Annotated in this window: 205 protein-coding genes and 1 tRNA gene (2 of these 206 cut by a window edge); 116 read left to right on the top strand and 90 right to left on the bottom strand. The window is 50.3% G+C overall.

Going from position 1 to position 230,686, the window contains the following annotated elements:
• From AC04MQ_RS11325 to mazG, 10 genes are all read right to left on the bottom strand, one after another.
• Nucleotides 1–268: the 5' end (the start) of an outer membrane beta-barrel domain-containing protein gene (locus tag AC04MQ_RS11325; protein WP_475392108.1), read on the bottom strand. 497 nt of this gene lie to the left of the window's left edge; the window shows 268 of its 765 coding nt (coding positions 1–268); it begins with the start codon at nt 266–268; the stop codon falls past the left edge of the window.
• A 15-nt stretch (nt 269–283) separates the two neighbouring features.
• Complete coding sequence (locus AC04MQ_RS11320; protein WP_015090622.1) at nt 284–1,750, bottom strand: AgmX/PglI C-terminal domain-containing protein; 1,467 nt, start codon at nt 1,748–1,750, stop codon at nt 284–286.
• Between the two features lie 15 nt (nt 1,751–1,765).
• Complete coding sequence (locus tag AC04MQ_RS11315) at nt 1,766–2,014, bottom strand: hypothetical protein (RefSeq protein ID WP_041577360.1); 249 nt, start codon at nt 2,012–2,014, stop codon at nt 1,766–1,768.
• A 15-nt stretch (nt 2,015–2,029) separates the two neighbouring features.
• Entirely contained in the window at nt 2,030–5,743 is a 3,714-nt protein-coding gene (locus AC04MQ_RS11310; protein ID WP_475392107.1) for a tetratricopeptide repeat protein, read from the bottom strand.
• A gap of 4 nt (nt 5,744–5,747) precedes the next feature.
• The gene (locus AC04MQ_RS11305) at nt 5,748–6,251 is read right to left on the bottom strand and encodes an ExbD/TolR family protein (RefSeq protein WP_015090625.1); all 504 of its coding nucleotides are present in this window, start codon (nt 6,249–6,251) and stop codon (nt 5,748–5,750) included.
• A gap of 3 nt (nt 6,252–6,254) precedes the next feature.
• Nucleotides 6,255–6,800 (bottom strand): ExbD/TolR family protein, encoded by a 546-nt coding sequence (locus AC04MQ_RS11300; RefSeq protein WP_015090626.1) that lies wholly within the window; start codon nt 6,798–6,800, stop codon nt 6,255–6,257.
• A 56-nt stretch (nt 6,801–6,856) separates the two neighbouring features.
• The gene (locus AC04MQ_RS11295; protein ID WP_041577362.1) at nt 6,857–7,567 is read right to left on the bottom strand and encodes a MotA/TolQ/ExbB proton channel family protein; all 711 of its coding nucleotides are present in this window, start codon (nt 7,565–7,567) and stop codon (nt 6,857–6,859) included.
• Nucleotides 7,539–8,159, bottom strand: coding sequence for a PilZ domain-containing protein (locus tag AC04MQ_RS11290; RefSeq protein ID WP_041577364.1), 621 nt, complete (start codon nt 8,157–8,159; stop codon nt 7,539–7,541). The genes AC04MQ_RS11295 and AC04MQ_RS11290 overlap by 29 nt, the downstream gene beginning before the upstream one ends.
• An 11-nt stretch (nt 8,160–8,170) precedes the next feature.
• Nucleotides 8,171–9,232, bottom strand: a complete 1,062-nt coding sequence (locus AC04MQ_RS11285; RefSeq protein ID WP_041577366.1) for a VWA domain-containing protein — start codon at nt 9,230–9,232, stop codon at nt 8,171–8,173.
• 358 nt (nt 9,233–9,590) lie between these two features.
• Nucleotides 9,591–10,409: a nucleoside triphosphate pyrophosphohydrolase gene (mazG, locus tag AC04MQ_RS11280; RefSeq protein WP_041577369.1), complete on the bottom strand. Its 819-nt coding sequence runs from the start codon at nt 10,407–10,409 to the stop codon at nt 9,591–9,593.
• Between the two features lie 101 nt (nt 10,410–10,510).
• Here mazG and AC04MQ_RS11275 point away from each other — a divergent pair, with 101 nt between their 5' ends.
• The 13 genes from AC04MQ_RS11275 (at nt 10,511) to AC04MQ_RS11215 (ending at nt 25,870) form a co-directional block, all read left to right on the top strand.
• Complete coding sequence (locus AC04MQ_RS11275) at nt 10,511–12,925, top strand: HD family phosphohydrolase (protein ID WP_015090631.1); 2,415 nt, start codon at nt 10,511–10,513, stop codon at nt 12,923–12,925.
• Nucleotides 12,926–12,927: 2 nt separating this feature from the next.
• Nucleotides 12,928–13,380 (top strand): rRNA maturation RNase YbeY, encoded by a 453-nt coding sequence (gene ybeY / locus AC04MQ_RS11270; protein WP_015090632.1) that lies wholly within the window; start codon nt 12,928–12,930, stop codon nt 13,378–13,380.
• Nucleotides 13,381–13,674: 294 nt separating this feature from the next.
• Nucleotides 13,675–14,806 (top strand): peptide chain release factor 2 gene (prfB, locus tag AC04MQ_RS11265; RefSeq protein WP_235046299.1). Its coding sequence is split into 2 segments (ribosomal slippage): nt 13,675–13,755 and nt 13,757–14,806, totalling 1,131 coding nucleotides; the frame shifts between segments, so codons are not numbered across the junction.
• A complete protein-coding gene (locus AC04MQ_RS11260) occupies nt 14,803–16,032 on the top strand; it encodes an FtsX-like permease family protein (protein ID WP_475392106.1) in 1,230 nt (409 codons plus the stop codon). Before prfB ends, AC04MQ_RS11260 begins: the two co-directional genes overlap by 4 nt.
• Nucleotides 16,025–16,708: an ABC transporter ATP-binding protein gene (locus AC04MQ_RS11255; RefSeq protein WP_015090635.1), complete on the top strand. Its 684-nt coding sequence runs from the start codon at nt 16,025–16,027 to the stop codon at nt 16,706–16,708. Before AC04MQ_RS11260 ends, AC04MQ_RS11255 begins: the two co-directional genes overlap by 8 nt.
• A gap of 189 nt (nt 16,709–16,897) precedes the next feature.
• Nucleotides 16,898–19,252 carry an outer membrane protein assembly factor BamA gene (bamA, locus tag AC04MQ_RS11250; protein ID WP_475392105.1) on the top strand — a complete coding sequence of 785 codons (2,355 nt, stop codon included), beginning with the start codon at nt 16,898–16,900 and terminating at the stop codon, nt 19,250–19,252.
• Nucleotides 19,253–19,375: 123 nt separating this feature from the next.
• On the top strand, nt 19,376–19,876 hold the full coding sequence (locus tag AC04MQ_RS11245) for an OmpH/Skp family outer membrane protein (protein ID WP_015090637.1): 501 nt from the start codon (nt 19,376–19,378) through the stop codon (nt 19,874–19,876).
• Nucleotides 19,877–19,934: 58 nt separating this feature from the next.
• The gene (gene lpxA / locus AC04MQ_RS11240; protein WP_475392104.1) at nt 19,935–20,759 is read left to right on the top strand and encodes an acyl-ACP--UDP-N-acetylglucosamine O-acyltransferase; all 825 of its coding nucleotides are present in this window, start codon (nt 19,935–19,937) and stop codon (nt 20,757–20,759) included.
• Nucleotides 20,752–21,678 carry a Gfo/Idh/MocA family protein gene (locus AC04MQ_RS11235; RefSeq protein WP_475392103.1) on the top strand — a complete coding sequence of 309 codons (927 nt, stop codon included), beginning with the start codon at nt 20,752–20,754 and terminating at the stop codon, nt 21,676–21,678. Before lpxA ends, AC04MQ_RS11235 begins: the two co-directional genes overlap by 8 nt.
• Nucleotides 21,678–22,826 (top strand): lipid-A-disaccharide synthase, encoded by a 1,149-nt coding sequence (gene lpxB / locus AC04MQ_RS11230; protein WP_015090640.1) that lies wholly within the window; start codon nt 21,678–21,680, stop codon nt 22,824–22,826. The genes AC04MQ_RS11235 and lpxB overlap by 1 nt, the downstream gene beginning before the upstream one ends.
• A complete protein-coding gene (gene lpxK, locus AC04MQ_RS11225; protein ID WP_015090641.1) occupies nt 22,826–23,845 on the top strand; it encodes a tetraacyldisaccharide 4'-kinase in 1,020 nt (339 codons plus the stop codon). Before lpxB ends, lpxK begins: the two co-directional genes overlap by 1 nt.
• Nucleotides 23,817–24,701, top strand: a complete 885-nt coding sequence (locus AC04MQ_RS11220; protein ID WP_475392102.1) for a lysophospholipid acyltransferase family protein — start codon at nt 23,817–23,819, stop codon at nt 24,699–24,701. The genes lpxK and AC04MQ_RS11220 overlap by 29 nt, the downstream gene beginning before the upstream one ends.
• Before the next feature lie 83 nt (nt 24,702–24,784).
• Nucleotides 24,785–25,870, top strand: coding sequence for a DUF3108 domain-containing protein (locus tag AC04MQ_RS11215; RefSeq protein WP_475392101.1), 1,086 nt, complete (start codon nt 24,785–24,787; stop codon nt 25,868–25,870).
• Nucleotides 25,871–25,892: 22 nt separating this feature from the next.
• Here AC04MQ_RS11215 and AC04MQ_RS11210 read toward each other — a convergent pair whose 3' ends face one another.
• On the bottom strand, nt 25,893–27,014 hold the full coding sequence (locus AC04MQ_RS11210; RefSeq protein ID WP_475392100.1) for a cyclic nucleotide-binding domain-containing protein: 1,122 nt from the start codon (nt 27,012–27,014) through the stop codon (nt 25,893–25,895).
• Between the two features lie 105 nt (nt 27,015–27,119).
• Between AC04MQ_RS11210 and AC04MQ_RS11205 the strand changes: the two genes are divergently transcribed.
• Both AC04MQ_RS11205 and AC04MQ_RS11200 read left to right on the top strand, forming a co-directional pair.
• Nucleotides 27,120–28,271: a glycosyltransferase family 9 protein gene (locus AC04MQ_RS11205; protein WP_475392099.1), complete on the top strand. Its 1,152-nt coding sequence runs from the start codon at nt 27,120–27,122 to the stop codon at nt 28,269–28,271.
• Entirely contained in the window at nt 28,204–29,295 is a 1,092-nt protein-coding gene (locus AC04MQ_RS11200) for a glycosyltransferase family 9 protein (RefSeq protein WP_475392098.1), read from the top strand. Before AC04MQ_RS11205 ends, AC04MQ_RS11200 begins: the two co-directional genes overlap by 68 nt.
• On the opposite strand, the gene AC04MQ_RS11195 is transcribed toward AC04MQ_RS11200, so the two are convergent.
• Both AC04MQ_RS11195 and AC04MQ_RS11190 read right to left on the bottom strand, forming a co-directional pair.
• A complete protein-coding gene (locus AC04MQ_RS11195) occupies nt 29,282–30,694 on the bottom strand; it encodes a sigma-54-dependent transcriptional regulator (RefSeq protein ID WP_015090647.1) in 1,413 nt (470 codons plus the stop codon). The genes AC04MQ_RS11200 and AC04MQ_RS11195 overlap by 14 nt on opposite strands.
• Nucleotides 30,691–32,454 (bottom strand): sensor histidine kinase, encoded by a 1,764-nt coding sequence (locus AC04MQ_RS11190; RefSeq protein ID WP_015090648.1) that lies wholly within the window; start codon nt 32,452–32,454, stop codon nt 30,691–30,693. The genes AC04MQ_RS11195 and AC04MQ_RS11190 overlap by 4 nt, the downstream gene beginning before the upstream one ends.
• Nucleotides 32,455–32,631: 177 nt before the next feature.
• Here AC04MQ_RS11190 and AC04MQ_RS11185 point away from each other — a divergent pair, with 177 nt between their 5' ends.
• From AC04MQ_RS11185 to AC04MQ_RS11150, 8 genes are all read left to right on the top strand, one after another.
• Nucleotides 32,632–33,576: a bifunctional riboflavin kinase/FAD synthetase gene (locus tag AC04MQ_RS11185; protein WP_080602359.1), complete on the top strand. Its 945-nt coding sequence runs from the start codon at nt 32,632–32,634 to the stop codon at nt 33,574–33,576.
• On the top strand, nt 33,557–34,390 hold the full coding sequence (locus AC04MQ_RS11180; RefSeq protein ID WP_015090651.1) for a hypothetical protein: 834 nt from the start codon (nt 33,557–33,559) through the stop codon (nt 34,388–34,390). Before AC04MQ_RS11185 ends, AC04MQ_RS11180 begins: the two co-directional genes overlap by 20 nt.
• A gap of 47 nt (nt 34,391–34,437) precedes the next feature.
• Nucleotides 34,438–36,138: a type IV-A pilus assembly ATPase PilB gene (pilB, locus tag AC04MQ_RS11175; protein ID WP_015090652.1), complete on the top strand. Its 1,701-nt coding sequence runs from the start codon at nt 34,438–34,440 to the stop codon at nt 36,136–36,138.
• Nucleotides 36,138–37,181 (top strand): pilT, twitching motility protein PilT, encoded by a 1,044-nt coding sequence (locus AC04MQ_RS11170; protein ID WP_015090653.1) that lies wholly within the window; start codon nt 36,138–36,140, stop codon nt 37,179–37,181. Before pilB ends, AC04MQ_RS11170 begins: the two co-directional genes overlap by 1 nt.
• 1 nt (nt 37,182) lies before the next feature.
• Entirely contained in the window at nt 37,183–38,400 is a 1,218-nt protein-coding gene (locus tag AC04MQ_RS11165; protein ID WP_015090654.1) for a type II secretion system F family protein, read from the top strand.
• Entirely contained in the window at nt 38,401–39,978 is a 1,578-nt protein-coding gene (locus AC04MQ_RS11160) for a two-component system sensor histidine kinase NtrB (protein WP_475392097.1), read from the top strand. It abuts the gene before it with no gap.
• A gap of 38 nt (nt 39,979–40,016) precedes the next feature.
• Nucleotides 40,017–41,423, top strand: a complete 1,407-nt coding sequence (locus AC04MQ_RS11155) for a sigma-54-dependent transcriptional regulator (protein WP_041577376.1) — start codon at nt 40,017–40,019, stop codon at nt 41,421–41,423.
• Between the two features lie 202 nt (nt 41,424–41,625).
• Nucleotides 41,626–42,054, top strand: a complete 429-nt coding sequence (locus AC04MQ_RS11150; protein WP_015090657.1) for a ferritin-like domain-containing protein — start codon at nt 41,626–41,628, stop codon at nt 42,052–42,054.
• Nucleotides 42,055–42,112: 58 nt separating this feature from the next.
• Here AC04MQ_RS11150 and AC04MQ_RS11145 read toward each other — a convergent pair whose 3' ends face one another.
• Both AC04MQ_RS11145 and AC04MQ_RS11140 read right to left on the bottom strand, forming a co-directional pair.
• A complete protein-coding gene (locus tag AC04MQ_RS11145; RefSeq protein WP_015090658.1) occupies nt 42,113–42,508 on the bottom strand; it encodes a hypothetical protein in 396 nt (131 codons plus the stop codon).
• A 99-nt stretch (nt 42,509–42,607) separates the two neighbouring features.
• The gene (locus AC04MQ_RS11140) at nt 42,608–44,803 is read right to left on the bottom strand and encodes a phospholipase D-like domain-containing protein (RefSeq protein ID WP_235046302.1); all 2,196 of its coding nucleotides are present in this window, start codon (nt 44,801–44,803) and stop codon (nt 42,608–42,610) included.
• Nucleotides 44,804–44,937: 134 nt separating this feature from the next.
• Here AC04MQ_RS11140 and AC04MQ_RS11135 point away from each other — a divergent pair, with 134 nt between their 5' ends.
• Both AC04MQ_RS11135 and AC04MQ_RS11130 read left to right on the top strand, forming a co-directional pair.
• Nucleotides 44,938–45,408 carry a DUF2127 domain-containing protein gene (locus AC04MQ_RS11135; protein ID WP_041578295.1) on the top strand — a complete coding sequence of 157 codons (471 nt, stop codon included), beginning with the start codon at nt 44,938–44,940 and terminating at the stop codon, nt 45,406–45,408.
• A 92-nt stretch (nt 45,409–45,500) separates the two neighbouring features.
• Nucleotides 45,501–45,845 (top strand): hypothetical protein, encoded by a 345-nt coding sequence (locus tag AC04MQ_RS11130; protein WP_015090661.1) that lies wholly within the window; start codon nt 45,501–45,503, stop codon nt 45,843–45,845.
• On the opposite strand, the gene AC04MQ_RS11125 is transcribed toward AC04MQ_RS11130, so the two are convergent.
• From AC04MQ_RS11125 to AC04MQ_RS11115, 3 genes are all read right to left on the bottom strand, one after another.
• Complete coding sequence (locus tag AC04MQ_RS11125; RefSeq protein ID WP_148278762.1) at nt 45,772–46,458, bottom strand: hypothetical protein; 687 nt, start codon at nt 46,456–46,458, stop codon at nt 45,772–45,774. The genes AC04MQ_RS11130 and AC04MQ_RS11125 overlap by 74 nt on opposite strands.
• Nucleotides 46,459–46,644: 186 nt before the next feature.
• Nucleotides 46,645–48,705, bottom strand: a complete 2,061-nt coding sequence (locus AC04MQ_RS11120) for a M1 family metallopeptidase (protein ID WP_475392096.1) — start codon at nt 48,703–48,705, stop codon at nt 46,645–46,647.
• Between the two features lie 50 nt (nt 48,706–48,755).
• The gene (locus tag AC04MQ_RS11115) at nt 48,756–49,478 is read right to left on the bottom strand and encodes a pseudouridine synthase (RefSeq protein ID WP_015090665.1); all 723 of its coding nucleotides are present in this window, start codon (nt 49,476–49,478) and stop codon (nt 48,756–48,758) included.
• A 123-nt stretch (nt 49,479–49,601) separates the two neighbouring features.
• Between AC04MQ_RS11115 and AC04MQ_RS11110 the strand changes: the two genes are divergently transcribed.
• The 3 genes from AC04MQ_RS11110 to AC04MQ_RS11100 all read left to right on the top strand — a co-directional run bounded on the left by AC04MQ_RS11110 (nt 49,602) and on the right by AC04MQ_RS11100 (nt 51,962).
• Entirely contained in the window at nt 49,602–50,168 is a 567-nt protein-coding gene (locus tag AC04MQ_RS11110) for a DsbA family oxidoreductase (protein ID WP_015090666.1), read from the top strand.
• Nucleotides 50,169–50,253: 85 nt separating this feature from the next.
• On the top strand, nt 50,254–51,009 hold the full coding sequence (locus tag AC04MQ_RS11105; RefSeq protein WP_015090667.1) for a type 1 glutamine amidotransferase domain-containing protein: 756 nt from the start codon (nt 50,254–50,256) through the stop codon (nt 51,007–51,009).
• Nucleotides 51,006–51,962: a sigma-54 interaction domain-containing protein gene (locus AC04MQ_RS11100; RefSeq protein WP_475392095.1), complete on the top strand. Its 957-nt coding sequence runs from the start codon at nt 51,006–51,008 to the stop codon at nt 51,960–51,962. Before AC04MQ_RS11105 ends, AC04MQ_RS11100 begins: the two co-directional genes overlap by 4 nt.
• On the opposite strand, the gene AC04MQ_RS11095 is transcribed toward AC04MQ_RS11100, so the two are convergent.
• Together AC04MQ_RS11095 and AC04MQ_RS11090 are read right to left on the bottom strand one after the other, a co-directional pair.
• On the bottom strand, nt 51,956–52,522 hold the full coding sequence (locus tag AC04MQ_RS11095) for a hypothetical protein (RefSeq protein ID WP_148278763.1): 567 nt from the start codon (nt 52,520–52,522) through the stop codon (nt 51,956–51,958). The genes AC04MQ_RS11100 and AC04MQ_RS11095 overlap by 7 nt on opposite strands.
• A gap of 49 nt (nt 52,523–52,571) precedes the next feature.
• Entirely contained in the window at nt 52,572–52,802 is a 231-nt protein-coding gene (locus AC04MQ_RS11090) for a glycine zipper domain-containing protein (protein WP_015090670.1), read from the bottom strand.
• Nucleotides 52,803–52,982: 180 nt separating this feature from the next.
• On the opposite strand from AC04MQ_RS11090, the gene AC04MQ_RS11085 reads away from it, so the two are divergent.
• Complete coding sequence (locus AC04MQ_RS11085; protein WP_475392094.1) at nt 52,983–53,972, top strand: Ppx/GppA phosphatase family protein; 990 nt, start codon at nt 52,983–52,985, stop codon at nt 53,970–53,972.
• On the opposite strand, the gene AC04MQ_RS11080 is transcribed toward AC04MQ_RS11085, so the two are convergent.
• Nucleotides 53,956–55,086: a baeRF3 domain-containing protein gene (locus tag AC04MQ_RS11080; protein WP_015090672.1), complete on the bottom strand. Its 1,131-nt coding sequence runs from the start codon at nt 55,084–55,086 to the stop codon at nt 53,956–53,958. The genes AC04MQ_RS11085 and AC04MQ_RS11080 overlap by 17 nt on opposite strands.
• Nucleotides 55,087–55,250: 164 nt before the next feature.
• Here AC04MQ_RS11080 and AC04MQ_RS11075 point away from each other — a divergent pair, with 164 nt between their 5' ends.
• Complete coding sequence (locus AC04MQ_RS11075; protein ID WP_015090673.1) at nt 55,251–55,709, top strand: host attachment protein; 459 nt, start codon at nt 55,251–55,253, stop codon at nt 55,707–55,709.
• Nucleotides 55,699–55,824, top strand: a complete 126-nt coding sequence (locus AC04MQ_RS11070) for a hypothetical protein (RefSeq protein ID WP_015090674.1) — start codon at nt 55,699–55,701, stop codon at nt 55,822–55,824. The genes AC04MQ_RS11075 and AC04MQ_RS11070 overlap by 11 nt, the downstream gene beginning before the upstream one ends.
• Here AC04MQ_RS11070 and AC04MQ_RS11065 read toward each other — a convergent pair.
• The 9 genes from AC04MQ_RS11065 to AC04MQ_RS11025 form a co-directional block, all read right to left on the bottom strand.
• Complete coding sequence (locus tag AC04MQ_RS11065) at nt 55,821–57,584, bottom strand: ABC transporter ATP-binding protein (RefSeq protein WP_015090675.1); 1,764 nt, start codon at nt 57,582–57,584, stop codon at nt 55,821–55,823. The two genes, AC04MQ_RS11070 and AC04MQ_RS11065, sit on opposite strands and share 4 nt — an antisense overlap.
• 91 nt (nt 57,585–57,675) lie before the next feature.
• A complete protein-coding gene (udk, locus tag AC04MQ_RS11060; protein WP_475392093.1) occupies nt 57,676–58,299 on the bottom strand; it encodes a uridine kinase in 624 nt (207 codons plus the stop codon).
• A gap of 5 nt (nt 58,300–58,304) precedes the next feature.
• The gene (gene upp, locus AC04MQ_RS11055; protein WP_015090677.1) at nt 58,305–58,937 is read right to left on the bottom strand and encodes a uracil phosphoribosyltransferase; all 633 of its coding nucleotides are present in this window, start codon (nt 58,935–58,937) and stop codon (nt 58,305–58,307) included.
• Between the two features lie 24 nt (nt 58,938–58,961).
• Nucleotides 58,962–60,179 (bottom strand): URC4/urg3 family protein, encoded by a 1,218-nt coding sequence (locus AC04MQ_RS11050; RefSeq protein ID WP_475392092.1) that lies wholly within the window; start codon nt 60,177–60,179, stop codon nt 58,962–58,964.
• The gene (locus tag AC04MQ_RS11045; RefSeq protein WP_015090679.1) at nt 60,172–61,419 is read right to left on the bottom strand and encodes a GTP cyclohydrolase II; all 1,248 of its coding nucleotides are present in this window, start codon (nt 61,417–61,419) and stop codon (nt 60,172–60,174) included. The genes AC04MQ_RS11050 and AC04MQ_RS11045 overlap by 8 nt, the downstream gene beginning before the upstream one ends.
• Before the next feature lie 15 nt (nt 61,420–61,434).
• Complete coding sequence (locus AC04MQ_RS11040) at nt 61,435–62,910, bottom strand: CoA-acylating methylmalonate-semialdehyde dehydrogenase (RefSeq protein ID WP_475392091.1); 1,476 nt, start codon at nt 62,908–62,910, stop codon at nt 61,435–61,437.
• 118 nt (nt 62,911–63,028) lie between these two features.
• Nucleotides 63,029–64,795, bottom strand: coding sequence for a hybrid sensor histidine kinase/response regulator (locus AC04MQ_RS11035; protein WP_475392090.1), 1,767 nt, complete (start codon nt 64,793–64,795; stop codon nt 63,029–63,031).
• 115 nt (nt 64,796–64,910) lie between these two features.
• Nucleotides 64,911–65,438: a C40 family peptidase gene (locus AC04MQ_RS11030; RefSeq protein ID WP_041577381.1), complete on the bottom strand. Its 528-nt coding sequence runs from the start codon at nt 65,436–65,438 to the stop codon at nt 64,911–64,913.
• Nucleotides 65,431–66,009, bottom strand: coding sequence for a biotin transporter BioY (locus AC04MQ_RS11025; protein ID WP_051026286.1), 579 nt, complete (start codon nt 66,007–66,009; stop codon nt 65,431–65,433). Before AC04MQ_RS11025 ends, AC04MQ_RS11030 begins: the two co-directional genes overlap by 8 nt.
• 103 nt (nt 66,010–66,112) lie before the next feature.
• Here AC04MQ_RS11025 and AC04MQ_RS11020 point away from each other — a divergent pair, with 103 nt between their 5' ends.
• Entirely contained in the window at nt 66,113–66,547 is a 435-nt protein-coding gene (locus AC04MQ_RS11020; RefSeq protein ID WP_475392089.1) for a MarR family winged helix-turn-helix transcriptional regulator, read from the top strand.
• Nucleotides 66,548–66,560: 13 nt separating this feature from the next.
• Here the strand turns inward: AC04MQ_RS11020 and AC04MQ_RS11015 are convergent, their stop codons facing one another.
• Nucleotides 66,561–67,829: a hypothetical protein gene (locus tag AC04MQ_RS11015; protein ID WP_235046303.1), complete on the bottom strand. Its 1,269-nt coding sequence runs from the start codon at nt 67,827–67,829 to the stop codon at nt 66,561–66,563.
• Between the two features lie 146 nt (nt 67,830–67,975).
• Here AC04MQ_RS11015 and AC04MQ_RS11010 point away from each other — a divergent pair, with 146 nt between their 5' ends.
• The 4 genes from AC04MQ_RS11010 (at nt 67,976) to AC04MQ_RS10995 (ending at nt 72,996) form a co-directional block, all read left to right on the top strand.
• Nucleotides 67,976–68,782, top strand: a complete 807-nt coding sequence (locus AC04MQ_RS11010; RefSeq protein WP_015090685.1) for a TIGR02147 family protein — start codon at nt 67,976–67,978, stop codon at nt 68,780–68,782.
• Between the two features lie 112 nt (nt 68,783–68,894).
• Entirely contained in the window at nt 68,895–70,172 is a 1,278-nt protein-coding gene (locus tag AC04MQ_RS11005; protein ID WP_015090686.1) for a hypothetical protein, read from the top strand.
• Between the two features lie 14 nt (nt 70,173–70,186).
• Nucleotides 70,187–71,404, top strand: coding sequence for a hypothetical protein (locus AC04MQ_RS11000; RefSeq protein ID WP_015090687.1), 1,218 nt, complete (start codon nt 70,187–70,189; stop codon nt 71,402–71,404).
• A 17-nt stretch (nt 71,405–71,421) separates the two neighbouring features.
• The gene (locus AC04MQ_RS10995) at nt 71,422–72,996 is read left to right on the top strand and encodes a hypothetical protein (RefSeq protein ID WP_015090688.1); all 1,575 of its coding nucleotides are present in this window, start codon (nt 71,422–71,424) and stop codon (nt 72,994–72,996) included.
• A 174-nt stretch (nt 72,997–73,170) separates the two neighbouring features.
• Here AC04MQ_RS10995 and AC04MQ_RS10990 read toward each other — a convergent pair.
• Nucleotides 73,171–73,252, bottom strand: a tRNA-Leu gene (locus AC04MQ_RS10990).
• Between the two features lie 153 nt (nt 73,253–73,405).
• A complete protein-coding gene (locus AC04MQ_RS10985) occupies nt 73,406–74,305 on the bottom strand; it encodes a S1 family peptidase (RefSeq protein WP_015090689.1) in 900 nt (299 codons plus the stop codon).
• 308 nt (nt 74,306–74,613) lie between these two features.
• Between AC04MQ_RS10985 and AC04MQ_RS10980 the strand changes: the two genes are divergently transcribed.
• The 12 genes from AC04MQ_RS10980 (at nt 74,614) to dut (ending at nt 87,864) form a co-directional block, all read left to right on the top strand.
• Entirely contained in the window at nt 74,614–75,810 is a 1,197-nt protein-coding gene (locus AC04MQ_RS10980; RefSeq protein ID WP_015090690.1) for a hypothetical protein, read from the top strand.
• A 132-nt stretch (nt 75,811–75,942) separates the two neighbouring features.
• On the top strand, nt 75,943–76,575 hold the full coding sequence (locus tag AC04MQ_RS10975; RefSeq protein WP_475392088.1) for a hypothetical protein: 633 nt from the start codon (nt 75,943–75,945) through the stop codon (nt 76,573–76,575).
• Nucleotides 76,576–76,577: 2 nt separating this feature from the next.
• Complete coding sequence (locus AC04MQ_RS10970; RefSeq protein WP_041577385.1) at nt 76,578–77,015, top strand: GNAT family N-acetyltransferase; 438 nt, start codon at nt 76,578–76,580, stop codon at nt 77,013–77,015.
• Nucleotides 77,016–77,254: 239 nt separating this feature from the next.
• Nucleotides 77,255–77,758, top strand: a complete 504-nt coding sequence (locus AC04MQ_RS10965; RefSeq protein ID WP_475392087.1) for a ribosome maturation factor RimP — start codon at nt 77,255–77,257, stop codon at nt 77,756–77,758.
• A 15-nt stretch (nt 77,759–77,773) separates the two neighbouring features.
• Nucleotides 77,774–79,162, top strand: coding sequence for a transcription termination factor NusA (gene nusA / locus AC04MQ_RS10960; RefSeq protein ID WP_015090694.1), 1,389 nt, complete (start codon nt 77,774–77,776; stop codon nt 79,160–79,162).
• Nucleotides 79,163–79,262: 100 nt separating this feature from the next.
• The gene (gene infB, locus AC04MQ_RS10955; protein WP_475392086.1) at nt 79,263–82,190 is read left to right on the top strand and encodes a translation initiation factor IF-2; all 2,928 of its coding nucleotides are present in this window, start codon (nt 79,263–79,265) and stop codon (nt 82,188–82,190) included.
• Nucleotides 82,190–82,594, top strand: coding sequence for a 30S ribosome-binding factor RbfA (rbfA, locus tag AC04MQ_RS10950; RefSeq protein WP_015090696.1), 405 nt, complete (start codon nt 82,190–82,192; stop codon nt 82,592–82,594). The genes infB and rbfA overlap by 1 nt, the downstream gene beginning before the upstream one ends.
• Nucleotides 82,527–83,510, top strand: coding sequence for a tRNA pseudouridine(55) synthase TruB (gene truB, locus AC04MQ_RS10945; RefSeq protein WP_475392085.1), 984 nt, complete (start codon nt 82,527–82,529; stop codon nt 83,508–83,510). The genes rbfA and truB overlap by 68 nt, the downstream gene beginning before the upstream one ends.
• Before the next feature lie 150 nt (nt 83,511–83,660).
• The gene (gene rpsO / locus AC04MQ_RS10940; protein WP_015090698.1) at nt 83,661–83,930 is read left to right on the top strand and encodes a 30S ribosomal protein S15; all 270 of its coding nucleotides are present in this window, start codon (nt 83,661–83,663) and stop codon (nt 83,928–83,930) included.
• Between the two features lie 100 nt (nt 83,931–84,030).
• On the top strand, nt 84,031–86,124 hold the full coding sequence (gene pnp / locus AC04MQ_RS10935) for a polyribonucleotide nucleotidyltransferase (protein WP_475392084.1): 2,094 nt from the start codon (nt 84,031–84,033) through the stop codon (nt 86,122–86,124).
• A gap of 3 nt (nt 86,125–86,127) precedes the next feature.
• Nucleotides 86,128–87,396, top strand: coding sequence for a M16 family metallopeptidase (locus AC04MQ_RS10930; protein ID WP_475392083.1), 1,269 nt, complete (start codon nt 86,128–86,130; stop codon nt 87,394–87,396).
• A gap of 18 nt (nt 87,397–87,414) precedes the next feature.
• Nucleotides 87,415–87,864 carry a dUTP diphosphatase gene (gene dut / locus AC04MQ_RS10925; RefSeq protein ID WP_475392082.1) on the top strand — a complete coding sequence of 150 codons (450 nt, stop codon included), beginning with the start codon at nt 87,415–87,417 and terminating at the stop codon, nt 87,862–87,864.
• A 408-nt stretch (nt 87,865–88,272) separates the two neighbouring features.
• Here dut and AC04MQ_RS10920 read toward each other — a convergent pair whose 3' ends face one another.
• The 5 genes from AC04MQ_RS10920 to AC04MQ_RS10900 are packed head-to-tail and all read right to left on the bottom strand — an operon-like array spanning nt 88,273 to nt 94,362.
• Nucleotides 88,273–88,851, bottom strand: a complete 579-nt coding sequence (locus AC04MQ_RS10920; protein WP_015090701.1) for a Yip1 family protein — start codon at nt 88,849–88,851, stop codon at nt 88,273–88,275.
• A gap of 42 nt (nt 88,852–88,893) precedes the next feature.
• Nucleotides 88,894–89,556 (bottom strand): hypothetical protein, encoded by a 663-nt coding sequence (locus tag AC04MQ_RS10915; RefSeq protein ID WP_148278764.1) that lies wholly within the window; start codon nt 89,554–89,556, stop codon nt 88,894–88,896.
• 40 nt (nt 89,557–89,596) lie between these two features.
• Nucleotides 89,597–91,933 (bottom strand): translocation/assembly module TamB domain-containing protein, encoded by a 2,337-nt coding sequence (locus AC04MQ_RS10910; protein WP_475392081.1) that lies wholly within the window; start codon nt 91,931–91,933, stop codon nt 89,597–89,599.
• Nucleotides 91,933–93,654 carry a BamA/TamA family outer membrane protein gene (locus AC04MQ_RS10905; protein WP_015090704.1) on the bottom strand — a complete coding sequence of 574 codons (1,722 nt, stop codon included), beginning with the start codon at nt 93,652–93,654 and terminating at the stop codon, nt 91,933–91,935. Before AC04MQ_RS10905 ends, AC04MQ_RS10910 begins: the two co-directional genes overlap by 1 nt.
• Nucleotides 93,655–93,702: 48 nt before the next feature.
• Entirely contained in the window at nt 93,703–94,362 is a 660-nt protein-coding gene (locus AC04MQ_RS10900) for a hypothetical protein (protein ID WP_015090705.1), read from the bottom strand.
• Between the two features lie 78 nt (nt 94,363–94,440).
• On the opposite strand from AC04MQ_RS10900, the gene AC04MQ_RS10895 reads away from it, so the two are divergent.
• The 11 genes from AC04MQ_RS10895 (at nt 94,441) to AC04MQ_RS10845 (ending at nt 106,640) form a co-directional block, all read left to right on the top strand.
• Nucleotides 94,441–94,881, top strand: a complete 441-nt coding sequence (locus tag AC04MQ_RS10895; protein WP_015090706.1) for a hypothetical protein — start codon at nt 94,441–94,443, stop codon at nt 94,879–94,881.
• A gap of 43 nt (nt 94,882–94,924) precedes the next feature.
• Entirely contained in the window at nt 94,925–95,620 is a 696-nt protein-coding gene (locus tag AC04MQ_RS10890) for a polyprenol monophosphomannose synthase (protein WP_015090707.1), read from the top strand.
• A 19-nt stretch (nt 95,621–95,639) separates the two neighbouring features.
• A complete protein-coding gene (locus AC04MQ_RS10885) occupies nt 95,640–96,443 on the top strand; it encodes an SH3 domain-containing protein (RefSeq protein ID WP_015090708.1) in 804 nt (267 codons plus the stop codon).
• Between the two features lie 107 nt (nt 96,444–96,550).
• Nucleotides 96,551–97,129: a hypothetical protein gene (locus AC04MQ_RS10880; RefSeq protein WP_015090709.1), complete on the top strand. Its 579-nt coding sequence runs from the start codon at nt 96,551–96,553 to the stop codon at nt 97,127–97,129.
• A 24-nt stretch (nt 97,130–97,153) separates the two neighbouring features.
• Nucleotides 97,154–99,034, top strand: a complete 1,881-nt coding sequence (mutL, locus tag AC04MQ_RS10875) for a DNA mismatch repair endonuclease MutL (RefSeq protein WP_080602360.1) — start codon at nt 97,154–97,156, stop codon at nt 99,032–99,034.
• Nucleotides 99,035–99,048: 14 nt separating this feature from the next.
• Nucleotides 99,049–99,960 carry a tRNA (adenosine(37)-N6)-dimethylallyltransferase MiaA gene (miaA, locus tag AC04MQ_RS10870; protein ID WP_475392080.1) on the top strand — a complete coding sequence of 304 codons (912 nt, stop codon included), beginning with the start codon at nt 99,049–99,051 and terminating at the stop codon, nt 99,958–99,960.
• A gap of 36 nt (nt 99,961–99,996) precedes the next feature.
• Nucleotides 99,997–100,875, top strand: a complete 879-nt coding sequence (locus AC04MQ_RS10865; RefSeq protein WP_475392079.1) for a YicC/YloC family endoribonuclease — start codon at nt 99,997–99,999, stop codon at nt 100,873–100,875.
• Nucleotides 100,876–100,889: 14 nt separating this feature from the next.
• The gene (gmk, locus tag AC04MQ_RS10860) at nt 100,890–101,435 is read left to right on the top strand and encodes a guanylate kinase (RefSeq protein ID WP_235046308.1); all 546 of its coding nucleotides are present in this window, start codon (nt 100,890–100,892) and stop codon (nt 101,433–101,435) included.
• Nucleotides 101,436–101,470: 35 nt separating this feature from the next.
• A complete protein-coding gene (gene rpoZ, locus AC04MQ_RS10855; RefSeq protein WP_041577399.1) occupies nt 101,471–101,710 on the top strand; it encodes a DNA-directed RNA polymerase subunit omega in 240 nt (79 codons plus the stop codon).
• Nucleotides 101,711–101,842: 132 nt separating this feature from the next.
• Entirely contained in the window at nt 101,843–104,059 is a 2,217-nt protein-coding gene (locus AC04MQ_RS10850; protein WP_015090715.1) for a RelA/SpoT family protein, read from the top strand.
• Nucleotides 104,046–106,640 carry an ATP-binding protein gene (locus AC04MQ_RS10845; RefSeq protein WP_475392078.1) on the top strand — a complete coding sequence of 865 codons (2,595 nt, stop codon included), beginning with the start codon at nt 104,046–104,048 and terminating at the stop codon, nt 106,638–106,640. Before AC04MQ_RS10850 ends, AC04MQ_RS10845 begins: the two co-directional genes overlap by 14 nt.
• Here the strand turns inward: AC04MQ_RS10845 and AC04MQ_RS10840 are convergent, their stop codons facing one another.
• The 14 genes from AC04MQ_RS10840 to pilM all read right to left on the bottom strand — a co-directional run bounded on the left by AC04MQ_RS10840 (nt 106,641) and on the right by pilM (nt 123,330).
• Nucleotides 106,641–108,788 (bottom strand): TonB-dependent receptor, encoded by a 2,148-nt coding sequence (locus tag AC04MQ_RS10840; RefSeq protein ID WP_475392077.1) that lies wholly within the window; start codon nt 108,786–108,788, stop codon nt 106,641–106,643.
• A 9-nt stretch (nt 108,789–108,797) separates the two neighbouring features.
• Nucleotides 108,798–110,075, bottom strand: a complete 1,278-nt coding sequence (locus AC04MQ_RS10835; protein WP_015090718.1) for a lysine N(6)-hydroxylase/L-ornithine N(5)-oxygenase family protein — start codon at nt 110,073–110,075, stop codon at nt 108,798–108,800.
• Entirely contained in the window at nt 110,072–111,820 is a 1,749-nt protein-coding gene (locus AC04MQ_RS10830; protein WP_015090719.1) for an IucA/IucC family protein, read from the bottom strand. Before AC04MQ_RS10830 ends, AC04MQ_RS10835 begins: the two co-directional genes overlap by 4 nt.
• Nucleotides 111,817–112,794, bottom strand: coding sequence for a GNAT family N-acetyltransferase (locus AC04MQ_RS10825; RefSeq protein WP_015090720.1), 978 nt, complete (start codon nt 112,792–112,794; stop codon nt 111,817–111,819). The genes AC04MQ_RS10830 and AC04MQ_RS10825 overlap by 4 nt, the downstream gene beginning before the upstream one ends.
• Nucleotides 112,791–114,542 (bottom strand): IucA/IucC family protein, encoded by a 1,752-nt coding sequence (locus AC04MQ_RS10820; RefSeq protein ID WP_475392076.1) that lies wholly within the window; start codon nt 114,540–114,542, stop codon nt 112,791–112,793. Before AC04MQ_RS10820 ends, AC04MQ_RS10825 begins: the two co-directional genes overlap by 4 nt.
• Nucleotides 114,535–115,722, bottom strand: a complete 1,188-nt coding sequence (locus AC04MQ_RS10815; protein ID WP_015090722.1) for an MFS transporter — start codon at nt 115,720–115,722, stop codon at nt 114,535–114,537. Before AC04MQ_RS10815 ends, AC04MQ_RS10820 begins: the two co-directional genes overlap by 8 nt.
• Entirely contained in the window at nt 115,719–117,023 is a 1,305-nt protein-coding gene (locus AC04MQ_RS10810; RefSeq protein WP_475392075.1) for a PepSY-associated TM helix domain-containing protein, read from the bottom strand. The genes AC04MQ_RS10815 and AC04MQ_RS10810 overlap by 4 nt, the downstream gene beginning before the upstream one ends.
• Before the next feature lie 199 nt (nt 117,024–117,222).
• A complete protein-coding gene (locus AC04MQ_RS10805) occupies nt 117,223–117,723 on the bottom strand; it encodes a hypothetical protein (protein WP_015090724.1) in 501 nt (166 codons plus the stop codon).
• Nucleotides 117,724–117,891: 168 nt separating this feature from the next.
• Nucleotides 117,892–118,803 (bottom strand): outer membrane beta-barrel protein, encoded by a 912-nt coding sequence (locus AC04MQ_RS10800; RefSeq protein WP_015090725.1) that lies wholly within the window; start codon nt 118,801–118,803, stop codon nt 117,892–117,894.
• Nucleotides 118,804–118,816: 13 nt separating this feature from the next.
• A complete protein-coding gene (locus tag AC04MQ_RS10795) occupies nt 118,817–119,206 on the bottom strand; it encodes a hypothetical protein (protein WP_015090726.1) in 390 nt (129 codons plus the stop codon).
• 202 nt (nt 119,207–119,408) lie between these two features.
• Entirely contained in the window at nt 119,409–119,840 is a 432-nt protein-coding gene (locus tag AC04MQ_RS10790; protein WP_011164062.1) for a single-stranded DNA-binding protein, read from the bottom strand.
• Between the two features lie 165 nt (nt 119,841–120,005).
• On the bottom strand, nt 120,006–120,971 hold the full coding sequence (gene gspN / locus AC04MQ_RS10785; RefSeq protein WP_015090727.1) for a type II secretion system protein GspN: 966 nt from the start codon (nt 120,969–120,971) through the stop codon (nt 120,006–120,008).
• Nucleotides 120,971–121,666, bottom strand: coding sequence for a hypothetical protein (locus AC04MQ_RS10780; protein ID WP_015090728.1), 696 nt, complete (start codon nt 121,664–121,666; stop codon nt 120,971–120,973). Before AC04MQ_RS10780 ends, gspN begins: the two co-directional genes overlap by 1 nt.
• Nucleotides 121,663–123,330, bottom strand: coding sequence for a pilus assembly protein PilM (gene pilM / locus AC04MQ_RS10775; protein ID WP_475392074.1), 1,668 nt, complete (start codon nt 123,328–123,330; stop codon nt 121,663–121,665). Before pilM ends, AC04MQ_RS10780 begins: the two co-directional genes overlap by 4 nt.
• A gap of 454 nt (nt 123,331–123,784) precedes the next feature.
• Here pilM and AC04MQ_RS10770 point away from each other — a divergent pair, with 454 nt between their 5' ends.
• On the top strand, nt 123,785–125,020 hold the full coding sequence (locus tag AC04MQ_RS10770) for a hypothetical protein (protein ID WP_475392073.1): 1,236 nt from the start codon (nt 123,785–123,787) through the stop codon (nt 125,018–125,020).
• A 61-nt stretch (nt 125,021–125,081) separates the two neighbouring features.
• Here AC04MQ_RS10770 and AC04MQ_RS10765 read toward each other — a convergent pair whose 3' ends face one another.
• Genes AC04MQ_RS10765 through gspG form a run of 5 tightly spaced genes read right to left on the bottom strand, consistent with a single transcriptional unit; the run spans nt 125,082 to nt 128,700 of the window.
• Nucleotides 125,082–126,374: a type II secretion system minor pseudopilin gene (locus AC04MQ_RS10765; protein WP_235046310.1), complete on the bottom strand. Its 1,293-nt coding sequence runs from the start codon at nt 126,372–126,374 to the stop codon at nt 125,082–125,084.
• On the bottom strand, nt 126,322–127,203 hold the full coding sequence (locus AC04MQ_RS10760; protein WP_015090732.1) for a type II secretion system protein GspJ: 882 nt from the start codon (nt 127,201–127,203) through the stop codon (nt 126,322–126,324). The genes AC04MQ_RS10765 and AC04MQ_RS10760 overlap by 53 nt, the downstream gene beginning before the upstream one ends.
• Nucleotides 127,203–127,703, bottom strand: coding sequence for a type II secretion system protein (locus AC04MQ_RS10755; protein WP_011164069.1), 501 nt, complete (start codon nt 127,701–127,703; stop codon nt 127,203–127,205). Before AC04MQ_RS10755 ends, AC04MQ_RS10760 begins: the two co-directional genes overlap by 1 nt.
• Entirely contained in the window at nt 127,700–128,284 is a 585-nt protein-coding gene (locus AC04MQ_RS10750; protein WP_015090733.1) for a pilus assembly FimT family protein, read from the bottom strand. Before AC04MQ_RS10750 ends, AC04MQ_RS10755 begins: the two co-directional genes overlap by 4 nt.
• Before the next feature lie 5 nt (nt 128,285–128,289).
• The gene (gene gspG, locus AC04MQ_RS10745; protein ID WP_011164071.1) at nt 128,290–128,700 is read right to left on the bottom strand and encodes a type II secretion system major pseudopilin GspG; all 411 of its coding nucleotides are present in this window, start codon (nt 128,698–128,700) and stop codon (nt 128,290–128,292) included.
• 426 nt (nt 128,701–129,126) lie between these two features.
• On the opposite strand from gspG, the gene AC04MQ_RS10740 reads away from it, so the two are divergent.
• Both AC04MQ_RS10740 and AC04MQ_RS10735 read left to right on the top strand, forming a co-directional pair.
• The gene (locus tag AC04MQ_RS10740) at nt 129,127–130,188 is read left to right on the top strand and encodes a hypothetical protein (protein ID WP_080602361.1); all 1,062 of its coding nucleotides are present in this window, start codon (nt 129,127–129,129) and stop codon (nt 130,186–130,188) included.
• Nucleotides 130,188–130,613, top strand: a complete 426-nt coding sequence (locus AC04MQ_RS10735; protein ID WP_015090736.1) for a hypothetical protein — start codon at nt 130,188–130,190, stop codon at nt 130,611–130,613. Before AC04MQ_RS10740 ends, AC04MQ_RS10735 begins: the two co-directional genes overlap by 1 nt.
• Nucleotides 130,614–130,646: 33 nt before the next feature.
• Here AC04MQ_RS10735 and AC04MQ_RS10730 read toward each other — a convergent pair whose 3' ends face one another.
• The 5 genes from AC04MQ_RS10730 to gspC form a co-directional block, all read right to left on the bottom strand.
• A complete protein-coding gene (locus tag AC04MQ_RS10730) occupies nt 130,647–131,018 on the bottom strand; it encodes a hypothetical protein (protein WP_475392072.1) in 372 nt (123 codons plus the stop codon).
• A gap of 49 nt (nt 131,019–131,067) precedes the next feature.
• Nucleotides 131,068–132,285, bottom strand: coding sequence for a type II secretion system inner membrane protein GspF (gspF, locus tag AC04MQ_RS10725; protein WP_015090737.1), 1,218 nt, complete (start codon nt 132,283–132,285; stop codon nt 131,068–131,070).
• A 124-nt stretch (nt 132,286–132,409) separates the two neighbouring features.
• Nucleotides 132,410–134,035, bottom strand: coding sequence for a type II secretion system ATPase GspE (gene gspE / locus AC04MQ_RS10720; RefSeq protein ID WP_235046311.1), 1,626 nt, complete (start codon nt 134,033–134,035; stop codon nt 132,410–132,412).
• Nucleotides 134,036–134,109: 74 nt separating this feature from the next.
• Nucleotides 134,110–136,407, bottom strand: coding sequence for a type II secretion system secretin GspD (gene gspD, locus AC04MQ_RS10715; RefSeq protein WP_475392071.1), 2,298 nt, complete (start codon nt 136,405–136,407; stop codon nt 134,110–134,112).
• 43 nt (nt 136,408–136,450) lie between these two features.
• Entirely contained in the window at nt 136,451–137,365 is a 915-nt protein-coding gene (gspC, locus tag AC04MQ_RS10710; protein ID WP_015090740.1) for a type II secretion system protein GspC, read from the bottom strand.
• Between the two features lie 253 nt (nt 137,366–137,618).
• On the opposite strand from gspC, the gene AC04MQ_RS10705 reads away from it, so the two are divergent.
• Nucleotides 137,619–138,107 carry a hypothetical protein gene (locus AC04MQ_RS10705; protein ID WP_148278768.1) on the top strand — a complete coding sequence of 163 codons (489 nt, stop codon included), beginning with the start codon at nt 137,619–137,621 and terminating at the stop codon, nt 138,105–138,107.
• Between the two features lie 73 nt (nt 138,108–138,180).
• Nucleotides 138,181–139,659 carry a methyl-accepting chemotaxis protein gene (locus AC04MQ_RS10700; protein ID WP_475392070.1) on the top strand — a complete coding sequence of 493 codons (1,479 nt, stop codon included), beginning with the start codon at nt 138,181–138,183 and terminating at the stop codon, nt 139,657–139,659.
• 3 nt (nt 139,660–139,662) lie between these two features.
• On the opposite strand, the gene AC04MQ_RS10695 is transcribed toward AC04MQ_RS10700, so the two are convergent.
• The 3 genes from AC04MQ_RS10695 to AC04MQ_RS10685 all read right to left on the bottom strand — a co-directional run bounded on the left by AC04MQ_RS10695 (nt 139,663) and on the right by AC04MQ_RS10685 (nt 142,959).
• Nucleotides 139,663–141,117, bottom strand: a complete 1,455-nt coding sequence (locus AC04MQ_RS10695) for a hypothetical protein (protein ID WP_148278769.1) — start codon at nt 141,115–141,117, stop codon at nt 139,663–139,665.
• Nucleotides 141,118–141,242: 125 nt separating this feature from the next.
• Nucleotides 141,243–142,373, bottom strand: a complete 1,131-nt coding sequence (locus AC04MQ_RS10690) for a hypothetical protein (protein ID WP_015090744.1) — start codon at nt 142,371–142,373, stop codon at nt 141,243–141,245.
• 10 nt (nt 142,374–142,383) lie between these two features.
• A complete protein-coding gene (locus tag AC04MQ_RS10685) occupies nt 142,384–142,959 on the bottom strand; it encodes a cob(I)yrinic acid a,c-diamide adenosyltransferase (protein ID WP_015090745.1) in 576 nt (191 codons plus the stop codon).
• Between the two features lie 68 nt (nt 142,960–143,027).
• On the opposite strand from AC04MQ_RS10685, the gene AC04MQ_RS10680 reads away from it, so the two are divergent.
• The 10 genes from AC04MQ_RS10680 (at nt 143,028) to AC04MQ_RS10635 (ending at nt 155,578) form a co-directional block, all read left to right on the top strand.
• The gene (locus AC04MQ_RS10680) at nt 143,028–143,843 is read left to right on the top strand and encodes an N-formylglutamate amidohydrolase (protein ID WP_051026287.1); all 816 of its coding nucleotides are present in this window, start codon (nt 143,028–143,030) and stop codon (nt 143,841–143,843) included.
• A gap of 92 nt (nt 143,844–143,935) precedes the next feature.
• Nucleotides 143,936–145,351, top strand: a complete 1,416-nt coding sequence (locus AC04MQ_RS10675) for a cytochrome c biogenesis ResB family protein (protein ID WP_475392069.1) — start codon at nt 143,936–143,938, stop codon at nt 145,349–145,351.
• On the top strand, nt 145,348–146,988 hold the full coding sequence (locus AC04MQ_RS10670; protein WP_475392068.1) for a cytochrome c biogenesis protein: 1,641 nt from the start codon (nt 145,348–145,350) through the stop codon (nt 146,986–146,988). Before AC04MQ_RS10675 ends, AC04MQ_RS10670 begins: the two co-directional genes overlap by 4 nt.
• 231 nt (nt 146,989–147,219) lie before the next feature.
• Nucleotides 147,220–147,702 carry a cytochrome c3 family protein gene (locus tag AC04MQ_RS10665; protein ID WP_235046312.1) on the top strand — a complete coding sequence of 161 codons (483 nt, stop codon included), beginning with the start codon at nt 147,220–147,222 and terminating at the stop codon, nt 147,700–147,702.
• 12 nt (nt 147,703–147,714) lie between these two features.
• The gene (locus tag AC04MQ_RS10660) at nt 147,715–150,852 is read left to right on the top strand and encodes a TAT-variant-translocated molybdopterin oxidoreductase (RefSeq protein WP_475392067.1); all 3,138 of its coding nucleotides are present in this window, start codon (nt 147,715–147,717) and stop codon (nt 150,850–150,852) included.
• Entirely contained in the window at nt 150,849–152,210 is a 1,362-nt protein-coding gene (gene nrfD, locus AC04MQ_RS10655) for an NrfD/PsrC family molybdoenzyme membrane anchor subunit (RefSeq protein ID WP_011164088.1), read from the top strand. Before AC04MQ_RS10660 ends, nrfD begins: the two co-directional genes overlap by 4 nt.
• On the top strand, nt 152,210–152,734 hold the full coding sequence (locus AC04MQ_RS10650) for a DUF3341 domain-containing protein (protein ID WP_015090751.1): 525 nt from the start codon (nt 152,210–152,212) through the stop codon (nt 152,732–152,734). Before nrfD ends, AC04MQ_RS10650 begins: the two co-directional genes overlap by 1 nt.
• A gap of 4 nt (nt 152,735–152,738) precedes the next feature.
• Nucleotides 152,739–153,320, top strand: a complete 582-nt coding sequence (locus tag AC04MQ_RS10645) for a c-type cytochrome (protein ID WP_015090752.1) — start codon at nt 152,739–152,741, stop codon at nt 153,318–153,320.
• A 7-nt stretch (nt 153,321–153,327) separates the two neighbouring features.
• A complete protein-coding gene (locus tag AC04MQ_RS10640; RefSeq protein WP_015090753.1) occupies nt 153,328–154,530 on the top strand; it encodes a hypothetical protein in 1,203 nt (400 codons plus the stop codon).
• Nucleotides 154,531–155,014: 484 nt separating this feature from the next.
• Complete coding sequence (locus AC04MQ_RS10635) at nt 155,015–155,578, top strand: hypothetical protein (RefSeq protein WP_475392066.1); 564 nt, start codon at nt 155,015–155,017, stop codon at nt 155,576–155,578.
• 81 nt (nt 155,579–155,659) lie between these two features.
• On the opposite strand, the gene AC04MQ_RS10630 is transcribed toward AC04MQ_RS10635, so the two are convergent.
• Nucleotides 155,660–156,025 (bottom strand): hypothetical protein, encoded by a 366-nt coding sequence (locus AC04MQ_RS10630; protein WP_475392065.1) that lies wholly within the window; start codon nt 156,023–156,025, stop codon nt 155,660–155,662.
• 180 nt (nt 156,026–156,205) lie between these two features.
• Between AC04MQ_RS10630 and AC04MQ_RS10625 the strand changes: the two genes are divergently transcribed.
• The 4 genes from AC04MQ_RS10625 (at nt 156,206) to dtd (ending at nt 160,227) form a co-directional block, all read left to right on the top strand.
• Nucleotides 156,206–156,898, top strand: coding sequence for a PilZ domain-containing protein (locus AC04MQ_RS10625; protein WP_475392064.1), 693 nt, complete (start codon nt 156,206–156,208; stop codon nt 156,896–156,898).
• A gap of 124 nt (nt 156,899–157,022) precedes the next feature.
• Complete coding sequence (gene thrS / locus AC04MQ_RS10620; RefSeq protein WP_475392063.1) at nt 157,023–158,993, top strand: threonine--tRNA ligase; 1,971 nt, start codon at nt 157,023–157,025, stop codon at nt 158,991–158,993.
• A 122-nt stretch (nt 158,994–159,115) separates the two neighbouring features.
• The gene (gene infC / locus AC04MQ_RS10615) at nt 159,116–159,712 is read left to right on the top strand and encodes a translation initiation factor IF-3 (protein ID WP_015090758.1); all 597 of its coding nucleotides are present in this window, start codon (nt 159,116–159,118) and stop codon (nt 159,710–159,712) included.
• Nucleotides 159,713–159,789: 77 nt separating this feature from the next.
• Nucleotides 159,790–160,227: a D-aminoacyl-tRNA deacylase gene (gene dtd / locus AC04MQ_RS10610; RefSeq protein WP_475392062.1), complete on the top strand. Its 438-nt coding sequence runs from the start codon at nt 159,790–159,792 to the stop codon at nt 160,225–160,227.
• 8 nt (nt 160,228–160,235) lie between these two features.
• Here dtd and AC04MQ_RS10605 read toward each other — a convergent pair whose 3' ends face one another.
• On the bottom strand, nt 160,236–161,258 hold the full coding sequence (locus AC04MQ_RS10605) for an alpha/beta hydrolase (RefSeq protein ID WP_475392061.1): 1,023 nt from the start codon (nt 161,256–161,258) through the stop codon (nt 160,236–160,238).
• A gap of 31 nt (nt 161,259–161,289) precedes the next feature.
• A complete protein-coding gene (locus AC04MQ_RS10600) occupies nt 161,290–169,719 on the bottom strand; it encodes an RCC1 domain-containing protein (RefSeq protein ID WP_475392060.1) in 8,430 nt (2,809 codons plus the stop codon).
• Nucleotides 169,720–170,106: 387 nt separating this feature from the next.
• Here AC04MQ_RS10600 and rpmI point away from each other — a divergent pair, with 387 nt between their 5' ends.
• The 8 genes from rpmI to AC04MQ_RS10560 all read left to right on the top strand — a co-directional run bounded on the left by rpmI (nt 170,107) and on the right by AC04MQ_RS10560 (nt 176,687).
• Complete coding sequence (gene rpmI / locus AC04MQ_RS10595; protein WP_011164102.1) at nt 170,107–170,298, top strand: 50S ribosomal protein L35; 192 nt, start codon at nt 170,107–170,109, stop codon at nt 170,296–170,298.
• A 67-nt stretch (nt 170,299–170,365) separates the two neighbouring features.
• Nucleotides 170,366–170,713 carry a 50S ribosomal protein L20 gene (rplT, locus tag AC04MQ_RS10590; RefSeq protein WP_011164103.1) on the top strand — a complete coding sequence of 116 codons (348 nt, stop codon included), beginning with the start codon at nt 170,366–170,368 and terminating at the stop codon, nt 170,711–170,713.
• Between the two features lie 49 nt (nt 170,714–170,762).
• Nucleotides 170,763–171,806, top strand: a complete 1,044-nt coding sequence (gene fni / locus AC04MQ_RS10585; RefSeq protein ID WP_015090762.1) for a type 2 isopentenyl-diphosphate Delta-isomerase — start codon at nt 170,763–170,765, stop codon at nt 171,804–171,806.
• Nucleotides 171,803–173,119 carry a hydroxymethylglutaryl-CoA reductase, degradative gene (locus tag AC04MQ_RS10580; RefSeq protein ID WP_015090763.1) on the top strand — a complete coding sequence of 439 codons (1,317 nt, stop codon included), beginning with the start codon at nt 171,803–171,805 and terminating at the stop codon, nt 173,117–173,119. The genes fni and AC04MQ_RS10580 overlap by 4 nt, the downstream gene beginning before the upstream one ends.
• 9 nt (nt 173,120–173,128) lie before the next feature.
• Nucleotides 173,129–174,028, top strand: coding sequence for a hypothetical protein (locus AC04MQ_RS10575; protein ID WP_475392059.1), 900 nt, complete (start codon nt 173,129–173,131; stop codon nt 174,026–174,028).
• Complete coding sequence (gene mvaD, locus AC04MQ_RS10570) at nt 174,025–175,005, top strand: diphosphomevalonate decarboxylase (RefSeq protein ID WP_015090765.1); 981 nt, start codon at nt 174,025–174,027, stop codon at nt 175,003–175,005. Before AC04MQ_RS10575 ends, mvaD begins: the two co-directional genes overlap by 4 nt.
• Nucleotides 174,995–175,882 carry a mevalonate kinase family protein gene (locus tag AC04MQ_RS10565; RefSeq protein ID WP_015090766.1) on the top strand — a complete coding sequence of 296 codons (888 nt, stop codon included), beginning with the start codon at nt 174,995–174,997 and terminating at the stop codon, nt 175,880–175,882. The genes mvaD and AC04MQ_RS10565 overlap by 11 nt, the downstream gene beginning before the upstream one ends.
• Before the next feature lie 76 nt (nt 175,883–175,958).
• The gene (locus tag AC04MQ_RS10560; protein ID WP_015090767.1) at nt 175,959–176,687 is read left to right on the top strand and encodes a DNA alkylation repair protein; all 729 of its coding nucleotides are present in this window, start codon (nt 175,959–175,961) and stop codon (nt 176,685–176,687) included.
• Nucleotides 176,688–176,724: 37 nt separating this feature from the next.
• On the opposite strand, the gene AC04MQ_RS10555 is transcribed toward AC04MQ_RS10560, so the two are convergent.
• Genes AC04MQ_RS10555 through AC04MQ_RS10540 form a run of 4 tightly spaced genes read right to left on the bottom strand, consistent with a single transcriptional unit; the run spans nt 176,725 to nt 179,892 of the window.
• Entirely contained in the window at nt 176,725–177,480 is a 756-nt protein-coding gene (locus tag AC04MQ_RS10555; protein WP_015090768.1) for a TrmH family RNA methyltransferase, read from the bottom strand.
• Between the two features lie 8 nt (nt 177,481–177,488).
• Nucleotides 177,489–177,902, bottom strand: a complete 414-nt coding sequence (locus tag AC04MQ_RS10550; protein ID WP_041577416.1) for a hypothetical protein — start codon at nt 177,900–177,902, stop codon at nt 177,489–177,491.
• Nucleotides 177,899–179,026, bottom strand: coding sequence for a winged helix-turn-helix domain-containing protein (locus AC04MQ_RS10545; RefSeq protein ID WP_015090770.1), 1,128 nt, complete (start codon nt 179,024–179,026; stop codon nt 177,899–177,901). The genes AC04MQ_RS10550 and AC04MQ_RS10545 overlap by 4 nt, the downstream gene beginning before the upstream one ends.
• Entirely contained in the window at nt 179,026–179,892 is an 867-nt protein-coding gene (locus tag AC04MQ_RS10540; protein ID WP_015090771.1) for a 16S rRNA (guanine(527)-N(7))-methyltransferase RsmG, read from the bottom strand. Before AC04MQ_RS10540 ends, AC04MQ_RS10545 begins: the two co-directional genes overlap by 1 nt.
• A gap of 111 nt (nt 179,893–180,003) precedes the next feature.
• On the opposite strand from AC04MQ_RS10540, the gene pheS reads away from it, so the two are divergent.
• The 4 genes from pheS (at nt 180,004) to AC04MQ_RS10520 (ending at nt 184,419) form a co-directional block, all read left to right on the top strand.
• Nucleotides 180,004–181,029, top strand: a complete 1,026-nt coding sequence (pheS, locus tag AC04MQ_RS10535; RefSeq protein WP_011164114.1) for a phenylalanine--tRNA ligase subunit alpha — start codon at nt 180,004–180,006, stop codon at nt 181,027–181,029.
• The gene (gene pheT, locus AC04MQ_RS10530; protein WP_475392058.1) at nt 181,026–183,467 is read left to right on the top strand and encodes a phenylalanine--tRNA ligase subunit beta; all 2,442 of its coding nucleotides are present in this window, start codon (nt 181,026–181,028) and stop codon (nt 183,465–183,467) included. The genes pheS and pheT overlap by 4 nt, the downstream gene beginning before the upstream one ends.
• 105 nt (nt 183,468–183,572) lie before the next feature.
• Nucleotides 183,573–183,905 (top strand): integration host factor subunit alpha, encoded by a 333-nt coding sequence (locus AC04MQ_RS10525; protein ID WP_038451770.1) that lies wholly within the window; start codon nt 183,573–183,575, stop codon nt 183,903–183,905.
• Nucleotides 183,877–184,419 carry a MerR family transcriptional regulator gene (locus AC04MQ_RS10520; RefSeq protein ID WP_235046314.1) on the top strand — a complete coding sequence of 181 codons (543 nt, stop codon included), beginning with the start codon at nt 183,877–183,879 and terminating at the stop codon, nt 184,417–184,419. Before AC04MQ_RS10525 ends, AC04MQ_RS10520 begins: the two co-directional genes overlap by 29 nt.
• Before the next feature lie 98 nt (nt 184,420–184,517).
• Here the strand turns inward: AC04MQ_RS10520 and AC04MQ_RS10515 are convergent, their stop codons facing one another.
• Both AC04MQ_RS10515 and AC04MQ_RS10510 read right to left on the bottom strand, forming a co-directional pair.
• A complete protein-coding gene (locus AC04MQ_RS10515) occupies nt 184,518–185,117 on the bottom strand; it encodes a hypothetical protein (protein ID WP_015090775.1) in 600 nt (199 codons plus the stop codon).
• A gap of 138 nt (nt 185,118–185,255) precedes the next feature.
• Nucleotides 185,256–187,544: a tail fiber domain-containing protein gene (locus AC04MQ_RS10510; protein WP_475392057.1), complete on the bottom strand. Its 2,289-nt coding sequence runs from the start codon at nt 187,542–187,544 to the stop codon at nt 185,256–185,258.
• A gap of 347 nt (nt 187,545–187,891) precedes the next feature.
• On the opposite strand from AC04MQ_RS10510, the gene AC04MQ_RS10505 reads away from it, so the two are divergent.
• Nucleotides 187,892–188,572, top strand: coding sequence for a hypothetical protein (locus AC04MQ_RS10505; protein ID WP_015090777.1), 681 nt, complete (start codon nt 187,892–187,894; stop codon nt 188,570–188,572).
• Here the strand turns inward: AC04MQ_RS10505 and AC04MQ_RS10500 are convergent, their stop codons facing one another.
• The 3 genes from AC04MQ_RS10500 to AC04MQ_RS10490 form a co-directional block, all read right to left on the bottom strand.
• Nucleotides 188,573–188,695, bottom strand: a complete 123-nt coding sequence (locus AC04MQ_RS10500) for a hypothetical protein (protein ID WP_268742071.1) — start codon at nt 188,693–188,695, stop codon at nt 188,573–188,575. It lies immediately after the preceding gene.
• A complete protein-coding gene (locus AC04MQ_RS10495) occupies nt 188,692–189,456 on the bottom strand; it encodes a hypothetical protein (RefSeq protein ID WP_015090779.1) in 765 nt (254 codons plus the stop codon). The genes AC04MQ_RS10500 and AC04MQ_RS10495 overlap by 4 nt, the downstream gene beginning before the upstream one ends.
• 108 nt (nt 189,457–189,564) lie before the next feature.
• On the bottom strand, nt 189,565–190,029 hold the full coding sequence (locus AC04MQ_RS10490) for a hypothetical protein (RefSeq protein WP_015090780.1): 465 nt from the start codon (nt 190,027–190,029) through the stop codon (nt 189,565–189,567).
• 286 nt (nt 190,030–190,315) lie between these two features.
• Here AC04MQ_RS10490 and AC04MQ_RS10485 point away from each other — a divergent pair, with 286 nt between their 5' ends.
• Both AC04MQ_RS10485 and AC04MQ_RS10480 read left to right on the top strand, forming a co-directional pair.
• Nucleotides 190,316–190,501 carry a hypothetical protein gene (locus AC04MQ_RS10485; protein WP_015090781.1) on the top strand — a complete coding sequence of 62 codons (186 nt, stop codon included), beginning with the start codon at nt 190,316–190,318 and terminating at the stop codon, nt 190,499–190,501.
• Between the two features lie 9 nt (nt 190,502–190,510).
• Nucleotides 190,511–190,900: a four-helix bundle copper-binding protein gene (locus AC04MQ_RS10480; RefSeq protein WP_080602364.1), complete on the top strand. Its 390-nt coding sequence runs from the start codon at nt 190,511–190,513 to the stop codon at nt 190,898–190,900.
• Between the two features lie 25 nt (nt 190,901–190,925).
• Here the strand turns inward: AC04MQ_RS10480 and ydiK are convergent, their stop codons facing one another.
• From ydiK to AC04MQ_RS10465, 3 genes are all read right to left on the bottom strand, one after another.
• Nucleotides 190,926–192,041 (bottom strand): AI-2E family transporter YdiK, encoded by a 1,116-nt coding sequence (ydiK, locus tag AC04MQ_RS10475; protein WP_041577418.1) that lies wholly within the window; start codon nt 192,039–192,041, stop codon nt 190,926–190,928.
• Nucleotides 192,042–192,116: 75 nt separating this feature from the next.
• The gene (locus AC04MQ_RS10470) at nt 192,117–193,298 is read right to left on the bottom strand and encodes a C1 family peptidase (protein WP_041577420.1); all 1,182 of its coding nucleotides are present in this window, start codon (nt 193,296–193,298) and stop codon (nt 192,117–192,119) included.
• Nucleotides 193,299–193,380: 82 nt separating this feature from the next.
• The gene (locus AC04MQ_RS10465; RefSeq protein WP_015090786.1) at nt 193,381–193,899 is read right to left on the bottom strand and encodes a hypothetical protein; all 519 of its coding nucleotides are present in this window, start codon (nt 193,897–193,899) and stop codon (nt 193,381–193,383) included.
• Nucleotides 193,900–193,975: 76 nt separating this feature from the next.
• Between AC04MQ_RS10465 and AC04MQ_RS10460 the strand changes: the two genes are divergently transcribed.
• Entirely contained in the window at nt 193,976–196,375 is a 2,400-nt protein-coding gene (locus AC04MQ_RS10460) for a fatty acid cis/trans isomerase (RefSeq protein ID WP_475392056.1), read from the top strand.
• Here AC04MQ_RS10460 and AC04MQ_RS10455 read toward each other — a convergent pair.
• Entirely contained in the window at nt 196,360–196,953 is a 594-nt protein-coding gene (locus tag AC04MQ_RS10455) for a histidine phosphatase family protein (protein ID WP_148278771.1), read from the bottom strand. The two genes, AC04MQ_RS10460 and AC04MQ_RS10455, sit on opposite strands and share 16 nt — an antisense overlap.
• A gap of 54 nt (nt 196,954–197,007) precedes the next feature.
• Between AC04MQ_RS10455 and AC04MQ_RS10450 the strand changes: the two genes are divergently transcribed.
• Both AC04MQ_RS10450 and AC04MQ_RS10445 read left to right on the top strand, forming a co-directional pair.
• Nucleotides 197,008–197,724 (top strand): EI24 domain-containing protein, encoded by a 717-nt coding sequence (locus tag AC04MQ_RS10450; protein WP_235046316.1) that lies wholly within the window; start codon nt 197,008–197,010, stop codon nt 197,722–197,724.
• A 54-nt stretch (nt 197,725–197,778) separates the two neighbouring features.
• Nucleotides 197,779–198,228 (top strand): Fur family transcriptional regulator, encoded by a 450-nt coding sequence (locus AC04MQ_RS10445; RefSeq protein WP_041577422.1) that lies wholly within the window; start codon nt 197,779–197,781, stop codon nt 198,226–198,228.
• Here the strand turns inward: AC04MQ_RS10445 and AC04MQ_RS10440 are convergent.
• Nucleotides 198,222–199,760 carry a sensor histidine kinase gene (locus tag AC04MQ_RS10440; RefSeq protein WP_475392055.1) on the bottom strand — a complete coding sequence of 513 codons (1,539 nt, stop codon included), beginning with the start codon at nt 199,758–199,760 and terminating at the stop codon, nt 198,222–198,224. The genes AC04MQ_RS10445 and AC04MQ_RS10440 overlap by 7 nt on opposite strands.
• A 124-nt stretch (nt 199,761–199,884) precedes the next feature.
• Between AC04MQ_RS10440 and AC04MQ_RS10435 the strand changes: the two genes are divergently transcribed.
• The 4 genes from AC04MQ_RS10435 to pstB all read left to right on the top strand — a co-directional run bounded on the left by AC04MQ_RS10435 (nt 199,885) and on the right by pstB (nt 203,523).
• Nucleotides 199,885–200,886: a PstS family phosphate ABC transporter substrate-binding protein gene (locus AC04MQ_RS10435; RefSeq protein WP_015090793.1), complete on the top strand. Its 1,002-nt coding sequence runs from the start codon at nt 199,885–199,887 to the stop codon at nt 200,884–200,886.
• 72 nt (nt 200,887–200,958) lie between these two features.
• Nucleotides 200,959–201,834, top strand: coding sequence for a phosphate ABC transporter permease subunit PstC (gene pstC, locus AC04MQ_RS10430; RefSeq protein WP_015090794.1), 876 nt, complete (start codon nt 200,959–200,961; stop codon nt 201,832–201,834).
• A complete protein-coding gene (gene pstA / locus AC04MQ_RS10425) occupies nt 201,835–202,752 on the top strand; it encodes a phosphate ABC transporter permease PstA (RefSeq protein WP_015090795.1) in 918 nt (305 codons plus the stop codon). It abuts the gene before it with no gap.
• A gap of 3 nt (nt 202,753–202,755) precedes the next feature.
• A complete protein-coding gene (gene pstB, locus AC04MQ_RS10420) occupies nt 202,756–203,523 on the top strand; it encodes a phosphate ABC transporter ATP-binding protein PstB (protein ID WP_011164136.1) in 768 nt (255 codons plus the stop codon).
• 37 nt (nt 203,524–203,560) lie between these two features.
• Here the strand turns inward: pstB and AC04MQ_RS10415 are convergent, their stop codons facing one another.
• Nucleotides 203,561–204,511, bottom strand: coding sequence for a hypothetical protein (locus AC04MQ_RS10415; protein ID WP_148278773.1), 951 nt, complete (start codon nt 204,509–204,511; stop codon nt 203,561–203,563).
• Nucleotides 204,512–204,662: 151 nt separating this feature from the next.
• Here AC04MQ_RS10415 and AC04MQ_RS10410 point away from each other — a divergent pair, with 151 nt between their 5' ends.
• From AC04MQ_RS10410 to AC04MQ_RS10395, 4 genes are read left to right on the top strand one after another with little or no spacing between them, the layout of a single operon-like run.
• Nucleotides 204,663–205,403: a hypothetical protein gene (locus AC04MQ_RS10410; RefSeq protein ID WP_041577426.1), complete on the top strand. Its 741-nt coding sequence runs from the start codon at nt 204,663–204,665 to the stop codon at nt 205,401–205,403.
• Nucleotides 205,404–205,459: 56 nt separating this feature from the next.
• On the top strand, nt 205,460–205,774 hold the full coding sequence (locus AC04MQ_RS10405) for a hypothetical protein (protein WP_011164139.1): 315 nt from the start codon (nt 205,460–205,462) through the stop codon (nt 205,772–205,774).
• A gap of 3 nt (nt 205,775–205,777) precedes the next feature.
• Nucleotides 205,778–206,803: an NAD-dependent epimerase/dehydratase family protein gene (locus tag AC04MQ_RS10400; RefSeq protein ID WP_475392054.1), complete on the top strand. Its 1,026-nt coding sequence runs from the start codon at nt 205,778–205,780 to the stop codon at nt 206,801–206,803.
• 2 nt (nt 206,804–206,805) lie between these two features.
• Nucleotides 206,806–210,801 carry a DEAD/DEAH box helicase gene (locus AC04MQ_RS10395; RefSeq protein ID WP_475392053.1) on the top strand — a complete coding sequence of 1,332 codons (3,996 nt, stop codon included), beginning with the start codon at nt 206,806–206,808 and terminating at the stop codon, nt 210,799–210,801.
• 53 nt (nt 210,802–210,854) lie between these two features.
• On the opposite strand, the gene AC04MQ_RS10390 is transcribed toward AC04MQ_RS10395, so the two are convergent.
• On the bottom strand, nt 210,855–211,160 hold the full coding sequence (locus tag AC04MQ_RS10390; RefSeq protein ID WP_041577429.1) for a helix-turn-helix domain-containing protein: 306 nt from the start codon (nt 211,158–211,160) through the stop codon (nt 210,855–210,857).
• On the bottom strand, nt 211,150–211,431 hold the full coding sequence (locus AC04MQ_RS10385) for a type II toxin-antitoxin system mRNA interferase toxin, RelE/StbE family (protein WP_041577431.1): 282 nt from the start codon (nt 211,429–211,431) through the stop codon (nt 211,150–211,152). The genes AC04MQ_RS10390 and AC04MQ_RS10385 overlap by 11 nt, the downstream gene beginning before the upstream one ends.
• A gap of 234 nt (nt 211,432–211,665) precedes the next feature.
• On the opposite strand from AC04MQ_RS10385, the gene AC04MQ_RS10380 reads away from it, so the two are divergent.
• Nucleotides 211,666–213,078 carry an MBOAT family O-acyltransferase gene (locus AC04MQ_RS10380; protein WP_015090801.1) on the top strand — a complete coding sequence of 471 codons (1,413 nt, stop codon included), beginning with the start codon at nt 211,666–211,668 and terminating at the stop codon, nt 213,076–213,078.
• A 9-nt stretch (nt 213,079–213,087) separates the two neighbouring features.
• Entirely contained in the window at nt 213,088–214,122 is a 1,035-nt protein-coding gene (locus AC04MQ_RS10375) for a hypothetical protein (RefSeq protein WP_475392052.1), read from the top strand.
• A gap of 15 nt (nt 214,123–214,137) precedes the next feature.
• On the opposite strand, the gene AC04MQ_RS10370 is transcribed toward AC04MQ_RS10375, so the two are convergent.
• The 3 genes from AC04MQ_RS10370 to AC04MQ_RS10360 form a co-directional block, all read right to left on the bottom strand.
• Nucleotides 214,138–214,350 carry a CopG family antitoxin gene (locus tag AC04MQ_RS10370; RefSeq protein ID WP_015090803.1) on the bottom strand — a complete coding sequence of 71 codons (213 nt, stop codon included), beginning with the start codon at nt 214,348–214,350 and terminating at the stop codon, nt 214,138–214,140.
• Nucleotides 214,337–214,810, bottom strand: coding sequence for a nucleotidyl transferase AbiEii/AbiGii toxin family protein (locus AC04MQ_RS10365; protein ID WP_015090804.1), 474 nt, complete (start codon nt 214,808–214,810; stop codon nt 214,337–214,339). Before AC04MQ_RS10365 ends, AC04MQ_RS10370 begins: the two co-directional genes overlap by 14 nt.
• A 107-nt stretch (nt 214,811–214,917) precedes the next feature.
• Nucleotides 214,918–216,747: an LTA synthase family protein gene (locus tag AC04MQ_RS10360; RefSeq protein ID WP_475392051.1), complete on the bottom strand. Its 1,830-nt coding sequence runs from the start codon at nt 216,745–216,747 to the stop codon at nt 214,918–214,920.
• A 151-nt stretch (nt 216,748–216,898) separates the two neighbouring features.
• Between AC04MQ_RS10360 and AC04MQ_RS10355 the strand changes: the two genes are divergently transcribed.
• Nucleotides 216,899–217,726 (top strand): glycosyltransferase family 17 protein, encoded by an 828-nt coding sequence (locus tag AC04MQ_RS10355; RefSeq protein ID WP_475392360.1) that lies wholly within the window; start codon nt 216,899–216,901, stop codon nt 217,724–217,726.
• A gap of 15 nt (nt 217,727–217,741) precedes the next feature.
• Nucleotides 217,742–219,412 (top strand): LTA synthase family protein, encoded by a 1,671-nt coding sequence (locus AC04MQ_RS10350; RefSeq protein WP_475392050.1) that lies wholly within the window; start codon nt 217,742–217,744, stop codon nt 219,410–219,412.
• 8 nt (nt 219,413–219,420) lie between these two features.
• On the opposite strand, the gene AC04MQ_RS10345 is transcribed toward AC04MQ_RS10350, so the two are convergent.
• Nucleotides 219,421–220,665, bottom strand: a complete 1,245-nt coding sequence (locus AC04MQ_RS10345; protein ID WP_475392049.1) for an O-antigen ligase family protein — start codon at nt 220,663–220,665, stop codon at nt 219,421–219,423.
• A gap of 322 nt (nt 220,666–220,987) precedes the next feature.
• Between AC04MQ_RS10345 and AC04MQ_RS10340 the strand changes: the two genes are divergently transcribed.
• The 6 genes from AC04MQ_RS10340 to AC04MQ_RS10315 all read left to right on the top strand — a co-directional run bounded on the left by AC04MQ_RS10340 (nt 220,988) and on the right by AC04MQ_RS10315 (nt 227,479).
• Nucleotides 220,988–221,770 (top strand): TauD/TfdA family dioxygenase, encoded by a 783-nt coding sequence (locus AC04MQ_RS10340; RefSeq protein WP_475392048.1) that lies wholly within the window; start codon nt 220,988–220,990, stop codon nt 221,768–221,770.
• Between the two features lie 17 nt (nt 221,771–221,787).
• Nucleotides 221,788–222,522 carry an aldo-keto reductase family protein gene (locus AC04MQ_RS10335; protein WP_475392047.1) on the top strand — a complete coding sequence of 245 codons (735 nt, stop codon included), beginning with the start codon at nt 221,788–221,790 and terminating at the stop codon, nt 222,520–222,522.
• Nucleotides 222,522–223,118: a sugar transferase gene (locus AC04MQ_RS10330; protein ID WP_475392046.1), complete on the top strand. Its 597-nt coding sequence runs from the start codon at nt 222,522–222,524 to the stop codon at nt 223,116–223,118. Before AC04MQ_RS10335 ends, AC04MQ_RS10330 begins: the two co-directional genes overlap by 1 nt.
• Before the next feature lie 134 nt (nt 223,119–223,252).
• A complete protein-coding gene (locus AC04MQ_RS10325) occupies nt 223,253–224,554 on the top strand; it encodes a nucleotide sugar dehydrogenase (protein ID WP_475392045.1) in 1,302 nt (433 codons plus the stop codon).
• 18 nt (nt 224,555–224,572) lie between these two features.
• Nucleotides 224,573–225,529, top strand: coding sequence for a glycosyltransferase (locus AC04MQ_RS10320; RefSeq protein ID WP_475392044.1), 957 nt, complete (start codon nt 224,573–224,575; stop codon nt 225,527–225,529).
• Between the two features lie 69 nt (nt 225,530–225,598).
• A complete protein-coding gene (locus tag AC04MQ_RS10315; protein WP_475392043.1) occupies nt 225,599–227,479 on the top strand; it encodes a hypothetical protein in 1,881 nt (626 codons plus the stop codon).
• Between the two features lie 4 nt (nt 227,480–227,483).
• Here the strand turns inward: AC04MQ_RS10315 and AC04MQ_RS10310 are convergent, their stop codons facing one another.
• On the bottom strand, nt 227,484–228,689 hold the full coding sequence (locus AC04MQ_RS10310) for an MATE family efflux transporter (RefSeq protein ID WP_475392042.1): 1,206 nt from the start codon (nt 228,687–228,689) through the stop codon (nt 227,484–227,486).
• A gap of 147 nt (nt 228,690–228,836) precedes the next feature.
• On the opposite strand from AC04MQ_RS10310, the gene AC04MQ_RS10305 reads away from it, so the two are divergent.
• Together AC04MQ_RS10305 and AC04MQ_RS10300 are read left to right on the top strand one after the other, a co-directional pair.
• On the top strand, nt 228,837–230,441 hold the full coding sequence (locus AC04MQ_RS10305) for a hypothetical protein (RefSeq protein ID WP_475392041.1): 1,605 nt from the start codon (nt 228,837–228,839) through the stop codon (nt 230,439–230,441).
• On the top strand, nt 230,434–230,686 hold the start of the coding sequence (locus AC04MQ_RS10300; RefSeq protein WP_475392040.1) for an acyltransferase family protein. 1,688 nt of this gene lie beyond the right edge of the window; the window shows 253 of its 1,941 coding nt (coding positions 1–253); its start codon is at nt 230,434–230,436; the stop codon falls past the right edge of the window. Before AC04MQ_RS10305 ends, AC04MQ_RS10300 begins: the two co-directional genes overlap by 8 nt.

Below are 230,686 nucleotides of genomic sequence, written 5' to 3'. Positions count from 1 at the left end.
CCAGGCTTCCGCCCGCGATAGTTCCTGTGCTGTAAGGATCATTGAATGGAATACCCGCCGCACCGGTCAGATAGAAACGCTCCGCTTTCACGTAACGTCTGTTCTGAACGACACTGAAGTCGTCGTCTTTGGCTGCCCAGTATTTCTGCTCCAGCTTTTTGATGTCCAGCTTGTCGCTGCCGCGTTGATCAGCTTTGCTGTCTGCCGCTTGCTGTGCAAATGCCTGAGATGCCGTCAGGATGAACATTACAATTGTCTTCTTCAACATGATATAACCCCCGCCTTAGTTTGTACTTTTGAATAAGAATGGATAAGTCACTAGCACGCGCGTTCCCCCCTGTGGAGCAGGAAACTTCCACGCGGCAACCCTATTCAATATACATCCCTCAACGGTTGCGTTCTTAAGTGTTGTGTCGCCAATAAGCTGCTGTTCAACCTGACCGGATGGACCGATCGTGAATTTCACAGCGACCTTACCGAACAGATCCGGTTTGGCACTCAGTTGTCTTTCATAGCAATACAGAATCTGACCCAGTTTGGATTTGATGTACTGAGCGATGATTTCGCGGTCCAGACCGCCGGTGATTTCACCTTCCTCTTCGATCAGACCCACGCCACCGGAACCAGTGCCGCCAGCTGCCAGCCCCCCCATGCCGGAAGCGCTGCCGCCACCGCCACGGCCGACGGTACCAACACCGCCACCGGAACCTGCACCCTCGTTGCCCCAGTCACGACCGGAGCGTTCCATGCTGCCAACCGCAGCCAAGGCACGACCGGAAGCGCCGGAACCCGCTTTAACACCCGTAGCGATCACCACGTTGCCACTGCGAGCCGCCTGTGCGGAAACCTTCCCCAGAAGCTGGGAAATGCGTCCACCGGAAAGGGACTTCATCATTTTTGAAACTTTGCTGCCACCAGTAGGCATCTCTGCCGTTTTCTGATTGGCTGCCGGAGCTTGTTCTTTCACAACCACCTGTTGGGCAGGGGCGGACTCCGCTTTTTTGCGTTTGGGCTTGATTTCAGTCTTTACGATGATTTTCTGCGCCGCTTTTGGCGGAGCCGCAACCACCTCAAGCTCCTGGGATTTCGGGGCGAACAAGCCCACAGTCACCAGGAACAAAGCCGCACCCAGAACGATGAACACACCTTTTTTGGAGTCTTCATCCATCAGCTGGTCTGTGGAAAGGCGGGCCATGCGGGCCGCGTCTTCCAAAGAAACGGTTCTTTGTTTCACTTCAAGGTCGCCAACCATTTGTTTGTGCCATTCCTGGGAAGGAACACAAGACACCACTGTTGGAGTCAGTGCCATGGAAGGTTTGAATTTTTTATTCATTGGCAGGATCTTGGTTTCAAGAACCTGATCGTTCTGCTTCACGATGTAAAGCTGGAACTGCTTGCCGGCTTCACGTTGTTCTTTACCGGCTTTTTCCAGACGCAGATACAAATCCGCCTCTTTCACCACCGGAGTGAACTGCAGCGTGCAATCGCCGATTGTCAGGGATTTTTCCTCGTCCAGGCGCAAAGCCGGAGAACCCTTGGCAGAGGCACTGGTGTTCATGTCCATATCGACATACCACCATGCACCGTCACGGTATTCAAAAAGACCCTGGATGCCCTTGGAATCCGGTGCGATGGAGATAACATCGGCCAGACGGGAGGACCCGAAGGTGTGTGTTGTGTTGTTGGATCTTAACTTCCAAGTTTTCGCCGTCCCGTTTTTCAGGGATTGACGTACAATCAACGTGAGCATGTGTTACCTCATGAATTAATTATTCAAGTAGAGAGCTGATTCACGGATGCGGCCATCCATATCTTTTTGCACATCGTAAAGAGGCATAAACTTGATGCCTCTTTTCTGCACAAGATAGGCGCCGTCAGGGTTCCGAATCGTTCCCTTAAGGTTCATGTCACCGAAATTGACTTCCTGGACTTTACGGACTGTTCTTTGTTTGGCAAAGCCAGTCGATGCTCCCAAGAGAATGAAAGCAACCATCGCTGTGATGATAGATTTCACTTGTACCCTCCATAACTACAAGTCTCCCGAGATTACGTGCTGACCGACTTTGTTTTGATTTTTCAAATACTGTATTTTCTTACCCAACCAGTCGCGCATTTCCAATTGCTGACTGGCTTTAAATGCTCTTTCATAAGAATCCAGCGCAAGCGTTGGACTCTGTTTGTAGGTCTCAAACAAGTGAGCCTGCTGCAGAAGGAAATCAGTGTTGTCTTTCTTGCTGCCAAGCAGGTCTTTCACCACACTCAGTGCTTTGTCGACTTCACCCTTCTGGGCGTAAGCTTCACTCATCAGAGTGCCCACGTTCAAAGTATACAATTGATCTTTAGAGATTGCAGACAAATTTTCAATTGCCTTCGTAAAATCTCCCTCTGAGAATGCCTTCACTCCAGCGAAAGTTTTCATTTCCGTCGAAGACATTTGCATGTCTAAAACTTTATCGAAAAACGGCATCGCGGAATTCATGCCGTCTTCTTTGTAAAGCAGACGGGCTTTCTGGTAAACGTAAGGTGCGGCTTCCGGCTGGTTTTTCAACGCAGCTTCAATCATCCACAGCGCTTTGTCGTTATAACCGCGGGCATCAGCACCGACGCTGGCATAGAACAGCCCCAGGGCGCGCGTGTCTTTTTGTTTCGCAAGCTCCAGACCCAGTTTTTCCACCATCTCGTACTGTCTAGAATAGTAACAATTTCCTGCAACTTCGAGCGCGTTTACGTTCGCCAGCTGGCCGGTCAGAATTGCGCTTCTGTTGCAGGTTTTCGGAGTGCGGGTCTCAAAACGGGACACCTTGCCGATGGTCATATCAGAAGAAGCCGGCAGGTAAGCCGTCATCTTTTCCGGAGCAGGGTAGTGAGCCACTGGCGGAACTGTCTGATCCACACGGAAGGATGCGAAACTGCGCTCGTTCGTTGCGGCCTGACCTTTTGCTGCTGCCAGAACTTTCAGTTTGGCTTCGTTTTCATTCTTCTTGTCCTGGATCGGAGCTGTCAGCTTGGCGATCTCGCCACGCAGAGCTTCCTGATCCGCAGGAGTCAAAGACGCTGGCAGAGGCATGTTTGTCAGACTTGAAATGAAGTTGTCATAACAACGGTCAATACCGCGCATGGCTTCCAGCTGCTGGAACGGGTCTTTGGACATTTTCAGCGTGGTGTAGTAAGCCGTGTGGGCCTTGTCCAGTTTTTCAGTCTTCATGGAAAGCACCATCGCGAATTTTTCCTCGCGGGCTTTCACGCTCTGGGAAACCAGTTCCTTTTCAAGAATGCGAGCCTGAATCAGGCGGGCTTCTGCACGGATTTCCGGAGCCACGTCACGACCGTTGGCTTTCATCGCCAGATCAAATGCCGCAGTTGTTTTGCCGGAATCAAGCAAAGCTTTTGCACGATCGATCATGATCTGAGTCGTGTACGGCTCAAGCCCCTTTGCCAGGATCTGGTTCTGGATTTTTTCCAGTTCGCCAGAGCGTGGTTCGGCTTTGTAGGAATCCATCAGCTTGCCATAGATACGCTGCAGGGTTTTGTTGTCAGCCCCGTTCAGGATACCCATGTAAGCGGCGCGGGCTTCCTTGTTTTTCTTTTCCAGAAGATAGATGTCCGCCGCCAGCTCCAGGTGAGTGTTGCGGTTTTTCTTGTCCATGTCCGCGATCTTCAGAAGAGTCTCTGCGGATTTGGAGATCTGACCGACATCAGCGTAAGCCTTGGCAGCTTCTTTCAAAGCGTCCAGGTTTCTTTTGTCGTCGGGATTCTTCTGTACGAACTTCATGGAAGCTTCAGCAGCATCATAGATGCGGCCTTCGCTGTATTGCAGGCTCAACGCCTGCCACAAAGCATCCTGCGCCAGTTTCGAGCCTTCGTGTTCTTTGGCGAAGGACATCAGCTTTTCGGAAGCCTGGTTCTTGTCGCCTGTTTTTGCGAATTCCTGAATCTCTGTGAAGTGCGCTTCTTCCATCAGTTTGTTCATGTTCTTCTTGCGGCCCTCATCAGAGCTGGAAGCCATGACTTTTTTGGAGAAGTCCTTGATGCCCGCATAGTCTTTGCGCAGGTTCATCATGTCCAGGATCAGGTCCTCTGATTTTTTCTTGGTTTCTGCGTTTTCAGCCCCTTTCAGGGATGTCAACGGCATCAGCCACTTTTCAGCCTCTGGATAGTTGGCTTCTTCGTAAGCGATGTGACCGATTTTGAATTTGATCAAAGTCGCAAATTTGCCAGTCGGGTGCTTTGCCAGATAGTTGGACGCAAGCTCTTTGCGTTCAGCTTCTTTAAGCGGATCTTTTTTCTTTTCGATGCTCTTTTCTTTGGCATACAAAGCGGCATAGTTCGCATCATGTTTCATGACCGGTTCAGCGGATTTGTCGCCGACCATTTTGTACTGAACGCTGGCTTCGTCATACTTTTGCAGCTGGAACAGCAGTTCCGCGTAAGCAAAGCGCGTTTTCAGGTCCGGCTTGGTTGGGTCCTCGTTTTCCAGGATCAGTTTGAACAACTGCTGGGTCAGGTCCGAGAATTCCATGTTTTGTTTGTTCTTAAGCCAGATCTCCCACCATTTTTTAGCCATATCCAGGCTGGTGTGACGGAAACCTTCCACGCAGGAAGTTTCCAGCACGTCGGCTTTCTGCATGCCTCTCCAGGCCGAATCCCTTTTGCAAAGGTCAGAAGCGTATTGCAGATGGTTGATGACCTTGTCACGTTTTTTCAAAGTTTCGTTGGCCTCCACCAAGAACAGGTGAGAGCGCACCACGTCCGGACCCATCGAGCGCTTGTCGATGTATTCTTCCAGGAAGATGTTCATCTCTTTCTGGCGGCTGTGGGATTCGTAAAGTTTTGCCAGGTCGATCATGGACTGACCCAGTTCTTCTTCGGTGGCGATGTCTTCAAAGAAAGAATAAAGCTTGTTGGCAGGATAAGAGTCACCAATGAACACCGTCAGGTCACGCATGGCCTCACGGCGCAGGTTGTGGCGATTGGTTGGAACTTCGCCGTCCTGCAGGGCTGGGTTGGTTTTTACAACCTGAACCAGTTTTTTGATGCCGTTTTCAGAATCGCGCATGTTGTAGTAAGCCCACGCGGCTTTGTACATGCCGTAGGAATAAACACGGCTGTTCGGGAATTTTTCAACGCGCAGGAAGTGTTCCAGCGCCTGGGCGAATTTACCCTGATCATAAAGCAGTTCACCGATCGCCAGCGTACCGTCAGCAATCAGCGGGGATTTTGGGAATTGAGAAAGCAGTTTGTTATAAAGAAGTTCCGACACCTTGTACTGCGCAATCTGCTGATTGGCGAAGGCGTTATTGAACAGCACCGCATCCATTTGTTTGAAACGCGGGAAGTCCATTTCAAGTTTGGTGTAAATTTTGATCGCGCGTTTGATGGCCTCAGAACCGCGTTCGTTCGGCACCGGGAACGGCGAAAGCTTCATCAGGGGAGTGTCCTGATGAAGGTCAAAGAAGCGGCCGGACTTGGAGCGTCTCATGTACAGCTCCGCCAGGCGGTACCACAGATCAGCTTCGTTCTTGGCACCTTTGTTTTTTTTGATGATAACCTGCAGGGACTCAATAGCTCTGTTTTCAGAGCGAGTGATCATGATCTCGCTGCTGAAGGCCTTTTTCTCGTTATCGCTTTCACTGCCTTGGGTCATGCTGACTTCTGGAAGAAGCCCTTTGGTGTTTTTGTCGGCAGCAAAACAGTAATGTGAGAACAGATGAAATGCTAGAAGCAGAACTATTGTGCGAATCATAAACTTATTCTCCAACCATGGTGACAAGCTTCAGCTGAGGGAACCCCGCCATCGAAGCGGTGTACATCACTTTTCTCAGCGTCGCGTACGGCAGATCCTTGTCTGCCTGCAGAAGGATACGGCCCTCTTTCACGTGGGCTTTGTCCTTCTCGGTTTCGGACTTGGCAATTTTATCCAGCTCCTGGAACAGAGGCTTGATGAAATTGGAGTCCTTGTCTTCCAGATCCTGAGGCAGGAAGTCGGCATTCTTGACGTCTGCAATCTTGGTCTGGTCAATTTTCAAAGCGTCCCCACTGAGTGACAGTTTGATGGACTCTGTGGCGTTGGTCATAGACGCGGACGTTGGCAGACGCAGGTTGTTTTCCGGGATGATCTGCACATCAGAAGTTGAATAGCTCTGCAGCAGGAACACCAGCATGATGGTGAACATATCTGTCATGGAAGTGATATTCAGGCCGAACGTGGAGTTTTTCTTGGTCTTTGGCTCGTATCTGCGACGACGTGACATGTGTTAGCCCTCCATGGTGTTCGCAAAGATGATCTCTGGGAACATGTAGTTCGTTTCCACGTTTTTACCCTGTTTGGTATCGAAAACGGGGAACTTGGTGTTGGAGTCACGGGCCTGGCGGGCCTCGTCCATGATTTTCACGATGGTGTCGTAAGGAACCTTGCCGTCAGGGCTTAATTCCATTTTGAATACTTCAGGGTGTGCTTTTTTAACTTCCACCAGTTTCATGTGCAGGGTGCGCAGGTCATAGGCGCCGTCTTTCAAAGGAACGGTTTCCACTTTCTGCTGGCCTTTTTCAGTGATGATGATGCGAATGCCGTCTTTGGCATCGACTTCCATCGCCACATTGGTCGGAGTTTTTTGTTCATCCTGGCGCTGGATGGCTTCACTTACCACCTGCGGCAGTTCGGATTCGATCACCATCACCTGAATGAAGGCAGAGGAAACCAGCAGTACCGGTACCAGCTTTACCATCACGGCAAGCAGGGGAGCCAAATCCAGCTCGAACTCACTGTTATGATCAATTTTGATCTTGCGTGCGCGTCTCATAAAATCGTCCCATCCTTAGTTATGTAAGGTCCACCGCTCCGGGAAAAAGGCCTCCGTTAGGAGACCTTCTGGCCTGGGGACGGAGGCGTCACACTTGGTGCAGCAACGTGATCAGGGAACACGTTCTGGCGGGTCAGGTTCGGGATATGAGCGCTGGTCAGAAGCTCAGTCAGCTTGGAGCACTTCTCTGACATTTCCTCGATCAATTGGTTTTGACGGGCAGTCAGGAAAGAGAAGAACACCATCGCCGGAATCGCCACTGCCAGACCCAAAGCCGTTGTATACATGGACACGGAGATACCGTGTGCCAGCAAGGCTTGTTTCTGTGCCGGATCGGCTGTCGCAACCGCCTGGAACGACAGGATCAGACCGTGGATCGTACCCAACAGACCCAGCAATGTTGCCACGTTGGCAAGCATTGACAGATAGTGCAGACGTTTGGTGTACAAAGGCACGTTTTCGCTCAATGCGATATCGTGAGCCTGGAAGATCGTGTCATCATCACGGTCCGCTTTTTCAAGGATCGTTTTGAAGGCAGAGGCCAATGGCTTTTTCTCAAGTTGCGCACAAAGAAGCAGGGCTTCATCGAGCTTTTTCGCCAGAACCAGGTTCTGAACTTTGCCCATGAACTCTTCGACATTCATTCCGTATTCTTTGTAAAGAGCTTTTGCGCGTTCTGCGACAAGTACCAGAGAACCGATACCCACCACAAGGATGCACCAACCGACGAAGCCGGAATCATTCATGAACTTTAAGAATGCCATCATTTGTTTCCTCCTTGGAAACGCCACCGCGTGTCCATTTTGTTAATTGAGCCATACCGAGTTCTTGCACCGAGAGGAAACGAACAGCGTAATGCAAACCGGATTTTACGTTGAGTCTTTGCTTGGAGTAATTCTTGCGAATAATCTCACAAAGCACGTTGAATGTCTGAGGGTTCACCTCAGAAGGTCTAAAATTGAGCATGATTTTCTGACCGGGCAGAAGCAGGGGATCGTTCAAAAGAACCAGCGCCCCGTTTTCACTCACACTCAAAGTGTGGCCGTCAAAAAAGTTGTGATCATTGTGCGCATAGACTGGTGTTTCCAGATCCACGCGTGGACATTTTCTGTCTTTGAATGAGCCTGCGATATGATCCTTGGTTTCAATCAGTCTGCACAGGCGGTCTTTGGAAAATTCCTGAAGATCGCCCAGTAAAGTCCAATTTTCCAGGTGCGAAGCCCATACGAAGTTGTAATCGTAGAGCTCGCCATTTTGGATCATCGTGATCAGTGATCTGTACTCGTAGGGACCATATTTCATTTCCCCACGCAGAATATACCACTGCTGCTGATTAGTTGCTGTCTGTACCCCACCCATACAACATCCTTTTACAGTTTAATCGACTTAGGATAGAAGTCGATCGCGATATTAGCATCCGCTGCCGGCACCGAACTTCCGTGGAAGGTGATGGTCAGGTTGGATGCATCGTAAGTCCATCCGTTGACTGCGTCGTTAGGCACGGAAACTCCGTTTACCGTGATCACGATCGTGTCCTCTTGTGGTTCACGATTCAGTTTAAAGACACTGGAAAGCTGGATGATGGAATCAGAGATGAGCTCCAGAGTTGAACCAAAGTTAGAGCACAAAGACCCCTTCACACCCGCAGTCAAAGTTGCCAGTTCCGGCAGGCGGGTGGAGATCTTGCGCGCAAAACCGTCTGTAGACAGAGTGGTTTTGCAGTTGTCGTCAGGAACCGTGATGGTGCTGACGGAATAGTTACGACTGCCAACATATCCATCCAGGAAGTCCACATAGCTTTGAACTGTGTGAAGGTTGGCGTTGCCGTAGCTTTCGTTGAACGCTGCAGTGGAAGAAGAGAAGTCCTCTTCGTCACTGACGATGATCACTGCCAGGAAAGCCTCGCTGCGGCGGAATCCGGCATTTTGCGGCTCAAGCAAAGCTTCCTTGAAGCTTGAGAACGCGCGTTCATCACCGTTACCCAGCGTTCCCTGCTTGGCATTGGTAGAGAATACATCACCCAGGTTTGGAGTGTTCTTATCCATAATGAACACGCCAGAGTGAGTTTCAATTTTTGGACTGTTTTGTAGAACCGCACCATCCTTGATACGGGCTTTATCACTGCCGGAATTGAATTGTTTTTCCCAAGCTTCAGTTGTCGTTACGGCCATGTGGAAATCATAGTTGTACTGTTGGAAGCGCGAGATGAAGGACTGGAAGTTCGCCGCCAGATTGTCCTGAGATGTCTTCATGGAGCCAGAGTTATCGATCACCCAAAGGATGTCGATCTGCTTTGGAATGAAGACTGCCTGTTGCTTGTAGTCTTCTGCATCATTCAAGAGGGAGTAAGAACCAGTCCCCTTGCTGCAACCAGCTACCAATGCCACTGCTGAAGCCATCATTAGTGCTTTGCTAGCGACTGTTTTTTTCATACGGTTATGCCCTCCTGAGCCCCACCATGCTTCTTGATGGATTCAGTTTCGTTTAAAACAACCCAAAACTGAAATTTCAGGTAACTGCATGAATTCGTTTTTTAATTTTTAATTGGTCCAGTTTTGAGACACGCTAAGTGTGTGAAATAACAGGGTGTTGTGAAATCAATCAATTTTCAAAATATTTTCTTGTGTCAAACCTATAGCCAGTTTGTCAGGCTTTCCGTCGTGTTTTCCCAGCTAAGTGCGCGTCGAAATTAGAAGATACTCGGAACTGTCGAACTTCTCGCCACAACCAAGATCCTCTTTTATTACGAGGCTAAAAAGAAAGAGGACCTTCGATGGAAGATCTGGCGGGTTATTTCTTCTTCAAAAGTAATTTGGCTTTTTGCCAGTACTCTTCTTTTTGTTCCAGGTTCATTGCAGAAAAATCTTTTTGGTCTTTCGCAACAAGTTCCACCATGGTGTTGAAGCGATTTTCAAAACGTTGATTCGCTTTGCGCAAAACCTGCTCGGGTTCCATCTGCACGTGACGTCCCAGTTGCGCGAGTGAAAACAGGGCGTCACCCAGTTCGTGTTCGATCTCGGCATCAACGCCTTCATCCAAAGCTTCACGCAGTTCCTGATATTCTTCTTCCACTTTGGCAAGGACGCCGTCCATGTCTTCCCAGTCGAATTTCAATTTTTCAGTGCGTTTGCCGATTTTGTAGGCTTTCTGCAAAGCCGGCAGTGGGGGCACATTCAAGGCGTATGGCGACGGTGCGGCAGAAGAAGCCTTCTCTTGTTTTTTGATTTCCTCCCAGTTGCGAATGACCTCGGCAGTGTCGGCAACCTGGGTGTCGGCGAAGACATGCGGGTGACGGCGCACCAGTTTTTCACTGATTCCAGCAATCACATCTTCCAGAGTAAAAGCTCCACGTTCGGCGGCAAGCTGAGCGTGCAGAACCACTTGGAAGAGGACATCACCCAGCTCTTCCTTCATTTTCAGATCTTTCGTGGCATCAGAAGCGGGCAGTTCCAGGGCTTCCACCAGCTCGTGGGTCTCTTCGATTGCGTATTGAGTCAAAGATTCGTGAGTCTGCTCTTTATCCCAAGGGCAACCCCCAGGGCCGCGCAAGGAAGCAACGATCTCGACTAAGGACTCAATATGACGTAGGTTGGATGGAACGTGCGGCATGGGGACTCCTCGACTTTCTGATGGAATCTCTTTATTGCTAACACAAATGCATAGTGATTTCGACAATTTTCGCAATATGGGTTACGGTAGAAAAACTAGATATGCAACGAGGAAAAAATCCAAAAAAGGGCGAAAGCCCAGCCAAGCGGGTCAACTATGAGGATCACAGTCTGAAGTTTTTGGACTGGGTGGATTCCATCGGTTTGGAGAAAACATTCCTGGGTCGTATTGTGCAGCTCATGGAAGAAAAGTTCTTCATTCGTCGTGCTGCTTTGATCTTCCTGTATTGCGTTCTGCTTTCTTACACAATCTTCTATCAGTTCGATATTCCGTACAACTTCACTGTGGGTGATGTGGCCAAGTATGATGTCACTTCCCCCATGGGCTTTGAAATGACTGACGAGGTCACCACCGAGGAAAAACGCCTGAAGGCGGAATACACGGTGCCGATCGTTTACGACTATGACACCAGCGTCTTTGAGCGCGTGTCGGTGAACCTGATTCATTCCTTCCGCAGCATGCGTGCTTATTACCGCGAAACCAAATGGCCAACGGCGCCGGCACAGTACCGGGTGGCAGTGAAGGATTTCTTCCAGTACAAAAAGCAGTTTGAAAAAGAGCTGGGAGTGGGCGTTTCGGACTTTATGTTCGAATGGCTGATTGATCTCAGATTCAATCCGCGCATTGAAGCCATCGTCATTCGCAACCTTGAAAACTGGTATGACCGCAAAGTGGCTGAAGCACCTGACCGCTTTATTCCAGCCAGCCAGGCCGCAGTTCTGGGCCGGGTGGTGCACAAGAACAATCTGGGTAAGGAATTCCCGATCCCGCGGGAAGAAATCCTGGATCTTCAGTCCCCGGAAAACTTCGAGCTGGAACTGAAAAAAGACCTGAATCGTTTCTCTGAATCTGATCAGGCCAATATCCTTTATTTCGCCCGCTCTTTGGTTGTGCCCAACATGACCCTGAACAAGCAGGAAACGGCCAGTCGCCGCCAGTCCGCACGTGATGCGGTGATTCCGGTAACGATCACCATCAAAAAGAATCAGAACATCATCGCCCAAGGGTCGGTGGTTCAGCCGTTCCAGATGGCGGTGATCAAGCAGATTGAAAATATCCGTGCGGATAAACGCAAAGACATCATGTCGCTTTCCATGGCGCTGATGCTGTCGGTGGCGATTCTGGTGTTCTTCTCTTACCTGAAGCGTTTTACCATCAATAAAGTCAAAATCGAATTCAAAGACGTTTCCGTCATGATGCTGATCGCTTTTGGCATCATCTTCTTCACCAAGATCTACATGTTCATCACGGACGCGGCCTTTGCCTCAAAGCTGGGCCACTTCCTGCCTCCGGCGATTTTCCTGTATGCGGCTCCGGTGGCGGCGGGGCCAATGCTGGTGGGGCTCTTGATCACTTACGGTGAAATCGTATGGCTGTTCACGGCCTTCCTTTCGGTCTGCCTGGGTATCATGGTGGATTATAACTTTGCCTTTATGTTCGTGTCTCTGGTGGGCGGTATCGCGGCGGCGCGCGGGGTTTACAACTGCAAAACCCGTAACGACGTTTACTATGCGGGTGTGCGCACGGGGCTGGTGAATGCGGCGATGATTGCGTTTATCCTGACCATGACCAAGTTCGACCAAGAGGGCGGAGTGAAAGAGATTCTGCTTTCAATCCCGGCGGGCTTCCTGGGTGGTATTTTCTCGGCCCTGGTGGCGATGATGTTTGTTCCGCTGCTTGAATCCATCTTCAGCTACACCACGGATGTGAAATTGCTTGAACTGAGCAACCTGAATCATCCGCTGTTGAAAGAAATGATCGTGAAAGCCCCGGGAACATATCACCATTCCATGATGGTGGGTTCGATGGTGGAAGCAGCCGCGGAAGAAATCGGTGCCAATCCGTTGTTGGGTAAAGTCATGTGCTATTACCACGACATCGGTAAAATGGAGCACGCCAATTACTTTATCGAAAATCAGAAGCCGGGCCACAACCCGCATGATCATATTTCTCCGTTCATGAGCAAAACCCTTTTGATCGCCCACGTAAAAGACGGCGTCGAGATGGGGATGGCTTATAAACTGGGCAAGCCGATCATTGACGGGGTTTTGCAGCACCATGGAACGACGCTGATTTCTTACTTCTATAACAAAGCTCTGGATCTGAAAAAAGAAGACGGTCCGGAAATTGGTGAAGAGGACTTCCGTTATCCAGGTCCAAAACCGCAGTTCCGCGAAGCGGCTTTGTGTATGCTTGCCGACAGTATCGAGGCGGCGGCTCGTTCTTTGGATGAACCGACTCCGGCGCGTTTGCAGAACATCGTTAAAAACATCACGCAAAGAAAGTTTTCTGACGGGCAGTTGGATGAATGTAATCTGACCCTGAAAGACATCTCCAAGGTGGAAGCGGCTTTCATCCGCATCCTTCTGGGCATCTATCACCAGCGTATTGATTATCCTCGCAGTGCCGGGGGTGGTTTGGGTGACGTGGGTCACAGTACGACATCGCAGGGCTGATCATGGAAGTTTTAATCGTCAATGAATCCAAACACGCAGCTCCTCGCAAGTTCATCCAAACCTGGATGGAGCTTGTGGTGGCTGAATTGAAGCGCAAAAAAGTGCTGAAGGCCGATCAGGCCCGTCGCGAACTGACGCTGGTGTTTTTGGATAAAAAGCCCGCCCAGAAAATCAATATGGAGTTTCGCAGTAAGAACTACGCCACGGATGTGTTGAGCTTTGACTCGATGGATCCGGGCTCATTAGGGGAGCTTGTTTTGTGCCCCGAGGTTTTAAAGCGTCAATCCAAAGACCATGGGCTCACTTATCAGCAGGAACTGGGTTACATGCTGCTGCATGGGGTGCTGCACCTGTTGGGTTATGATCATGAAACCAGTGAAGAGGATGCTCTTGAAATGTTCGGCATTCAGGATGCGGCTTTCGAAGTCCTTTTGAAAAAAGTTTCTGCCAAATAAGGCCTCTTTTCCCTCTAAAAACGACAAGAGATTTGAAATCACCTCGGAAGGACCAAAAAGGACCTTCTGCGTCCGTGGTTTTGTCTAAAGTTTGAACGATTCCATTGTGCGGACCCTGGTTTTGGGGTTTTCCCGCCTTCATTTCGCAAATAGTCAGAAGAGACCCGGTTGGCATCGCCTTTGTATTAGGCAGATGTGTGTTTCTCCCATACTTCCGCCTCCGAGAGATTTTCCCCTCCCTTCTCTCGGAGGCGTTTTTCTTGACAGACAGGGCCCTGTGATTACACTGGGCCTATGTCTATCGTTACTGAAGCCTCTGAAATTAAAAGTAAAATCGTGTCTCTCGAAGCCTTCTCTAAGGAGCTTCGGGGGTATCTTTGACTTAGATCGCAAGAAAAAACGCCTGGAAGAGATCTCCATTCAGGCTGAAAACCCCGCGCTCTGGGAAAAACCTGCTGAAATGCAAAAGCTGAATAAAGAAAAAGCCCTGCTTGAAAAAGCCGTGGGTGAATTCGACGCGTTTGCAGGTCGTTTGAGTGACGCCAAAGTTCTGCTGGAAATGGCAGAAGAAGCCCAGGATGAAGGCAGCTTCGTCGAAGTTAAAGGCGAAATTGCGGCACTGGAAAAGCTGGGTGAAGAACTTGAACTAAAACGAGTTCTGAACGGCGAGTTGGACAGCAACAGTTCGTATCTGTCCATCAACTCGGGGGCGGGTGGAACCGAGTCCTGTGACTGGGCTTCCATGTTGCTGCGTATGTACACGCGTTATGCTGACAAGCACGGCTTCAAAGTTCAAATCATCGAGATGACCGAGGGCGAGGGTGCCGGGATTAAATCCTGCACACTATTGATTGAAGGCCCTTATGCCTATGGATATCTGAAGGCGGAATCCGGAGTGCATCGTCTGGTGCGTATTTCTCCGTTTGATTCCAATGCCCGCCGCCACACATCGTTTGCGTCAGTATTTGCATGGGCGGAAGTGGATGATGACATCAACATCGAAGTTCGTCCTGACGATTTGAAAGTCGACACCTTCCGCGCGAGTGGCGCCGGTGGTCAGCACGTCAATAGAACGGATTCGGCGGTTCGTATGACGCACATTCCATCCGGGGTTATCGTAACCTGTCAGGTGGAAAGATCTCAGATTCAGAACCGTGAAAAAGCCCTGAAGATGTTGAAGGCGCGCCTTTATGAAATGGAAATCGAAAAGCGCAACGCGGAAAAAGACGCGATGAATTCCCAGAAAAAAGCCAATGAATGGGGTTCGCAGATTCGCTCTTACGTGATGCACCCTTATCAGATGGTCAAAGACCACCGCACTGACTTTGAGACCAATCAGGTCGATGATGTGATGGACGGGGATCTGGATGGATTTATCATGTCCTACTTGAAATCCACTTTGACGGCAGAAAGTCAGCCTTCGTGAAGTCGTCATTGCCCTGGCTTTCCTGGCGACTGCTTTTCTCGCGCAAAACCATGTTTGGCGGTTCGGCTCCTTTGGCCTTGCTGGGACTGGTTTTGGGGGTGGCAGCGCTGGTGGCCTCGATGGCGGTGATGAGTGGTTTTGAAAACACTCTGAAAACGGCCATGGCCGAAGTTTCCGGCCATGCCCAAGTGGTGAAACGCTCGCGCTTCCCGGATGACTGGAAAGAGCTGGAAGAACGTATTCGTAAAGCCGAACCGACGCTGGTGAACACCAGTCGCTTTGTCTTTATTGAAGCGGTTTTGGCCAACAAAGGTCAGATCTCGGGTGTGCTGATTCAAGGTGTGGACACGCAACGGGTCAATGAGGTTTTGAATTTCAAACGCCGTATTGTCAGCGGGACCGATGACCTGAATGTTGCCAGCGATGTGCCCTTGGCGCTGGTGGGTAAAAATCTTGCCAAAAAAATGAATCTGTCTGTCGGGGATACCTTCCGTGTGGTTGTGCCGGTGGCGGACTCTGTGGATCCGTCAAAGTTCCAGCGCCGGGTGGGTGCTTTCAAAGTGCAAGGCATTTTGGACTTGGGAAAGCATGACTGGAATGAACGTTTTATTCTGTCTGATCTGAAAGCGACCCAGGATCTGGCGGATATCGGGGATCGTTATTCGGGTTTGTTGCTGAAATTTCAGGATGTCGATCATGCCCGCGATGCGGCCTTTAATTTGAGTGCGGTTTTGGGATCCCCTTATTGGGTGCGCGACTGGCGCGATGCCAATGAAAACCTTTTTGAAGCCATCAATGTCGAGCGCCCGGGTATTTTCTTTGTGGTTTTGGTGATCACTATTGTGGCGGCCTTCAATGTGTCGGCGACCTTGTTTGTGAATGTCGTTCGTCGTTTCAAGGACATTGCCATTCTTAAAACCGTGGGTCTGTCGCAAAAAGACATTATGAAGATCTTTGTCTGTCAGGGATTGTTCATGGGTCTGGTCGGCTTGGTGCTGGGCTTTGTTTTGGGGATTGGGATCGCCTATCTGTTTGAATTCATGCAGGGGCGTTTAAGTCTGATTTCCGGCGAAGTTTATCGTCTGGAAAATATTGAGTTGCAGATTCGATTTATTGATGGCGTGGCCATCTGTATTGCAACACTCGTGATCTGTTTGATTGCCACGATCGCACCGGCCCGTCGCGGTGCGAAGCTGGAGCCAGTGGAGGGACTAAGAAGTGAATAGCGAAAACATTCTTTTGCGTGCCGTGGATATTCACAAATCCTATTCCCAAGGGGTGGGGGAGCTTGAGATTCTTCGTGGAGTCAGTCTGGACATCCGTGAAGGCGAAGCTTTTGCGATTCTGGGTGCCTCTGGAGCCGGCAAATCCACCTTGTTGCAAATCATGGGGACGCTGGATCGTCCCAGCAAGGGCGAGCTTTTCTGTGAAGGCCGGGACCTGCTGGCGATGAGTGATGATGAATTGTCCCGCTTCCGCAATTCTGAAATGGGCTTTGTATTCCAGTTCCACCATCTGTTAAGTGAATTCAATGCTCTGGAAAACGTCATGATCCCTTGCCGGGTGGGCGGGGAATCTTTGAAGGTGGCCAAAGAAAAAGCTCTGCACCTTTTGGACTTCATGGGTCTGGCGGACCGTCGTGACCATCACCCGAACCAGCTTTCCGGCGGCGAGTTGCAGCGCGTAGCCATTGCTCGTGCCTTGGTGCGCCATCCAAAGATTCTGTTCGCAGATGAACCGACGGGGAATTTGGATTCCCACACCAGTGGAAAGATCCAAGAGCTGTTCTTCCGTCTGAAGGAAGAAATGAAGTTGGCGCTTGTCATCGTGACCCACGATCTGACCTTCGCGACTCGATTCCCGAAAGTCTATCGAATGAAAGACGGTAATTGGACCACTTAAAGGGCTGATTTACTTGTGCTTTGCGGCTAAAAAAGTGGTGTTGTCTGGTGGGTGGCTTTGACAGGACCTTGGTCTTAAGTTACGATTCCTTGTCTAAATTGTAAGTACTTAAAAATCTTATAGATTTTTAAAAAATAACGGGGAATGGGAACTTTGAGTAAGCTTCTTTGTGCACTGTTAATCACATTCATGTCCGCGACGGTGGTAGCTCAGCCTGCCAAAAAGAAAAACTCCCGGGCCAAGGCGCCTGTGGTGGCTGCGGAATCTTTGGAATCTTCTTCCGGTTTGATCGTTAAAAACATCGAAGTTGCCGGAAATCGCAAAATTGAAAAAGACGCCATCCTGGCAAAGATCGTCACCAAAGTTGGAGAGCAGTACAGCACCCAGCATATCCGTGAAGATGTTCAGGCGTTGTTCAACTTGGGATTCTTCAACGACATTCAGGTGGATCGTAAGACCACAGGCAAAGATGTCACGCTGACGTACACTGTTTTGGAAAAACCTTCTGTGGTTGAAATCACTTACGAAGGCAACAGTGAAGTAAAGTCTGAAGATATTGCCGATGCCACCGGTATCAAGCCATATCAGCTTTTGAATATGGCCAAAGTTAAAGAAGCGGTCGAGAAAATTCAGAAGCTTTATGAAGACAAAGGCTTCTTCCTGGCCAAGATCGATTCTGAAGTTCAAGAGGTCACCAAAGACGAAACTGTCCGTCTGGTCTTTAAGATCCGTGAAAATGATAAAGTAAAAGTTAAAAAGATCACCTTCCTTGGTAACAACCATATGGGTGACAGCTCTCTGAAAAGCAAAATGCTGACTCAAGAGGGTGGCTTCTTCTCTGGCATCAGTGGTTCCGGCCAGTACAAGCAAGAGATGTTTGAACGTGACGTTCAGATCCTTCGCTTCCTTTACTGGAATCAGGGTTATGTTCAGGCCAAGGTCGATCGTCCTCAAGTGACGGTGACGCCGGATAAAAAGAACATCTATATCACCATCCGAATTGAAGAGGGTGAGCAGTACAACGTCGGCGACGTGGATTTCGCCGGCGATCTTTTGTTCCCGAAGTCTGAGCTGCGTGAAGTGATCAAGATCGATGACAATGGTGTCTTTGCTTACGATGTGTTGCAAAAAGACATCAGTGAGCTCACGGCGAAGTACGGGGATCTTGGTTATGCCTACGCCAACGTTATTCCGCGCACTCGTTTCAACGACAAAGAACGTCGTGTGGATCTGGTGTTTGAATTCGACAAGGGCAACAAGGTTTACTTCGGTAAAATCAATATGGTTGGAAACTCCAAGACCCGTGACAAGGTCATCCGTCGTGAATTGAAAGTTCATGAAGGGGAGCTGTACAACGAAACTCGCCGTCGTCAGTCCCTGGAAAACATCCAGCGTCTGGGCTTCTTTGAGGAAGTGAACTTCAAGACCTCCATTGATCCGGAACGCACGGAAGTGATGAATGTCGATATTTCTGTGAAAGAGCGTAACACCGGTCAGATCCAGTTGGGTGCGGGTTACGGTACTTCTCAAGGTTTCACTTTGCAGGGTTCTATCAGTCAGGCGAACTTCCTGGGTAAAGGTCAGAATCTGGGCGCGTCCCTGAATTTGAGCAACACGGGCAGTTACTACAGCTTGTCCTTCACAGAGCCGTACTTCCGAGACACGCTGTGGTCTTTGGGGGCGGATCTTTATCAAAGTGCGAACACTGGACGTGTGGACTATGACGAAAATCACACAGGTGGTGCGATTCGTTTGGGGCACCCGTTGGCTGAGTACACGCGCGGCTTCCTGAAATACAAATATGACGACACCAAACTGTCTAAAAAATACGACAGTGATGGCAAGCTGATCACGGATCCGGATCTGTTCCCATTGGAATCTGCTTCTGGTGTGACCAGCTCCATGACTGGAACTGTTGAATATGACACGCGTAATGACCGTCAGATGCCGACCAAAGGTATCTATTCCAGCGCGTCTTATGAATATGCCGGTCTGGGTGGAGATCTGAAGTATACTCGCGGAAATGCCAACTTCAGATACTACAAGAACCTGTTCTGGGATGTGGTGTGGCGAAATAACATCCAATATTCCCGTATCGACGGCTTGGATGGTCAGGAAGTTCCGTTCTCTGAACTGTACCTTCTGGGTGGACCGTACTCTTTGCGTGGTTATAGATCTTACCGCGTGGGTAAAATGAAGTTCTCTGAAATGATTTATGACGATCTGATCGCTGAAGGTAAGTCCGAAGCGGAAGCTCGCGAGAAGGCTTGGCGTTTCTACGGGGGCGTTCAGCAGGCCATGTACCAGACGGAATTACAGTTCCCTTTGGTTAAAGAAGCTGGCATCATGGGTGCTGGATTCTTCGATATCGGTGCCGCGGATGATGTCCTTTCAGACAACAACTTCTTCGCGGACGTCGGCTTCGGTATTCGCTGGTACTCACCAATTGGTGTCCTGCGCTTCGAATGGGGCTTCCCACTGAACCGCAACCCAGCATACCAAGACGCCACCGTCTTCGAATTCTCCATCGGGCCTAGCTTCTAAGCCGGCCCCGGCCGGGGAGAGCGCAGCGGGCTTTGCTCGGCTGTGCCGGGAGAGCGCAGCGGGCTTTGCCCGCGTAGCTGAACCAGTACTAAATTTTTTAAAACCTTTTAAGGAGGATTTGGAATGAAAAGAATGTTGATCGTGTTGAGCATGCTACTGACGGCATCTTTGGCACAAGCGGAAGCAAAAGTTGGATTTGTTGATATGCAAAAAGCTATTCAATCCACTTCTGCTGGTAAGAAGGCAAAAACTGAACTTGAAACAGAGTTCAACAAAAAGAAAAAAGAACTAGAGAAAAAAGAAGCAGACTTGAAAAAAATGGGTGAAGACCTGGAAAAGAAAAAGTCTGTTCTTTCTGAAGAAGCGCTTGGTAAAAAACAAGCTGAATTCCAGGAAGAAATGCTGAAGTATCGTGATGTGGTGGGCAAAAGCCAGATCGAGATTCAGAAAAAAGAACGTGAGCTGACTGCTCCGATTCTTGAGAAAATGAAGAAAGTGATCGCGAAACTTGCGAAAGACAAAGGTTACACTCTGGTGCTGGAGAACTCTCAAATGGTTCTTTACGCAACAGCGGATGCGGACCTGACAACTGAAGTAATCGCGGCCTTCGAAAAAGAAAAGTAGTTGATAAGAAAACGAAAGGGCCTGCAAAGGCCCTTTTCTAGTTTAGGAATAGAAGTTCATGGCAAATTATAAAATTCATCCAAGCAGTGTTATCTCTCCAGACGTGCATATCGCCGACGACGTTGAAATCGGCCCTTACTGTTTGATTCAAGGCAAAGGCTTTATTGGCAAAGGCACATTCGTCGAAGGTCATGTGACACTGGGTTCCCGTCACGGCATCATCGAAATCGGCGAAAACAATCATTTCTGTCCCGGTGCTGTAATCGGAGGGGCTCCTCAGGACCTTTCCTACAAAGGTGAACCAACCAAATTGATTATCGGTAACAACAACACATTCCGTGAATTCTCCACCGCCAACCTTGCGACCAGCAAAGGTGACGGTAAAACAGAAATCGGCAACAACGGTTACTTCATGGCTTACACGCACATCGGGCATGACTGCAAAGTCGGCAATAATGTGACCATTGCCAACAACTCCCACTTGGGTGGGCATTGTGAAGTCGAAGACGGTGTGACTATCGGGGGCGTTTGCGCCTTCAATCAGTTCACTAAAGTGGGTCGCGGTGCTTTCGTGGCCGGTTCTTCCATCGTGAACAAGGACATCCTGCCGTTCTGCCGTGCTCAAGGCACTTACGCGACAATCCGCGCGACCAACAAAATCGGTCTGGCGCGCAAAGGCTTCCCGCGTGAGGAAATCGCAAACGTGCACAAAGCCATCCGTATCATCATCATGGGTTCTCACACTGTGGAAGAAGGCATCGAACGCATTCTGAACGAATGCACGATGAGCCCGAATATCGAGTACTTCGTGAACTTCATTCGCTCTTCCAAACGCGGTATCGCCGTGGACAGAAGCCCTAAAGGATGGCAGGACGATGAGTAAGAAACTTCGTGGCGCGGTTGTCGGGGTTGGATACCTTGGCAACTTCCACGCCCAGAAATACAAAAACAATCCGAACGTGGAGCTGGTCGGGGTGTGTGATCACTTCCCGGCACAAGCCGATAAAATTGCAGCTCAGCTGGGGGTGAAAAGCTTCCACAAGCCGCAGGATCTTATCGGTGAAGTGGATCTGGTGACGATTGCTGCCAGCACGATGAGCCACTTTGAACTGGCAAAAATGTTTCTGGAAAATGGCATTCACGTCAACGTGGAAAAGCCGATCGCAGCGACCGTGCCGCAAGCTGAAGAGCTGCTGGCGCTGGCTGCTAAAAAGAACCTGAAAGTGGCCGTGGGGCATATCGAAAGATTCAACCCCGCGATCAATGATCTGCAAAAGCATCTTAAAAATCCTAAATTTATCGAATTGAACCGCATGGCGCCTTATAACAAGCGCGGTTCCGATGTCAGCGTTTTGCACGATCTGATGATCCACGATATGGATCTTTTGTTCTGGCTGACAGGTTCTGAGATTGAATCCATGGTGGCTTCCGGGACCAAGCTGATCTCCAAACATCTGGATACAGCGTCGGCCTCTTTCAAAATGAAAAACGGTGTGCACGTGGTGATCAATGTCAGCCGCGTTTCACCGGTGGCACAACGATCCATTCGTGTGCTGCAGGATGATTGTACGCTGTTTGCTCAGACGGGCACTTTGGAAATTGAAAAAGTGGTTCCCGGCGCAGGCGGTGACGAGTTTATTTCCGCCAGCAAATGGTCTGTTGAAAAGGCCGATGCCCTGCAGAGGGAAACCGACGCTTTCATCGACTGTGTATTAAATGACAAACAACCTGTCGTCACAGGTCTTGACGGGTTGAAGGCCCTGAAAGCCATCGAAGACGTGCAGAGAATGATTGAGGGCTGATGGATCAGGTTCTGATTGTGGCGGCGGAAGCCTCCAGTGTGACCTATGCCCAAAGAATTCTGGAAGCCTGGAAAGCCCAGGGCCGCAAGGTTCATGCTTTCGGAGTGGGCAGCCAGGATATGGAAGACATCGGCTTTGAGCGCCTTGGCAAATCTGAAGAGATGGCCGTTGTGGGCGCAGCCGAAATCATCAGTGCTTATTCCCATCTGAAAAGTGTTTTTGACAACCTGGTGGCGGAAGCTGAAAAACGCCGTCCAAAGGTGGCCATTGTGATGGACTATCCGGAGTTCAACCTGATGCTGGCGAAAAAGCTGCACGCATTGGGTATTCCGGTTGTTTACTATATTTCTCCGCAGGTGTGGGCATGGCGCAAAGGCCGTGTGAAGACCATCAAGAAATACTGCAAAAAAGTATTCGTTCTATTCCCGTTTGAAGTGCCTTTCTATGAAGAGCACGGCGTACCGGTGGAATTCGTAGGGCATCCTCTTTTGGATGAATTGGACGAGCGTCTGATTGATGATCTGGCTTACCGCAAAACTCATCGCAACCAGTGCGGCATCCGTGACAACGAAATCGTGCTGGGTCTGATGCCGGGCAGTCGTCGTCTGGAAGTTAAACAGCATTTGGACATTCAGCTGGATGCGGCTCGTATTCTTTCCAAGAAGTTCCCAAATCTGAAAGTTTTGATTCTGACCGCGCCGACGTTCACCAAAGAATATATGCAGGACCGTCTGGAAAACTTCCGACTGCCTTATATGTTGTTGAAGGATGAGCCATTCAGAATGATTCATCTGGTGGACATGATGCTGGTGGCCTCAGGAACGGCGACCCTGCAGGTGGGCCTGCTGAAAAAACCAATGGTCATCATGTACAAAATGAAGTGGTTGACCGGTGTATTTGCGAAGCTCTTTGTTCGCGGGACCAAATATTTTGGTCTGGTGAATCTGATTCTGAACAAAGAAGCGGTGCCGGAATTGTTCCAAAGCGAAGTTACTGCCGAAAATTTGGCGGCAGAGCTGGAACGCTACGTTCTTGATAAAAAGTACCATGACTCGGTTGTTTCTGACCTGGGTCAGGTTCGTCAGTATCTTGGCGACAAAGGGGCCACCCAGCGTGTGGTGAAAGCCCTGGAAGAGTACTTCGTATAATGAGAGCTTATCTTCGTCCATTGTCATTCTTGTATGATCAGGTCGTGGGGGTGAAAAACAGCCTCTTCGACCGCGGTGTTATCGGCATCTATCAGGCGCCGGTGCCGGTGATCAGTATCGGAAATCTGACAGTGGGCGGGACGGGCAAGACACCAATCACGGATTATTGCCTGAAGGCCCTGGTGGCTGATGGCAAAAAAGTGGCGGTGATCAGTCGCTCTTACCGCGCGGATGCCGATTCGCCTTGTCTGGTGGATGTGGATCATCCGTTTGCCGCGCGCTATTTTGGTGACGAGCCGGTGTTACTGGCTCAGGCCAATCCCCAGGTGAAAGTGTACGTGGGCCCGAGCAAATGGCGCACAGCCCGCTATTCCACTGAAGTTCATAAATACGATGTTCTGATTGTGGATGATGGATTCCAGCACCGCCGCCTGCATCGTGATTTGAATATCGTTATTCTGGATGCGACCGAAAGCCTGTCGAACTATGAAGTTCTGCCGGAAGGTCGCGCCCGTGAATCGTGGGCGGGGATACAGCGTGCTGATGTTTTGATTCTGTCCAAATGCAATCTGGCGACAGAGGATTCTTTGAAAGCTCTGGAAGCCAAGCTTCCCAAAGACAAGGAAGTCCTTTATTTCGGTTACGAAATTCAGCAATGCCAGAATGTCAAAACCGGACAAGTTCTAAGTCGCAGCGAAATTCAGGGTAAAAAACTGTTCCTGGTTTCTGCTATTGCCAGACCCGATGTCTTTGAAAAAATGATGGGCGAAATCGGTGAGGTCTCAAAGCAAAGCCTGCACTATCGCGATCATCATCAATACACGGCTCAGGATGTGAAGAACATCACTGAGGCCTTCGAGCTTTCAGGGGCGGATATGCTGGTGACCACCGGCAAAGATGCCGTAAAGCTTCGTCATTTGTTCAACGACTCCTCCATCCTGTGGAGCACTGCTTTGGAAGTGGTTGAAGCAGGAAAGAAGGGACGCCTTCATGAGATTATTACTCAAGTTCTTCGTTAATCTGATGGTCTTTTTCAGTTCCCTGGTGCCGCGCCGTTGGTTGCGCAAATCCGGATCCTGGGTGGGATTTTTGTGGTTTGATGTCTTTGGTTTTCGCAAAAAAATCGTGCTGGATAATCTGAAGCTGGCCTTCCCGGAATGGACCGACAAACAAAGAAAAGCTGTCGGGCGCGAATCTGTTTACCAGTTGGGATACAACTTTGCTGAATTCTTTTTCATTCCGTCGGTAACGCCTGAGTGGATCGCCAAAAACGTGGTGTTTCACGGCTGGGAACACGTTGAAAACGCCCGTGCTGCCGGTAAGGGCATGTTCTTTCTGACATTGCATCTGGGGAACGGGGATTTGGCCTGCAACACGATTGTGCTGAACGGGCAGAGCGTGAATCTGATCACGAAAAGATTCAAAACGAAATGGTTTGATGATCTGTGGTTTTCCATTCGTGGTGCGAAGGGTGTTCAGTACATCGATGCGCACGCGCCCAGTAACGCTTTTGAAATTTTAAAGGCCTTGAAAAAGAACTCGGCCGTGGTGTTTGTTCTGGATCAGTTCATGGGTCGCCCCTTCGGGATTGAGACGTCTTTCTTTGGGAAAAAGACAGGCACAGCCTATGGTCTAGCTCTGTTTGTGCAGAAAACCAAAGCACCTGTGCTTCCGATCTATACCTACGAGGGGAAAGATAAAAAACTTCATGTCGTTGTCGAGTCAGCGATGGACACGGCTTCATGTGTGACTGATGATAAAGACCAGACGACTCTGAACCTGACGCAAAGTTATTGTGACAAGTTGGAAGAGATCGTCAGAAAGCACCCCGAACAATGGATGTGGGTGCATCGACGTTGGAAGGACTTCCGGTGAATAAACTGCTTCTTGCTGCTTTCGTTTCATTGTTTTTGGTTTCTTGTTCAACTTCATTTTTGAAGTACGAGAAGGCCGATCAGATGAAAAAAAACGAGGAGTTCGAAGGAGCCGTGACGATTGTAAAGCCGCAAGCAGAGACCGCATCGGAAGGTGCGGCTGAAACGAGTGCGGCAGAGCAGACAGCGACGAAACCTGAAGCTGTCGGAAAATCTGACAAATCAGCCACCAAGACGGGTGCCAAATCCACAGGCAAAACTTCCGCAAAACCGACTGAGAAAACCTCCACAAAAACCGCTGATAAAGCTGCGGTAAAATCCTCTGCTAAAACAGCAGCCGCTCCGGCGGCCAAAGCTCCGGCAAAGACCACGAAGTCTGCGGCCAAAACAGAAGCCGCTGCGGCAGAACCCGCAACCCGTCAGCCAGATATCGAAGATTCCGAAGGATTTAACGGACGTCGTCCGGTGAATGACCCGTTCCGCGTGGGTGAGGAAGTGGTGCATGACGTGCATTACTTCAAAGTCTCTGCCGGGGAGCTTCGCATGAAGGTGGAGCCTTTTGCCATGGTCAACAACCGCAAGTCCTATACTTTCGCGGTTGAAATCCGTACCAGCTCCCTGTTCAGCTCTTTCTATAGTGTTGAAGACCGTGTCGAGACCTTCGTGGATTATGAAGATCTTGTTCCTCGCGTGTTCCAGTTGCACGTGAAAGAATCAGGTCAGTTGCGTGAAGCCAAGATGCTCTTTGACGTCGAGAAAAATACGGCGACCTTCTGGGAAAAGAAGGTGACCAAGGATCACGGCGAAGAAGAAAAAAAGCAGAACTGGGAAATCCTGCCTTACACGCAAAACGTGTACAGCGCGATTTACTATATGCGAAACTTCAAATGGGAAACGGGCAAAGAGTATTCCTTCCGCGTCGGGAACGACAATGAGAACCTGGTGTTTTCTGGTAAAGCCCTTCGCCGTGAAGTCCTGAACACCAAGCTGGGTCCGATGAAAGCCATTGTGGTTCAGCCCAAAATCACTCTTAAAGGCAAATTGAATCCAATCGGCGACAACTTCATTTGGTTGTCTGACGATGATCGCAAGTTCATCCTGCGTATTGAATCCAAAATTAAAATCGGCACTCTGGTTTCCGAAGTCGTTGAAATCAAACCGGGTCGCTGAAAATAGCGGCCCTTAAGCTGAACTATCTTTTGCGGTCGGCTTCGAGTCTTTGGGCGGCGAGAGTTTCGATTTCTTTGGCCAAGAATAAATTTTGAGACAGAACTTGATAGAAGTTGTTTTGCTGGATTTCCAGCAGAATGGTTTCTTGTTGGGTGGTCGCCGTCGCCGTTCTTTGACCGCCGCTCATTAGCAGCGAGATTTCGCCGAAGCAGGCCCCTTGGGCCATGACGTTGATGTTGCGGCCTTGTTGACTGATTACAACGCTTCCTTGGACTACGATGTAGCAGGTGTTGGCGGGTTGGCCTTCAGCGAACAGTCTTTGATGGGCTGGGGCTTTCACCAGGCGGCCCGAAAAGATCAAACTGTCCAGACAATCACCGGGTAAATTCTTAAACACGTTGGAAGACTGCAGGGCTTGTAAGATCCAGAAGCGCTGTTGCAGGCTTTGGGCCTTGTCGCTTTTGATCAGTTGATCGAACTCGGGCAAATGACGAACCCTCAGGATTTCACTGGGGGCCAGGGTGATGACGTCAGCGGTGCGCGGTTGATTCAGCAAAAACCCACTTTCGCCAAACAGTGCGCCGGAATTGAGGGTTGCCACCATTTGGCGTTGCTGATTTCCCAAAACACGGTAAATGCCGGCCTGACCTTTTAACAGAATGAAAAGATCACGGTCGTTCTTGCCGGATTGAATGACTTTGATGTTGGCAGGCACCTGAAAGCGTTCAGAACTTTGCATCAGATGCTTCGCCAGTGCCGGATCCAAAGAACGGAAGAAGGGCAGCTGCGATGGGTTTAGCGAGGCGGCTTGCTGGCCTTGTCCGCTCAAGTGTCCTTGTTCTTGCATGGTTTGTTGCGCACGATTGAAGTAAGCCTGAATATTGGGATTCTGCAAAAGGCCTTGTTGAATCAAAAACTCCAGCAAGGCTGAAAGTTCACGGAAGCTGACCAGCCATCCCTGTCCCAGAAAGAACTGCACCAGTCCTTCGATCGAACCGCCGTTTTTAAGCACGTCCATATACGAGTATTGCAGGGGATTCAGACGATAGCTTTTGCGGGAGGAAAGAACCATGAAGCTGCCGCCGTCAGCGGAAGGCTGCATTTGCAGGGCAGGAAGTTGCAGGGGTTCTTTCTCGATTCTCATTCGAGGGCTTATCGGAATATTTCGGCTTGCTTTCAACAATACAAAGGTCCTGAAATCCCGCTCTGGATCTGCGCCATCCGTGGGCAACTGACATAGAATAAAAGGATGGCTATGATCAACTGCAGACAGTTTTCCGGTTACAAACCCTGCTCCAAAAATTCGGCGTGTGACGCTGCCTGCGCGCAAAAAGACGTGCCGACGAGTTCTGTGTTGATTGTTCATCTGGGTGCATTGGGCGCCGTGGTTCGCAGCACCAGTTTGCTGAAAGCCATCAAACGAAAATACCCGGGATCCATGATCACCTGGGTGACGGATGCGCCCGCACATCATCTTTTAAAAAATCATCCTGCCATTGACCGTGTTCTGACCACCAGCGAGGCGGACCTGTTGCAGCTGTCCACTTTGGAATTTGAAGTGGGCTTTGTCATTGATAAGTCCCTGAAGGCCTGTGGGGTGGTGAAGCGCACTCAAGTCGATCAGATCTATGGTTTCACTGTTCAGGGATCCAACGGAGCGATTGTGCCGGCGACGGACGCTGCTCAGGAACTGTGGGAACTGGGCTTGGACAATCATAAGAAATTCTTCGTCAACCAAAAGCCTGAAACACAGTTGATGATTGAAGCATTGGAGCTGGGTGAATATCAGCGCGACGACTATTGGCTGCCGCTGACTGAAAGCGAAGACCGGGAAGCTCGTCGTCGCAAAGACGCGTGGCTGGCTGAAAACGGCAAGTCGCTGGTGATCGGTCTTAACACCGGTTGCAGTCCGGTGATTCCCTATAAAAAACTGACGGTGGATTATCATCGTCTGCTGATCGAACGCATTCAGGCAAAATTTCCGTATGCGGAAATCGTGCTGCTGGGTGGGCCTGAAGACACCATTCGCAATGGTCTGATTCAGCAGGGTTATTCCGTGATTTCTTCGGAAACTGAATCCGGGCTTCGTGATGGTTTGATCAGCGTTGCGGCCTGTGACGTGATTGTGACCGGGGACAGTCTGGGAATGCACATGGCGATTTCGCAGAAAAAACAAGTGGTGGCCTGGTTTGGTCCGACCTGTGCTCATGAGATCGACATCTATGACAGGGGATTTAAGCTTTTGACAAAAAGCCCCTGCAGCCCGTGCTGGAAGAGGACTTGTGAAAAAGCCATTATGTGCTACGATCAGGTCTCGTTAGAGGAAGTTATCGATGCCCTTGAATCTTGTTGTGCAAACCGCCTTTCTGGGCGATCTACTGCTCTCAATCCCGCTCCTTAAAAAATGCCGGGCGTTGTGGCCTGACCACAAGTTGGGATTGGTTTGCCGTAAAGGGCTGGGCGACTTCTTCGTCAAAGCCGGTATCGTTGATCACGTCTATGAAATCGAAAAGGGCAGGAAAGACACCTATGCCCGTATTATCGAATCCCTGCGATCTGAAACTGTTGATCATTTGATTTCTCCGCATGAATCCATGCGCACGGTTTTGTTTTGCGCGCAGATTAAGGCCGCTCATAAAATCTCTTATAAAAACGCCTGGAACTTTCTGGCATTCCAAACCCGTGTAAAACGCGACGTGCGTCTGCCGGATGCGATGAGACAGCTCAGCCTTTTGGCGCCGTTTGATCCTGAATTGAAAAAGAACATCGAAGACTATGTCAGCCGCGCGAAACCTTATTTGCCGGCCGATCACGGTCATTTGCCAGCGCCGCCGGAATGGGCGTCCATGAGTCAGCGTGAAAAAGTGCTGGCGCATTCTGAGTTGTTTCATCAGTTAAAATCCAAATTCAACCTTCAGGGGTTTGAAGACGGTAATGCCGTTTTAATCTTCCCAGGCAGCGTGTGGGCAACCAAACGCTGGACGGAAGAGGGCTTTATCGGCGTTGGCAAGGCGCTCAAAGAACAAGGCTATGAAGTCTATGTGATGGGTGGCCCCGGCGAAGAAACCCTGTCAGAACGAGTGGCAGCGGGTATTCCGGGTTCGGTGTCCTTGGCTGGTAAAACCAAGATCATCGAGTCGGCCCAGTTGATTGCACGCGCAGCTTTGCTGGTCGGAAACGACAGTGCTTCCACGCATTTGGCAGCGGTGTGTGAAACACCGTTGATTGCGGTGTTTGGTCCAACGATTTTGGAATTTGGCTATCGCCCGTGGTCAGCACAGTCTTTTGTCGTCCAGAAAGAGGACCTGCGCTGTCGACCTTGCGGCAAGCATGGCCACAAGGTCTGTCCGATTAAAACCCATGTGTGTATGAAGGACATTCCCGCCGAGGAAGTCCTTCGTACGGCCGGGTTTATTCTTCGTTAGTGTATTCTTTCACATTGATACCGTACTTGCGGATCTTGCGCAGCAGGGTGTTCTTCGGAATATTCGCCTGGGCCACGGTCTGATTGATACGACCGTTGTTGGCTTTCAAAGCACTGACGATAAATTCCTTTTCCATCTCTTCTTTGAAGGCGTCAAAGTCCAGCGGGCCGGAATAACCAACACTCGCAGTTTTGTCAGCTCCGTCTTTCGGCGCAAGCTTAATGGAATCCGGCAGTGAGTCCACCGTGATCTGGTGGCTGTTTTCCACGATGAAAGAGCGCTCGATGATGTTTTCAAGCTCCCGGATGTTTCCCGGCCAGCGATATGATTTCAGCATGTCCAAAGCTTCCGGAGTGATCGCGGTGATCTGACGGCCGTGTTGTTTCGAGAATTTTTTAATAAAGTTGCCAGCCAGCGCCTCGATGTCGTCAGAACGCTCACGCAAAGGCGGCAGGAAGATTGGCATCACGTTCAGGCGATAGAACAAGTCCTCGCGGAATTCGCCTTCTTCCATCATCTTTTCCAGGTTGCGGTTGGTGGCGGCAATAATACGGGTTGTGGTTTTGACTTCACGGTTGCTGCCCACCGGGGTGAACTTGCGCTCTTGCAGAACACGCAATAGTTTTACCTGCATGTCGGGGCGAAGCTCGCCGATTTCATCCAGGAACAAAGTTCCGTTGTTGGCCAGCTGGAATTTGCCGATTTTACGTTCCACAGCACCAGTGAAGGCCCCTTTTTCGTGGCCGAACAATTCACTTTCCATCAGGCTTTCAGGGATCGCCCCGCAGTTGATGGCAACAAAGGCTCCGGATTTTCTAGGGGAGTTGAAGTGAATCGCGCGGGCGACCAGTTCTTTGCCGGTTCCGTTTTCACCACGCACCAGAACCGTCGTGTCGACTTTGCACAGACGGTAGATCAGGTTGAAGACCTCTTTCATTTTGGAAGAGCCACCCACGATCTCGGATTCAATATCGTCGTCGAACACGGGATTGGACATCGCCAAAGATGAAATCAGATCGCGCGCCTCAAGGCTTTTACGCACGATTTCGGCCAGTTGCTGTGGTTGAACTGGTTTTTCAACATAGTCGTAAGCGCCTTCTTTGATCGCCACAACGGCGTCATGAAGGTTTGAGTGTGCCGTCATCAAAACGACGAAGGTGCGAGGATCGTGTTCCTTGATTGCGGTCAACGCTTCAAGGCCGTTCATTTCCGGCATCTTCACGTCCATCAGAACCAGATCCCACTGCTGAAGTTTCACCTTGTCCAGGGCCTCTTTGCCTGTAGCGGCCTCTTCGATGGTGAATTCAATTTCGGGCATGGTGGATTTCAGGATCGAAATCACCGAACGGCGCAGTTCGGCCTCGTCATCAACAATCAGTGTGTGGAGCTTATTGATCATACTAACACCTCGTCTTCTTCAGCATCCAGCGGCAGGGTGAAGGCAACAGTGGTCCCAAGGCCCACTTTACTTTCCATCGTCACTTTGCCGCCATGGAGTTCAATAAAATATTTAACCAGATAAAGCCCAAGGCCGGTTCCCTTGGTGCGCAGATCCTGATCGGAACCGCGCGTGAATTTGCCCCAGACCTTTTCCATGTCCTCGGGCTTGATCCCTTCTCCGGTGTCCTTGACCAGGACATGCACGAACTCTTCGGATTCGTGCGAGATCACTTCGATCTGACCGCCTGCGGGCGTGTACTTGATCGCATTTTCAATCAGATTGATCACAACCTCTTTCAAAAGGGTGGTGTCAAACTCGACAGAGAACATTGGTTCCAGAGCCGTGTGAATCTGGATGCCTCGTTCCCGGGCCAGTGGGCGCAGGTGCTGCAGGGCCTCTTCGATGATCTCGTTGATGTCGGCGACCTCTTTGTTGATTTTGAAGTCACGGGACTCGACACGCAGAACCTTCAGGATGGACTGGATATAACGATTCAGTTCATCACTGAACAGGCGCAGGGATTTTAGATCCTGTCCCAATTCAGTTTCCTGCGCATGCTGGGTCATCAGGCGGTCGACGATGGCCTGAATCTTCGCAATCGGGGTTTTCAGGTCATGGGAAATCAGACTGACGAAGTTGTTTTTCAATTGCTCCAGCTGCGCCAGATATTCCTGCTCTTGTTGCAGGTGGAAGTTCTGGCGTTCAATCTTGGTGGCCTGATAACCGATGAAGATGATCCAGCTTGTTCCCAGCAACACGAAAGGCGAAAACGCCGGGGACCAGAAATAGAATGTGTCAAAGACCCAGGCTGACAACGCCGCCAGCAACGTCCCGATCCAAAGAATAAAGAACAGCGCCACGGACTGCGGATAGGTGGTGATTACAAAGACCGCCATCAGCATCAGTACAAAGAACCCGGCGGCATACCAGACAAAGCTTAAACGTTTGATCCACTTGTCACCCAAAACGGTGTCGGTGATATGAGCCAGAATTTCCGTGCGCGACAAAGTCCCCATCGGGGTCATATAAACGGGCGCGGAAGAAGTCTCTGCACCGATCAGGATGATCTTGTCGGTGAAGGCATTGGCGGGAAGCTCGTCATAAATGATTTCGCTTAAAGAGTATTGTTTAAACACGCGGGCCGAGCCGCGATAGTTGATCGCCAGTCCCGCCAGTTGGGTCGGGAACTTCTTACCCGTGATTTTTTCCACCAGGTGAGGCATCTCGGCACGTTGCGGGAACACGCGACGGACCACTCCGTCTTCGTCTCGGCGCAATTCATTGCTGCCCAGATTGTTGTGGTCGCGGTTGGTAAAGACCGGGGTCAGGATGCGTTCCAGGGAATTGGTGGTCGAGGCCCACACGATCCGTGGATCCAGGAAGATGCGCTGATCTTCCGGAGTCATGCGAACGGTGCCGACGTTGTCGCCAAAGTACAGGGTCACACCGACAGATTGTGGATTCTGGCGCAGGATACGCAACAGCAGTTCAGACCACAGGGGTTTGTTCCAGAAGAAGCTGTCGGTGATGTCGGTGACTTCGCTCATGTTGTCGAGGAAGTTTGTCCGGGCATCATAGATCATCGCAAAATCGGATTGTTTGATGGTGATCAGAACGATCTGCGGGGAGGTCTTTTGGTCTCCGCGGAGTTGGAAGCGCTGGTCGTAAGACGTGATTTCATCGTTGGATAAAGCCAGGCAACCGATAAGCCAGCACAAAAGGCAACGCAGCCAAAAACCCCGGCGACGGGAGAAGAAACGAAGCAGGACTTCGAGTCGGTATAAGAGATGAGGAATGAGGCCCTTTTGCACGCGTCGCAACATAGCAAATTTATTGAAAAATTCAACGATTAAAAGCTCTTACCGGGAGGCGTAGAAACAGGTATATTGAAAAATATGCAGGTTTATCAAGGTGCCAAACATCTGAGCGCTCCCTTGGCGGCTTCTGTCGTCACTATAGGGAATTTTGACGGGGTCCATCTGGGCCACCAGCAGCTCATAGAGAATGTCGTGCGTGAGGCTCAGTATTTCGGGGTCCCGTCGGTTGTGTATACTTTCCATCCTCACCCCGTGAAGGTTCTTCACCCTGAAAGGGCCACCTATCGCCTTTTTGACCTGAAAGACCAGCAGGAACAGTTTGAAAAACGCGGGATTGAAAACGTCATTATCGAGGAGTTCACCCGGGATTTTGCCAAGGTCACCCCGCAGGAGTTTTTGGACAATTATGTGCTGAAGCAGCTTAATCCCAAAACCCTGGTGGTGGGGCATGATTTCAACTTTGGTGCTGACCGCGCCGGAAATATTCCATTTCTGGAAAAGTACTGCGCCGAAAAAGGCATTCGTCTGATCATTATTCCTCCATTCCAGTTCGAAGGCTCGGTGGTGTCGTCCACGCGCATTCGTGAAAACCTGAAAAACGGCGAAGTGCAGAAGGCCAACGATCTTTTGGCGCGCACTTACTATTTGCGTGGTCACGTGGAAAAAGGCTTTCAGCGTGGGCGCACGATTGGTGTACCGACGGCCAATGTTCATCCGGATGTCGAGTTTATTCCGCGTCAGGGCGTGTACTGCACGCTGACTAAAATCGGGGCGCATCTGCATCCTTCAATCACCAATATCGGTGTGAATCCGACCTTCCAGGAAAGTGGCAGGGGCCCGGTGAAAATTGAAACTCATCTGTTTGATTTTGATGCCCAGCTTTATGGCATCGAGGTTGAAGTGTATCTGCTGAAATTCCTGCGCGACGAAAAGAAGTTCTCGGGGATTGAAGAGCTGAAAAATCAGATTCAAAACGACATGGCTGAAGCCAGAAAGTATTTTGATGAGCATCCTCATTCGTGAGATCCGTGCTGATGGCACGCCCGGACAGTTCATGCGTTTTATGCAGGCCCTTGCTGGTGAAAAAGGCTGGGACTGGCAATTTGAAACAGTGACTGAATTTTCCCGCGAGGTTTTTCAGGGTGCGGCCGCTGTTAAAGTGGCGTCCGCCTTGTCTGCTGAAATTCTGCCGCAAATGAAAGTGCTGCCCACGCAAGTGCGTGCGGTGCAGGTTCTGGATACTTTCTTTCCGGAAGATGGCTCCTGGTATCCTCGCGTGTTGCTGCACGAGGCTTTGCGCATGGTTTTGGTGGCGGAAGCCCGGGATCTGGATATTCGCGCACCGGCCTTTGTGATCGGTCACAGTGAGGAAGCTCGTGTCGTGGCCTCGGTTCTGGCATTGATGGGGATTTCGGATATTTATCTGGTCGGGGAATCAGCCGGGCTGGAAGAGCACCAGCAGGCCTTGATGCGGTCCCATCTGGGGATCCATTTTCATATTCTGCCCATTGATGAACTGACGATGCAGGCGGTGAGTGCCGGTATCGTGGTGAACACGGTGGATTTGTCAGGGCAGCAGGCGCTGCTGACGGATCTGTCTTATTTCAATTATATGAAGGGCACTGGTTACGCCCTGGACCTCAACTTGTTGTCGCTGCAAAATCTTTTGCTGGAAGAAGCCGAAAAGGCTGAACTGCGCGTGCTGCATCCGGTGCTGGTTGCGGAAGCACTGACTCGTCTGTGGTTGGAACGTCTGCGTCCGGAGCATAATTTAAGTCACGAGGATATTCGCGAAAGCTGGACCCGCTTTTTGAAACAAAACTCATCCTCGGTCTAGTTACAAAAAATGGCACCCTGGAGTAAAGTTAGTCCAGGGGAGTCCTAATGTCTTCACTCAAAATCGGGGAAATTCTAGTTAAGCAAGGTTTGCTCAAGCCTGATCAATTGGCATTGGCCATGGAAGAGCAGAAAAAAACCGGGCAGCGGCTGACGAATTCCATCATTCAACTCGGGTACTTAAAAGACAATCAGATCCTTCGCGCTGTTGAAAAACACTTCGCGGTTCCGGGGGTCGAGGTCAACACGTTTGAAATCGATGCAACCGTCATTGCAATGATTCCCAAAGATGTGTGCGAGAAAAACACATTGATCCCTCTGCAGAAAGCCGGGAACACCCTGGTTGTAGCGTTTGCGGATCCCTCTAATATTATAGTCAAAGAAGATTTGCGTTTCATCACTCGTTGCCGCATCCAGGCGGTAGTGGGGACGGAAAGTGCCATCATGTCCGGTATTGAAAAATACTATGGCGGCAGTATCAGCACCAAGTCTTTGAACACCATGGGCGTGGGTGATGAGGATGACTTTATCCTCAGTGCCGGTCCAGCGACGGAAGTCATCGATCAGGATGGCGGGTCGGAAGACGCGCCGATCATCAAGTTCGTGAACTCGATCCTGGCCGATGCGATTCGTAAGAAAGTGTCTGATATCCACTTTGAACCTTACGAGAAAAAATACCGTGTGCGTTTCCGTATCGACGGTAACCTGGTGGAGGCGACCGCGCCTCCGGCAGGGACGGCGGCAGCGATTGCATCTCGTATTAAAATTATGTCCAAGCTGGATATCGCTGAAAAACGCCGTCCGCAGGATGGTCGTTTGAAAGTGCGAACCAAAGCCAAAGAGATGGATTTCCGTGTCAGCGTTCTGCCGACTCTTTGGGGTGAAAAAGTTGTTTTGCGTCTTTTGGATAAATCGAATTTGCAGCTGGACATGACCAAGCTGGGTTTTGAAGAGGACGATTTGAAAATCTTTAAATCCACCATCAATCTGCCGCAAGGGATGGTTCTGATCACGGGCCCGACGGGTTCGGGTAAAACGACAACGATTTATTCCGCCTTGGCGGAACTGAATCAGCCGGATGTGAATATCTCCACCGCGGAAGATCCAGTGGAGTTCAACCTGGAAGGTATCAATCAGGTTCAGATGAATCCGGATATCGACCTGAATTTTTCCAGCGCTTTGAAATCCTTCCTGCGTCAGGATCCGGATGTCGTGATGGTGGGGGAGATTCGTGACCTTGAAACTGCCGAGATCGCCTTTAAAGCGGCCTCCACGGGTCACTTGGTCGTAAGCACCCTGCACACCAACGATGCACCGGGAACGGTCATTCGTCTGACCGAAATGGGTGTGGCTCCGTATATTATCACTTCGACGGTAAATCTGATCGTGGCTCAGCGTCTGGTCGGTAAAGTCTGCGAATCCTGCAAAGCGCCGGTGGAAGTGCCAGCACAGACCCTGATGAACCTGGGCGTGCCTCAGGCTGAAATCGGAGACTACAAACTGATGCGTGGAAAAGGTTGCGCCAATTGCAACAACACCGGCATCAAAGGCCGTCTGGCGATTTACGAATTGCTGGCAATGACCGAGAAAATGAAAGAGGCCATCTTGAAAGGTGCCTCGACCGGTCAGCTTCGCTTCCTGGCCCGTGAACAGGGGATGAGAACCCTGCGCCGAAGTGCGCTGTTAAAGTTAAAACGTGGCGTAACAACTATTGAAGAAGTGCTCAACGCATCAGTGAAGGACACCTAATGAGTCTGACCGAGCTCCTTTTGCAGGCCAAAGCCAAAAAAGCGGAAGAATTTTTGTTTGTTGTCGGCAGTGAGCCGCGTGCTCGTCTGGCCTCGGGCTGGACAAGTCTGCGCACGTCACCTGCGTTGATGACGGAGTGGAATCTTTTGCAGCAAAGCCTGCTCAGCACCCAGCAAAAAGCGGTGCTTGAAACCACGGGTGTGGTTCAGGGGGAAGCGGCGCTGGATACATTGCGCATTGGTTTTTCCTTCTTCCAGCAGGACAGCACCATGAAAGCTGTTTTGGACATGGATCTTGACGGTGGAAAGCAGGAGGTGGCACTGCCGCCTTCTTTGCTGGAAGCGTGTCTGCGCATGAAGGGCTTGGTGCTGTTGTCCGGTCCGGGTGAAGCCGGGCAGGTGTGGGCACTGCACAGAATTCTGCAGAAAATCTCTGATGAAAAATCGTTCCTGGGTGTGGTGTTCTCGCGCAAGGCGTTCCCGCAGGTGCGTGAATCCAAATCCTGTTATTTGTATCACACGGGTGAATTTGCGCGCCCGGAAGAAAAAGAAAGTCTGATGGCGGGTGTGGACATGGTGGTCTATGACGGCTTCCATGACGAAGATTCTTTGCTTGAAGCCCTTTCTTTGGCCGAGCAGGGTGTGTTTGTGATTTATTCCATGAAAGCGCCCTCTGTGACGAATGCCCTTCGTCGTGCGCTGTCCACATTGGGTGATCGCTTTGGTGAACACGGGGCGCCTCGTCTGGCGGAAGTGCTGACGATGGCTTCCGGTCAGTATCCGGTGGCGGGCCTGAGCGGCGAAAAGGTTTTCGCCCATGAGGTGCTTTTGATGAAACCTCAGGTGCGTGGTCTGATTGAAGATCAGGATCTGAAGTCTTTGGAAAATCTTTTGACTCAGGCTCCGGAAAATTCCGGCATCCTGACTTTGAATCAGTCTTTGTTGCAGCATCTGATCCGTCGTCGTGTGGATTTGAAAACCGCGTTTGAAGTGTCCCGCGACCCGGACAACCTTGATCAGCTTCTTAAGAAGGTAGGTATCTAAGATGGCAAAATTCCAGTATCAGGCCAAGAATGCCTCTGGCCAAATGGTTCAGGGCGAGATCGAAGCGGCTTCCCAGCAGGAGGCCATCATCCGTCTGCGTGCCCAGCAGCTTTTGCCGGTTCGAGTGGTGGCCTTTGGTGCTTCACGTGCTTCTGCGGGGAAAACTCCGAGTTTGTTTGCTCCGACCGTAAAGGGTAAAGACCTGCAGATTTTCACCCGTCAGTTTGCAACTTTGATCAACGCCGGTATCCCGGTGGTGGATTCTTTGAAAATCCTTTCAGAAGGTTTGCGCCCGGGTCTTTTGAAGGAAGCTTCTGCCCAGGTAAAAACCTCGATCGAGGGCGGTCGTCGTCTGGCCGATTCCATGGCGCAGGTTCCAAACGTATTTGATAAATTGTATGTGAATATGATCCAGGCGGGCGAAGAAGCCGGTATCCTTGACGGGATCCTGCAGCGTCTTGCGAGCTATATGGAAAAATCCGAGAAAATCAAAGCCCAGGTAAAAGGGGCCCTGGTTTATCCGATGGTCATCATCTGCGTGGCGATGATTGTCATCGCCGGTATTCTGGTTTTCATTATTCCGAAGTTCATGGAGTTCTTCGCCGGATCCGGTAAAGAGCCACCAATGCTGACGTTGATGGTGGTGAACCTCAGTAACTCGATGATCAACAACTGGTATCTTTACCTGGGTGCGATGGTGATCGGGCCGATGGCCCTGATGCAGTGGCTGAAAACAGATGGCGGTAAAGACGCCTTTGACCGTTTCATCATGAAAGCACCGGTGTTCGGTGAAGTGGTGCAAAAATCCGCGATCGCGCGTTTGACACGTACATTGTCGACGCTGCTTTCTTCGGGTGTGGGCCTGATTGAAGCGATTGAGATTTCTGCAAAGACCGCGGGTAACGTGGTGATTGAGCAGTCTTTGCTTCGTTGCAAAGAGTCAGTGACTGCGGGTCGTACTTTTGCTTCTCCGTTGGCGAAGGAAAAAGCTTTCCCTGAGATGGTGGTTCAGATGATCTCTATCGGGGAACAATCCGGTACGATGGATATCATGTTGGGTAAAATTGCAGACTTCTATGAAGATGAAGTTGAAACAGCAGTTAAAGCGATGACCTCTTTGCTGGAGCCACTATTGATGGTTGTTCTGGGTGGTATCATCGCGGTTCTGGTTGTGGCGATGTATCTTCCGATCTTCAACATGGCGGATGTGGTTCAATAGATGCGTTTAAGTTTTGCTTTGCAGAACAGTAAAAATCAGGGGCTGACGGTGGAATTTACCCGCGTCAGCCTTTTTGCGTTGATTTTGCTGATCAGTGCGGTTTCCAGTGTGTTTCAGGAAGGTTTCATCAACTGGCAGATTCTGGGTCCGTTTTACGCGATCCTGAGTGTGGCCTTTGGCGCCCATGTGTTGTGGTTCTCGATGTGGGACCGGCTGCTGCAGAAACCGTGGCTTTTGTTCGCGGGCTTCGTTGTTGATTCCCTGCTGATTTCTTTTTTGATTTATTATTCCGGGATCAATCAGTCCCTGTTCTTGTTCCTGCACCTGGTGAATATCCTGCTGGCGGGAATTGCCTGTCGTGGTGTGGGGGCGGTGACGCTGGCCCTGTTCACGAGCATCTTCTTTACGGTGGCAGCGCTGTTCTCGCCGGAAATGAAGGCGTTGAACTTCTTCTTCCTGCTGGCTTTGAATAACATCGCGTTTTTCTCGGTCGCGGGGCTGTCTGGATACCTGAGTGAGCAGTTGCAATCCGTCGGGAAAGAGCTTTCCGAAACGGGTGCAAGTCTTCGTTCTGCTCAGGAATTGAATGAAGTGCTGGTCGAAAATATTCCGACGGGGATGGTGTCCTTTACTGAATCCGGAGAGGTGGTGAAAGCCAACTCTTCTGCGGCCGAAATTCTGGGTTATTCTGATCTGTCCACTTTGAACTGGTATGAGCTGTTCCCGGAAACGCGCCGATCTGAAGGGCTGTTCAAGGGCGATGTGAAGTACACGCCCAGGAACGATGCCAATGCGAAGATTCTGGGTATGACTTTGTCAAAGATCTATAGTCCCGAATTGAAAGCGCATTTGTCCATCGGGCTTTTTGATGATCTGACAAAGATTCGCCAGCTTGAATATGCTGCCAGACAGAATGAAAAGCTCGCAGCCGTGGGTGGTTTGGCGGCGGGGATTGCCCATGAAATCCGCAATCCATTGGCGGGTATCAGTGGCAGTATCGAGCTTTTAAGTCAGACGGTGAACAATGACGATGACCGCAAGCTGATGAAAATCGTTTTGCGTGAAATCGACCGTTTGAACAACCTGATCACTGAATTCCTGGATTACGCACGCCCGGAAGTTCCACCGACAGATGCCGTGGACCTTTCCGCGTTGCTGACAGAAGTTCTGGATTCGATGAAACTCAATGCCCAGGTCCGTGCCGACACTGAACAGGTGCGTGAGTTTGAACCAGGTCTGCAAATCCTGGGTCGCCGGGACAAGTTGAAGCAGGCTTTCCTGAACATCATCATCAATTCCTATCAGGCTATGAATGATTCTCAGAAACCGCAGATTGCGGTGAAAGCTCTGGTCACTGACAAAGAGGTGCGCGTGCGCATTCGCGATGCCGGCTGTGGCATGAGTGAGGCAACTCGCAAGAAGATGTTTGAACCTTTCCATACGACCAAACCCAAGGGCACAGGCCTTGGTCTAGCTGTGACTCATAAGATTTTAGAGGGTCACGGGGCGCAGGTGTTCGTGGAAAGTGAAGTGGGCGTAGGTACTGAGTTTATTTTGACTTTCCCCAGAGCACACTGAGAGAATAGTTTTTAACACAAGGACGTGGGAGCACATAAATGAAGTCGAGAATTCTTGTTGTCGATGACGAAGAATCAATACGCGAGTTTTTAGAGATCATGCTGAAAAAAGAAGGGTATGAAATCACTTTGGCTGAAGACGGCCAAAAGGCGAAAGACCTTCTTGCGAAGAAAACATTTGATATGATCATCTCAGACTTGCAGATGCCCCATGTGACGGGGATCGAGCTTCTGAAGCACGTCAAAGAATCCTATCCAGACACTGTCTTCATGCTGATCACAGCATTCGGTACAACCGAAACTGCGGTGGAAGCGATGAAGATGGGTGCGTATGACTATCTGACAAAACCATTCAAAATTGATGAAGTTCGTCTGAACATCCAGAACGCACTTCGTTCCCGCAATTTGGAAGTGGAAAACAGATCCTTGAAAAAGGAACTGGTAAAAGAATACTCCTTCCAGAACATGGTGGGGAATTCCCAGGCTATGCATGCGATCTACGATATGGTGAAGCGTGTCTCCCAGACGCCAACCAACGTTCTGATCACAGGGGAATCCGGTACAGGTAAAGAGGTTGTTGCCAAAGCCATTCACTATAACGGTCCGTTGAAAGACCGTCCGTTCGTAACGGTGAACTGCGGTGCCATCCCTGAAAATCTGATGGAATCAGAAATGTTCGGTCACAAAAAAGGCTCTTTCACCGGTGCGGTGGCTGATAAAGCGGGTCTTTTTGAAGTGGCTGACGGCGGTACCTTGTTCTTGGATGAGGTCGGTGAATTGCCACTGACGATTCAGGTAAAACTTCTTCGTGCGATTCAAGAGCGTGTGATCCGCCGCGTGGGTGCGACGGAAGACATGAAGGTGGATGTGCGTATCATCGCCGCTACCAACCGCAACCTGGAAGACATGGTTCAAAAGGGCGGCTTCCGTCAGGATTTGTTCTATCGTCTGAATGTTATCAATATCAAAACGCCGGGCCTTCGTGAGCGTCGTGATGATATCCCGCTGTTAGCGAATCATTTCCTGAAAAAGTACAATGAGCGTCTGAACAAAAACATCGGCGCGATCAGTGCTGATGCAATGGAAATCCTGAAAAAGTACGACTATCCAGGGAACGTGCGTGAGCTTGAAAATATGATCGAGCGCACTGTGGCTTTGGAAGGCGGCGCAACGATTCTTCCAGAATCTTTGCCACCAATGGTGAACACTTCTTCCGGTCGCAAGATGGCTTCCTCCAATGAAATCGAAATCGGTGACGATGGCGTTGATTTGGACAAGGTGATGGGTCAGATCGAAAAAGAGCTTTTGATCAAAGCCATCCATTCTGCCGGCGGTGTGAAGAAAAGAGCTGCAAAGCTGCTTCATATCTCTTTCAGATCAATGCGATATCGCATTGAAAAATATAATCTAGGCGTAGTCGGCGACGACGAGTTGGACGACGAATAAAAGGTGCCTGGTTGTTTTTTCTGGCTATACAGTGTCAAACGAGAGGGAAGCGAAAGCTTCCCTCTTTTCATTCGAGAAACCGTCGTCAAAGGTCCTGTCTAACTGAAATCGAAAACGATTATCAAGTTTGATTATTCTCAATACGTTTTCATTTGTTGCTTTGGCTGCCCGATTCTGCAATCATTCGGGGGGTGGAGGTCTTATGACTAAAGAAAACAAAAAAGTAGTAGATCTTTTGAATGAAATTATCGAGATGGAGATCTCTGGCGTTGTTCGTTACTTGCACTATGCATTGATGGTGAAAGGTCCGAACCGCATTCCAATCGTTAAATGGTTCCATGAGCAGGCTAACGAAGGTTACCAGCACGCGTCCCTGATGGGCGAAAAAGTGACAGCTTTGGGCGGTCACCCAACTTTGCGTGTGTCGGCGGTTCCGGAAACTAAAACTCACAAGGTTTTGGACATTTTGAAAGAAAGCCTAGAGTTCGAACAAGCTGCTTTGGCGAAGTACAAAGGCGTACTGAAACACTGTGGTGATGACGTTGCGTTGGAAGAACTGATCCGCTCAATGGTGCGTATGGAAACAGAGCACATTGAAGAAGTGGTTAAAATGCTGGACACCACTCACTAGAGTGATCTGACATTCAGAATTGAAAAAGCCCGCGGTGATGCGGGCTTTTTTTTTAGACCTAGCGGCAGTTCAGATTGTGAACCAGGTCGCTGGCATAAGAATAGACCATGTCGTATTCGCCGTCGAACTCTGGGCGCTGGAACATCAACGAAGCCACCAGATCCGTGACCTTCTGAGTGTCACGCAGTTCAGGCAGGCTGATGTCTGCAACCCGGAACGTGTTCGTCATTTGCCCTGTCAGTTTGTACTTTTTGTTGCCCGGAGCTTTGCTGACCAGGTCATCGTATTTGTGAGGCTTTTTGTCCCCCAGCGTGACTTCGGCATCATCACCATCCTGAACGATCTTCAGGGTGTGAGTGCTGGATGCAGAATCACACTGAGTGATTGTGACAAACGAAGCATTCGCGCTCAGTGCGGAAAAAACGATGGCAAAGGAAAGGGTCAGCTTCCACATGGTAAGGCCTCCTGATTTATTTGAGACCTTAGGTTGTAGCAGAGGGGATTCGCACCCCTCCAGCTTCTTTTTCTTTATGACAGTAACTTAATCCTGACCTTAGAATTCTGTGTCGAACACACCAAGAATCATGGCTTTAAAGTAGTTCCTTTTCAGGCGGTCGTCGATCAGTCGGGAATCTTTTTTATACTGATTGTAGATATCCGTCATTTCGCGGTTATAGGCTGCGCCGTAAATCATTGCCCCGTTTTCCATGTCGTGGATGAAGCTGCGCTTGTTCAAATTGACCGACCCCAGGAATGAATACACGTCATCAATCAAAACAATTTTTGAATGCAGAATCACCTTCGGTTCAGTGTACTCATAGATGGCAAGCTGGTGGAACAGGCGGTTCACTGCCGGTTTGCTCGATTCGCTCAGGATCCAGTCGACAGTGTCGCCCTTCAAGTCCAGACGGGTGATCACGGTGACCTGAACCCCACGGGCCGCGGCTCGTTCCAGTGCTTCTACGATAGGGGTCGGCGGGCGGAAGTACGGCGTGGAGATCATGATTTTCTTTTTCGCACTGTCGAGCATTTCCACATAGAACTGAATCAGACGTTCGTCGTCCTTGTAAGGAACCGACATAAAGTGACGCACCAGCGGTTCGCGGTTGTTGAAGTAGGATGGGCTGGTTTGCGCTGCCATCGGCACGTTGACGTTGATGCTGCGGAATTGCATCGTTTTATAATCACGATCCCACAAGGTCAGGAAGTGCGCCGCCACTTTTTCGGTAAAATCCCTGTCGTGAACTTTGAATTCAAAATCACGCCAGTGCACGAAGCTTTCATCGCCCTTCACATAGTTGACCATTTCCGGGCGGGGATAGTCGTAAGCTTTTTTAAAGATGAAGCCATCGTGAATGTTACGTCCCCCGATGAAGGCCACGTTGTTTTTGGGCTCTTTCTTTGACAGCGTCAAAAACAGCTTCACGTGCATTGAACGGTGCAGGCGATCGAAACGGTCGCTGAGGCTGCCGCCGGATGGAACTTTGTATTTCAGTTCCTGCAGCTGGATGTTCGGATTCTGAGCTTCCAGCTTGCGCAGCAGAACTTCGTCTTTATCCAAAGTGATCACTCCGGCCACCAGGATTTTTACTTTGGTGCCGCGTTTGGCGTGGAAATCCAGCAGACGCGCCATGAAGGTTCCATAGTAGTCCGCACGGAATACCAGGTACGACACATAGATACTATCAAGGTACGGAGCCTTGGAAAAATCCAACGGAGCATAAGGATCGTGCAGATCCATGAAGTGAGACGGAAGCGGCTGACCCAGCAGAGCTTCAGCTTTGGATTTCAGCGAGTCCACAGCTTCGGGCAAATTCACCACCGCCGGAACCGCCTGAGGGCAGGTCATCGAGGCGTATTTGTCAGTCATGAAGAATTTTTCGATGCCAGTCAGATTGTCCGTGCGAGGCATCAGGCAGCCTTCAACCAGATTGTGCAGATCGAGATATGGATTTGCTGGTTCAACAAAGCGAACGCCGAACTGGGCTGGGACACCTGTCGGGCCGGCTTTCAGTTCGCATGTTGTGACAGAACTTGCCGGGAGCAGGCGCAGGTTGTCGCCATTGTACTTGCTGTCGTACATCCGGAAGGTGGCTTTTTGGTTGGCCACAAATTTTTTGTCCGAGAAGGTCTTTTTGATGCGGAAGGGACCATCACAAGTCACGGTCGCCTCGAAGTGTTCGTTCTTGCGCTGTTCATTGGGATCATCAGTGCTGATCAGATAGTTCTTGATCTGCACCTCATAGTCTTTTGCATGCATGCGGTCGAATTTGAAAATGCGCTGAATCTGGCCGTTACGAAGAGCAAATTCCGCAGCGGAATTCATCTCAAGGCGCTGCTCTTGGGTGCGCCAGGATTCATTGTTGCTTGTTAGAACTGAAACCGGAGTGTCCGCGCGAAGTGCATTGATGCGTTGCTGAGTCAGGGCAGAGCTTTGATTCACGATTTGCAGCTGACGTTCCTGACGGGCGCTCATTTCTTTGTAGGCGCGTTCTTCCCGGGTTTCCTGAGGGAAGGAATCTTTTTTGTGTGGATGTGGAGTGGTCTGCCGTCTTTTCAGAATCAGCAGCTGTTCCTTGTTCAGTTCGGCCTGCAGGTTGTCGCTGTAAAGCTTTTGCACGTACGGGGCCACATCCGGTGGGACCTCGACAGAGCTGGGATTTCTTTGTGCCGGAGTCTGGCAGGAAATCAAAGTGAAAGAAAGAAGCAAAACACCAAGCAGCGTTCCAAAGTTTTCAGTCTTTTTCATTCTGAATTTATCGGAAAAACCTGACAAAGACATAACATTTCCCGGGATTACCAGAGCTTTATCTGTGTCTTCGCAGTCGCTGTATCAAAGTGAGACAAAACCGGGGCATAATGGTCCTGTTTTTCGGAGGATCCGTGTTTCAGAATCAGGGACTGAAGGCCATAGCATTGTTCGAGGGAACGAAGGGAGTTTTCGTTTTGCTGGTGGGCTTTGAACTTTTTCATTTGTTGGGAACCGACGTGCAAAATCTCAGTCAGCAAATTGTTCATCATCTGGGATTGGATCATGGTGCGCTGGCCGGCGTGTTTCGACGGATGCTTGAACAGGTCAGTGACTCCAGCGTTCGGATGATGGCGGTGGTGGCTTTGCTATATGCGACGTTAAGGCTGTTGGAGGCCGTGGGGTTGTGGCTTGCCAAGCCCTGGGCGGAATGGCTGGCTATCGTTTCGGGCAGCCTTTATATTCCCGTTGAAATGTACAAGCTGATTCAGCATCCCACATGGATTCGGATTCTTATCACGTTAGGGAATGTGGCCTTGGTCTATTACCTGATTCGGATACGCGGGGGTCGTCGCTCTAATTTGTCACCCTCTCAGCCTTTTTAACAGGGGTGGGGGCTTTAAATGAACTATAAACCGCTTTACCCGGGCAAGGGGCTTGCAATAAGGGGTGGGTGGTATAAACCTTTGGAGGCTTTATGAAAAAGTGGATCTTGTTTTCTTTGATGTCGGTTATGGCTTCTTCGGCGATGGCTGATGGAACGATCACCTGCAAAGGTTTTGATGCTGACAAGAACAAGACGGAAGATGTGTTGGTGATTGAAGCCGACATGGCGATTCTTCTGTCGGCTTCCAATAATGAAGGTTTCCTTTCTCCGCGCTGGAAAAACGGAGAGGTGAAGGATTACGCCAATGACCTTTACGTGGTGACGGTGGATCGCAAGGCCAGCACCATCACGACGGATGATCTTAGGGCCGGCACCCAGAAGGTCCACACGGACGCCAAGTGCCGTTATAACGGGGAGCCTGACGAAGGCTACTAGAAACCTCTAAAGCATAGTATCCCATCTCCAAATCCGAATGATCCTCTATCGCAGTGATGGTGGCATTCGGATTTGTCGTTACTACGGTATCTGTCGTCACGCCATTAATGACTGCATAGATGTAGTATGTCTCGTCTATGGCCAGTTCTTGTTCTTCAAAACTGTTATTCAAAACAACTGACTGAAGTGGGCTTCCATCTTTGCTGATAGTGAATGTCACCGGATTCAGACCGGTTTTCTGGAAGCTCAGGGTGTTTGGTTTTGAACTGGGCATTTCAACAACATTGAATTCATATACTCCTTGAGCCTGCACCTGTACCACCTGGGCAAGGAACCCCGTCGGACCAGAGACCGACATTGGCGCTGATGTGTATGTGTTGCCGTCAATAACGGCGGAGGCCACGACTTCATAGGTGCTGCTGGTAGGAATTCTCATCGCCGCTCCGGGAGCGATGCCGGGCACGCGTGCAATGATCTGGTCGCCTTTCCGAACCATATACTGGGCGATATCTGAAGTGTTATTAAGTAATTTGAGATCCGCATGGCTGAACAAAGGAATGAACAGGACAGTGGCGATCATGTTCAGATTCAGATGCTTGAGAAATGCTTTCATAAAGTTCCCCGTTATTCGGTGTGTGTTATGACTTATGAATAAAGCATCGACCGTGCCGGGGTGAAACGACCTTCAAATCAACTATAATACGACGTGGAGGCGGGGCTGCCGGGTTCCCGGCAGGTGAGTCTGCCGGAGCCTTGGCAGCTGCCGAAAGCGCGGCAGCTGAAAGATGGCCGAAAATGATTAAAGGGCGCGTTGCAGGGGACTTGCCAGAACCGGCCAAGTGGATTTCTGAATTACCGGGCGGCCTTTAAATACCAACACACCGAAAGTTCCATAGTGGGTCAGGCGTGACGCCCACTCGGCAGGGTTGTTGTCAGCGCTCCACCGCACCCACACCACGGTTTGTTGTGGATGGTTTTTAAGGCGCGCCACCAGAACTGTACTGACTTCGCTCAGATTGTACTTCTGACCTTCAATGGAAATGGTATCAGCCGTGATCTGCAGGTTCTGTTCAGCCAGCTGGGTTTTCATGAATTTCACAAAGTTCTGCTGATCACCCACAAAGACCATGGATCCTTTAGCCGGGACATCCAAGGGCTCACCGCTATAGTGAAGGACATCATTGCCTTCTGTTTTCTGGGACCACACCTCAACAAACTGCTTTGCCGAGGCGTCGGCCGGGTCAAAGTAATAGTGAATCTCAGCAGACCCCAAGACGCTGGACAAAGTCGCCGGGCGCTCTTCCGTGTAGAGACGACGGAAAAGACGGAAGTCCGGATCAACTGAAACCTTCACCGGGCGGGACGGAGACGTCAAAGAATAGAACTGGGTTTTGTCGGAAAGACGGGCCAGCTGGCGAATCTCTGCGCCGGATTCCAGCGTCCAGATCACCGGGATGTTCAGATCATAAAGATCCGCCTGCTTTTGGCTGAGCACATAGGTGGTGCTGGTGGATCCGTCGTGCCATTTCATGATGCGCACATCACCCAGTTCAATTTCTGGCGCGCCTTTGCGGTCCAGCCACTGGCTGAAGAATGTTTGCAGATTCTGGCTGGTGACGGATTCGAAACTGTTTTGAATGTCGGTGAAAGATGCTTTCTTAAACAGATTGCGAGTATAGAAGTCCTGCAGGGACTTATGAAAAGCCTCTTTGCCAAAACGGAATTCCAGCATATGGAACAGCATCATGGACTTGCCATACCCCACGGCCTGAGAGCTGGAATTGTGACGTCCGCGGAACTGACGAAGCGGGAAATCTTTTTCCGGGTTGCTCGCAACAAAGTCCATATAGTTCAACAAGGTGTTCATGCGGTAGGTGCGCTCGCTGCCGGCTTTTTCCTGCTGCCAGTAATCCGCCATGTAAGTCGTAAGACCTTCACACCAGTTGCCTTTTTCATAGTCCACATAAACGCTGTTGCCCCACCAGTTGTGCAGAACTTCGTGCGGCAGTGAAGAATTCAGGATAAATGGCAGACGCAAAACCGTGGGCCCCAAGAGCGTGAAGCTTGGCATGCCATAGCCGGTTTCCCAGAAGTTCTCAACCACGCTGAAAGATGAATACGGGTAAGGCGCAATAATCTGCGAATAGTGCTTGATGTATTCCGGAACCAGACTCAAAAAACTCTGCGCGAGCGCCGGATCTTCTTTGCGCAGCAGAACCTGCACCTTTTTTCCGGACGGAGTATCAACCTGATAGTTTTTGAAGGGACCTGCCACCAGATAGATTTCTTCCTGGGGATAAATTTCGACAAAGCGGGACGTGCGAATCGAACCTTCCACCACGGTGCTGGCGATCTGACCCTGCACCAAAGACATCCAGTCGCCGGGGGTCTGTACAGTGACGTCAAAACTTTTCTGCGTGTCCAGGAAGAACGGATACCAGTAAGTGCTGCCAAACAGGGTGGCACCTTCCGGAGCAATCAGACCGTTGCTGCTGTCGTTCAGAACCGGATCAAAGATCACACCGAAGTACTGCAAAGTGACTTTGCTGTCGATGTTTCCCAATGTCAGGCCGTATTCAGCATAGGGTTCTTTTTGGGTTGCCGGGTGAAGTAATACGACAGAATCGTCACTGCTGGTCACAGAGACTTGCAGACCCTTGTGCAGCAGAAAGCTGACTTTACGGGGAGATTCCTTGGGAAAAGTCAGAGTGTCCTGTGCCTTGATCATCTTCAGGCCCGGATAAAGCTCGACATTCAGTTTGTGATGCAAAGTCTGGCCGTGGGACTGCATGGAAACGAGCAAAATGAACAGCAGACCGACTACGATCAACAACTTGTTAAGCGCTTGCGCTTTGGACATGATTTACCTCTGAAAACGGGGTCTGTATTTACGCCCGTCCCAGGGTAACGTCAAAGGGATTTCAGTTTGCTTTCGGGCGGGAGCCCAGGATCAAACAGAAGTTGAATTTTCTTCCATTTCTCGCAGTGCGGGGCCTCGATAGAGACTTTTTCGCCACTCCAGGGGTGAGTGAACTCCATGCGCAGGGCTTTTAGGCACAAACCCTCGATATCCAAGTGGTTTCTGAAGAAACGGTTGTGGTGGGAATCCCCGTGAACGGCGTCCCCCAGCAAGGGATGGGAGATACGGTTGAAATGTCGGCGGATCTGGTGGTAGCGGCCGGTATGGGGGATGACCTCCACCCACGAATAGCGGGCGGTGGGGAACTTTTTACCGACAGCCACCGGGAATTCCACGGTCGCCAGGCGTTTGAAGCTGGTCCGAGCGTCCACCAGGTCGCCGGTGGAATCCAGTTCCAACGGCAGCTCCACTTCACCTTCTTCTTTCACGTAACCGCGCACCACAGCCTGATAGGTTTTATGGGTCGCGCGTTCGGTGAACAGGCGGCACAGTTTGCTGGCGGATTCCGAAGAAAGTGCAAACAGCAGCACGCCACTGGTGCCGGCATCCAGGCGATGCACCGGATACACGTGCTGTTTCATCATGCGGCGGGCATGGTAAAGACAGATTTTATCGCGGGAAACACGGTGCTGGACATTCTCGTGGGGATGCACGTGAAAGCCTGAGGGCTTGTTCACGGCAATAAAGTATTCATCTTTGTACAGTAGCTCCACGAGGATCCTTAGTGTTGATGTGTTCTTAGCGGCCATGTTTACCACTGTATTGCGCTCAAATCGACAAAAAACAGGCTGGCGATTTCGGGATGAACTCGTCTAGACTGAGGCAGGAGGCCCGGAATGAAACACAAGGCGATTCTGTACAGCGATTTTAATTGTCCGTTTTGTTATGCCCTTGAAGAGCGCCTGGTGGGACTGCGTTTGGCGCCATCTGTCGAGTGGCGGGGGGTGCAACACGCGCCACAGATGCCGGTGCCCATGCAACTGGCGAATCTGGGGTTTGCGCAAAGTATTGAGCGCGAAGTGGTGATGGTGAAGGACCTCATGCCCGAAATCGACATCGCTTTTCCCATTGGAAAACCCAACACTTTGAAAGCCATTCAGTATTCGATCGCAGCGTCCCGTCATGAACCGCTGCTGGGTTTGGTGTTCAGGCATACTCTGGCCCGGGAATTCTGGGTGAATGGGGAAGACATCTCCGATGAGGCTTTTATTAAAACTGTGGCTCATCAGTTTCAGTTTGATTCTTTGAGGGTCGACAGTGCCGCTGAATCCGAGGCGGATCGCTGGCAAAGAGAGTGGCAGCATCTGGGCACCGGCTCGGTTCCCACACTGGTCCGGGATGATGGCGAGATTCTGATGGGTTTGCAACCCGTGGAAGTGTTAAAGGCCTTTTTCGGCGAATGACTGTTGATTTGCACTTGTGCCGGCATAGCTTTGAGTTCGCAAGCCCCCTTTGAGAAGATAGGTTTATTGCGAAGGAGGAACGGCCATGAAAAGCCACAAAGTGCTTTTTGTTCTGACCAGTACCGAGCAGCTTGGCGATACCGGCCATCACACGGGCGCTTATCTTTCTGAAATCACCCATCCTTACGATGAATTTGTGCGTGCAGGATATGACGTCGACATGATCAGTCCACTGGGGGGAAAAGTGCCCCTGGACGGAGTGAAAATGGACGATCCCCTGAATGCCACGTGGATGAATGATGAAGAGTTTTTATCCAAGGTGGAAGGCACAGTTAAACCCTGGCAGGTTTCAGGTCGCGATTATTGCGCGATCTTTTTTGCCGGCGGGCACGGGACGATGTTTGATTTTCCCGAAAATCTGCAATTGCAAAAACTGACTTCTGAAATCTATGAAAACAATGGCGTGGTCGGAGCTGTTTGCCATGGCCCGGCGGCCCTGGTGAATGTGCGTCTTTCAGATGGCCAGTATCTGGTGAAAGGCCACGAGGTTTCCAGTTTCACCAATGAAGAAGAAGAATTCGTCGGTATGGAAAAGTCCGTGCCGTTTTTACTGCAGACACGTTTGCAGGAACGGGGCGCGCATCATACGTCTTCGCCGAAGTTTGCCGGGCACGTGGTGAAAAGCGGCCGTCTGGTGACCGGGCAAAACCCCGCGTCGGCGGCCGGCGTCGGCAAAGCGATGGTGGAGGTTTTGGAATTCATCGAAGAGGGGCGCATCGTGCCAGAGCAAAACTGGTGTGAATGGCATGAACCACAGCAGCACCAGCGAGGTGCTTTGTGACGGCCGATTCACGCATCATTGCCAAAAGCCCCCGGTTTCTGGAAGTGCTGGATCTGGCCCGTCTGGTGGCTGCCAGTTCCGCCAATGTGCTGATCACGGGGGAAAGTGGCACGGGCAAAGAAGTCATCGCCCGGCTTATCCACGATCAAAGTGCCAGGCAGCGCAAAACCTTTGTGCCCATCAACTGCTCGGCCATTCCAGAACCTTTGTTAGAGTCTGAACTTTTTGGTTATGCCCGTGGCGCTTTCACCGGCGCGATGAATGCCCGTCAGGGCCTTTTTGAAGAGGCCGATGGCGGGACGTTATTTTTGGACGAGATCGGCGATCTGGATCTGCACCTGCAGGCCAAGCTTTTGCGAGTGCTGCAGGAAAAGAAGGTCAAACGGGTCGGGGAAAATCATTACCGGCCTTTGAATCTGCGAATTGTGGCCGCGACTCATAACGATCTTGAAGGCGACGTGCAGGACAAGCGCTTTCGCGAGGATCTTTACTTTCGTCTGAAAGTGGTGTCGATCAAGATTCCGCCACTGCGGGAGCGCAGCGAGGACATTTTACCCCTGGCGCATTATTTCCTGGATAAATTCACACGACGTTATCAGATGCCCGAAAAAAAATGGGGTCGCGATGTGGAAGAGTTTCTGCTGACTCGTCCTTGGATGGGAAATGTGCGAGAACTGGAAAACACCATCGAGCGCGCCGTGGTGTTAAGCCCTGCCGGTTTGATTCCATTGAAAGTGCTGCAGGATGATTTGCAGGTCCGTGAATGCAGTCTGGATCAGATTTTTGAAAAGCTTTATCAGGCTCAAGGCCGCTTTCTTTCTTTAGAAGAACTCAGCAAAGCCTATATTGAGTTTGTTCTTAAAACGAATCGGGGAGCCCGTGAAAAAAGCTCCCGCGATTTGGGAATAGACCGTAAGACGCTGTACCGTAAAACCCACGCGCCTCTTCAGTGAAGATTTGCTGACGGGCGCTCGGCTTCGGCTCGGGCACGGTGCAGTTCGCCTTCGGTGCTGGCTTCGGGTGTTGGTGATGGGCTGCTGGTGCCGCGCTGGGCGCGACGCAGTTCACGCTCCCGGACAAAATCCATGACCAGGGCCGACAAGGCCGATTCCAAAGATCCTGCGTGCAGTTCCTGCTGGCGCTTGAATTCAGCTTCCGCAGCGTCACGGCGTCGATCTGCGGCACGCACTCCCGGCCAGGCAAAGAAGTAAACATAGCTTAAACCGCCGACAGCAATGGCCGTCAGACACAGGCTTGTGATTAAGGTGGAGTTCCAGAAGATTGCGCCTGTGCGGTCGTATTGACCGGTGGCTTCGGTGATAAACATGAAAACACCGCCACAGACAAAGGCGATGGCACCCAGGCCGGTCATGGACAGAAAAACTGCCGTGCGGCTGCGGATGGTGATGGCATCGTAAATTTCCAGTGCGCTGTCTTTCAGGCTGCGACGGGGCTTATGGCTGCCTTTGCCAAAGTTCATGATGAAAGGAAGTATAAATCCTAACCACTTCATAGCATTCTCCTGGGTGAACAAAAAGGCCCCTTGCGGGGCCTTTCCGATTTTAGTGTTTGCGGTTGATCAGGGCTCCGGCCACAAAGCCTACTGCGGCGGCTCCGAGGATGGCATAGAAAGGATGGGCCTTCACAAGGTCCTCAGAAGCCTCCACACCTTCTTTCACTCTGGATTCAACGGCATGATAGCGATCGCTCCATGCGCTTTTTTCAAGCTCCTGAGCCACGTTTTCTTTGATGTCGCCCATTTTCTTTCTGAATTCGCCTGTAGTAGCTTCCATGGCATTTCTCCTTTGTCTCATGGTTAATAGTACGAGCAATGCAACTCAAAGTAAGACGGTAGCAGCATTGGTGCCATACTCAGCTTCAAAGAGCTGGCAGTACACCGACTTTCAGAGGCAAATAGTCCCCGCTGGACTGGAAACTTGCCCCGCACCCGGTCTTTGCGTTAGCATGACGGCATGATTAAAACCTTCGTACTTGTTTCTGTTTTTTCTGCAATCGCGTATGCGAATCCCTGTCATGAAAACCGCGCTGCCCTGGATCTGGGCTCTGGCACCACCAAAGCCTATGTGGCGACAGTCGACACCTGTGAAAAGAAAATCGTGAAGGTGCTTTTCGAGGACCGTTTGCCACTGGCATTCAATGAAGCTCTTGAAAAATCCCCGACCAAAGAAATACCCGCAGCCACCATTCAGGAATACACACCACGGATTGAACTGCTGCTGCAGAAAGTGAAAACCTACAACGTCAAACGCATCAATGCGGTGGCGACCTCGGTATTCCGAGTGGCGAAAAATGGACAGGCCGTCGCCAGGGGTATTTCCAAAAAACTTGAAATCCCGGTGGAAGTCATCAGTCAGGAACAGGAGGCTGAACTGGGTTACTGGTCAGCTTTGGCGCAGCGGAGAATCACCGACACCAGCAATCTGATCGTGTGGGATATCGGCGGGGGCTCGATGCAGATGTATTCCCGGGAAAAAGGCAAAGTGCACATCTTTGAAGGAAATCTGGCGTCGGTGACTTTCAAGAATCAGATTCTGCAAGTGCTGCAGTTTAAAGATCCCAAAAAAGAATCTTCGCCGAATCCATTCGCCCGGCAGCGCGAGGCCGCCTTGCAGCTGGCAAAAAATCATGCCTATCTGAATGTGCCTGCTTATTTCAAAGCCAAAGCACCCACTGCTCGCTGGGTCGGTGTGGGTGGTGTGATTTCCATGTCCGTGCAAAAACAGGTGCAGGCGGGGGGATTTGAATTCACCCAAAGTGCTTTGGAAGAAGCTTTGAAAAAAAGATCCCAGCTGAAAGATTCTGAAATTGAAAGCGAATACCGCATTTCTGATATTTCAAATCTGGCACTGGTGCTGGGTTATATGAAAGCACTGAAGATCGAAAAGGTCGAAACAGCCCAGGCCTCATTGGGCCAGGGCCTGATCTTTAAGAGTTTAAAATAGCCGCCGCAGGCGACGGGCTGGGCATGTCCTCTTTGGACAGCACCACGACTTCGCCCCCGTGGCGGATCACTTCACAGGCGATGTCATCCAGAATGTCGTCATCCTTGGCATTGATTTGTTTTTCGTGGAAGGTGATCTGACCGCTTTTGCGGTGCAGTTCACCCCAGATCTCGCTGTTGTTCTGTAAAAACAGCGTGCGCACATTCCCGTTGATGGCGGCGCGGCTGATCTTCACCAGATCGTCGATGACTTTTTTCTGATGATTCATTTTTTCCAGTTCATACGCGGACAGATTGCGCTGTTGCGCCAGTTCCTTTTTGACGTGAACCTGGGCCTGGTGAATCAGGGATTCCATGCGTGGCGCGGTTTTGGACGGATCCAACTTAAAGAACACGGCAGTGGGGTGCAGGGTGACCTCTTTGTAGGTGTGAAACAGATTTTCGCTGGCAAACACAAACAAGGGCACCTGTTTGTAACCCGGCTCCTTGCTGATTTTGGCTTCGATCCAACGCAAGAACAGCTTTACGCCTGATTTTTTCTTGCACTGATTGTCGTCAAGGCCCCGGCCGCGCATATGGCTTTTCAGGTGGGGGATCTGCGAGGTTTCGGTTTCATCCAGATGTTTCCAGTGAATGCTGTTGCTGTGCTGCCCCTGATGGAAAAGAAAATTATGAATTTCAGTGCCGCTGCCGCCATCACAATGAGTCAGTACGGCCTCCAGCGGAGTCAGAGTCAGAATGTGATAGCTGCTTTCACCCTGCAGGTCTTCAAGCAAAGGTTTCAGGTGGAAACTTTCAGCCACCACCACTTTGGACGGGACGGTGTGAGCGGCCATATAGAAACCCCGCCAATGTTTGTTCACAAAGATAGCCATACCAAAATCGGAGCGTTGCAGATGCTCGGCGGGATTGAAAGTATACAGGGAATCCAGCAGGGCTTTTTTCTCGCCATTTTTGGCGTCCAAAGAAAGCAGATGAGCCGCTCGTCGCACCAGGGTTTCGTATTCTAAAAGCAGAGTCTTATCAGGCATGCCGGGGATGTAAATCGAAATACACGGACCCTCATTCACAGAGGTCAGCATCAATAAATCATCGTGGGTGAGTTTTTCAAGCATGGGAACTCCTGGGACGAAGAAGGGAATCTCTCTATAATCTGCGCTTTTGAGAGTGAACTCAAAGTGTCTTGTGACAGTCCAGTGTGATGGGTCAGCTTGTGACACACAGGTGCCAGCCTTATAGTGAAAGAAGAATCCTCAACTTCCAAGAAAAGAGGACAGTCATGAAAACATGGATTGTAGTCGTCAATCGAGTTGAAGCAAAAGTTTTTGAAAGCGACGGTAAAGGACACAAAGGGGATGTGAAGTTCGTCCAAAAGCTTGAAAATCCCCGCGGACGTCTGAAATCTCAGGACATCAATGCGGATAAGCCGGGATTTTCTCCGGGTGTGGCAGGGCATGGGGGCACCAAAGAAAAAGCCCAGTCACCGACGGACCGTGTGTCTCAGATGTTTGCAAAAAGGGTTTCTGATTATCTGGAAGAGGCCCGTCACGCGAACTCTTTTGATGAAGTTGTGCTGATTGCAGCGCCGCAGTTTCTGGGACGCATGCGAAGCATGTTCAGTGGACCTTTAAAAGAAGTGGTATCCATGGAAATCCCGAAAGATCTGGGCCCGGCCGTCACCGGACCGGATTTGCGGGACAGATTATGGCCAGCTCCGGAGGTGCGTCATGAACTCTGACTTTAAAAAACCGATACAGAATCAGCGCGGTAAGCTGGGTTGGATCTTCCTTTGGTTGGTCGGTATCCCAGTTCCCATTCTGCTGATTCTGTTCCTGATTCGAGGTTGCACTTAAAGTGGGGCATTCCAAAGCTGGAAGTACATCTTGCGGCTTTGCAGAAGCTCTTGATGTGTGCCGCTTTCCACTACGCCACCCTGGGCGACAACATAGATGTTGTCCGCCTGAGTGACGGTGGACAGGCGGTGCGCAATCACGATGGTCGTGCGACCTTTGGTGGCTTCGGCCAAAGAGGCCTGAATCACCGCTTCGGTTTCATTGTCCACTGCGGAAGTGGCTTCATCCAAAATCAAAACCGGCGGGTTTTTCAAAATCACCCGGGCAATTGAAATGCGCTGGCGCTGGCCGCCGGACAGTTTCTGCCCGCGTTCACCAATCACCGTGTCCAGTCCTTCCGGAAGTTTTTCGATAAATTCCATTGCATGGGCTTTGCGTGCGGCATCCAGAACAGCTTCACGAGTGGCACCCGGGCTGCCATAGGCGATATTGTCATAAATGCTTCCGTGGAACAGGAACACGTCCTGACTGACCAGACCGATCTGGGAACGCAGATCTTTTGGATCACAGTCGGCAGTGTTCTGACCACCGAACAGAATTTTTCCTGCCGACGGTTTATAGAACCCCAAAAGCAGTTTTGTGACAGTGGATTTACCAGAACCCGTAGGGCCGACAATCGCCACGGTTTTTCCTGCTGGCACCTGGATATTGACGTTATTCAATACCGGCACGCCATTGCTGTATGCAAAATCAAGATCAGAGAATTCAATGCCTTGGGCATGATCAAACTCCCGAACAGCTTTGGTGGATTCCAGATTCACTGGCGTTTTGATCAGATCCAAAACGCGGTCGGCAGAAGCCATGGCACGTTCAAACAAATCCACCGTGTCAGCCAGGCCCGTCAATGGCCACAACAGACGCTGGGTCAGGAAGACCAGCACGCCATAGAATCCGACGTTCAAATCTCCGCGCAGGGCCATTTGTCCGCCCATAACGAAGGTGGCGATAAAGCCCATCAACACGGCCATACGAATCAAAGGATTGAAGGCCGAAGAGACTTTGATCGCCTCTTTGTTGGACTGAAGATAAGTCATACTGTCATTGGCAACTTTTTTGGATTCCAGCAACTCGGACGTGAAACTGCGAATGGTCGCCATGCCCGAAATATTGTTCGCCAGACGAGATCCGATCTGACCGGCTTTTTCACGCACATCCAAATACAAGGGCGCCGCGCGTTTTTGGAAATAGAAGGCACCCCACAAGATCACCGGAATCGGCAGGAAGGCAAAAATAGCGATACTTGGAGCCAGGACAAAGAACACAGCGCCAATCAGTACTACGGACGTGAAGACTTGAATCAGACTGTTCATGCCGCCGTTAAGGAAGCGTTCCAATTGATTGATGTCATCATTCAGGATGGAAACCAGGCCGCCGGTGCTGCGATCTTCAAAGAAGGACATGTCCAGTCTTTGCAGGTGATCATAGGCTTCGGTGCGGAATTCATGTTGCAACGACTGGGCAAGTCCGCGCCATTTTAAAAGCAGCAGATATTCAAACAGGGATTCACACATCCAGATCAGCAAAGTCAGAACAGACAGCAAAATCAGCTGATGTCCCGGGTCTTCCACGCCCCATTTTGCCAGAAAGGATTTTTCCTGATTGGCGACGACGTCAATCGCGATACCGATCAGAATTTCCGGCGCGATGTCGAAGGTTTTATTTAGAAACGAGAATAGACTTCCTAAATAGAAGTCACGACGGTGTTTCTTGGTGTAAGCAAAAAGGCGGGCGAAGGACGTAAATGATGAAGAGTGTGCCATGGCGAATTGTCTACACCTGTCCGCACCCTTGGTCCATCTCAAAATGCCGTCATCGTCATAAGTGAAAGCTCAATGAATGACGGGCCCGCGATTACCGTGCGGGCAGGGTGTTTTGCAAACGGTGCGAAATCTGTGAAAGTACCGCGTGATAGTCCCCTGAGTCCGTCACAATGGTTTGGGCATGCCTTTTAGAGGGTTCTACGAACTCGTCATGCATGGGTCTGACCTGAAGTTCGAACTGCCTTTTGACGCCTTCCGGGGTGCGCCCGCGTTCATGCACATCGCGGTGCAGACGGCGTTGAAAGCGCAGGTCTTCGGGGGTGTCAAAAAAGACGGCCTCGTCCAGCTCGGCTCGGACTTCGAGCGAGTGCAGGATCAAGATCCCATCGACGATGATGACCTTTTTGGGGCTTTCCAGTAGGGTTTCGCGTTTACGCGAGTGGGTGACAAAATCATAAATCGGCACGTGCAGGGGCTGGCCCATTTTAAGGGTCTGAAGGCCCCGCGCCAGCAAGGCAAAGTCCAGAGCGTGCGGGTGATCGAAGTTCACCGAGCCCCCATCACCATCAAAATGAGCGGACTGGTCGATGTAGTAATTGTCCTGATAAAGAATGCTGCAGTTTTCAGAACCCAGCATCTTTTGCAGTTCTTTGGCGAAGTATGTTTTGCCAGAGCCGCTGCCGCCAGCGATTCCGATAATGTGGGGACGACTCATAACACCTACTTGGTTTGGAACAGACGGTCCCCGGCATCACCCAGGCCCGGCACCAGATAACCCATTTCATTCATCTCGGTTTCAATGTTGACCGTATAGACTTCAACATCCGGATGATAGTGATGAACTTTGTCCAAGCCCGTTTGGCTGGTCAGAATGCTGATAACTTTGATTTGACCGACGCCATAGTTCTTAAGACGGTCAATTGCGGCAATCATGGTGTCGGCGGTGGCGATCAAAGGATCACACAACAGCACGTCCTTGCCTTTGATGTCCTGAGGCATCTTGAAATAGTATTCCACCGTGTTGTGGATGAATTTGTCGCGATAGATACCGATAAATCCGGTGCTTGCAAATGGTAGCATGGAAAGGGCGCCATCCAGCATGCCATTTCCAGCACGCATGATGGAAACCACCACCGGCGCGCGCACAATGCGCTGAGCTTCGGTTTTGGCGATTGGGGTTTCAATGGCGATCTTTTCCAGGTGCTGCCAGTCGCGCATGGCCTCGTAAACCAGAACTTTCGAGATTTCTTTGACGATCTCGCGGAAGTCCTGGGAATAGGTGTTTTTATCGCGCAGGTAACCCAGCTTGTGACGAAGCAGGGGATGGTCGATGACTTTGACTTTTGAACTCACAAAATACTCCTTAAAAAATAAACCTTAGAAAACAGTGCCGTCGCTTTCAATTTTCAGCGGAGGCGAACTGTCCGCACGCAAAGCTTTCGCGGCCTTGCGACCGGCCCACCAGGTGCCACCTTCCAGAACTTTTGCCAGCGGGAATTCAGACGGGGACTTGTTCAGTTTGGTCTGAACCTGCTGACCGATACGATCCAGCAAAGACACCGTCAGGCCACGCCACTCAATGATCAGCTCTGAATCCGGACGATGGCTTTGTTCTGCCATGCCGGGATCTTTCAGTGAAATCAGACCGCGATCCAGCAGCAGACCGCCATTGCGATATTCAGCAAGTCCGGTCAGTTTTTCGACCTCGGTGATTTCAAAGCCGGCCTCCAATAGCGGTTCAATCAAAGAATAGGTCATCCACTGGGACAGTTTGTGGAAGGCGGCAAGGCCTCCGGGAACTTTGGAATAGTTCCAGATATCCCCCAGATTCACGCCCGCCACCTTCACACGGCCGGGCCAGATTTCACCCAGTCCATCCAGCACCGCACGCAGCAGCTGAGGTCCGGTCAATTTCTTTCCATAGCGCAAATGCAGATAGTCCACCAGACTGCCGGGACGGCCACCGGGGAACAGGTCTTTTTTGTCAGTGATGGTTTTACCCAAGTTTCGCAACAGGGACAGTCGACCCTCAACACCCACCAAAGGATTCTGGGGACTGACCTGGAACACTTCTGAAATCTTTTGCGCTGTCAGGTTCTGCAGACCCTTGGCCGTGGCTTGCAGGGGTTTGTCTGCGTTGTCAGAAAGGGCGCCTTCCATGAAAAGATAGAAGCTCGCAACCCCCAGTCCTTCCGAGCGGGCAAAGTCTTTTTGCGTGCTCTGTTCATGGAAAGACCAGACGTTTCCGGCGCCGGCATCCAGCAACACCGAAGTGATCACCAGATCCAGCTTGATGCGGGCTTTTTCAAGGGCGTCAAAGTTTTGAATCTGCTCTTGCAGGATTTTCACGCGATCAATGCCACCAGCACGGAAGTGCCCCCAGCGTGAATGGAAAGGGATTTCCAGGGCGGGGTAATTTTGGCGGATCACTTCAATCACATAGTCCACAACGGGTTCAAACTGATCATCGTGATAGTGGAAATGCGTCTGACCTGATTTGGTCAGTTCTAAAATCTTTTCTGCACTTTGACGGATGGCCAAAGGGGACAGCAGAAAATCCAGATCCTGGGCCGAATATGTGTGAGAGTTATTCATCGATGGGTCTCCCCAGAACTGTTTCAAGTTCCTTGGTCGTTTTGGTTTCGCCCGGATTGAAATAACCCGCGGCTTTCTTGGCTTCGATTTCTACTTGCGCATCGGCCGGAATCAGTTCAGCCGGGATGGAAATGCGGTTGACGACTTCAATGCCGCTTTTCACGATGGCGTTGTATTTCATGTTGCTCATGGAATGCAGGTTGTGGATTTTGGTGATGCCAAAGAAATGCAAAATATCCGGCATCAGTTCCTGGAATCTGGCGTCTTCAACCCCGGCCACACATTCGGTGCGGTGGAAGTAAGTGGACGCTGAATCACCACCAACCTGACGTTTCCGGGCATTGTAAACCAGGAACTTGGTGACTTCGCCCAGGGCGCGGCCTTCTTTACGATAGTAAGCGATCAACCCCACGCCGCCGCGCTGGGCGGTTCTGGCGGCATCTTCAATGCCGTAAATCAGGTAAGGTCGGCAGGTGCAGATATCTGAACCAAACACATCCGAGCCATTGCATTCATCATGCACCCGGCAGGTCAGTTCGATTTTTTCATTCGACAGATCCTGCGGGTTTCCGAAGATATAAACAGTCGTGCTGCCAATAGGTGGCAGCATGACCTTAAGATCCGGACGGGTCACCAGTTCCGGGAACATGCCTCCGGTTTCCTGGAACAGGATCTTGCGCAAGTCGCCTTCGTCAACATTCAGGCGCTTGGCGATTCCTGGCAGGTACCAGACAGGCTCCAGAGCGACCTTGGTGACCTTGATGTCTTTGTTTTCCAAAACGATTTTGCCATCCACTTTCAAGCGTCCGGCATCAATGGCCTGATGGATTTCGGGAATCTGCAAATGGGCTTGAGTCACCGCAATAGTCGGGCGGATGTCATACCCAGCTTCGTAAAGATCTTTGAAGTGAATTGGAATATCCAGTCCCCAGGGATCAATGGACACGATTTTGTCCGGGTCGGACCAGGACGGGAAAGGCCCCATGCGCACCGGACTGTCGGTGTTGTGCAGATCAGGTTTGTGCGTGGTTGAATAAGACCCTTGCGCAATGGAAAGCGCACGGTAAACAGCATAGGAACCGCTGTGAGTCCCGATGGCATTTCGTTGTTTCACGTCGGTCAATGAACCAATGACGGGACCGCGGTGCATGGGGTTTTTGACTCCCCAGTGAATTGGCAGGCTGTCCTTGAACACCTGGCTGGAATGAGAGGTCAGAATAACGTGGGCTGCTCTTTTCATCTTATAAATCCTTTTTTAAGACATCCAGTTGTTGTCGTCTTGTTTTTCCCATTTCATGGTTACTTTTTTGGTGTTGGACCAGAAATCCAGGGACTGCGTGCCCGTGATATCGCCATGGCCGAACTTGGAGGCATTGACGCCGCCGAAAGAGAACGGTTCACGCGGTACGGGAACCCCGACATTCACACCCACCATGCCTGTGGAGGCCTGGCGAATGACTTTTTCAGCCAGGCTGCCGCTGGAGGTGAACACCGAGCAGGCATTGCCATAAGGATTGCTGTTTTCAATTTGCATCGCATGAGTGATGTCGCGGCAGCGGATGATGCTAAGAACCGGACCGAAATATTCCAAGGTCGCGGCTTCGCTGTTGGGAGCGACATTGTCCATGATCGTCGGACCCATCCAGTGCCCCTGATCCAAACCCGCCGGAGCCGGAGTGTTTCGGCCATCCAGCAGGATCTTCGCGCCTTCTTTTTCGGCGCGGGTGATGGCGTCTTTTAGGAATTGCACCTGGGATTTGGTGATGATCGCCCCCATGTCTTTTCCCAGAACCAGGGATTGTGCGCGCTGAATGATTTTTTGAATGTGATGATCCACGTCACCCACGGCCAGAACCACAGCGGCGGCCATGCAGCGCTGACCCGCGCATCCGGTGAACGAGTCACTGATGCCAGGTCCGGTCAGATCAGGATTTGCATCCGGCAAAAGCACGATGTGGTTTTTAGCGCCACCCAGGGCCAGCACTCGTTTTCTCAGGGCTGTGCCACGCTGATAAACATGCTGTGCCACTTTTGTGGACCCGACAAAGCCCACCGCCTTGACTTGCGGGTGATCAATGATTGCATCCACTGTGTCTTTGCCGCCGTGAAGCACCTGGAACAAACCATCCGGCAATCCGGCTTCCTGAAGGGCGGCAGCGATTTTCATAGACGTCAGGGGGGTTTTTTCAGAAGGCTTCCAGATATAGGCATTCCCCAAAGTCAGAGCAATAGGGATGGTCCACATCGGAACCATTGCCGGGAAATTGAACGGAGTGATATTGGCGATGACGCCCAACGGTTCACGACGGAATTCGCAACTGACTCCGCGAGAGACTTCCATCTTTCCACCCAGATCCATGTTTTGCAGGGACAGGGCAAATTCGAGAACCTCGATGCCTTTCATAAGACCGGCTTTGCCTTCAGCGAAGGTTTTTCCGGATTCAGAACTTTTCAGGTGAGCGATTTCATCCAGATCTCGCATCAGAATCTGGCGGAAATTGAACATGATTTTAGTGCGTTCTTTCAACGGTACGTCCGCCCAGGATTTTTGCGCTTCGTGAGCTTCCCTGACGGCCTGATCAATGTCTTTTGCGGTGGAGGCATGAAGGCCGCCGATGATGTGTCCATTATAAGGACTGACGACATCCATCGCAGGGCCGGAACCTTTTAGAAACTTTCCGCTGACAAAGTTTTGGCAGGGGATCGGAGTTGTCGGAATTTTTACGCTCATGAATTTCTACCTCTTTGCAAAAATGAAGCAGAAACTCTAAGTCAAAAGAGATGAATTGAATAATTACAATGAAGTATTAATCCCCATGGATGTGAAAAAGTGCGGACGAAAATGAACATTACAATGTGCGATCGATTAGGGGGTTGTTCTTGTCACCAGCGGTGAGCAGATCCGAAATAGTGTTGATCAGTTCAGAAGTTTGCACCGGCTTTGCGATGTGCACATGGAATCCGGCAGCCAGGGCGCGTTCATGTTCTTCGGGTCGTGCATGGGCGGTCAGTGCCACGGCCCACAGGTTTTCGGTGTTGGGTAAAGTGCGAATCATTTTAAGCAAACTGTAGCCGTCAATATCCGGCATGCTGATGTCGCTGAGTAGAATCTGGGGATTGAACACCTGATAGAGATCAAACGCCTTTTGGGCCGAGTCGGCGGTGACGACATTGGCGCCTGATTTTTTCAAAACCACGCTTAATAAATTTCGGGTGTCGGCGTCGTCATCAACAATCATGATGCGGACTTCATCCAGAGTTTTTGGATGTTCAGGGTTGGTCTCGACAAAGTTTTCGTAACCAAAGTGACTGGTTGTGAAACCCTCGTGCAGTTGTGCTGCAAGCACGGGTAAAGACACTGTGAATTTGGCCCCTTGATTAGGACCGGCACTTGTCGCAGCCACCGTGCCGCCATGGCCTTCGACGATATGACGAACGATCGCCAGCCCCAGCCCCAGGCCGCCATAGCGGCGCGTGGTGGTGGCGTCTTCCTGGCGGAAGCGTTCAAACACATAGGGAAGAAAATCCGGATCAATCCCTTTGCCGTTGTCAATCACATCAATCTGTACGCGTGATTCCACATTGGAAAGTTTGACCGTGATGTTGCCCCCTTTCGGGGTGAATTTGATGGCGTTGGAAAGCAGATTCCATAAAACTTGCTGCAATCTTTCAGGATCTCCACCGACGGCTTTGACGCGTTCAGTTCCCTCGACGCGGACTTTGATATTTTTGGATTTGGCGGCGATCTGCACACTTTCATAGGCAGCCTCCACCACAGACTCGACATCAATGGGTTTCACATGCAGCTGCAGTTTGCCGGAAATGATGCGAGAAACATCCAGCAGATCGCTGATGATCTGCACTTGAATCTGGGCGTTGCGGTGAATGGCGTTGATAGAGGCTTGCGCTTCTTCAGTGGAAGTGGCGGGATCTTTCAGAATATCACTGTGTCCCAGAATCACATTTAAAGGGGTGCGCAGTTCATGTGAAACCGTGGCCAGGAATTCGTCTTTGAGCCGATTGGCCGTTTGGGCCTGTTCGTACAGGCGCTGGCGGATGTTGGCGTCCTCTTTCAGTTGTTTGTTTGCCAGGGCCAGCTCTTGAGTGCGTTCTTGCACTCTTTGTTCCATTTCCTGATATAAGTTGCGGACCTTGGATTCAGTAGCTTTACGTTCCGAGATATCATGCAGGAAAGAACCAAACAGGTGTTTTCCTTTATGCTCGAACGGGAAGATGGTCATCTCAACCGGGATTTCGTGGCCTTCACGGTGAAGGGCGGTGATTTCCATGCGTTTGTTCAGAACGGGGCCTTCGCCGGTGTTCAGATAGTGCGCCAGTCCTTTTTTGTGAGCTTCACGGTATTTGTGGGGGATGACGATTTCGGAAAGTTCTTTTCCCAAAACTTCAGAGCGTTTCCATCCAAAGGTTTTTTCTGCCTGAAGATTCCAGTCGGTGATCAAACCCTCGCTGTTCATCCCGATAAAGGCATTGTAAGTCGAATCCAGTATCGTGCGTGTGCGCTGTTCGCTGATTTCAAATCGATCCAGCAAAGTCTTTTCGGACTCTGAAAGAAAGTACCGTGCGCCTTTATTCCGAAACCATTCAAAAAGCGTCATGCGCTTTCAGAATAACTTGATTCGGTTAATCCCACGTTAGTTTGATCAAAAATTGACCAAATATGAATGACTTCACTGTGGCTTTACATGGTTTTGCCATCAGTCTGTGTTATTTCTAAGGAACAAACAGCTTTTCACAGCGGTTGGACCAGGGACGATAGCCACGCCATTTTAGTTCACGATAAATGTCGTCAGGGGATATGCCCAGTTCTGTCGGGGCAGTTGAATTCCGATTTTTCCAGATGCTGCCAGAAAATCGCATGGGTGTCGGCGGCAGATTCAGAATCTGTGCTAACAACTTTGAACAATATGTTTTATCTTTGGCTGCCCAGGAATAGGATGTGTCGTATTTTTGATGGAGATATTGTTTGATGTCTTTTTCGGTCAAGTCGGGTGCTGCTTCTTGGGTGACTATCAAGGCAGGATCGCCAATGTCACTGAGTAAGTTCACCAGTTGTACACCCCAATAGGGATGTGCATGCAGCCACTTGTCTCCGACGGAAATGGCGACATGTAGATAGCGTCCGCCTTTTTCCATCGTGACCAGATTTCCCTGAGCATCGCGGGCTTCGAAGAAAGCGATCTTCGGGGCACTCAAGGCGGTGGCGCCCCAGAACAGGCCGGTTGTCAGCACCTTAATCACTTGTACCTCGGCGGGACAAGGCAGAGGCCGTTGCCGCCGCCAGGGTGTTCTTCAAAAGGTCTCCGGGTAGAAAAGGCAATACGCCAAGTGCCAGGAGCTGGTTGAAGGGAACGAAGAATGACAGACCGAGTGCTCCGACAGTAAAAACCAGGAGCGATCCCAGATACGCCGAGGCTAGCGCGCCTTTAAATGTCTTTGTGTAGCCCCGGTCCGCCATGCCACCCACGAACCACGTGGCCAGAAGCATTCCCAGTAGATACCCAACGGTAGGGCCCATGGTTAAGAAAGCCTTACCTTGGGCAAATACGGGAAGTCCCGCGGCACCTTCAACTAGGTAAAGAGCCATGCTGGCCGTCGCAAGCTTTCGTCCCCACAGCAGTGACAGCAGTGCAACTCCAAAAGTCTGACCAGTGATCGGCACCGGGGTGAATGGGAGATGGATATTTATTTGTGCTATGAGCGCCAGCAGGACAGATCCTGCCACGGTCGAGGTGATTGCTGCGGTTGTTGGGTTTGTAAAGAGCTTTGATGATATCTGCGGCAACAGGGCCATGCTGTGAAGTTTGGTCATGAAACAAAGATGCCACTTTCTCCTGGTGAAAAGAACAGCAAATAAGGTTTCAAGGCTATTGTTTCATATTGAATAGTTTAATATGAAACAATATATTCGATCCATGAAGATAGAAAAGTTCCTGAATCAGAACCCGAGCTTTCAGATTGTTGTTGCTGGCAATGCCATTTTTCAGAAGGTCAGCGAGGGCCTTGCCGGCCATGAGCTTGGAATGATGGACGCCCTGATTCTGGTGGCGATTTTCTTTGAAAACGACAAGGCTGCGCGCCCAACCCAGCTGAAGGAAGCCTTTGGCATTCCCAAAGCAAATGTCAGCCATAGCATTCGTGCGCTTGAAAAAAAGAAATTGCTGAAAAGGTCCATCCACGATTCAGATGCCAGAGGATATGTGCTGGATTTAACCCCGAAGGGGGCACGGACTGCGGTGGAAGTGATTTCTTACTTTGATAAACTGCAAGGGCGGATCGAAAGAAAGTGCGATGCGAAATCACTGGATTCATTCCATAGAACCCTGGCAGCGCTTGCATCAGTACATTAGGGAATTATGGAGATTATTCATCCTTGCCAAAGTTAAAACCTGACCCAGGTTCCAAAGAGAATATGTTCGAGAATATCCAGATTCTCCCCGCTGCAAAACCATTGTTCACTTCAAACTTTACTGAGGCTGGCTGTCCTGTCTTAGAATAGGAGATCAGAATTTCCTGGGGAACCAAGGCCGACATGCCATATTCATCTTCGGGTTGTGGGGCCCAATAGGAATACCGGACTGAAGATTCGTTGGTAACGATGTTCCTGGTTTTAAATCCCAGGCCGCTTTCCGAGACAGGAAGCTGAAAAATGAACGAAGCCTCACCGTTTCGGATCACAACTGACTTTTTGTCGGCGCTTAAATGAAGTGAGCATTTCTGTTCCTTCTCGGATTTGTTTTCCAGATCTTTGTTGACGCAGGTTTCTTTGATATTCTTGTCTTCGATCCAGAAGATAAGATCTTTCAAATCTTTGGCGCCATTGTCTTCCGCCATGTCCATTCGCAGCGCGGAACCCATGATTCTTTCGTCAAAGCCAAGACCGATCAGATGTACGAAAATCTCGTCCGAGGTTTTCTTTGACGATGCATCCATTAGAAGGTGAGTCGCTTCTCGGATGACGGGATAGTCGGTGGCAGTCAGGACCGAGTACAAAGATTTGGGTTTGACGGTGAACGACTCGCGACACAGATCACGGTCAAAGTAGTGATCTTTTATGCGTGAGCAGAAGACTGTTTTAAAAGCCACGAATTCTTCCGGATTTTTATCCGCAATTTTACGCACTTTGGATAACACGTACAAGTCCATGATGGTCTCATGGAAAATCAGATAGGCTTGGGTTTCAGGGGACAGGGTGTTGAAGGCGGAAGAGTCGATCCAGACTTCACCTTGAGTTTGAAAGGCATACTGTTCATAGTCCTTGGCTCGGAATTCCATCCCCATTTTTTCGGCGTCGATGCGATTTAATTTCTGGGGCACAAAAATCCAGGTTTTCTTTTGCAGTACATTCAGCAGAGCCGGATTGAGTGATGTGGTTCTTTCCAGAACCTTGCTGATTTCTGTTTTCCAGATGTCCAGGGTTTCAAGTTTGGTGATGTACTGTTCGTACATTTTGGAGTTAAATCCGGTGCCGCCTCCGCCATCGCCGGTGTTTCCGCCGCCGCCACTGGTTTCAGTAGGGCCGGTGCTGGTGTGATCACTGGGTTGACAGGCGACGATAAACGTCATGAAGCCGCACAGAAGCCAGGACATAAGGCGCAAATAGAATTTGTTTCGTGATGCTTGCACGGTCATATTCGACTCCTGCCGGATTGAGGAGCAATCACCGTGCCTCACCAAAGGTCCCGAAATCTCAAGATGAGACAGGAGCAAGGTCTTGATTTTTGGCTGAAAAGCCGAAAAACAGGTCGGGCTCTGTTTACCGTTAGTAAACTGGCAGCATGCTGGATATTTATAACTACGACGACTACAGGCTTTTCTTTAAAGATGTTCTGCAATCACAGGAGCGCACGGACAAGAAGTACCGCGGAAGACTTGTTGAAGCCATGCGAATCAGCACCTCGCTGTTTTCGCAGATCCTGAAAGGTGAAAAGAATCTTTCTTCCGAACAGGGGTTGGAAGCTGCGGCGTTCTTTGGTTTTGGCGACAAAGAAACGGATGTTTTTATGCTGATGATCGAGCTGGGACGGGCAGGCTCGGTCAAGCTTCAGTCGCGTATCAAAGGCAAGATCCAGGTGCTGCAGGCAGAAGCCAAATCCATCAGTGCCCGGGTTCCCAAAGATGTGGTTCTGAGTGATGTGGACAAGGCCACGTACTATTCTTCGTGGTTATATACCGGAGTCCGTAATCTGCTGCCGACCCCGGTGGGAAAAGAATTGAAAACCATCGCTGAAAAGCTGGGCGTGCCTTTGGAAAAGGTGGACACGGCCATTCAGTTTTTGATCGAAGTGGGCCTGTGTGAAAGAAAGAACGGGCAGCTTTTTTATAAGCAGGGTTTTACGCACCTGGATTCCACCCATCCGATGATTCTAAGGCACCACCAGAACTGGCGACAGCGAGCCATTTCCAAGATGGATTTTTACAAAGACCCCCATGTTCACTATACAAGCCCCATGTCCTTGTCCGCCGAGGGGGCCCAGAAGATCCGGGACTATCTGCGTGCAAACATCAAGGAAATCATCAACTTATCGCGCGAGGGAAGTCCTGAAGTCGGCTATTGCCTTAATATAGACTGGTACGAATACTGACTTTACCAAAAGTAAACTGAAACCCATCCGTTTTAACCAACCGGACTTCGCGGATTTTTTCTGAATTCTGTAAAAAGCTTCTCATGCGAAATGAATCGTATGAGGAGTTTTTATGAAGTTTTCCAAATTGATCTTCGGGTTGTTGGTTCTGACTCAGGTGCAAGCCTACTCAGCGCCCTTGTGTCTGAATGACCGGTACCAATCGAAGTGGACAGCCGAAACCTTGGCTGAACAACTGCCGTTCCTTCAAGAGCGTGCCAAGGCTGCAAAGCCTCTGTGGGCCGGTCTTCAGGGCGAGGATCTTCTGATTAAGGAAGACACACTTTTGGTGCTGCCTGAAAACCCGTCTCAGTACCTGGCGGAAATCGGCAAACTGACGGTTCGAAATAACGCCCTGATTTTCTATGCTCAAAATGCGCGTCTTGTTGTGGCCGAGGTGATGAAATCCTCGCGCGTGCAAATGCTGGATGTGGCGGCGCTGAATCTTTCAGCGGAAATAGATCACGCAAACCGGATTGTTTCCCTCACAGAACTAAAAAACAATCCTGATCAAGTGGAGCCATTTAAAAGATGCACTTTGATGACTTGTGCCGGTGTTTCTGCCGCCAATGGCAGTCATGGTGGCGCCGGGGGCAATGGCCGGGATGCCGGTGGAAAAATAAAATGGGGAATTCCAAAATCCACGCCCAGCTCTGATGGTGGCGCAGGGGCATCCGGCGGAGCCGGGGCGAATGGTCGCAACGGTGACAACGGGGCTCCCGGGGTTGCGGGACTGAATGCCCATAAACTTTTCATGCAATTTGAAAGTGTGGACCTGTGCAGTGGGGTGGAAATTGTTGCCAGTGGTGGTGTGGGATTAAAGGGACTGAAAGGTCTGAATGCTCAGGACGCCGGACAAGGTGGCAATGGTGGTAAAGGCGGCCGTGGCGGCGGAGCAAAGTGGGATCGCAAAGCCAGTCGTGGTGGTCACGGTGGCGCGGGCGGTGCCGGAGGCAACGGTGGTAACGGGGGCTTTGGTGGAGATGGAGGCAAAGGCGGTGACGGCGGTCTGGTGGTTGTCGTGGTGAAGCCGCGCTTTATGGACATGGTGAAAGTAAACGACAACATCAATGTGCTGGTTGCTGGTGGTAAGGGCGGACCGGGCGGAGCCAAAGGCCTTGCAGGCAAAGGTGGCCGTGGTGGCCTTGCCGGTGACGGCGGTGATGGTGGAGACGGTTCGGTCTTCAGTCACGGTGGCAGCTCGGGCCTTGTTGGCAGTGCGGGAATGCAAGGTCAGGATGGCAAAGATGGTCAAGAGGGCCGTCCCGGTGTTGAAGGCCGCGAGGGGCTTGTTACCAAGGCAGAGATTTATATTTCAAACGATGTCTCGATTGAGAGCTTTCAATTTTAACAGGGAAAATGACTATGAAAAATGTTTTTAAAAATTTGATACCTTTGGCGGCGGTAGTGACTTTTGCGGATCCTGCATGGGCCCGGATTCTGGGGGACCCTTCCGAAAGAACCCGCGTGCTGCTGGAAGAGCAAAAATTTCTTTGCGGTCAGGATGAAACGCTCGTGATCAACGGTGACGTGGAATTCACTCGCAAGAATGAGGACCTGCGCCAGGCGCCTTTGAATGTTGATTTGATCTGCAAGCGAATTGAATTCAGAAACGGCGGAAGAATTCTGACTCAATCCAATTTGCAGATTGTTGCCGATTCGATCGACGGCTTTATGAATGTGGAAAGCATTCGCGGAGCAAAAGGGCAGCAGGGGGAATTTGCCCCGGCCGTGCTGGTGCTTGCCAATGATGGTTCTGCCGGTGCCCGAGGGGGCAATGGCAGTGGCGGCAGCCTGACGGATTCTCCAGAAGACGGAGGCCGAGGTCAGCATGGTTACAACGGGATGGATGGCCGTGATGGTAACAATGGTGCTCCGGGTGATTCGGGTGTTCATGCTTCTGATATCGTTTTGAAAATCAACCGGATCGAAGGAACCATTGGCTTTCGCATCCGCGCTGTTGGGGGTGAAGGCGGAACTGGCGGTAAAGGCGGCCGAGGCCAACAAGGTGGTAACGGTGGCGTCGGTGGCGATGGCGGTCGCGGTGGGAATCAGAAATACGCTATTTGGAATCGCTCGGGCGATGGCGGTGACGGTGGTGATGGGGGACACGGCGGCAATGGTGGCAATGGTGGCGCGGGTGGTGACGGGGGCCGAGGAGGCAACGGCGGTAAGATCGCTTTGTATGTGGCTGAAATCTTCAACACGCTGGAACTGACCGGAGATGAGTTCGACAACCGCGGAGGCCCCGGAGGTCAGCCAGGCATGGGTGGCGAAGGTGGTGTCGGTGGCAAAGGGGGCGATGGCGGTAAGGGCGGCGCTTCAGGTACGGCGTTGGTGACCTCAAGTTGTCAGATTCCCCCTTGTGAAGGTGATAACGGTCGCCATGGCAAGAGAGGTCTTGATGGCAAGCCGGGACTGGCAGGTCCACAAGGGCGCCTGGGGCAGGACGGTTTGGCTGGCGTCAAAATTCTGGATCCGAAATTCAAATTTGTGAAATCGGTTCCTGAGGACTATTTCGACAAGCTGCCAGAGCTGGGAACAGAAAAGAACCTGAAAATCCTCAGAATGAAACTTCCGTAAAGGACAGGACAAAATTTATGAAAAAAATTATTTTTGTGGTGTTGTTGGTATCGATGCAGTCGTTCGCGCAGACAATCAGTTACAGTGAAAATGGTTCTTTGAGGCTGGGCGCCGGGGTGGATATGGATCACCCCGACAGAGCCAAAGCAAACTGTGTTAAAAGCACGGATCGTGAATGGCTGGATGGCAATACGCCGGTTTCTACCTCGTTTGATCTTAGTATGATTGAGACTTCCAGTGAGCTGGAAAGAAAAATGAATTTTGATGTTCAGCTGAATGCGGCGGGCACAATCAAGGCCGTGAATTTTGACAGTCAGAATTCCTACCGGGTGATTCATAAGTTTCTGGAAAGCAAGAACAGTCTGAATTTTGCGCTGACGGCGGAATTTTCCTATGGTCGCAAAGGCCTGACAGAAGAATCCCTGAAGCCCGAGTATCAGACTTTGCTGGATAACGGCAAATGGCAGGAAGTCTTAAGAAGATGCGGAACGCACTTTGTTTCTGAAGAGATTCACCGATCCAAGGTGGTGGTGCTGATTCACGTGAAGAACTCCCGCACTGAAGACATTAAAGAACAGATTCTGGATCTGAAGAACAAACTGAAAGTTCCCAAACTGAATTTCGGCGGGGATCTGAATGTTCAGTACAAAGAATTCATCCGCAAGCTGGACAAGATTGGTTCGGTTGAAGTGAAGGTGGTTTCGGTCGGCGGGCAAGGGGCGGATGCGCTGGGTGTTTTTGCCAGTGAAATCGCGGTGGATGATCTGCAAAGCATTAAAAATGCCGCAGAGAAATACTTCCGAAGCTTTACCATCGAGAATTCCCCGGTGTTTGCCTATGTGGTAAAGCCCCTGGATATTTTCGAGGGGGCAGAAAACATTCGTCCAAGACAGAAAAAATGGCAGCAGTTGAAAGTGCTGGCTGACTGGATTTTTGAGCACGAAGAACTGCTGACCGAAGTCAAAGGCATGCAAGCCCGGGTCAGCAGAGCGCTTTACACGGTGTACTTTGAACCCAAGGCCGCAGCTCTTGAAACCAGGATCAGCGAGATCCGCTCGCGAGCAGAAGAGTGTCTGGACCGCTACAACTGCGACAACCTTCCTGCGGTCGCACCATTTTCGATTTACGTGCCATCACGCGCTGTCAGTGCGGTTTCATTGAGTACGCAGTGTGGGTATCTGCCAGTCAGAAATTCGAACATGCAGATTTTAAGTGATGTCCGCGTGGGACTTGATGTGGATGTGATGTATGCCAAGGATATTGAAAATATCGAATTGTTCCGTCTGGATCAGAACGGCGAATTTCAGAATGCCAACTATGGACAGAATGAAGAGCTGACGATGGCGAACAATATTCTGGAATCCGAAGTGGGACGCATCAGAAGATATCAGTCGGTGAACGAGTTTTCCGCCAACCACGTGCTCTCAGATCGCGCCATCCTGTCAGCGCAAGACAGTGTGGTAAAGGCCCAGGAAATCTTCAACGCCGCCTTCAACTCAATTTACATCATGAAGATCCGATTTAAAGAAGGACAGGATCTAACCCAGATTCTGGGCACCCCTCCGATGAAGAATTGTTCTGTTTCAAGGTAATAATCAGAAAATCGTTCAATCAAAGCGGGGACCACGTCCCCGCAAACCGAGAGCCCCAGCAACCCAATCTTTCCCCTTTAAATTCAAGTTCCACAGCGAAGCAAAACGCCAGTGCGAAGCCAGAATCAAAAAGCAAGAGCGAGGATGTGTCCGAAGAATTTAAAGGGGAAAGATTGGTGCGGGTGGAGGGACTTGAACCCCCATGCTTTCGCGGAAGATTTTGAATCTTCTGTGTCTACCATTTCACCACACCCGCAGTGAGACGTCTTTTGTATTGAATTTGCCCGGAACTGACAAGTTCTTTTTAAATAAAAAATGAAAAAGGGGCTCAAATAGCCCCTTTTTGCTTAATATTTGAGCTAAGTCCAGCAGAAGTGCCGAGGCACTTCTGCCTCCTCGGCAGAGCCGATTACAGAGATCGGATTTTTTCGTTGATCCAATCCAGGTGTTCGCGGACGTCTGTGAACAGGGCGACGCCGTGGCAGACGCGGACTTTCTTTTCGTCGGTGGCGCGGTTGTCGACACCCATGGAGGTGATTCCCACCAGGGTCAGGTCTGAACCCACTTGATTGTAAAGCGGACCGCCGGAATCACCGGTGCAAACGCCGGTATTGGCCTGGTCAACGATGATGGTTTTTGGAACAGAAACCGTTTTACCAACCAACGCCAGATAGAAGCTGGTGCCCAGAACATTGGATGAAGGGGAGGTGGTGAAGCGCAGGGTGCCGGAATCTTCACCTTTTTCAGCGGTGGTACCATAGCCCGTCATAACCAGGCGGTCGACGTTGGCTATATTATAGGATTTTGTCGGCAAGGAGCGAACTTCATAACCCTCAGGAATGCTGCCCGTGAATTTCAAGACAGCCAGATCCGTTGATGCATTGTTGAAGTCTGTTTTGTTCCAATAGGAATAAGCATCAGGTACCGCCGTGTCCGTCACCGCACGAACCGTTCTTTTCGGCGCAGAAGCCGCACAGCTTACACTGTTAGAGAAGGCAATAACCGTCTGGCCGCCAAAGGAGGAAATACAGTGAGCTGCTGTCAAAACTTTATTCTTTGCCACCAGAGTCCCGGTGCAAATGCTGACTTCCTCTTTATAGTTTCTATGAATGACCATGACAGTTGATTTGCTAAGTTCATTCCCGGACGCCAGGGTCTGGCCATTCACGATACCGAAAGACTGACCGGATACTTCACAGTTCGAAGGTTCTGCTTTTAGTTCACTGCCGCCGCCAGATCCGCCACAGGCACTAATAAGAGAAAGAGACAGAAGAACTGCAGAGGAACGAAGGAATAGAGCAGGGGACATCCGGAAATCTCCTTATATAATGTCTACACTCCGGCATCGCCGGACTTGTTCGATCCGAAGTTTTACCAAATTTATCCATAGTCGGGGGCACAATGACCCTGGTTTGCAAGAATTTCAGAAAGCGTACTGGAAGTTGTCACAATTCTCGTCACAGCCGGATTTGGCGGTTTTTGGGGGTGTTCCCGAGACACCGGGGATATCAATAACTTAGACGCTGGCGACGCATTTTGGCGCCGTTGGCATCAGGCTTGCTTTATGCGACCAGTGATAAAAGGTTTTTTATATAACCAGAACCACGAGGAGATCCTATGAAGAAGTATTTTTATATACTTGCAGCCTTGAGCATCGCACCGACGTTTGCTCTTGCTCAAAGTATTGAAAGCGATGTTGATGCTGAGCTTGATCAAATGTATTCAAGCCAAACAGCACCTGCTGCTCCAGCTGCCCAGGCTGGAATTGCCAACACCGCGCCGGTAAGCGGTCAGCCTATTTATATTTTGAATCAGGCGACACCGACTTCCACAGCTCAGTTGCAACAGCAACAAATCCAGAAGCAGCCTACAACTATTATTGAGGCTTCTCCGCTGACTGAAAGCCGCGCGGAACAAATCCGTCGTGCTCGTCAGGACGCTGAGATGCAGACTGAGCAACGCATTGTTGAAAAACTTGAATCTTCCCGTATGGAAGATGAGAAAAAACGCGCTAACGTTCTATTTGGTGACAAGTTCAACCAGATGAACGAACAGCAGCAACAACAACCTCAAGCTGTTCAACAGCCTGTGTACGCACAGCCTGTTCAGGTTCAGCAGGTTGAAGAACCGAAAGAAAACACCCGCGACATCATTCGTGAGGAACTGGCTGCTGCCATGAAAGTGGAAGAAGACACAGCTTTGGCTCCAATCGAAACCAAGTATGTTGCTGGTATCGTCGGGGTGGGTGACTATCCAGATGTTAAGAACGTAAAAGGCAACTACTCTTTGGGTGTGGCTTTCGGTAACAAATATGACAACTTCGTGATCGAGGGTTCTTTCCTTTACTCCAACTACACAGTTGAAGGTCAAGGTTACTATTCTGGTGGTTACGGTTATAACGGTTACAATAACTATCCGTACAATAACGCGAGCACCTGGATTCCGAACAACATCGACGTGAACCAGTACTCTGGTCAGTTGGCTGCGAAAGTTCAGTTGTTCAGCGGTATCATCAAGCCAGTCATTGGTGGTTTGGTGTCTTACTCTTACAGATCTTTCAGCTGGTCTAACGACAACTACGGTTACTACAACGACACGACTGCGAACTCTCACGCGGTGGATATCGGTACTATCGTGGGTGCGGACCTTGAGTTCTCTCCGAAGTACTCTTTGGGTGTGGACTTCCGTTACATGTGGAATCTTTCCAGCCGTGTAAACGCGGAAAATACCTGGATGTCTGGACCTCAGTACGGGACTCCGATCGAAAAACTGCAGTATTACGTAATGTCTATTGTCGGACGCGTAAATTTCTAATCTAATTAGAAAAGTAAGAAGTTAAATTCCTCAAGTGGTTATCAGCCCCCGCCCTAAAAAGCGGGGGTTGTGTTTTTTCGGAGGGGTGCTTCGTCTGTGGACTCCTGACATTTTCTTCGGCATAGTCTTTCTATGCGCTTTCTTTCTTTAATTCTTTTGTTTGCATTGAACGCTCAGGCGGCGACTCTGGTGACGGAGACGGTGGGGCAGGTGTCTGACTATGTGGTCACCAGTCGTGAAGTGCAGATTTCTTTGGTGATTGGGCAGGTTCTTGAGCCCAGTTCTAAATTGCCCAAAAACACATTGCCGGAAGTGCGCCCGGGGCAGCCCGAGTTTTCCGGGGCCGTGACTCAGGTGTTGCTGGAGCAGGTTGTGGCTTTGGAAGCGGAAAACTTCAATGTCGCCAGTGTTCCTGATGCGGAAGTTGATGCGGCGGTGGTCAAAGTTGAAAAAGCGGTGGCGGGTCGTGCTTATTGGGCGGGAATTGAGCCCACTTCCGCGGAAGTGCGCCGTTTCACCACGCGCAAGCTGATTGCTAAAAGCTTCCTGAAGTTCAAAACCAACTCCATGACCGGGATCATCACTGATCAGGAAGCTCAGGCCTATTACGAGAAAAACCGCGCCAAGTTCGGAAGTTCTCCGTTTGAGGATTTCCGTGACAACATCAAGGCGTTTTTGGCCCAGCAGCAGCTGGAAGAGCGCATCCGTTCCTGGTTTGAAGTCATTCAGCGCAAATACAAAGTCCGAAATTTCGTGGCGGAATAATTATGCATGTGGAAGTTCTGAAAGGGCCTCAAAAGCCCGCGATGCGTGCCCTGGTCGAGGCGATTCATGCCGAGCAGGGGTTGATGCCGTCTTTTTACTGGCCTCAGGATCTTCTGGGTGCCGAGCTGGCCACGGCTGAAGCCATCGGTGTATTTGAAGGTGAGGTTCTTACGGGTTTTGTTCTTTACCGCGAGACCCCCGATGTTTGGGAGATCTCTTTGGTGGCAACCCATCCTCAGTTTCGCCGTCGCGGGCTGATGGAGCACCTGTTGAAGCATATGATCGCCGCAAAGGGTCAAGGTCGGGCGTTGTGGTTGGAAGTTCATGAAGAGAATGTTTCGGCGCAAAAACTCTATGAAAAACTCGGGTTTACGGAAGTTCGTCGACGTCCCCGGTACTATAAGGACGGGGCCACGGCCATTTTGTACTCACTATCCTGACCTGTCCGACCCCCAAGGGCTCAGCTCAGATAAACCCTTGCACTTCTTCGATTTTATTGTTAATTTGGATCCGTTCAATGGGCCCCGCAGGCCCATTTTTTTTTGTACCGGCCCCGCCCGGGCAGTTCCCATATGTCGACCCAAAATGTGCGACGAGGTAGCTGAGACAGGTTCTTAGGGGCTTGTTTGAGCTTATTTTATTTTTAGGATTGAACGAAATGTCAGAGTCTCCATCTTGGATGGCAAAAGTAGAAAAGATCGCCAACGACGTAGCGGCCGCGCAGGGCTGTGTTCTTTATGATATCGAATTCGTTGGTTTGGGCAAGGGGCGCACGCTTCGTCTTTTCATCGACAGAGAAGAAGAAGGGGCGATCAGCATTGAAGATTGCACCAACGTGTCCCGCGGCTTGAGCGAAGTCCTGGATGCAGATGAAGAGATGATTCCTGGTGGCGAGTACAATCTGGAAGTTTCCACTCCGGGTCTGGACCGCCATCTTAAAAAACCATGGCACTTCAAAAAGGCGATTGGCAAAAAGGTTTACATCAAAACCACCAAGTCGCTGGAGTCCATGGGTGTGGAAGACAAAAAGTGGAAGAGCGCCAAAACCGTCGAAGAGGTTCTTGAATCCGCCGACGAGCAGGGTGTTCGCTTTGTTGTGAAGGACGTGGAGATCAAAATCCCGTACGCGATGATCGACAGGGCAAAATTGGTTTTTGAATATACTAAAGGTCAGAAAAAGTAACGAGAGAGGAAAATCATGGCTGAAAATGTGTTTTCAGATCTTTCCAAGGTGATTGATCAAGTCGGAAAAGACAAGGGTATCGACAAACAGGTTGTTATCGATGCAATCACTCAGGGTATGCTGGTAGCTGCACGTAAAAAATACGGTACTTACCGCGAGATCGAAGCTGCTTACAACGAAGACACTGGCGAAGTTGAACTGTTTGAGTTCAAAGAGGTTGTCCTTCGTGAAAAGTACATCGATGAAGAAGTTGAAATTCCTCTGGACGAAGCGCAAAAGCTGGATCCAAACGTTCAATTGGATGATTCCATTGGTATCAAAATGGAAGCGACTGACCTGGGTCGTATTGCTGCTCAGACGGCAAAACAAATCATCATGCAGAAAGTGCGTGATGCTGAACGCAACATCATCTTCAATGAATTTGAAGAGCGTAAAGGCGAAATTGCTTCCGGTATCGCGCGTCGTGTTGAAAAAGGCGCGATCGTTGTCGATTTGGGCCGCACTGAGGCTTACATTCCGCCTCGTGAGCAGATCCCGGGCGAACAATACAAGCCAGGCGATCGCATTCAGGGTTACCTTTCTGAAGTTCGTCAGACGACACGTGGTCCTCAGATCATCATGTCCCGCGCTGATGAACGTTATTTGATGAAACTTTTCGAAATGGAAGTTCCAGAGATCTACGACGGTGTTGTCGAGATCATGGCTGCCGCTCGTGAACCAGGACAGCGCGCGAAAATCGCGGTTCGTTCCAAAGACAACTCCGTGGACCCGGTAGGGGCTTGCGTGGGTATGAAGGGTTCCCGTGTTCAGAATATCGTTCAGGAACTTCGTGGCGAGAAAATCGACATCGTTCCTTGGGACGAGGATATCACTCGTTTCGCGTGCAACGCTTTGGCGCCTGCGGAAATCTCCCGCGTGTTCCTTGATGATGCCAACCGCGAAATGGAAATCGTTGTTCCGGACTCTCAATTGTCTTTGGCTATCGGTAAACGTGGTCAAAACGTGCGTCTGGCAGCGAAACTGACGACTTGGAAACTGGATATCATTTCTGAATCTTCAGCGGCTTCCCGTACTGCGGAATCCATCTTCAATTTGATGTTGATCCCGGGCATGAGTGAAACCATGGCTCAGAACATATTCCAGTCCGGCTTCGGTTCATTCCAGGCGGTGGCGACGGCGGCTGTTGATGAGTTGATGACAATTCCTGGTTACGACGATCCAGACAAGGCGGAAAAGCTTTCCAACGAAGCCAAAGCCCTGATGGCGAAGTACGAATCTGAAGGTGTTCCGGTTCCAACCGCTCCTTCAGTTGCCAAGGACAAAGGTTCCAACGTGTCTGCTAAAGAGCAGGCTGATCTTCTGTTGAAACAAGAGTTGAAAAAACTCGAAGCTGAAGAAGAATAGTATTTAGTTATTTGGATAGAGAACAACAACGCCGCCCTGGCAGAGCTCAGGGTGAGGCAGGCTGCCCCGGAAAGTTCCGGGGTCTAAGCAGGGAGACTGAGTGAGTAATCCAAAGGTTTTTGAATTTGCAAAAGAGATCGGGATGACCCCGCTGGCGCTCATGGACAAGATCCGCGAGTGGCATTTGCCGGTGAAGAGCCACATGGCAGAGCTGGATCCCGATGTTCTGGAGCAGATTAAAATTAAACTCAGCGGCGGCGAAAAAGCCGGCGACGAGGCGAAACCAAAAAAGACAGCGGCTCGCAAAGCGGCGCCGAAAAAGGCGGCTGCGGCGGCAGCTCCGGCTCCTGAGGCTGATGCTTCTGCGGCGGCAAAAACTCCTGTGATTCGTCGTAAAAAAGACGAAGTGCCTGCTGAGGCTCCAAAAGCCAAAGTTGTGGCGAAGCCTGAAGGCGAAGTTGAAGAGGCGGCAGCGGCTCCTAAAACCACACGTGTCGTGGTGAAAAAGCCGGCTGTAAAAGCGGAAGCTGATGAAGTTGAAGAAACTCCGGAAGTGGAAGCAGCCCCTGTTGAAGAAAAAGCTCCTGTTAAAGCAGCTGTGAAAGAGGAAGCAGCACCGGCTCCGGTTGAAAAACCAGAACCAGTGGTTGCCAAAGAAGCTCCTGCCGCTCCGGTGGCACCAGCTCCTGAAGCTCCGGCTCCTCAGGCACGCAAGAAGGAAGTTGTTGTGGGCACGAGTGGTGTATCCAGCTCGGCAACACCGGCTTCCGCTCCTAAAAGAAATATCATCGGACGCATGGATCTTTCCCGCGTTCAATCCCAGGCTCCGCAGCGCCCTCAAGGCGAACGCCCTGCAGGTGGATTCACTCCACGTGCAGGCGGCGAACAGCGCGGTGCCAGTGCGAGCTTCACCGGTCAGCGTCCGGGCGGCTTCAACCGTCCTGCGGGTGGCGCGCCAACGCGCAATATCCGTACTGGTTTCGTGGCAGCCAACCAGCCGCCTGAACCAATCGCGGACGCAGGTGCAGACCGTGGCGGTCGTGACTTCGACAAGCGCAAACGCACCTTTGGTCCTCCGGCTCCGGCTGCAGGCCCAGCGGCTGCCGGTCGTGGTGCGGGTGAAAAAGAAGAAGTTGTTGTCAGCTTCAATGCAGTTGAGTTCCGTAAACGTGAAATGGTCTTCCAGCCTAAAAAGAAAAAAGGCCTGTTGGATCGTGACGCCATGAAAACTCAGATCACGACTCCTTCCGCGCACAAACGTGTGGTGAAGGTGAATAACACTATGAAATTGAGCGACCTTGCCATGGAAATGGGTCTGAAGGCTCCTCAATTGGTTCGTGAGCTGATGAAACAGGGTGTGATGGCCAACATGAACATGGATCTGGATTTCGACACGATCGCGTTGATCGTTCCAGAGTTCGGTTGGGAAGCACAAAACGTATTTAAAACGGCGGACGAAGTTGCTGAACAAACAGCATTTGGTGATCTGGAAGCAGCTCCAGTGATCCGTCCTCCGGTAGTGACTGTTATGGGTCACGTCGATCACGGTAAAACATCCCTTTTGGATGCGATTCGCAATGCGGACGTGGCTAAAGGGGAGGCCGGCGGTATCACGCAGCACATTGGTGCATACAGCGTGAAAATCGAGGACGGCAGCCTGATCACATTCCTGGATACTCCGGGCCACGAAGCCTTCACGGCAATGCGTGCTCGTGGTGCCAATGCCACTGACATCGCGATCATCGTGGTGGCGGCGGATGACGGTATGATGCCTCAGACTCAAGAGGCGATTAACCACGCTAAAGCAGCGGGCGTACCTATCATCGTGGCTGTGAATAAAATTGATAAACCAGGCGCCAACCCAGAGCGTATCAAGCAACAGTTGACTGAGCTTGAAATCGTTCCTGAGGAGTGGGGTGGATCCACGATCTTCTGCGAAGTTTCTGCATTGAAGAAAACGGGTATCACTGAATTGCTGGAGCAGATCAAATTGGTTGCGGAAGTGGCCGAATTGAAAGCAAATCCAAAACGTTCCGGTACCGGTCTGGTCATCGAAGCGAAAATGGAAAAAGGCAAAGGCCCTGTGGCTACTTTGCTGGTTAAAGACGGTACGGTTGAAGTGGGTCAGTACATCGTTGCTGGCGTCATGAAGGGCCGTGTTCGTTCATTGACCAATGACCGTGGTGAGCGCGTTCAGTCTGCGGGTCCTGGTATCCCTGTTGAGGTGCTGGGTCTTGAGGCGGTTCCGGCTGCCGGTGACAAGTTCGACATCGTGAAAGACGAAGTCACGGCGACCAAGGTTTCTGAATTGAGAAAAGAGCAGGCTGAAAAAGCAGCAGCGACTCCGGCGGCTAAATTGTCTCTGGATGAGGTGTTTGCGAAAGTTAAAGCCGGTGACGTGAAAGAGCTTGCGATCGTGTTGAAAGCCGATGTGCATGGTTCTTTGGAAGCGATCAACGGAATGCTTGCGAAACTTTCCACTCCGGAAGTTAAAGCTCGTGTCATCCACTCTGCAGTGGGTGGTATCAACGAGGGTGATATCGTTCTTGCCAACACGGCAAAAGGTATCGTTCTGGGCTTCAACGTACGTCCGGACCTGGGCGCACAGGCGAAAGCAAAACAGATGGGCGTGGATGTTCGTACGTATTCTATCGTGTACGAACTGATCGACCAGATGAAAGCGGCCATGGGCGGTCTGTTGTCTCCGGATATCATCGAAGAAGTTCTGGGTCGTGCAGAAGTGCGTAACGTGTTCACTGTTCCTAAAGTTGGTACGATTGCAGGTTGCTTCGTTATCGATGGTAAAGTTCAGCGTAACGCGAGCATCCGTTTGCTGCGTGAAAATAAAATTGTATACGAAGGCAAAATTGCCTCCCTTAAACGCTTCAAAGACGACGCCAAAGAAGTGGCTTCCGGCTATGAGTGCGGTATCGGTATCGAGAACTACAACGACGTTAAAGTGGGCGACCAGATGGAAGCCTTCGTTAAAAAAGAAGTGGCTCGCGAGCTAGAGGGCGGAGCTAACTAATGAAGAATATGGGTGATGGGCGCCGTGTTGCCCGCGTCGAGCGTGAAATTCAAGCGACCATTGCTCAGTTTCTGATTCGTGGTTTTAAAACGCCGTTGCCAGGTCTGGTGACGGTGGCCTCTGTGAAAATGCCGGCGGATCTTCGCGCGGCAAAAGTTTATGTCAGTGTTCTTGGAGATGAAAAACAGCAGGATGAAGCGCTGGATCTTCTTCAGGATCGTGCCTTTGAAATTCAGAACTATATCGGTAAAGAGCTGAAAATGCGCTATTGCCCGAAACTGACTTTCTATCTGGATCACGCCACCGAGCAGGTGTTGAAGGTTGAAAAAATCCTTCATGAGCTGGAGCTTGAGCGCAAAGCCAACAATCCTGGCGAAGGTTCCGACGAATCCGATGACGAATAAAAATCAATTCAATGGTCTGCTGCTGGTGGATAAACCTTCAGGGATCTCCAGCCATGACGTTGTGGCGCGTTTGCGCCGTATTCTTTCCACGCGTGGAGTCGGGCATTCCGGCACTCTGGATCCGATGGCTTCAGGCTTGATGGCCTGCCTGGTGAACGAGGGCACAAAGCTCAGCCAATACATCCTGGAAGGTGACAAGGGCTACCGCCTGCGTGCGCAGTTCGGGATTCGCACTGACACTCTGGATACAACGGGTGAAACCCTGGAAACTCTTCCCACCGGTCATTTGACCCGCGAACTGATTTTGTCCGAGGCTCTTAAGCTTCAGGGCGAAATGGAAGTCGAAGTGCCTATTTACTCGGCAATCAAGGTGCAAGGTAAAAAACTTTACGAATACGCCCGGGGCGATCAGGAAGTGGCCATTCCCAAAAAGGTCATGAAGTTCTGGGATGTCGAGCCGGTGGAAATCGGCGCTGATTGGGCTGAATTTGATATCAAATGCAGCAAGGGCAGCTATATCCGCACCTGGATCGACCTGCTGGGTAAGGCCTTGGGTTGTGGGGCAGCGATGAGCGGCCTGCGCCGGACATGGTCCTCACCCTATAAAATTGACCAGGCTCAGACCCTGGAGCAGATCGAAGCTTCGGTCAAAGGCGGCTCTTTAGGCCCTGCTTTTGTTCCCATGGAGCTGGCTTTGCCTCAGGTGAAACGTATTCGAATCAAAGGTCAGGATAAGGTCCTTCTGGGCAATGGCCAGATCAGCCATGACCTGAGATCCCAGCTTATTTCAGCCTTCAACCCCGATGTGGACCAGTATATACAGGTTCTGGCCCAAGAGGGGGGCGAGCTTTTGGCCGTTATTGGTCTGGAGCCGGGCCGGGGGTTCGTTCTACGCAGGGTATTTAAATACTCTTGACCCGTATGGGGCTTGGGTTTAAACCATAACTTCACAAAAAATCTCTCTGGAGCGACAGCCATGACGCCCGAGGGGGATGTGATAACTAAAACCATTCCGGGGCAACCTGGAAACACTTCGGGGCGACCCGAAAAATTTAAGGAGACGCTAATGGCAGTCACTAAAGATCAAACATCTCAGATCGTAAAAAAATTCAAAACTTCTGACCTGGACACTGGTTCCTCTGAAGTTCAAGTCGCTCTTTTGACAGCGAAAATCAACGATTTGACAACTCACTTTGCGAAACACAAAAAAGACCACCACGGCCGTCGCGGTTTGGTGACTATGGTTAACAAAAGAAGAAAACTTTTGGATTACCTGCATCGCAAAGATGTTAAAAAATACCAAGACCTTATCAAGGCTTTGGATATCCGTAAGTAATCAAAAGATACTAAATGCAATGAAGGGGCGCAGAGCCCCTTCGTCGTTTCAAGCCACAGCAGCAGAGCATAAGGCTCTGTGATAACTTCAAGGAGATTTAATGAAAACGACTGTCACAACATCGGTGGGCGGAAAACAGATTACCATCGAAACAGGCCGTTTGGCGAAACAAGCGGATGGCGCCGCTTTGGTAAGCTCCGGTAACAACATGGTTCTTGTTACTGCAACTTCCTCAAAAAAAGCCTCTGAACTTGATTTCTTCCCTTTGACTGTTGAATACATCGAGAAGTTCTATGCAACAGGCAAAATCCCAGGTGGTTACTTCAAACGTGAAGCGAAACCAACAAACGATGCGGTTCTGATCGCTCGTCTTATCGATCGTCCGATTCGTCCTTCTTTCCCTGAAGGCTACCGTCACGAAACACAAATCGTGGCAACTGTGTTGTCTGCGGACGGCGCATTCCCATTGGAAATCCTGGCAAGTGTGGGTGCTTCTGCAGCTTTGCATTGCTCTGACATTCCGTTCAACGGCCCGACAGCAGCTGTGCAGATCGCACGCGTTGACGGTCAGTTCGTTGCCAACCCAACTCCACAGCAGATGGAAAAATCTGACATGGACATGATCGTTGCGGGTACTCGCAATGGTTTGTTGATGGTTGAAGGTGAAACGAAATTCATCTCTGAAGCAGACGCTTTGGCAGCATTGAAATTCGGTCACCAGTCTTTGATTCCTCTATTGAACGCACAGGATGAGTTGCGTGAAAAAGCCGGTTCTGTGGCGAAACGCGCTTTCACTGCTCCATCCATCGATGCAGACTTCAAAGGTAAAGCTGAAGGCCTGTTGAGATCCAAAATTGCAGCGGCTCTTTCCATCAAGGAAAAGCAAGACCGTTATGCAGCTGCCAACGAAGCGGCGGCAGAAGCTGAAAAAGCTTTGCTTTCAGACATCGTTGACAAAGATCTTTTGAAACTTCGTAAAAAAGAACTGAATGCCATCGTTGAAGATCTTAAATACCAGGAAGCTCGTTCCATGATTCTGGATCGCGCTGTTCGTATCGACGGTCGTGACGTGAAAACTGTACGTCCTATCGCGAACGAAGTGGGTATCCTGCCTCGCGCTCACGGTTCCGGCTTGTTCACTCGTGGTGAAACTCAAGTTCTGGGCACTGTGACTTTGGGTACGGCTGATGACGAACAAATGGTTGATTCATTGTTGGGTCTTCAGAAACGCAAGTTCATGCTTCACTACAACTTCCCTCCATACTCTGTAGGTGAAGTGGGTCGTATGTCCGGTACCAGCCGTCGTGAGATCGGTCACGGTAACCTGGCTGAACGCGCGATCAAAGCGGTTCTTCCGGACTTCGAAAAGTTCCCTTACACAATCCGTATCGTGTCTGAAGTTTTGGAATCCAACGGTTCCTCTTCCATGGGTACAGTTTGTTCCGGTATCATGGCTTTGCTTGATGCGGGTGTTCCTTTGAAAGGCAACGTTGCCGGTGTGGCAATGGGTCTGATCAAAGAAGGCGACCGCGTTGCAGTTCTTACTGACATCCTGGGCGACGAAGATCACCTGGGTGACATGGACTTCAAAGTGGCGGGTTCTCCTGCTGGTATCACTGCTTTGCAGATGGATATCAAAATTGACTCCGTATCCTTCGAGGTGATGGAACAGGCTTTGGCGCAAGCTAAAGAAGGCCGTGCTCACATCCTGAACGAAATGGAAAAAGTGATGAAGGTTCCTCGTGGTCAAATCTCTGAATTTGCACCTCGTATCGAAACCATCAAAATCAAGCCAGACAAGATCCGTGAAGTGATCGGCTCCGGTGGTAAAGTGATTCGTGGTATCACTGAAGCTACTGGCGTTAAGATCGAGATCCAGGACGACGGTACTATCAACATCGCGTCTGCTGATCCGGAAGCAACCAAGAAAGCAATTGCAATGATCAACGACATCATCGCTGAAGCTGAAGTGGGCAAGACCTACAAAGGCCGCATCGTGAAAATCGCTGAATTCGGTGCTTTCGTTGAAATCCTTCCGAACACACAAGGTCTTCTGCATATCTCTGAAATCTCCAACGAACGTGTACGCGCAGTTTCTGACGTACTAAAAGAGGGTGAAATCATTGATGTGAAAGTTCTTGAAGTTGACCGTTCTGGTCGCGTCAAACTTTCCCGCAAGGCTTTGCTTCAGTAATAGATGAATACAAAGTTCAAAAAATCTGAACTTTCTAACGGGATCCGGGTGGTGAGTGAACTCCATCCAGGGTCCCGTGCCGTTTCTATGGGTATTTGGGTTTTGACGGGCACAAGGGATGAAACTCCTGACGTGGCCGGAATTTCTCACTTGCTTGAGCATCTTGTGTTCAAGGGCACCAAAACCCGTTCGGCCTATCAAATTGCCAAATCTCTGGAAGCTCTGGGCGGTGAACTGAATGCTTATACCACCCGCGAGTACACTTGTTATCATGCTCTGGTTCTGAAGGATCACTGGGAAAAAGCCCTGGACGTTCTGGCGGACCTGGTTTCGAACATGAAGCTGACCCAGAAGGAATTCGACCTTGAAAAAGGTGTGATCCTTCAGGAAATCGCCATGTCCGAAGACAGCCATGAAGACATGGTCTATGACGTGTTCTACGAACAGGTCTATGGCGCACATCCATTGGGTCGTCCTATTCTGGGCACGCCGGTATCGGTGGCGCGCATGAGACAGACTCAAGTGATGAACTATTATAAGAAAACCTACACCGGCAAAAACATCATCGTCAGCGCCTCTGGGTGCATTGATCATGATGACCTGATGGCCGGGATTCAAAAACGCCTGGGCGCAAAAAAGAAAAGCGAACTGAAAAACACCCGTCGTGTGCCACGCTGGTTGAACCGTCGTCACGTCGTTGAAAAACAGGCGGAGCAGGTTCATATGCTGTTGGGTCTTCCGACAGCCAGCTTCCAGGATAAACACCGCTTTGAGGCGGTGGTCACCAATACTTTGCTGGGCGGGGGGATGACCTCGAAGCTGTATCAAAGTGTGCGTGAAAAAAGAGGCTTGGTTTATTCCATTCACTCCAGTCTGAACACCAACATTGATTCCGGCATGCTGACAATTTATGCCGGCACCGAGGCGAAAAACGCGCGTAAGGTGGGAGATCTGATTTCGAAAGAATTCGCCAAGATCCGCAAAGCAGGTGTGACCAAGGCGGATGTTGAGATGTGCAAAACTCAAGTCATCGGCAGCATCCTGCTGGGTTCTGACGACATTGAAAACCGCATGACCTCACTGGCTGTGAACGAAATGGTCTTTGGCCGTTATCGCGCGGTAGAGTCCGTCATTGACGAAATCAAAGCAGTGACAGTGGATTCAGTGAATGAGTATATTCGCAACGTCCTTGATCTGGACAAAGCCGCCGGCGTTCTGCTGGGCCCTGAAGTGACCAAGCTTCAGGACTGGTGGCAAGATCTAAAACTGTAATTTCGGGAAGGGCATCATATGCAAAAACTGGCTGTAAAAATCAAAAAACTTGAAAACTTCCATGGCGATCTGCCTCAGTATCAGTCTTTGGGCGCCAGTGGTTTTGATGTGCGTGCCCAGCTTGCAGGTCCGGTGATTTTGAATCCCGGAGAGCGTGCGATGATCCCAACCGGCCTGAGCTTCGAAATCCCACTGGGTTACGAAATCCAGGCGCGCCCCCGCAGCGGCTGGGCAGCAAAAAGCGGCCTGACTGTATTGAACACTCCGGGGACTATCGATGCCGACTATCGCGGCGAAGTAAAAATCATCGTGATCAACCTTGGCAACGAAGCCGTGACCATCAACGATCAAGAGCGTTGTGCACAGCTGGTGTTGGCACCAGTATTTCAAGCCCAATTTGAACTGGTAAATGAACTAAGCGACACCGAACGGGGTGCCGGTGGTTTCGGCTCAACAGGCCGCGCTTAAGCGCGACCGTTGAAAAAGGCCCATCTGACTTCGTTGTCGGGCCTTTCGCTTCACTCCGACGTGCTAGGAGCACGCCTTCGTTGCGCGAAACACCCTCCGCCTCGCATCTGGGCCTTTTTGAACGGTCGCTTTGTTGGGTGGTAGTTGGGGAAAGAATATCAAAGATTTAAAGCAAAAGAGCACCCGGTGGGTGCTCTTTTTTTGTGTTAAAAGAAGCCTGTTAATAAGTTGAATCCGAGAAAGAGGGGCTGTTTTGGTTTCGGCAGTCTGATGCCGGAAACGGAAGCGACCTCCGTGGGCGCCCGGATGGCGCGCACCCGCGCGCAGCGCGGGCCACGGCAGAGCCCGGACGGCGTGTCGCGGAGTTGCGGGCAGCAGACTGCCGGAGCCAAGACAGGCCCGTCGTATCTACCCCAAGCGTTCAAGACGGGAGATGTCGATTCGATTCCACAGCCAGATGATGAAGACGATGGCAAACAGGATGGTCACAAGTCGCAGAGCGCGGCGTTTTTCCATCTGGAAGTTTTCAGTCAGACCCACGGCCATCAGCAGTGCGGTGAAGGCAAAGCCCACCAGGGTGATCGGTGGCAGCAGTTCAGAACCCACTTGGAAAATAAAGAACGGGATATTTGCAAACAATACCAGCGTGAAGATCTTGCGCAGGGAACAGGTGCGTTTTTCAAAGACCTGGAAGTAATAGTAAATGAACAAAGAACCGATGAAAGTCGTCACTGCCGCCACGATCGGGGACACGATGATGCCACCCATGATGCGGAAGAAGTTTGGCGGGACGAGGCCGGTCAAAACTCCGGAGATGATCGCCAAAGCCACCAAAGTCATGATCAACAACGGCCAATTCCAGTCGGGAAGAGTTTTGATTTTTTCAACCGGGTGGCGAAGGTAGTTGATGATGTAGCGGACGACCTCTTTGGTCATTTCAAAAGAGGGCTGCTGCTTGTTCGGGGTGACGTCACGATAGTCGCTCATAGTATTATCTCACCACCACGCTTTAGGTCTGGCAAGGTGTATTTAGGACTGCCGAAGATCCATTTCTGCCAAAGTTTGGGCACGCTCCAACAGCAGACCCGAGTTTTCAAGAGCGGTGTCAGGCAAAGCTCCCAAAGAACTTAAACTGTTCAGATCCTTGCGACGGACCCATTGTTTGTGCAGACGATATCCGAGATGTAAAAACAGACTGCCTTTAGGGGTGTCCACCATTTCAATTTCGCCCACAGGCAAAGGAAAGGCGCGCAGATCCGCCGGGCCGGCTTCCAGATCGCTGTCACAAATCCGGGTGATACTGACAACCGACGGCGATTTTTTGCGCAAGATATCCTGAAGCTCCAGGAATGTCGGGGTGTCCACCACCAGATGAAACTTACGGTTTTGGGATTCCTGCTGATTAAGGAAATATTCAAACCTTTCCCGGCGCAGACGGGTTTTGCTCCAAGGAAGATGCAAGGTGAAAACCTCATAACCGTGTTCAGCAAGATAGGGAGTATAAAGGTTCCAGTAAGTGCTGAAGTAAAACATCGAGCGGGGCCCGGTCACAAACAGCATCGGAAAGCGGGTCAAAAGGCAATTGGGTTTCAGTTCAAAGGCCACGTCTTTACGACGGCGTGCCCGGTTGGTCATCAAAGCCAACCCCAGAAAGAAAACCGCCAAGGAAAGAGTAAATACAATAACGTCCACACTTGATTATAGAAATTCTTCCGCAGAAAAATCAAGGCTTCTAGAACCGGCGCATCCATTCCAGCAAAGTTTGAACCACATCAGAGCGGTCGTCTTCCTGACTTAGTTCTGTGCGAACGGACCAGTTGCCACCCAAACGGCGGCGCAAAGTGAACTGGCGCTGCTCGGTCATGTTCGACTGCATGCTGAAGGTGGTGTTGTCATCCAGACGCATGCGGGCGGTGTAGGACTGGCTGTTGGGGTCATAGCTGATGGACTGAATCGGAGTCGAAGACAGGAACAACAGCGAGAACAATCCCAGCGCGCCATCAGATACGGCCCGGCTCATGTTGGAAGTGGAGTTGACCTCGTCCTCGTTCAGCTCATCCAAGGACTTGTCGAAGAGCAGCACGGAAAGAATCTGCTGCTGAGTCAGCTGCGGGTCGCTTTCCAGATTCACGATCGGGCGCTGAGTGTTTCCCAGCAACAATATACGGATGTTCACTTCTGGATTGGAATACGAGATCTTGCCCGACAGTTCCGGGGCGACTGTGTCCGGGTGGAAGATCAAATCCACATTATTAACTGTGGCCTTTTTACGGAAGAATTCAAAAGGAAAGCTTTGCACCATGACCTTGCCTTGGGGCTTGCGATCACTTTGCACTTGCATATCCAAAGCAATCGGCACCGGGTTTTGCAGCAGGTTTGATGAAATCAGCACGGGCTTTTCAGTTTTGACATTCACAGACCACTGCAATTCAAAGGGCAGTTTGGTGGTTGGGGCGGGGTTTTCTTCCTCAATAATATCCAGGTCCTTGCGCATGACGAAGCGTTTGTCCGGCAGAACTTGTGGCGGGACAGCCAAGCGCAAAGGAGGGGCTTGCAGGTGCACGTCTTGCAAAACGACATCGGCATGAACCTTCAAGCCCTGGGGTTTTAGAATCTTCCCCAGGGTTTCCAGATCTGCCGTGGCCTTTACAAACAGCTTTTGATTCTTGGAGCTTAAACGAGTCTGCGCAGTGGCATCCGCCGTCAGCGGTGATTCCAGATCTGATAGCTGCGCCTGCAAATCAAGCTCGACGTCGCCGGTCAGCACGTGCAAGGGGGCTGGCACTGCAAACGGTGTGGATTCGAAAAGATCTTTCCAAACCACAAAGTTCGGGATGCGCAAGTGAACTTCGGCCCCGGCTTTGGCTGCGGTGATTTCCAGCGGCTTTTGCAGTTTGATTTCGACTTCGCCATTCAACTTGGCTTGGGCCTGCAGGAACGTGTTGGCGCCGCTCAGTTCCGCCTGACCATCAATTCTTAATCGTTCGGCTGCACCCTTGCCTTGGGTGTGGGCGGCCAGCGTGGCGGTCAGAAGGGTATCAACATTTTTGATTCCCGCGCGGTTCTTGTCCGGAGTGACAATCAGTCCGCATTTCAGACCCGCTTTGGCCGGATAACCTTTTTCAGAATCCAGAGTCGCATTCACAGCGCAGTTCTGCAGGCGCAGCGAAGTTTTTCGCCAGATATTTTTTAGCTGAATATCGCCCAGGGTGACGTTCAGTTCTTTATCCGACCAGTGCAGGTTCACCGCGGGGTTCAGTTTGATCTTCCCAGAACGGATCAATGGCTTTGCCTGGGCGCGAAGATCGCGGCCCCAGTTTGCGGATAGGGGTGTTTCGATGCTCATGGATGGCAGCGTGACCTGGGCTTTTCCGTTCACTGAAAGCTTTTGCAAATCCAAAAGAATATTGGACTGCATCTTGGCGGCAAAAGTGCCTTCTTGTTCTGCCTGGGCCGACAGATTGAAATTCAATTCTGTGGCCTGATCGCTAGGCAGACGGGTCAAATCTGCTTGTGCCCGCAGCGGGGCCCCTTCCGCGAAGTTCACCCGGACATTTTTAACTGACAGACGCAAAGACCCAATCAAATTAAAATCCAGCTGCTGCGGCATCAGCTCGGCGAACGCGGGCAGTTTCAAATTTGGCAGCACGGACTTGGGTTCTTCCGGAGCTTCTTCTTTAGCGGGCAGGTTCAGGGTCAGCTCGGACACGTCCATTGTGACTTCCCGCAGCTGTTCCAGCTGCGGTCGCCAGTTTGTAACCGCCATCGCCACGTCCACAGAAATTGCGGGTGCACAGGTATGTAACAGCGGAGTATAGGACACGCACAGATTTTTCGCCGACACCTGAATGCGTTTGTGAGTCCAGTCCGGACTTTCAAATTCAAACCGCAGCTGATCCCAGGAAATTTTCAGATTCTCAGGAGCATACTGCAAAGCCCAGCGCACGTTTTTTTCGTTGATGACCACTTCCGGTTTCATCCACACATAGGCCAAGGCACCCGTCAGCAGAACTAAAATCAGCAGAAGGGACAGAACAAAAATCTTCAGGGACTTCTTAAGCAACGCCATTAGAACTCCCTTCCGAAACTGAAGAAGAACTGATATCCCGGATCAACATCGTTCGGAACAGGATCAATGACAAAGCCCCGGCCCAGAGTCGCACGCATGGATCCAATAGGGGAACCCCAGCGCAGTCCCGCACCCGGAGAATAATAAAGTGCCGAGTTGAGCTTCATCGAAGACTCGCCACCTTTGGCGACGTCAAAAAAGATCAACGGCTGAAGATTGTAGGGCAGAACATCTCCGGCACGCAGTTCAAGGCCCTGATAGATGTAGGTCAGATAACCCTGTCCATCCTGAGGCAACTGCTTACGGGCAAACCCGCGCAAGTCAGCATCGCCTCCCATGAAGAAGCGCCAGTTGATCGGGATCTGACTGCTTTCAGTAAAACCGTCCGGCAGAATGAAAGCCCCGATGGAACCGCGCCAGCCCAAAATCAGAAACGGCGGATCCCAGCCCTGCAAATTCCAAAGCACCTGGTGGCGCAAAGTCAGACGGTGCAAATCTTCATTGGCAACAGCGCCTTCGACTTGTGAGGCGGAATTAAACGTGACCGTCCAGCCCTTCTGGGGATCGGCCAGATAGTATTCATACATGTGGCTGGTCAGGCTGACTTCGGTGCCCAGATACAAAGAGTCAATGCGATAAGGACCCGGGCCCCGGATGACATCCGTGCGAGTCAGGTACGGACCCAACTGCAGGCTGCTGGTCGCCGTGGACCATTCCTTCCCGAACGAAACCCCCGTGCCCAGTTCGTAAGTCATGGCCTCATAGGTGCTTTCTGATTCGTGGCGAATTTTTGCTCCGCTGATCAAGTGAGTGCGCGAACTGAGATCATCCAGAAAATAGTGATAGTGGTTGAAGGTGATGTACTGCTCGATGAACGAGGCGTAAAGCGAAGTTTCCAATGAATCCGCTGCGGGTGTCAGGCGCGCTTGTTTGAACGTCGATTTGATCAAAGCACCGCCCTCAGAATCAAAGCCGACACCGAAGCTGAGCAGGCGGGGCTTGGCCGGAATCATACGGCGCACGATGGAATAGCTTCCGTCTTTCTGGCAGGCGATGTCGTAATAGGTGCTAAGAAACAAATCTTCATTCAGCACTCGGGTGGAGCTTAGTTCCAGCAGGCGAATGTCAAAAGGCTCGCCCGGAAGAAATGCGGAAAAGCGTTCAAGGATGGCTGGATCCAGATCCTCTTCACCCACAGTTGGATAGGTGCCAAAGACGGCCGGGCTTCCGGCATTTACATCCAGCAGGAAGGTTTCTTCGTCGATGATTCCGCGGGATTCAACCTGAGGGCACACATAACCGTGTTCCTGCAGACGGCGCAGAGCCCACTTGTTGATCTCATCCAAAGTGTTCGGGGTGAACGGGCGATTTAAAATGTACCGGCGTTTTTTCCAGTCCCAGACAGGCGGGGCGTGCAACACATTAAACTTTTGCACGTGGGACTTGGGCCCGGTCTGTACTAAAAGCAAATCCTTTTCGTAAGTGAATTGAGCCTGATGATAGGCACGGCTTTGCAAAAAGCTTTTCAGGAAAAAAATGCGCTGATTGTCGGGGATGCTTTTCCAGGCGTCATTCTTGGCAGTGCCGCACAGCCAGTCTTTTTCGGTGTCGGTGAACTTGATCTCTTCGCTGCCTTCAATGCGAATGCCACACAGGGATGTGGTGGCCGCCTTGGCAGAAACAGAGATCAAAAGTGTCAGCAACAGCAGGAAAAAGGGCATGCCTAGAGTTAACAGTTCTTAGGCATGCGGGCAAGGTTCGGGAATGATTTACAGGGATGTGTTCAGGCGGAACGCGAAGTCAAAAGAGTTTTTGTCAGATGTACGGTTCACCATGGCGGTGTGAGCGCTGACTTCAGCCCCCAAAGACAGGTGCTTGTGCACTTGAGCCATAAAGCCTGTGGAAACAATCAGGGACGGTGTTGTTTCATTAACACTAATACCTTTGGACGAGTCGCTGAAGCGCAGGAAGCGGTTGGAAAGACCCGAGCTGATGGAATAAGACCAGATGCTTTCCAGGCGGTTGGTGTAACCGATTTTCAGATCCAGTTCGCGCAAAGTGAATTCTTCGCTGCCGGAAGAGGATACACCATAGTTCTTAAAGACACCTTCAGAGTACCAGTTCGGAGAAAACAGATCCATCCCCAGAGACAACTGAATGCCGTTGGTGTGACGGTTGAAGTTCTGATTGTTGGCGGAGATATTGGTGAACGAATTGGCATAGCCAATACCCGCGTGCAGGCGAACGTCATCAAAAGAACTCGTGGAGCTTTGGGTCACTTTTTGCTTTTTGGCGCTCAATTCATTGAGCAGGTCCTCATAGCTGACCTCTTCGTACTCGGAATTGCCGGCAGCGGCCTGGACCAAGGTGGGAGCGGTAAAGAGGGAAGCGGCGATCAAAGCGAACTGAATTGTTTTAATGATTTGCATACCCCATTCTATCAAGGCTTTGTCATTTTTCAAAAATTGATCTTTCGTTCTGGACCTTGTCTTTGGCAAACTGATTGTATGTTGTCGTTCTTTAAGACTCGTCATAACTGCTATTGTGCCTTCTGTAAAAGCCCCCGCCGTATTTATCGTCGCAAGAATATTTCACTGATGAATATTCTGGGCAGTGCCTTGGCATCTGTGGTGATTATGTTCGCGTTGTGGCAGCAGTATGATCCGCGTGTGATGGTGGCCTTTGTGGTGTGTCTGGCAATTTCCGAAGTCTTCGTGAAAATCCGCTGGAGACTGTCCGTGGTCTGCCGTGTGTGCGGGTTTGATCCTGTTCTTTATCTGAAGGCGCCGGAGCAAGCTGCAAACAAAGTGAAAGAGCAGCTGGATATTCGCCGTCAGGATCCTAAATATCTGCTGGCAAAACCTCTGAATTTGCCCGCAATTCCCGCAGACAAAGCGAAGGCCCTTCAGGATAAGGGTAAAGGTCGCTTGGTATCGCGTTCAATTTGATCTAAAGATTGCAAGTCGGGGCTCTTTGTGACAGCTTAGAGCCATGAAAAATCTGGTCGTAATTCCTACCTACAACGAAAAAGAAAACATTCAGGCGATTGTGCCTGCTGTATTGGCGCAGAACCTGGGCGTCGAAATTCTGGTTGTTGATGACAACTCTCCGGATGGCACAGGTGCCATTGTTCGTGAAATGCAAAAAAGCATGCCGCAACTTCATATTCTTTCCCGTCCTGGCAAACAGGGTTTGGGCAAGGCTTATATCGCGGGCTTCCGCTGGGCCATGGATCATGGTTTTGAAGGCATTATCGAAATGGATGCAGATTTTTCTCACCGTCCCGAGGATCTGGGGCCTTTGATCAAGACGATGGAAGCCAATGATTTTGCCGTGGGTTCCCGCTATGTGGATGGTGGCCGCACGGTGAACTGGGGTTTGATCCGCAAGATCATTTCCCGCGGTGGCGGCATCTATTCCCGCATGATTCTGGGCTTCCCGTTGAATGACTGGACAGGTGGTTTCAACGCCTGGAAAAAAGAGGTTCTGCATGGGATTGATCTTTCCACGGTTGAATCCAACGGTTACAGCTTCCAGATTGAATTGAAATACAAAGCATTGAAAAAGGGTTTCAAAGGGGCGGAGTCTCCGATTGTCTTTGAAGACCGTCGTGTGGGCCAAAGTAAAATGTCTCTGAAAATTGTACTTGAGGCTTTCTATCGTGTCTGGCTTATGCGCTTTAAATAGGGCAGCCCTGCTGCTCTTGATGTTCTTTCTTTTTCCTGTCAACTTGTGGGCGCAGGCCCAGCAGGCGACGGTGATTCTGGATGGCGCCCTGGTGTATCAGGACGCCGACTTTGATGCGCCGGTGATCACCACTTTGAAAATCGGCTCTGTTTTTAATATCTCCACAAACAAAAAAGGTCCGTTCTATAAAATCCGTCTGAAACCCGGTCATCTTGGGTGGATTTCTGATACGGATATCAAGCCGGGGATTATTAAAATTCCCAAGCCAGAACAGACCAAACTGAGCGAGCCGGAAAAAGAAAAAAAGAAACGACCGTTCTTCGCCAGCCGCTATCGCGGCCCGGTTCTGCAAATGACGAATTTCACCGAAGACACTTTGGGTGAAGAGCGCACCGACAGCCTGTTGTTCTATGGTGTGAAGTTTAACGGCTTCAACACACTTTTCAGTGGCGAGATCTACACCGACGCCAATATTTTATTCCATTTCGGTGCGCCTTCGTACTACGAGGACTACACCAAAAAAGCTGCTGACGGTTTTATCTTCATGACGGACTTCACTTTTCAGACAGTGATCCCTCAGGGCAAAAATTTTATTTACTACTATGGTTTCGGTCCGATGTTTAAGTACTCGCACTTCAATATCGATGTGCCCAGCGATGGCTCGACACTCAGTTATTCGGCGGATGACATGACTTTGGGTGCGGTGATCGACCTGGGAATCGGGGCCCGCCTGGGCAGTATGTCGCTTAGAACCAACGCAAAATACTACTGGGAACGAACCAAATACTTCGCTTTCGGCCTGAATCTGGGCTGGGACTTCTGACGCACAGCTTCGGAAAAACTTAGGTGGGCCCTCCTGTGGAGGGTGCCTAAGAGGTAGCTTTTGTGGAAGCGTGGTGTTATGAAGGCGCTTCTTAGAGGGGGCTCTTCGTGCGTATTTTGTCTGCATTGTTTTTTGTCATTCTTTTCAGTTCTGTTTCTTTTGCGGGTGGGGACATTGAGCCTTACTTCGAAGCCTTGAAAAACTCGGGCGCGAATTTCGAACCTGATGGCACTGTGTGCGAAGAAATTGCCCGCCTTGATGTTACTAAAGAATTTGGTGATGCCTATGAAGTGACCACGGGCGTGGAATACAGCCTGGGTGATGACACTTTGGGCGAGCTTGATGTCGTGGTATTTGAAAAATCCACGCATAAAGTCGTTCTGGTGGCCGAGGTGAAGTGCTGGAAGAATCTGCAGCAGGCCATGGACAAGCTGAAAGCGCAGCGCGACCGTTTTACATGGAATTTGACCAAACACGCCCGTCGCATTCAGTTTCAGGCGGACACGGGCCTGAACTTCCGTGTGGAGGACTTTCAGGGGCCGTTCAAATTCCGCGCTATTTCTCAGTTTGGAGGTCTTAAAAAGGGCTTCGATCAAGAGATCCAGCTGACCCTGACTGAGGTCAAACAACTGCGCTCTAAACTGCTGAAATGTCAGGCTTGGGGCGAGTGTCTGCGCCCACAATAGTCCTTTGACTTGAGGGGGGAGCTCATGCAAATTCCCCCTATGTCGATCCAGATTTTATCCCCTGAAGTTGTTGACCAAATCGCCGCTGGCGAGGTGGTGGAGCGTCCTGCTCATCTAGTCAAAGAACTTGTGGAAAACAGCATCGATGCCGGCGCAACCCGGGTGCATGTCGAATTCTATGACGGTGGCCGCATCGTAAAGGTGATCGACAATGGCAAGGGGATGTCCCCGGAAGATCTGCCAAAATCTTTGGAACGATTCGCGACCAGCAAAATTTCAAAAACCGATGACTTGTGGAGCCTGCGCACCTTCGGCTTCCGCGGCGAGGCTTTGGCCAGTATCGCGTCGGTCAGCAAACTGACGCTGACTTCGCGTCGTGCCGGGGACGAACAGGCCCATCAGCTGATCAGCGAGTACGGAAAAAGAAAAGAGATCGACAAAGTCGGCGGCTCGCAGGGTACGACCATCCTGATTGAAAATCTTTTCGACAACACTCCCGCGCGTTTGAAATTCCTGAAATCAGATTCGGCAGAAAACTCGGCGATCAAAACCACTTTGAAAGCCATGGCGTTGTCACACTTTGACGTTGAATTCCGCATTCAGGAAAACGGCAAGCTTGTGGCCTTCTGGCCGGCGTGCAAATCCCGCAAGGACCGTGTTGAACAAATTCTTGAAATCAAACCTCTGTTCGAAGGTGAAGCGTCCCGCGAAAACGTGAAGGCTTACGCCGTGTTTGCAGATCCTCATAACGTCGCCAAAACCTCCAAGAACATCTGGTTGTTTGCGCAAAACCGCTGGGTTCAGGATCGCAGTCTGCAGGCGGCCGTGAACGAGGCTTACCGCAGTCTTTTGATGCACGGAGAATATCCGATCGCTGCGGTGTGGGTGGAAGTGGATCCAGACTGTGTGGATGTGAATATTCATCCGACAAAATCCCAGGTGAAATTCCAGGATCCGTCACTGGCGTTCCGTGCGGTGGCAGCAGCTTTGCGTGGCACGCTGGAACAAGCGCCATGGATCAAGCGCTCGGATGTGCCAACTCAGAATGTGACCATGCCGCTGGTGCAGAATTCTGCTGAAGAATTCAAATCCACCGACGGGTTGCCAAACTTTGCATCGCAACCCATGCCCCAGCAGAATCTGCGTTTCCAGGACAATTCTTTGGAAGTAACGCAGTTCCAGAAAAAAGAATTCAGTTTCCCGGCGTCCAGTTTTCCGGTCTCATCAGTGCAGCAACCGCAGAGCACTTATCAGGCGCTGGCTGAATCTGCAGCTCAGCGTGAAGGTTTTGCGCCCAAATCTGAAGAAGCGCCGCTGGGTTACTGGTCTTCTCTGGAAGTTCTGGGGCAGGCGAATTTGACTTACATCGTGACTCAGGCCCGCGACAAGCTGGTGTTCGTGGATCAGCACGCCGCTCATGAACGCGTGGTGTTTGAAAAGCTGATGACGGCCTGGAAGGGGGGGAAGGTTGATATTCAAGACTTCCTGTTCCCATTGGCGATTGATATGTCTCCGGAAAAAGTGGAAGGTCTTTTGACCATGGCCAAAGAGATGGAACGCCTGGGCGTTTTCATTGAAGCTTTGGGGCCGGGCACTGTCGGCGTGAAAGCGGCCCCGTTGATGATCAAAGAATCCAGCCTTAGCGGCGTTCTGGATAAAATGGCCACCGAGATCGTGGATCAGGGTGGCAGTTATTCTTTGGAAAGAACGGTGGGTGACATCTGTGCCACGATGGCGTGCCATTCTGTGGTTCGTGCGGGGCAGTCGCTCAGCCCGGATCAGATGCGCAGTCTTTTGCGTGATATGGATATGTTCCCGCTATCAAGCTTCTGTCCTCACGGTCGTCCGGTCAGTGTCGAATATCCGTACTACAAACTGGAAAAAGATTTCGGACGAATTGTTTAATGACGAAGAGGCATGTGATTTTTGTAGTCGGCGCCACGGCCACCGGTAAATCCGAGTGGGCTTTGAGGCTTGCTCAAGACAATAACGGCGTCATCGTCAACTGTGATTCGGTTCAGCTGTATAAGAAACTTGATATCGGTTCGGCAAAGCCCAGCAAAGAAGAACAGGCTCTGGTGCCGCACTATCTGCTGGATTACGTAAATCCGCCGGCGGAAATGACGGCCGGAACTTACTGCCGCGATTTTTACGATATACTTGAAACCATTCCGGTGGAAAAGCCCGTGTTTGTGGTGGGTGGTACCGGATTCTATTTCATGGCCATTGAAAAGGGTATGTATCCGGTGATCCCGGTTCCGGCAGAAATTCAGGCCCAAGTGGAGTCTGAGCTTGCAACCGAAGAGGGCGCCATCCGCCTGCATGCCGAAATGATGAAGGCCGATCCAGAATATGGCGCCAGGATTCATCTGGCAGATCGTTATCGTATCGGGCGGGCGATTGAATTGATTCGCAGTCAGGGAAAAAGTGTCACGCAGATTCAGGCTGAATTTGAATCCCAGCGAAAACCATTCCCGTTTCCGTTGTTGAAGATCGGTCCGAATTGGGATCGCGAAGTGCTGCGTGCCCGGATCGGGCAGCGCGTGGAAAAGATGCTCGCTGCGGGTTTGGTGGCAGAGGTGCAGGGGCTTCTCGATGAAGGTCTGGCTTCCTGGGCGCCAATGAGCAGTGTGGGCTATAAAGAGACACTCGAATACCTGCGTGGAGAGATGAGTCTTCCGCAGCTGCAGGAACAGATCACGACAAACACTCATCAGCTCGCCAAAAGACAGAGAACCTGGTTTCAGCGGGATAAGGACATTCAGTGGTTCGACGGAGCCTCGGGTTTTACTGAGGCACGAAGCGTGGTCGAGAAATTTCTCAAACCTTGACCCTGATTCGGTGGAAAGCCGAGAATAGAGGTACTTATGAAAAGCATGACTGGCTACGGCACCGCAAGAGTTCAGACTAAAGACGTCACTGTGGAAGTGAGCATCCGTTCCGTGAACGGACGTTTCCTGGAGCCACGTTTTCACCTGCCGCGTGAATTTGTTTCTTATGAAGGGGAGTTGAAGAAATTCCTGAGTGGCACCCTTCATCGTGGCACCGTGGATGTTTTTGTTTCCCGCCGAGTGAAGAACACGGCCAGCAAAGCCCAGATGACGGTGAATGATGCTTTGGCCAAGAAATACATGAGCGCTTACAAGCATCTTTCCAAAGAGTTGGGCGTGCCCTTTAATGTGCACCTTGAGGTTGTGGCAAGACTGCCTGAGATCATCAAAGTTGAAGAGACCTATGAGTTGTTCAGCGGCGAAGACAAGATTCTGAAAAAGGCATTCACGGAAGCCTGTTCCAATTGTGACAAGGAACGCGCCCGCGAAGGCAAATCCCTGCAAAAGGATCTGCAAAAGCTGTTGGTGTCTTTAGAGAAACAAGTGAAGATTATCAGTGAGTTGCGTGGCGAAGCCAATGCGCAACTTCAGGAGCGCTACGAGCAGAAGGTTCGTGCGCGCCTTAAGGGCAATGAAATTGATTCGGCCCGTTTGTCTCAGGAAATCGTGATTCAGCTGGAAAAAGCCGATATCAACGAAGAGCTGAGCCGTCTCGCGGAACACATCAAGAACTACCGCCAGCTGGTGGGGTCGGTGACTGCTGAGGGTAAAAAACTGGATTTCTATACTCAGGAATTGCTGCGTGAGGTGAATACCATCGGTTCAAAGTCTCAGGTAGCCAAGATCACTGCGGCTGTGGTAGAAGCAAAAACCCTTATTGAAAGACTTAGAGAACAGGTTCAAAACGTTCAGTAATTATGAAAACGCGCATGATTATCGTCGCCGCTCCAAGTGGCGCAGGAAAAAGCAGCTTTGTCGAAAGGATCACCCGGGAGGATTCCCGATTGGTGGATATCGTCACTTTCACAACGCGCTCTATCCGTCAGGGCGAGACGGCGGGTCTGCAGTACAACTTCATTGATCACGCGGATTTTGAACAAAAGATCAAAGAGGGCTTCTTTGTGGAGTGGGCGAAGGTTCACACCAATTTCTATGGAACCTCATATTCGTCCCTGGAAACAGCCTGGAATCAGGGTAAAACTGCCATTATGGACATCGACATCCAGGGCGTGGCGACCTTTAAATCCAAGTTCCCGGACGCTAAAACCGTCTTTATCCATCCTCCGAGTATTGACGAGCTGCGTCGTCGCATTGAAAAGCGCGATGGCAAGGTCCCTGCGGACATTGAAGTTCGTATGGCTAATGCCGAAAAGGAGATCCTTGAGGCTTCCAAGTTCGATTATCAGATCGTCAACGACGTGTTTGATAAATCCTATGGGGAATTTAAGAAAATCGTTGAAGATTTGCTAGCTTAGCTGTAATTTGGCCTGATCTATTTGCTGGAGGCGTAATGGCTCGTGTAACCGTTGAAGATTGCTTGGAAAAAGTACCTAACAGATTTGCCCTTGTTTTGATGGTTGCAAAACGTGCGAAGCAACTTCTGAAAGGTGCAGAAGCGACTGTTTCCACTCGTAGCAACAAATACATCGTAAGCTCTCTTCGTGAAGTTGCGATGGGCAACGTGGGTTACCAGGAAAGCCTGGATGCCAACGAGGCTATCCGTCAGATCGAAAAAGATCTGAACAAGTAATCACATTAAAAGGCGAAAGCCGCTTGCATGTGAACCCAATAAAGGGAGGCGAAAGTCTCCCTTTATGCGTTTTCTGGACGCCTGTAAATCTTCGTTGGACACCCCTCTGGGGTCAGGTAAGCTATAGGGAATATGTTTAATTTCCTGAAAGAGGATGGCTTAACCAACAAGCCGGTCAAAACAGTCGACGATCTGCTGGCACGCATTCGAATCTATTATCCGAATGCGGATCTCAAAATTATTGAGAAGGCCTATTCATTCTCAGAGAAAATGCACGAAGGACAAATCCGCCGAAGCGGTGAGCCTTACATTTCTCATCCTCTTTCTGTTGCCGCTATCCTGGCGGACTTCCACCTGGATCTGGACACCATTGCCACGGGTCTTTTGCATGACACCGTTGAAGACACGGCCGCGACGTTGGAAGACATCCGCACCGAGTTCGGTGATGTGATCGCGCACCTTGTGGACGGGGTGACCAAGATCGGTCAGATGAAATTTAAAAACAGCCACGAAAAGCAGGGTGAAAACATCCGCAAGATGATCGTGGCCATGGGTAAAGATGTGCGTGTCGTTCTGGTGAAGCTTGCCGATCGCCTGCATAACATGCGTACGCTGAATTTCATGCCCTTTGAAAAACAAGAGCGCATCGCTCTTGAGACTTTGGAAATTTATTGTCCGCTGGCAGGGCGCATGGGTATCAGCGCGCTGAAGATTGAACTGGAAGACCTTTGCTTCCGTTACTATCGCCCGGACATGTACTATGAACTTGTCCAACAGATCAAAAAGACTGAATCAGAGCAGAACCGCTATATCGATGAAGTAAAAGTGCTTATCGGTAAAGAGCTTAACAAAGCCGGTTTCCGCTATGAAGTGTATGGACGTTCGAAGCACTTGTGGTCCATCTACAGAAAAATGCAATCCCGTAACATCGACTACGATCAGGTTTACGATGTTCTGGCGTTCCGCGTGCTGGTTGAATCCGTGGCGGAATGTTATGCGGCACTGGGTTTGGTCCACTCGTTGTGGAAGCCGATCCCGGGTCGTTTTAAAGACTTCATCGCCATGCCCAAGGCCAATAACTATCAGTCCCTGCACACCACTGTAATGGGCCCCGGTGGGGAGCGTATCGAGATTCAAATCCGTACCAGCGAAATGCATCTGGTTGCGGAAAAAGGTATCGCCGCTCACTGGAAGTACAAAGAGCGCGGCAAGATGGTTGATGACAGCGATCTGCAACAGGCCAACTGGCTGCGTGATCTGGTGTCATGGCATCAGAACGTGCGTAATCCAGACGAGTTCCTGGATACAGTAAAAACGGATTTGTTCGAAACTGAAATTTACGTTTTCACTCCGACCGGAGACGTGCGTGAATTCCCGGAAGGCGCCACTCCGGTGGACTTCGCCTTTGCTGTGCACACGGAATTGGGGAACCGCATTGTCGGCGCCCGCGTGAACGGCAAAATGGTGCCGCTGAAATATCAGCTGCAAAACGGGGACACGGTGGAAGTTGTCACTTCCAAAACCCAGGTGCCTTCCAAGGACTGGTTGAAGTTTGTTGTTACCAATAAAGCCAAATCCAAAATCCGCGCCTTCGTTAAAGAAGAACAGCGCCGTCGTGCGATCATGCTGGGTAAAGAGCTGGTGGAAAAAGAATTCCGCAAGTTCGGCATGGCTGCAGTGAAGTACCTGAAAGGCCCGGCCTTTGAGACTTATCTGAAGGACCACGGCCTGGCGGATTTGGATGAGTTGTACGTGACCGTGGGTTACGGAAAACTTGAAACGCGCATTCTGGTGGAAAGACTTTCCCCGGAAAATATCGCCAAGGAAGCGGCCAAAACCGAAGACTCCACCTTTATGGAAAGAGTCATGCGTGCCGCGACTCAAAAAACGCGCAAGACCAATTCCCTTATCAGCGTTGATGGTATGGATGACGTGCTGGTGCACTATGCGAAGTGCTGCCATCCGATTCCAGGGGATCCGATCGTGGGCTTTATCAGCCGTGGCCGGGGTATTTCCATTCATCGCAGTGACTGTCGCAAGGCTTTTGAATTCGATCAGTTGCGCAAAGTCGATGTGGCCTGGAACGTGAAACAAGCCGGAGAAGGTCAGGAGCGCATCGTGCGCCTGAAGATTATTTCTCAGGACGTGCCAGGATTACTGAAGCTGATGTCTGAGGCCTTTGCTCAGCAGGGGATCAACATTCAGTCCGCCCAAATCCGTACGACCAAGGATAAAAAAGCCGTGTGTAACTTCGAGGTCAGCGTTCAGAACGCCAGCCAGTTGAATCAGGCGGTCTTTGAAATCCAGAAGATCAAGGGGATCATTGGGGTCACCCGTGTTATTCACTAACATCAGGAAGAATCTTCATTTCCTGATGGCTCTGGCAGTGCTGGGTATCGCTTCCATCGTGATTTTCGGATGGATTCTGCGGGACCCGGCAATCATTCAAATTCGCTCTGACTTTGCCCCGATGGTGATCAACACTGCGCTGGGGCTTGCGGCATTGGCGATCTCCATTCTTTTCTCTGACAGCCGTTTTAAAAGCATTTCCATTTATGCCTCGATCTTTGCGGTGGCTCTGGCAGCGGTGAACCTGACGCAGTTTTTGACCGGTGTTGATCTGGGAATAGATCAGGTCCTGGTGCAGCCATTTTATAACCTGGGGGTCAGTTCGCCGGGCCGCATGTCGGTCAGTACTTCGGTGTGCATGCTGTTAATGGGTGTGATGGGGCTGGTGTCCGGAAAATCCTATGCTCATCGCATGGTGCGCATCACGGGAAGTTCGTTGGTGCTGGGTTTTGCGATCCTGGGCTTTTTCGGGTACTTCCTGAATTTCAGTTCTGAATATGGCTGGGGAACTCATTCCCGCATGGCGATTCACACATCACTGAGTTTCATGCTGCTGGCTGGGGCGAAAATTGTGCGCCTGGGGCGTGCGATCAAAGAAGAAGACAACGCGCAGTCGGCCGTAGTGCCAATGTATGTAGTGATGATTGGTGTTCTGATCGCTGTCGGGATCTGGCAGCTTTTGCTTTTGAAAGATATTGAGCGCAATCGCAGTGTCACGCAATCCCGCGCAGAAAGCTTCCGCGCCAAACTTGACGGGACTTTCATTCCGCTGGAAAAAGCCTTGCAACAGATGGCCCGTCGCATGGCTGTTGGGGCCTATCGTGACGAGCACGTATGGTCCATGGATGCCCAGTTTTACTATGAAGAATTCAAAGGCATCCGCCGTATTGCCTGGGCTGATCAGAACCTGATGCTGCGCTGGTTGTATCCCATGGATAAGTTCAGCCGCGATATTCGCAACACGATGATGGGTCGTTCAGAAGAGGTCCGCCGCAGTCTGGATTTGGCACGTCAGACCCATGAATCGCGTATTTCCCGTGTGATCGAGATGAAATCCGGTGGCCGCGGTTTTGCCATGCTGGTGCCGGTTTATAAAAATTCGGCCTTTATTGGAATGCTGAGCGCCGGAATTGATATTCGTGCGTTTCTGGATCGCTTTGCGCGCATCGAGGGCTATCATGTGGCCCTGTATGAAGAAGGGCAGGAGATCTATCGAAGTACCGAGTGGGACCCTGTTTTGTCCCGCGACTGGGTGACCCGCATTCGTTATAGCAATATGGGTGTGGACTGGGAGATCGCTTTCACTCCATCCAGCGGGGTTATCCGCAGCAATACGTCTGCGGTGCCTTCGGTGGTTTTGGTCTTTGCAGTGGGATTGTTTGTGCTGCTGGGACTGGCGCTAAGTTTCTTTGGCCGGGCGGAAGAACTTCGCCGCCGGGCTCGCGCCATGGTGGACTGGAAATCCGCGGCAATGGATGCCACACCATTGATGATGATCTCGTTTGATGAAAACGGGATTGTGCGGGAAATGAACCGTTCCGCGGAAGAAATGACCGGCTGGAAAGCCGAAGAACTTGCCGGCAAAGAGCATCCCTTTATTTTCCATGACCGTCAGGATGTGGAACTCATGCGCTTGAAACTGGAAGGGGTCTTGAATCGTCCGGTCGGACTGGGAGTCGAATTTATTGACGCCATGTTTGAAGCCGGATTCAACGCCGCTTCCGAGTGGGTGTATGTGCATCGTTCGGGCAGCCGCTTCCTGGGACAGCTGTTTATCGGAAAAGTCATCAATGAAAACGGGCACACCACGGGCTATCTGGCGGTGGTGGAAGACGTCACGCAAAAACGCCAGCGTGAAAAGCAGATCAAAGAACAAGAAGACAAGATCATCGCCAGCGCGCGCCTGGCTTCCCTGGGTGAAATGGCCGCTGGGATCGCACACGAGATCAACAACCCTTTGACTATCATTAACGGTCACGTGGGTGTGTTACGTCGCTTGCTGGGGGCTCGGGGGCTTGCCGCGGATCTTGAAGTGCAAAAACGGGTGGAGGTGGTTGAAAGCACCACTCAGCGTATTGCCAAGATTGTCAAAGGCCTGCGCTATTACGCTCGTGAATCAGATCACGGGGACATGGAATGGGTGACTGTGGATGCGATCATTGATGACACTCTGGCATTTTGTTCGGACAAGTTCCGCCATGAAGGGGTGGATCTGATAGCGCGGCTGGAGCCGAACCTGAAAGTGTTCGTGCGGCCTTATCAGATTTCCCAGGTGCTTTTGAATCTTTTGAATAATGCGGCAGACGCGGTCCAGTCTGTCGGCACCCGCAAAGTGGTGGTGGAAGCCAAAGCCGTCCGCGACGGGGTCGAGATTTCAGTTTCTGATTCCGGTCCGGGTGTTCCGGCCTTCTTGCGTGAAAAGATCATGGAGCCGTTCTTTACGACCAAAGAAGTCGGCAAGGGCGTGGGGCTGGGACTTAGCATTTCTGAAGGGATCGTGCGATCCCATGATGGAAAATTCTATCTTGATGAAGAAGCCAAACAAACCCGGTTTGTCGTCTGGCTTCCGGTGAGACCGTAATTACCAGAAATAATTCAGACGCAGGCCCAGTTCACGAGGTGAGTTGACCTGGTTGTAGCTGACAGACTGACCGCCAATAGAGCTTGTGCGGTCATAGATCACATAGCGGGTATCAAGCACGTTGCGCACGTACAGATCCACATTCATGCTCCATGCAGCCAAAGAATACTGACCCAGCAGATCCAGATAGAACTGTTCAGGCGAGTCCATGGTATTTTCCGCATTGCCGTAAGATTTACTCAAGTATCTGAAGATACCTGCGGCATTCCAGTCCTGGCTGATCTGGTAGCCGTAAGAAAGACGGCCTGTCCAGTTTGGCGCAAACGGGAATTCATTGTCGGTATAGTTCTTGGTGCCATTCACAAAATCTTTGAAGCGGGTTTTTACGTAACCTGCACCAAAATTGAATTCATGACGGGACGCTGGTTTCCAGTTGATCTCGGCTTCGGCACCATACAGTTCCGAGCTGGCAGCATTGACCACTTGAGTGTCAAACGGGTCGTTCGACAACTGAACCATGACCTGCTGGTCTTTCCAGTCGGTATAGAACGCCGCCGAGCTGAAGTTCCAGTTGGAAGCGGCATATTTGTAAGACAATTCGTAGTTGCCGGTTTTTTCCGGATCGTAGGTGTCAACACGAACACGCTTACGGTTGATGGACAAACCACCTGTGCGGTAGCCCTCGGTGTAAGAAATCCCGTAGCTGTGCTGATCTTGAGTCAGCATGTAAGCCACTTTCGGAAGAAGGATCGAGTTGTTGTCCTCGTCTTCATAGCTGCCAGTCACGCTGTCCAGATAAGCGTCAACCACCGCATTGGTGCCGGCACCCAGGTTCTGTTTGCGGGTGGCACTGACGTCAGCTCCGTATTTGTTTTTTACGAACTCATAACGCAAGCCCAGATTGATGGACTGGTTTTCAGCGAATTTCCACAGGTAAGAATCAAACAAAGCAAACACCGTGCGGTACTTGTCAGTCACCTGGCTTGATGCAATCGGCGTGTAAACTGTTGCTGAAAGCGGGTACAGGATGTCGAAACGGGCATCGTCTTTCAGATAATAGTCATGCGCATGGAAGCCCAGGACATTTTTCACTTTTTCGTTCTGGAATTTCAAAAGGTTCTCAACGCTGACAAAGCGGTCGTTGTGCTCTTCCGTGCGAACGCCTGCGGTTGGGTTGGCAGTGCCGTCCGCATCGCTGGTTTCATCGTTTTTCGCCTGGGAGTAAGCGCCGATAACTTCATTCGTCCAGTTGTCGTTCAATTTGACGAAATAGCGCAGGCTTGTTTGCTGATTGCCGGTTTTGCTTTCAAAGTCCACGTCCTCGTTAACTTCATAGTCAAACGGGTTGGCACTTTGAACATAGTTTCCACCGGTTTCATTCTGGATGATTTTGGTGTTCCAGCGAACATAGTCAGTTTCGTTGATTTTGTAGGTCAGGTCCAGACCCAGGTGGTCTTTGGATTTTTTGCCCCATTTGTTGTTGTCAGTTTTGATGTTCTTGATGAAACCATCATCCTGCTCGTGGTTCACAGACACGCGGCTTAGAAGTTTTCCATCCAGCCATACGTTGTTGGTCATCACACCCGCTTCGATGCGGTTGAAGCTGCCATAGCCAAGTTTTGCTGCGCCTTCGGTCTGATCCGCAGGTTTGTTATGGAAAAGCAAAATACTGCCGGCCAAAGAGTTCACACCCTGAGTGGTGGACTGAGGACCGCGGTAAACTTCCGCCTGCTGGGAATCCCACAGATCAAAGCTGCCAGCCTTGATCGCAAGGTCGGTCTGGAAAACATCATCCACCAGGATAGAAGACAGATTGTCCTTTTGGAAGCCCGTCACGCCGGTGTTGTTCACACCACGGATGCTGAAGCTGTCGTCGTTTTTGTTGATGGAAACATTGGGAACCGCATTCAGGGCCTGGATGGAATCGGACTGAATCGGAGAGTCCAGTTCGCGGCTGGGAACAACGGAGATGCTCTCGGTGCTTTCCTGATAGGATTTGTTTTCTTTCGTCCCTTGTACTTGTACGGCTTCAAGAGTCGAGGACTCTTCAGGCTGGGAAGAAACCTCCTGGGAAGTTGCTTCAGCGGACGGAGTCTGGGCGTTCAGAATCAGCGGAAAAACGGTCAGAAGTGTGATGATGCGTTTCATTGTTTCTCTCTAGATGTAGGTAATAAAATTGGGAACAGCCTTCTCGATAGGGAAGATGCTTTTTTGTGTCAGATTATTGATGATGCGCGCGGATCTCCAGGCCATCAGACTGGTCTGCGGTTCGGAAATTCCGTGACCATGACGGCTGAAGTTCAGGGCAAAGATTTTGTTCTGCGCAGAGCCCTGCCAGGAAACCTGGAAGTCCTGATTCATCTGGAAGCGGCCATCCTGATCAAAATTAATCATCGGGCGCAGAGGATCAATCAAAGCCGGGATGTTCACACGGAAGCCCGTGCTTAGAACCACAGCGTCAGCCGCAGCCGTTTCAGATTGTCCGTTGAAGCCATTTTGGATGTGCAGTTTATAACGATCACCGATTTTCGCCATTTCAGTCACACGACGGAACGGCAGAATCTCGATTTCGCGTTTGTCGCCCCAGACATGTTTTAGCTGGTAAAGCTCTCGGTACAAAGTTTCCAGATACTCTGGAGTGTTCCCGTCGCTGGCCAGTTTTTGATATTTCACGATAGGATCTTTCTGATCCTGACCCAGTTGCAGGAATTCCTTCACGTAAGACGGTGTGAAGTATTCATTCACGAACGGGGAGTTATCCAGCGGCTCCAGATTCGGACGGCTGGCAATCAGTTTCAGGCTTCTTGGGTTGCCCCATTTCCCCTGAAGGCAGTTGCGGAAGATTTCAAGGCCGGTTTGACCACCACCCACGACAACAACATCTTTGTTGGTGGCATCAAGCAGTTTCAGATAGCTGGATTTGGCGTGGAAGACATCCGGGCCTTCCAGATCTTGTGCAAACTCTGGCAGGTGCGGGACAAGGCCCGTACCGATACAGATGTTCGTGGCCGTGAATGTTTCACCGTTGATAGTCAGTACGAACTTGCTGCCGTCATAGGTGACGGACTCGATGTCGCTGTCAAAGCTCAGGTGATCAGGCATATTCTGGCTGACCCACTGGCAGTACATTTCAAATTCACGACGGGTGATCGTCTGGCGTCCTGTGTTCAGGAACGCATAGAACAAACCCTTTTGAACCAGGAAGTTCATGAAGCTGAATGGGTTCGTGGGATCCGCAGCCGTCACCAGATCCTTCATGTAGGACGTCTGCATCTCAGAATCCGCGAACATAATTTCAGAGTGCCAGTCAAAGCGGTGCTTGCGATCAAAGAAGCGGAATTTCACATTCGGGGTTTTGCTTAGCAAAGCGGCCAGACTCAGGTTGAACAAACCAATGCCGATACCGATCAGATCATAGTGTTTGTTTTCGTTCATACGCGCCCCTTTTTCAGAGCCAAAGCCACTGGATTTTTCAGATCTTCACCCAGAATTGGCAATGGGCGCTCGGCAGAATCCGCATAGCCGATTTTGAAGCGGACTTTGTTCACCAATACGCGGTGGAAAGTGTCCTGAAGAAGGTCGATTTTGCCAAAATAGTTCAAAGCTCTGATCTCCGGATTTTTAGCCAGATAAGACTCTAAGGTCCTACCCAAAACGGCATAGAATTCAATCTCGGGATATGTATCGCATTCTTGCAAAGTTTCAGAGATAAAACGTAACACCGTTACTAAATGACCAGTCAAAAGATCATGAATCAGATAATGTCTCGGTAAACGGGTCAGATCGAAGCCGGAAAGAGAGCTGGAGTCATCACTCAGGCGCAGATCCCCCTGAAAATCTTTCAGGAAGACTCCAACGGGTGTGGAGTTTTTCAGACGGATGACCACGTTCTGTCCATGGGCCACCAGGCCGATCCCATAGCGGGCCTGCAGGTGGTAAAGCGGGATAAAGACCTTTTCAAAGTACTGGGAAAGCCACTGGCCAATATCCAATCCTGAGGCCTTGGCGTAAGCCCCCAATAGGGACTGCCCCTTGGCATCGCGATGAAACAGACTGCCCGCGATAATCGCGGTTTCGCCCTCAGCAAGGTGGAAGTCCGGACTTTGGCGCCACAATGCTCCCAACAGCTCGTTGTAGCGGTAAGGGGCCTGCTGAATCTGGCTATACAAGCCATGACCGACGGACAGGCCGGCTTTTTCTTCAAGCACGGTCACACCTGCTAGGATGCTGTCTTTTTGGCAAAGCTCGGTCAGAGCGGTGCTTAATGCCGGGCCTTGCTTCATGTACTTGCCCGGGATTCCGCGAATGGCGGACGTGTTCAGAATCGTGATCGGCAGCTTGATATCAAGCTTGCCGGGGCGGGTGATGTTGCTGAACGTGCGCAGACTGATCTGTGGCAGGTACTGATCCCCAAAGGCCCCCAGGAAGTGAATGTGGCCACAGGCCAGATCCGTTCCGTATTGAATTTTGATATAGCGTTCCCACTGCCACGGATGAACCGGGACAAAGTGGTACTCAGACTTTGAGACATTTTTAGCAGCCAGCTGCTTTTCAAAAGCTGTTTTGTCCGAAAGACATTCGTTCAAAATCGCGTCCCAGGAAAGAGGGGCATCCAGTCCTTCCAGGGTTTGGTTTTTGCGAACCGCCACCCAGTAAAACTGAACGGGTTTGGCGTTTTCCGGGCCATACAGATCCTGATCTGCGGCACTCCAGCCGATGCGGCCTTTATTCAGTAATATCTTAGGGTGACCTTTCAACAAGGTCTGAACTTTTTCGCCACTGAATGCGGTCATGTCGTCTGAAGACACCTGACGGTTCAGCTCCAGCACACGCAAGTCTGCGTAAAGGGTGTTGTGCATTTCTTCCAGAAAGTTCGCCAGGATGATGTCATCCATGCCGGTTTCTTGCTGGCAGTCGATAAAGAACTGTCCCGCACTTTCTGCGGCAACACCATTGCGGGTGATGGATGTGGAATCGACTTTCAGATCCGTCCAAAGACCGCGCCAAGCGCTGAATTTGTAAACGGTCTGATTAGCCAAGGTCAGTTCATAAGGGCCGACGACGGACTCATCCCGCGTGGTTGTGGCCACGGGGTTGATCACCTGTTCATAGGTGAGTTCCTGCAGACCTTTTGCGATCATCTGCAGATTGATGTCTTTCCAGTCGGCCAAAGAACTCATAGGTAACGTCCCCCGAAGAAAGCTTCACGACGGCATTCCAGCAAGGCCGCCCGTTTGTGAGGGAAGTCGAATTCTTTGAGTTTCTTCCACGCCGTAAATGTTTCCAGATACTTCAGAACATTGACGTTGTCTGAACGTGGTTCGGCCATGATTTTGCGTGTGCGAGGCTCTTCCAGGAACAGGTAATGGCAGACGGATTTCAAGATGGCATCGGTGTTGGCAAATCCCAGCACGCTGACATCGCCAATCAGGAAGTGGAAACCACGGTCAAAGGCTTCAGAATCATAGTAAGGACCCAGGCGGTCTTCTTTGGTCCAGTACATTTCAAAGTAACCTACAGGTGCGCCGTCGAATTCCAGAATCGTCGGGAACTGGTGGCCGTCTTTCAGACCCTTTGCAAGGTAATCACGCAGTTCTTCTTTGGGTTTGTCCAGCTCCCAGAATTTCAAAACGCGCGGCTGATTGTGCCATTCGTGGAAAATATCCAGATCTTTTTCGATATGCGCCACTCGGAAAGTCAAAACTTTGCCGTCAGCCAGTGTGCGGCGGTAAAGAATCTGACCTTCTGAAATAGCTGGACGAACCGGGTGAGCTACTTCTTTGGTGACGGTCCATTTTTCCGGAGTCAACGCTGTCAATCCGCTGTGAACCCAGATAGGGCGCAGTTGGAAGAAATCATCACGGGAAACTGCAAACGGAGACGCCGTCGCACCCACCAGGGTTTGCAGTTCCGGGTTGGAGTTGGTCACAGTCGCTGACTGCAAAGAAGTGTTTTTGTTAAAGAGCGCTTCCAGAATCGCCAAAGATTCCACAGCCGAAGCCGTTTCGGCAGTCAGGGTGGCTTTGTCGCCGTCGACAGAAACTTTGAAAGGAACTTGAACTTTGTCCGTTTTCAGAAGGCCTGTTGTGCCTTCGATTTGTACGTTAAAAGCCTGACCAGTGGCGCAGGCATAAGTGGAGAATTGGATGTTCATGACAGGGCTCCAGAGAAAGAAATAGGGTTGTCGATCAAATTATAAATAGCTAACGGGTTCGCCACAGTGTTTTCATTCAAGCTTTGCAGACTGCAAATGAAATTACCTTTTTGCCAGATGCGCGCATCTTTGGTCACATAATCCAGGAAACTTGTGTCCGGCAGATTTGGTTTGTACAGACCTTTGATGAAATCATTCATGTCGGCAGTCAACTGTGCTTCGCTGGCTCCTTCAGGGTGTGAAAGGGCCGCCAGAATATTCCAGGTTGAATTCACCAACAGATAGTAAGCAAAAAGAATATTGCCCTTGTTGTCCAGGATGTTGCCGTTTTCACGGGTCAGGCTTGCCACGTCTTTGTGATAAAGACTGTAGCCGTGTTCACTGTAGCCCGTACCCTGACAATCGCGGAAGTAAGCTTTGACTGGCAGATTATTTGAGATACGCAGGATCATATTCTGCTGATGCGCGCCCAGCAAAATACCGTATTGGCTTTGTGCCGTGATAAACGGCTGAAGCGCCACCTGCATATAGTGTTTAAACCACTCGCGGCTGGCGTCTTTCAGGTTTTTACCACTGGACTTGGCAAGGTTCTGCACCTGCTTCCAGATCAGGGTGTCGCCACCCAGCGGATTGTCCTGGGCCAGGGTGGAAACCACGATGTTTTCTTCGCCGGGAATCTCTTGTTGGAATGGATTTTCACGGCAGACCACGATGCTTTCGTTGATGACTTTGCCGTCAGCGGTTTTTAAAGCAGCGAAGGCCGGTTCAAAGATCACTTCAAATTGGGGGTTGTCGTTCAGGAATTTCTTTCCGACGGGGGTCGACATCACATCGTAGACCTGCAGGCCGCGCACGACTTCCACGTCCGTCAGGTGACGGATGGAATTGGTCAGTCGCACGGTCAAAGAAAACTTCAGCATGTACGGGCTGTGTGCTCCGTAGATAGAGCGCAAAGAAGACGTCGGGTGCCAGCTTTCATTGGAAACCGCGCCGCCATCCACAATCAGTCCTTGTTCAGCGTACGACTGAATTGCCGGGTGCTTTAGAAGATGCTGACGCTGCCAGGGATGTACCGGGAAGGGGATAAAGCCTTCTGGTACAGTTTCGGAACCTTCGGCTTGGAACAAACGAGTTGTCCAGTTCTTGGAGGCAAAAGTTTCGGCCGTTTGCACGTGCAGGACTTCGGGTTTTACAAAGAACCAGTGCAGCGGGAAGTGACCGCCCATTTCTGGTGAGTAAATCCCGAAATCACGATCATCAAAACCTTCGCGCATTTTTGGATACGGGTGGAAGTTGTGACCAATCATCAGGCCCTGTTCGGCTTCGATGAAACTGACCTTGCCGGAATAGATGTGCTCAATATCTTTTTCACGGGCTTTCAGGGAAAGCTCCATATTGTGCAGGCTGTTTTCCAGGCGTCCCATGAACAGGTCTTTTTTGGAAAGTTCCAGTTCCCAGTGTTTGCACAAGAAAGTCAAAAGCTCGTTCACGGCGTGGTTGAAATCAACCGATTTCAGTTCGGAACCCTGACGCAGATAGAATGTGCCCACATATTCGTGGCGACCCAGCAGGGATTTTTTGTTCAGCGGAATCAGAATCTCAAAGCCGTTTTTAAGATCCACAGAAATGACGTCCGTCTTTTCCGGGGTTGTTCCTGCTTCAAATGAAAAATTCTGATACTCCCTGAACAGGGAATTCATAAAGCAAGACACCGTGTGTTTCAAAGCCAGTTCGTTAAAATTATGCATAGACCGCCTCGCGACGTCTGTAAAGAAGGGCAATGTTCAGAGCCATGACCACAACCAACGCGGTCATCACACTTTCAATGCCGAAAAGATCCATTTTAAAAGTCAAAGCTGCCAAACCACCACCCAAGGTGTAACCCAAAGTGTTGGCAGCCGCTGCAAGCCCGGCACGACGGCCAAACTGCATCTCAGGTCCGCGTGTGGCCATCAAAGCCATATAGCACGGTGGAATCAGGGACAGCCCCACAGACAACAGAACAATTGCGATCCACAGCTGGGACCAGTCACCCAGATGACCCAGAATCAGGCTTGCCCCCAACAAGGTGGCAACCCCCACGATCATGGCGCCTTGCCATGGATTTTTGAAAAGCACTTTACCCAGGGCTTGAGTGATGACGGCCAGGATCGCACTGACCAAAAGCAATTTTGCCATCAGGACGCTGGAATCCACCGAAGTCAGGTCGAAAGATTTTTTCAAGATCGAAGCCAACGAGAAATTCAAAATGCCAACGAAGCTTGTGAACAAGATCGCCAACGAAAAGATGTCAGAGATATGGCGCAGGGCGGACTTCCATTCACTTAAAGAAATGCGCTCGGTTTTTGTGGTCTTCGGAGCTTCTGATTGAGTGATGCCAAATAGATTTAAGCCCAATACTACCAACGCCCACGCCGTCGTGCTTTGCAAAACCAGAAGCATGTTAGATCCACCACCCAAAAGCAGATACAGCGGTCCCAAGGCGCGGCCGACATTCAGGCTCATGGAATTGGACAACATGGATTTCAAAGGAGTTTGTTCCGGGTGCTGATCAATCTGCAAAGCCTGGGACACCGGCACGATCGCAGCGGCCGTCAGGCCGTAAAGCAGGCGGCTGCCCCATACGGCAAGCTCATTCACCCAGTGAGCACCCGGTGACATCAGCACAACGGTCAGAATAGCGGTGGAAAGAAACAGTCCCAGCATGCCGACGGACAAGACCTTCATGCGGCCCCAGGAATCACTGCGGGATGCCCAGAAGGGGCTGGACCACAGGAACAAAAAACTGCCCACACTGAAACTCAAGACCACAGATGAAATGCTCAAAGCCCCTTTTTCCGCGATGAACGGAATCAGGGTGAACGTCATCATCTGGATGGCACTGAAAGTGGTGGTGTTTAAATGTCCCAGGGCGCTCAGCTTCTTCATTGAGCTCCCTTTTTCAACCACGAGATCAGGAAGTAAACGACGATGGACACCGGGACAACAAGAGCAGCAACAAAAATTGTGTTCAGTGCCCCTTGAACCAGGAAGCTGCCGATAACAGCCGCGGTTGAAAACACGGACAGGATCACCGGTACGGTGTAGATTCTTTTAAACAAGGCACCTTTCCAAGGCTGCACCGAAGTGGCTTTGGCAGAAGCGGCGGGTGCTTTTTTGCGGCGACGGTTCCACCAGATGTAAATGCCTGACACCGGCATCACCAAAGAGGCCACGGACAGGATCACCCACAAAATTTTCAGGAACAAGCCGCCGTAATTTCCGAAATGCAAAGGTTCTGACAGCATGGCGACTTTCAGATACCACGGAAGCTCACGCACTTCGGTCAGCTCACCCGTGACGCCATCGATAATGACCAACTCCACCAGGCGCTCGGTCATCGGAGTGTTTCCATGCATCAGCACCATGAAGTGACCCGGAGGTGAAAATTGCGTGTCGGGGAACACCATAAAATCAAAAGTCGATTCCGGCAGAGCTTTTTGCGCAGACGCGATCACCTTGTCCAACGACGCCAGTGGAGCCTGCGGAGCTGTCGGGTACTGAACATTCAGCTTTTGCAGTTCGCTGTACTGGAAGACCTTGATCAGCGTGGAAGAAAAGCCCAGGAAAGATCCGGTCACGCCGATCATCAAGCTCCAGGCAAAAGCGGTCATGCCGATAAAGCGGTGCAAGTCACCCATGGTCGCGCGGGTGGAGCCGCGACGGACTTCCCCGAAGTTTGTTTTGCGCGCAAAGTTTCCATAGATGAAGAATCCGGAAATCAAAGTGAAGGCATACAGCACACCGATCAAACCGACATACAGCTTGCCGTTGGAACCCAGCAGAAACTCACGATGCAGACGCAGGATGAAGTCCATCACGCCATCAGATTTTTTCGGTGCAGCAACCTCTTCGCCTGTGTGCACGTTGAAATACACGCGGTGGGATTCGCGGAAAAGTTTTGAACCGTTGTTACCCATGCGCAGTTGTGCGACGTCGTGATCGGCCTCTTCAACGTTGAAGGACTGTGGGCGGTCGCCTGGGTATTTCAGCAGGATTTTTTCCAGGTGCGCATCCATCGCCGGAACGACTTCTGCGTGGTGTTCTTCGCCGTGGCCAGCGTTGCCTTCGATTTCGTCCTTCAGGATCAGGATGGTCCCGGTCAGGATCAAAACGAACAGGTGGACGGCGACAAAAATGCCCACATATATGTGGATTTTATAGAGAAATTTAAAAAACCGTCCGTTCACAAAACTTCCTGCGAATAAGAGTCATTTAGGGTCGGTTGGTTTTAATATGGGGCGCCAGAGGGGGCAAGTTCTGTGACTCAATGGAAGCGTATTGAGAAAATATTGGAGGGTCTTTGTGAGGGGGGCTTAGAAATAAAAAAACTCCCATCCGTTTAGGTATGGGAGTTTTTCAAATTTACCAATCAATGGGACGGTAAAATTACTTTACGCGGCCAGTAACTTGGATGTGGATACCAACTTTGTCGGAATCGCACAGGTCTTGAGCGTCAGAAACTGGAACGTAAACAGCTACGCGACCGTGAAGGTATTTGTAGTCGTTTTTAGCCAGCAATTGATCAAGGTAAGCTTTACCAGCAGAGCAGTCAGAAGTGCCGGAAGTTGCGTAAGCTTTGGAATCAGTCAAAGCTACAGTCCACAATGCGTTGTCTGCCAACATCAAAGTGCTGTAGTTACAAGTGGAGTCACCTTCAGTGTAAGTTGCCTTAAGAAGGATGTTGTCCAAAGAGTAGTCTGCAGAAGCAGTTGTGAAGATGATGTTGCGGGAAGAGATATCAACCGGAGTCGCCGTTTGAGTGTTGCCGTCGTCACAAACGTAAGCTGTGAATTTTGCCAACCATCTTTCGCCATCAAGAACCAGATCTTGGTTAGCTTGTGCAGAGAATGGAAGAACCATCATAAGTGCCAGTACGAATTTTTTCATGTTTTCTCCTTAATTGAGGTTTTATGAACTGGCGTGGTTTCTAAAATCAAAGAGGGCAGAAAGCAACTTATGAAATCTAATGAGAATCTATTGATAAAAGCGCCCTGAAAAAGGGAGCTTAAGTGTCCGTATTAAGGTGTATTTTTACAAATTCGACTGCAAGTTCGACTACAGATTCCAAGCCCAGCCGGCTTTGATCACAATCATGCTGGCTTTCACAGTGTCTGAAGCCGGGAACATATTGTATTCGATGCTGACGGGGATGTAGTTTTTGCGATCCATCTGCCAGTCCAAACCTCCACCGAAAGTGAAGACCTGATTGGTGGAGATTTCTGATTCGTTCAGCGCCGTGGAGGACTTGGAAAGCGCCAGCAGATAGCCCATGCCGCCACCCAGCCACACACGGTATTTGTTCTGAATCGGATACCATTTCAAAAGACCATACAGGGACAGATAGTTGATTTTCGCATCACACGTGGTGCTGCTGTTACAAGCTGCTTCGCTTGAGCTGCCCGTGACGTTGAATTGTTCCATCGCTGCGTAGCCGCGGCCCACCAGGCTGTTGTTCAGGGCATAGTCATAGAACCCGCCGAAGCCAAAGCCGGTGCCGGACATGCTGGCAGAAGCTTTCTGGCTGATGCCGAAGCTGTCGCGATAAGTGATGTCGGCATCCATGGTGTTCATCATATAGCCGCCCAAAACGCCCCAGGAGTCCTTCAGGACGCGCAAATAGCCGGTAGCATTGCTTTGCTTGGGGGTGGACTCTTCGCCTGTCTCAGCCGGGGCGTCAGCGGACATGGCGGAGGGCGCTTTGGCCTGCAAAGTAAAGCCATCAGCGGCTTTACCACGCACGATTTCACCCAGAGCTTTGCTGCCTTTGACTTGTTTGATGCGAATGATGGCCGAACGTTTTTGTGTGGACGGGTTGATCAGATAGAATTCTTCACCCACCTCGGTGGCATCGCCATCCAGATTGATCAGAACTTTTTGCCCTTTGACTGCAGAAACCGATGCGGCAAGGCCTGTGGAGGAAAAACAAAGCAGAAGACTCAAAGCGCACAGCTGGTTTTTGAAATTCACTCGGGGACCTCTTCTATTCCAGTGTCATCAGGTTGTTTTCAAGTTCACGGATGAATTGATCTTTGTACAAGGTCCAGACGGTCTCGCTGGCGAACTGATAGATGCAGGACTGAGTCGACTTTTCGCTTTTTTGCAAAGCTTTGACTTCGACCACTTCACCGCGGTGAGTGCGCCAGATCTCCAGATCGTTTTCTGAAAGGACAAGTTCGTAGGTGTGAGAAGGGAATTCCTCGTTGAACCAGGTCTCAAGTTTTCCTTCTTTTTTACAACTGATCAGCTGGAAAGAAGCGGCAGCCACTTTGCCCGGAGCTTCGGATTCAAACTGCTTACGACCCTCCGAACGGTAGATTGTACAACCGCTGAGTAAAACCACAAAAAGGGAGGAAAGTATGAAACTTTTCATAGCCCTTTAATTATAAGAACTTAAAAGGCAAAAAAAAAGCCCCGAATTACTTCAGGGCTTTAGGCTAATCCCAAAAATCACTAAGGGATCAAAATGGTCTGAATGCAAGGCGGATGAGTTTCGCCCGCAAGGAGGCGTAGCCTAAGCTACGCTGGATGAGGACGAAGCTCATTCAACGCAGCAGGCGGGCCGTTTTCATCCCTTAGAATGGAATTTCGTCGTTAGAGTTGAAGCTAGGCTCCGGACCGAAATCCTGGAAGTTGAAATCGTCGTTACCCATAGAGTTGCCAGAGGATTTTTCGCCACCAGCTGCGCCCAGGAATTGAACTGTGGAAGCCACGATTTCAGTCGTGTAGCGTTTTTGACCTTGTTGGTCTTCCCACTGACGAGTTTGCAATTTGCCTTCTACGTAAACCTGACGGCCTTTGGAAAGGTGTTTGCCGCAGATCTCAGCCAATTTGCCCCATACAGTGATACGGTGCCATTCAGTGCGCTCTTGGCGTTGACCGTCTTTTACCCATGACTCACTTGTAGCCAGATTCAAACGCGCAACAGTGCTGCCACTGCCGATTGCCTTAACTTCAGGATCAGCGCCCAAACGGCCTACAAGGATAACTTTATTTACTCCGGACATATTCCCTCCAAATATTAATTAACCAGTTCGTTTTTTGTCAGAACGGGAGCTAAGTCAATAAGGACTTAGCTTCAGGATTGTATTGTGAATAGGGTGAGCAATATTTAGGCAGAGCCCCGCATCAAGTTAATTTAAGCGGGGCTGGTGGGGGATCTAATAATCGGATTAACGCACGGCGCCGATGCTTGGCGGCATCATAGGATTGCTGGCGGAAACCTTGAATTTGTACTGGGAGCCTTCGGAGGTCGGTGTTTTATAACCGTCAATGAACGTCAGGAACAAAGCCGCACGCTCTTGGAAGCTGCGTTTGGTTTTAAGATCCACTTCGATATTATAAGCACCAATCTGATGACCGAAAGAGTTTCCACGATTCACAATCGTCAGGCCGATCTTGCCTTTAATAGTACCGTAAAGTTCATCGCCCGGTTTACCAATGGTTCCGGTTTCAATCACGAACTGTCCGGCGGCCAGACGGCCTTTCAGTTCCACCGTGCTCAATTTCAGATCCGGCAACGTCAATGGGCCCATCGGGGTGTTCACGTTGGAAGGCGGAAGCTCGAACTGATTGATGGAAAGATTCATTTCAATGTCGGGCTGTTCCTGGAAAGTCAGATCGGCCAAAGCCGTGGACTCCAGATTCAGCTGACCTTTTAGCAGAACAGGCAAGTTCGCCATTTCGCGCAGATCATGCAGGGAAATCTTTTTCGCGCTGACTTCGATCTTGTGGCGTTCAGCACCGTTTTCGGTTTTGCTGCCTTTACCCACTTGAACGTCGACGTCACCTTTCAACAAACCCTTTGCAGACACATGGCCGTAAGGTTTTTGCTGAATCAGGCCACGAACCGACGGAGTGATCACCAGCTCCGTCGCTGAAATCGCCGGAGTTCTGATGGATTCAATATAGACTTGATCCATCTTCACGCCCGGTTGCGGGAACAGGCTCATTTTTAGTTTTTCAAACTGCACGTAAACAGAATTATTGGAAAGACGGGACACCTGGGAAGAAATCAAATCACTCAGGTCGTCAAACGGGAACAGCAGAAAAACAAAGACCAGGGCGGAAACCACCATGACAAAGATTTTGCCTTTGCTTTCGCGGATCAATTTCAGCAACTGACGAAGTTGTTCCATTATTCGTCTCCGCTGTCGTTGTTGTTGTTACGTTTGAAGCGGTTGCCGCGCGAAGGAGGCTCGGGAGCTTCCGGTGCCGGGGCGGCAGGGACGGCCAAAGCCACCATCTTGTAAACCACGTCAAAATAGCGGTTGTCCTCGCGGTTGGCGGTCATCACCATGTCTTTCATTTTCACACTCGGGTTGATGCTCTGGAACTGATAGCCCAGATCCAGCACCTGACGGATGTTTAGTTTTGCAAGGCTGACCTGCAAAAGACCTTCTGTCAGATTTTTAGGAACCAGATTGGAATTGTTGTCCTGAATCTCGGTGCCTTTGATCTGTTCCGGCAAAAGATTCGCCGCCTTGATCTGATTGTCGATGTTGTTGCGAATCATGTCCATGCTTGGCGCCTGGGGAATCTGCGGAACATCCGAAGATTCACGGCTGACCTTCAGCAATTCACGAATGGTCATGCGTTTGCTTTCAAATTCGCCGACGTATTCAGTGGACTGAGTGTATTTGCCATAAGGAATGGACAGGATGATCAAAGAAACCAGCGCCACGCCACCCACCAAAGTGAGCTTTTGCATGGCCGGAGTCATGTTTTCGTAGCGGTCGCGCAGCTGATTGTAAGCACCACTTTCCTGGATACGTTCCCAGGTCACACGGGCGTCGCTGACAAGTTTTTCTTTTAAATCGTCAAAACTGCTCATCTTGTCACCTTCTCAACATTGCGATCGACATTGAAGCTGAATGAAAAAGCGGTGCGGCCGGGCAGAGCGCCCAGCGTGCTTTGGCCACTTTTCACCTGACCATCCGTGGAAACGTTGGTCAGTGCCTGCTGCAGAAGACTCATTTCACGCGGAGAGTTCACATACCCTTGCAAAGTCACCTGAGCATCCTGAATCGCCATTTGCTGGATGTCCAAAGTGATCGAGGACTTCGGCGGAGCCGCATCGTTGATCTTTTTGGCGATGTCCAGGGCGGAGTTCATATTGGCAACGCTCGCCAGAGTCTTAAGATCAGCGGCGCGTTTTTTGTTGTCACGGATGTACTTGCGAATGCCGTTTTCAGAAGCCGCACGGCCTTTCAGACCTGCGACTGTCTTGGCTTGGGACTTCAGCACTTCCTGAGTGCGGTCCGCAAGGCTTAAAGCAAAGCTTTCACGCAAAGAAGAGTACACAAACAGAACCACCAAAGCCGCTGTGGCCACTTTGATTGTCGAGCCCCATTTTTCCCAGAACATTTTCATCTGGTGATTTTCTTTGGCGAATTCACCGCGCAGGAAGTTCAAAGGTGGATTTCTTGGTTTTTTGAAGCCTTCAATCGCCAGTCCCAAAGCCACGCCACAAATTGCGCCATGGTAAGCCGAGCGTTCGAAGTTCACATTCGGGATCTGATCCAGAACAGAAACGCGGTTGACCGGAACTTCCAGAACTTGCGTCAGGAATGGGCCCAGATTCTGAATCTGAGATACACCGCCGGTCAGGTGGATGCTGTTGATCTGGGCATTGAATTCACTTTTCATTTCCAGAATCGCCAGTTGCAGATCCCGCGCCATTTCGCGCACGCACTTGGCAATTGTGTCTGAGAAAGTCACCTGATCGAAAGTGGCACCCTGTTTATTGGTCAGGATGAATGCTTTGGTCTGAAGTTCTTTGATCGCTTCGATGTACGGAATTTCGTATTTCTTCGCAATGGCGTCAGCGATATTTTTACCGCCCCAAAGAATAGACCCCACCTGAATCAAAGAGCTGCCTTCAAAGGCACACACCAAAGTGCGGCTGTGGCCGATGTTCAAAGTGATAGTGACCTGACGAACGGGTCTGACTTCTTCTTCCAGTCCCAAAGCCGGAGCTGTCAAAGCGGGTGGGGCTTCATTCCAGCGTTCGAACACGTTCGCAAAGGAAGTGCCCTCGGAAGAAATGATGAACGGATCCATGTTGGAATCCTGCGCACGCTGAATTAGATTCTGCACGTGGATTTTTGGAGCCGCACACGCCAGAACTTCCGCGCCGGAACCTACCGTGCGGATGATTTTAGCGTCAAAGATGGCATTGTCAGATGAAAATGGCAGATCTTCTTCAAGTTCAAAGGCCAGAGATTTGGAGATCTTGATGCGGTCATTGAACGGGAAGAATTTGTTTCGAATCGCCACGCGATTTTGTGGCAATGCAAAGTTGAACCGAGTTTGTGACGGGTCATAAAGACTGGAGAGGTCACGCAAATACTCAAGGATTTCAAGCTCCTGATCAGCGCCTGGAGAAATTCCGAGTGGATGCTCCATGAACTGAGTTACTTGAAAGCCCTTTGAAGTGGACTGCACTTCAACAACCTTGATGCTGCTGGATCCGATGTCAATGCCGAGAGATTTCAAAGCAATTCCTCCATGAACTGGCTTTGGTCTAAGTCTATGCGAGGATCGCCTTGGTGTATAGCCCTAAGTTAGCGGCACGCCGTCCGGGCTCGGTCGGTGCCACAGCTTCGCTGTGGTTCGCGCATCCATGCGCCACCGAAGGCCGCGAACTTAGGGCTATACACCAAGGCTTCTTGCACAGAAGACCTGCATCTTGGTGCGGGGGATGTAGGCTGTTCCCCTTTGGGGAAGGCGCGGTGGGGATGGGGATGCTGGATTTTGGTCGAGGTGTGGGTGGTTATTGGGTGACGCGCTTCGCCCTCGTAGCGAGGGCGGATTGCGTTAGCTGCTAGAGATGTAGGGTTGTCGAAATATTGGACGGGCCTTGGAAATTTTGCTGGTTTCTTCGATGTAATCATACAGAAACGTATTTAGTGGTAGAAGCGCGGATCAAATTCAATCTTTTGAGGTTTTCATGCGTTTTTTTGGCGTCTTTGTGCTGGTCTGTCTTGTGTCGTTTAATTCACATGCTTTGTTTGGGAAGAAGAAAAAAGCCACCCCTGTTTCAGAGTATTCAAAAGGCCATACCATTAAAACTGCCGACGGGTGCAGTTTGAATTTGTCAGATTTGTATATCAACCCTAAAAATAAACATTCTTGGAGTGGAACTTGTCCTGGAGGTTTTGCTGAAGGGATTGGCTGGGTATCAGTTCAGCAAGCCAATGGAGTTTCATATAAAGCCTTTGCTGTTCAGATGCAGCGCGGATGGGTTGTGCCAGGGAGCTACTGGTATATGACCGGACAGATGGATTTCTACCATAGCACACTTGGAGCTCATGATTGCAAAGACAGAAAGAGCAATATGCAGCAATGTGCGCGGATTGAATCTTTCGTGGCTGCGAATCCTCCTTATGAGCAAATTCTGACTTCTGATGGGTGTAAACTTCAGCAACCTAGTTTGCTTGTCTATGGATCGCAGGTGACGTGGAGTGGGAAGTGTGAAAATGGTTTGGCAGAAGGGTATGGATACGTAAGGTGCCCAACAAGAGACGGGAATAATGCCATTATTGGAAAATCAGCCTATTTGTTGCGTTATCATCAAGGTAAGAGAGTTATCGGCAGTTACTTCCAGTGGGACTCTGACCTCAATGGATCCAAAACTTCGTTCCTCTATAAGATTGATCCGGCGCTGACTCCTACGCATGTTGAAGCATTAAAGCCTTGCGCTACCATCAAACCTTGCAAAGAGCTGATGGCTGCAAAAGCTTTAGGTGGGAAAAATCCTGAAGGGATGGCGCCGGTTTCTGATTTTATGCCTCCGGTTGCGGACACTCGTGGGGGTGGGGATCGTCCTCCGGCATTTGATCCGAACCCTAATCCAAATCGTCCAGCCAATCCGGCGCAGCCACCGATGAATGGTGGGAATAATTCTTCTTCTGCTGGCGGCTATGGTATCGGCAAGTACAAAGCTCCGAAAGTGGCTTGTGATGACTATGCTTTGGGCCTTGAGATGGACAAACATTCTGCGACGATCAATGAGGGTGTGGGAGTTTGCGACAACGCGAAAGCTACGGCGAAGCTTTATGAGTTCTATGCGAACTTGTTAGAGGCTAGTTGCCCGAGCAAAGCAGCCGAGGTGGCGCAAGTGCGTGAAGCGGTTGAATCTGCCAAACAAACGATTCGTGGCAGTTGCGCTGATTATGGCTACTAGTTAGAAAAGATTAGATTTAAAAAACAAAAACCCCGGTTCATCGCCGGGGTTTTTTATTTTTCTATCTTTCATTCCAATAGACAACTCTTGGCGGGCCTTTGGGGATTTGTGTGGCGTTGTTGCCGGCGTTACCTCCGCCGGGATTACCGCTTGGGTTGCCTCCGGCGGCGGGGTCGGGATTGCCGCTGCTTTGGTCGCCACCGGCTGCAGCCTTTTTGTCTTTGTCGACGTATTTTTTCACTTTGCTTGCGGTTTTTTGCAAGTCCATCACCACCGCAACAATTTCGCGGGTGGCGCCGGCGAATTCACCGGTGCTGCGGATTTTAAAGTTCATCACGCTGTCGCAGATCAGCGGAACGTCTTCAGGATTTCCTTCCGTGCGGATGCCTTTGCCTTGAACGAATTGCCAGAAATCGCTGCTGCCGCCGCCTTGGTCACATTTGAACTGTCCACCTTCTTCTTCAGATCCGCGGCGTTTGATGATCTCGGTGACCACTTCGTCGGTCATGGCCGGGTCCAGGGATTTTAGAACTTCGCGGGTGGCGATGTTCGGGTTGATCCCTTTCATTCCATAAATGGTCACTCGCGGGGCCAGCAGGTCATAGAAGTCATCGTTCATGCCTGGAACCATGTGCAGTTCCGCGATAGATCTGAACGGACGGTTCGGAGGATAGTAATCGCTTTGCGAAGCCTGGTTCAGTTCAGCATAATTGGCGCGTTTGTCGCCGCCGTTTAACGAAGCGGACTTCGGGCTCATCCAGTCGGCGATGTTGTTCACCAGTTCGTCAAATCGGACGTTGCTGTATTCACGCTGGAAGTTTTCGTCTTCTTTAATTTTTTGCGCAAAGATGGTGACCAGCTGTTTTTTCGTCAGTTCCTGCAACGACTTTGACGGGGAGGCCAAGTCATTCAGGTCGATCTTGGATCCTTCATCCTCGATCGTCACAATGTAGCTTGTGTCCATCGTGGAATCGGCGACGGCCTTTTTGAAGGCATCTTTGTCGATCGCGCTTAATTCATCCGGGATCGGCAGTGGCCACGCAAACGGGAACTGCCAGATTTGATCCAGCATCTTGGTGTCACCCAGCTTGTCGCCCAATTTGCTCTGGGCCTGTTGATAGATCTTGATACGCAGCAAGCTCAGCTGCATGCCGGATTTAGCGGCATAATATGCTTTCACGCGGTTTAAGCCCTGTGAATTCACCAGATATTCGACGTTGGAATCATAGGACACTTCCATCGCAATCCACATCATCAGCATGATACAGGCAATCGCGATCATCAGCGCGATGCCTCGGGCATTATTGATTGGGCGCTTGAGTTCGCGGCCAAGAGCTTTGATTGCCTTGAGCATTTGCACCCTCCTCTGGATTGTTCGGGAAGTGAATAGGGACGATAAGTTGCATTGAATACTTTTTGCTTTTCCCGGCGGTTTTCTTTTCCACGGTCAAAGAGATCTCAACTGCTTGAGGGAATTTGCCTTTGGTCGCTGCATCGCCTTGAGCATCCGTGCGCCAGTCATTGGCCCAATCTTGTTTGCCTTTACCCATATAGCGCAGTTTGAATTCGCTGACGTTTTCAAGCAAAGCCACTTCGTCGCCACCTTTGGTGACATCCAAGTCCACATAAGGGGAGCTTCGGCGCCACAGGCATTTGGAACTGCCGCCACCTTCGCGCAGTGATTTACAGTCGCGCAGGGTATAGCCGACTTCGATAAAGTCTGCCTGTTTGGTGTTTCTGACGGTGCGGGCATTGTTCATGGTCACGAAATTGATGGACTCGTTGTTACCCACGAAGTGGGTCTCAGGATCACGACGGGGAACTTCGCGTTGTTCTGCCGGGTCTTGTGTTTCATTGGTGATCGGGCCGGGGTTGCCGCCAGGGAATCCGCCATTAGGGATGGTGCCGCCGCCGGGATTGCCATTGTTGTTTGTATTCTTTTTCTTGATCAGCTGTTCCAGCTCTTTTTCAACGTCGCGATAGTGGTAAGCCAGATTGATGTCTCTTTCCAGCAGGCGCAAACCGTCGCGCATACGGGACACATCATCGATCTGATCCTGCAGTTTGACCTTGGCCTTCACGGCCTGTTGAATGGCCTGCGCCGTCAGCATCGTGAGTGTCCCCAGGATGGTGATCGTGATCATGAGCTCAATCATGGTAAAGCCGCGGTTGTGTTTCATCATCACATCCCCGGCATCGAAGGCAGTGGCAGTTCCTTGTCATAATCGACAAAGTACTGGGTGGCGGAAAACTCCAGCGGTTTTTTCGCCCCTTTGTAAATGACTGTAACTTTGACTTCTTTCACCGACTTGGAAAGGTGCTCTGTCAGTGTCTTCATCACGGTCAAAGCCATTTCATCCGCACCCCCAGCCTGAGCGGTCAGGGTCGCTGAAATATCCGGAACTTCAAATTCTTTGGAGGTCATTTTCCAGGTGTATTGCGGGTACTCAGAGCCAAAGTCGTCTTCGGTTTCTTCGGGGATGGAGTCCAGAGGTTTTCCGGCGTACTCCATTTCGACTTCGACCATTTTTCTTTCAAGCAAAGCTGTGACTTCGGTGGAAAGCTGGGTCTTGCGGACACGCATGAAAGAACCGCTCCAGGAATTCGCCAAAAGCATAATTCCCGAGGACAGGATCACCATCGCCATGATGGTTTCAATCAATGTGAATCCGTTTTTTTTCACCGCTGGACTTCCTTTAACGAAGAAGCTTTCTCAATGATATCAGCTTGACCCGTTAAAGGATTAAAAACAAGAGTCCAAGTTAAATTATTTCCATTCGTGATCTGCACAGCAGAGGCTTCCACAAAGCCCTCTGGGAAGAAATGGATGTAGGCCACCCCGGAAGTCATAGGGGATTTCATATTCACAGTTTCAACCGAGGCAAAACGCAGGCCCTCGGGAAGCTCTTTTTCTTTTTTCAGCAGGGACTTGTCCATCTGAAACAGTGGAGGAGGAGCATCCTCTTCATCCCGGTCTTTTTCTTTTTCCGCGGCTTCAGGATCCACAGCTTGGGGGCCACTGGCGCGTTCCAGCCAATACTTTTCCTCTCCCGGTTCCATGCTGATGGCCAGGCGGTAAGTGGAGTTGGTCAAACGGGCTTTGTTGCGGATTTCTTTGGAAAGAACGATGAAGTTGCGGGCGACGGTCTTGATGTTGCCGTCTTTTTTGAGAAGTCGGGGGGCTCCCACTGTGATCAAGGCGGCCATAATGGCCAGCACGATCATGATCTCAATGAGAGTGAAACCCCGCTTATTGCCAAGCATCTGAATTAGTTCAGATCATCCAGCGTGATGTCTTTGTCAAAGCCAGAACCACCTTCGCGGCCGTCTTTACCCAAAGATTTCAAAGAGTATTCGCCACCTTCCAGTTCGTAAACCAGATCGTGACCGAATGGATCCTGAAGTTTCTTGGTGTAGTAAGGCTGAGGACCCCAGTTGGAGCAGTTTGGATCAGCAGTTGTCAGGCCTTCCAAAGTCTGAGGATATTTACCGCAATCCGTGTAGTACATGGAAAGGGCGTTCACGATTTGTGTCAGTTGGATCTTAGCCTCTTTGGCTTTGGATTTATCCAATTGTCCCGTGATGTTAGGAAGAAGAAGAGCTGCGATACCACCGATGATGGCAAGGACGATCATGATTTCAATCAGAGTCATACCCTTGCGGTTTTTGAGAAGAGACATACTTACTCCTTTTTACAGACATTGAGGATAGCAAAACCTAGCCCAAAATCAAAGGACAGAGCGGCAGCCGGACTAATGTCACATAATAATTCTTCGCTCTGTTGGCTGCGGTTATGCGACGCCCGGAGAATTCGCTGTGGGAACCCTTCTCGCCTCGGACAGTCCTCGCTCGTGTGTGTCCGTTTTGTTTCGAGTCGTTTTGTAGGCTCGTCTGCGGAACTCGGCGCGCAGGGTTCCCACAGCGAACTCTCCGGACTCGTTAATCGAATCACAAGAGGACTTTATGGGACAATAGTCGGGACTGCCTTTGCTGGGTTGTGAAGGTATGGGGATAGTTTGGGATGGGGAGTTTATGGGTTACTTTAGGTTTTTGGTTGGACGTTTGTCTGTCTTGTTTTGAGTAAGGAAGCTGCCGATAAGTTTGGGATGAGAAGTATATTTGGTGTCGTGTTCTTGTTTTTGATGCAGGCGCAGGCGTTTGAGATTTCTAAGAAATCAGATCGGCTTGTTTTGTCGGGGGCTTGTGAAGAGGGGAAAAGTATTTATTCCTCTTTGGCGAAGTGGAGTAGGAATGCCAAAACCGGCAAAACTTGTGACCCTGGTTCTGTGATGGATCAGCCGGGCGAGTCATGTAATTTCGATATCACGGATTGTGTGCCTGAACATGTGGTCAAATATCATGGGGCCACGCCTGAAGTGGACGGTCCGAACTGTTGGAACTTGTCCCTGGTGATGAGTAATATTTTGCCTTCCATGCGTTATTCGACTCCGGAAGAAATGAATTTCTATATGCGTCCGCCTCTTTGCCGTGCGCTAAAAGACGGTGAAAAGAAAGAGCCAGGGGATGTGGGAGCCATTCGTCAGATCGCCGGCGTGGGTAAGACCAACGAATATCATGGTTTCATTTATATCGACGAAAAGATCGCCTATTCAAAAAATGGTTTTAGCAGCATGGCCCCTTATGCGCTTCAAACTCTGGATAAGGTTTATAAAACCTATGAAGTCCCCAACAAGCAGGAATGCCGTCAAAATGTCATCAATGCCAAAAGCTCTAAATGCGGGCAGGCCGTGGCATTTTACCGTTGTGATTCCATGGAAAACTATTTGAAGAACAACCAGAATGTGCCGGATCAGGTTCGTGAAACGTTCAAGGGGATGGATGCAGCTGAAAACTGCGTGCAGGAAGCCTTGTTCAAAGGGGATGCGTTGGGGGCTGAAGCCCGCAAGAATCTGCGCGAAACGGGGCTTGCTCTGGTTGAATACCTGAAAGATGCTAAAAACAAACCCGAGATCGCCAAGATGAAACCTGACGAGCGTGACTTCATGCTGGGAAGTCTGCAACTGCGCCTGGCTGCATTGGGTGACCAATTGCAGGTGGTGGCGATGGATAAGCAGGATCGGGAAACCTTTACGGCAGCGGGCGAATTAAGACACATTTCTGAGATGGTGCAAGCCTCTGCAAAGCAGCTGAAAAAAGGAGCTCGCTAATGAAAAATGCATTCTTGATGTTGTTGGCAGGATTTGTTTTTGCGGGCTGTGGGTCTGTTTGGAAGGGGCCGGAGCCAGCGCCCGTGCGCAAGCCTGATAATGCCTCGGTGACGGCGCAGGAATTGAAAACCTGGGGGCCGGTGAATCTGTTGCAGGGGCTGAAAAGTCATTGCTGCAATGGCGTGATGATCGAAAAGACGGCAGTCACTTTCTGGGGCGAAGCCGAGATCGCAGAACTGCAGAAATACGTGGACGACACAACTCCGTCAGCGCCGGTCTATCGTCCGTCCAGCGCGGTGATGTGCCGCGGACCAAAATATGTTTCATCCGTGGGGCGTGAAGCCCGCCACTTGATCGAGGGGATAAAAAAAGGGACTTACCCCGTCTCGCAATGCTCCACCTACGATCTGCAATTCTCCGAATAAAAAAAAGGAGCCTCAAGGGCTCCTTTTTTGTTTCTACTCAGCGATAAAATAATCGCTCCGATTCGCGAATTCTTTTGTGTTAGGGGTGTATTGGGTGATTTTGATTTCTAACCCCTCATAGATCTCTTTAAGCCCTTCGCAGATGCCTGAATAACGTTCTGAATAGATGACTTCTTTCCGAACCCCGTCAATATGCCAAATTCGGAAGCCGGGGTTGTTGGATTCGAAATCCCATTTCACCAAATAGCAGTGCTGTCCGTTCTTAGAAACGAGTCCGATATCCTGGAAGCCTCTGTCGGGCAGGTCAGGGACATAGGGCCCTGTTAGATTTGCTGACCCGATATTATAGGGAGAACCCATTCTGATGTCTGATAAATTAGAAAAAGATACGGTGTAGTTGAGCATGAAAGGACCCCTTCGTTGTGGAAGGGGTGTTTGCAATCAGAATGCCAGATTACCCCGCAACGTTCGCCATTTCGAACATTGGGACCATGACGGCCATAACGATCATACCGATCGCGGCACCCATGATAACGATAACGATTGGACCCATGATGCTGGTCAGACCTTCCAATTTGGTTTTTACCTGGAAGTCATAGGCGTCAGAAACCTGGCTTAACATATTTTCCAGCTCGCCGGTTTTTTCACCGATGTTCACCATGTGAATCACGATAGGCGGGAACTGGCCGGATTTTTTCAAAGGACCGGCAATAGATTCACCCTCAGAAATATTGCTGCGGGCTTCATCGATCGCTTTAGCCAGAACGTGATTGTCGACAACGTTTCTGACAATATCCATCGCAGCCAGCATCGGCACGCCACCGTTAAGCAGGGTTGCCAAAGTACGGGTGAAGCGGGACACTGCCACCATGCGAACCGTCGGGCCGATCAGCGGTAATTTCAAAGAAATCGCATCCCACTGGTTTTTACCAGCCGGAGTGTTTCTCCAGTTACGGAAAAGCAGATACACAATCAGCATGCTTCCCAAAATCAAGTACCAGTAATTCACCGCGAACTGGGACGCATCAATCAAAGCCACCGTGTACCACGGAAGCTGCAATTGCGGAGCAGACTCAAACACGGTCACCATTTTCGGAATCAGGAAGATGAACAAGAAGCCCATCAAACCAAACGTCACAACCAGCATGATCACCGGATAAGTCATGGCACTGCTGACTTTAGCGCGCAAATCGGCCTGCGCCTCGGTGAATTCCGCCAGACGCATCAAGATGACATCCAAGCTTCCTGACATTTCACCGGCTTCCACCATTGACACATAGATCGTGGTGAAAACGTTCGGGTACTTCAACATCGCTTTATGCAAAGTTGAACCTTCGTTGACCATGTTCTTACAGTCGGCCAAAGCTTCTGCCAGCGTCGGGTTTTCAACCTGTTCAGAAACGGCTGTCAGCGCGTCGACCAAGGGAATGTTGGCTTTGATCAAAGTCGCCAGCTGACGGGTCATCAAAGAAAGGTCTTTGACGCCAACAGTTTTTGTGGCGCGGGGACCGGATTTCTTTTTTGGATCGACCTTCTTTTTGTCTTTGATGTCGATGACAAAGATATTGTCTTTTTTGAGCTTGGTGCGGGCCGCACGCTGGTTCTCAGCGTCGATGGTCCCTTTAACGTTTCTTCCGTCTTTCGACAGGCCTTTGTACTCAAAAATAGGCATCGTGGTTACCTTGGTTAATGACTCTTCAATTGTGGCGGCGAGGCCGCCTTTGTTTTTATTGAAGCAGCCGAAGCTGCTTCAGCCTACGCCCTGCCGGGGCTTCGGCTCTGCCCGGCAAGCCGGCTTAAATATCCAGTTGCGTATTGGAGGTCAGTTCTTCAATTGTCGTGATACCCGCAAGGACTTTTTGAATCCCGTGGTCACGGAAGGTCCTCATTCCGTTGGCAACTGCTTGTCTTTTAATTGTATTACCGTCTTTACGCTGCATGATCAATGAGCGGATGTCATCCGTTACGATCATCAACTCTCCAATATTGGTACGACCGGAATAACCTTTCTGCGAGCAGTGGTTGCAACCCATTGCTTTGCAGATATTGGCCTTGTTGGCTTCTTCGCGAGTGATACCCAGCAGCTGAATTTCGAAATCCGTGGCTTCATGCGGGGCTTTACAGTGCGGGCAAAGAACACGCACCAAACGCTGGGCGATAACACCCGTGATGGAAGTTGCAATCAGGAACGGCTCAACCCCGAAGTCGATCAGACGGGGGAAGGCCCCGGCGGAGTCATTCGTATGCAGTGTGGATAGAACCAAGTGACCCGTCAAAGAGGCCTGGATCGCCAGTTCGGCTGTTTCCAAGTCACGAATCTCACCGACCATGATGATGTCAGGGTCTTGACGAAGGAAGGAACGAAGGCCGGCTGCGAAAGTCAGGCCGATCTTTGAGTTCACTTGCACCTGACCGATACCGTGGATACGTTGCTCCACCGGATCTTCAACTGTCAGGATATTCACGTCAGGCTGATTCAGCTTGGAAAGGGCACCATACAAAGTGGTGGACTTACCAGAACCCGTCGGACCCGTAACCAGGAAGATCCCGTAGGATCTGGTCAGGATGTCCTCTTCCATTTTGGACAGATTATCCTGAGAGAAGCCCAAAGCCGCCAGTTCGCGCACCACAGAAGACCTGTCTTGAATACGCATAACCAGACGCTCACCGAACGTGGTAGGGACGCAAGACAGACGAATATCGATATCTTTACCACCGACTTTCAAAGGAATACGACCGTCCTGGGGCAAACGCTTTTCGGCGATGTTCAGATTGGCCATAACTTTGATACGGGACGTGATGGCGTTTTGAAGCTTTTTAGGTGGTTTGAACACGTCGAACAAAATACCGTCCGTACGGAAGCGCACGGCCATGTCTTTTTCATAAGGCTCGATGTGGATATCAGACGCTTTTTCTTTCACCGCACGGAATAGAAGGCTGTTCACCATCTTGATCACCGGAGCGTCATCTTCGCCGGCCTCAAGCAAATCCACGATAGGATCATCCAGGTCGTAATCTTCTTCGGCGATTTCATCCAGACCCGAAAGATTCGCGGTGCTTTTTTCGTAAACTTTATTGATCGCATCCTGAACACGGCTGGAGGTGGTGATCAGAGGGCGCACGCGCTTTCCGAACAGCACCTTCATGTCATCCAGGGCTTTGAGGTTCACCGGATTACTGGTCAGTACCACCAGCAGGTCCGCGTCTTCCTTGTAGGGAAGGACGTTGTGCTGTTTTGCGTAGTTGATAGGAAGGTCCCGGATCAAGTCGACTGCGATCTCGCTGACGGGGATGTCCCGGATAAAATCCAGGCCCAGTTCTTTGCACAGATCGGAGACCACTTCATCCGCCGTGGAAAATTCCTTCGCAGCCAAAGCCTCGCCGACGGTGACGGGTCTCACCACCGAAGGGTTGTTTAACACAGAACGGATTTGGTCCTGTGTTAAAGAGGTCGATTTGGCAAGTATCGTTGAAACATCCACGGAGGCCATCAGAATTACTCCTCAATAATAGGTTCAGCAGTTGCAGGAACATCCGCATCAGACGGAGCTTCTGCTTTGCGGCGGATTTCATCCAGTTTGGCGCCGTATGGATCCACGCCGCCCTGAGCTTTTACGAAATCAACGCGTTCATCAAGCTTCTTAGTCACAATGGCATTGGCTTCGATGTTGTTACGCACGATTTTCGGAGTCAGGAACACAACCATGTTCGTTTTGTCTTTTACGATCGTGCGGGACTTGAACAGCCATCCAATAATTGGAATATCGCCCAGCAGAGGCACTTTCGTGACGGACTCCTGGTCTTGTTCTTTCATCAAACCACCCAGAACCACCGTGTCGCCGTTATTCACGTTGATCACAGTTTTCAGGGAACGTTTTGCCAAAGGCTGTGTGGAATCCTGGAACGCTTTCGGTGTGGAAGCTGTTGAAAGCTGGGCCACCTGTTGCTTGATTTCCATGCGGATCTGATTCGAAGCCGGGCTGATGAATGGTTTGATCGCAAGTTTGATCGTCGCGTCTTCAAACTGCGGAGTTCTTACCGTCGTGCCGCTGGTTCCAACGTTTTGCACGTTTTCACCGACAACGACTTTGTCGCCCACTTCCAATTCACCCTCTTGATTGTCCAAAGTCATCAACTGAGGAGTGGACAGGATGTTGGCTTTTTTCGCGGTTTTCAGGAAGTTGATGAAACCCAAAAGACTAGGAATCTTCAAAGTCGTTTTGGAAACCGGATCCGTCACTTCCACCGTTTTACCCTGACCGAAACCGATCACCGCACCAGAACCACCTGTCGGGGACAGGAAGTCATTGATATTGGAAAGACCGTTGAAGCCGACCTTGCCGTAACCACTGTCGCCGTACTGGTAGTAACCAATACCCCAGGAATTACCGTCATTCACAGACATTTCCATGATGATGGCTTCAACAAACACCTGGTCACGAGGTGTATCGATTTTGGAAAGGATATTCAGAACCACATCGTAATCCTGCTTGCTTGCAGTCACGATCAGGCTGTTGGTGGTTTTATCAGCTGTGATTTTAACATCGCCACCGAAGATTTCCTGAGGAGCTTGCATCCCTTGAGAACCCAGCGGGGACAGCAGACTGCCACCAGTTGCCGGTTTTGGAGCGGCATCCTTGGTCACACCCTGAAGTGTTTGAGCGATCTTTTCAGCATCACCGTGGCGAACGTTGTAAACGTAAACGCCACCGGATTCTTCAGCGCGGATTTTGAAGTCCAACTGAGAAATCAGCTTTTTAATACGCACGATACCGGATTTGTTACCCACTACGATGATAGAGTTGGTACGGTCATCCGGAATCGCCATAAAGAAGCTTGCGCCCTGCTGGGATGTCGCACCCGCAGAACGGGAGAATCTTGGAACGCCGGCAGTGAAGGTGCCGGGAGCAGAACCTTGAGTTTTATTGCCTTTATTGACGATTTTATCAACGAGGTCCGCAAGATCTTTGGATTTAGCGTACTTAACCGGGATCACTTCAAGTTGTTCTTCAAATCCTGGAACATCCAGCTGGCTGATGATTTTCATCACGCGGTCGATATTGGAACCGTAATCCGAGATGATGATGGAGTTTGTTGGCTCGTAGATGTTCATTTCACCGTCTTTGGACGGCAGGATGCGCAGGTCACGGTTCACTTGAGAAGCTGAGATGTGCTTCAAGTGGATGATACGTGTGATCATCTGATCGGCGTTAGGGTAGTAAGCGCCGGAGAACGTTTCGATGTTATCACGCTGGGCATTTCTTGCGGATTTGACTTTCAGGAAGCTTCCGGAAGGAACCACGGTGAAACCATTGATTGCCAAAGCGGATAAGAACGCTTTGTAAGCTTCAGAAACGGTGATCTTGGTTGGGGCGATGATCGTGATTTTGCCACGAACGCCCGGATCGATGATGAAGTTCTTGCCGGTCAATTCGCTGATCGCGCGAATGATGTCAGAAATCTCGACATTCGGGAAATCGAAAGATTCGATGGTTTCCGGGAAGTTTTTGTTATTGATGTCTTCAATCGGAGCTTTGGCAAACTTGTCTTTTTCCGCCTTGGTCAAAGGAGAGGAACCGGTTGCCGCCTCAGAACCACCGCGTGGAGCCATCCCGGATGGACCGCCGGAATTGCCGCCGCCAAAATCAGAAGGAGCGGAGTCGCCACCACCCATTTCGCCGAAATCCGGTGGCGGTGGTGGAGGCGGGAAGTCCTCAAACTGAGCCTTTGCTGCCGGGCCCACAAGTTGGGCCGTCATCAATGAAGCAAGTCCTATGCTGACGTTCTTTTTCATGTTGCTTCTCCTCCTGAGGAGTTGTCTTAAAATCCTTTTAAGTCTACTGGATGTTGTACGTCATGGTTTCGTTTTTACCGTTACGTTCCACTTGAAGAGTCACTTTTGGTGAGTTCTTCAGGGTGTTGTAAAGTTCCATGGCTTTTGCAGGGCTGTCGACAGGGGTGCCGTCGACAGACTTAATGACGTCCATTCTTTGGATGCCAAGTTGTTCGTAAATGCTGCCTGGTTGCATGTCCAAAATGCGGAAACCGTTGATGTTGCCGGTGCCGGGCTCACGATTTGGAACCGCACGGGCTTGCATCAGAATGCTGGACAGATCGTTGGTGTATTTCAATAGGTCTGCACGTTTGATCACGAAGTTGTTGTCGCTGACTTTTTGGACTTCTTTGCCGGAATCACCTGTTGATTTGCCAGCGCCGAAAGCGACTTTGCCGCCTTCTTTTTTCATTTCGATGTATTCAAGACGGTTTGAATTCAGATTGCGGAATACCACCTTTTGGCGTTCCACTTTCATGATTTCAGCCATGCCTTCGATCTGTTTGCCGGGGCTGTAAGAAACCACACCTTGCTTGCCGCGAATTTCAATGGCGGCCAGGGATTTTTCAGGGTTGGAATGCACCAAAGTTCCGATCAGATTCAAAGGCAATTGCGACGGAACCGGATCTGCTTCGCGTTGGGCTTCTGCGCCTTTGGATTTGTCCACCAGCGCATCCGGAATCACACCGCTGGAAGCAAAGATGTTACGACTGGTGATAGAGTTGTAAGCACCACGGCTGACGCCGGCTTCAAACTGACTGGATTTCGGATGGGACGGGGGAGCAGATTGCGGAAGCATCTTATCGCGATAGGCGAGAATGCCCAGATCGGCCACGCAGTAACCAATAAATGCAAAGAGAATATAGGGATACCACTTTTCAAGTGGTGGTCTTTGATTCTTCGAGTTGCGTGAAGTCACGGTTATACAATCCTTTGTAATTAACCAGCATTACTGCTGACAGCTCCTAGTCCTTGGGCCTCTGGTTAGCCTATCAAAAAGGCTTGGTGACTGCACTAAAAAATACATACTGGACCCTGGTCTGGGTCTTGTATTTTTCTGCACACATTTCGTAAAGATAGGTCATGATAGGGATATGAGAATTCTCTACTTCACGGATGGAGCAGGAATCGATCTCTTGGGTATTCGCGAATCCTTATTGCGGATCCCGGAGGTGCTCACCTCTCTACGTCGAGGCCAGGAACAGGCACGATACGTAGATTTGATGCAGGTGATGGCATTGCCGGACGAAGATTTTCGTCTGGTCCCTTCTGTATTGAGAAACTACCTGATCAATTTAGTGCAACGGGGACTGCATCAGCGCTGGATCAATCGTGATCACCGCGCCGATTTGATCCTTCGTCGTATCAATCATCGTAACTTTGCTGAAATTAAAGCAGAAGTTATGAACTTCATCCATGGAAAGTTGGAAGGCCGTCCGGTGGCGACCAAGGATCTGCATTTGTTGCATTTCCTGAGTTCCATCGAAATCACCATTATCGGTCCGGGCTACGATGAAATCGAAATGTGGTTGCGCCGTGAAATCTCAACCCGCAGTGATGTGAAGGTTTTGATCAAGGATGTGATTGCGTCCGATCCGCAATTGGACTGGTTCTGGCCGCACGTTTCTGAAACGATGGTTTCCTCGGCTGGACTTATCTAAATAAACAAAAGTTACACCCTTAAGAGCCCATAGAAAATACCGAAAAGCCCTCCACAATTATGTGAGGGTCGCTATGAACGTGTTCGCGAAAGTTCGTCTTTTTAATTTATTGTCAGTCGGTTTGGTGTTGGCGCTGTATGTTTGTATCGGCACAGCGTTTCACTATGAGTCTGAGTTGAATCGGGCCCACGAATCGAAGTTTGAATCCATCCAACTGGCGCAGCAGCTGCGCGATGATTCTGCGGCGTTGACCCGCAATGCCCGCACTTACGTGGTGACCGCGGATAAAAAGTTTGAAGAGGAATATTTAAAAATTATTGCCGTTCGAAACGGTGATGAAGCGCGTGCGGATGGCAGAAAAGTGTCCGCGAAAGTCCTGATGCAGGAAGCGGGATTCACCGCAGAAGAGTTTGCTTTGCTGGCGGAAGCCGAAAAGCGTTCCAATGATCTGGTGAAAACTGAAACAGCGGCAATGAACGCAGTCAAAGGACTGTATGCTGACAGCTCCGGCCAATTCACTGTGCGAAAAGAGCCTGATCTGACCTTGGCGCGCCAACTGATGCATGATGAATCCTATCACAAGTTCGTGAATACCATTGGTGAACCCATCGATAAATTCGAAGCCGTGTTGCAGGCACGGGTGCGTGGGGCTGTTGAAAAGGCTTTGTGGTACGCAAAGCTTGCCCTGGGCTGTGTCGCGGTGATGATTATCGCCTTGTCAGTGACGATGTTTATGTCGTCTTTCTCGCTGAAAGAGGGCATTCGTCTGCAAACTGAATCTTTGTCGGCCGCTTATGCGCAGATTCGTCGTCTGGTCACTGATCTGACCGGCTCAAGTTCTGCGTTGTCCGCGGCTTCTACAGAATCTGCAGCTTCCCTGGAAGAAACCGTGGCGTCTTTGGAAGAGCTGACCAGCATGATCAAACTGAATGCGGACAACGCGAAGATGGCTTCTGACGTGTCGCAGGTTTCCAAAACCACTGCCGAAGAAGGCGCGCAAGAGATCGCTTCCCTGATGCAGTCAATGAACGAGATTGCCAGCTCTTCAAGAAAGATCGAAGAGATTGTAAATGTGATTGATGATATCGCGTTTCAGACGAATTTGCTGGCGCTGAATGCGGCGGTTGAAGCAGCCCGTGCGGGCGAGCAGGGAAAAGGCTTTGCGGTGGTTGCGGAAGCAGTTCGCGCTCTGGCTTTGCGCAGTGCCACTTCGGCAAAGGAAATTTCCGGATTGATTTCTGAAAGCGCAAATCAAGTGGAGCGAGGGCAGGCAGTTGCAAAAAGCAGCCACGAGGTTCTTAATAAAATTGTGGCTTCCGTGAATAAAGTGGCCAGTCTGAATAACGAAATCGCAACCGCCAGCCAGGAGCAAAGCACCGGGGTGTCGCAGATTTCCCAGGCGATGAATCAGCTGGATCAGGTCACGCAAACCAATGCATCTTCTTCAGAAACTATTTCTGAGGCGGCGGGAAGTTTGAATCATTCCACCGAAGGACTTACAGCCACCATCAACAATCTTGAGACCCTGACGGGTCTCAAGAAAGCCGGCTAGAAGTTAATTTCCACACATGCCGTCAAATGAGCTCTTACCCTTGGGGTAAGGTTTGCAGACCTTGGCGGCAAAGCGCGCACCGGCCGCATGTTGTGAAACCGTCCAGTCAAAATCAGTTTCCCAGGACTTCACCGTGCGCACCGCTTTACGGCAGGATTCCATCGTCAAACCGTTGCCACAGATGTTTAAGCTCACTTCCGTTTTGGCAATCAACCACTGCAGGAACGGGTGCGGGCCCCACAGCTGATCGCGCGAACAAGGCAGACTGATGCCGGCCACTTCGCCGCTCACATGCCAGGAAGAATAGATGCCGCTGGCAACCATGTTATCCATGTACTTTTCCAACATCTTGCGTGCGCGTTCTTCAATGCGCGGCACGGACAGATCAAACGGTGCACCGACAGTCTTTAAGAAGTTACAGAAAGGATCTTTGGCCACCTTGTCATAGCCGCATTGCTTTTCGCGGCCACGTTTCAGCGTGGTTTCAATGACGGTTTGTTCAAAGGTGCGACCCATGCCACGCAAGGCGACCTCTTTGGTTCTTTGCAGGCTCCAGAACAAATGGGCCGGGGTTTCAATCTGCTGACAAAGGCGAATACCGCGATAAAGGTGGGCCGCCATGGATTCAACCTGAATGGCCAAAAGGGGGCTTAAGCCGGCCTCGATCATTTGGCAGGTCATGAAAGCCGCGCCCATCACATGATAGTTTTTAGAGGCAATTTGAACGTCTTTTTTGCCCGGGTACTGAATGCTCAGAACTTTCTTTTTCAAATCATCACTGATGTCCGATGCTTTGGAAAGTCCACCAGCCACATAGAAATCTGCGAATTGGGAAGGACAGACCGTGTTGATTTCAGAGTTCCCATCCGTCGGGGAATAAAGCTCGTCGGAAGATATACCCGTGCTGGTCAGTTTGATTTCAACATCCTGATTGGTGAATTCACCCTGGTTTTTATCATCATGTCCGCAAAGGCCAATCAGACTCATCGCCACGTTGGGATTTCCGTTGGCGTACTTCAGAGCTTTTTCATACAGCCAGCCGGGTTTTAGGTCCTTGCGGTTTTTCCCTGCCACGTCCCCCAAAGAGGGCCGCGCATGACGGGATTTATCACCTTCAGCGGTTTGGCGCTGTTTTGTGCTTAGTTTTAAATCGCGATAGAACAAATAGGCTTTTTCCGCAAAGCAGGCATTTTGTTCGAACTGCTGTTCAAAGAACAAAGCCACGCCGGTGTTGGCGTTGGCCACTTCGTTGTCATAGGAATAGGATTTCAGGGAAAGAATGTTGTAATAGCGTTCCAGGCCGTCTTTTACGCCCGAATTGGGAAGCTTGCTGATCAGGGTTAAAGCGATCTTGTTGGCGGAAGAGATGTTGTTCACATCCGGCCCCAGGTCGCTGGCTTGAGCGGTCAAAGAAAGGCTCAAAACCCCGGCAACCAGGGCTTTAGAGAACTGTTTCATTTTGAGATGGCGCACTTGAGAGTTTCCCATACCGGAAAATGAAGCAAAACCAGCGCCTGCTTGGGATAAAGCAGGGTTGATTTAAGCCCCTAAGCACTGTCGAAAGTGCCCAAAATAGTTACCGTTTACAGGGCAAAGAAGGGCTCGATTTCAGCGGGTTTTTCGTTGTTCGGATGCATGAACGAAGGCACCTCTGAATCCGGGGGAATCAGCAGGTAAACCCCGAACGGCATCTTTGCGGAAATCCAGTTGCGGGGACGGCGATAGATAAATTCAGAGCGTGTTTGTGTGTACACCAGGAATTCATTTTCCTTGGCGTCATCAAAGGCCTTCCAAAGCAGGCTTTCAAAAATGTCGCCGTTGTCGGCAAACAGGAAATTCAAATATTTAAAATTCAATCCCGCTTCGATTTTCAGACGGGAATAGGGCTTCGTCAAAGTGCGGGTCCATCCCAGCATTTTTCCGAATTTCAGGAACTGGCGGAAGTTGTGCCCGCGCAAAGAATACTGCATCGGAATAAATTCCTGCATGCCTCCGGCAGACCACGGGGCCACGCAGCCCACGATGTTTTCATTCTTGTCAAAAGCGATGATGAAATCTTCCAGCTTCAAACCCTTCCAGCGCTCGAGTTTTTCCATAAAGCTGGTTTCATCCCACGTTGTGGCCAGATCGCGCTGACGGGATTTTTGTGTGATATAGTAAATCAAAGCATCCACGTTCTGTGCGCTTCCGCGGCGCAGGCGAAGATGCGGCAGGGGATTGGAAGCCCACGGCAAACGGCCATGCACCGACACCATGTTAAAGCGTCGGAACAGATGATAGTTCGGCAAAGGACGCTTCATCGAGCGGGGACGCACAAAGGCATTCAGTGCCTGCACATCCGCCATGCTCATCACCGAAAACAGGTACTTGTTCCCCAGAGTGTGAGACACCTCGTTCATCACCGGCAAAAAGTGCTGAGACCATTCTAAAATCGCACGACGGTTGGAGGAAATACGCAAATCCCGGCCAAAGGCGACCGTGGAAACTTTCCCATCCAGCCACACATCGCGCACCACGAAGCTGGCCATGCCCTCGATTTTGTTTTCATCGGTTTTAAGCTGGTAAGTCAGGTGTTGATCGGATTGCACGGAATAGGGCGCGAAAAAATCCTTTTCGCGATCAATGCGGATTTCAACCGGGCCGTTCAACGGGAAGCTTTTGTAAAACTCAACAAGGGCTTTGGAGTCCTCAGGTTTTGCGATCTCTAATCTCATTAAGTTTTTCCTAGGTTTTCTTCCAAAGAACGTCAGCAACCCCGTGTTTCATGTTGGCCCAGCGGGCTGCCACGAACAGATAGTCGCTCAGTCGGTTCAGATACTGCAAAGTCATGGAATAGCGTTCGTCTTTCACGGCAATTTCGGCGGAACGACGCTCGCTGCGACGGCACAGGGTGCGCGCCACATGCAGGTGTGCTGATGTCGGGTGACCGGCTGGCAGGATAAAATTGCGCAGCTCGGGCAGGGTTGTGGTCAGTTCGTCAATCTGCAGTTCCAGATAGCGGATTTGTTCTTCCGTAATGGGCGGCAAAAGTTTGAAGACCTCATCTTTTTCAGTCGCCAGCAGGCTTCCGATGTTGAAAAGCTCGTTTTGCACTTTTTCCAGAGAATTACTGAGTTCTGACATCTCAGGGAAGGGGGCCAAAGTCGAACGCACCACGCCCAGATAGCTGTTCAGTTCGTCAACGGTGCCATAAGCCTCGACGCGTGGATTGAATTTCTCAACACAGGAGCCGTCCACAAGGCGTGTGCTGCCTTTGTCGCCGGTGCGCGTATAAATTTTGGCTTTGGGAGCATTCGTCATAGATTTGACCCTTCTTGTATTTAGTGTCACGGTTAAGGTCTATCAGGTCAAGAAGTGAGAGTTTATATATGACAAGCGCAAATGAGATTCCTTTGATAGTGACGATCCCCCATTCCGGCGAAAACGTTCCTGATCAAACGCCTTGGCTGAAGTCTTTGCCCGAGGAAGTTTTGATGTGCGACGTGGATCGCTTTGTCGACTTTCTGTATGAACCGACTTTGCACAAGCTGCATATTCCCTATGTGAAAACCGAGTGGCACCGCTATGCGGCCGATTTGAATCGGGTGCCTGAAGACGTGGACGCAACTTCCGTTATCGGCAACAGCAACCCGGCAGGCATGCACAACCGTGGCTTTCACTGGGTGATCACGACTTACAAACATCAGCTGATGAAAGAACCAATGTCCGTGGAGGCGCACAACGAACTGGTGAAACTGGTTTACGAGCCCTTCCATGCCGGCGTTCGCAAGCTGTATGCGGACTTGCACGAAAAAGGTTTTAAGAAAACTTATCACATTGATGCGCACAGCATGCCTTCTTTGGGGACCAGTGAACATCGCGACCCAGGCGAATTGAGAGCCGATATCGTTGTCAGCGACAGCAAAGGCAAAAGCTGTGATCCCCGCTTTAAAGATCTGGTGATTGCGGCCTATGCCTCTGCCGGATTCAAGGTCGGTTACAACTGGCCGTATTTTGGCGGACGCGTCACAGAGCAGTATGGCGATCCAAAACGCGAGCAGCATACACTGCAGGTGGAGCTGAATCGTTCGTTGTACATGGATGAAAAGACCAAAAAATTGAAGCCGGAAGAAGCGAAGAAAGTTCAGGAGAAGCTTCTGTCGGCCGTCAGTTATGTCCGCAACAATTTGCTGCATATAATGTAGGGCGTCGTAAAGCCAAAAAGCATGGTCTTAAAAGCCGATCTAAACTATTGATAGCTATACCAAAATCAATAAGCTCTCAATAAGGATCGGCTTTGGATAAATCCTCTGCGCCCCAAAAATCCCTGTTCAAAAAAATCAATAAGCCTTTGGCATCGTTGAAGCTCGCGGTTTTCATCATCGTATCCCTGGCCGTGATCACCGCAGTGGGGACATTTGTTGAAGCCCGCTACGATGCTTATGCCGCTAAAAAAACGGTTTACGACACGTGGTACATGTACGGGATCATGGGCCTTTTGGTGATCAACTTGACGGCCGTGATGGCCGATCGCTGGCCGTGGAAAAAACGCCATGCCGCCTTCGTTTCAGCACACATCGGGATTATCATTTTGCTGGCGGGTTCGCTTCTGACTTGGAAGTGGGGTCTGGATGGTTCCATGCGTGTGGGGATTGGTGAATCCAACAACTTCGTGCAAACGGCTGAAACCGACATTGTTGTGTACACGTCGTTTGACGGGGACCGCTACACGAAAACTCTGGAACAGGAAGTGGACTTCTTTAAGAATCCGCCCACTGTTGAAAAGCCTTTCATCATTCCGGCGTATGAAGGTGAAATCAGAATTGTTGATTATAAAAAATACGTTGTTCCATCCAAGAAGGTGATCGAAGGCGAAGTCGGCAAATCCGGCGCGGGCCTGCGTTTCCAGCTTCAGAATGACAACGTGAATGTGATCGAATGGCTGGTTCAGAAAAAACCGGGCAATCTGGTCAGTCATAATTTCGGCCCGGCGCAAATCTTTATGGGGCCGGCTCCAGAAAAACCTCGTGGCGCCAATGAAATCTTCCTGACTCCGGAAAAAGACGGTTTGAAATACGTGGTCTTCCAGAAAGACTCTGACAAGCCTTTGAAAAAAGGTTTTGTGAAAGAAGGCGACGTGTTTGATCCGGGCTTTAAAATGGCCCTGAACTTCCGCGTGCTGCGTTTCATGCAGGCCGCCCGTGAAGACTGGGATCTGCAGGATTCCAGCCGTCCCACGCCGCTGACCACTTCTGCGGTGAAAATCATCTTTGACGGCAAGGAAAACTGGGTTCTTCTGAATGACATGGTGAAGCTGTTCACCACGAATTCTGTGTACCTGTTGACGTACGGCAACCGTCGTATTGATTTGGGTTTCAATTTGAAGCTGAAGAAATTCGAAGTGGCCCGCTATCAGGGAACCATGCGTGCGGCGGCCTATGAAAGTCTGGTGGAAGTTCCGGACTTTGGCGAATATCTGATTTCGATGAACGAGCCTTTGAAATACAAAGGCTTGACCATCTATCAGGCCAGCTTCCAGGAAGAAGACGGCCACCCGGTGGCTTCGATCTTCTCTATCAACCATGATCCAGGCCGCTTCCTGAAGTACCTGGGGTCTTTGGTTTTGTCTTTGGGTATCGTGCTTTTAATGTGGTTTAAACATCTCGATTTCAAACTCGCCCGTAAGGCGGGGACTGGGAAGAAAGAATCATGAAAAAAATATTCCTCATCATTGCTTCATTGTTGGTGACTTGCGGAGCTGTGGCCAAGCCCGGTGATCTGCTGAAATCAATGCCGGTTCAGGACGGCGGTCGTATCAAGCCTTACGACAGCTTCGCCAAAGAAATGCTGGAAATTGTCTATGGCAAAACCAAATTCGAAGGCCGCAATGCCACCGAAATCGTTTTGACGTGGATGCTGTCTCCGCAGGCGTGGGAAGGCAAAAAAATCTTTGAAGTGCGCAACCATCAGGTTTTGCAGGCGATGAATCTTCCGAAAGATCAGCGCTATTTTAACGGTGAAGAGCTGTTTGCCAACGAAAGATTCACCCTGCTTCGTCAGGAGCTTCAGGCCAAGCGTGAAACCAAGGAAAAGCTGGATCCTTATTTCCAGGCTTTGCAGCGCCTGGAAAATCAGTTCTTTGTATTTCAGGAAATCGCCGCCGGCCGCATGATGAAGGTCGCTCCTCCGAAAGAAGGCGACACGTGGCTTGCCGTGGCGGATTTGCCTGAACATCTTCAGGCTAAGTTCCTGGATGTGACCAAGGCCTTTGTGACTTATCTGGGTGTGATCGCGGAAAAAGGGGATTCTTCAGTTTCCGGCAAAGCTCTGGATGAAGCGGTTGCGGCGTTTGAGGCGGCAGCGCAAACAGAAAATCCGGCGTTGTACAGTCTGGGCGGCAAGATCACGGCGGAAGTTCACTATAATTCCTTCCATCCTTTCCGTTGGGCGTATGTGTTCTATTTCCTGGCGTTCATCGTGTTGTTGTTGGTGTGGGCTTTAAGTAAAGAGTCTTTGATGACGACAGCGTGGGTGCTGTTGGGGATCGGTTTTGCACTGAACACTTATGGATTTGGTTTGCGCATGTACATCATGGATCGCGCACCGGTATCCAATATGTATGAAACGGTTGTCTGGGTTGCCTGGGGAACGGTGTTGTTTGCGGCGATTCTGGAAATCATTTACAAATACAGATTGATTCTGGTGGCGGGGACTTTGGTGGCGGCCTTCGGTCTGGTGATCGCGGACTTTGCTCCAGCGGTTTTGGATCCTTCCTTGCAACCGCTTGAGCCGGTTTTGCGCAGCAACTACTGGCTGACGATTCACGTGATGACAATCACTATCAGTTATGCGGCCTTCTTCCTGGCGTTCGGGTTGGGTGATCTGGGCTTGTTCTATTATTTGCGTGGTGAAGATAAACACCAGGCGCAGATCAAAGCCATCACCACCAGTATTTATCGTGCTATGCAGATTGGTGTCGCGTTCCTGGCTCCGGGGATCATCCTTGGTGGTATCTGGGCCGATTACTCTTGGGGCCGCTTCTGGGGCTGGGATCCAAAAGAAACTTGGGCTTTGATCGCGTTGCTGGGTTATCTGGCGGTGTTGCATGCACGCTATGCGGGCATGTTGAAGCATTTCGGAATGGTAGTGACAGCGGTTATCACTTTCTCTTTGGTGATCATGGCGTGGTACGGAGTGAACTTCGTACTTGGCGCGGGGCTTCATTCCTACGGCTTCGGTGCCGGTGGGGTTGAGTATGTGTCTGCTTTCGTGGCAGCACACATGCTGTTAGTGGTTTATGTGAGTGTGATTAGACAAGGTAGAGGGAAAAAGGCGACGAAAGAGTCTTAAATTTGGTGTGCACAATATTTGAGCGGAAGGGTCTGAGGTTCTCTCTTTTTCAATATGCTTGCAAAAAGAATATGGACAACTGGACTTTTCCACCATTAAATAGGAGCAAACTAAAATTAGGACAGCATTCGTTTGTCTTTGGCCCACATCGTAATGAGTTAGCGAAGGATGATTATGCATCGGGTATTCAAAAGAACAGCGGCGGGCGCAATTGCGTTTATTGGCGCGCTCATGGTTACAACACTTCTCACAGGCTGCAAATTCCAGCCGGGTTGGGGATATAATAAAGGATACGCTCCAGAACAGCCGATTCCTTTTGAGCATTCCCTGCACGTGGGTACACACAAAATTCAGTGTCAGTACTGCCACAACCAAATTGAGAGAACAAAACACGCAAACATTCCTGCACTTTCAACGTGCATGAACTGTCACTTGCAGGTTGCAACTGACAAGCCTGCGATTCAAAAGCTGCGTGAAGCTTATGACAACGGGGACTCCATTGAGTGGACTCGCGTTCACATGCTTCCGGACTTCGTTCACTTCAACCACAATGCCCACATTGCCAAAGGCGTGAACTGTCAAACGTGCCACGGTCCGATTGAGACCATGAAAACGGTTCAACAGTTCTCTGATCTCTCTATGGGTTGGTGCGTGAACTGTCACCGTCAGCCAGAGAACAAAGCTCCTCTTAACTGCTCAACTTGCCACTACTAAGGGTTTGGTAAAATGTCTGAACATCATGATCACGATCACGATTTAGAAATGAAAAAAGCGCTTCGCCCGAAAGTGGAGCGTGACACAAAATACTGGAACAGCCTTGAACAATGGAGCAATGATCCTGAGTTCAACAAAATTGCTTCCACAGAATTCCAGTCCTCTCCATTGCGCGAGGCGGATGACGAAGGTGGCTGGGCACGCCGTGAATTCCTGAAGCTGATGGGTGCTTCCATCGCGATGGCTTCTGCAGGTTGCATCCGCCGTCCGGTTCAGAAAATCGTTCCTTACAACAAACAGCCGGAAGAAGTGACTCTGGGTATGGCGAACTACTATACCTCTGCATTCTTCGATGGTTCTGACGCTTTGGGTGTTTTGGTTAAAACACGCGAAGGCCGTCCTATTAAAATTGAAGCAAACCCTGGTCATCCATTCAGCGTTAGCGGTTTGAGCATCCGTTCCCAGGCTTCTTTGTTGTCCATGTATGACCCTGAAAGACTGAAAGGTCCTCAGCGCAATCTGTTCAACGAAAAGAAATCCAACAGCCAGGTTATCGACGTTAAGTGGGAAGACCTGGACAAAAAAGTTGTTGAGCAATTGAAGAAAGGTGACGTTGTCATCCTTTCCGGCAACGTGGCGTCCCCGGCAACCCGCGCGGTGATCGGTGATTTCGCACAAGGTTTCAAAGCCAAACACGTGGTTTGGGAAGCTCTTTCAAATGACGACGTTCGTGAAGGTCAAAAAGCCTCTTATGGCGACGATGTGGTACCGGCATTCCGCTTCGATAAAGCGAAAATGATCGTTTCCATCGATGCTGACTTCCTGGGTACATGGATTTCTCCTACGGCATTCACGAATCAGTTCGTTGAAGGTCGTAAAGACATCAAAAACATGAGCCGTCTGGTTTCCTTCGACTCCAATTACTCTTTGACTGGCGCCAATGCGGACATCCGCATGAAAATCAAGCCTTCCCAGCAACTTGAAGTTGTGATGGGTCTTCTTCACGAAATCATCGTGAAGAAAGGTGCTTCCTCTCAAGCTGGCAACAGTGCGGTGAAAGCGGCTTTGGCTCCATTTGCTGATGTAGCTAAAAAACTGAATGTTGAACCTGCTTTGTTCGCGAAAGTGGCGGCAGATCTTTGGGCTAATCAGGGCACATCCCTGGTGGTTGCGGGTGGTATCACCACTTTGACTGAAAAATCCCAAGAACTTCAGGTGGCAGTGAACTTCCTGAACTCCATCCTGGGTAACGACGGTAAAACCGTGGACCACAACGGTGGAAACAAAGGCGACAAAGCTTCCCATGCTGACATGGCTGCTTTGATCAAAGACATGAAAGATGGCAAAGTGAAAACTTTGATCATCCACCGTGTGAATCCAGGCTTCGTTCTGGGCGCGGACATGGGCTTTGCAGAGGCAATCAAAAAAGTCGATCTGGTTCTTTACACAGGTGACCGTATTGACGAAACAGGCGTATTTGCTGACTACATCACTCCGGACAACCACGCGTTGGAATCCTGGAGTGATATGGAACTGGCTTCGGGTGTTTACAGCATCTGTCAGCCGTCCATCCGTCCAATGTACGACACTCGTTCCTTCCAGTTGTCTTTGATGACTTGGGCGTACCTTGCGAGTGTGGGTCCATCCCGTCTTCGTGACTACGAGACCTTCTATGATTACCTGCGCGTATTCTGGAAATCCGACATCTTCCCTAAACACGGGAAAGGTCAGGGCTTCGAGGACTTCTGGCAGACAGCTTTGCAAAAAGGTTATGTAGGAGAGATCAGCTCTGGTTCTTCTTCTCGTTCCTTCAAAATGGATGCATTTACATCCATCAAGCCAGCAGCGGCGAAAGAAGGCTTTGAACTGGCTCTTTATTCCACGTCTCAGCACGGTGACGGTTCGCTTGCGAACGTTTCCTGGTTGCATGAGCTTCCAGATCCAGTGACCAAAGCAGTTTGGGACAACTATGTGATGGTTTCTTTGGCGACGGCTGAAAAGCACGGCCTGAAACAAGCCACTGTGGTTGAACTGACTGTGGGCGGTAAAACTCTGGAACTTCCAGTGTTGATCCAGCCAGGTCTGCATGACGACGTTCTGGCAGTGGCTGTGGGCTTCGGTCGCACGCGTGCTGGTAAAGTGGGTAACGGCATCGGTCAAAACGCCTTTGTCTTCGTTACTGCCAAAGACGGTAAAGCCGTTGCAGCTGGAACTGCTGCGTCCTTCAAGAAAACTTCCAAGAAGTATGAAATTGCGATCACGCAAGGTCACCACACAATGGAAGGCCGCACTATCGCGGTTGAAGCGACACTGGCTGACTACAACAAAAAGAAATCCACAGGCATCCCGCACCCTCACGTATGGTCCATCTGGTCCGGTCACGAATACAGTGGTCACAAATGGGGTATGGCGGTTGATCTTCATACTTGCACAGGCTGTTCTTCCTGCGTGATTGCATGTCAATCCGAGAACAACATCCCGGTTGTGGGTAAAAGATACGTTCTTGAAGGTCGTGAGATGCACTGGTTGCGTATTGACCGTTACTACATCGGCAATCCGGAAAACGCAGAAGCGGTATTCCAGCCGGTTATGTGCCAACACTGTGACAATGCTCCGTGCGAAACGGTGTGTCCGGTTCTGGCGACGGTTCACTCTGACGAGGGTCTGAACGACATGGTTTACAACCGTTGCGTTGGTACTCGTTATTGCGCGAATAACTGCCCTTACAAAGTACGTCGTTTCAACTGGTTCAACTATGCGAAACTGATCGAGAAGCCGATGCACATGGCTCTGAATCCTTCTGTGGGCGTTCGTACCCGCGGGGTGATGGAAAAATGTACATTCTGCGTTCAAAGAATCCAGGATGCCAAAACAGTGGCTCGCAATGAAAAACGTCAGTTGAAAGACGGGGATGTTAAGGTTGCGTGTCAGACTGCATGTCCTGCAGGCGGTATCGTATTCGGTGACCTGAATGATCCAAACAGTGCTGTAGCCAAAATCTTCAAAACTGAAGAACGTGGTTACGCACTTCTTGAAGAGTGGCACGCGGCTCCGTCCGTTCGCTATCTTTCCAAGATCCGTAACAATGATAAAGAATCAACTGGTGATCAAAAAGGTCACGGTACTGCAAAACAAGGTGAGCACTCATGATGAAGCGTAGCCCATTAGTCCTTGGCAATAAAACTTTGAAAGATGTTACTGACGACATCTGCGCTCCGGTGGAACGCTTCCCATCCAAAGGTTGGGTGGGGATGTTCCTGGGTGCGAAGACGTTGCTTCTGTTCTATATCGGTATCCTGGCATCCGTAGTGGGTGTTGGTATCGGTCTTCTGGGTGTGAACAGCCCGGTGTTCTGGGGTACGATGATCGTTACGTTCGTATTCTGGATCGGTATCGGTCACGCCGGTACTCTGATTTCCGCGGTTCTGTTCCTGTTCCGTCAAAAGTGGAGAACTTCCGTAGCTCGTACCGCAGAGGCGATGACCGTCTTCGCGGTAATGACCGCGGGTCTGTTCCCGCTGCTGCACACGGGTCGTCCTTGGTTGGATTACTGGTTGTTCCCGTACCCGAATCAACGTGGTCCATTGTGGGTGAACTTCCGTTCTCCGCTTCTTTGGGACGTTTTCGCGGTATCCACTTACGCGACAGTTTCCATGGTGTTCTGGTACATCGGTTTGGTTCCTGACTTTGCAACCATCAAAGACCGTGCGAAGAACAAACTTCGCCGTACTGTTTACGGTGCGTTGTCTTTGGGTTGGAGAGGCACTGCGAAGAACTGGTCCCACTACGAAATGGTTTACTTGCTTCTGGCAGGTCTTTCCACTCCGCTGGTTTTGTCCGTTCACACGATCGTATCCTTCGACTTCGCGGTTTCTAACCTTCCGGGCTGGCACACCACGATCTTCCCTCCATACTTCGTTGCCGGTGCGATCTTCTCCGGTTTCGCGATGGTTGTGACCCTGATGACTTTGGTTCGTATTGGATTCCCTGAATTCAAGAACTACGTAACATTGGATCATATGGAAGTGATGAATAAGATCATCATGACCACAGGTATGCTGGTTGGTTACGCGTACGCGTCTGAGTTCTTCATTGCTTGGTACTCTGGCAACCAATACGAGCGCTTCGTGTTCATCAACCGTGCGTTCGGTCCTTACGGCTGGTCATACTGGATCATGGTATCTTGTAATACCATCTTCCCTCAGTTGTTCTGGTTCCGCAGATTCCGTCGTTCCATCCCGGTGATGTTCGTAGTGTCCATCCTGGTGAACATCGGTATGTGGTTCGAGCGTTTCGTGATCACTGTGACTTCTTTGCACAGAGACTTCCTGCCTTCTTCCTGGGGCATGTACGCTTGGTCCTGGTTCGATACCGGGGTTCTGGTTGGATCCTTCGGTATGTTCCTGACGCTGTTCTTGTTGTATTTGCGTCTGTTCCCTGCGGTTTCTATCGCGGAAGTGAAGCCCGTATTGCATGTGGGTTACGATGATAAAGGAGGGCACCACTAATGGCGGCTAAATATACTAAAGGTATTGCTGGTATCTGGTTGGAAGAGCATCAAATTCTGAAAGCGACCCGCAAAGTGCGTGAGTCCGGTTTCACGAAGTTTGAAGCAATCTCTGCTTATCCTATTCACGGAATGGAAGAAGCTGCGGGCATCAAACGCTCGTGGATTCCTTATGTGGCCTTCACTATGGGTCTGGCTGGTTTGGCTGGCGGTTTGGGTCTGACTTATTGGACTTCCGCGGTGAACTGGGCCGTAAACGTCGGTGGTAAGCCGTTCTTCAGCTTGCCTGCGTTTGTACCTATCATGTTCGAATTGACGATTTTGTTGTCGGCGCTTTCTTCAGTAGGGGCTTTGTTCTATGCCTGCGGTATTCCGCGCATGGATCCACCGGTGATTGATCCGGATCTAAGCTGCCACAAGTTCGCTATCTTTATCCCGCACAATGACAACGGTTACGACGAAGCTAAAATTGAATCCATGTTCAAAGAGCTTGGCGCAACTGAAGTGAAGAAGACGGAGTACTAGTAAGATGAGAAACATCGTGAATATTTCAATGGGTGTTGCAGCAGCAGGATTGGCTGTTCTGGCGTTGTCCAGCTGCGGTCCTCGTGGCAACAAGCCGAATGTGGAAATTATCCAGGATATGATGGTGACTCCGGCTGTGAAGGCTCAGTCCTACGATGCGGATGCTCCTCATCACCGTGGTATGCGTGTTCCTCCAGAAGGTACAGCTCCGGTTGGTTTTGAACCGTACCAGTATGCTACCGACGTGGAAGCCGCTTCCAAGAATCTGAAAAATCCACTGGCTGGCAAAATGGACGAAGAGACTTTGATCGTAGGTCAGAAATTCTACGAGACAAACTGCGCTCTTTGCCATGGTTACAAAGGTGAGGGCGGTGAGGCTGCAAAGTCCACCATCTCTGCAAAAATGGCGTTGAAACCACCTTCTTTGCTGACTGATAAAGTCAAAGGCTGGACTGATGGTCACATGTATCACGTGATCACAGTGGGTCAGGGTGTGATGGGTCCTTATGCTTCCCACATTCCTCAGCAATACCGCTGGCAGGTTGTTAACTATATCCGCTTCCTAGAGAAGCAAGAAGCTAAGTAGGTTGTAAATGGGCGCAAGCAATCATCATGTAAATCTGCATGTATCGAAATTTGAAGCTCCGGCGAAATTGAAAACGCTGAGCTTCGCCCTGATCGCTATTGGTCTTTTGACTTTCGTGATCGGTCTTATGAAAAATCAGGACAGATTGTGGACTTCCTATTTGGTGTCCTATTTCTACTTCTCTTGCCTGGCATTGAGTGGTTTGTTCTGGATCGTTATCAACAACGTGGCTAAAGCCGGCTGGTCTGTATCCATCCGTCGTTATGCTGAAGCAACAACGTCCTTCCTGCCGGCGATTTTGATCGGTGGTTTGGTTCTGTTGGTTGGTTTCAAACACCTTTACCCTTGGGCAAACCCAGAGGTGGTGGCTGAAAATCCGGTGATCGCAGCGAAAACCGGCTACCTGAACATGGGTGGCTTCGTGATTCGCCTGTTCATCTTTGCGGTCGGCTGCATGATCTTCCGTCATGTGATCGTGGGCAACTCTTTGAAACAGGACAAATCCGGTGACGAGTCTTTGACGACGAAATCCGTGGCTCCGTCTGTTGGTTTCATTGTGTTCTACGCATTGATGTTCTCTTTGTTCTGCGTGGATCTGTTGATGTCCTTGTTGCCAACCTGGTACTCCACCATCTTTGGTATCTATGGCTTCTCTGGTATGTTCCAGGCGGGCATGGCATTCCTGGCGATCGTTATCGTTTTGATGAGACGCTCTGGTTTGGTTAAAGGTTATGTGACTGAAGAGCACCAGCACGACGTGGTGAAATACCTTAAAGGTTTCTCCATCTTCTGGGCTTACATTGCGTTCTCTCAGTTCATGTTGATCTGGTACGCTAACATCCCTGAGGAAACAGAATACTACATCGCGCGTGCACAAGGCGGCTGGATGAGCATCTCTATGGCTCTTCTGATCTTCCGTTTCGTGGTTCCGTTCCTGGCGCTTTTGCCTCGTGGAATGAAACGCAACGACAGCAACGTGTTGTTGATCTCTGTGTTGGTATTGGTAATGCAATACGTGGACATTTACTGGATGGTTTACCCGAACTTCTTCGACGGTCACGTGACCTTCGGATTCTGGGAAATCGGCATCTTCGCTGGTTTCGCGGGTGCGTTCCTTCTGACAATCATGTCCTTCTGGTCTAAGCACTCTTTGGTTCCGTTGAAAGATCCAAGAATGCACGAAGCGCTGAACCACCACGTTGCTTACTAAGTAGCACGTGGTCGCCTGACGGAGTGGGGGCCTTGGCCCTCAAAACGCTCAGACAGTCCTCGCACGAAGGGAGCCTTTCTTGGCTCCCTTTTTTTATTCTTTTTACTCTTCTGATTACTACTGCCGTTTTTTCAGGTGCTGCGGAACTCGGTTTTGAGGGCCAAGGCCCCCACTCCGCCAGCCTCCTGGCTCTTATTCAGCACCGGGTGTTTCATCGCCGCCTCGAAGACGTTTGGCTGTTTCGCCTTTGGCGAAAGGCGCCCGGACAGAAAAGGTGCCTGGTTGTTTTTTCTGGCTACAGCGCGCTGGCGCCGCTGGTCGCCGGTTGGTGGAGGGAGGGGATCTTTATTTAAAAGGTGCCTGATGATTTTTTACGCCTACAGTGTGTCATTGGTGGGGTTCTTGGCCTGTATTTTGGCCTTATTTGGCGTCTTTAGTTGTTTCTGTTTTACGTTGGCAGATCCTTGGGCTGTGTGGAGGACGTATGAGAAACTTGCTCTCTGTGCTTGTGATCTTGTTGCTCTTGACGACGGTGGATTCGCTGGCGGTGCCGGTTTCATCAGCCGATAAAACTCATAAATTGGTGGATCAGTATTATGCTGCCAAAAGCCTCTGGGGTTCGATTTTAGGCAATCCTCCAAGACCTTTGCCTCCAGAGGAATACCCGCCGGATTCTCCTAGTAATCCTGGCAATCCGCCGCCGAACCGACCGCCGAATTGTCCTCCGGATGGCGGGGGCGGGGGAGGATTTCCTGGCCGTTGTGTCGAGGCGGTTTGTAAGCAGCTCAGTCGTTTTGACTGTGACGACAAGGATGACATGTACGAAGTCACCCGGGCTTGCCGCAACGTCAGCGGGCCTTGTGTGACCAGCATTTGCAGTCGCATGTCGCGTTTTGCCTGTGATGAAAAGGTCGAGGTCTTTGAGGTCGCGGGGCTTTGTCGGGGAGTCGTCGATGTGTCCTGTATCGATTATGTCTGCTCGCGCCTGTCGCGCTTTGACTGTGACGAGATATCTGAGCTGCGCGAGGTCGCCCAGCAGTGCCGTTAAGGTGGCTTTATCCTAAACTTGAAAATATAAAAAACGACCGGTTTAAGCCGGTCGTTTTTGTTTTGGGAAATGATTGCGGAATTACTTTTTCATCGTGTCTGAAGCGTCTTTAGCCGCATCGACCGTGGCATCTTTGCCCTCTTCCACGCGGTTGCCAGCTTTCTTCGCGGCGCACTTCACATCGCCGTCCATACACACGGCTTCTTCAGCGCGGTTCATGCCTTTTTTGGCGGTTCTCTTGGCTTTGCGGCCGGCTTTTTTGGTGCCGACTTCGGCGTCTTTGTACATTTCTTTGGTTTTATCACCAGCCTTGTTCATGGCATCTTTGGTGGCGTCTCCGGCTTTTTCCATTTGTGCGCCGGCTTTGTCGGCCGTGCTGGGTTCTTCTGCGATTGCAAAAGAGGTCATTGCCAGGAATGCGGCGGCAACCATAAAGATCGATTTCATGTGTTTCTCCTTGAATGATGTTTGGGTTTTATGAGCAATATTCAAAGATGTTCATTTGTATTTTTGCTTAGGTAAATCAGTAATTTAACAATGTTGTTTAAAGCATTCTGTACGACTGTCCACGGGCTATACGGTGATCTCAAATATAGACGCGTTTGATCCGTGGGCTTCCGTTTTGCAATGAAGTCCTTCATGCACAATGAGCGTTTTAAAGACCTTATTTATCTCAGTTCGAGCCAGCATTTGCCTTTGTATCTGCAAAGACTGCGGGGCGTGCGCTGGTATCGGTCGCGAAGTGCGGCTGAACTTAAGGAAACACTTCAATCTTCAAAAGGGGATCTTCACGTGATCATTCGCACCGAAAACCTCAGTCTGCGCGCAGTTCAGGCCTTCTTAAGCTGGAGTCACTCACAGGTGAAGGCGTCGTTTATTTTTATCGCTCAACATATTGAAAACTCTGTACATCAGCTTATTTTAAATCGCCCGGACATTCTGGTGTTGAGAGAGTCTGAACGCGAAAGAATAGAACAGCTCGTGACGCGTCGCCTAAACGGCGAGAGTCTGAAAAGCCGCAAGCAGGACCGCATGGTGGTCAGTTCTCCGGTGATGCTCAAGAAGTCCGTGATGGCCGAAAGTTCCCCGACCGGGGCGTGGGTACAGTTCCTGCGCGAAGGCCACATGGTGGACTTTTCCCAAGGCGGGGCGCAGATATCCCTGGGGCAGGAACAGGTCCAGAAAAAGGACTTCATAAGTTTGATGTACAAGAACCAGCATGGCGTCTGGGTGTCTGTGGAATCTCAGGTCCGCTGGGTCGGATGTTCAGCTGATGGCGAGCAGATTATTGGTGTGCAATTTCTTGCGGTGAGTGCTTGACCCCTTGAGGGTGGGGGATTACTACTAATGTGATGCAAATGCATAATTATTCATCACATTTTCAAACCAGTACGGCGCATTCTGCGACGACCCTTTCTGACTCCGGCTCAGCCGGAGTGCAAGCATGCTAATGTCACAAATTACAATTATTTTGCCGGATAACTCTACGAAGGTTTTTGACCATGAACCGACAGCGCTGGAAGTGGCGATGTCCATTGGCCCTCGCTTGGCCAAGGAAACTCTGGGCGCAAAACTGAACGGATCAACTGAAATCTCTGATCTTCGCACCGTTTTGAAAGATCAGACCAAGGTGGCTTTGGTCACCATAAAATCCCCTGAATCCGTTGAGGTTGTTCGTCACTCCTGCGCGCATATCATGGCTCAGGCGATTCAGGACATCTGGCCCGAAGTGAAAGTGACCATCGGTCCGGTGATCGACAACGGTTTCTATTACGACTTTGATTCTCCGTTTGCCTTCACTGAAGAGCATTTCGAAAAAATTGAAAAAAAGATGACCGAGATCGTTTCCAAGGATCTGCCGATTCACCGTGAAAACTGGCCGATTCAAAAGGCGATTGAGACCTTCAAGGGTATGAACGAGCGCTTTAAAGTGGAGCTGATCGAGGATCTTGCCAAAAAAGGCGAGACCACTGTCGGCATCTACTTTAACGGCACCAGCTGGTTTGACCTGTGCCGCGGTCCTCACATCCAGTCCACTGGCCAGATCAAAGCGTTCAAACTTTTGAGCGTGGCGGGGGCTTACTGGAGAGGTGACGAGAAAAACGCCCAGCTTCAGCGTGTGTACGCGACAGCGTTCAACGACAAAAAGGATCTGGAAACGTATCTTCACAATATCGAAGAGGCGAAAAAACGCGATCACCGTAAATTGGGTAAAGAACTGGGCATGTTCTATTTCAACGAACTGGCTCCGGGTTCTCCGTTCTTCACAGGTAAGGGCGCGACGGTTTACAACTCTTTGCAGACCTATCTGCGCGAGCTGTATTTCGAAACCGGTTATCAGGAAGTCATCACACCGCAGATCTTTGACGTGAACCTGTTCCATACGTCCGGTCACTATCAGAACTACAAAGAAAACATGTTCTTTACCAAGGTGGACGAGCGCGATTTCGCCTCCAAGCCGATGAACTGTCCTTCTCACTGTTTGCTTTATAACTCTGAGAAATATTCCTACCGTGATCTGCCGATCAAGATGGCGGACTTTGGTCGCTTGCACCGTTATGAAAAGTCCGGTGCCATGCACGGTTTGACCCGTGTTCGTACGTTCTGTCAGGACGACGCGCACATCTTCTGCCGTATGGACCAGCTGCAGGAAGAAATCGCCAAGTTCATGAACCTGCTGAATCGTGTTTACGACAAGCTGGGCATGGGCAATTACAAGATCTTCCTTTCCACTCGTCCGGACAACCGTATGGGCAGTGAGGAATACTGGGACATGGCCGAAGGCGCTTTGGCCGAAGCCCTGAAATCCCTGAATTTGCCATTTGAGCTGAATCCAGGCGACGGGGCCTTCTATGGACCTAAGTTGGATATCATGTTCGTCGATGCATTGAATCGTCCTTGGCAGTTGGGTACACTTCAAGTGGATCCAAATCTTCCGCAGGCGTTTGATTTGAAATACACGGGCGAAGACAACAAGGAGCACCGTCCAGTGATGCTTCACCGTGCGATTCTGGGCTCTTTGGAACGCTTTATCGGCGTTTACCTTGAGCACACGGCAGGTCATTTGCCACCGTGGATGATGCCAGTGCAGGTGGCGATCCTGAACGTTACGGACCGCGTGAACGGTTTCTGCGAAGAGCTGCAAAACTCTTTGAAAGGACACAGTGTTCGCGTTGAGTTTGACCGCCGTAACGAGAAGTTGAATTATAAAATCCGCGAGGCTCAGCTGCAAAAAATCCCATACATGATTATTGTGGGGGATAAAGAGGCTGAATCCAGAACGGTTTCATTGCGTCTGAGAGACGGATCAGAACATAAAGGTCTGACTGTGGATCAGGTGATGAATTTGATCACGACTGATATTAAAACAAGAAGTTTGCAGAGCTCTCTTGCGAAGTCTGCAACGACAAACTAGCCGTCGCACTTACGTGACGCTAGGATTTAACTAAACCCCGGAGGTTTGCCATTAGCAAGTTTGAAGGTAATTTTAGAGGTGGCGGTCGCTTTGATCGCAACAAGAAAGACTCTAAAGACTCATTGAGAGTCAACCGCGAGATTCGCGCTCAACAGATTCGTGTTATCGATGATGAAGGTAACATGCTTGGCGTGATGACAGTTCCTGAGGCGTTACGTATTGCTGAAGATAGAGGCCTCGATCTTCTTGAGATTGCTCCAACAGCAACTCCTCCTACTTGTAAAATCATGGATTACGGCAAGTGGAAGTACGAGAACAAGAAAAAAGCCACTGCGGCTCGTAAAAAACAGACTGTTGTGACGATCAAGGAAATTCAGATGCGTCCTCGTACGGATCAGCATGACTTTGAAACCAAGATGAATCACGCCCGCCGCTTCCTTCTGGAAGGCGACAAAGTGAAAGTGTCTTTGCGTTTCATGGGTCGTGAGATGGCCCACCAGGAGCTGGGTATGGAAGTGATGAAGAAATGTATCGCTTTCGTTGATGACCTGGCGCTGGTTGAATCCCAGCCGAAGATGGAAGGTAAGAACATGTTCCTGATGCTGGGTCCAGACCCACTCAAGATCAAAGAATACCAGAAGCTTCACCCGAACAAGTCCAAGCAAGACACCAAAGAGCTTGCTGAGCTGGAAGAAGTCGAAGGCGACGACGAAGAGTAAAAATCTGAACAGATTTTTTCAAACGAACCCACATGAAAATGTGGGTTTTGTTTTTTAAGCAATCAACAGGAGCCCCCATGAAAGCAGTCGTGCAACGAGTTCAAAATGCCTCTGTCGTAGTCGATGGAAAGCTTATTTCCTCTATCGAAAAGGGCTATCTGACGCTGCTGGGGGTTGCCAAAGGCGACAGTGAAGAACAGCTGCAAAAACTGATAACCAAGATCCTTGCTTTAAGAATATTCCCGGATGAAACCGGCAAGATGAATCTGTCCCTGAAAGACGTGGACGGGGAGCATCTGATCGTGTCTCAGTTCACACTGCTGGGGGATGCCTCCAAGGGCCATCGTCCCAGCTTCATTGGCGCCGAAGCGCCGGACCCTGCGAAAGAGCTTTATGAAAAAGCTCTGGCCATCAGTGAATCCCAGGGTGTGAAAACATTCGGCGGGGTATTTGGGGCCGACATGAAGGTCAGTCTTCTGAATGACGGCCCGGTGACATTGCTGTTGGAAGTCTGATTAGCGACTTAGCGACGCCACAGCGTCGTCAGCCAACGCCAGACTTCCGCACGGCGCTCGCCGATGTCGAAATGAGTTCCGTCGAATTCAACATAGTCGTGGTTGATCCCGTTCTTTTTGAATATCGCCGAAATCTGGCGGCATCCGTACTGCAGATGGAAATTGTCCTTGTTGCCAACATCCAGATAGATCTGTTTGTCCTTCAGACTCTGCACACGTTTTGGCAGAAAGTGCAGCGGATCTTTTTCCAGAATCGTTTCCCACACGGTCAGATTTTTCGTGCCGTCTTTTTCAAGAGGGAAGTGGAAGTCACCATGTTCGCCCTTCGGCGCATAGCAAGCGGCCATGCCGAAAGCATTTAAAAGCGTGTGCCAGTTGCGCATCTTCGTCAGTCTGCCATTGCGCAGTTCTTCCAGGGCTTTGAGTCCTGACTGATATTTTTCCCACAGAGGCGCGGTTTGGTAGAATTCAGAAAGCAGGCTGGCTTCAAAGAACGAGTCCGGGGCAATCGCGGCAATGACACCAAATACCTCAGGGTATTTTGATCCCAGGTGAAGAGCACCATAGCCGCCGCTGGATCCGCCGGTCACACACCAGTCAGACTTTTTGTCAGAAGCTGTGAAGTGCTTTTTCACCGCCGGGATCAGCTCCTGCATAATATAATCTTCATAGTTTCCCACCGCACTGGAATTGATGAACTGGGACCCACCCCAAGTGGTCAGGGCATCGACAAAGACATACAGTGCCTGGGGCGCTTCACCGCGGGCTGCAGCTTCGTTGATAATCTGCACCGGGTTCTTTTCGTTGAATTTGCCATTGAAGTTAAAAGGGGCGTTGCTGGTAAAGCCACTTAAAACCACCACCACGGGCCACGGGCCTGGCACATGGGGGACCAGCACCGGGTTGAAGCGGGTGGCTGGATCCTGCAGCGGGTTTGGCTTCAAAATCGAACTTTCGATTTTCAGGGTCTCGATTTTGAATTGCGGGGTCTCATAAGAACGATAGTTGGGCAGAACTTCATGATTGATCATGCATGAAATTCTGCCACGTTCACAGGTCAGGTCAATAGCCTTGCCACTTGTGGATATACGTGGGGTGATGCACTGATTTGGTGATCCCGCCGCCAATATTCATCAAGACAGCAGAATCCGCATAACCGAAGTTTCCGCCGTAAGCTCGTCCTACGCAGCGCACTTCGCCAGAAGTGGCCAGAGCGCATGTTGAAGAATTCGCCGCCCATACCTTGGTGTACGTGTTGGCTCCATCCACAGCTATTGGAATCATAAAGACAGAGTGGCTTCCCGTATAGTGAGGTGCAGACAAGCCGGAATAGGTCGCATTACCCCAGCACTTGATTTGGCTGGCTGTGATGCCGCAAGTGTGACCCGACGCCATGGAAATATCAGAATAATCAGCGGAAGAATCAATCGCAGTCGGAGTGTAGCGATTGATGGCAGTACTATCCCCCAGAAGTCCGTTGAAATTGCTTCCCCAGCATTTCAGTTTGTTCGCGGCAGTGATTCCGCAGGTGTTGTATGGACCCGTTGAAATCTTGGTATAAGAAACCCCGGAATCAACCACATCCGGAAGGTAATACGAGGAAGTACCGCTGGATTTGGCGATCTGGCCTTGAGAGTTATTACCCCAGCATTTCACAACGCCGGCTGTGGTGCGACCGCAGGTGTGGGACATACCCATTTCGATGTCGGCGTAGCTGACGCCACTGTCGACAACGGTGAAGGCTGTGCGGGCGGTTGTGTCTCCCAGCCCCAGTCTGCCGTTGTCATTGTTGCCGGCGCATTTCAAGGCCCCCGTGGTGGTGATACCGCAAGTGGCGTTATAATACGAAACAACTTTTGTGTAAGTGGTGGTGGAATCGGCCACCGTCGGGGAATAAACAGTCGTTCCGACGGCCCCGGCTTCACCCAGTTCGCCAACGCTGTTGATGCCCCAGCACTTCATCTGCCCTGTGCTGGTGATGGCACAGAAATCTCGACTGCGGCGGGAATGGATGTAGCTGTAATTGGTGCTCGGATCAATCATCACCGGTGCTGGACGACGCGCATCCGTTTGTGAACCGTCACCAAACGGTCCCTCGGTCGCTTTCATGGAACCCCAGCAATAAAGTTTGTTAGAAGATAATCCACAAGTTCCTGAGTAATGATCGTCAATTCCATCTTCGCCAAATACGGAAAGTGTATCAAAGTTCCATTCGGATGCTTTGGTCATTTTCTCTGCATAGAGATGACGGGCGTTACCACTGCCATAGCTGTAAGCATTTTGTGGCGAGTTGTCGCCCAGCAGGTTACCCCAGCATTTCAAAGCGCCAGTCAGCGTGATGCCGCAGGCACGGGTCGCAGTGGTTTGAACGGCGGCATAGGTTGTTCCCGCATCTGATGTCGCAGGGACCAACTGCTGATTGGAAGTTCCGTTACCCAGTTGAATCAAGGAATTCACACCCCAGCACTGCAAAATATCATTGGAGGTGATCGCACAGGTGAAGCCACGAGCGGATGCAACGGTGCCGTCGTCATTCACGGAAACAGTTTTGTAAGTCTCGGCGCCCGACACGGCAACCGGCAGAGAGCGGGTGGTGATACTGCTATCGCCGACCTGACCATAGTTGTTGGTACCCCAGCATTTCAGATTGTTAGTCAGGGTGATGCCGCATCCATGTTTTGAACCGACGACTGCGAACTTGTAGGACTCGGTCGCATCAATTGCCGTCGGAACGCCTTTGGTTGTGGCAGATCCGTCGCCCAATTGATAGTTGCCATTATAGCCCCAGCAGAACAGTTTGTCGTCACTGCGAATAGCGCAGGTGGAACGGGAGCCCGCATGCACATACTTGTAAGAGTTGGCATTATCCACGTCCGTAGGCGACGTGCGTCTGGTGGTATCATTCAGTCCCAACTGGCCATAATCATTTTTACCCCAGCACTTCAGCTTGTTGGCCGTAGTAATGGCGCAAGAGTGGTAATCACCGGAGGAAACTGAAAGATAAGTCGTCGCGTTGTCCACGTGCAGTGGCGACCATTGATTTCCCGTGGTGCCGCCGCCGGCCTGGCCGTCACTGCTGTCACCCCAGCAGAACAGGCGGTTGTCCAAAGTGACCGTACAGGTGTGGTATTCACCTGTGGAAACACTTCTGTAACCAGTCACGCCCGCGATGGTGATGACGAACGGAGAGGCTTTAAAGTCGCTCACGGTGCCATCAATCTGGCGGTACATGTTCGTACCCCAGCAGCGCAGGGAAGAGTCTTCCATGATTGCGCACTGGTGGGCCCGGGATATGGAAAGCTGGGAGGCTTTCAGGTTCTTTTCATCATCAGCAATGAAATACTGGGCCTGGTAGTTGTCGCCCATTGTTGCCAGTGGCGAGTCGGTGTGAGTGAAATGCACATTCAGCAGTTTTTCACCCTCAACCAAACTGTTATTCGGGAAGTTCACTGTGATGGTGCCCGTTGTGGACCCCGCGGGGATGGTGATAAAGCCCGAGCTCAGATTGTGGTGATCCGGATTTACGGCATCACCGGTGACTTTGTAATAGGCAGTCACATCATAACTTTTCGCTGGTGTCAGGCTTACGTTGATGGTTTGCGATCCAGAACCCTCTTGAACGCGGTTCATTCTGGTGCTGGTGATGTTCACCGCGGAAACAGAATCCTTCGTCCAGCTGACAGAAACCGCATCGGCCGCCGCTTGGAATACGCTCGTGGCGTCCCCACCGAGCACACACAAAGTCACCGGCCCATTTGGCAATGCAGAAATATTGTCGGCGATGGTTGACGACACATTGTAAGCGGCCGAGTAAGTGGCTGTGGCGCAAGTTCCGGACGTGATAACAGCCTTTTTGTACTGAGTCACACGGAAGCCCGAGACAGTCACATTTAAGACCGACGTTGTTGAAACGCCAACCGGATACCCGGTCAGGGTCGGCGTCGGTGGCGGATAAGGCGTGCTGATTTCCCAGGTGCTGACCGCATTACCGATAGTGACCGTGGCGGTGTTGGTTTGTGCGTTGGCGGCCGGGGACGTCATGCGCACCTGGATGACTTGACCGGCAGAAACAGCAACGGACCCACCCCAGTAGCTTCCCGTGGTGATATTGCGAATCTGGGCATCAGCCCCAGACACAGTGGCGATCGAAGTCTGATTTAGAGTGCCGATCGTCGTGTTGGATGTCGTATAACGAGTGCTCAAAGCCGCATTATGAATTTTCGCAAAAGTCGGTGGGGTCGTCAGGATCGGCCCCGGATTCCCCCAATAGGCGACCCAGCCGTCACGAACCGCACTGCCGTCACTGGTGAACTTGATCGTCATTTTTCCAGAGTTGGCGGTTTGGGTTGCCGGAATAGCAGTCCCGCTGACCTGATTCAGCAGCACAGTGCCTGAGGTTGTCCCGTCAAAGACAGTCACTTTGTCCCAGCTGGCTTCCGTATTGAAAGACATGAAGGTCAGAGTGATCGGAGCACCGGTGTTGATCTCAAAGAAACAGGTTTCGTTGTTCTGATACTGGCCGTTGGCTCCGCCGGAATCATAAATGAAGCCCGTGGTGGCTGTCGATGCCGTCGCAGAACACATGGACGAGAAGTTTTGCACGTTGTAGCGGTCCCACTGATATTCAGTCGGATGCCAGATGGCCTGCCAGGTTCCATTGGTGTGTTTACCCAAGATACAAAGTTTCAGCCTTTCACTTGCAAACCCGGTGAGGTCGGCGCTGATATGGGTTGAAATGGATGTTTCAGATCCGTATCCAGCTGTAACTGTACAGTCCGTCGTTGTGGATGTTCCCAGCTTGTATTTGTAAGCGACAACATTAGTCCCGCCCACAGTGGCGTCCAGGGTGTTGGTGCCGTTATTCGAAGCCGGCACATTGCTGGCGCTGGCGACAACAAACGGGTAACCCTCGATGACCAGATTTTTTCGTCCCGCCAGGGAATTTGCCGATCCAATAGCCGGCAGTGTGGCTGTCGCATTGCTGCCCATGGCATCTTTGATGGAAGTGGCGTTGGTTAGTGCTGTCGAAGAATAGTCCAGATCCGCAGCGCTTTGTTCATAGGCCACGGTGTAACGGAATGTCAGTTCTGTAGACCCACTGCCGCTAAGGTAGGTCGCGGTCACGCCGGAACCGGCGGCCAGGGTCATGATCGGGTTCGTACCCAGAATAGTGACTGGTTTTGTGAAGACAACCTGAATGTCGATGTTGTCGCCCGGCTTGTAAGTGCCGTCAGGATTTGTGGCAGTGACATGAGTCACAGTCGTTGGCAGCAGTGGAGTCGCCACCATCCAGTAATAGCTGGCATCACCGGCGCGAACATGGGCCAGTCGGTATTGGTCTGTTGCATTTGGCGAAGTCATGCGGACTTCAATCCCGTCTCCAGGATTTACAAAGACCGAGCTTCCGAAAGCGGAAGCCGTCGTGATATTGCGAATTTCAGCGTCATAGCCCGAAACCGAGAAGACTGTTGCCGTTGAAAGACCATTGACGACAGAGGTGCGGGTATAAACGGTGTTGACGGTGGCATTGGTGACATTGGTCAAAGTCAGAATCGGAGACAGATTCGGGGCTCCACCCCACATCAGGGCAACACCGGCTCCGGTGACGGAACCGTCACTTTTGAATTCGGTATACAGTGTACCTGAAGTTGAGTTGACGGCCGTGTGAAGGGCGGTGCCTGCGACTGGTCCTAAAAGGACGGTGCCGGCAGCTCCGGTTTCGCGCAGTCTTAAGAAGTCATAAGAGATGTTATTTTCTGTTTCATAGCTGACCGATGCTGAAATCGCGGCACCCGTGGTGATCGAGAAATAACAGTTGGCAATAGTTTCGTTGTCGCTGTAGTTCGCGGCAGGTCCGCCGGAATCATACAAACGCCCTTTAGGAGCGGTGGTGGACTTGACGGTTCCGCACAGATTGAAGGATGGCAGGTTTTCCACATAGTGCCATTGCGCCTGTGTGACGGCGAAAGCCTTTTGCCAGTTTCCGGCGCTGTCTTTACCCAGAACGCAGATTTTCAGGAACGAATATTTTGGATGTGCACTGATGGTGTCCGTAATCGGGGTCGCCACCGGAATTTCAGCTGAATAGTCCGTATAAGTGGAGCAGTCGACAGATGCCGCCAGGCCCAGTTTGTATTTATAAGAAACGACATCCAAACCGGACACGGTGATGTTAAGTGTGTCGCTGGAGTCAGCTCCCATTGGTGTGTTGCTTAGAATGGCTTTGGCCAGAGGGCTTGAATACGCTTCAATTGCGATGTTTTTGATTCCTGCCAATGAATTTGCAGTTCCCGGCGCCGGAAGTGTCAGGGTGGCGTTATTGCTAAGTGCATCCCTCATTGTTCCGCCGTTGAAGGCAAGGGCGGTCGTGCTGGTGTAATCCAGATCCGGGTTTTCATCACCGGTTTGAACGACATAGTTGAATAGAAGCTGGGTTGTGCCTGAACCACTGGTATAGTTGACCACTCGGTCTGTCGTGCCGGTTTCAAGTGTCAGTTGCGGGGTGCCTGTGACCGTCACATTTTCATCAAATGTCACACGAACCTGCACGGACTGACCTGGGCCGTACACACCATCAGCGGTGGTGGCATCCACAGTCAGAATAACCGGGCCTTGACAATCCCTTGTCCAAGTCGCCTGGGATGTCGCCGTGGACCAGTTGCCTGCGGTGTCGCGGCCAAAGACACAGAGCTTGTAAGCCCCTTGCGCCGCCAGGGTGTCGGTGATTTTTGTGGCCACAGCGATATCGCTTCCGGTGTAAGCCGCACTGTTGGTGCAGACCTCAGTGCCGCCCGGAACAACCAGGAAGTAACGATAGTGAGTGATGTCCGTACCGCCAACAGTAATATTCAGTGTGCCGGTGGTGTTGGTTCCAGTCGGAGCACCGGTGATGGTTGCAGCTGCCGGGGACTGAGTGTCTTTCGGATAAGTTGATGAGCCCGTGGCATTGTTTCCACTGGCGCGGCTGTGAGAAGCCACCACCGTGAATGGAGTGCCCGAAGTATCTGCCAGGGAACTGAAGTCCAAAGAAGCTGTCCACGAACCCGTGGTGCAGGTTGCAGATCCGGTCACTCCGGCATGACCCGTGACGGTCAGGTTGACCAAACGGCCGTTTTCAGAGCAGGCGCCAGAAAGGTTAAAGGCTGTTTGATTCAAAGAATTGATAAAGGTCCCCGCTACCGGAGAAGTCAGTGTGACGGTCGGAGAAACGGAATCATGAATGATGGAATCAAACGCACAGTCAGATTCATTCCCTGCCACATCGCGGACTTTGAAATAAATCGTATTTGTATTGTCGGCTGTCGGCAGGGTCCAGGACTTGCTGGCGTTATAGGTTTCCCACGAACCACCATTCAGGCAAAGGGCCGTGTTGGTAACATACATCTGAACGCCGTCAGTGGTGGTGCTTGCCAATGTGGCGCTAAGGCTTGTGGCGTAGGCATCATTGTTGTTGATAACAAAGCTGTTTACTGTCGGAACCACCGTGTCTTTTGCAAAGACTTTCGTGACCGTAGGGGCCACCGCGCCGCTGGCGCGTGAGTGATTCAGAGTGAACGTCAGATCCCCTTGGGCTGAAGTGCTCAGATCCAGAGTTTTAGTCCATGCGCCACTGGAGCACGTTGCTGTTGTGGCGGACTGACCGCTCACAGAAATTTCAACGGGGCGGCCGTCTTCAGAGCAGGCGCCGGAAATCACAAACGCAGAAACATTGGCAAGATTCACAAAGCTGCCATCGGCCGGGGAGGCCAGAGACAGTGACGGCACCGTGCTGTTGTGAGTGATGCCGTCATCATAACAAACAGAAGAGTTGCCTGCGGCATCTCTGAACTTAACGTAAACAGTGTTCAGGGCATCTGCCGTAGGCAGCGTCCAGGATTTTCCTGTGGCAAAAGCTTCCCAGGTGCCGCCTGTGGCGCATCCAGCGGAGTTGGTGATATACATCTCCGCCGCATCGGTACTTGTCAGTCCCAGGGAAACAGCAAGGTCATTCGTTGTTGCTGCACCGGAATTAATGCTCAGGGTTCCTGTTGGAGCCTGTGTGTCTTTATTATAGGTGGGGGAATTTGCCGTGTTGGAGTTTCCAGCAACGTCATTCAAGGAAGCCGTCAGCTGGAATGTTCCTTGAGGAATATCGCTTAAATCCAGGATCGCTGAAAAGGCAGAACCCACACAGATTGTGGTTCCGGTGAAACCACCCGGACCGGAAAAGTTCACAGAACGGTTGTTTTCAGAACAGTTGCCACTGACAGTGAACGCGGTCACATTGGCGGAATTGACGATGGTGCCAGCAACCGGAAGCGTGAATGCCAGGGTTGGAACGACGTTGTCATGAAGAATATCATCGCTGACACACGGGGATTCGTTACCCAGGCTGTCGCGGAATTTCGCATAAACGGTGTTCGTGGCATTGCTGTTGGTCAGAGTCCACGGGGCTGCAGCATTGTAAGCGACCCAGCTGCCCCCCGTACAGGCAGCCACCGAGCTCAGATACATTTCTGCGGCATCAGTGACGGAACTGTTCAAAGTTGCACTCAGAGAATTTGTTGCGGCATCACCATTATTCAGAGCCAAAGAATTCACCGTGGGCGCAGTGACATCGCGGCTGACGGTGGATGTGGCTGTGCGAGTGTTGCCGGCCGGGTCGGTATGGGTTGCTGATACCGCAACCGAAGTGCCTGACAACGAGCTCAGGTTCATAGGCGTTGAATAGGTTCCGCCAGAACAGATGACTTCAGTACTCACGGATCCCGCGGTCACGGAAACATTGCGGCCCGTTTCAGAACAAGTGCCGCTGACTGTGTAAGAATTTTGATTCACAGATGTGATCGTAGTCAAAGCATTCAGGGTGATTGTCGGCGGCACCACGTCTTTGGTGATAGCCAGACGGTATTCCTTCGGAGCGCCGCCAGGGGCTGTGACGGTGGCGATCAAGTCACCGCTGTACAGGCTTGGCAAAGAGCTGAAATCCAGATTTTGTGTCCACTGACGGTCACTGCAGGTAAAGGTCAGCAGAGTGGAGGCCGCGGCGGAAAACTCGATCGAGGATCCCAGCAGACAGGTGCCCTTGAAAGGCGCTGTCGCCACGTTGCCTTCGTTGATGATGGACTGGGAAAGGCTTTCGATGGAAAACGCGCCAAAGTAAGTGATCGGATTCGAACAGGAAGAAGAAGCCACACTGCCGTCTTTGGAAAGAACGAAGACCTTGAACGTGTACTCAACGCCATCTTCCGGAGTGAAGGTCGGCAGGTGAGATGTTTCAGCAGGACCGACGTTGGCGACCGGAAGGATCGGGGTGGCGCAAGAGTCGCCGCGGAAATAAAGCACCTGTTGTTCTTTGATGTCGGCTTTTTCAGGAAGGTTCCACTCGGCCTTAAGCAGGCCCTGCTGGCCCAGGGAATCGCTGTTCCATTTCAGGGTGGTGGGCGTGGAGTTTTCAGCCGCGATTTGCAGTTCCAGTGAACATCCGGTCAATACCATGAGGGAAAAGGCCAAAAGAAGCCTTCGGGCCCGGTGGATCAGATCGGTGGTGTTAAGAAACGTACAATTCATGTAAATTTCTTCGGGTTTCTGTGAGCGGAACTAAATCCCCAAGTTGGGGGAAAATGTTCAATAAACTGCTGGAAACACCAGCCTTTCCACCGGGTCCCCGCGGAAATAGGGGCTTTTCCGGGGGCAATTAAGATACAGCAATGACCGCGGATTTTCCGGCCTAAAATGAGAAATACTCTCAAATGACCTCAAAACCACTAAGTCCTCAAAAAGCTTGATTTCCCACACCTTTCACCCTAAAACAGACAGTCCGTATTTACGACTGTCTAAGGCAATGGTTAAGAGTCCTCCCTTTCGGGAAGAACGCCTTATCGGTGGAAGGTATCTAATATGAAAATGCGCACTCACTCTGGCGCTAAGAAGCGTTTGAAAGTTCTTTCAAGCGGTAAAGTTAAGAAAAAAAGCACTCGCATGCGTCACTTGAACTCTCACATGAGCTCTAAGACGAAAAGACAACTAGGCAAAACATCATACGTTGAAGACGCGAACATGCTTCAAGTTCGTCGTTGTTTGGTATTCTAGTTTTTTAAATTTTAAAATTAATGTCTTTCGGTGCCCGGCTAAGTCCGTGGCGTAATAGAGGTTCAAAATGGCTCGTGTAAAATCTGGTAAAACAAATCGTGCTCGTCACAAAAAAGTTCTTAAAAGAGCAAAAGGTTACTACTCTGCGGGTTCTCGCGCGTACATCCACGCGGTAGAGAAAAATGACCGTGGTATGGCTTTCGCTTACCGCGATCGCAAAGTTAACAAACGTAACTTCCGCACTTTGTGGAATCAGCGTATCAATGCAGCAGCTCGTTTGAACGGGACTACATACTCTCGTTTGATCGGTGGCTTGATTAAAGCTGGCATCCAAGTTGACCGTAAAATCTTGGCTGACCTTGCTATCAACGACGCAGCAGCATTCACTGCACTTTGCAAACACGCTTTGGCATAAGCCAAAGCTAAAAAGTACAGCAAAGCTCTGTTAAAGGAGCCTTAGCCCCATGGACGAGTCCAATAGTCAGTTTGAAAAAAGAAAGCGCGATCATATCAGGATTGCGCTGGATCCTAGGTCCCAGACCGATGGACAAAACGGATTGGACTCGATCACTTTGATTCATGAGGCTTTGCCTGATCTGAACTTTAAAGAGGTCGATATTTCGACCTCTTTCTTTTTTTCCGGGGAGTCCATCCCACTTTCTTCTCCGATCTTTATCTCTTCAATGACTGCGGGCCACGAAAAGGGGCGCGAGATCAATGAGGCATTGGCGCGTCTGAGTGACCGTCGTCAGATTCTGATGGGGGTTGGTTCTCAACGTCGCGAACTGGAAGATTCCAATGCTGCCGAAGAATGGGCCCGCGTGCGCAAACAAGCACCGAAGGCCCGCTTGCTTGGCAATATTGGAATCGCTCAGCTCATCAAGTCGCCGATTGATAAAATCCGCCGACTGATTGATTCCACGGAAGCCGTGGCTTTGTTCGTTCACCTAAATCCCTTGCAAGAGGCTTTGCAGCCCGAGGGCACCACCGATTTCAAAAACGGTCTGTCCGCCATTGAAAACCTGGTGAAACTGGCGGGTGTGCCGGTGATCGTAAAAGAAACCGGCTGTGGATTTTCTGTCGAAACTCTGAAGCGTCTTTCCAGCACCGGTATTTACGGAGTGGATGTCAGCGGCAAGGGTGGGACGCACTGGGGCCGTGTGGAAGGCTATCGTTCGGAAGAATCCGACATGCTTTATCACGTAGCCCAAACTTTCGCCAACTGGGGCATCAGCACGAAGCAAAGCATGCTGAACGCCATCGAAGCCCGAGTAGAGTATCAGCTCTGGGCATCGGGCGGCGTGAGAAACGGATTGGAAATTGGTAAACTTATGGCGTTGGGAGCTTCAAAGGTGGGGGTTGCAAAACCTTTCCTGGAAGCGGCTCTTCAGGGCGATGAGGCTCTTGAGAAACTTCTGACCCAGCTGGAAACAGAGTTGAAAGTAACGATGTTCTGCACGGGCAGCCGCAATCTGAAAGACCTCCAAAGCAAGAAGGTGATTCAATGACAAAACAACTTCAGGATATCTTTAAAGGTTTCTCCAAATTGTCTCGTGAAGAGCGTCTGAAAGCACTTAAAGAAGTCGGTGCATTGAACGAAGCCGAAGCTGACTATCTTGCCAAGGGCGGGTTGAAAGACACCTCTTTGGGTGAAAAATTCATTGAAAATGTGATCGGTTACTTCCAGCTTCCGCTGGGCGTGGTGACCAATATGCGCGTGGACGGCAAAGACTTTGTCGTTCCTATGGCGGTAGAGGAAACCTCAATCGTGGCGGCGTGCTCTAAAACGGCCAAATGGATCCGTGAATCCGGCTCTATCACAACGGAAGTTGTTGGTAACGAAATCATCGGTCAGATCCAATTGGCTAAAATCCGCAGCTTTGCGGATTTTGAAAAACAAATTCTGTCCCAGAAAAATTATCTGATCGAAGCGGCCAACCGCGAAGTGGCCTTCGGCCTGGTTCGTCGTGGCGGTGGAGTGCGGGACTTGCAAGTGCGCCGTGTGCCTCGCGGTGACGGCACAGATATGGCCGTGATCCACATCCTGATGGATCCGTGTGATGCCATGGGTGCCAACATCATCAATCAGGTGTGTGAATACCTGAAAGAGCCGATTGAACAGTTTACGGGTGAAAAAGTCACCATGTGCATTCTGTCCAATCTGGTGGATTCCAAAGTCACTCGCGCCGTTGTGCGCATTGATGACATTGATCCGGAATTGGCTGAAAAAATTGAAGAAGCTTCTTTGTTTGCACAAATGGACCCTTACCGTGCAGCCACCAATAACAAAGGTGTTCTGAATGGCATTGATCCGATCTTGATCGCGACGGGCAACGACTGGCGAGCAGTCGAGGCGGGCATTCATGCTTATGCTTGCCGTGATGGTCAATATCGTTCCATTACTCGCTGGTACCGTGAAGGCAAAAGTCTGGTGGGCGTGTTTGAAGCTCCGCTGGTTGTGGGCACCGTGGGTGGTGTGACGACTTTGCATCCGACAGCGATGCTTTCCATGAAAATGCTGGACACCAAATCTGCCAACGAATTGTCCCGTATCGTAGCGGCGGTGGGCTTGGTGCAGAATCTGGGTGCTTTGAAGGCCTTGACCACGGTGGGTATCATCGAAGGTCACATGAAGCTTCACACCAAGAATCTGGCTTTGGGAGCGGGGGCCGAGGAAAAAGAAATTCCTATGGTTCAAAAGAAGCTGGAAGAAATTCTGGCGATTCGCAAACGCATCTCTTTGAGCAATGCCATCGACGTTCTGAAAGAACTTCGTGCGGCTCAGAAAACCCCTGCGTCCACGACCCAACATCATTCCTAGGAGCGGACCTTGTCTTTGGTCTTCTCCGTTCCCGGAAAAACATTTATAGCTGGTGAATACCTGGCTCTGGCGGAAGGGCCGACGCTGTTCTTCCTTTCGCAGCCTTGCTTTGAAACGGAAATCTCCCGTGGCAAAGGCGATGTTCTGGGCATTCACCCGGACAGTCCTGCCGGCGTTTTCATGAGCAAACACCGGGGCTATTTCAGAAATTTCGACATCACATTCCGCGATGCTTATTCCGGCAAGGGCGGCTTTGGTGCCTCGACGGCGCAGTTCCTTTCTGTCTATGCGATGTGGCTTTATAAAGAGGCTCACCAAATGGACATGGAAAAGTACCTCGACTTTAAACACATGCTTGAAGTGTACTATCACGTGGCCTGGAACGGGCAGGGCCAGCGACCAAGTGGCGCGGACCTGGTGGCACAACTTAAAGGATCCATGACCTTCTTTGAAAAACGCCGCGGGATGATTTCGGTGGCCAGCTGGCCCTTTGATGATCTGGAGCTGTTGCTGGTGCATACCGGGAACAAGCTTGCGACGCATGAACATCTGCGCACCCTTCCGGTATTCCCGATCCACGGGCTTGAAAGTGCCATGGGAGCAATTCGTGAAGCCTTCAACAAGGTCGACAGTGAGCAGTTCATCGGGGGTGTGAAAGCCTATGCCGACGAACTTTTGAAACTGAATTTCACCTGCGAGCCGACCCTGAAACTTCTTTCCGATATCAGGCAACTTCCCGGCGTAAAAGCGGCCAAAGGCTGTGGTGCTTTGGGTGTGGATGTGATGGCGATCATTGTGGCCAAAGGTGAAACTGCCGGCATTAAAAACTACTGTGAAAGCAAGGGCCTGTCCGTGCTTTCTTCCTCTGATAAAATCTCGCTAGGACTTCAGGTCCGAGGAAGCCTATGAAACAAGTGACTGTATCTGCTCCATCCAATATCGCTCTTATCAAGTACATGGGTAAGATCGAGGGCACCGGCAATAAACCGACCAACGGTTCATTGTCCTACACTTTGGAAAACCTGCGCACCTACGTTCGTTTGACTGAAATCGAAGCGGGCGAAGACCAATGGAAACCGCTGGTGCGTGAAGACCTGCAAAAAATCGAGCTGTCTGAAAAAGGCCAGCAGCGCTTTATCAAGCACCTGCAAAATCTGAAAGACAAGTGGGGCGTAAAACAGAACTTTCTGATTGAATCCGCGAACAATTTTCCGTCGGACTGCGGTCTGGCAAGCTCGGCTTCAAGTTTTGCCGCTTTGACTTTGGCGGCAGCGGAAATGTTCCAGCAGATCCACCCACAGCCGTGGGGCACAGATAAAAAATATCTTTCTGAATTGTCCCGCCAAGGTTCGGGTTCTTCCTGTCGTTCTTTGTTCACTCCGTGGGCTTTGTGGCAGCATGAATACGCAGAACCGATGGCATTTGAAGTCAAAAACCTGCACCACATGGTGGTGATTGTGGAAGACTCCAAAAAAGAAGTCTCAAGCTCTGAAGCCCACAAGCTTGTGACCACAAGCCCGCGTTTCACGGGTCGTCCCGAGCGTGCGGAATTGCGCCTGAAAGACCTGAGCATGGCGTTGCAGTTTAACGACTGGCATATCGCACGCCAGATTGTCTGGGATGAATTCATCGACATGCACCGTCTGTTTGAAACCAGCACGCCGTCTTTCACTTATATGAACGATGGATCCAAAAAGGTTCTGGAAGATTGCCAGGCGTTTTGGAACAAATGGCAAGATGGCCCGTTGGTGACCATGGATGCCGGTGCCAACGTGCACTTGTTGTTCCGTCACGATCAGAAAAAACAATTCGCGCAGTACCGTGAGCATTTTGAAAAGGACTTCAAGGTCATGGCTTTTGAAGGTGTGAAAGACAATGTCCATTGATTTCACCTGCAAAGCCTTTGGTAAGTGCATTATCGCCGGTGAACACGCGGTTTTGCGTGGCGTGCCTGCGGTGGTGTTTCCCATCCAGTCCCGCAATCTGGATCTAAGCTATTCCCGTGGTGAGCAGCCCTTGGAGCTTCGCCTGGTCGGTGATCACGGCAAAGAATTGCAGCTGCTGGTGTGGGGTGTGCTTGAAAAGGCCTGCGAACTTAAAGGCATCAAACGCACAGATTTAAAAGGCACATTGTTGCTTGAATCCTCGATTCCAGTTGGCGCCGGTATGGGTGCTTCCGCCGCACTTTGTGTGGCTCTGACTCGTTGGTTGGGATATCTGGGGTACGTTGTTGAAGATGACTACTATGAATTCGCCCGCAATCTGGAAAACCTTTTCCATGGTGAATCCAGCGGTGTTGATATCGCCGTGGCATTAAGTGGTGAAGGTCTGCGCTTTGTTCGCAATGGTGAAAAGAAGCCTTTGACCCCGGCGTGGAAACCGCACTGGTATATCTCTTATTCCGGCAAACGCGGTGTCACCGTGGATGCGGTGAATAAGGTCAAGGACCTGCTTTTAAAAAATCCAGCCGTCGGTGAGCAGATCGATCAGCAGATGGCTGAAGCCGTCAGTATTTTGGAAACAGCCCTGAAGATGGACGAAAAAACCGGCTTGCCGGTATTGGCCAAAGCCCTGACCCTGGCAGGTGACTGTTTTGAAAAATGGGACCTGAACGAAGGTGAACCCGCAAAACACATCGCGTGGCTAAAATCCCAAGGAGCCCTGGCCGTAAAACCAACCGGTTCCGGCGGCGGTGGCTACGTCTTGTCCCTGTGGACCGCTCTGCCTCCGGCAGAAATCCAATCCCACCTGATCCCTTGTTAAAAGGTGCCTGGTTGTTTTTTCTGGCTACAAAGCGTTAGTATTGGATTAGATCACCAATCCTTCTAAGGCGGCGAGCATGAAGAAAGAGTCCGGCATTTCGCAAGCGTTGTCACAATTGCAGAAAGATGTTCAAAGTCAGGCGGACGCCAGTCGCGCCGTCGTCTTGCAAAGATTCTTTAAAACCGGAAAGGGCGAGTATGCCGAGGGCGATGTCTTTCTTGGCCTGACCGTTCCGCAAAGCCGTAAGATCGCCAAAAAGTATGCTTCCGCCCTTAGTTTAAAAGAGCTTGATAGTCTGATGAAGTCGCCAAATCACGAAGAGCGTTTGATAGCTCTGCTGATTTTGGTGTCTCAGTTTCAAGAGGCTTCTGAAAAAGAACAAACCCGTATCTTTAAGCTTTATATCAAGAATTCAAAACACGTGAACAACTGGGACCTGGTCGACACTTCAGCGCCTGCAATTATTGGTGGATACCTGCTAAATCGAGATCGTTCGGTTCTGAGGAAACTCGCGACTTCCAAGAATCTGTGGCAGCGCCGTATTGCCATGCTGGCGACTTTTCGTTTTATCTATAATGGCGAATCCACCGACACACTTAAGATTGCAAAGCTTCTGCTGAAAGACGAACACGACCTGATTCACAAGGCGGTGGGCTGGATGCTTCGGGAAATGGGTAAAAAAGTCAGCGAAGAAAAACTGCTGAAGTTTCTGGATCAACATGCGGCCAAAATGCCCAGAACGATGTTGCGCTATTCTTTGGAAAAGCTGTCTGCTGAAAAACGCAAACACTACATGAACAAATAAGATCAGGCGCAGATCATACCTGCGCCCACTGGATGGATTAACGGTGCTGACAAGAATAGCTGTACAGCGCGATGCTGCCAGCCACCGTGGCATTCAGGGATTCCACGCTTTGAGTGGAAACCGACAGACGCTGCAGGTTTTTAATCCCGCTAAAGCCCGGGCCCTCTTCGCCCAAAGCGATGCGCACGTTCTTTGGCCACTTGAAGTTCGCAACACTTTCGCCCTTCATGTCCAAAGCATAGATCTGATCGTTGTTGGAAACAAACTCAGCAAATTTGCCGATCTTAAACAACGGCAGTTTCAACAAAGCCCCCGCGGAAGCCTTGATCGCTTTCGGGTGGTATGGCGAGCAGCTTTCTTCGGTCAGAATCATTTTGCTCGCGCCAAAAGCCAACGAGGAACGCGCCAAGGCACCCAGGTTGGATGGATCTCCCAGTGGGGAAATCACTTCCAGGCCTTCGGCTTTAGCCGAAGTCAGCGGAGCGATCTCTTTCGGTTCCAGAACCAATAGGTTGTAATGCGTGCCCACGATGTCAATTTCGTTGAATAGAGCTTTTGGCAGTTTGAAAACCGGGATGCGCTGGCCTTTCAGCTTTGGCGCAGTCATCGTCACGGACTTCAGGTCCTCGTGAACGATTTCACCCTTGATGCGGAAGTTCGGGTTTTCCAGGAACTCTTCGATCAGCTTTTCGCCCATCAGAATAAATTCAGAATGCTTCTTGATTCCGCGCGCAGAGCTTAGATCGCTCCAGCGGCGGAAGTGGTCGTTGGTTTTAGAGCTGATTTCAATCACGTCTGATCCTACTCGCGGCGGTAAAGTTTCAAGTCGAAGTATTTATACGGACCTTTGATGATGCGAATCTTCGTGCCGTCCATGTCTCTAAAGACAATCACGTCATAGAAGTGGGTCGGATCCATGGCGATCTTGCCATAGAACAACGGACCGTCAGCTTCCAGCCAGCCAGTGGCTTTATGCGTGAACAGGGCATTGGATTTAATACGCAATGTGGACAAAGCATCGCCTTCGCGCATCTCCAGATTCACAAACCAGATGGAATTGTGATCGTAAGCCACCCAATCGCCCTGAAGCTGTTCACAAGTGACCGGCGTCAGTGAAACAACCGTTGGCCATGGAATAACGGGGTCGCCACCCGGGCCGCGGGCATGAGCTGAAATACTGAAAACAGCAAGAAGTACTAACAGGAGTGTTTTCATAGTGTCGCTTCCTCCGATTGTCTGAAGTGCACAGATGATTGCGGATTAAAGTAATAACCTTTGCGGTCGCGCAGGATGTATCTTGGGCTTTCCATGTCCGGCTCAAGCAGAGCGCGCAGACGTTTGATCGATACGTAAATCAGATTGTCATGCAGTTCAGGGTCGTAAGCCTGCTGCCAGATGATCTCGATTAAATCTTCCTTGGAATAACGGGTGCCGGCCTTTTTGATGAACAACAAAGCCAGATCAAAAAGAATATGCTGATTGCGGAAGTCAATCAGACCCTTGTTGCGTTCCTGAACACTGCGCGCCGCCTCGTCGATCTGGAAGTCAAACTGAGGTGCATTGCGAACAATATCTTCAGGGCACATTTGACGGATGAATTTATAAACGCGTGGTAGGCGAGTTTTGTCCGTTCCACGCAACGCCAGTTCAGCGTAGATGCGATAAGCTTCTTTGTTACCCAGTTCTCGGTTCACATGGGCCATTTGTGCCAGAATACGCGAAATCAGCAGATGGAAGCCGTGCAGTTTGGCCTGTTCATAGCAGTCCCACAAAAGATCATTCGCCGCTTCCAGCTTGCCGGTTTGCGTGAAGATGTGTGTGCGCAACAAGCGCGACGTCAGCTGCATTTCGGCGTTATCCATTTCAGCCAGAATGGTGTCGAGCTTATTCAGCTGCAGCAGGCTTTGTGCGAATTGGGCCGGTTCAAAAGCGCGAGTCATCGCATTGGTGAACAGGGCGCGCACCAGGGTATCCAGATCGCCAGCTTGAGTGGCTTTGGTGATGGCCGAGTTGATGTAGTCTTCGGACTCTTGCATTTTTCCGTTGGCCAAAAGCCATGAACCGATCAGATTTTCGGCCATGCCCTGAAGGCGCTCGTCCGAAGTGTTGCGGCTTAAAGTCAAAGTCTGATCGATCACGGATTGAGCATCAGAAAGCTCTTCCAGTTCATGACAGCATTGGAAGTACAGACGGGCAGATTCAATCCAGTCTTGAGAAAGTCCGCGGGCTGAAGCCTCCACCATGGCTTCTTCACTCAATAAACGGGCCTCGTGCAGCGCCCCTTTACGGTGCTGCAAACGTGCCAGTTGCAATGAAGTGTTCTGGGTGGAGTTTGACATCAGTATTTAGCCCAGCGTCTTTTTTCTTCGTTGGACAGTTCGTCCATCAACAGTTCTTCGCCTTCATCTTCTTCCGGTAAAGGCATGTTTTTGATTTTTTCATAAACCACCAAACGGCGTTCATGCGGCGTTTGCGGCAGGGAATACGCCACATCCTGAACCAGTTTGTAGTACTCGCCCCAGTCTTTTTTGGCGGCTTCAATTTCAGGTCCCACGCCGGGGCCTTTCATGAAGTAAACGCGGCCACCGATTTCAAGGCAGCTGATCACGTTCCCCAGGGTGTTGCCGATATCTTCAACCGCGCGGGTGATCGCGCCGCGAACAGGATAGACGCAATGTTTGTTGATGTTGCGGCCCAGAATGTCCAGGTTTTGAAGGTTCATCTCGCTGCGGACATGTTTTAGGAATTCTACACGGCGCTGAACGCCTTCACCCAAAAGGATCTGTTGATCCGGGTACATGATTTTAAGTGGAATCCCCGGAAAGCCAGGTCCGGTGCCGACATCCAGCAATGGGAACTGCAGGTCAGTGTATTTCATGATGATGATGCTGTCGATGAAGTGCTTGATGGCCACATCACGCAGCTTCAGCAGGCGAGTGAAGTTCTCTTTTTCCTGATTCAGCATCAAAAGGCGGTAAAAGTGCGCCAGTTGCTGTCTTTGGCTGTGGCTGACCAGATCAAATCCGTGATTGCGAAAGACATCAGCAAGGCGGTCATTGGCCTCATGAATGTCATAGATCGTCTCTGGTTTCTTATGGCGGCCCATGTTGGAGGTCGCTGGAGGTGCAGCAACGCCTTTGGACCCATGACGGGCTTCTTGGCGGGCTTTATACGGGCTGTAGTTAGTCTTGTTCTTATGGGCCATAGCAGTCGGGGGAACATAGGTCCAAAGGCCTTAAACCTCAAGTCTTTTCTGCGCCGTGTGTAAAAGCTAAATGCTTGAAAATACGGGCCTCCAGAGGGATATTGAGAACCTATGTCGACGACCAAACTTGATTCCATCAAAGATAACGCCCTGGCGGCCTTTAAAGCGGCCCCCAGCTCCAAAGACCTCTATGATCTGAAAGTTCAGTACCTGGGTAAAAGCGGGTCCCTGACTGAAATCATGAAAGAAATGGCTTCTTTGCCAAAAGAGGAAAAGCCTCTGTTTGGTAAAAAAGTGAATGAAGTGAAGCAGCTTCTGGAAGCCGCTTACACCGAAGCAGAAGACGCTCTAAAAAAGAAAGAGATCTCTGCAAAAATGGCGGCTGAGGAAATCGACATGACTTTGCCGGCGTTCTCCCAACCAAAGGGGACGGCGCACCCGGTGAATATCGTGGTGGAAGAGATCTTCACCGTGATGTCCCGCTTGGGTTACAGCATCCGCACGGGTCCGATGATCGAGAAGGACTACTATAACTTTGAAGCCCTGAACATTCCGGCGGATCACCCGGCGCGTGACATGGCCGACACCTTCTTCGTCGACAAAACCCACGTTTTAAGAACTCACACGTCTCCGATTCAAATCCATTCTTTGGAAAATGAAGAGCTTCCATTGCGTGTGATTGGCACCGGTCCGGTGTTCCGTTGTGACAGTGATATTTCTCACTTGCCGAACTTCCATCAGATCGAAGCTTTGTGCGTGGATGAGAAAATCTCCATGGCGGACTTGAAAGGCACCATCAGCTTCTTCGTGCGTGAGTTCTTCGGTCCGGGTCTGAAAACCCGTTTCCGCCCAAGCTATTTCCCGTTCACCGAACCGTCTGCGGAAGTGGATTGCTCTTGCCCGATCTGTAAGGGCAAAGGCTGTTCTTTGTGCAAGCAAAGCGGCTGGATCGAAATCGGCGGTTGCGGTCTGGTGAACCCGAAAGTGTTCCAGGCGGCCAAAATTGAATATCCCAAGTGGCAGGGCTTTGCCTTCGGCTTTGGTGTTGAGCGTATGGCCATCATCAAGTACGGCATCGAAGACATCCGCTTGTTCCCTGAAAACGACGTAAGATTCTTAAGGCAGTTTGTAAAATGAAGATCAGTTTAAAATGGCTCCATGATTATGTTGATGTGACCGAATTCTTCCAAAAGCCGGAAGTGCTGGCGGAAGCTTTGACCCGTGGCGGTTTGGAGGTTGAAGAAATCACCAATCGCGCGAAAGACTTCAATCACGTGGTGATTGGTCACATCCTTGAAAAAGACAAACACCCGAATGCTGACAAGCTTTCCTTGTGCCGTGTTTCCACGGGCGAGGGCGTGGTTCATCAGATCGTGTGCGGCGCACAAAACCACAAAGCGGGGGACCGTGTGATCGTGGCGTTGCCGGGGGCAGTATTACCTGGCAACTTCGCGATTAAAAAATCTGCCGTGCGCGGTGTGGATTCTGCCGGCATGCTGTGCTCTTTGAAAGAGCTGGGCTTGGCGACGGAATCTGAAGGCATCGCGATTTTGCCAGCGGATGCTCCGGTGGGTAAAGCCTATGCAGAATACGGCGGCTATGACGACGTGACTTTCGAGCTGAAAGTGACGGCGAACCGTGCGGATTGTCTGTCTCACTTTGGTCTTGCGCGCGAAGTTTCCACTTTGTTCGGTAAAGAATTGAAAGTGCCTTCCGCTGAACTTAAAACCAATGGCAAATCCACCAAGTCTGAAATTGCTTTGGACGTTAAAGCCTTTGATCTGTGCCCGCGTTATGCGGGTCGCTTCCTGAAAGGTGTGAAAGTGGGACCAAGTCCTGCTTGGTTGAAAGCCCGTCTTGAAAGTGTCGGCATGAACTCTATCAACAACATCGTGGACGTGACGAACTACGTGATGTTGGAACTGGGGCAGCCGTTGCATGCTTTTGATGCGGCCTTCATCAACGGTAAAAAAATCATCGTGGACCGTGCTACAGCTAATGAATCCTTCACCAAGTTGGATGGAAATACTATTTTCCTTACTGGTGCTGAGTTGACGATTCGAGATTCCTCTCATGCAATTTGTCTGGCGGGTGTTGTGGGTGGTAAAAACTCCGGCGTTTCTGATTCCACCACTGAAGTGTTCTTGGAAGCCGCTTACTTCCTGCCGATGAGTGCGCGTAAAACTTCACGCTCTCACGGTATCGATACGGACTCCTCTTATCGCTTTGCCCGTGGTGTGGATCCGGATGGAACTTTGCGCGGTTTGAACCGTGCAGCGGCTTTGATTCTGGAAGTGGCTGGTGGCGAAGCTTATGAAGACAATCATGACTTCTATCCAAATCCGGTGAAAAAAGCCCCGGTGGATATCACCATCAAAACGGTTTCCGAGCGTTTGGGTTATGAGGCCGAAGAACATAAGTTCGTCGATTTCATGAAGCGTCTGGGTTGCGAAATCAACAAAAAGGGCGAGACCTTCACGGTGTTGCCTCCGACCTTCCGTTTCGATATCGAACAGGACATGGACCTGGTTGAAGAATACGCTCGTCTGAATGGCTATGAGCATATTCCAGAGGCGTTGCCTGCTTTGGCAGCAGCTCCAAGCTTCCAGGACAAGACTTTCATGTTGAACCGCACCACAAGTGAACTTTTGCGTGGTGAGGGCTTCCAACAAGCGGTGAACTTTGCCTTTGTTGGTTCCAAAGCTCAAAAAGCATTCTTGGGTTCTTTGGAATCCATGAAAGCGACGGGTCTGGCAGCCACTGAAAAGGAAATCCGCATCCTGAACCCTCTGAATGAGGAAATGGATGTGATGAGAAGTTCCTTGAGCTTTGGTCTGTTCAGAAACCTGAACAACAACTTCCACGCTGGCAACATGCAGGGGCGTTTGTTTGAAATCGGCAGCACGTTCTTTGTTAAAGAAGACGGCAGTTTTGCTGAAGGCAGCCGTGCCGGGATGGCTATCTGGGGTCGCGCAAGCAACCTTTGGAACAAATCCCTGGATTACCCGGTTGTTTACGAACTTAAAGCGGCAGTTGAAGTTCTTTTGAAGTCTTTGAATATCTCTTCTTACACCTGGGTGACTCCGGCGAACAAAGCGGAAGTGCCTGAATTCTTGCATCAAGGGCAGTTCGCGCAGCTTTTGGTGGAAGGTAAGAAAGTGGGCTTCATCGGCACACTTCATCCGCTTCTTCTTGAAGACAATAAGATTCGTGTTCCTGCGGCTTTGGCCGAATTGGATCTGGATCAGCTTTATAAAGGTCAGCCTCGTCCTTACCGTATCCAAAGCGTGTCCAAGTTCCCGATTGTGGAGCGTGACTTCGCCTTTGTGATGCCGAAAACCCTGAAAGTCGGCGATGTCCTGAAGGACATCCGCAAGGCGGGCGCCGGGTTGCTTCTGAACGTGGACGTCTTTGACCTGTATGAAGGCGAAAAGATGGAAGCGGGCAAGAAGTCCGTTGCGATCCGTATTTGGTTGCAGGATAAGAATGCCACACTGCAAGAAACCCAGATTAACGAGACAACAACCAAGATTTTGGAAAGCTTAAAGAAGAATTTTGATCTTTCTGTGAGATAAATTCTTGATTGTTTTCAGTTAGTTGTTACGATTTTATGTAGCACTTGAAGAATTTTAATGGAGTGAATGACTATTATGGCAGGCCAGAACTTAGGTAAATCAACTGTGACTAAGGCCGATATCGTCGAGAACGTATATCAGAAGATCGGTTTCTCCAAAAAAGAAGCTTCTGAATTGGTGGAACTTGTTTTCGACACCTTGAAGACTGTTCTTCAAGATGGCGAAAAGGTTAAGATTTCTGGTTTCGGTAATTTCGTTGTTCGTGGCAAGAACGAGCGTATTGGTCGCAACCCGCAGACGGGTGAGCAGATCAAGATCTCTGCACGCCGTGTTCTTACTTTCCGTCCGTCTCAGGTTTTGAAGGCGATGTTGAACGGTGAAGAGTACGCTCACTTAAAAGATGAGGACGATGATGATGACTACGACGACAATGAGTAATCCGTCCCTTGAGGCTGACAGCTCCGAGCTGTCGCTAGGGGATCATCATATTGATTTTGTCGAAGAGACTGAAAAAGCGACGTCTGTCCCGGTGACGGCGACGACTCCGATCTCCATCCCGGCGATGCTGTGTGATGAGAAACTCTTGGAAGAAATCAATGCGATCCCGGACAAAATGGGTTTCAAAATCGGCGACGTGGCTGAAATCCTGGGCATCAAACAATATGTTTTGCGCTATTGGGAAACAGAGTTTGAAGTTCTTCGTCCGAAAAAAGCCTCTAACAACCAGCGTATGTACACTCGTAAAGACGTGGAAAATGCGCTGCTGATCAGAAAGCTTTTGCATCGCGACCGCTTCTCCATCGAGGGCGCAAGAAATGCAATGAAGGAGCTGAAAGCTCACGTCAGAAAAGAAAAGGACATGACTCAAGTGTACCACAAGCTTGAGGGCATCAATGAAGCGGTAGAGGATCTGATCCTCGACATCCGCAGAGTCCGCCAGATTTTCAAATAAATAAAAAGCCACCTCGAAAGGTGGCTTTTTTCTTTTCTAAGGGATGTGCCAGGTAATTCTGGTGGTCCCGATATGAATTTGATCGAGATCTCAAATTATTAGAAGTAAAAAGCCCAACCGATGTTGAAGTAGGTCGCTTTGACTTCCAGCTCAATGTCCGTGTTGTCGTCTTTAATAGACGCGGATCCAGCGCCGAGTTCCGCCTTCAAAGCAAAGATTTCGGAAAGTGGGAACCACTTCAAACCGAAACCCAGACTTGCCGTGCTGCCTTTGGCATCCAGCGTGTCAGATTCCATAACCACGCTTCCAAGACTGAGAGCCGCGTAAGGTACCAGGTCTTCGCCTGGTTCATTCTTCAGAATGTTAATATGACCGATCAACTCAAAGGTACCCGCGGTCGTTTTGTCGCCTGTATCTTCGTTTTTGTCAGTAGAAGATGTAAATGCGCCACCCAATTCAAATCTGCCGAAGTTGTACAGATATCCAAATTTGGACTCTGTAGATGTGGTTTCTGATTCCGTGTTGGTATCTTTATTTTTAAGCTTTGTATTAGAGCTGGTCATTTCCCAGGTCATACCGTGCGTGCGCTTTCTCAGGTCCTGATGGGAATCCTGGGATACAGAAGCTTGTGCCGGTGTTTCCTGTGCAAGGGCATTGACTGAAGTGGTAAGAACAAGGGCTGCAATAAGGTGTTTCATTTATCCTCCGTGGAAAATATTGTAACGAAGAATAATAAACAATCATTGGTTTTTGATAACTCAGGCCCTTTGTCCTTTCATATGTGACTGACGCATTCCGCCTCCGCTACGGCGGCGGAATGCGTTGAGGATGTTCGGTTAGCGGCAGAATTCTGCCGTTGAGTCCTGCTGGCAAGCCCACTTTTGCAGGGATTGAATCTGCTGCTTCAAAATTGCATTCTCTGCTTTCAAAGCTTCGTTTTCAGTATTCCATTTTGCGTGGAACTCTTTAACAGCTTCAATCAAAGGTGCCACAAGGTTGGCATACTGAACAGCCAGGAACCCATCATTGTCTTTCGTGACCACATCCGGGAACACAGTTTGAACTTCTTGTGCGATCAAACCCACTTGCGGACCTTTTTCAAAATTCTTTTGCGGGAACTCATCGGTTCTCCAGTCATAGGTCACACCACGCAGTTGCAGCACTTTTTCAAGGCTTGAATCAATGGTTGCGATATTGCGTTTGAAACGACGATCGGAAGTATTGGCCCAGGAAGTGCCCCCGGCAGTTCCATTCACATGCAACATATAGGCTGGATTTAAAACTCCAATGCCGACCGAGCCCGAGTCAGGTTCTGTTAACAGAGCCCACTTGTTCGTGATCGTTCCCGTACCAGTGGGGTTGCGAATCATGATGCCGGTGTAGTTGGTGATCGAGTCATTGGTGGCCGTGACCGCAATCATCTCAAGCCCGTGGGCCGTGGTGATAGAGGTTCCTCCGGCAGCGGTTCCTTGAAGCATGAATTCTGAAGTGATCGCATTGACCTTTTCCATAACGGGAAGACTTGCCACACCCCGAACTGAGATTTGCCCCCAAAGGCCCGTCTGCAGTCCAGTGATGGCGGCGGCGGGCGTGCTTTCAGGTGTACTTAAAGCAATTCCCCCGCGCACGCCGTATCCTGTGGCTGAAAGCCCGCCAGAGTTGCTGATTATGACCTCCGAGTTGATTCCACCCATGGATCCGCTGGTGGCCTTAGTCCCGTCAATGTTGTGTCTGACGCCAATGGCGGGCATGGTCTGACTGCCGGCAGAGGATAATTTATGACTGGCCGTTACCAGGAATCTTCCCGTGCCGACAGTTCCGCCACTTCCAATGAAGCGAGAGTCAAAACTGAATGAAGCCGGGTTTGTTCCTGCAGAGCCCATGTTGCCAAGATAGAAGGAAGCGTCGGTAATGCGCAGACGTTGAGTTCCCAGAACACTGAATGCAAGCTGGCTTGCTCCGGGGCGGTATATGCCAGTCGTGCTGTCGCCCGAGAAAGAATAAGTTGGGGCGGAATTCGTGCCGTTGGTCCCTTGCAGCGGGAATGTCGGCGTCATGGCCGGCAGGCGAGCGGCATCAATCGTTCCGCCAGTGATTGCCGCGGCATCAAGACCCGAAATGTTAGAGCAGGTAAAGGCATCGGTAACGGCTGACCAGGTCAGGGTCTGAGAAGCCATGCACGACGTTGCAAACTGGGTAAGGCCTGAGGAAGTTTTCAAATCATCCACGCCGAAATAAACCGGTTCAAGGCTGCCTGAATTAAATCGATACACCTGACCATCTAGCGGAGTCGTCGTGGCAACAGCCACGCCCTGAACTTTCGCCACAGTGGGATTGGGAAGAGTTCCGGAAAGATCCCCACCCAAAGCAGTACTGCTTTGGAATGCACCGGTGATTCTCGAGTCATTGCCCTGGGCCGCCGTTCCCGCAGTTGTACCATAGTTCACCGCCACGGTTTTTGTGGTGGTCCCGACGACCGAAACGCCGGTACCAGCAAGCACATCTGAAACCACGCCAGTTCCGCCGGCATCGGTGACACAAGTGAAGTTCGTGCCGTCAAAGAAGACCACCTGTCCTGCCGTACAAGCCGCCCCGGGAAGTGTATTGGTACGAACAAAATCCGTGGCCGAATAATTTCCCAGTTTCAAAGCTGACGAAGCAAAATGCGCATAAGGCACAGAGCGGATTTCATTGTCCGGACTGATTTGCATCCAGCCGGTGCCGTCATGGAATTGCACACTCAGGCGGCGGGATTGGTCCGCGACAGGACCTTTTTGGCTGGCCACGTTGTTACCAGCATCGGCGCAATCCAAAGTGGTGGAGTTATCAAAGACCTCTTTCAAGCCCACGCTGCCGGAAGTGGGGAACAGCTTGGTGCCAGTTCCCAGTGGCACATCAAAGACCCCTTTAGAGTTCATCATGTTCACGCCGTTTTTCTGTTCGCGATAGTACACGCACAGGCCGTCTTCGGATTTGATTTCAAACAGGAAGCTGACGTTGTTGTATTCCAGCGGGGCTCCATCGGATTTAAGAATGCGACCCTGATAGGTCAAAGTATTCGGAGCAGCCTGCGCCAAAACCGAAAACAACAAAACGGGCAACGTGAATGCAGTAGTTCTAAACATGCGAAACTTGTCGGTTTGGCAGTTAAAATTTTTAAATATTTATTTGACGAATTACCAACCTAAGAATGAAACCCGGCCCTGTGATGGGGGTAAGAAGAGGGAACCTCAAAAGGTGAAATTTGGAAAACATGAGAATGATTTTTCAGAGTGAAAATGTCTGCCCCGAAAGGGCGATAGAGAAGCATCTTGTCCAGACATTTCAAAGTGGAGCCTGGCGGCATCCTGTGAAGTTTTGTTCTGCTAATTTCCACTTTTTCAATTGCTTTGCATTCGAAAAAGTTTCGGGTTCTTTGCGTTGACCAAGGCGGCAATTGCACTAGTCTCGAATCCTTTCGAAGGAGTACGTCATGGTAAATATTCTGGGATTGTTGGCTGTAACTTTGTTTTCTTTCGGTGCCGGAGCGGCCCAAATGAATGTCGAAGGCTCGTGGGGTGCGGACGCCATTCAGTGGCAGATCACGCAACAGGATCGCCACCAAAGCTGGCACATGCAATCCGGTTCTCAGTATAAAAACCTTGAAGTCGACAAATGGTCCAATATTGAATCCCAGGTGACCAGCGCGGATGAAAAAACCAATCTGGAAATTCGTTACACCGAAGGTCTGACTCGTTTGTTTGGCCAGCTGGATGGTAAAAAAGTTGAAGTTTCCATCGAGCACACCAACAACGGCACGCTTCGTTTTTCAGGTGTTTACAAAAATCATCGTCCGTCTTTGCGGTTTGATGTTCCGACGGTGAATCGTCCGGGCCGGGCAACAGGGTTCTTTAAAAATGACCTGGCCGACCTGTATATTCTGCCACGAGAAAAGGGCTATCACTTCAAAGGCTATATGAACGGATACTGGATTGACCTCGAGGTTCTAAAAGTCGCTGAAGGATCTTACACCCTTCAGGGCAGCTATCTGAGCAAGAAGATGTCCTTGTCGGTGACCACAGAGATCCCCATGGATGATCTGATTGAGTATCTATTGTTGGACACTCCGATGCCGGACATCGATTTCCTGAATCTGAATAAAGCCGGCTTCTAGTTATTTGTTGCTGCCGTTTTTTGGGGATGAATTCCCAGAACCACCGGCAGCGCCTCCTCCACGGGCAAAGCCTTGTGAAGCGGCCAGAATGATCACTAGAATAAGACTGATAAAGTATCTCATGTAGGCTCCTGAAGCGTGTCGATCACATTGAACATAAATATCGGCAAGGGGCCGCGTGACGAGGGGTCTTCTAACAGGCGCATTTTGTCCTGAAAGGCCTGCACATCGATGTCCAGCCACCTGCGATAGGTGGTTTCATTGATGGATTCAAAGAATAAGTTCATATAGTTGGCATAGTTTTCGTCGGTGCGTGCGGGTTTTGAGTACTTTTCCGTAAGTCGCAGGCCCACGGATTTGATGGCCTCTGCTGAAAAGGTGGAACGGTTGGTGCCCAGGGCGTACCGGCCGTTTTCCAGTTGGCGTAGCACGTTCATCTGCTTCATTTTTTCCAGGATTTCCATTCCGTATTCACCGAACCGGGTTCTGACGAATCCCCTATCAAAAGGACGTGTGTCCGCCAGAACATAGAGTTCGGCAAAGCAAGGGTCTTTGATCAGCTCCTGCTCGACATTGACGTTGTACCTGTGCAGGGGAGACGACTTAAGCTGGGGATCGGTGCGTTTTAGTTTTTCCTGAATCAAGGCCGGAGCCGAATTCAGCATCTGTCCCAGGTCCGCGGTCCCGGTCAGGCAGGAGTACAGCTTGTACAATGTCTGATAGGTGGGATTGTGTTCTTTTTGGACCAGGCGCTTTAAAGTTTTGGTGTGAATTCGGGTCTTGGCAGACAGTTGCATCAGTCCCTTGCGGGGGTCTTTATGACGTTGCAAAAACCGGCCAATATCCCGACTGACTTGTTCCTGAATCGTGGTGGAGTCCTGCATACGCAACCTCGCTTGTTTTCTGATGGCGTAGTGTCCCCTTGGAGGTTTGGCAAGGCTCCTGTGTGAATCCCGAGGCTCGTCGCGCAAGCCTCGGGTGAAAAATGCAGACTAGTGGCAGGAAGGAACTGTCAAAGCCTTGTTGAACAAGAATTTGTAGGTGTCATTGCGAGAGCTCATTTTTTTGGAAACTTTCACATTTACAGTCAGTGGATAAGTGCCGGAAACAACTTTGTCTGTGCAAACTTCGCGGTTTTTGCCGATGTATTTGCAGTCAGAAACCGTGCGAGTGTATTTGATTGGAGTGTACAGGTATTTGTAGCCAGTGATGACTTCTTTAGAACGGTTTTTGCCAATGAAAATGGTTTCTCTTTGAGCAACTGCTTTTTTAGTTCTTAGCATTTGGCCATCAGCGCACACGAAAGTGTAATCAACAGCGTGACCCATGAACACGACGGGAGCGTCGATTTTCAGGTTGGTGTCCGCCATCAGCACTTCCCATGAAGTGTCAGCAGTGTGAGCAGATGCCGCAGAAGCGGAAATCAACAGAGCGATCATTGCGAATACGTTTTTCATAAGTTCTCCTTTTGGTTTGTTTGATGGGTCTTGATTCCATCAGTTTCCGCGAGGATTCAACGGGAATTGAGCGTGGATTGGAAGATTGTTGGACAAGGTTATTTTTGTCCACCATGCAACCGGACAAAGATGGGTTTGTCCTTTAAGGGTACACTTTTTTCATGATGTCAGCTGGCATGGGGAGTTCTGATTCTTATCAATTCTACGGGTATTTTCGGGATGAATTGCGCCCATGACATATGACTTTGCTATCCTAGAAAGGACCTTTTGCAACAAGGAGGCTAGCATGTCTGGTCATCATAAAAACAAAGGTTTTAGTCAAACAAGCAAGCGCTTCGACGGGGCCTTAAAAGCTCAGCACCAGCGCAGTCGCAGCAAACAGATGGATCACTCTGCCGATCACCGCGAGGAAGAATCCGAAAGCCGTGAGTCTCAGAACGTGTCTTCATCCAAAAAGAACCCACGAGCCTAGGAGGGCTTTATGAGAATGAATCCTTTGCAGGACAGTGATACGGCGAAGTGTATCAACTTTTGCTTTACAACGTACCGTGTGTGTTTGGAGACGCTCAATCACGTGCAAGAGCAAGGAATGCGTTTTGCGCAAACTGAACTGACGTCGTTGTTGCAGCTTTGCGCAGACACCTGTGATCTGCACGCGCGGATGGAGATGGCGGAAGCTGATTTTGCCCCGCAAGCGGCGGAACTGTGCTTCCAGATCTGCAGTCGCACGGCTTTGGAGTGTGAAAAGTTTCCGGAAGACTCGATTGTCATCAAATGCTCTGATATCTGCCGCAAGTGTGCCGAACACTGCCGGGGGATGGCGGGCATGACCGTGCGGGTGAAGCCTTCTCAGATGTCCGCTCGACTGTAAACCGAACAGGCCTCGCTGTTGGAGATCAGTGATTGATCTCCGGCGGCGGTGGTGATTCGACAGGTTTGTCGATGACTCGCTTGAAAACAGTGGGTTCGGTTTCTTCTGTCATCCACGCACTTAAAAGACGCAAGGTGACAGCCAGAATGACGGGCCCAATGAAAAGGCCCACGATACCAAAAGAAATCATTCCACCCAGCACACCCACAGTGATCACCGCAGCCGGCAGGTCAGCCCCGCGTTTGATCAGAATCGGGCGGACAAAACCATCCATCAATCCCACCGCCACCGCCCAGCCCAGCAGAATTGTTCCTGCGGTGTTGTGATCTTGCGAATAAAGCCACGCCACTGCGCCCAGCAAAGGCAGCAACGGCCCAAGTTGTATCACACAGAAAATCAGAATCACGGCGGTCAGCAGTCCAGGCTTGGGAACTCCGGCAAGCCATGCCCCCAGGCCACCAAGGGCGGTCTGAATCAGGGCGGTGCCGATAATACCCATGGCCACGGCTTTCACTGATTGGGTGGCCAGCCTCAAGGCTTCTTCGCCGCGCAATCCGGCAAGTCGGCGTATGAATGTACGGCAGGATTGGGCGATCTTTTCTCCGTTGGAATAAAATATTGAGGCGACGATGATAGTCAGAATGCAGTGGACCACCAGCATGGTGATACTGCCAACGCTGCCGACAATCCATTCAAAACCCTGATGAATATAGGGCCGTGCTCTTTCGATCAGCTCTTGAGGGGCGGTGGCCGCCAGTTCATTCCAGCGGGCCGCAAGGCGGGCTCCACCCAAGGGCAGTTTTTCAAGCCATTCCGGAGCCGGAGGCAGCTGCGTGTTTGCCAGATCCTGCAGGCCTGACACAATCACATGACGGTTGGTGAGCAATGAGAAAAGGGCCGCCGCCAGAGGAACGATCACGATGGCGGTCATCAGCAGCGCCATCGTCAGCACGGCCGGGAATCGTTTGTTGTTGAATCGGGTTTGCAGTTTCAGCATTGTGGACCAGGTGGCAATGACGATCATCGCAGCCCAGATCATCGCTGGTAAAAAAGGCAGCAGCACCCACAGCGAGATCACCGCCAGCAGTCCCATAAAAAGGGTGCTTAACAATGTCTTGGTCAGGTCGGTTGATGGCGACATGATGATTCCTCCTGCATCCCTTCATCGCAACCTTGAAGGGCCGGAAAATCAAACTGCCGTTAGGCCTTTGGTAAATTACATTGGAATGAATGGCAGGAATGCCGAGGGCACCGTGATGGATTTTGCAAACGCGCGGAAGTAATCGTCGTACATGTGATAATGGCCTTCATCACCTTTTTTGGTGCCCCAGCTGTTGCGGATCTTCCATTTCACCACGCGCCCGGTGCGCGGATCCAGTTCATAGCCCACGATCTGAACGGCATGGCCACCGCTGTTTGTGTCAAAAGCCTCACGCATCTGGCGCGTGGCCGGACGGGCATAGGTGGGGATATGGAAGGCGCGAATGGACATGATGCCGCTGGAAGCATCCACGTATTCAGCGTGGTGATCATAGGACAGATACACGGCTTCGCCTTTATCCAGCATCCGGCGCGCGGTATCTTCGACCTTGTCGAGCGAGGTGATGAGTTTGCGTCCTTGAGGTGTTTTTTCAAACTTGGTCGCAGCCTTGCGATCATTGTGAATCGCCATTTGGGTCATCGGGCCTTCAAAGGATTCAAAATATGCTTTGGCAAAGTCTTTCGGTGTCCATGTCTGTCCCTGGAATTCAAATTGAGCCGGCACTTCGCCCACCATTTGGCGGAATAGATCTTTGATTTGATTTCGTCCTTGTTCCAGAACCGCTTCGCGGGCCGGACCCTCGGCGGTTTTTTCTGCCTGCCACTGAGTGCGCACCAGAATGTTTTCAATGAATTCAGACATTTTCTTGGCCTGAGGGTTTAGCATGAAATCGGATTTTGGTTTCCAGGCGCCTTCCGGTATAAGACCGTATTCCAGAATGCTTTCGCGCGAAAACAACGGGCCGGCTCCCAGTTTGACTTCGACTTCTTTGGATGGTTTTTCCAGGCGCAGCAGGCTGCGCTCCAGCCAGTGGCGGGCACTTAGGTATTCGTTTGAAAGGGTCAGGGATTGTCCGGTTTTTTGTTCGTAGCCGCGTTCCAGATGTGACATCCACGAGTGCAGGTGACAGGTGCCAAGGTTGCACTGATTTTTGATTTGCGTGCTTTGTTTCAGGTCCACGGTGTAGCGGGTGTGGTGTTTGAAATCGGCTCGCAGGGTGCCCCAGATGACTTCTGCGGGTGCCTGATTTTGGAAGGCCTGAAATTGGAATACGTCGGCGCACAAAGGGGCACCGCCAGCCTGAATAGGCAGGCTCCACAAGCTGAAAACAAATAGCAGCGGGAAGAGGAACTTCATGCAGCTTAAGAATGCAAGCCGCAAGCCAAAAAAAAGGCGTCTCAGAGTGAGACGCCTTGGGAATTCAAAGACAATGACAGCCTTAGTGGCGGATCATTTCCGGCGCAGTTTCATTCGCCAGATCATTCAGGCAGTCCACGAAGAACTTGCACACGATAAACAGGTGAACCTGCTCATTGGCTTCCAAAGCCGGTTCCAGTTCCGGGGACATGAACAGCTCTTCGATGATGTAGTTCAGAATTTCAGGCTGACCTGCTTGAGCAGCTTTGTCCTGAAGGTCTGCGATCATGTCATCGTTGATTTGCAGATATTTTTCGAATTCAGCTTCGTTCTTTTCAAAACGCTCAACAACTTCATCTTCGTTCATGGCGCGAAGATTTTTGTATTGTTCTTCAAAAGAACGGTTCAGAATCAATGCCATCATGAAGCCCAGATCCTGAGCGCCTTCGCTCATGTCTTCAATGAACTCCATAAAGAAGCCCGCCAGATCCGGTTGAACCTCAAAAAGGTGCTGGGACGCTTTTTCCAGGTCGCTTTCTTCCGTGATGCTGCAGATTTTATCGATGGAATTTTGCACTGTTTGGAACGGAATTTTTTGCATAAGCGACCTCGTCTTTATCTTTCCTTTAATCAAGAAAGAGTTTTATATTTGCAGAATACACAGGGAGTCCCGTTTTATGCAATTCATTCTGATGCTGGTAATTTGTTTTTCGGCCATAGCCGGCAGTGCCGCCGCCCCAGCGGGCAGTGCTGGAGTGCCGGCAGGCACGCAAGCTGAAGCTCCGGCCCCGGCCGGCAGAGCGCAGGCGCCATCTGGCGCCGTAGCTGAAGCAACTCTTTATTCGCGCAAAATCCAACCGCTTTTTGACAATCGCTGTCTGGCCTGCCACAGCTGTTTTAATGCTCCCTGCCAGCTGAATTTGCAGAATTTCGAGGGGTTTCAGAGGGGCGCGAACAAATTAAATGTCTATGACGGGACTCGTTTAAAAAGTGTCGAGCCCTCACGTATTTGGATTGATGCCCATGCGGACGAGTGGCGTAAACGCGGATTCTATGAGGTCAGCACCAGCAAAGATCCTGACCAAAACCTGTTTTTCCAGATCACCCAGCTACGCGCCACAGCGAAAAATGCAAAAGTCACCAAGCAGGTATCTGAATCTCAAGTCTGCGCACAGACCATGGCCGACTATCAGCTTTTGGCTAAAAACTCGCCAGAGCTGGGGATGCCTTACGGTTTCCCGGCCCTGAACGCGGCTGAGCTTGCAACCCTGAAGGGCTGGGTGAAAGCGGGCAGTCCGGGGCCGAATGCGGAAGAATTGAAAAGCCAGAATACACCTTCTGCTGAATTGCAAAGCCAGGTGCGTGAATGGGAGGAATTCCTGAATCAGGAAACACTTCGCCAGAAGCTGGTCAGTCGCTATCTTTACGAACATCTTTTCCTGGCGCATATTTATTTTCCGGAAAAGTCTGAAGAATTTTTCAGACTGGTGCGTTCCAAGCAGACCTGCGCGCTGGGGGTTCAAGAAATCGCCACCCGTCGTCCCAATGACAATCCCGGGACAGCAAAGTTCTGGTACTGCCTGAAAAAGTTCCCGGGCACGGTCGTGAAAAAGACCCACATCCCATACCAATGGAGCCCGGCAAAGCTAGCCCGCTACAAAGAACTCTTCCTGGCCGAAGCCTGGAAAGTTTCTGCTCTGCCAAGCTATGATCCCGGCGTGGCGGAAAATCCGTTTGTGGCCTTCAAGGATATTCCCGTGAAGGCCCGTTATCAGTTCCTGCTGGACGATGCCCAGTATCAGGTAAGTACTTTCATCAAGGGCCCGGTGTGCAACGGCAGCATGGCCGTGAACTCCATTCAGGAACAGTTCTATGTATTCTTCCTGAATCCTTCGTCGGACAACATGGTGCTGTCTGAAAAATACGCCGACAAAGCGGCGAATCTTCTGATGATGCCGGGCGTGTGGGGCAGTGATGTGGATGTGAAAGAAACACCGCTGTTTTATAAAAAGCTGGTCGACCATCGGGAAAAGTACCGCAAGCTTCGCACGGATGAAATGGCAAAGCTTCGTCCGGACGGTTACGCGCTGAAAGATGTCTGGGACGGCGGGGGCTTTAATCCCAATGCCACACTGACCGTGCTTCGCCACGATGACAATGCGGTGGTGATGAAAGGGGCGGTGGGGGATCTGTCCAAGACCGTCTTTATGCTGGATTACCCATTGTTTGAACGACTGGTTTACAATCTGGTGGTGAACTTTGATGTCTTTGGCAATGTGTCGCACCAGTTGCTGACCCGAGTTTACATGGACATGATCCGCATGGAGGCTGAAGAGCTGTTCCTGACCTTCCTGCCATCGGAAGAACGCTTAAGCTATCGTCGTGCGTGGTATCGTGGGTTGCTGGCTCAGGCAAAGATGGCCTATGTCTTCCCAACGGTGGGCTCTGCCGAGCCCACAGGCATTAAATTCAACGAAGACAACCACACGAAAAAGCAGTTCGTGCAAAAGGTGCTGTTCTTCCATCAGAACGAATCCGTGCGGGGCGCCTGGGACTTTATCAATTGGAAGAATCTGGAAGTCCCCGACAGCATGCAGGGTCAATGGAAAGTGCAGGGGCTGGATAAAGAGCTTCGCAAGATCGCGGCCGTGAAAGCGGAAGCATCCCTGCCGTTTTCGCAGTTCTTCCCGGATCTGGCACTTCTGAATATCAAAACAGCCAAGGGTTTGAAAATATACTCGCTCATTCACAACAAAGAGCATGAAAACATCTCGTGGATTCTGGGTGAATCTTTGCGTATGGACCCTAAAAACGACACGCTGACAGTGCGTGAAGGGGTGTGGGGCTCTTATCCGAATATGATCTTTAACGTGAAGGAAAATGAGCTGGCGGCGTTTGCGATTCAAGTGCGTGGGATGAAAAGTCCGGAAGATTATCAGAACCTGGTCACCCGCTACGGCCTTCGCCGCAGCAATGCCAAGTTCTGGTCTTTCTATGATGATATGCACAGCGCCATGAGAAAATCAGATCCAGTGAATTTCGGATTTCTGGATCTGACCCGCTATGAAATGAAATAGAATTTTTTCTGTTCGGTGTCCCACTCGACTGTGTACACCACGCAGTTCGGGGTGGGCAGGCTTTCGGTGATGTCCGGTCGCAAAGAATGCAGGAACCGGCGCATCGCCAGTCCATGAGTGCAAAGACCGATGCTGTCAAAGTCATGCTGTTCACACAAGTCCGTCAATGCGGCGGCAAAGCGCTCTACTGTGGCCCAGGTGTTTTCCGCGTCCGGGAATGCAAAATCAAAATGCTGGCGATCTACTGAAATCCATTTTTCCCAAGCGTGGGGGCCATATTCCTGCGCCACCGCTTCACGGGTCATGCCTTCGATTTTCCCCATATTGACTTCACGAAATCCAGCTTGAAGCAGCAGGGGCTTGGACAGGTGATGATTGGCAATATGGGCAGTCTGCTGGGCACGCTGCAAATCACTGCTGACAAAGAATTCAACCGGATTGTCGCGGAAGAACAGTTGCAGACTCAAGGCCTGCTGACGGCCTTCGTCGTTCAAAGGAATATCTGTGTGTCCCTGCAGGCGAAGCTGCGAGTTCCAGTCGGTGAGTCCATGACGGAAGAGATGAATGGTTTTTCGCATAGTGGCTCTATTGAAGCACTTGCCAGTGGCATCGGAAAGAGAAAAAATCAGAATATGAAAAACATTTTTCGCGCTCTGAAACAGGCTTTTGAATCTCTCTTGCGATTGCGGATGTTTCTTTTGATTCTGGGACCTCCGGTGGCGACGGTCCTTGTGCTGCTGGTTTTGTTCATCGTTTACTGGAGTGCATGGACCGTGGGAATTGCCGGCGTCATTGGCAATCTGTGGGGCTTTCAGTGGGTGCAACAAACCACGGGTTTGACCGATTTGGGACTATGGCTGGCAATGATTTTCCTGGTGATGGTCTTTATTCCGCTGGCCTATGTGATATCGGTCTTGATTGTATCGGTGTTTGTGATGCCCATCGTGCTGAAATGGGTGGGGGATCAGGATTTTCGCACTCTTGAAAAGCGCCGGGGCGGAACCATTGCTGGCAGTGTTTGGAATACGGTCAAAGCCACGATCTTGTTTGTGGTGGCCTTTATGATGACTTTGCCGTTGTGGCTGATACCGGGGTGTCAGCTGGTCGTGCCGCTGGTGCTGACGGCGTGGCTGAACAAAAAGGTCTTTTTGTATGACGTTCTTCAGGATTATGCCTCCAAGGAAGAGCGTAAAAGCATCGAATCGGAAGAATCCGGCTCCCTGTACCTGATGGGGCTTTTATTAGGACTCCTCTCATATATTCCCCTGGCTTTCTTCTTCGTCCCCATTATATCGGCTTTGAGCTATACCTATTACGGCTTAAACGCCCTGGAAGAGCGCCGAAAGTGATTTTTCCTGCCCGGAAAGTGGATTTTGCCGGGCATTTGGTGTATCTCCTAGGGTATGACAAAGTGCAGCCATGATCGGAAGAACATTGATATCGACTCTCTGAACGAGAGAGTGCGCAAAGCGGGGATGAAACTGACCCAGCAGCGCGGTCAATTGCTGAAGATCCTTTTGCATCATCCCGAGCCTATTTCCGCTGACGAGATCTTTAAAAAGATCGACGACAAATCCGACGGCATGGATCTGGTGACAATCTATCGCATCCTGAAAAAATTTGAGGAAGGCGGCTTGGTTTCCCGTCTGGAATTCGGGGACGGCGTTGCGCGCTTTGAACTGACTTTGGAGTCAGGCCACCATCACCACCACGTGATCTGTCGTCACTGCCAGCGCGTGGAACCTTTGCATATCTGTGATCTGGATCAGCATATCAAGATGGTCGAGGCGATGGGGTACAAACAAGTGGCCCACCGCTTGGATTTCTTTGGCGTGTGCTCCCGCTGTCAATAGCTAAGAGCTTCTTCTTCCTGCCAGCGCGGCAGACGCACCACAAATGTCGTGTTCGGCGCCTGACGATCCAGGATTAATTCGCCTTTGTGGCTTTTCATAATACCCGCAGAAATACTTAGGCCCAAGCCCGTGCCTTTGCCGACTTCCTTGGTGGTGAAGAAGGGCAGCATGATCTGTTCGGCGATTTTTTCCGGGATTCCGTTGCCGGAATCAATCACGTGGATTTCGATGCTGTCGACCTGCTCGACAACTTTGATGCGAATCCATTTTTCCTGTAAATCACTGATGGCATCAAAAGAGTTATTCAACAGATTCAACAACACCTGTTCGATCTGAATCAGGCGGCATTCCACTTCCAGTTCCGGGTCGATTTCGCCGACTTCGACCTCCACGCCATGATTGTAAAATCTGGTGCGGCAGAATTCCAAAGTCTCTTCGATGATTTGTTTTAACGGAATGACTTCAAACGGATCGTAAGTGCCTTCGCGGGCGAAAGAGCGCAGGGACTTGATGATACGGGCAATCTTGTCTGCGGTACGGCTGATGCTTTCAGCGGCCTGCTTGATTTTTGCCGGATCCATTTTGCCAGAGTCCACCATCTGCTGCAGCTGAAAGGCGCGGGCCTGGATGACGGTGAGGGGATTGTTGATTTCATGCGCGATACCGCCGGACATCTCGCCCAGAGCGGCCATCTTGGTGGAGGAAATCAGCTTGGCTTTGTTTTCAGCCATTTCGCGTTCTGTCTGGAATTCTTCAGTGGAATCCCAAGCGACGCCGTACATGCGCGGGCTGACGGTGTTGCCATTTTGGGTCATGAACTTGCCATAACATTTGATGTGATGGATCTGCTGATTGGAATGGGTCACCCGGTAAGTGACATAGAAATCCTGGCGGTTTTCAACGGCCTCTTGAATGCGGCGATTGACGCTTTCCATGTCTTCGCGAATGGCGCGCTTCCAGACTTCATCCAGCGGGTTTAAGCCCGGCAGCACCGGCACGTCATGCATTTCATACATTTTCGTGTCCCACTGCAGGCGGTTTTTTTCGATATCCCATTCCCAGGTTCCCATATTGGCGGCAGAAAGGGACAGGTTCATTTTTTCAATGGTCTTTTTTAAAGTCTCTTCATAGCTTTTGCGATCATCCACATCGGTGGCGATGCCCAAAATAGTGGCGACGTTGCCATCTGCATCCCGGGAAAAAGGTGTGATGCGGTCATTGATCCAGTGATATTGCCCGTTGTGATCTTTAAAGCGGTATTCGATGGAAATGACCTCGCCCTCTTTCAGGGTGCGGGACTTTTCAATGGCGGCGTTTAGAACGGGGATGTCGTCTGGATGCATGGATCTGGCGTAGTATTCCGGGCCCAGGGCGCGAAGCTCGGCCAGGGTGTATCCATACAGATCCTTCACCCGGTCGTTGAACCACACCATATTGACCTCGTTCAGGTCGAAAATATAGACGCTGTTGGGGATCGTTTTATTGATCTTCTCTAGCAGAGTATTTTGGTCTTTCAGAAGGTCTGTAATCATAGATTTATTTAGTCTATCCTAGGTTTTTGGTAACGCGAAACGGCTAAAATCATAATAAAACCTTAACAATACAGCGCAATATCATAGTGCTAGAGTTTGTCCCATAAATCCATAGGGAGATTTTATGTTGACCAACTTTGTAGTGTCTTTGTCTGTTGTTATTGCTGCGGCTTTGGCGCACGCACAAGCTCCAGTTATCAAAATCGATGGTTCCTCCACCGTATTCCCAATCACCGAAGCAATGGCTGAAGAATTCCAGTCTTCCCAACGTGGTAAAGTGCGCGTGACCGTCGGTATCTCCGGAACAGGTGGCGGCTTCAAAAAGTTCTGCCGTGGTGAAACAGACGTTCAAAATGCGTCCCGTCCAATTCAAGCCTCTGAAATCGAAACTTGCCGTAAAGCGGGTATCAAATTCCTGGAACTTCCAATCGCTTATGACGCTACTGCTGTGGTGGTAAACCCTAAAAACACATGGTTGAAGTCCATCACCGTGGCTGAACTTAAAAAAATGTGGGAACCAGGCGCTCAGGGTAAAATCAACACCTGGGCTGACGTAAACCCAGCTTGGCCAAAAGAAAAACTGAAATTGTACGGTGCAGGTTCTGACTCCGGTACCTTTGACTACTTCACGGAAGCAGTTGTTGGTAAATCCAAGTCTTCTCGCGGTGACTATACAGCTTCTGAAGATGACAACACTCTGGTGACAGGTGTTTCCAATGATCTTTACGCTTTGGGCTATGTTCCGCTGGCGTACTATGAAGAAAACAAAGGTAAGCTGAAAGTCGTAGCCATCGTCGGTGGCGACAAAGCCCCTAAGAAAAACGAAGCGGTGCTTCCAGGTCGCGAAACGGTTGAGAACGGTTCTTACTTCCCACTGTCTCGTCCAATCTTCATCTACGTTAGCGAAAAATCCATGGCCAAAGCTGAGGTGAAAGAGTTCGTGAACTTCTACATCAGCAAGTCCTTCGAAATCGTTCCTCAGGTGAAGTACGTTCCACTTCCAGCCAAGGCTTATGACATGGTTAAAGACCACGTTAAAAAGAACAAGCTTGGAACCGTCTTTGGCGGCCACTCTGAAGTGGGTTTGAAAATTGAAGAGTTGATGAAACGTGAAGGTTCGTTGTAGTTTAGCCACGTGAGTAAAAGCCAACTTAGAAAACTTTCTGAATTCACATCCGCCGACCACCCGGTCCGGCGGATGCGTCGTTTAAGGGAGCGGGCCATTGAAACGGTCCTGTTCCTGGCGGCGGCTTCCTCGGTTCTGGTCACTATCGGCATCGTCGGTATCCTAGTGACGGAAAGCATGCCGTTCTTTGCGCATGTGCCCCTTAAAGACTTCTTAACAGACACGCAGTGGACACCGCTTTTTGAAAATGCCCGCTATGGTATTTTGCCTCTGCTCAGTGGAACTTTACTTTCCACGGTGATCGCGTTGTCGGTGGCAATACCACTAGGCACAGTGGCGGCAGCGTTTTTAAGTGAATACGTTCGTCCTTCGGCGCGTGAAATTTTAAAACCTGTCCTGGAACTTCTCGCGGCTGTACCTACAGTTGTTTACGGTTATTTTGCTTTGTTGTTTGTGACGCCTCTTTTGCAAAAGATCATTCCTAACCTTGGGGGCTTCAACGTCCTCAGTGCCGGAATCGTAATCGGGGTGATGATCGTTCCTTATGTGTCCAGTCTGAGTGAAGATGCCATGCGCTCGGTGCCTAATCACCTGCGCGAAGCTTCGTTTGCGGTAGGGGCGTCGCGCATGCAGACGGCCTTCCGGGTTGTGATTCCGGCGGCGTTTTCGGGGATCACTTCTGCTTACATTCTGGGCATCTCCCGTGCTTTGGGTGAAACCATGGTGGTGGCGATCGCGGCGGGCATGCAGCCCAATCTGACGATCAATCCCACCGAACCTGCGGCGACCATCACGGCCTTTATCGTTCAGGTCAGTTTGGGGGATTTGCCTCACGGTTCGATCGGGTATCAGAGTATTTACGTGGCGGGGTTGAGCCTTTTGGTGCTGACCTTGTGTTTCAATATCGTGGGCCTGTGGCTGCGTAAAAAGTTCCAGGAGAAAGAGTAAATGGATTCACGTCAGGAACTTTTGGCGAATATCAAGCGCCGTCAGATGTGGGATTTTGCTTTTGCCCTGATGGGTTTGTTGTCACTGCTTTTTGCTTTGGTGACTTTGCTGGCGCTGATTGTGGATCTGGGGATGACCGGGATTCCGCGCATCAATGCTGAATTCTTCGTAAACTTCCCTTCGCGCTTTGCTGAAAAAGCGGGGATCTTATCAGCATGGGTGGGATCTTTCCTGATCATGGTGACCACGGCGGTTTGTGCCATTCCTTTGGGGGTGGCCGCTGGTGTGTACTTGGAAGAATACTCCAAGAAAAACTGGGTGTCGCAGATCATTGAATTGAACATCATCAACTTGGCGGGGATCCCATCGATCACTTACGGTCTGATGGCGCTGGGTCTGTTTGTATACAAGTTAAAACTGGGTCAGAGCATTCTGACCGCCGGTTTGACTTTGGGGTTGTTGGTTCTGCCAATCATCATCGTGACCACACGTGAAGCCATCCGTGCGATCCCGAACACCATCCGTGAGGCGAGCTACGCGATGGGGGCCAGCAAGTGGCAGACCATCCGCTATCATATTCTGCCTTATTCTTCCGGTGGTATTCTGACGGGTGTGATTATCTCACTGTCCCGTGCTATCGGTGAAACAGCACCGTTGATCACGATTGGCGCTTTGACGTTTATCGCGTTCTTGCCAACGCCGCCGATTGACGGGCAGTTCCCTTATGTGAATTTCACCTGGCTCATGGATCCATTCACCGTGATGCCTATTCAGATGTTTAACTGGTTGTCACGACCTCAGCCCGAGTTCCACGTGAACGCGGCGGCCACGGGTGTGGTGTTGCTTGTGATGACTTTGATTATGAACGGTGGGGCGATTTACCTGCGCTCCCGTTTCCGTAAAAAGATGAAGTGGTAATTTATGCAGTTGAATTTGCGCGCTGAAGTTAAAAATCTGGTTTTCTCTTACGGTGATAAAAAAGTTCTGAACGGCATCACGTTGCCGATTTATGAAAACCGCGTCACTGCTTTGATTGGTCCTTCCGGTTGCGGTAAGACCACGCTGCTTCGTTGTTTCAACCGCATGCATGATCTTTACGCCAATGCCCAGTATCAGGGCGAGATTCTGCTTTATCCAAATCAAAGCAACATCCTGGGTAAAGACATCGACCCAATGGAAGTGCGCATGCGTATCGGAATGGTTTTCCAAAAACCAAATCCATTCCCAAAAAGCATCTATGACAACGTCGCTTACGGGCTGACGGTTCGCGGGGTCAAAAAGAAAAGCTTCATCGAAGAACAAGTTGAAAAGTCCCTGCAGCAGGCGAGCCTTTGGAACGAAGTCAAAGATCGTTTGCACTCTTCAGCGACCGCGCTTTCCGGCGGCCAGCAGCAGCGTCTGTGCATCGCCCGCGCCCTGGCGACCGAACCTGAAATCCTGCTGCTGGATGAACCTACATCAGCCCTGGATCCAATCTCCACTCGTCACATCGAAGAGCTGATTCAAGAGCTTCGTAAAGACGTCACAATCGCGATCGTCACCCACAGCTTGCACCAGGCAGCCCGTGTGTCGGACTTCACCGCATTCATGTATCTGGGCGACCTGATCGAATTCGGCGCCAGTGATCAGATCTTCACCAACCCAAAAGATCAAAGAACAGAAAACTACATCACAGGCCGCTTCGGCTAAAAGGTACCTGCTTACTTTTGCATAAGCGTTGCGTTGTTTATTGGAAGGCGATTTTCAGGGCTAGTTTGGCGTAGTAGGCGTTGCCGATATCGACTTGGTTGCCGGGATCCAGTTCGTAGTTTTCAGCAACGAAGAATCTTCTGTCAAAGGCGTGGCCCACTTCAAAGTCTGCAAAGACGGACTTGGACAATGGCGACTTGATACCCATCAAGAATTTCTTTTCATCATAGAACAAACGATCTTCGCGGTTTTCGCGACCGTATGGCAAATAAGTTACCTGACTGAAGTCCATTCCCGCATACACTTGCGCAAAGTCGTTCAGTTTATAGTACACCGTGCTTTTGATCACCCAGGGAACCAAGGTGAAGAAAGTCAGTCCGAACTTGTCGGCAAACTGCCAGTTGATCGAAGCAAATGGGGCGCCCAGCACCAGATTCAATTCACGGGACGGGTAATAGAACCACGCAAAACCCGGCAGGGGAATGTTGTTCAGGATCGGGCGGTTGTTGGAATAGTTGGCCAGTAGCAGCCAGCTGCTGGTGGCATCGCTCGGGTAGGAGTAAAAGGCCGTCACCCCTAAAGTGGAAACCGACGGGTCATAGAAGGGTTTGTCGCTGGCAGAACCGTAGTTGACCATCACGGACCACATGCGTTTTTCACCGATCACTTCCGTGTAGCTTGCGCCAAACTTGATGTCATATAGCTCGGAATGACCGTTCTGTGCGGGGTCCACGCTCATCTGGCTTCCTGAAAAACTTAAGCCCACGGATTGAGTTTCAGTTTTGTAAACCGGAGAGCTTAAGTCCACCAGTTGATAGCGCATGTTGGCGCGCTCTTGTGGGAATTCCGCCTTGTCATAGAAAAAGCCCAGATAATTAAATGTCGGACGCTGACGACCCGGCGGGGTTAAGCCTTGAGCCAATTCAAAGGCCAATGCAGAGGTCGAAACACCCAAAACTGACAGAACGGTGATCAATAACTTTGTCATATCCCACAGCTTAAAACCCTCTTTGCTTGCGGACAACAGCTATTCTATCAGGGGTTCAAAGTATTTAAATCTGACGATCTTTACATCAACTTAACTCGAGTTTTCAAAAAGACCTCGTTAGCCTTGGTTATCCCTTTCAAGTAGGTGAAGAATGAGACGTCAAAGAGGCTTGGTGGTTCTCTTGGGGCTGGTGGTAATCGGCAGTCTTGGCATCGCCGCTTTTCGCGGATTGTCGACGCCCGAGAAAGCAAACTGCGTTCAGATTTATTTTGATGCCGAGTCCCGGGACCAGTTGGCCTCGGGGAAAGCTTTTGCCCAGCAGTTGCGGGGGCTTTTGGCGCCGTATGTGGGTTACTCGGTTCACGCATCGGGGATTGGCAGTTATCAAAGCGGGGAAGTCCATCGCTGTGATAAAAATATTTATGTTGGAACTCATTTCGACCATCGCGTTCCCCGGGTGTTTGTTGAAGACTTTATGAACACCAAGGGGAGCGTTGTGTGGTTTGGTTATAATGTCTGGCAGATGGGCCCACGCTTGGAAAGTGAAATGGGTTTGCGCTTCCTAAGAATGGCGCGCCAGGAATTCACGGGCTTTTTTGATGAGGTCCTTTACGAAGGCGGGTTCTTTAAAAAAACCAATAAGACCCTGACTGAACAGGTGGAGCTTTTGCCGTCGGATATGAGCAAGTTTTCCATGCTGGCTGAATCGCGAAACTCCGTCACCCGTGAAATTGTGCCCTATATCGTTCAATCTAAAAATCGCTTCTATGTGGCCGATGTTCCAGAACTTGAGGCGGGTCACATGAACCTGATGATGGCAGAGGTTCTGGCTCGGTTCATGGAATCCAAAGCGCAGCCTCGCGGGGTTATCGCCTTTGGACTAGGTCATTAAATGCTCTCTCCTGCTTTGCGATTGCCTCGCATTGGCAGAGTGGTTAGGCTAGTGGGATGACATCACTTCAGACTGATAAGTACTTTATTCGTGAAAGCATGTTCAACCTTGTTGAGCTTTCTTTGTTGGCCCGTCTTTATGAGGCTCACTGCACGCCATCAGCGTCCAGCGGGAAAATCAGCCCTGAATCTCTGGCTCAGACCTTGTTGAAAATGAAAGCGACAGAAAAGAACGGTCAGCTGCGTGTGGCGATCTTTGAAACAGACCCTGTGGGCTTTTATTGGAATTATGAAGGCAAGGTTCTGGCGCACTGGGTGCACCCGGATCATCGTGGCCATGGGGTGGAGCAAAACCTTCTGGGCGGCGCTTAAGCCGTGACTCAATTCTGGAGCGGTAAAAGAGTTTTCATCACGTGCCCCACGAGTTTTCTGGGGGCGTGGCTGGTGCAGACTCTGCTTGATTCCCAAGCCCAGGTGTTTGGCTTTGGCGAGCCCGCCGCGACATCTCCGAATCTTTTTGATTTGAAAAATCTGGGGCAGAAAATCTCGATGACCTACGGGGATATGCGGGATGAATCCGCGTTGCGCGAGGCTTTGCAGTTTGCTGAAGCGGATGTGGTTTTGCATCTGGGGGAAAGCGGTCTGATTTCTGACCTTGGCAAAAGACCTTTGGAAACCTTTGGCAAAGCAGCACTTGGAACGGCGACCTTGATGGAGTTGATGCGGGAAACCGCATCGGTGCGTTCCTTGGTGGTGGTCAGCTCAGATAAGGTCTATGGACGAAAAACTTCCGGCGAGGATCTGACTGAAACAGATGCAGTGGCGCCGTCAGCGATTTTACCCACAGCAAAGCTCTGTGCCGAGATGATTGCTCTTTCTTATCGTCAGAGTTTTTTTGCCCCTGAAAAATACAATAAACATAAAATTGCCATAGCCACGGCTCGTATTGGTTCTGCCATTGGTGGCGGGGACTTCACCGAGCAGGCGTTGATTCCGCAGGCTGTGCAGGCCTTCGTGGCTGGCAACAGCTTTGATTTAAAGAACCCTCAGTCCGTGCGCCCGTGGATTCACGTGCTGGATCAGGTGGCGGGCCTGATGAGTCTTGCCGAGGCTTTGTATGAGCGCGGGCCGAAGCTTGCGCCGACCTATAATTTTGCGGCGAAAGATACTAACACAGTCGGTGAAGTTGCGCAAGCTTTGGCGACAGCCTGGGGAGAAAATGCCCGGGTGAATTTGGGCGAGGGGTCGAAGTCCTCGTTGTCCGTGCATGCGAATTTGGATTCAAAGCTCGCTCAGAGCGATCTGAACTGGAAAGTTCAAAGAAATCTCACAGATGCTCTGAAAGAAACACTTCAGTGGTATAAAGAATTTTATTCTTCAAGGACTTCTGCTACCTTGTAGGGATGGCCTTTTCCGGATTAAGTCTTCAAAAAATTTCCCAGTTAGTCAGCCCCAAGGATCTTGCGACCCTGGAGCAAATGCCTGTTGCTGAAAATGCATTCCGCATTCTTAAAAAATTGTCTTTGGACAGCCACAACATCCAAAAGAAGGAAGACGGCGGATTAGACATCCAGTTCGTTTACGCAGAAGAATCCACTTTGCGCAAATCCTATGTGCAGGTCGAAGAAGACGCTGATGGCGGGGATCTGACCTTCCACTGCGCCCAGTGTGCTGAAAGCCGCAAGGACAAAGAAGACATCTGCGTTCATGAGTGGGCCTCATTGATTCTGATTTGGTGGGCACTGTCGGTGGATCGTGGATTCCTGCGTAATCACAGCTTCCAGGTCAGTAATTTCTGCGAGGACTTCTGGGATCTGACGGAAACCAAAAAAGCCCGCCGCGGTGAGGGTGATGGCAAAGGCCTGCCTGAAAACTTAAAGCTTGAATCCATCAGTCTGGTTTCTGAAACGCTTTCGTTGGACGACGATCGCGCGTTGGAAGAATACCTGCCAGAATGGAACAAGGTCTATGAGCTGGGCCGTGTTGCCGAAGGGGACGAATCCGGCACCGGGGCGGTGTGGGGACTGCCTCAGGCTTTCCGCGGGTCTTTGCAAAAAGAAACCGTTTACTGGGCTGATGTGCGCCATCAGGATCAGTTGGCTGGGCTTCTTCGTTATAATTTCAATGACGGCGTTCAAATCAGCAGCCGGGATATTCTTCGTCATGCTTATCGATCCGTGGTTCCGCGCGATCTGTTGCCGGGCCCCGCACGCAAGGAAACTTTTGAGGTTCTTTGGCCACTTCTTCCCAGTGACCCGCATCGCTTCTTCAGCCGGGACCTTTTGGATATTGAAGCCGTCATGCAAGAGCTTCTTTCCCGTATCACCCGCCGGGTGAACAAAGGGGATCTGAAGTTTTATTTGCAGGATCAAAAAGATCTTGGAAAAGCCTTCCAGGTTGGCAACATCAGTGTTGAGGCCGAAGACGCCTTTGAATGGAAAGTTGAATTCAGTGGCTCTGAGGAAGTTAAAACCTCAGCCTTGCTGTCGGCGCAAAAAGATCAGCAGAAATACATCTTCTTTGATAACTTCGCGGTGGACTTCACAACCGGAGCGGTTGTTGCTTTTGCATGGAAAAAAGAAAGCGAAGCTTTAGATCAGTTTTATTCCCGCCAGTTGAAGGCAGACCGTCCCAGAGCCTTTTCGCACCTGCATGTTGAAGGCAAGGGTGAAACCGCGGCCTTTATGAAATTCTTGCGCGGACGTTCGCTTCCGGTGCGCGTTCAGGGTGGCAGCCATGACATGGGCGCTATTGCCAGTGTCCTGAACCTGCATCATCAGGATGATGCAGGCTTTGTCCCGGAAAAGGTTTTCACTCTCAACGAAAAAGAAACCGTCAGTAAAAAGGGCTTCAGCACTCCGGTGGTGCTGATCATGCGCACGTTGCAAGAGGGGCTGGGCTTTTTACTTCAAACCGAAGTTAAATCCCTGGCCTCGAGCAGTTTTAAAAAGCGCGAATGGGATTTGAAGATTCTAAAACACCTCGGAGTCTTGCAGTATCTGACTTTGGAGGCTTTGACTTATCACTTTGAAGGTCAGCTGACTGATGGCACGACCTGCGACCCGGCGAATATCTTCCCGGCGTTGCATAATCGCGTGCACAGCTTGCTTGTGACCGGAGACGGCACAAGTCTGACCAAGACTCAGCCGTTGGATGAACTGTGCTCTAAAGGGGTTTTGGGCATTTTTTCTGACTATGTCGCCAAAGTTCTGAAATCTGTTGGCGAGCGTGAGGCCATTTACAGTTCCAAAGGGGAATACCTGTTCTCGGGCTCGGTTGAACGGGAATTCCGTGTTCTTTATGAAATTCTGAAATACATGGCATTGTCCACCCAAGGCAGCGCCTTTAAACGCGCCCGCACCGGCTTTTTAACCAAGGCCTGGGATGGAAAGATCGAAGAAGATCCCATGCTGGAGCAAGGTCATTTCTTTATGCCTTCCTGGGGTAAAGAAGACGTCACGCCGACGCAGTCCTTGGGGTTGCTGCAACCACTAGTGGATCATGGCATTCGCCTGTATGTGCGTGGACAGCTGCTGCAAGAACTTGGTCAGAATGAATTCGTTGTCGACTTCCAGATTGTCAGCAAACTTGATGAAGGGATGCTGAACTGGTTTGAGCTGAATCCTCGTTTCTTCCTGCAGGGGAAAGAAATTGATGCCACTCAGCTGAAAAGCATGGGCAGTGGCGGGGTGGTTGAATACGATGGAAAGTTCTTCCTGGTGCCGCGCAAAGAAATTCCGTCTTTGCGTCGTTTGGAAGGATTCTGGCAAAAGCTTCAGGCCGGTAAAAAAGATTCATCCAAAAAAGCCTGGACCGATAAATACTATCAGCTGCCGAAACACCAGGCGCTTGAACTGCTGGCTTTGCGCGCGTCGGGCTATGCCTTCCGTGGGGACGATGAATGGAAGCGCATCTGTGCCTTCTATGATGGTTTGGGATCGCGCACAGATCTGGTCAAGCTGCCGGGTTCGGTGAAAGCGGAACTTAAGACTTATCAGCACGAAGGTGTGCAGTGGTTGCTGGATCTGTTCACTCTGCGTATGGGTGCACTGCTGGCCGACGACATGGGTCTGGGTAAAACTCTGCAAGCGCTGTCATTCCTGGATCTGCTTCGCACGCGCGAACAGCTGGGCCAGGTGCTGGTCGTGGTGCCTTCAAGTTTGGTGTACAACTGGGAAAGCGAAGTCGCGAAATTCACCCCGGAACTGCCGTTTGAGATCTTTACCAGTAAGGACCATGACCGCCTTGGCAAAAGACTTGAAGCCAAAGAACCATTGGTTGTGGTTACGACCTATGGTCTTTTGATGGAAAATGACGAGTTCCTAAGCCAGTACAATTGGAATGTGCTGATCTTTGATGAAGCTCAAAATCTGAAAAATATCACTGCTAAACGAACCAGTTCGGCGCGTATGCTGAATGCCAGATTCAAAATGTGTCTGACCGGTACTCCGATGGAAAATCACTTTGGTGAATTCTATTCGTTGTTGGATCTGGTGGTGCCGGGATGTCTTGGCAAGTACGATGATTTCCGCCGTCACTTTGTGAACACCGAAGTGGTGTTGCTTGAAGACGTCGAGGATCTAAAGCTTAAAACCAAACCTTTGATCATGCGCCGAACAAAAAAAGAGATTCTGGATCAGCTTCCTGAAAAACAGGAAACCAAAGTCAGTATCGCCTTTGAAGACAAGCAAAAGCAGATCTACCGCGATATTGCGATCGCTTACAATCAGCGCATTCAAGACACCATCCGCGAAGCCGGGGAGTCCCAGTCGCAGTTGCAGATGTTGACCGCTTTACTGCGCCTTCGTCAGGCGTGCTCTGATCCCGGCGCATTGCCAGAGGTGAAGTACGAAAAGACGCCGCCTAAGTTGGAAGCGTTGATGGACTCTTTGCAGGAAATCATTGAATCCGGCGAAAGTGCGCTGGTCTTTACTCAGTTCCTGCAGACGCTGGAACGCACTGAAAAGCTTTTGAAAGCGGTCGGCATCCCGGTCTTTGTGTTGCACGGGGCGATCCCAACGAAGCAGCGCCAGAAGATTCTGAAGGACTTTAACGAAACCAACGGCGGGGCTGTTCTGGTGATGACTCTGAAAACGGGCGGGGTGGGTTTGAATCTGACCAAGGCCAGTTATGTGTTCCATCTGGAGCCATGGTGGAATCCGTCAGTCGAAAATCAGGCCACAGACCGTGCGCACCGTTTGGGGCAGCGTAAGGCCGTTCAGGTCTTCCGCTATATCATGCACGAATCCCTGGAAGAAAAGATGGAGCTTTTGAAGGAACGCAAGAATCGCAAGTTCCAAAGCCTGTTCTCAGAAGCAGAAGCCAGCACGGATCTGACCGGGGCCGGCGGCGCCCTGACCAAAGAGGACTTCGACTTCTTGTTGGGCCTTAAATCCTAAAAGGTTCCTGGTTCTTTTTTGGCCCATGGCGCGTCATGCTGGCGCGCCAACTTTTAAGAGGACTTCCGAACTTGCACAGTCATTTTTAGTCCGGCTTTTCGCAAATAATCGTGAATGGCACATTCGACAGCCAATACTTCGGACAAGCCGCATTTCTTTGCAATCTTTGCGGCAAGATCGATGCTCACATTTTGCCGGCCCTTTTCGATATCGCAGAGGGTGCTTTTAGAGATTTCTAAAAGCATCGCCATTTCTGTTTGAGAAAGGGACTTGGTGGTTCTGGCCGCGCGCAGGAAGCCGCCAAAGGACATCGGGCCTAGTTCTTTTTCTAAAATCTTTGTGAGGCTCTTAGTACTCATGTTTGTTCACCTCAATGACGATGATTTCAATCTCTTTGATCGTTTCCACGTAAATTGCTCTATAAGAACGATTTAGTCGTATGGATCGTTGTCCCTTGCGGTCTCCCTTAAGAGGCTCGTCATGGTAGCCCGGGAGCTTTCTTGTCTGACTCAAACCGATCAGCTCGATGGATTCTGCCCAATAACGTAGGGCTTCTTTAATGTGTGAAGGGATTCTTTTTAACTGCTTCTCTGCGAATCTGGATATTCGAACCTGTGTTCGACTTTCCATAGAACCTTTCAGTACGGTAAATTACCGTATTTTGGTGAAATTGTCAATATGGGGTGTGAGAGCAAGAAGCAGGAGTGAATAAATTGCGCAATACCTGCTTCTGAAGGCGGCCGAGTCCCAGGTTCGGATCAGAAGTGCCAGTTTCTTTTTGGGGTAGAGTGAGTTAGACGCACTGTGGCCCAAAAATGGCAGCAGAACCTTTTTTCTGAGCCATTTTTTGGGTAGTGTCTGCCCATGCTATTTAACTCCTACGCCTTTTTATTCCTGTTCCTGCCGTTCACTTTGCTCGGCTATTACTGGATCACGAAAAAGAACCTACAGCTGTGGTTCTTGTTCCTTTCAAGTGTGTTCTTCTATTGCTATTGGAGCACGGTGTATGTTTTCCTGCTGCTCTTCACAGTGGTTCTGGATTTCTATTTAGCCAAAGCCATTTCAATGACGACCTCACAGGCTCGCCGAAAGACCTTCCTGCTGATTTCGGTGATCGCCAATCTCGGCATTCTTGGATTCTTTAAATACTACAACTTCTTTGCGGACTCTTTGAATGGAGCCCTGCAGGTGACGGGGCTTGCGGGACCGCTGCCGATTTTAAATCTCGTACTGCCCATCGGTATTTCCTTTTACACCTTCCAGTCCCTGTCTTACGTGATCGACGTTTATCGCAAGACCTCCAGTGCGCACGCGCATCTTTTGGAGTTTGCAGGTTACGTGACCTTGTTCCCGCACCAGATTTCAGGTCCACTGGTTCGTCATAACTACATCGTTCCTCAGTTGGAAGATTCAAAGACCTATTTCTTCAATCCCGAGAACTTCTGGAAAGGTTGCTATTTCTTCGTGTTCGGTCTGGCAAAAAAGATGATGATTGCCGACCGTATCGCGGCAGTGGTGGATCCGCTGGTGATGAATATGGCCGGGGCTTCTACGGCTGAGGCGTGGATTGCCATGATCGGCTACACCATGCAGTTGTATTTTGATTTCAGCGGTTATTCCGACATGGCGGTGGGATTGGGATTGATGATGAACATCCAGTTCCCGCAGAACTTCAACTCGCCTTACAAATCTTTGTCCATCACTGAATTCTGGCAGCGCTGGCATATCACGCTGTCTTCGTGGTTGAAAGATTACCTTTATATTTCCCTTGGCGGAAATCGCGCCGGAGTTTTGAAAACTTACCGCAATCTGTTTTTGACCATGGCAATTGGTGGCCTGTGGCACGGGGCGAACTGGACATATCTGGTCTGGGGCTGTTTCCACGGTGGGATCCTGGCGATCGAAAGACTGTTTAAGGATCGTGGCTGGTACACGGTTAAAAACAAGTACGTAAGGTGGACCTTCACTTTCTTCCTGGTCTGTGTGGGCTGGGTGTTCTTCCGTGCACATTCCGTTGAGCAGGCGCTGTTCTGGCTGCAGAAGGTGTTCATGCTTAATGGGGACATCAACTGGGACATCACTTTGATTCCGCTTAAACATAAAGACCGCTTCTTTGCGGCGCTGGGTGTGGGGATCTTGGTGGCCTTCCTTGCCAAAAACACGTGGGAGCGAGAATTCAAACCGAGGCTTTGGCGGGCGGCATTGATGGCGCTGATGTTTGTGGTGTGTTTGGCTTACATGGGTGAGGAATCTCCGTTCCTTTATTTCCAATTCTAGGTGGGACGTATGAAAAGCAATACTTTGAAAATGATTCTTTTCCTTGCGGCTTTCATCATCGGACTTATGGCGCTGTTGGCAGGGTTTAACTTTGCTGTGGATCCGATGTGTTATTATCGCTGTGATTCTATCGATACGAATCGCCAAAGCCAGAACGTCTATTTTCAGGCGGCCCAGATTGTCGGGGCGAATCCTGACGCCGAGATTGTGATCCTGGGGTCTTCCCGTGGGGAAACGACTTCGGCTTTGTGGGTGGAAGAAGTCACAGGGCTTAAGACGATCAATCTTTCGAAGGGAGGCGCTGGCTTGCTTTTGAAAGTGTCCCTGTTACGAACAGCCTTGGATCAAAAGCTGCCTTTAAAGAAAGTCATCTGGATTGCCGACTATTTCGAGCTTGCCGGGGAAGTCACCGATGTGAAAGTTCGCCAGACTCCGGTCTTGCGGGAAAAACTGCTGGCTGATGTCGAAGGTCTTGATGGTATGAAGTACTATCTGGAGCACCTGCAAAGTCTGATCAGTCATAATACTTTAGAAGCGGCAATTCATCAGTTGAATCAGAAAAAAGCTGACGGCATGTTTGCACCCAAAGGCAGTGGCAGTGGTATTGACTATCAAAAGTGTGCAGCCGCGGATTATGCCGGAAAAACCACGGCCGATGTTTTGGCCAAAGAAATCGACGTCAGCTATTCCACTTTCGGTGGCCCGATGAAGGCTCCACTAAATCCCGAATTTGTCGAGTTATTCAAAAAGCAAATCAAAGCCACGGCTGAACAGGGTGTGGAAGTCCTGATCCTGATTCCGCCGTTTCATCCTGAATTTGTTCGCAGACACGCAAAGGACCATCCGGATGCAGTGAAGTCCCATCAAGAGTGGCTAGAGATGATCAAGGGCCTGGAATCCGACAAGGTTCACGTGCAGTCGTACTGGGACGGGGTGCCCGGGGATGATGCCGGGCCGTCGTTCTGGGATGATGGATCTCACGCCACTTGCAAGGCGATGATGTTGATGCTGAAGCCTGCGCTCAGCGAAGCCGGAGCACATTAAGAGAGCAGATTCAAACTACGAATTCTTTAAGCCTTCGCGAATAAATTTAACAATAAGGCTTTGATATTTTGTGTCCTGTATCTTTGCAGTCGTTTTCAGAGCACGCAGCAAGTTTGCAGGAATGCGCAGGCTGATTGCTTCTGTTGGCTCATCTTTGTCGTGGATCATCTTATTGAATGACTCAATAAACTCCACGGCTTCTTCGGGAGAGATTTTATTTCTTTTCATTCAAAACCTCTTTAATTCGCAAGATGTCTATTTGGTCCTGGGGGCGGTTGGATTCCAGCTTCATTTTCAAAAGCTCCTTCAGACTGGCGACGGGAATGCGTCGGCCCGCTACGGATATTTTTACAACATCCAAGTCTTTAAGGTTTTTTGTGATAAGAATATCCACCTGACGACTTGGATCTTTAAAGTCCACAAATGACCATGCAATTAGATTTCGTTCCTCGATGTATTCTTTGCGAAACTGAATGATGTCCTGAGCGCGCACTGGGATGCGCGGTTGTAACCCGAGACTGGCTAGGGCGGTCTCAGCTTTTTGATAGTCTTCTAGTTTTAAATTTAAAACGAAATCCACATCCATGGTAGCGCGTACAATGCCATGCAGTGCAAGGGCATAGCCCCCCACCAGGGTGAAAGGGATCTTTTCGTATTGAAATTTGTCGACCAGTTGATATAGCAGCATCTCTCAATTGTATATACATGTATATACAATTGCAAGATAGCAGTTTCAGAATTGTAAACAAATGAAATCATTAGGAAAAAATGTCTTATCTGAAAGGCTGGGGGCTTTTACTGGAACAAAAGCTCCTGCGACTCTTTGATATAGCTTAAGCCTTCTTCGTGCATTTTTTTGCCATTGGCAGGACATGGGGATTCTTTGGTGAAGCTCATGTCCTCTTTCCACTTAAAGCATCTTTCTTCACCCGGGTTGCGAATGTTAAAGACCACGGCCCATTCATTTTCAAACCACGCGGACTGACCTAAATGAAAAACACTTGCTCCGGGACTGAATGCTTCCGGACGCGCCAAGGATCTGCCCAGGAATGTCGGAGCTTTCACTCCAGTGATATCAGCTAACGTGGCAGCGATGTCGGGTTGTGAGAACGCTCCCGGCAAGAGTTTGTTTGGCAGTACCGAGCTTTCCTTGCCGTCTTTAGTATAGTGTTTCATCAAAAACGGAATCGCGTAGTGATCAAAGATGCTCGATCCCCCGTAAGTGGTGTGATCGGCAACCAAGACCAGCAGCCAGTCTTTTTCCCACTTGCGGCTTTGCAGTAGTTTGTGGAAGTCCTTAAGTTCTGTGTCCGCCCACTGGCGAATGGTTTTGTACTTTTGGCGATCCGCTCGCGCCGGGAACAGGTTGTCGTGGGTGGTGTTGGTGTTGATGCCCACCAGGAATGGTTCGCGCAGGCCCGTCATTTTATCCAGCGCAAATTTATACAAATCAGTGTCGTAAACACCCCAGGCGTTTTGTTCAAGTTTTTCGTAATCTGGAATATCACGCTTTCCGTAAGAACTTTGGAAGCCGGTTTTCAGCACCAGCAACCCTGTGCCGCTCGTGTACTGGTCAGACCCTTGGAAGAAGGCCGAACTATAGCCTTTTTCCGTCAGCAAGCGCGGAAGGCAGATGAAATCTTTGTTTTCAATTTCCGAGTACATGATGCTTTTCCCAAGTGGATTGGGAAGGCTGCACATGCTTGCAAAAATCCCCTCGGTGGTGCGATGGCCCCCGGCCAGGAACAAATCTGTGTGCAGGGACTCGCGGCGGAGTTTGTTGAAGAAAGGCAGAATTTCCACACCATCTTGAATGCGGTCTACTTCTGAACCCCACCAGCTTTCAAGGAAGACAATCACGATGTTGCCGTCAAAGCCTCCGATGGGTGTGTGGATGCCACGCTGGGCTTTCCAAGCGGCAAAGATTTTTTCGGTGTCGATGTCTTTAGGCGAGGCGATGTTTTCCTTGCTGGATTTTTTTTCGCCCACGGCGGCCCAGAAGATTCCATAAGCTCCGTTCAGGGCCAGGAAAGCTCCTTGCGGTCCGCCACCGGCGCGATAGGCCCAAGAAGGATCTTGCGGGATGCCCTCAAAACCACGGAAGCCCATGACGGCCAGAATTGCCGCAAGCAGCATCGCAAACGTGCGCCCAACGGGACCGGACGAGGGTTTATAATTCGGAGAAAGCCACAGATTCAAACTTGCAGCGGCTGCCAATGACACCAGCACCGCCACCCAGTAACGTCCAAACAGGGTCACCATTGAGCCTTCTATGGTGAACATCGAATAGATTTCATAGGAAAGATGACGGCCGGTTTCCTTGGCGTACAGGGAATCGGTCACCACCATCACGATGTAAACCCACAGGAAAAGGAAATTCCATCGTCTTGCCGCTTTCGGTGAAAGGTTGAAAATCAGAATCAGCCAGTAAAGCAGCAAATAAGCCACCGCTCCGATGGCCAAGTCAAAGTGCCAGCCGTGAAGAAAGGCCGGGAAGGTGTTTTTGATGGTGCTGAAATCCATCAAATCCCAGATTTGTAGATAAATGGCCACGATAGCGCGAAACACAGCGCCGATGATGGTGATGCGAAGAAGAAAGCCAATGGAGGAAGACAGGAATCTCATGTTTTTTTCATACTACGGGGATTTGGGGGTGTACATTGATTTCGACAAGCTGTGTCTTTATGGGGTGATGCATTTTGGCGACTTACTGGTACATTTTTTTCAACAGATTCGGTATTTTAGGTTCCTTGGCTGAAAAAGACGGGTGGGTTCTATGGTCTATGATTGCTTTGTTTTTTATGATGAGTTGGATCTTCTGGAGATCCGTCTGAATGTTTTGGACAAGGTTGTCGACAAATTCGTGATCATCGAATCTAAAAAGACCTTCCGTGGTACAGATAAGCCGCTTTTCTATATCGAGAATAAGCAACGTTATGCCCAGTTTGAATCTAAAATCATCCACGTGGTGGTTGAGGACTTCCCGAAAATCAACTGGAGAAAACTGCGTCCCTTCAGCAACTGGGACCGCGAGGACTTTCAAAGAAATGCTCTGGCCAAAGCTTTGGAAAACTGCGCGCCCGATGATGTGATCATTTTCTCGGATGTGGATGAAGTCCCAACGCCGGAAAAGGTGACCGAATATCTTCACAAACCAGGTATCAAGACCTTCTATCAAGAGCTTTACTACTATTACCTGAACAACCTGGCTTACGAGCACACCGAACCCAATGAGATGTACAAGGACTATATCCCTTGGCATGGGACGGTGATGGCCAATTACTCCTACTTCAAAAAGTATGGCTGCAATAACATGCGCACCTATCGCAGTAAAAAAGACAGCGAGCACACCATGGTGATGGACGGGGGATGGCATTTCTCGTTCATGGGTGGGACCGAGATGATTCTGAAGAAAATGCGTGCCTACAGTCATACTGAATACATGACTGAAGAGATGTTTAATCCTTCATGGGTGGAAACTCATGTGAAAGAGGGCAAAGACATCTTCAAGCGCCCGATGAAGTTTAAGCCGGTCGGGACAGAGCGTTTGCCGAAGTACGTGCAAGACAATCAGGCCAAGTATTCCAAGCTGTTGTTGTCCTAGGGTAGGGTCAGGTCGATGCGCTTCAGATTTCCAGAAAAGAAACAAGTGCTATGGGGTTTACTGCTGTTGACGGTGCTAAGCGCCGGTTTGCAGTTGTATGCCTTTAAGTACTTCCTGCTGCCGAAGCTTTTAATGCCGTGGCTGTTGTATTTCTCGGTTCTGGTTTTCTTGCGTCCCTATGCTGCGGCTTTCTTGATCTTCTTTGTCGAAGCGCTGTTTGTGCGGATTCATCTGATGAAGATGTCTTTGACGAATTCGCCGTTTGAGGCTTCAGACATCTTTGCCTGGAAGCAGGCGTTGTTCCTGAAAAGTTATACGGACTATGTGATCCCGGCGATTGTGATTGGGCTTTTGCTTTGTATTTGGAAGGGGATTTCCTTCAAGAAAAAGCAGCTGTTGTTTTTACCGGTGTTTTTCATTGTGGCGATGTCCATTGTGCAGGAACGCCATCCGACGGAATCCCAGGCCAATCCGGTAAGTTCTTTGTTTAAACTTGCGCGCGTGACTTACGTGGACTGGAACTTTGCCACGAACGTTAAGGAAAATGGCATTCTGAACCATATCTTCCTAACGCTGCCAACGGGGCAGATCCCGGCCAAGGGAAAGCTTCCCTACGATGACATCAATGCCGTGATTGACCCGAAAAAGGCCCAAAACGAGCCGGATGTTTTCCTGGTGCTGTGTGAATCTTGTTACACCAGTAGCAACGACAGCTTTGTGACTCCGATTGCGGATTTGGAAAAAGACGGCTTCGCGCATTCCACGGTGATTTCTCCGGTTTACGGGGGGATGACCGCCGAGGCGGAATTTGAAGTGCTGACCGGACTTCCAAGTCGCCGGTACAAGGGGATTGATTTCCAGTATTTCGCGGAAAGATATTCCCAAAAAGCTGTGGCCGTCCCGCGGATTTTCGCGGAAAACGGCTATGATACCTGGTCTGCTCACGCCAATGATGGGTTTTTCTGGAAGCGTGACATTGTTCATCCGAAGTTTGGTTTTGAAAGATCATTTTTTGCTGATTCCATGAGTTGGTCTGATGGCAGCAAGTACCCGGAAGACAAAGTGCTGTTTGATCTGGCATTGACCAAGTACGAAGACAGTCTGAAGGCCGGGAAGAAGACCTTTGCCTTCCTGATCTCGGTATACACCCATGGTCCTTATGCTGATACGGACGGCGACGGCGGCGAGGCCGTTTACAAGGAAAAGCTTGGCAAAACCGTGCGGCAGTTCCTGGATTTCCAGAACGCGGCAGTGGAGCTGGCGCGAAAGAACAACCGCCCGGTGATTTTTGTGATCTTTGGTGATCATAAACCGGCTATGACGATTTCCTTTTATAAACGTCACGAGTTTGATGATGATTATTTCAGTGCCCGGGGTTCACGGAACGAATCTTTCCAGTTTTCGACTTTGAATCGGTCCCAGCAGATCGTGTACGGCAAAGTGCCGATGTACGTGAAGGGGTATGGGTTGAAGGAATCCGGCGTGGCTGAAGCGATTGCTAAAGAGTCCGATCAGCGCCCCATCTTCTGCCTGCCGGGGATCTTGTCTGAACGAATCGGCATTCAGAATGCGTTTTACAACTATCTGGTCGATACCTGCCGCAAAGATCCTGAGGATCTGGTTGATCCGGAGATCTTAAAGAAATACTTTACTGAGGAGATTTACGGGGACCGGTTGTTTGATTAACAGCTGCACTAAGCAGCTGAGTTTTCAGACGTCTTTTGTTTTCGGTAAAGGTAGCCGTAGGAAAAGCCCAGGATCATCAGAACATAGTTGCGGGTTTCTTGCTGGATGATCGGTGTTTCGGTTATGGAGCACCCGAACAGAGCGACAATACATAGTAAGGCACTTAGTGACAGTTGCTTTGAGAGTACTTCATTTGTGGACTTGAATGCCTTGTGGAAGAATGAATACCCGAGCACTAGTGCCCCCAGGTATCCGATCAGTCCAAATATTCCTGCTCCGGAAAGAACATCCAAGAACTGATTGTGGGCGTGGCCTGGGATATGGAATGTCGGCTGGCCTAGTTTGATATAGTAGTCGCGGTAAAGACTTGCCGCATGTTCAAAGCCCACTCCAAAAATGGGATGATCCAGGAAAATGTGCCAGGTTGCCTTCCAAGTGGAGATGCGAACACCCTGTGACGTCGGCCCCGAGAAGTCGAAAGAATACAGGATTCTTTCTTTGAGGTCGAAAACGTTAAAGTAGACAGCGGCACAGGCGGCAGTGATTGCCATCGCCGAAATGGCCAGGGCTTTCTTGTTCTTGCTGTACACCAACGCAAACACCATTGCGGAAAACATGGCAATCCATGCAGTTCTTGTATAGGTCGCAACCAGTATGATGGTAATACAGGTCAAAACCACCGCGGCGCAAACTCCCGACCATTTAGATTGAGTGTAAATGAGGAAGGGCAGCATCGCAGCCCACAGCACGACAGCGGCCATCGCAAAATAGTTGGGATTGCTGTAAAAGCCCTGCGCTCTGATGTCTGGGGAGAAGAATGCTCCGGCGGTTTCTACGTAGTGTCTGACCACAATCGCAAACAGCACTAAAACCAAAGCGGAGAAGTGCCAAGGCCAACGCTGTTTTTGATCTGCCATAATATAGCCAGCCGAGTAACAGGCAAAGAAACCCCAGATCCATCGGAGGTTGGCTATCTTGATCCATTCATTTGCCTGCATGGGGCTGTTGAGGGCATACCCGGCAATTCCGGACAGGAAGTACGCACAAATGAAAGCGAGGAGGACTTTATTCTGCAGCCCGAAAGTTTCAGTCAGGGAAGAGTGACCTTTTCTGATCCAGAAAAAATATGCCACCAAGGTGCTTAATATGAATGCAGCATCCATCCAGAAAAAGTTCACCAGGTTGAGTGCTAGTGACAATGGGAAAAATGATAGAATCAAGATGGTCGCAAACTTGGATTTTAACACGGGCATGAGAAGGACTTTATTTTTTGAATCGAGCACTGTCACTGAAATTCTGCGGAGTCGACGAGGGTTCTTGCAAAGCAGGCGGGCTTACCCGCGTTAACGGGGGACGAAAAATAGACCGTCGGGGCGTAGTGTTTGCTCTCTGGGTTCTTGAGGATGGTTGTGTCAGCTTGAGGTCAGGATTTCATCCGAAGGACTCGCGGTTCCTCGAGGGCGACCAGTGGGCGAGCTAAATAAAATTGTATTGAAAGCGATATGGAATGATCTTGCCATGCAATTGGAGGCAAGATATCAATTGTGGACCAGTAAGTAGAGCGAGGGATCTGATATGCTGTGGGAAAAAAAGTTTACGAAAGATTCTGCTGCGGATGCATGCAAAGCTTTGGTTGAGGCATGGAAAGACGACAACAATAAAGTCTTCGTGCTGAGAGCGGCAGAAAAGATCGACTCGGTTCGGGATTTCTATGAAAGCCTTTTCTCCAGTATTGGAACTCCAGCGGCATTGGCTGAAGACGTCAATGTGGGAGATCGAAGCAATCAGCGAACTGGAAAAATTTGGATGGAAGTTCGTTTCGATCCGCGCTTCCCTGATGCGTATCGTCATTCGGCAAATGCGCAACCTCTGCATACCGATGGCTCGTACATCCCTACTTTTCCAAATTCAACTCTGTTGGCTTGTGTTACTAATGCTGGGGCCGGTGGTGAAACCACGTTCCTGGATTCTGAAGACTTGATTGCATGCATGAAGCAAGAGAATCCCGCTCTTTTGGAAAAGCTTATGACTCGTCCGATGCCGCATGCAAGGTCTGGCGACTCTCGTTCTGAGTGCGTGATCCGTCTTGAAGACGGGAAGTTGCACGTGAACTGGAACTACTACTGTGTAGCGCCGGACATTGACGCAGAAACCCGAAAAATGGCTGATGAGTTCCACAACTATCTTTTGGCATCAGCGGAAATCAAGGCAAAAACGTTGCCGGTCAAATTGCTTCCGGGAGATTCTGTCATGTGGAAGGATGATGAGTTGCTTCATGGAAGAAACTCTTTTGAAGCCACGAAGGAATCCGAGCGCTTTATTTGGAAATGTGCAATGAATGTCGGAGTTTTCCAATAGGCACTGAAGCAGGCAATATGGGTAATAAGCTGGTTCTGGGGACAATGCGATTGCACGAGGTGTCCCGGGATGTCGCCACATGGGTGCAGTTCTTTCTCGAAGCCCACTCGCTGGGGGTTCGCAAGCTGCATAGCTCTTCAGAGTATGAAAGCTATCCTTTACTCAAAGAAATTCTGGGTACTTTGGGGAAAGATCACCCCCACATCAAATTTGAACATATAGTAAAATTGGCAGAGCCCAGCTTTAACGATGCTGGTTATGAAGCAGGCCGTTTAACAGCGAAAGTGAACGAATATCTTTTGGATCTGCAGACTTCCAAGCTGGCTGTGGTTCAGTGGATGTGGAGACTGAGTTTGAAGGAAGACGAAGCTCGAGTTGAAAACTTCCTGCTGGCGGGGTCGGCTTTGGCTGCAGAAGTTGCTGCACTCAAGCAGGCGGGCAAGATAGAGCAGTTCATGTGTTTTCCTTATTCTGTTTCGTTTGCAAATACGGCAATTCAGCAAAGCTATATTGACGGGCTGGTAGTGTATCGCAACGTGCTTGAAACGGAATACGATAACTCGCTGAAAATGGCGGCCCATATGGGTAAGCAGTCTTATATAATTCGCCCATTGGCGGCCGGAAAGGCCCTCAGTGAAGCTGGCAAGACCGCTCGGCAGCTTTATGACTGGGCCTTGGAGCACGAAGGTGTTGCGGGGGCCATTGTGAGTATTTCCAAACCTCAGCATCTTCGCGATTTGACGAGTAAATAATGAAGCGTTTTTTTGATTTGGCCATATTGTTTATTTTCCTGCCATTTTGGCTGCCAGTGGTTGCTGTGACAGCTCTTCTGGTTCGTATCAACCTTGGGGGGCCGGTTTTGTTCCGACAGGCCCGGGGTGGGTTGGGTGGAAAGGTCTTCTATCTTTGGAAGTTCCGCTCAATGACCAATCAGGTGGACGATAAGGGGCAACTGTTGCCTGATGAGCAGCGCCTGACCCGCTTTGGAAAATTCCTGAGGGCGAGCAGTTTGGATGAATTGCCCAGCTTTTTTAATCTTCTTCTTGGTGAGATCAGTATTGTTGGTCCCCGGCCTTTTCATGCCGAATACCTTCCTTTATATAACAAGTTTCAGGCGCGACGCCATGAGGTGCGTCCCGGAATTACAGGTTGGGCGCAGGTTAACGGTCGTAACAACCTGAGCTGGGAAGATAAATTCAAGCTGGATGTCTGGTACGTGGATCACTGGTCTTTTGCACTGGATATGAAGATCCTCTTTATGACAGTTAAAAAAGTTTTAATACGTGAGGGAATCAGCTCCGAAGGTTCTGTAACCACGGAAAAGTTTCGTGGATCCTCGCCGGAATAAGATCGAACTTTGCCTAAATCTTTAGCGGCACGGATGTGGTGTTGCATCATAAAAAACCCTGCTGAGGGGAATTCGTTTACTTATATAAATACTCGGGTTTATTATCCTTTTCTCCACAATATTGAAGAGGGTGTATGAGTTCTTTGGCGAATGACTTGAAGATGAAAAAAGCTGTCATTGGGATTGTTGGTCTGGGGTATGTGGGCCTTCCTTTGGCGCTTCGTTTTTCAGAAGAAAATTTTTCCGTTGTTGGTTTTGATATCGACGAAACTAAAGTAACGAAAATCAAAGCGGGCGAAAGTTATATTGAACATATTTCAAGCGCGTCCGTGAAGCAGGCTTCCACTAAGAATTTTTCCGCGACGACAAACTTCGCAGAGATTGCGAAAGTTGACGCCATTATTCTTTGTGTGCCAACGCCTCTGAATAAATACCGTGAGCCGGATCTGAGCTTCGTGCTGAACACGATGGACAGTCTTGTTCCATACTTGAGAAAAGGGCAGGTTGTGTCTTTGGAAAGCACGACTTATCCAGGAACAACTGAGGAAGAACTGCGACCTCGTATTGAAGCTCGTGGATTCACCATCGGTAAAGATGTCTTCCTGGTGTTCTCGCCAGAGCGTGAAGATCCAGGCAATCCGCATTTCAACACTAAAACCATTCCTAAAGTTGTCGGCGGTTCGACACCTGCATGTCTTGAGGTGGGTGTTGAGTTGTACGGTGGCGTGATCGATAAAGTGGTTCCTGTAAGCTCTACAAAAGCTGCAGAAATGACGAAGCTTCTGGAAAACATTCACCGTGCAGTAAATATCGGTCTGGTGAATGAAATGAAAATTGTTGCCGACAAAATGGGTATTGATATTCACGAAGTCATCGATGCGGCAGCAACCAAGCCATTCGGGTTTGTTCCATACCGTCCAGGTCCTGGTATCGGTGGTCACTGTATTCCGATCGATCCATTCTATTTGACCTGGAAGGCGCGTGAGTTCGGTGTTCACACTCGCTTTATTGAACTGGCCGGGGAAATCAACAACTCGATGCCTGCTTATGTTATGAAAAAAATTGCGCTGGCACTGAACGATCGCTTGAAGTCTGTAAAGGCCGCAAAAGTTCTGGTTCTTGGGATTTCTTATAAAAAGAATATCGATGACATGCGTGAGTCTCCATCCGTGTTTTTGATGGAAAGACTGCGTGATAATGGTGCTAACATCAGTTACGCAGATCCTCACGTGCCGGTCTTCCCAAAAATGCGTGAACACAAATTTGAATTGAATTCTGTGGATGTGACTGCGGCAGCTCTTAAAGAATATGACTGTGTGGTGGTTGCGACTGACCACGATGTGTTTGATTACGAGATGATTCAGAAAAATGCCAAACTGATTGTCGATACTCGTGGAAAATACCGCGGACATTATGACAATGTGGTACACGCGTAATTTTACATTTGAGGTTGTATGAATTTGGTAGTGGCTATTCCATGTTTGAACGAGAGCGAAACGATCGCTACTGTCGTTCGCTCTATCCCTAGAAATATCGATAGGGTTTCCAAAGTCGTTGTTCTTGTGGTTGACGACGGCTCCAAGGACAACACAGCTCAGCTGGCTCGCGAGGCAGGGGCTGAGGTGGTCTCTCACGGAGTGAATAAAGGTCTTGGTATTGCTTTTCAAAGTGCTGTTGAGTGGAGTCTTAGAAACAAGATGGATCTCATGGTCACAACGGATGGTGACGGCCAGTTTGACGCAAGTGACATTCCTAGGTTGATCGCACCCATCGTCGATGGACAGGCGGACTTTGTAACGGCTTCTCGTTTTATTTCTGACGATTATCTGCCTCAGGGCATTCCTCCGGTGAAGCTGTGGGGAAATCGTCAAATGTCGAAACTGATCAGTTCCTTGACCGGGTCTTCGTACTACGATGTGGCCTGTGGCTTCCGCGCATATTCCAAGCAGTGCCTTTTGAATCTTAATCTTTTTGGTCAGTTTACCTATACCCAAGAAGTGTTTCTGGATTTGTCCTATAAGCGTTTCCGAATTCAGGAGGTTCCATCCCGTGTGAGATACTTCGAGGGTCGGAAAAGCCGTATGGCTCATAGTATTGTGAAGTATGCGCTCAACACCTCCAAGATCATTGGACGGGCTTATTTGAGTTATTACCCGTTGAAGTTGTTCTGGAGCATGGCTGCTGTGCTGTTTGCAATCGGCGGTTCTTTGTTTGCGGTATTTATTGCCCATTTCATGCAGACCGGAAAGTTCACAGGTTATCTGTGGGCTGGATTTAGCGGTGGTTTCCTGCTGGGAACTGCTCTGTTCCTGTTTATTTTGGGTCTGGTTGTTGAAATGCTGGACCGTATTCGCGTCAATCAAGAGCGTAGCTTGGCATTGCTGAAGCAGAAGGTATTTTACGGAGAATAAGGTATGTGTGGTATTGCTGGAGTTATCGGAAATCTTGGAGGCTCAAATTCATTAGAAGAGTTTGAGGCAATGGCGGAAGTCCTGGAGCGACGTGGTCACGACGCTTTCGGCTTTGCTGCCCTTGATAATGCTGCACGGGATTTGCGCTTCGGAAAGCTGTCTCTTCCGTTTCATAAAGCCATTCGGTCTGATGAATATAAAAGCTTCAGAAGTTTCGTGTCTGCTTCAGGTAAGCCGGAACTGGTTTTTGGACACACTCGTTTGGCAACCCATGGGGGTACCGGGGACTCTGCGAACAATCAGCCTGTTGTCTATAAAGACTGGATTGTTGTTCATAACGGTATCATCACAAATGAAAAAGAAGTTAAAGAAGGCATATCATCGGACATCTGCGCTTTGCCTTTGGATACCTATGCCTCCGTTGGTTTTCTGAGCAAACTTTCAGAAGCCGGGGAGTCTTTTGATTTTTCGAAAATCATGCGTGAATTCAACGCAGAAATCAAAGGCGCGAACAACTTCGCCATTTACTCTGCGAAGCGTGGCCTGAGCATTCTATTCTCATCCAACGGCTCGCTTTATCTGCAAAAACGTGATGGGCGCTGGTATTTCTCTTCCGAGAAAAGAGCCTTGCCGATGCAGGAACAATATGAGGCGACTCAACTGTTATTCCCTCAGGTTTTCGTCTATGATCATCGCGGATCCAAAGGTGGCGTGTACGACGTTACCAAGGAAGAGATTTCTTTCAGTGCGGTGGATTCATCCGCGCCTTTGAATGAAGTGACCAAGGTTCAGACTGCCGAATACAAGAGTCATGTGAATGTGGCTGAGCTTGGACGAATTTTGGAAGGCGAGTTCAGGACTGTCAGTGATGCGACAAAGAATGTAAAACGTTGCACTAAGTGTCTATTGCCTGCAACCTTCCCTGGAATTGTCTTTGATAATGCGGGTGTATGTTCTATTTGCGCTGGTTATCAAAGTGCAAAACCCAAGTTGTCCAAAGATGATCTGTATAATCGTCTGACCAATGGTGGGACTGAAAATAAGGTCCTGGTCAGCTTGAGTGGTGGTCGCGACAGTTGTTTCACTCTGCATACTGTTGTTAAAGAACTGGGGTTGAAAGCTTCGGCCTTTACCTACGACTGGGGGATGGTGACGGACCTGGCTCGTCGCAATCAGTCCCGCATGTGTGGAGATCTGCAGGTTGAGCACCTTATTGTTTCTGCAGACATTGAAAAGAAAAGAAAATACATCAAAGACAATGTCTCTGCTTGGCTTCGACGTCCGTCGTTGGGCACTATTCCTCTGTTTATGGCAGGGGATAAGCACTATTTCTACTATGCAGAAAAAGTAAAAAAAGAAAATGGTCTGCACCTGAATGTCATGGGTGAAAACAAACTGGAAAAGACCGGCTTTAAAACGAGATTCGCAGGCGCTGAGCAGAGTGGTGAAAACTCTTCCATGGCGTACAGCATGTCCACCTCAAACAAGATTAAAATGCTGAGTTTCTACGGCACAGAGTTTGCGGTTAACCCAGGATATTGGAATTCGTCTCTTTGGGATACCTTTACGGGCTATCTTAGCTATTACGTTTATCCACGCACTTACGTGAATCTTTTTGATTATGTAGAGTGGAATGAAGACACCGTGGATGCGACCTTGAAGCAATACGACTGGGAATATTCCCCTGACTGTGCAACCAGCTGGCGTATTGGGGATGGAACGGCACCGTTCTATAACTTCATCTATCATTCCGTGGTGGGTTTTTCGGAAAATGACACTCTTCGTGCGAACCAGATTCGCGAAGGTCATTTGACTATTGAGCAGGCGAAGGCTTTGATTGAAAGAGACAATCACCCTCGTCCGGAATCCTTTGCATGGTACTGTGATGTTCTTGGTTTGGATGCAATTGAAGTTGCCAAGGCCATTACCAAGATTCCTAAATTGTACTAAAATATCAGGCGGCAGCTCGGGCTTTGCCAATAGCCAAATAGTTCAGAGCTGCTGAACATACGTAACTCAATGAAGTTGCAATCGCAGACCCCATAAGACCCATCGACAAGAAAAACACCGGCTGAGCAATCAAATTAAACAACAAAATAGCTGACTTCTGTCTCAGGTATAGTTGCGGTTTGTTGATAACGCCAAGGAAGTTGTCAAAGACAAGCAGACCTGCCATGGCAGCTTGAACTGCGATTACGGTATAGGCCAAGGGGATACTTTCAGAATAAAGATCTTGGTTTTTATAGATTTTGATCAGCCAGGGTATGGTGATGAATGCACCTGCGCCCATAATCAGAGCAAAAAGGTAAACCTTTTTGGCGGTCTGTTTGGCAAAGACTTTCAACTCATTGGAAGAGGTGAAATGCAGTCGGGTCAGAGTTTTGGAAATGATGTTTCTGATTACCACTAAAGCCTGATAGAAGCCCTCAAAGAAGATCAAAGCCACTGAATAAATTGCAACCTGCTCTTTGGAACCCAAAAACGAAATCACAATGATGTCCAGGCGGGTGTTGAGTTCCATCGTCATGATGCTGATGAAGTTGGCCGAGTTGTGGCGAAGATTGCCAAGTAGCTTCGCCTTGGACGGCAGTGCCAGGCGAATATGCTGGGAGGTCATGATAACAGCTACGGTCAGAGTCAGAATCTCAGCGGTCAGAAAAGCGGCCCCTAAGAGTTTTGCTTGTCCCAGTGCTCCCAGGGCAGCAATTGAGATCAGGAAGAATGCCGGGCGGGCTGAGCTGCAAATCGCAAAACGGTGATACCTGCCCAAGCCCAGTTGAGAGAAGGTAAGTGTTTTTGCCGGGCCCATAGCCAGGGTGCTCAGAGCCAGGAGCGTGTATTCTGTTTTGTCGAAAACGAGCGTTATCAGCACTGCAAGGGCGGCAAAAAGAGTCGACATGGAAAGACTTGAAAATAACGAGAGACTGAGTGTTTCTTGAACTTCGGAGTCAGTCTGACACAGGGGCAGTTGGGATTGAAGGTAGGCCTGTTGTCCCCAGGTGGCGCATTGAGTTAGGATGATGTACAAAGAGGTGGACGTATTTAAAATTCCAACCACGTCACTTCCGAAGTAGTGATCGCAAATCAAGTTTGCCGTAAATCCTGAAATCGCAAGGATACCAAGATTGAGATAGTTGGAGATAAAATGCGTCTTTTTCATTGTGTTCTACTATTGTTCCGGGCAGACCATGCAGGCAAATACATTTTTATTTTTGCGTGGAATATATATCCGAGAAATCCTTGAAATGTCATGGTGTTCATGATTGCTTATTGGACTGTTTGAAGATTGTCTGGAGGCCTTGCTGCTATGTCCCCATTGTTACAGCCACTTGAATTAATAACTCCTGAGCTTTCGGTCTATTTTATTTTTAATCTGGTGGTTGCCGCGATCACTTCCGTGGCAATTTTCTTCCTTTGCAAAACGCGCGGACAGGCGCCTGCACGTTTCTCGTTTGTTCTGCTGGGCTTTGTCCACCTTTGTTATCAGTGGCCTTTGGTTCTTTTCTCTACAGTCGTTGCCGATACGATACAGAATGCCTGGAGTTTGGGATTATTCATTCATGCATTTGTTCTGGCCAATGTTCTTTGGTTGTTCTGGTCACGCCGTATGGATCCGCGTGGATCTTTCGCGCAAGTAGACGGATTTAAAATTCAGGACGTGGTTGTCGGGTTGTTGGTGATTGTTCCGCTGGTTCTGATTTACCTTAGTAAAGTTTCTTTTTCCTGCACTGCTCTTTATGCATTGCTCTTAGACCCTCAGCTTACTTTGCTGGCGCGGGAATTCAGTCTGAAATTTGTGGGAATGGCGAGCGCCGCATATTCCTATGGAGCGGTCGCCAATGTGGCGGCCCCGTTCCTTGCTTCGATGGCTTTTGTGGTAGGGGTGACGGCAGTAAAAAGCGGCAGATACCTTCGTGCGTTGTTGATGGCGGTGGTTTTTGTAGGTGCCATTCTTTCAGCCTTGTTGATTGGTGCCAAAGGGATGCTTATTCCCTCTATTCTTATGCTCACTGTAACGGTTTCTCTTTGGAACAAGTCATGGCTGATGCGTTTTGTGGGCGTAACTTCTTCTTTGGTGTTTTTGGGGTGCATCCTTGTGGCCTTTGAATTGAGCAAGGAGCGCGGAAATTCAGTCGGTGGCAACTATGATTTTGCCACATGCAGTATGCAAATGGGCGTTTGTGAAAAAAGTGGCCAGCTTCTTGAATCAGTTGGTGAAAGAAAAGTGATTTCGTTGGGGATTTCTCACAATGTTCTGGATTATCTCAAAGAACGCCTTGATCTTGCGTGCTCCGGAAAGGACCTGAGTCTTTATCCGCCAAAAACTTTCCCTAATGATGTGAAGCTCGGGGCGATGGACAGTAATGGGGCGGAACCGGCAAAAAACGTGAAGGAAAGAAACCGGGGTATTATTTATGCCGAGGCGTTGTTTTATCGTGCATTTGTGACACCTTTCCAGGTCTCCGTCTGGCACAATATGTACGTGCTTGATCACGGAAGTCCCGGCACTGGTGCCTTGCCATTGGCAAATCGTTTCCTGGATAGTCACATAAACATGCCAGAACAGGTTTTCCAGAACTATGCTTCCATCTATCTGGGCGGAGACAAAACCAGTACGGGAACAGCTCCTACGGGGTTTATGATGGCTTATCCGGCGTACTGGGGAGCGCTGGGGCTGTTGTTGGCACTGGCTTTTGTGCTTGTGGTTGATGTCGTGTTCTCGGGGCTCACGAACTTCTGTCCTGCAAGGTTAAGACCTCTGGCGGTTGGTCTGATGGTTGTTTCCTCTTATAATTTTTTGATCTCTGATTTTGGAACGGTTTTGCTTTCGCATGGGCTGATTGCTGGCTGGATCATTCTTTTCTTGATGAGCTTGGTAGATAAGCTTACGCAAAGGGTCCGTAATGTTTAGGAAAGACATCAATGCGCTGAGAGCGCTAGCTGTCATTTTGGTTATACTGTACCACTTTAAAATCCCGGGATTTTCCGGTGGTTTCATCGGCGTGGACGTATTTTTTGTTATTTCTGGTTTTCTAATGACCAAAATCATTTTAAGTCAGTTGGAAAAGGGCACATTTTCTTATGGGTCCTTTATTGCGGCCCGCTTTAAAAGGATTTTTCCCGCCCTGCTGGTATTCGTTTTCGCTCTTACAGCAG

It is taken from the genome of Bdellovibrio sp. MYbb2, from assembly GCF_056175685.1.
This window is presented reverse-complemented; position numbering and strand designations above follow the sequence as displayed.

What these genes read in the sequence shown, in the direction of transcription:
- nrfD (WP_011164088.1), top strand. Translation starts at nt 150,849, where the DNA reads ATGATGAAGCGTAGCCCATTAGTCCTTGGCAATAAAACTTTGAAAGAT.
- AC04MQ_RS10965 (WP_475392087.1), top strand. Translation starts at nt 77,255, where the DNA reads ATGGCAAAAGTAGAAAAGATCGCCAACGACGTAGCGGCCGCGCAGGGC.
- AC04MQ_RS11075 (WP_015090673.1), top strand. Translation starts at nt 55,251, where the DNA reads ATGAAAACATGGATTGTAGTCGTCAATCGAGTTGAAGCAAAAGTTTTT.
- AC04MQ_RS11070 (WP_015090674.1), top strand. Translation starts at nt 55,699, where the DNA reads ATGAACTCTGACTTTAAAAAACCGATACAGAATCAGCGCGGTAAGCTG.
- lpxK (WP_015090641.1), top strand. Translation starts at nt 22,826, where the DNA reads ATGAGAGCTTATCTTCGTCCATTGTCATTCTTGTATGATCAGGTCGTG.
- AC04MQ_RS11210 (WP_475392100.1), bottom strand. Translation starts at nt 27,014, where the DNA reads ATGAGAATCGAGAAAGAACCCCTGCAACTTCCTGCCCTGCAAATGCAG.
- AC04MQ_RS11165 (WP_015090654.1), top strand. Translation starts at nt 37,183, where the DNA reads ATGGCAAAATTCCAGTATCAGGCCAAGAATGCCTCTGGCCAAATGGTT.
- AC04MQ_RS11235 (WP_475392103.1), top strand. Translation starts at nt 20,752, where the DNA reads ATGAGTAAGAAACTTCGTGGCGCGGTTGTCGGGGTTGGATACCTTGGC.
- fni (WP_015090762.1), top strand. Translation starts at nt 170,763, where the DNA reads ATGGACGAGTCCAATAGTCAGTTTGAAAAAAGAAAGCGCGATCATATC.
- AC04MQ_RS11045 (WP_015090679.1), bottom strand. Translation starts at nt 61,419, where the DNA reads ATGAAAAGAGCAGCCCACGTTATTCTGACCTCTCATTCCAGCCAGGTG.
- AC04MQ_RS10495 (WP_015090779.1), bottom strand. Translation starts at nt 189,456, where the DNA reads ATGCAGGACTCCACCACGATTCAGGAACAAGTCAGTCGGGATATTGGC.
- AC04MQ_RS10415 (WP_148278773.1), bottom strand. Translation starts at nt 204,511, where the DNA reads ATGACAAAGTTATTGATCACCGTTCTGTCAGTTTTGGGTGTTTCGACC.
- AC04MQ_RS10685 (WP_015090745.1), bottom strand. Translation starts at nt 142,959, where the DNA reads ATGACGAATGCTCCCAAAGCCAAAATTTATACGCGCACCGGCGACAAA.
- rpsO (WP_015090698.1), top strand. Translation starts at nt 83,661, where the DNA reads ATGGCAGTCACTAAAGATCAAACATCTCAGATCGTAAAAAAATTCAAA.
- AC04MQ_RS11140 (WP_235046302.1), bottom strand. Translation starts at nt 44,803, where the DNA reads ATGAAAAAGACTGAAAACTTTGGAACGCTGCTTGGTGTTTTGCTTCTT.
- AC04MQ_RS11290 (WP_041577364.1), bottom strand. Translation starts at nt 8,159, where the DNA reads ATGGGTGGGGTACAGACAGCAACTAATCAGCAGCAGTGGTATATTCTG.
- AC04MQ_RS11155 (WP_041577376.1), top strand. Translation starts at nt 40,017, where the DNA reads ATGAAGTCGAGAATTCTTGTTGTCGATGACGAAGAATCAATACGCGAG.
- AC04MQ_RS10690 (WP_015090744.1), bottom strand. Translation starts at nt 142,373, where the DNA reads ATGAGATTAGAGATCGCAAAACCTGAGGACTCCAAAGCCCTTGTTGAG.
- gmk (WP_235046308.1), top strand. Translation starts at nt 100,890, where the DNA reads ATGATTATCGTCGCCGCTCCAAGTGGCGCAGGAAAAAGCAGCTTTGTC.
- AC04MQ_RS11000 (WP_015090687.1), top strand. Translation starts at nt 70,187, where the DNA reads ATGAAAAATGTTTTTAAAAATTTGATACCTTTGGCGGCGGTAGTGACT.
- AC04MQ_RS11185 (WP_080602359.1), top strand. Translation starts at nt 32,632, where the DNA reads ATGCAGGTTTATCAAGGTGCCAAACATCTGAGCGCTCCCTTGGCGGCT.
- AC04MQ_RS10920 (WP_015090701.1), bottom strand. Translation starts at nt 88,851, where the DNA reads ATGAGCGACTATCGTGACGTCACCCCGAACAAGCAGCAGCCCTCTTTT.
- AC04MQ_RS11285 (WP_041577366.1), bottom strand. Translation starts at nt 9,232, where the DNA reads ATGAAAAAAACAGTCGCTAGCAAAGCACTAATGATGGCTTCAGCAGTG.
- AC04MQ_RS10830 (WP_015090719.1), bottom strand. Translation starts at nt 111,820, where the DNA reads ATGAGTTCTTTGGCCGACTGGAAAGACATCAATCTGCAGATGATCGCA.
- AC04MQ_RS10750 (WP_015090733.1), bottom strand. Translation starts at nt 128,284, where the DNA reads ATGCTTGGCAATAAGCGGGGTTTCACTCTCATTGAGATCATGATCGTG.
- AC04MQ_RS10565 (WP_015090766.1), top strand. Translation starts at nt 174,995, where the DNA reads ATGTCCATTGATTTCACCTGCAAAGCCTTTGGTAAGTGCATTATCGCC.
- AC04MQ_RS10665 (WP_235046312.1), top strand. Translation starts at nt 147,220, where the DNA reads ATGGTTACAACACTTCTCACAGGCTGCAAATTCCAGCCGGGTTGGGGA.
- AC04MQ_RS11215 (WP_475392101.1), top strand. Translation starts at nt 24,785, where the DNA reads ATGAAAAAAAACGAGGAGTTCGAAGGAGCCGTGACGATTGTAAAGCCG.
- AC04MQ_RS10405 (WP_011164139.1), top strand. Translation starts at nt 205,460, where the DNA reads ATGACATCACTTCAGACTGATAAGTACTTTATTCGTGAAAGCATGTTC.
- AC04MQ_RS11150 (WP_015090657.1), top strand. Translation starts at nt 41,626, where the DNA reads ATGACTAAAGAAAACAAAAAAGTAGTAGATCTTTTGAATGAAATTATC.
- AC04MQ_RS10995 (WP_015090688.1), top strand. Translation starts at nt 71,422, where the DNA reads ATGAAAAAAATTATTTTTGTGGTGTTGTTGGTATCGATGCAGTCGTTC.
- AC04MQ_RS10630 (WP_475392065.1), bottom strand. Translation starts at nt 156,025, where the DNA reads ATGAAATCGATCTTTATGGTTGCCGCCGCATTCCTGGCAATGACCTCT.
- AC04MQ_RS11200 (WP_475392098.1), top strand. Translation starts at nt 28,204, where the DNA reads ATGCCCTTGAATCTTGTTGTGCAAACCGCCTTTCTGGGCGATCTACTG.
- AC04MQ_RS10790 (WP_011164062.1), bottom strand. Translation starts at nt 119,840, where the DNA reads ATGTCCGGAGTAAATAAAGTTATCCTTGTAGGCCGTTTGGGCGCTGAT.
- pheT (WP_475392058.1), top strand. Translation starts at nt 181,026, where the DNA reads ATGAAGATCAGTTTAAAATGGCTCCATGATTATGTTGATGTGACCGAA.
- AC04MQ_RS11105 (WP_015090667.1), top strand. Translation starts at nt 50,254, where the DNA reads ATGAAAAGCCACAAAGTGCTTTTTGTTCTGACCAGTACCGAGCAGCTT.
- AC04MQ_RS10580 (WP_015090763.1), top strand. Translation starts at nt 171,803, where the DNA reads ATGACAAAACAACTTCAGGATATCTTTAAAGGTTTCTCCAAATTGTCT.
- AC04MQ_RS10805 (WP_015090724.1), bottom strand. Translation starts at nt 117,723, where the DNA reads ATGAAAAAATTCGTACTGGCACTTATGATGGTTCTTCCATTCTCTGCA.
- AC04MQ_RS10335 (WP_475392047.1), top strand. Translation starts at nt 221,788, where the DNA reads ATGGGTAATAAGCTGGTTCTGGGGACAATGCGATTGCACGAGGTGTCC.
- AC04MQ_RS10445 (WP_041577422.1), top strand. Translation starts at nt 197,779, where the DNA reads ATGACAAAGTGCAGCCATGATCGGAAGAACATTGATATCGACTCTCTG.
- AC04MQ_RS10895 (WP_015090706.1), top strand. Translation starts at nt 94,441, where the DNA reads ATGTTGTCGTTCTTTAAGACTCGTCATAACTGCTATTGTGCCTTCTGT.
- AC04MQ_RS10735 (WP_015090736.1), top strand. Translation starts at nt 130,188, where the DNA reads ATGAAAAATGCATTCTTGATGTTGTTGGCAGGATTTGTTTTTGCGGGC.
- AC04MQ_RS11295 (WP_041577362.1), bottom strand. Translation starts at nt 7,567, where the DNA reads ATGATGGCATTCTTAAAGTTCATGAATGATTCCGGCTTCGTCGGTTGG.
- pstC (WP_015090794.1), top strand. Translation starts at nt 200,959, where the DNA reads ATGCGTCGTTTAAGGGAGCGGGCCATTGAAACGGTCCTGTTCCTGGCG.
- AC04MQ_RS11310 (WP_475392107.1), bottom strand. Translation starts at nt 5,743, where the DNA reads ATGATTCGCACAATAGTTCTGCTTCTAGCATTTCATCTGTTCTCACAT.
- AC04MQ_RS10680 (WP_051026287.1), top strand. Translation starts at nt 143,028, where the DNA reads ATGACAAGCGCAAATGAGATTCCTTTGATAGTGACGATCCCCCATTCC.
- AC04MQ_RS10520 (WP_235046314.1), top strand. Translation starts at nt 183,877, where the DNA reads ATGATGATGACTACGACGACAATGAGTAATCCGTCCCTTGAGGCTGAC.
- AC04MQ_RS10455 (WP_148278771.1), bottom strand. Translation starts at nt 196,953, where the DNA reads ATGCGAAAAACCATTCATCTCTTCCGTCATGGACTCACCGACTGGAAC.
- AC04MQ_RS10545 (WP_015090770.1), bottom strand. Translation starts at nt 179,026, where the DNA reads ATGTCAAACTCCACCCAGAACACTTCATTGCAACTGGCACGTTTGCAG.
- AC04MQ_RS10760 (WP_015090732.1), bottom strand. Translation starts at nt 127,203, where the DNA reads ATGATGAAACACAACCGCGGCTTTACCATGATTGAGCTCATGATCACG.
- AC04MQ_RS10885 (WP_015090708.1), top strand. Translation starts at nt 95,640, where the DNA reads ATGTTCTTTCTTTTTCCTGTCAACTTGTGGGCGCAGGCCCAGCAGGCG.
- AC04MQ_RS11095 (WP_148278763.1), bottom strand. Translation starts at nt 52,522, where the DNA reads ATGAAGTGGTTAGGATTTATACTTCCTTTCATCATGAACTTTGGCAAA.
- AC04MQ_RS10305 (WP_475392041.1), top strand. Translation starts at nt 228,837, where the DNA reads ATGTCCCCATTGTTACAGCCACTTGAATTAATAACTCCTGAGCTTTCG.
- AC04MQ_RS10695 (WP_148278769.1), bottom strand. Translation starts at nt 141,117, where the DNA reads ATGAAACAGTTCTCTAAAGCCCTGGTTGCCGGGGTTTTGAGCCTTTCT.
- AC04MQ_RS10380 (WP_015090801.1), top strand. Translation starts at nt 211,666, where the DNA reads ATGCTATTTAACTCCTACGCCTTTTTATTCCTGTTCCTGCCGTTCACT.
- mutL (WP_080602360.1), top strand. Translation starts at nt 97,154, where the DNA reads ATGCAAATTCCCCCTATGTCGATCCAGATTTTATCCCCTGAAGTTGTT.
- AC04MQ_RS10640 (WP_015090753.1), top strand. Translation starts at nt 153,328, where the DNA reads ATGGGCGCAAGCAATCATCATGTAAATCTGCATGTATCGAAATTTGAA.
- pilB (WP_015090652.1), top strand. Translation starts at nt 34,438, where the DNA reads ATGTCTTCACTCAAAATCGGGGAAATTCTAGTTAAGCAAGGTTTGCTC.
- AC04MQ_RS10510 (WP_475392057.1), bottom strand. Translation starts at nt 187,544, where the DNA reads ATGTTTAGAACTACTGCATTCACGTTGCCCGTTTTGTTGTTTTCGGTT.
- ybeY (WP_015090632.1), top strand. Translation starts at nt 12,928, where the DNA reads ATGGAAGTTTTAATCGTCAATGAATCCAAACACGCAGCTCCTCGCAAG.
- dtd (WP_475392062.1), top strand. Translation starts at nt 159,790, where the DNA reads ATGAAAGCAGTCGTGCAACGAGTTCAAAATGCCTCTGTCGTAGTCGAT.
- AC04MQ_RS10770 (WP_475392073.1), top strand. Translation starts at nt 123,785, where the DNA reads ATGCGTTTTTTTGGCGTCTTTGTGCTGGTCTGTCTTGTGTCGTTTAAT.
- AC04MQ_RS10975 (WP_475392088.1), top strand. Translation starts at nt 75,943, where the DNA reads ATGCGCTTTCTTTCTTTAATTCTTTTGTTTGCATTGAACGCTCAGGCG.
- rpoZ (WP_041577399.1), top strand. Translation starts at nt 101,471, where the DNA reads ATGGCTCGTGTAACCGTTGAAGATTGCTTGGAAAAAGTACCTAACAGA.
- mazG (WP_041577369.1), bottom strand. Translation starts at nt 10,409, where the DNA reads ATGCCGCACGTTCCATCCAACCTACGTCATATTGAGTCCTTAGTCGAG.
- AC04MQ_RS11275 (WP_015090631.1), top strand. Translation starts at nt 10,511, where the DNA reads ATGCAACGAGGAAAAAATCCAAAAAAGGGCGAAAGCCCAGCCAAGCGG.
- AC04MQ_RS10645 (WP_015090752.1), top strand. Translation starts at nt 152,739, where the DNA reads ATGAGAAACATCGTGAATATTTCAATGGGTGTTGCAGCAGCAGGATTG.
- rplT (WP_011164103.1), top strand. Translation starts at nt 170,366, where the DNA reads ATGGCTCGTGTAAAATCTGGTAAAACAAATCGTGCTCGTCACAAAAAA.
- AC04MQ_RS10370 (WP_015090803.1), bottom strand. Translation starts at nt 214,350, where the DNA reads ATGAAAAGAAATAAAATCTCTCCCGAAGAAGCCGTGGAGTTTATTGAG.
- rbfA (WP_015090696.1), top strand. Translation starts at nt 82,190, where the DNA reads ATGAAGAATATGGGTGATGGGCGCCGTGTTGCCCGCGTCGAGCGTGAA.
- AC04MQ_RS10820 (WP_475392076.1), bottom strand. Translation starts at nt 114,542, where the DNA reads ATGCATAATTTTAACGAACTGGCTTTGAAACACACGGTGTCTTGCTTT.
- AC04MQ_RS10660 (WP_475392067.1), top strand. Translation starts at nt 147,715, where the DNA reads ATGTCTGAACATCATGATCACGATCACGATTTAGAAATGAAAAAAGCG.
- AC04MQ_RS10910 (WP_475392081.1), bottom strand. Translation starts at nt 91,933, where the DNA reads ATGGCGTTGCTTAAGAAGTCCCTGAAGATTTTTGTTCTGTCCCTTCTG.
- AC04MQ_RS11205 (WP_475392099.1), top strand. Translation starts at nt 27,120, where the DNA reads ATGGCTATGATCAACTGCAGACAGTTTTCCGGTTACAAACCCTGCTCC.
- AC04MQ_RS10450 (WP_235046316.1), top strand. Translation starts at nt 197,008, where the DNA reads ATGAAAAACATTTTTCGCGCTCTGAAACAGGCTTTTGAATCTCTCTTG.
- AC04MQ_RS10465 (WP_015090786.1), bottom strand. Translation starts at nt 193,899, where the DNA reads ATGCAAAAAATTCCGTTCCAAACAGTGCAAAATTCCATCGATAAAATC.
- AC04MQ_RS10650 (WP_015090751.1), top strand. Translation starts at nt 152,210, where the DNA reads ATGGCGGCTAAATATACTAAAGGTATTGCTGGTATCTGGTTGGAAGAG.
- AC04MQ_RS10670 (WP_475392068.1), top strand. Translation starts at nt 145,348, where the DNA reads ATGAAAAAAATATTCCTCATCATTGCTTCATTGTTGGTGACTTGCGGA.
- AC04MQ_RS10350 (WP_475392050.1), top strand. Translation starts at nt 217,742, where the DNA reads ATGCGCTTCAGATTTCCAGAAAAGAAACAAGTGCTATGGGGTTTACTG.
- AC04MQ_RS10835 (WP_015090718.1), bottom strand. Translation starts at nt 110,075, where the DNA reads ATGAACGAAAACAAACACTATGATCTGATCGGTATCGGCATTGGTTTG.
- AC04MQ_RS10500 (WP_268742071.1), bottom strand. Translation starts at nt 188,695, where the DNA reads ATGAGATACTTTATCAGTCTTATTCTAGTGATCATTCTGGCCGCTTCA.
- AC04MQ_RS10825 (WP_015090720.1), bottom strand. Translation starts at nt 112,794, where the DNA reads ATGAACATCCAATTCTCCACTTATGCCTGCGCCACTGGTCAGGCTTTT.
- AC04MQ_RS11090 (WP_015090670.1), bottom strand. Translation starts at nt 52,802, where the DNA reads ATGGAAGCTACTACAGGCGAATTCAGAAAGAAAATGGGCGACATCAAA.
- AC04MQ_RS10325 (WP_475392045.1), top strand. Translation starts at nt 223,253, where the DNA reads ATGAGTTCTTTGGCGAATGACTTGAAGATGAAAAAAGCTGTCATTGGG.
- AC04MQ_RS10780 (WP_015090728.1), bottom strand. Translation starts at nt 121,666, where the DNA reads ATGAGCAGTTTTGACGATTTAAAAGAAAAACTTGTCAGCGACGCCCGT.
- AC04MQ_RS10310 (WP_475392042.1), bottom strand. Translation starts at nt 228,689, where the DNA reads ATGAAAAAGACGCATTTTATCTCCAACTATCTCAATCTTGGTATCCTT.
- AC04MQ_RS11180 (WP_015090651.1), top strand. Translation starts at nt 33,557, where the DNA reads ATGAGCATCCTCATTCGTGAGATCCGTGCTGATGGCACGCCCGGACAG.
- AC04MQ_RS11220 (WP_475392102.1), top strand. Translation starts at nt 23,817, where the DNA reads ATGAGATTATTACTCAAGTTCTTCGTTAATCTGATGGTCTTTTTCAGT.
- AC04MQ_RS11040 (WP_475392091.1), bottom strand. Translation starts at nt 62,910, where the DNA reads ATGAGCGTAAAAATTCCGACAACTCCGATCCCCTGCCAAAACTTTGTC.
- AC04MQ_RS10740 (WP_080602361.1), top strand. Translation starts at nt 129,127, where the DNA reads ATGAGAAGTATATTTGGTGTCGTGTTCTTGTTTTTGATGCAGGCGCAG.
- AC04MQ_RS10470 (WP_041577420.1), bottom strand. Translation starts at nt 193,298, where the DNA reads ATGAAGTTCCTCTTCCCGCTGCTATTTGTTTTCAGCTTGTGGAGCCTG.
- AC04MQ_RS11110 (WP_015090666.1), top strand. Translation starts at nt 49,602, where the DNA reads ATGAAACACAAGGCGATTCTGTACAGCGATTTTAATTGTCCGTTTTGT.
- AC04MQ_RS10485 (WP_015090781.1), top strand. Translation starts at nt 190,316, where the DNA reads ATGTCTGGTCATCATAAAAACAAAGGTTTTAGTCAAACAAGCAAGCGC.
- AC04MQ_RS10330 (WP_475392046.1), top strand. Translation starts at nt 222,522, where the DNA reads ATGAAGCGTTTTTTTGATTTGGCCATATTGTTTATTTTCCTGCCATTT.
- AC04MQ_RS10865 (WP_475392079.1), top strand. Translation starts at nt 99,997, where the DNA reads ATGAAAAGCATGACTGGCTACGGCACCGCAAGAGTTCAGACTAAAGAC.
- AC04MQ_RS10550 (WP_041577416.1), bottom strand. Translation starts at nt 177,902, where the DNA reads ATGAAAACACTCCTGTTAGTACTTCTTGCTGTTTTCAGTATTTCAGCT.
- AC04MQ_RS10490 (WP_015090780.1), bottom strand. Translation starts at nt 190,029, where the DNA reads ATGAAAAACGTATTCGCAATGATCGCTCTGTTGATTTCCGCTTCTGCG.
- AC04MQ_RS10460 (WP_475392056.1), top strand. Translation starts at nt 193,976, where the DNA reads ATGCAATTCATTCTGATGCTGGTAATTTGTTTTTCGGCCATAGCCGGC.
- AC04MQ_RS10515 (WP_015090775.1), bottom strand. Translation starts at nt 185,117, where the DNA reads ATGAAACACCTTATTGCAGCCCTTGTTCTTACCACTTCAGTCAATGCC.
- AC04MQ_RS11020 (WP_475392089.1), top strand. Translation starts at nt 66,113, where the DNA reads ATGAAGATAGAAAAGTTCCTGAATCAGAACCCGAGCTTTCAGATTGTT.
- pnp (WP_475392084.1), top strand. Translation starts at nt 84,031, where the DNA reads ATGAAAACGACTGTCACAACATCGGTGGGCGGAAAACAGATTACCATC.
- bamA (WP_475392105.1), top strand. Translation starts at nt 16,898, where the DNA reads ATGTCCGCGACGGTGGTAGCTCAGCCTGCCAAAAAGAAAAACTCCCGG.
- AC04MQ_RS10765 (WP_235046310.1), bottom strand. Translation starts at nt 126,374, where the DNA reads ATGCTCAAGGCAATCAAAGCTCTTGGCCGCGAACTCAAGCGCCCAATC.
- AC04MQ_RS10390 (WP_041577429.1), bottom strand. Translation starts at nt 211,160, where the DNA reads ATGAGTACTAAGAGCCTCACAAAGATTTTAGAAAAAGAACTAGGCCCG.
- AC04MQ_RS11145 (WP_015090658.1), bottom strand. Translation starts at nt 42,508, where the DNA reads ATGTGGAAGCTGACCCTTTCCTTTGCCATCGTTTTTTCCGCACTGAGC.
- AC04MQ_RS11010 (WP_015090685.1), top strand. Translation starts at nt 67,976, where the DNA reads ATGCTGGATATTTATAACTACGACGACTACAGGCTTTTCTTTAAAGAT.
- AC04MQ_RS10930 (WP_475392083.1), top strand. Translation starts at nt 86,128, where the DNA reads ATGAATACAAAGTTCAAAAAATCTGAACTTTCTAACGGGATCCGGGTG.
- AC04MQ_RS11065 (WP_015090675.1), bottom strand. Translation starts at nt 57,584, where the DNA reads ATGGCACACTCTTCATCATTTACGTCCTTCGCCCGCCTTTTTGCTTAC.
- AC04MQ_RS10355 (WP_475392360.1), top strand. Translation starts at nt 216,899, where the DNA reads ATGGTCTATGATTGCTTTGTTTTTTATGATGAGTTGGATCTTCTGGAG.
- AC04MQ_RS11195 (WP_015090647.1), bottom strand. Translation starts at nt 30,694, where the DNA reads ATGATCAATAAGCTCCACACACTGATTGTTGATGACGAGGCCGAACTG.
- AC04MQ_RS10440 (WP_475392055.1), bottom strand. Translation starts at nt 199,760, where the DNA reads ATGATTACAGACCTTCTGAAAGACCAAAATACTCTGCTAGAGAAGATC.
- AC04MQ_RS11320 (WP_015090622.1), bottom strand. Translation starts at nt 1,750, where the DNA reads ATGCTCACGTTGATTGTACGTCAATCCCTGAAAAACGGGACGGCGAAA.
- AC04MQ_RS10815 (WP_015090722.1), bottom strand. Translation starts at nt 115,722, where the DNA reads ATGAAGAAGCTGAGCGCCCTGGGACATTTAAACACCACCACTTTCAGT.
- AC04MQ_RS11300 (WP_015090626.1), bottom strand. Translation starts at nt 6,800, where the DNA reads ATGAGACGCGCACGCAAGATCAAAATTGATCATAACAGTGAGTTCGAG.
- gspN (WP_015090727.1), bottom strand. Translation starts at nt 120,971, where the DNA reads ATGGAACAACTTCGTCAGTTGCTGAAATTGATCCGCGAAAGCAAAGGC.
- AC04MQ_RS10605 (WP_475392061.1), bottom strand. Translation starts at nt 161,258, where the DNA reads ATGATCAATCATGAAGTTCTGCCCAACTATCGTTCTTATGAGACCCCG.
- pstB (WP_011164136.1), top strand. Translation starts at nt 202,756, where the DNA reads ATGCAGTTGAATTTGCGCGCTGAAGTTAAAAATCTGGTTTTCTCTTAC.
- gspF (WP_015090737.1), bottom strand. Translation starts at nt 132,285, where the DNA reads ATGCCTATTTTTGAGTACAAAGGCCTGTCGAAAGACGGAAGAAACGTT.
- AC04MQ_RS10345 (WP_475392049.1), bottom strand. Translation starts at nt 220,665, where the DNA reads ATGCCCGTGTTAAAATCCAAGTTTGCGACCATCTTGATTCTATCATTT.
- AC04MQ_RS10985 (WP_015090689.1), bottom strand. Translation starts at nt 74,305, where the DNA reads ATGTCCCCTGCTCTATTCCTTCGTTCCTCTGCAGTTCTTCTGTCTCTT.
- AC04MQ_RS10625 (WP_475392064.1), top strand. Translation starts at nt 156,206, where the DNA reads ATGAAGTCCTTCATGCACAATGAGCGTTTTAAAGACCTTATTTATCTC.
- AC04MQ_RS10320 (WP_475392044.1), top strand. Translation starts at nt 224,573, where the DNA reads ATGAATTTGGTAGTGGCTATTCCATGTTTGAACGAGAGCGAAACGATC.
- AC04MQ_RS10365 (WP_015090804.1), bottom strand. Translation starts at nt 214,810, where the DNA reads ATGCTGCTATATCAACTGGTCGACAAATTTCAATACGAAAAGATCCCT.
- gspD (WP_475392071.1), bottom strand. Translation starts at nt 136,407, where the DNA reads ATGAAAAAGAACGTCAGCATAGGACTTGCTTCATTGATGACGGCCCAA.
- AC04MQ_RS11305 (WP_015090625.1), bottom strand. Translation starts at nt 6,251, where the DNA reads ATGTCACGTCGTCGCAGATACGAGCCAAAGACCAAGAAAAACTCCACG.
- thrS (WP_475392063.1), top strand. Translation starts at nt 157,023, where the DNA reads ATGCTAATGTCACAAATTACAATTATTTTGCCGGATAACTCTACGAAG.
- dut (WP_475392082.1), top strand. Translation starts at nt 87,415, where the DNA reads ATGCAAAAACTGGCTGTAAAAATCAAAAAACTTGAAAACTTCCATGGC.
- AC04MQ_RS10385 (WP_041577431.1), bottom strand. Translation starts at nt 211,431, where the DNA reads ATGGAAAGTCGAACACAGGTTCGAATATCCAGATTCGCAGAGAAGCAG.
- AC04MQ_RS11120 (WP_475392096.1), bottom strand. Translation starts at nt 48,705, where the DNA reads ATGTCCAAAGCGCAAGCGCTTAACAAGTTGTTGATCGTAGTCGGTCTG.
- ydiK (WP_041577418.1), bottom strand. Translation starts at nt 192,041, where the DNA reads ATGTCGCCATCAACCGACCTGACCAAGACATTGTTAAGCACCCTTTTT.
- udk (WP_475392093.1), bottom strand. Translation starts at nt 58,299, where the DNA reads ATGAGTCGTCCCCACATTATCGGAATCGCTGGCGGCAGCGGCTCTGGC.
- nusA (WP_015090694.1), top strand. Translation starts at nt 77,774, where the DNA reads ATGGCTGAAAATGTGTTTTCAGATCTTTCCAAGGTGATTGATCAAGTC.
- AC04MQ_RS10505 (WP_015090777.1), top strand. Translation starts at nt 187,892, where the DNA reads ATGGTAAATATTCTGGGATTGTTGGCTGTAACTTTGTTTTCTTTCGGT.
- AC04MQ_RS10340 (WP_475392048.1), top strand. Translation starts at nt 220,988, where the DNA reads ATGCTGTGGGAAAAAAAGTTTACGAAAGATTCTGCTGCGGATGCATGC.
- AC04MQ_RS11130 (WP_015090661.1), top strand. Translation starts at nt 45,501, where the DNA reads ATGAAAAAGTGGATCTTGTTTTCTTTGATGTCGGTTATGGCTTCTTCG.
- AC04MQ_RS10560 (WP_015090767.1), top strand. Translation starts at nt 175,959, where the DNA reads ATGAAGAAAGAGTCCGGCATTTCGCAAGCGTTGTCACAATTGCAGAAA.
- AC04MQ_RS10980 (WP_015090690.1), top strand. Translation starts at nt 74,614, where the DNA reads ATGAAGAAGTATTTTTATATACTTGCAGCCTTGAGCATCGCACCGACG.
- AC04MQ_RS10360 (WP_475392051.1), bottom strand. Translation starts at nt 216,747, where the DNA reads ATGAGATTCCTGTCTTCCTCCATTGGCTTTCTTCTTCGCATCACCATC.
- AC04MQ_RS10730 (WP_475392072.1), bottom strand. Translation starts at nt 131,018, where the DNA reads ATGCTCAACTACACCGTATCTTTTTCTAATTTATCAGACATCAGAATG.
- rpmI (WP_011164102.1), top strand. Translation starts at nt 170,107, where the DNA reads ATGAAAATGCGCACTCACTCTGGCGCTAAGAAGCGTTTGAAAGTTCTT.
- lpxA (WP_475392104.1), top strand. Translation starts at nt 19,935, where the DNA reads ATGGCAAATTATAAAATTCATCCAAGCAGTGTTATCTCTCCAGACGTG.
- AC04MQ_RS10970 (WP_041577385.1), top strand. Translation starts at nt 76,578, where the DNA reads ATGCATGTGGAAGTTCTGAAAGGGCCTCAAAAGCCCGCGATGCGTGCC.
- AC04MQ_RS10435 (WP_015090793.1), top strand. Translation starts at nt 199,885, where the DNA reads ATGTTGACCAACTTTGTAGTGTCTTTGTCTGTTGTTATTGCTGCGGCT.
- AC04MQ_RS10635 (WP_475392066.1), top strand. Translation starts at nt 155,015, where the DNA reads ATGAGAAACTTGCTCTCTGTGCTTGTGATCTTGTTGCTCTTGACGACG.
- AC04MQ_RS11245 (WP_015090637.1), top strand. Translation starts at nt 19,376, where the DNA reads ATGAAAAGAATGTTGATCGTGTTGAGCATGCTACTGACGGCATCTTTG.
- AC04MQ_RS11015 (WP_235046303.1), bottom strand. Translation starts at nt 67,829, where the DNA reads ATGACCGTGCAAGCATCACGAAACAAATTCTATTTGCGCCTTATGTCC.
- AC04MQ_RS10890 (WP_015090707.1), top strand. Translation starts at nt 94,925, where the DNA reads ATGAAAAATCTGGTCGTAATTCCTACCTACAACGAAAAAGAAAACATT.
- gspG (WP_011164071.1), bottom strand. Translation starts at nt 128,700, where the DNA reads ATGTCTCTTCTCAAAAACCGCAAGGGTATGACTCTGATTGAAATCATG.
- AC04MQ_RS11025 (WP_051026286.1), bottom strand. Translation starts at nt 66,009, where the DNA reads ATGACCAAACTTCACAGCATGGCCCTGTTGCCGCAGATATCATCAAAG.
- AC04MQ_RS10900 (WP_015090705.1), bottom strand. Translation starts at nt 94,362, where the DNA reads ATGCAAATCATTAAAACAATTCAGTTCGCTTTGATCGCCGCTTCCCTC.
- AC04MQ_RS10410 (WP_041577426.1), top strand. Translation starts at nt 204,663, where the DNA reads ATGAGACGTCAAAGAGGCTTGGTGGTTCTCTTGGGGCTGGTGGTAATC.
- AC04MQ_RS10315 (WP_475392043.1), top strand. Translation starts at nt 225,599, where the DNA reads ATGGCGGAAGTCCTGGAGCGACGTGGTCACGACGCTTTCGGCTTTGCT.
- AC04MQ_RS10375 (WP_475392052.1), top strand. Translation starts at nt 213,088, where the DNA reads ATGAAAAGCAATACTTTGAAAATGATTCTTTTCCTTGCGGCTTTCATC.
- AC04MQ_RS11080 (WP_015090672.1), bottom strand. Translation starts at nt 55,086, where the DNA reads ATGCTTGAAAAACTCACCCACGATGATTTATTGATGCTGACCTCTGTG.
- truB (WP_475392085.1), top strand. Translation starts at nt 82,527, where the DNA reads ATGAGCTGGAGCTTGAGCGCAAAGCCAACAATCCTGGCGAAGGTTCCG.
- AC04MQ_RS11170 (WP_015090653.1), top strand. Translation starts at nt 36,138, where the DNA reads ATGAGTCTGACCGAGCTCCTTTTGCAGGCCAAAGCCAAAAAAGCGGAA.
- AC04MQ_RS11005 (WP_015090686.1), top strand. Translation starts at nt 68,895, where the DNA reads ATGAAGTTTTCCAAATTGATCTTCGGGTTGTTGGTTCTGACTCAGGTG.
- AC04MQ_RS11125 (WP_148278762.1), bottom strand. Translation starts at nt 46,458, where the DNA reads ATGAAAGCATTTCTCAAGCATCTGAATCTGAACATGATCGCCACTGTC.
- pheS (WP_011164114.1), top strand. Translation starts at nt 180,004, where the DNA reads ATGTCGACGACCAAACTTGATTCCATCAAAGATAACGCCCTGGCGGCC.
- AC04MQ_RS11035 (WP_475392090.1), bottom strand. Translation starts at nt 64,795, where the DNA reads ATGACGCTTTTTGAATGGTTTCGGAATAAAGGCGCACGGTACTTTCTT.
- AC04MQ_RS10850 (WP_015090715.1), top strand. Translation starts at nt 101,843, where the DNA reads ATGTTTAATTTCCTGAAAGAGGATGGCTTAACCAACAAGCCGGTCAAA.
- mvaD (WP_015090765.1), top strand. Translation starts at nt 174,025, where the DNA reads ATGAAACAAGTGACTGTATCTGCTCCATCCAATATCGCTCTTATCAAG.
- AC04MQ_RS10395 (WP_475392053.1), top strand. Translation starts at nt 206,806, where the DNA reads ATGGCCTTTTCCGGATTAAGTCTTCAAAAAATTTCCCAGTTAGTCAGC.
- AC04MQ_RS11050 (WP_475392092.1), bottom strand. Translation starts at nt 60,179, where the DNA reads ATGAATAACTCTCACACATATTCGGCCCAGGATCTGGATTTTCTGCTG.
- lpxB (WP_015090640.1), top strand. Translation starts at nt 21,678, where the DNA reads ATGGATCAGGTTCTGATTGTGGCGGCGGAAGCCTCCAGTGTGACCTAT.
- AC04MQ_RS10480 (WP_080602364.1), top strand. Translation starts at nt 190,511, where the DNA reads ATGAGAATGAATCCTTTGCAGGACAGTGATACGGCGAAGTGTATCAAC.
- AC04MQ_RS10840 (WP_475392077.1), bottom strand. Translation starts at nt 108,788, where the DNA reads ATGAAACGCATCATCACACTTCTGACCGTTTTTCCGCTGATTCTGAAC.
- AC04MQ_RS11160 (WP_475392097.1), top strand. Translation starts at nt 38,401, where the DNA reads ATGCGTTTAAGTTTTGCTTTGCAGAACAGTAAAAATCAGGGGCTGACG.
- AC04MQ_RS11085 (WP_475392094.1), top strand. Translation starts at nt 52,983, where the DNA reads ATGATTAAAACCTTCGTACTTGTTTCTGTTTTTTCTGCAATCGCGTAT.
- AC04MQ_RS10905 (WP_015090704.1), bottom strand. Translation starts at nt 93,654, where the DNA reads ATGCCCTTTTTCCTGCTGTTGCTGACACTTTTGATCTCTGTTTCTGCC.
- AC04MQ_RS10700 (WP_475392070.1), top strand. Translation starts at nt 138,181, where the DNA reads ATGAACGTGTTCGCGAAAGTTCGTCTTTTTAATTTATTGTCAGTCGGT.
- AC04MQ_RS10540 (WP_015090771.1), bottom strand. Translation starts at nt 179,892, where the DNA reads ATGGCCCATAAGAACAAGACTAACTACAGCCCGTATAAAGCCCGCCAA.
- pstA (WP_015090795.1), top strand. Translation starts at nt 201,835, where the DNA reads ATGGATTCACGTCAGGAACTTTTGGCGAATATCAAGCGCCGTCAGATG.
- AC04MQ_RS10795 (WP_015090726.1), bottom strand. Translation starts at nt 119,206, where the DNA reads ATGAAAAGTTTCATACTTTCCTCCCTTTTTGTGGTTTTACTCAGCGGT.